The sequence below is a fragment of the Vibrio panuliri genome (assembly GCF_009938205.1).
GTDB lineage: Bacteria > Pseudomonadota > Gammaproteobacteria > Enterobacterales > Vibrionaceae > Vibrio > Vibrio panuliri.
Genome location: NZ_AP019654.1, coordinates 1,383,960 through 1,614,645 on the forward strand (window position 1 = coordinate 1,383,960; position 230,686 = coordinate 1,614,645).

Here is a 230,686-nt window from a genome sequence, read left to right on the forward strand (position 1 = left end):
TTCAATGACATCAAAGGTTTTTTCTGCAATGGCCGTTACTTGGGTCTCTTCTAACAGTTCGCGACAGGCAGCCTCGTGAAGTGGCTCTCCAGCATTGACCGACCCACCTGGGAATCCCCAACCAAATTTTTGTGGCTCATTAGCGCGTTGAACCAGTAATAACTCGTTGCCTCGGTAAGTAACAGCAATGACGGCAACTCGTGGCAGGCTTAAATTTGGCTTGGTTGTTTCCATTGTCATTATTCCTAAGGCTTTAAACGCAGGCTAGCGAGTGTATATTGACCAGTCAGCTTAAGCAACTGACTGAGATTCAATCATAAACGCTATTGAACTCTCGTTGACATAAGTAGTCGTAAACTAGGTATGTGGGTTACTAGAGATTTGGGGACAGTTGGGTGAGAAAATTATTTTGGTGGAATCTGAATGATCAAGAAAAGGCGCGGCGCTCTTTTATATTAGTGCCGGTGTTTGGTGTTATTGCCTATTTTGGCCTTTATGATTTGGCTTATACACCATTTCGTTTTCTTGGTGCGTTCTTGATCGCTTTGCTCATGTTGTTGCAAGGGCTTTACTATCAGCACAAAGTGAAAAAACGCGCTGGTGGAGCGAAGCCATAATATCTGGCTAAGCGATGAGCAGAGCCAGATACTGATTGGACAACATGCACTATAAGCAACGAGTTCTCGTCTCAATCATTGGCGTAGCCTTACGCTTGCTCAGAAAATCTCGCATGGAAAGGCGATAGCTCATCGCCTTCTACGGTTAATGGGTGATACAAAGCTGGCCTGCGGCCTCGAATCCAACGTCGCCCAGTACACATATCCAGTAATTCGGCTTTTAAGTCAGCCACAATCATATCGTCATCAATGCTGTCTGTTTCGCTAATGATCTGCCCATAAGGGTCGAGTACCATTGCATTTCCCGTTCTAACTTCATCCATGTCTACGCCGATGCCGTTGCTGAAAATGACAAACATGCCGTTGTCGTGAGCACGAGCGGGCAACCAACGCATAAGCCACTGTCGTCCTTTAGGACCTTGCATTTCTGCGCGGATCGTTTCTTGGTCTTGGTGGCGATTATGCCAAAGCTGGGTATCGATGAGCCCCATTGCGTGAGGGCTACGAGAATGACACCCGCCAGTTTGATGAGGCGCGATGAGAATGTCTGCTCCTTTTAACGCGGTGATTCTAACGTTCTCTACTAAGTTATTGTCCCAGCAGATAAGTATGCCAACTCGACACCCGTGAGGGGTATCAAATACGGTGTACTCTGAGCCGCTTTCCATATATTGACTAACAAAAGTGTGTAGCTTCCTATGTTTAGCCAGTTGCCCATTTGGCATCGCCATTACATAGCTATTATACAGTTTGCCTGCATCATCGATTTCAATTAATCCTGCGCCAATACTGATGTTATGTTTAGCGGATAGTGCGATTAATCTTTGGCAGCTTTCGCCCTCAGGAACTCGCTCCGCTAGCGCTCTGATTTGCGACTGATTGAGCTTAGAGACATGCCAATATCCGGTGATGCACATTTCAGGAAAGGCGATGATTTCGACTTGATTGTGAGCGGCTCGCTCTACGTATTGAGTAATGATGGATAAGTTATAGCTTTTGTCATTAGCACGGTGATTAAACTGCACTGATGCAACGCGTACGTCTTTCATCTTGATGTCCTTATATTCTCTTAGTTAGATGTCACCATTTTAAAAACTGTTTTTCATTCCGTATAATGAAGAATATTCCCACTTTAATGAGTAGCAGGAATGGAATTAGACCACTTGCGTACCTTCTGTCAGCTAGCTGAGGATGGTAACTATCGCGTTGCCGCCGATCACTTGAACATCACACAATCGGCTTTGACGAAGAAAATCCAACGGCTAGAGATGCATACCGGTGCGGCATTGTTTGAGCGGGGAAGACATGGAGCAAGGTTAACGCAGGCAGGGCAAACTTTACTCCCAGAGGCGCGACGCGTGGTGGCAAACTTCAACGCTTATCAAGCGCTCTCTGGCTTGGTTGCCGATGGAACAAAAGGGTTCTTAAATATAGGTTTTGGGATTTCCTCTTATCAACTGGCGCCACAATTCATTGCTCGGTTCAAAAACACGTTTCCCAATGTTCATATCACGCTCAATGATACGCCGTCACAACACCAACTTAAGGCGCTGTTAAGAGGTGAGCTGCAAATTAGCTTCAACCGATTACCAGTGAGCGAACCACTAAAGGGCATGGTATTAGCCAGTGATCACTTGGTGGTGGCGATTCATCGAAGCCGAAAGGTAGCAAAAAGTGATATTTGGCATGCGTTACAACATCACGATTATCTCAGGCTTACTCCGTCAAGAGGGTTGGGTTTGGCGCATCAAATAGATGCATTGTTACAAGAACATGGTCAGAGCCTGACTCCGGTACAAGAAGCGAATGACATTCATACCTTGTTGGCTCTTGTCTCTGCTGACTTGGGTTTTACTATTGTTCCTGCAAGCGTCAAACATATTGCCAACAGCAATGTTCGTTTTATTCCTTTGCAAGGGATGAACGCTAGATGGGATATTGGGTTAATCTGGAATGACCACATTGAAAGCCCAACCAAAGACCAATTTGTGCGTTTTATTGCAAGGTTGGAAGAGGGCAGTTAGTAGGGGGTAAGCTCGGAGAGTATGACAAAAGGGCGCTTGGTGATCACATTCAATAATGATTCGCGTATTCACGTTGCTGCCCCATTTCTTTTACTGAACAGCTTTCAGTCCATTCGAGTAATAAAGGTTTGCTCGTCACCCACAAAAGCGACAAAGCCGCCGTGATAGATAAATACCCGACCACGTCCCTCAACGAGACAGGCAAGTTGTGGGTTCAAATCTTCTTCGTTATTCGGACTTTGGAATGTACCAGTATCGGTGATGACGCCACTGAGTGGAGGCAAATACCCATAAGCGCGCTTGGCTTGATCAATCAGGCTCAGCTCGCTCGCAGCAGAGAAGTAAGAGGGGATAGCGCCAGCTTCTTCGACAAATAAAGGTTTCAGTTCTTCAAAAGCTGTAATCACCAGCCAGTCGATGTCGTTAACATGGTGGATAAACATAGAGTGTCTCGTTAATTCTGGTGCGGGGATGTTATCACTATCAAGGGAGAAGATAGTAGATATTTAGTTGCCAAAGGTGGTGATTCGGGGCCATTTCGTTGCATTCACAGGGATGACTTGAAATGCGTTTTGTTCACACAGTTCAGGTTGAGCGATGTAGCTAGGTTTTGCCCTATTATTAGACAGACCAAATACTCTAGCTAATTTAAGTCGCCAACTCTTATCTACTCTTCAACTGCATATCCATTCAGTCAACCTCGATTGATTTCTAACTAAAATTCATCAGACCATTTCTAAAGTCATAGAGGAGGTCAATTATGTGGACGAAGAAAGGTCATATAACTGGGCAGAAAAAAACTCTAAAGCATGAGGATATATGGCGAATTCGTACTCGACTTGAGATCGAGGAAAACATCATGGAACTCGCATCGCTGAATCTCGCCATAGATTGCAAGTTACGATCATGTGATTTACTTAGAATGAAAGTGAGAGACATATCTTCTGGTGGTGTCATTCAAGATCGTGTCCTCTATAGTCAAAGTAAGACGGGGCGAGAGGTGCAGTTTGAGATCACTTCCCGTACAGCACAATCGCTAGCACAGCGGATCATGAAAAGCCAAATTACCGCAGCAGATTACCTAATTCCAAGTTCCAGAAAACCGGATACCGCTATGAGCTATAGCCATTATCTGAAAATCATTCGTCGTTGGGCCGCGAAGCTTGGCTACGATCCGTATCTGTATGGTACTCACTCAATGCGCAGCATGAAAGCCACACTCATTTATTCACGGACAAAGAACATCCGTGCGGTTCAATTATTGCTCAGACACGTAAAACTCGACAATACCATTCGTTGGCGTTGAAATCGAAGACACATTAAACATATCTGAGAGTACCGATTCTTTAACTAGGTCATTCTTTTTTATCTTTTAAGGTGGGCTACTGAATTTACCGATTAAATTAGTTTTTAAACAATGGGTTATATTGAAAATATTGTCTAATTATGCCGTTTTTTTTCATGGTGCTATGCCGCATCTATTCCTTGAATGTACACGTTCAGTTATACTGCTGTTATTGTACGTAAGGAGGTTCAAATGACAGCAGTAGACCGCATTTGTCAAAAGATAAAGCGTTCAAGACGTTATGTGTTTGAACGCAAAGACTTTGATGGATTTGCAAGTTACGACCAAATAGGTCGGGCACTCAGGCAGCTTGTGCAGCAAGGGGAATTAATGAAGCTTGGTTATGGTTTGTATACCAAAGCAAGAATCAATAGTCTCACAGGTAAGCCTATGCCCACCAATCCAGGTGGCACCGATGCTCTTGTGCGAGAAATTCTTAAAATGAAAGGCGTTCATTTTGAGATGGATAGTCTATCGCTACAAAGTCTTTCAGGCACGAGTACCCAAATTCCATCTTCTATTCAGTATTCATGGGATCCAAAACAGTTTAATCGCAAACTGGTTGTCGGTAGCCGTGTGCTGAACTTACCTAGTTAGTATGAACACACTAAAACAACAATTCCTTGAGGTTTCCGATGCGCTTGAGCTTGGAAACCCAGCCATTATTGAAAAAGATTACTGGGTCGTTGCCTTACTAGCCGAACTAGCGAAAGTTTCTCCTGAGCATCATCAAATGGTGTTTTCTGGCGGCACGGCGTTGGCGAAATCAAACGTTAAAATTTTAAGAATGTCGGAAGATGTGGATATAAAACTCATCCCCAACCAAGCATTTGATGAACTGAGCCGTGCGAAAAAGAAAGCCGCGAGAAAGGCATGTGTTAACGAGATTGAACAGGCGATCACTCAGTCAGAGCTATTTACCGTTGAAGAGCGTTCTGTGCGAGATGAGTACCGCTACGTCGAGTTTGAACTTAAATACACGCAGCAGTTTAGCCAAGCACCCTGCCTTCGCCCCATTATCAAGTTAGAGTTAATCGAAACCATTCCATTATTGGATGTGGAGTCGCGCAGCATTCAATCACTGGTAGCAGAGTTGTACCAAAAACCACAAGAAATAAGTGCGTTTGATTGCGTCTCTATCCATGCCACATTGGTTGAAAAAATCATTTCGATGCTGCGTCGTACCATGTCGGTAAAACGCAATACGGAGCGAAGCGATGATGTTGCTTTAGTTCGCCACATCTACGATGTGCACTGTATAACAAAGCTCTCAATGCCTGAACTCAACTCGATTGTCGGTCTATTCAAAGCAGTATTGGCAGAAGATATTGCCCGCTTTGGCAATCAGCATGCGGAGTTTGTTGCCAACCCCAAACAAGAGCTACAACTTGGCCTCAAAGAGCTTGAGGAAAATGCAATATTCCGCCAACGTTTTCAAGAATTTGTCACGCCAATGGTGTTTAACACCGAACCCCATGATTTTGATACCTGCTTTGCCTCATTTAAACGCATTGCAGCATCGCTAATTGAAACCATTTAACACTATTTGAGAAGTAATAAATGCCAAATTCTCCAATCAACCAAGATGAAATTAACAAAGCCGTCTGGTCGGCGTGCGATACGTTCCGTGGCACCGTAGATCCATCCATCTACAAAGACTTCATCTTGACCATGCTGTTCTTAAAATACATCTCAGATGTACGTCAAGACAAAGTGGAAGAACTGACTAAACAGTTCGGTGACAACAAAGAGATGGTTGAAGCCATGCTTGCTAGCCAATCATTCAAAATTCCATCAGGTTCAACCTTCTGGGATTTGTATGATGTACGTAATACCGCAGGTAACGGTACTCGCATTGACCAAGCGCTGCACGCAATTGAAGAAGCCAACGGCACCAAGCTAAAAGGCGTGTTCCAAGACATCAGCTTTAACACCGATAAACTGGGTGATGAGAAACAAAAGAACGACATTCTACGCCACCTATTGGAAGACTTTGGTAAGCCAACCCTAAACCTACGTCCAAGCCGTGTTGGTTCGCTGGATGTGATTGGTAACGCTTATGAATACCTGATCAAACACTTTGCCGCAGGTAGCGGAAAATCGGCAGGTGAATTCTATACCCCACCAGAGGTATCGGATCTGCTTTCTATCATCCTAGAGCCACAACAAGGCGACAGCATTTGTGACCCAGCGTGTGGTTCAGGCTCACTGTTGATGAAGTGTGGTAAGCAAGTTCAAAAGAATTTTGGCGGCTCTAAGCAGTATGCCCTGTTTGGTCAGGAAGCGATTGGGTCAACATGGTCATTGGCGAAAATGAACATGTTCCTGCATGGCGAAGACAACCACCGCATTGAATGGGGCGATACCATTCGTAACCCTAAGCTGCAAGATGCTAATGGTGGCTTACTGCACTTTGACGTAGTAACCGCAAACCCGCCATTCTCGCTAGATAAATGGGGTCATGAAGATGCAGAAAGCGATCACTTTGGTCGTTTCCGCCGTGGCGTCCCACCTAAAACCAAAGGTGATTACGCATTTATCTCGCACATGATTGAAACTCTAAAACCTGCTACGCCAACAAGCAAGGGCGGTCGTATGGGCGTGGTTGTGCCTCACGGTGTGCTGTTCCGCGCATCTTCTGAGGGCAAAATCCGTCAACAACTGATTGAAGAAAACTTGTTAGATGCAGTGATCGGTTTGCCTGAAAAACTGTTCTTCGGCACGGGCATTCCAGCGGCAATCTTGATCTTTAAGAAAAAGAAAGACACCAACGATGTGATGTTCATTGATGCTTCGCGTGAGTTTAAGTCTGGCAAAAACCAAAACGTACTGACACAAGAGAACATCGACAAGATCGTGAAGACTTACCGTAGCGGCGACAACGTGGATAAGTACGCGTATGTGGCAACGCTCGATGAGATCCGTGAGAACGACTACAACCTGAATATCCCTCGTTACGTCGATACCTTTGAAGAAGAAGCGGAAATCGATTTGATGGCGGTGCGTAGTGAACGTTTGGCGCTGCAAACCGAGCTTGCCAATCTAGAAGCAGAAATGGCGGGCTACCTAGAGGAGTTGGGTTATGGTGCCTAATTCAATCTCAAAGCTTGATTTAGTACAGGCTCAAATATCTGAAATTCCTGAAGGTTGGCAACTTTGTAAGGTAAGTGAAGCTTTACGTATTCGCAATAACTTTAGAAAACCAATTAGCCAAGAAGTTCGTGAGACTATGAAGGGGCAATACCCTTACTATGGTCCAACTAAAATTCAAGATTATATTTCTGAATACGAACAAGATGGAATTTATGCGTTAATTGGAGAGGATGGCGATCATTTTTTGAAGTATGCCACAATGCCTCAAACGCAGTTTATATCTGGTAAATGTACTGTAAACAACCATGCTCATATTTTAGAAAGTTCAAGTATCTGTGACTCAGAGTGGTTCTTCAATTACTTTAAGCATAGGAATATAACCAACTTTCTATCAAGGCAAGGAGCTGGACGTTTTAAACTAAATAAAGCCACACTGGAAAAGCTACCATTGCTTGTTCCTCCACTCCCCGAACAACGCAAAATCGCCCAAATCCTTTCAACATGGGATAAGACAATTGCAACCACTGAAAAGCTGATTGATGCCAGCAAGCAGCAGAAAAAAGCGTTAATGCAGCAGTTGTTGACGGGTAAAAAGCGTTTGCTTGACCCTGAAACGGGTAGAGCGTTTGAGGGGGATTGGGAAGAGGTTAAGTTAGAAACTGCTGCAGGAAAAATATTTGGGGGAGGCACCCCCAGTAGAAGTGTTCCTGATTATTGGAATGGTTGTATACCATGGGTAACAGTTAAAGACCTTGTCTCATCTAAGATTCATGGAGCCAAAGAGCACATTAGTGAATTAGGGCTATCAAATAGTTCGGCAAATATTGTGCCTAAAGGTCACGTAATCATTGCGACTCGAATGGCCGTTGGTAAAGCAGTTGTAGCCACATGTAATGTGGCGATAAATCAAGATCTTAAAGCTATATCTCCTAGTGATGTTCTGGATTCTGTTTTTTTGCATTATTGGTTTATGTGGAAATCAGATCTTATTGAAGGTATGGGAACTGGTAGCACCGTTAAAGGTGTCCAAATTAGCAGTATCAAATCAATGGGAATTTTATTACCTGCTGTACCCGAACAAAGAAAAATTGCCTCGGCACTCACCGCCGCCGATAAAGAAATCGAGTTGTTAGTAGCCAAACTTACATACTTGAAGCAAGAGAAAAAAGCGTTGATGCAGCAGCTATTAACAGGCAAACGTCGCGTATCTCTGTCATCTTAGTGTCTGTCGCCCAGCGGTAAATGCTAAGAATACATTAACGTAGCTTTGGTTACGGCATAAAAATAACACTCTTTTGGGCTGCTAATGTGGCCCATTTTGTCATTCAGTTGGTGCCAGCATTGTCTGGTTAGGTTAGGTAACATTGACAAATTTACACCTCGGCAAAGTGAAATGGTTTGGTGGTCATAACAGTAAAACAGACCGCGAAAACGATTTTGGCTTCATTTCTATGGATAATGGAGAGAGCGCTTTTGTTCACAAATCATCACTAGAAAACTGCTCATCTCTAGAAGAGGGCGATTTGGTTCTATTTACCCAAGTTGCTGGAAAAAAGGGAATTCAAGCAGAAAGCGTAACGAGACTGTTTCCATTTAACGACGATATTCTTAATATTTTTGTTTTTAGTATCACTGATGAAGAGCTAAAGAAAGGCCGAGAGGGATCGATAGCCCCGCTATTGGCATACCTGATACAAGAGCCATCACTGCTCAATTTTAAAAATAATTCAGTGCTAAAGGATTGCTTAACAAGCTTATGTGAAAGTGAGTACGGAAATAAATTTATCTGCGCTCTCTCTTTGGAAAGCTCGCATAAACATACGATTGCGGAATTGATCTGTGATTGCAAAAATTGGAGTGTGCTTTTTGATATCGCAGGGTTTAGCAAGCTCGGTTTCTCCGACAGCATTGCCACTCTTGGTTACGCGCTTTTGTCACCCAACTATATAACGTCAAACCTTGCTACTCTTAGTGAGCATTTATTGGCGCTATCAGAAGTCGAACGTATCAATGCTTTAACACAGTTGAATAACGCCCTTTCATTAAGTGCGGTGTTGTACTTAATTTTTAGTGGTGCAGCACCACATCCTAAACATTGGGAGAAAGAGAAAGGGCAATTTGGTAACCAAGTACCTTTTTCTACTTTGTTGAACCTGTTTGTTGAAGGAACTGTGAGTCGCGAAAATCAGGTTGAGGTAGATGATTTTGTTCGTGATATTTACAGAGAACGATTTGATTCATTTTCTGATTATTGCCAGCACCCTGTAATAGCGCCAATCATTAAGCCCTGTTTGATTAAACGGAAAATGTTTTTTAAAGACATGAGCTTTATCGGTGACGTTCAAAATGATAAAGCGTTGTGGCACGACCCTGAAATGTGGTTCTTGAGTGAGAGTTTACCTTTGATTTTCGCAGGCAACGGCCATGATGATATTGAAAAAGTGATTCTTCATAAACTTTGGCAAGCTATATTAACGAAACACATTGATATCGATCACTCAGCGTTGTTTAAGCTTTTTCCTCAATGTAATACGTTAAAATACCGTTACCCCCATATGCACCTTTCCTGTGAGGCATTCCACTGGACTCCAAAAGAGGGGGCGGCGCGTTTTTTGTGTCGCTCAAAAGAGTGTCATGATCCTCAAGTGATGCCTGACCTCACAAAGCCCTATTTAGACTTTTCGGTATTTGATTGGCTAGCACATTATGGTATCAACTATGCGGTAGAGAATGCTCCTTCAAAACGTGATTTTTCAATCAAACTTGCGGGTTATGTAAACAGAATCCGTGAGTTACATTCGAGATTGAACTGCCGTTGTTGTGGCAATTTAATGATACCTGATATGAAGTATGCGAGAGTCGAAGTTAAGTCTATCGACCCTAACACTAAACAATTAATAATAACTCCTGTGAATGCGGCCTATCGATTAACAGTCTTTAGTTGTAACACAGAAGGATGCGGTGAATTTGGTCACAAATATTATATAAACCATTGCCTGCATTACCAATGTCATGAACTTATTGATAGCCGAGATATTTTGGAGAAGTGTAGTGAGGGACATTATATATGCACATGTGGTGCATGTTGCAACAAGCATGCTGACATAGAACAGAACGTGGGCATATTAGCAAATTCGACTGTTAGACATCGTGAGTTATATAAAGACTCGCCTTCAATACGAAATGTTCGGAACTGGGATGAGAGATAGAAAATGAATCAGTTGGCAAATTTTAAAGAAGAATTCAGTTCAAAAATCCCTGCACTAACTTTGCTTACTAACCTTGGTTATCAGTTCATTTCGCCGAGTGAATGCATGGCTATGCGTGGCAACAAAACTATGGTGATTTTGCCGCAAATCTTACGCAAGGTATTAAGCTTCAAAACCTATCTATTCATGGGTAAGGAGCGCCATTTATCAGAAGCTGCGATTGATAAAATCGTACAAGAGCTTGCCAACCCTGCCATGAATGAAGGGCTTAAAGCCGCCAATGAAAAGCTCTATAACGCCTTAACTTACGGCATTAGTGTGACTGAGTTTGTCGAGGGTAAAAAAGCCAACCCAACCATTCAAATCATTGATTGGGACACGCCTGAAAATAACCAATTTCATTTCACCGAAGAGATGGAAGTCGAGAACTCCCGTAGTACAGGTAAACGCATTCCTGATGTGATCTGTTTCGTTAATGGCTTGCCGTGGGTGGTAATAGAAGCCAAACGCCCTGATAGTAGCATCAATGGCAAACCCACCATCACCGAAGGTATTTCGCAAAACATTCGCAACCAAAAAGTAGATGAAATTCCTCATCTGTTTGCTTACAGCCAACTGTTGTTATCCATCAATGGGCATGATGGTTTATACGGTACGTGCGGCACACCAGAGAAGTTCTGGGCGAAATGGAAAGAAGAAGAAATCACTGAAAGCACCTTCGAACACCTTAAGAACACGCCGCTGAATGATGCGCAACTGAATGCGATCTTTAACCACCGCACGCCAGCAATTAAAGACGAATATCTATCACTGATTGCTGGCGGTGATTTGGTGGTGACAGACCAAGATCGCTTATTGGTATCCTTGCTACGCCATGACCGCCTACTAGAGTTAACCCGTCTATTTACCCTGTTTGATAAAAAAGCAGGCAAGATTGTGGCGCGTTATCAGCAAGTTTTTGGCATTAAAGCCTTAGTGGAGCGCATCACCTCTTTTGATGACAAAGGCGCACGTAACGGCGGTGTGATCTGGCATACCACAGGTTCGGGAAAATCATTCACTATGGTGTTTTTGTCAAAAGCACTGATTTGGCTAAAAGAGTTAGCGAAATGCCGCGTAGTGGTTGTGACCGACCGTGTGGATTTAGAAGACCAACTTGCTTGCACCTTTGCTTCTGGCGGCGCACTGTCAGATAGAGACAAAAAAGAGGCAATGGCAACCACAGGTAAACGCCTTGCAGAGCAAATCGGTAAAGGCAATGAGCGTATCATCTTCTCGATCATCAACAAGTTTGGTACAGCGATTAATCTACCTGAATGCTACAACGATAGCCCAGACATTATCGTATTAGTGGATGAGGGGCACCGTAGCCAAAACGGTGAGAACAACATCCGAATGCAACAAGCCTTACCAAAAGCGGCTTACATCGGTTTCACAGGTACACCTCTGCTGCAAGACGATAAAACCGAGAACAAGTTCGGTAAGATCATTCACTCTTATACCATGCAGCAAGCCGTTGAAGATGGCACTGTTACGCCGCTGTTGTACGAAGAACGTAAGCCTGATCTGAGCACCAACGACAAAGCCATTGATGCATGGTTTGACCGTATTACCGATACCCTATCGGAAAAACAACGCGCTGACTTAAAACGCAAGTTCGCTCAAAAAGGTCAGATCTACCAAACCGAAGGGCGTTTAGAGTTAATTGCGCACGATATTTCTGATCACTTCCAGAATTTCAAGCAGCAAGGTTTGAAAGGTCAACTGGCTTGCGACTCTAAAGCCTCTGCAATCCGCTATAAGAAGCTTCTCGATCAAATCGGTAAAGTCACTTCAGTGGTTGCGATGTCACCACCTGATACCCGTGAGGGACACGATAACATCGATAATGAAAGTACCGATTTAGTGCAAAATTGGTGGAAAGAGAACGTCGCACTGAAAGGTTGGAGCGATGAAAAAGCCTACACCAAACACATCATCCAAGAATTTGAAAAGGATGAAGGCCCCGACATTATGATCGTGGTCGATAAACTGCTAACGGGCTTTGATGAGCCTAAAAACACGGTATTGTATATCGACAAGCCGTTAAAGCAGCACAACCTTATTCAAGCCATTGCGCGTGTTAACCGACTGCACAGCAAAAAGCAGTTCGGTTATTTGATTGATTACCGTGGCATCCTCAAAGAGCTGGATATCACCATTGAGAAGTACCAAGACTTAGCTGAACGTACCCAAGGCGGGTTTGATATCGATGATCTCAAAGGCTTGTATAACCGCATGGATACCGAGTACAAGAAGTTACCGGGTTTGTATGATGACCTTTGGGCAATTTTTGCTGGTGTGAAGAACAAGCAGGATGGACAAGCACTTCGTCAGGCTTTGGCACCTAAAATTGACACCATTGATGGTCAACTGACAGATACCAATTTAAAGCTGCGTAATGATTTTTATGATGCGCTGACCGCGTTTGCTAATTGCCTAAAAGTCGCATTGCAATCAGCGACGTACTTTGATGATAAGAGCTTCGACAATCAGCGTGAACTATACAAGAGCACGTTGAAATCCATGAGCCAACTGCGCCAACAAGTACGTGCAGATGCAGAAGAAACAGTGGACTATGACGAGTATTCGGAAAATATTCGCGCCATGTTAGACAAGCACATAGCGGGCGTTTCTATTGAAGAACCAGAGGGAGCTTATCTGGTTGGCAACATGGGTAAAGATGCCAAACCAGAGCAGATGACCGATGATGAAGCCAAAAATAAAAAGGATGTCATCACAGGTCGTGTAACCAAGATGATTGAGCAAGATCTGGCAGATGACCCGTATGCTCAGGAGTATTTCTCGAACCTGTTAAAGCAAGCCATCGAGAAAACTAAGGAGATGTTTGATAGCCCTGTTAAACAGTATCTTCTATTTGCGGATTTTGAACAGCAGGTCAAAGACCGCGATGTGGCAGGTTTACCAACTGACCGTTTTGCAGAACTCGATCCTAAAATCAAACGCCATGTTCAAGCCTACTATGGGCTGTTCTTAAAAGTGTTGGGAGAGACGTTGCCTCTGAGTGAAGAGCAATGCTTTCAGTATGCGTTAGACATTGATGGCATTGTGCGTAAAGCAGTTGCCGAGTTTTCAATTAACCCATCAGAGATTGAAAACCAGATCCGTTTAGGGCTACTGCCACTTCTGTTCAATGATGTTGGTATCGATAAAGCGCAAGCCATTATTACGGACGTCATTCAAATCACTCGCCTTGGCTTGTCAGGTCACTAAGTATGACTTCTGTTAACCATAAAGAAGGCAATACAGAGGAATACAGCTTCATATATGGTAATGAAGCTGTTACCTACGAGGTGATCCGTAAGGCTTTTGCTGACGGTAAGAAAAAGAAAATTACCATCCGAGTACATCCAGATTGCCGAGTGGCGGTAACTGCGCCTGATGATGCGGAGAAATCAGCAATCCATGAAGCAGTCATGCAACGTGCTCAATGGATTTGGAATGCACTGGTCGAGTTCCGAACTCATTTAGACTACGTTCAAACTAAGCACTACGTGAGCGGTGAGATGCAATTTTATCTAGGCAGACGCTATGTGTTGAAGGTAGTAGAAGACCAAGAAGTAATTTCCAATGTCAAAATGGAACGAGGCAAGCTTTTAGTTACGCTTAACCGATTTAATGAAGATAAGCCAAAGCTCGTCAAAGCACTAGTATCCGGTTGGTATGGAGTTCGTGCAGAGCGCATATTCCATGAACGCTTAGCAGAGCTTTTACCGCAGGCAACGTGGGTAGAGGGCATCCCTTCATTCCGCATTATGCCGATGCAAAAACAGTGGGGAAGCTGCTCTGCCAAAGGCACGTTGATGCTCAACCCTCATCTAATCAAAGCGCCTAAAGAGTGCATTGATTACGTGATCTTACATGAGCTTTGCCACATCGCGGAATACAACCATAGCGAGCGTTTTTGGCGCTTATTAACCAGTGTGATGCCGAACTGGAAAGAAGTGAAAAGTAAGCTAGATGGTATGGCGGAGTTGTATTTGAATGAGTGAAAGCATAACCAACGAGCTAATTGATATAACAAAGGAGTTTGATTATGCGTTGTCCTACTTGTGAAAAACATATTGGCTGGGAATGACTCGAAGACGAATGTATAGACCCCAATGAAGAATTTGAGTGTCCTCTCAGTAATGAAACTCTGCATTACGAGGTTGATGAAGGCACGTCCCCTTAGTGCGTAGCATGTAACGATTGAAGTTGTGGGTATTTAAAGGGCTGCCATTCAGATATAATGAGTAATCATTCAATTTACCGATTGGCTTTTGCTCTAATTTGAGCAACAATTTCTAGGTAAGTATTTTACTCTAACCAATAATTGCCCACTTTAAAGTCAGCGCGAGTGCGCTGACTCTTTGGGTTTTGCAATACCTAGCCTAAATAACGGCTTCTTAAGTGCTCTTTAAAGTATGTGGCATTAAGAGTGTCACCTGCTGCGCCTTTCACAAGTTCATCGGTTGTTAGCAGGCTACCTTTACTCCAAATATTGTCACCTAACCAAGCGAAGATAGGCGTTAGGTCGCCACTGCGAATGGCGGCATCGACATCTACCGTTTTCTTCATTGCTGCCATAAACTGAGCGGCGTACATTGCGCCAAGCGTGTAGCTAGGGAAGTAACCAAATGCCCCGTCGGTCCAGTGGATATCTTGCATACAACCGTTTTTATAGTTGCCTTCGGTGGAAAGCCCTAAGTATTGCTGCATCTTCGAGTTCCAAAGCTCGGGTACATCGGTGTGTTTGATCTTGCCATTAATTAGATCGCGTTCAATTTCATAACGCAGAATAACGTGCGCAGGGTAGGTAAGCTCATCGGCATCAACGCGGATAAAATCTTTCTTCACGCGAGTGTATAGCTTTTGGAAGTTTTGCTGAGAAAATAACTCAGGATTCGCTGCGCTAAAATGTTTGCCTGCAAGGTTAGCTAAATGGGCGATAAAGGCATCGCTGCGACCAACCTGCATTTCAAAAAATAGCGATTGAGATTCATGAATACCCATTGAGCGCGCTTCACCTGCTGGCGTGCCAGCGAGTGACTTAGGTAAACCTTGCTCATAACGGGCGTGACCTGTTTCATGCACGATGCCCATTAGAGATTGAACGAACTCTTGCTCATCGTAGCGCGTGGTAATACGCACGTCACTTGGAACGCCACCACAAAATGGGTGAACACTCTCATCTAATCGGCCGTGGTCAAAGTTGAACTGAAGCAGTTTCATCACTTCAAGCCCCAGCGCTTTTTGCTTGTCTGCTGCAAACTGACCCGTTGGCGCAACAAAGGTTTCTGAAGCTTGCTTGTCGATGACTTGGTCGATCATCTCTGGCAACCATGTTTTTACATCCGCAAACAATAGATCGAGTGATGCTGATGAAGTGCCCGGTTCGTAGATATCAAGCATCGCATCATAAGGTGATAGGTTGTTCGCCTCGGCACGCAATTGCGCTTCTTCTTGGGAAAGTTTTACTACTTCAGCCCAGTTTTTCTCAAAGCCTTGCCAATCATTATCTTTACGTTGGCTACGCCATGCATGCTCGCATTTTGAGCCAGCGAGTGATTTGGCTTGCACGAGTGCTTCAGGTAATAAGTTCGCTTGCTGCCAGTTTCTTTTGAGTTCGCGCAAGCTGGCAGATTGCTCATTCGTTAATGTTTCTTGCTCTGCTTGTGCAAACCAGTCGGCAAGTTGAGGTTGGGTATGCAGCGAGTGAATATGTACCGAAAGTTCAGCCATAGCTTCGGAACGTGCTTGGTTACCGCCGCTAGGCATCATGGATGCTTGGTCCCAGCCACAAATTGCGGCAAGGTGGTTGAAGTGGGCGATTTTTTTAGAGTGTGAAACCAGTTTTTCGAATGCGCTCATTAAGATCTGCCTTTGTGAAATCAAATTTATCTCAGTCTAGCAACCGTGATGGAGAAGATAAATTATTTGTTGTGTTAATCAGTTAGCGGTATAAAGAAAATATCACTACAAGGACGCAGTAATATGATTGTCAATTTTGAAGCATTTTTAGTCGCTATCACCATATTAACATTAACACCAGGGGTGGATACCGCCTTGGTGATCCGCAATTCATCACGCGGCGGAGTGGTGGACGGGGCAACGACTAGCCTAGGTATCTGTTTTGGTTTGTTTGTTCACGCCACGTTTTCTGCAGTCGGTATTTCGGCATTGTTGGCGCAATCAGCGCAACTTTTTGCAGCGGTAAAAATGGTTGGTGCGGCTTATTTGATCTGGCTAGGTCTATCGAGTTTACGCGCACTAATGAAAGGGCAGGCGATGCCTTCTGAGCTGACTTTGAATCAACAAACGCTAAATCTAAAGCGCTCGCTACGTGAAGGCTTTCTCTCTAATGTGTTGAATCCGAAAACCGCTGTGTTCTATCTCGCGTTTTTACCTCAGTTTATCAACCCGGAAGGTTCTGCTTTTGCTCAGTCGCTATTAATGGCAGCCATCCATTTTGTGATTGCGATGGTGTGGCAATGTGGATTAGCTGGTGCATTGGATACAGCGAAAGGGTTATTAAAAAGCAGCCGTTTTATGACGTGGATGGAAGCTACCACTGGTGTGGTGTTAGTTGCGTTAGGTGTAAAACTTTTACTTGATGACCAGTGATGATAAGTGGCTAAAACGAGAAAACGCGGCAATAGCCGCGTTTTTTAATACCTGTAGAAAGCGTTGATTAAGCTTTTACTGAATCAAGTGCTTCGTCGTTTACATTAGAGAAGAACAGTTTTGTCTCTTCAATGACCACTTGGCGCAGTGCAATCAAACCAATTAAGTTCGGAATTGCCATTAGGCCATTAACGATATCGGCGATAATCCAAATCATATCTAGGTGTAGGAAAGCACCTGATGCTACCAATGCCACAAAGATGATTTTGTAAGGTAGAACGGCTTTAGTACCAATCAAGAATACGATGCAACGCTCACCGTAGTAGTTCCAGCCTAAAATGGTGGTGAATGCAAAGAACATTAGACCAATCGAGATCAGCATTGGGCCAAATGTGTCCATGTTCAAACCAACAGCAAAAGCGTGAGTGGTCATCGCAGCACCCGCGAAGTCACTTTGCCAAGCACCAGTTAGGATCAGGGCAAGACCGGTCATCGTACAGATGATGATGGTATCGATAAAAGTACCTGTCATCGAGATCAGGCCTTGTCGAACACATGAATCGGTTTTCGCCGCCGCCGCCGCCATTGGTGCACTACCCAGACCTGATTCATTTGAGAACACACCACGAGCGATACCTGATTGGATCGCTAACATAATGCTCGCTCCCAAGAAACCACCTGTCGCGGCTGTTGAGCTAAATGCAGACACAAGGACAAGCTCGATAGCTGGCAGCAGTTGATCGACATTCATAATGATGACGCTCAAACACGCCAACACATAGAAAAGCGCCATTGTAGGAACAACTTTACCAGCGACTTTCGCGATAGATTGAATACCACCAAGTGTCACAAACGCGACTAACAGTGTCAGAATGCTGGCTGAAATCTCACGTGGAATACCGAAAGAGATCTGAGAAGCATCTAGAATCGCGTTAACTTGTGGGAATGTACCAATACCAAAGCAGGCTACGCCAAGAGCAAAAATGGCAAACATGATTGCTAATGCTTTTGAGCCGACACCGTATTGTAGGTAGTACATTGGGCCGCCGACCATTTCGCCTTTGTCATCGACACGGCGATATTTAACCGCAAGCAAGCACTCAGCGTATTTTGTTGCCATACCAAATAGAGCCGCTAGCCACATCCAAAATAGTGCGCCAGGGCCACCCAGTTTAATCGCGGTTGCAACACCAACAATGTTACCAGTACCGATAGTGGCAGATAGAGCGGTACAAAGTGCCGCAAAGCTGGATACATCACCTTGTTTATCAGAATCGTCTTTGTTGAAGATCATCTTAAACGCGGTAGGCAGGTATTTAAATTGCAATAGACCTAGACGAAAAGTGAAATAAACACCGGTGCCAACTAACAAAATTAGCAGTGGTGGTCCCCAAACAAAGTCGTCGATAGTTCTTAGTAATGTATGAAGGTTATCCATGGTTTCCCCTTAATTAAAAAAACATTTAAGGAGAAGAGGGAAAGGTATGAAGGCCTAATAAAAGGACGATCAATAGATAGAGCACTTAGTAAAAACTAAGTGACAGGATGTTTCTTTCCACTCCTCTGTCCTTTTGCCTGAGAGTTTCACTTTGCTTGCGCAAAACTTGCTCCTTCGGCGACCGATTTAACGGTTCTCTCCAGAGGTTCCTCCAACTACAGTCCCCGCTACCTAGGTAGCACCTGAAAGATTTACTTCTTCGGTAGGTTATACTAACCAAATGTTATAATTTGGTTAACAACCACTCTCCTGCAGTCTTCATCGGAACAATTACTCATATGATGAGTAAATGTTAGTCATTAGCACTGGTCGCTGATGACATGAGAACTCTATCACTTTTTTTGAATTATTCAATAGATTTTAAGAAAAATAACTTGGAGTAAAAACAGTGGCTTATAGAACAAGAGCTTGGCTAATAGAGGAAAGTATCGGTTGGAAAGAAAAAACGCCTCAAAAAGAGGCGTTTTCATCGCAAAAAGGCGATCATTCATTAGAAGTAGTTTGCGTCAACTAGCTCGCTCGCTTCTACTGCGCTTACTTCTTCACGCGCTTCAAGCCATGCAACGACTTGCGCTTTTTGCTCTTCAGAAACGTTTTGGTAGCGTTTTGCTGCGCAGATGAAACCTTCGAAAAGCTCAAGACCGCCGCCGCCAAAGCATAAACCTAGGCTATCGATGTAGTCGATAAACTCATCAACGAACACATCGTAACGCTCAAAGTCAGTAATGTTTGTTTTGCAGCTCACGTCAAAACCTAGCATTGCGAATTCGCCTAGGTACATTTTTTTAAGGATACGACGTTTTTTGTTTTCTTGTTTAAATGGTTTCATGTTTCTGCCTCGAATCATTTGTACCCCTCGTTTATACAGTAATAATCGCCATCTCCCAAATAGAATGCTGTGAAATTGCTTTGATCGTGTGGATCTTAACCATTGTGATCGTTTGTGGAGCACATACGCTATATTTAGAGCGAGAAAACTACCTCACTCTGACCTTTTACAGCAAAAAAATGGTATAAAAGAGATGTTTAGAATCCTGCTGAATTAAGTGCTTGGCGCAGCGTCTAGCTAAGGAGAGGGTATGACAAGACTGATAGCAATTGTGTTTCTTATTGCACTCGCATTTGTGCTGATCCGTTATCGAACCAACGAGAAGTTACAGAAGTACGTTGTCATTACTTTGATCTCTGGCTTTTTTGTCTACACCGCCAGTATCATGATCACAGAACTTATGCGTTAGCTGTCTAGGAGCCAACAGTGAATAAATCGACCGATTTAGATAACAGCGAAGATGATGTAGTTGTAATTGAAGAGCGTGATAAACGCAGCTATCTCTATATCGCTATTGCTGGAGTGTTAGGTCTTGCGCTTGGTGGGTTGGTAGGCTCATCGATGACTGCCAATAAATGGCAAGCCACTTATGTTGAGTTGCAAGAGCAATATCAACAAGTCCAAACTGAGAAAAAGCAGCTCGTGACCAATGTGGAAGAACGTGTGGCGAATGTAGACTTTGAGGTTGAGAAGAAACTCGAAGCGAAACTGACTCAGGTGCGTGAAAACCATCAAGCGGAAATTGATGAGCTAAAGCAGCAGATCGCGCAAATGGACGAGCAAAATCAAGCCCTGAGCAAACAGATTGCCTCGCAGCAAAATGAGTTGTCTAAAGCAGAAAAAACCAACACCCAGTTAAACCAGCAAGCAGATATGCAAGTGTCGCTACTGGAGCGTTCGCGAGAGCTGTTTCAGCATGAGTTGAAAGTAAAGCAAGAGTTGGATGATCTTAAAAAAGAGCGTGCGCAACTGGAGCCTAAGCTCGAAACGCTGAAAAAAGAGTGTAATGCCTACCTTGATGGAACGTCTTGGGAAGCGAAGTCGGATTCTTGTGATAAGCAAGATGAGGCCAACTCACGCATTAGCCAAATCAATCAAATGATTCGCGTACATGAAATGGATCTTGAACAAATTAAGGCTATTTCAGAGCAACTCGGTCTAGAGTAGTTTTGCTTAACCCATAAAAAAACCACTTCGATATGAAGTGGTTTTTTTTAACGCTGAGTTCTTAGAACTTAAAGCGCGCACTGAACATCAGTTGGTCGCCGTAGAACTCATTGAAACGAGCTTCGCCACCTAGAGAGAATAGTTCAGTTGCGTGGAAACGCGCGTAAGCAGATGCAATCCACTCATCGTTGTCGTCTAGTGATACGTAACCACCTTTGCCGCCCACTTCAAGTTGTGGACCAAGCCATTGACGAACACCTAGGTTTAGTTCCATACCTGTATCTGTACCAGTGTTGCTGCTATCTACCATACGGAATAGAACTTCACCAGTTAGGTCAGCCCAGTTGTTAATTGGAGCGTGGAAACCAACACCCATTGCTGAGTCGAAGTCGCCTTCAAACTCGGAGTCAATACGAGCAACAGCGTGAGCGTTAGGGTGGATAGATTTGCTCATACCTGCACCGAAAGTACCAGGGCTAGCGCCGATACGTGCTTCAAGGTAATCGTAGCTAAAGTTACTCATAACTGAAGGACTGCTAGGATCAGTCATTGCAAATGATTGGCCAGATACAAGTACTAGCGCTGCAGCTAAGATGGTTTTACGCATAAGGAGATGAACCTTTAATAGTTATTAATCCATGTTGGGGGCGACTATACAGCCCTAAATACAACGAGCATATTACTGATAGTTGCCCACTATCACTAGGCAAAAATGTCATTGTTTTGTCGATATTTTTAAATTAAGCAAATACTATGCCTTAACCGACCATCAAAGTGTGCGTTTATTCACCAAAACTGATTCGATTTTCCGCAATCGCGTTGAAAATCTTTTCTGTATCGAGTGCTTGAGCCCAAGGCATAGGCTGAGGTTCATTTTCAATGATGAATTGCGTGAGCAGATTTTTGACAGTGTCACGAATCTCATCGCCGTTCCAAGGCTTAGCAAGGTAAAAATCGAGGCTAGCGTGGTTAATCGCTTCAACGGTATCCTCTAAACCTGCTTGCCCAGTAAGTAGCAGTTTCTTCGCTTTGGTTGTCAATTTATCGTCATACAGCTCAATCAAAAAGCTGATGCCGGTTTGCTCGGGCATAATGTGGTCGCACAATATCAATGCCAGTTGCGTGCCTTCTGCTTGGGCATCGGCAATGATCTCTTTTGCTTCGGCAACGGATTCCGCCCCTTCAAGTAGAAAGTACTCTTCGAAGCAGTCGATGTCTTGAAGGACGCTGTCCAATACTTCTCTTTCGTCGTCCACGCATAGAATGAGGTACTTGTTCATGGGCTATCCCTCGCTGTTATTGGGTTGTTGTTCTATCGGTAACCACACCGACATACGGGTAAACTCGCTGACTTTTGATTCGACTTCAATCATGCCACCATGTTGATGAATTATCTGCTGGCAAACTGACAAACCGATACCTAGACCAAAGTTTCCCTCTTTTTTGGTAGTGAAGTTAAGTGCAAAGATTTGCTGCTGTAATTTGGGCGAAATCCCACAACCATTATCTTCAATGTCAATCACTGCCCATTGTTTGTCATTTCGCAGGGCGCTTCGAGTAGTAATAGACAGCATCCCTTGTGGGGGGAAGGCGTCAATCGCATTGGATATCAAGTTAGTCCAGACTTGTTGCAATGCTATGGGCATGCAATTGATCAATGGTAACGGGTGATAATGCTTTTCCACGCGGTGAAGCTTGAGTTTGTTTTCAAATATCACCAAGGTATCTTCAATCCCTTCATGGATGTCCACATAATGAAAGGTTTCATCGTCTTGGCGAGCATAGCCTTTAAGGCTTTTGACCATATCAGCGATACGCTGAGCGCAGACATTGATCGAGCGTAATGTTGCCCCTGCAATATGAAAGTTCTCTAACTCGTTAAGTTCATGATTGACTTCATTAGGTTGATAGCGCGCTCTTTTTAACCACGTTTCTTCTTGGTTTAGCCCCAGTTTTACCAGCTTTTTCGCCAATCGTCTGTCTCCAACCACTTGTTCGGCGATTTTGGATTTCTGGCGCTCGTCTGCGGTGGAATTAGGGCGAGAGGAGAGCGCTCGGGTAAGAATTTGGCTGCTCAATTGGGGAGAGCATTGGTTGTTACCATTGACGAGATGGAGGATGTTGTCAGTCAAGGTTTCAGTACCGCGCAAGATTGCGGCAATTGGATTGTTAAGCTCGTGAGCAACGCCAGCAACCAACTGGCCCAACATCGCCATCTTCTCACTTTCAATAAGTTGATGGTGAGCAGATTCAAGGGATTCCAAGGTTTTTTGCAATTGCAGTTTTGTGTTGATATTTCGCTGCAAACGACGGTTAAAGTGACGAAGCAAAAGGTTGGTAAACAGGGGCAATAATGCGGTATCTGAATACATCACTTTACTGAACACTTCGCGGTCGAGTTTGATCACGTCGGTGTTGGTTAAGGTCACAGCTGTTGAGAATGATGGTTCACCGGTGACAAACGACATCCCGCCGACAAGGTTACCTTTGGTATGGCGTACCACTTCCCGTTGCAGGCCTAACTCGTCTTTTTTGTACAGCGCGACTTCACCAGAAATAATAAACCAGAGGAAATTGTTCTCCTCACCTTCTACGGTTAAGAGGTGTTCACTGGAGTAGTGTCTGACAGCGTTGGTTTCATCCTCTTTAGCGAAGAACTGCTTGAGGGCGTTAATCACTTTCTCTGCCAACTCAGTATCAGACATCTTGTGGTGATCACTGATAAAGCCAGCCTGATAGCTCCGCATTTTTTGGTCAATATGAGTGCGCAGCAAACGTTGTTGATCGAGTATTAGCCCATAAGAGAGCAGGTTCTCTTTGTCTTCTTCCACTACATAGTTAGTGAGCTCGTTTTGCACCGTTTTATAGACAAGGTTTTGTTGCAGAGGTTTGGTTAAACAGTGGTCAAGACGACCTTCATTGACCGCGGCAAGAATGGCTTGTATATCTTGTCCGCAACTAATTAATACTTTACGAGTTTTTTGTGTCAGTGGTGATTTATCAAGCTGAATTAGAAACTCAGCGCCACTAAAATCCTCGCTATGACTTGCGATAACCAGTGCGACGGGTTGTTCGCAGTCTAAACAGTATTGCAGTGAGGCATTGGCATCTTCAAGGGATGCGGCGAAGTGAATATCAAACCGAGAAGCGAAAACACTCAGCTCATTGCGTAATTGTTCAACGCTATTTGGGTTGTTATCGAGACAGATTAGGGCGAATTGATTCAATAGGGCGTCCAACCTTATGTCTAGCCAGACTTTCACTGTAACAACAAATAGATGGACGTGCTGAGAGCTGAGTTAGAGAAATAATTAACAAAATCGTAAAACTGCCAATACTCTGATTTAACTCAAGCTTTTTTAGTGTAGACTTGAGGATAGAGCAGCACAGCCACGAGAGCTCAGAGGGGTGAGTGGTTGAAACGCTATACTTTAAACACATAGATAAATTAAGAATGAGTTCGATGCGACAATTAAAGAAAATAGCGGCCATTGGCGGCGCAATCTCTCTCGCTTTGTGTTGGCCTTTAGCGGTGGGACAAATTGGTCAAAACGTCATTAAAGATGGTGTCGCCAACCTTAACTCCGATGCAATAAAAGCAGAAGTGGTGAGCTATGATCGTGGCTATTTGTCATCAACGGTGACCACACGTTATGTGGTGACTGACCCTGTAATGGCGGAGCAACTCAAGGCTGATGGTGTTCCCGCTGAGATTATCGTGAATAGTGAACTCAGCCATGGTTTGTTCAGTCTGTCTGCTGATTCTGTTTTGGCGAATTGGTCTGAAATGCCTTTAACTTTGCATACTGTTACACAGCTAAATGGCAATACAGATTTCGAGTTTAAGCTCGATACATGGCGTCAAAGTACAGAAGGTGAGGGCGGCGCGATGATGCTTATCACTCCTTCGACGCTGAAAGGGCATATGACCGTTTTAGGTCAAGTTGACTATCAACTGGATGTGCCTTCGATCGAGGTGGATTTTAACAGCGGTGAGAAACTGTTGATTGACAAGGTGAGCGGTCAGGGAAGCGGTAAAAAGGTCAACAGTTTCTGGATTGGTGATCAGGTGATGAACATTGATAAGTTCTCGGTGACTGACCCAGAGCAAGTGACCCTGTTTGGTTTCCAAAATGGTGAGTACCAATACTCAGCGGAATATGCGGAAACGACGCAACGAGTTGCGAGTAAGCATAAAATTAGCGTTGGTGAGGTCAAGGTAGAGCAAGAGCATCTTGATAATTTGCAAGTTGATTTTTCATTTGGTGATCTAGATGCGGTAGCCTTTGAGCAATTGGTTCAGTTATATCAAAGCTCGCCAATGCTGACAGCGCAAGAGTTGCAGCAGATGATTCCGCATATGGATAATCTATTCTCAAAAGGTTTCTATCTCGCGAGCGACAATATTACGCTCAATATCGGTCAAGGGGAGTTCTCTTCTCAGTGGAAGCTGGTGGTTCCGCAAGGTACTGACAATGTTTCACAAAATCCGATGAAAGTAATGCCAGCTTTACAAGGGCATTTTGATTCGTTTATCTCAAACGACCTTGTTGAGCAATATCCGGCGATTAAGCAAACCATTGATGAAGGTATGATCATGGAGTTTGTTAAGCAAACCGATAAAGGTTATCAAGTAAAAGCAGAGATTAAAGAAGGTAATATCGTCTTTGAAGGCGGACAAAAAGTGCCACTAATGAGCCTGTTTCTACCTTTTATGATGTAGCCTAGCGCTTACTCGGTATAAAGAAATTTACACTCCCTATGCAAAAGAGGTCTTAAGACCTCTTTTGTTGCTTTTTCTCTCAGATAAAAAGTGGTATTAATGGGGGATACCCAAGTAACTTTAAGATCAACCACTTCCATGGCGTGAGGTTTTATCACGGTGTTGCTATTTAAAGGAAGGCGGTTAATGCGATATTTCGTGTTTTGAGGTTAATTTGGTATACCAGTCAATATTTATAGCATGAGCAAGGAAAGAAACCGTGGACAACGTTTTTAACTTTAGTGCCGGACCTGCGGCTTTACCAAAAGCGGTAATGGAGCAAGCCCAGTCGGAATTAATTAACTGGAATGGATTAGGTACTTCGGTGATGGAAGTGAGTCACCGTGGTAAAGAGTTTATTCAAGTGGCTTCAGAAGCTGAGCAAGATCTGCGTGATCTGCTATCCATCCCTGACAATTACAAAGTACTTTTCTGCCACGGTGGTGCTCGTGCTCAGTTTGCTGCAGTACCAATGAACCTGCTAGGTAGCCACACGAAAGCGAGCTATGTGGATGCGGGTTACTGGGCGGAAAGCGCAATTGATGAAGCGAAAAAGTACTGCGAAGTGGATGTTTTCGATGCCAAAACAGAAATTGATGGCAAAGTAGCAGTAAAACCTGTCAGCGAATGGCAGTATGCCGATGATGCGGCGTTTGTTCACTTCTGCCCGAACGAAACCATCGATGGTATCGAAATTGACGGCTTGCCGCAGACAGATAAACCTATTGTCGCGGATATGTCATCAAACATTTTGTCACGTCAAATCGATGTCTCTAAGTACGGCGTAATTTACGCGGGCGCGCAGAAGAACGTTGGTCCATCAGGTCTGTGTATTGTTATTGTACGTGACGATCTGTTAGAGCTTGCCAGTGATATTCTACCAAGCTTCCTAAACTACAAAGTGTTAGCAGAAAAAGACTCAATGTTTAATACGCCACCAACATTTGCATGGTACCTATCGGGCCTAGTGTTTAAGTGGTTAAAAGCACAAGGTGGCGTTGCAGCCGTAGAGCAGGTAAACCGCGAAAAAGCGTCACTGTTGTATAACTACATTGATAGCTCAGATTTTTACCGCAATAACATTCACCCTAATAACCGTTCGCGTATGAATGTGCCATTCCAGTTAGCGAAACCTGAATTGGATGAGTTGTTCCTTGAGCAAGCTAAGGCAAGCGGTCTCGTTGCGCTGAAAGGTCACCGCGCAGTTGGCGGTATGCGTGCATCAATTTACAACGCAATGCCGTTAGAAGGCGTGCAGGCGTTGGTTGATTTTATGCGTGAGTTCGAAGCGAAAAACGCGTAATCATAGCGAATTAAACGATCACACAAGCCGGCATTATGCCGGCTTTTTTTGTCTGTGATGATTTCCAATCGACTACACTTATCCCAACAAACCACCTCGCGTTCAACATCAATACTCCGTCATGTCCAGCAGGTGAGGTTGTGGTGCAGTAGCTATCAAAAATGGAATATTTGCTTTTGCATTAGGTAGTTGCTGCTTTTTGTTATCGGCGTAAATTGACGCTAAACAGATAATAAAAATAGGAAATCATCATGAGTGATATTCAGCAAGACTCCCCTAAAGCAGCGGTGCAAACTCTACTTTCAAAAGGTTGGAAATGGTTTGCCATTGTGGGAGCGTTAGTCTTCATTGCTGGTTTAGGTGCTTTAAGCCTGCCAGTGGCTGCTGGGGTGACAATCACCACTATCGTCGGCGGTATCTTCTTATTCAGTGGCTTAGTTCAGGCCTATCACAGCTTCAGTATTCCAACTTGGAAAGACAAACTGTGGTATGTATTCAGCGCGGTACTCTATATTGTCGGCGGCCTGTTTATTCTCTTTAAACCGTTTGCTGGTTTGATTACCATGACCATGCTTATGGTGGTGGTAATGATGTTTAATGGCGCGACAAGAATGGTCTTTGGTTTGCGCAGCACGTCGCTACCGGGTAGTGGTTGGGTTATTCTAAGTGGTTTGATTTCACTTCTAATTGGCGGCTATTTCTTTACCTTGCTCGACGACCCAGCATTCTCGTTATCATTGCTGGGTACCTTTGTGGGTATCTCGCTATTGATTGAAGGGATGAGTTTTATTCTACTTGGCGTTCAAATGCGAAAAGCAGCTAAGTAATTAGACTCTTTTCAGTAAAAAAAACAGAGCCGAAAAAGGCTCTGTTTTTGTTTGAGAAATACGCTTTTACTTGGAGTAGAACCAAGGACACTGATGGGTCTGACCTTGGTCACCTGCATCAAACGCAGGGATTAACGGCGTTTTGGTTTACGGTTGCCTTGTCCCTGGCTGCTGCCACGATTGCTGGGTTGATTGCGGGAATTGCCAGAACCGTTTGATTGCTGTCTATTGCCATTTGCAGGTTGCTCACCACCACGTTGTTTTGGCTTACCGGCTCCAGGTTTGATAAAGCCGCCTTTTGTACTTGGTTGGCCGCCTTGACGCTTGCCGTTCTCTCCACGCTTACTACCATTTTGGTTACCAAATCCAGGCTGGTTTTTGGTATGTTTGGTCGCAAAGCGTTGCGAGCCGTGTCGGCCTGATTTACGGCGCTGAGCAGGCGTAAGCACTTCTTGATCTTCCGATGGCACCAAGCAGTTTGGTTTATCACCAATCAGATGTTTTTTACCCATGTCGAGCAGTGCTTCACGAATCAATGGCCAGTTGGCAGGATCGTGGTAACGCAGCAACGCTTTATGTAGACGACGTTGACGTTCACCCTTAGCGACAGGGACGACTTCGCGTTGTTTGTACTTCACGCGTTTGAGCGGGTTGGTCTCTGAGTAGTACATCGACGTCGCATTACACATTGGTGATGGATAGAAGTTCTGTACTTGGTCACACTCAAAGTTGTTTTTCTTAAGCCACAGCGCAAGGTTAAGCATGTCTTCATCTTCGGTGCCAGGGTGGGCCGAGATAAAGTAAGGGATCAGGTACTGTTTTTTACCCGCTTCAGCGCTGTATTTTTCGAACATTTCTTTGAAGCGGTCATAGGTGCCCATGCCCGGCTTCATCATTAGATCCAGCGGACCTTTTTCAGTATGTTCTGGTGCGATTTTGAGGTAACCACCGACGTGGTGAGTCACAAGCTCACGCACGTATTCAGGTGACTCAATCGCTAAGTCATAACGAACACCAGAGGCGATCATCACTTTCTTCACGCCTTTCACCTGACGTGCTGCACGGTAGAGGTCAATGGTGTGTTTGTGGTCGGTATTGAGTTTGTTACAGATGCCCGGGAACACACACGAAGGACGACGGCAGTTTGCCTCGGCTTTCGGATCGCTACAGCCTAAGCGGTACATGTTGGCAGTTGGTCCACCGAGATCGGAGATAGTTCCGGTAAAGCCCGGTACCTTGTCACGAATCTCTTCCAGTTCAGTCAAGATAGATTCTTGAGAACGGTTTTGAATAATACGACCTTCATGTTCGGTAATCGAACAGAAAGAACAACCGCCAAAACAGCCACGCATAATGTTGACCGAGGTTTTGATCATATCGTAAGCAGGAATTTTAGCCTTGCCGTAGCTTGGGTGCGGCACGCGCGCAAAAGGCAGACCAAACACAAAATCCATTTCCTCTGTAGTGAGAGGAATAGGCGGTTGGTTAATCCAAAGCTCACGGTCGCCATGACGCTGAATAAGAGCGCGACCCGAATATGGGTTGGTCTCTAAGTGCATGATGCGGCTTGCGTGTGCATACAAGATGCGGTCGTTGTTTAGCTTTTCAAATGGCGGTAAGCGAACGGCAGATGTCGCTGCGTCATGGCGCGTTGGACGAATGACGATAGGCTGAGCTTGAGCACTGTCATCTGCTTTTGTCTCACATTGCTCTTCAACCGCGTATGGGTTTGGTGGAACAAACGCTTCTTTACGAGGCTTCTCAATCCGTGAAGAGTCAATCACATTGTAACCCGCAGGCGCTTCAGCAAGATTAACCGCTGTCCCGCGAATGTTAGTTAGGGTGGCAATATCTTCACCATCCGCTAAACGGTGCGCCAACTCAACCAGTGCACGCTCAGCGTTACCAAATAGCAGGATGTCTGCTTTGGCATCAAAGAGAACAGAGCGACGAACTTTATCTGACCAGTAATCGTAGTGGGCGAGGCGACGTAGGCTCGCCTCAATACCGCCAAGCACAATTGGTACGCCTTTGTAGGCTTCACGACAACGTTGCGAGTAGACCAGTGTAGCGCGATCTGGGCGTTTGCCACCTTCATTGTTTGGTGTGTAAGCATCGTCATGGCGCAATTTGCGGTCAGCCGTATAACGGTTGATCATTGAGTCCATGTTACCCGCAGTGATACCAAAAAATAGGTTTGGTTTACCCAGTGCCATAAAGGCATCTTTTGTATTCCATTCCGGTTGAGCAATAATACCTACACGAAAACCTTGTGACTCGAGCAGGCGACCAATAATCGCCATACCGAAACTTGGGTGATCGACGTAAGCATCACCTGTTACGATGATGATGTCACAACTATCCCATCCGAGGGCATCCATTTCCTTACGGCTAGTCGGTAAAAAGGGCGCAGTACCAAAGCATTCTGCCCAGTACTTTTTGTGCTCGTGAATTGGAGTGATGTCGTTGTACATATTTTGCTCTTAGATTCAGTGAGCGCGAATTATAGCGGCTTATCCCTTTTCTATCTATAGTTGCCAAGCGGTTATTTTGCCATCCTATCAATAGTTATACATAGACGAAATCCCTTATGGATACTGGGCTTGGCGCGTCTCAGTTGTGAGTGGTTAGCGTTTAACTCGCCGCGGACAGGCACGTGAATAAGATAGCGAAAATGCACCAGTTTGGTATCATCCGTGTCAGTTCTTAATCCCGTTAGTAATATCAATATGATTCAAAACCTATTAGCCACGTTTGCACCTATGTTGTTGGGTGCTCAGATTATTTTGACACTTGTATTAGTCAAAGGTGAGATTTGTCCAGGACAACGCGGGCGAGTACACAAGTTACTGCCGACTTTGGCGGTATTATGGCTGGCGGTAGCATCAATAAAAATCCAAGCGTTTATGGTATCCGCTGCACTGATGTACTTTTTCTCACAGGTTCAAACAAAGAAAACCCGTGAGCAAGGCCCGCTTTGGGTGATCTACTTAGCGAACGGTTTGGCGCTGGCTTATGTTGCCATTGCGATTGGCGAGCAAAGCTCTTTGGCTGCTGGCGCGAATGTGTTTATGCAGATTATTTTGCTCGGTGCCTGTTTTGCGCAGTTATTGCTGGTGGTGGCGCGCTCACGCCTGCAAGCCTTCCAACGTATTTTGCCTGTGACTGGCGTAGTTGCGGCAATGTTAACCAGCGTAACGCTACTCATGAAAGTGTATGGTTTGCCTGAAGCGCAGTTGGAAACGTTGCTTGTTCCACTGTTTACCACGCTAGGAGTGATGATTGTTGGTGTGGTGGTTTGGTGCTGGCATATGTTTAGAAGTAAAGCGGCAAGCAAGCTGCAAATGGCAATTGCATTATTGCTACTACTGGCTGCTGCTGTCGCGGGCCAGCCAATTTTTGCACTGTAGATTTGCAGACCCACGCGAAGGCGTAACTTGACGATATTCACTATTTAGATCTTCTTCACTGTAAATTCGGTTAATGAGAGCTAGGCTTAACGTATACCGAAAATAAGGAGTGGCGATATGGATCTGAGCAATGTTACAAGCCTAGACAGCATCATTCTTCTAGGTATCGTCAACGAAAAACTGCGCCTTGAATGCGACAGTTTTGACGAGCTGGTCAGTATGTATGAAATGGATGTAGAACAGGTGGTCGGCAAACTTGATGTGCTGGGTTACCAATACGACCCCTTAACCAACCAGTTCAAAGCGTATCCTCGTTAGTGGATGCAGTAGTTCCAAGATTGTAAGCCCTATCCAACTGAGATAGGGCTTTTCTTTAGGCGAGTTTAATTCCTTCCAAATTGCTTTTGCACTGCTGCTTGGCGGTAGTGAAAAACGCTTGCAGATAGCGTTTGTCCTTTTCAGAGCTTCGCGTCGCGGCAAATAGCCTGCGCCATAGACCTTCCCCAAGCGGCACACTGGCGATCAAACCTTGGCGTGAGAATTCACTAATAGCCCAATTAGGCAGCGCAGCAACACCTAAACCTGCGGAAACCATCTGCACCAGCATCAAAGTGTTGTCGCATTGTTTCCACTTAGCCGGTTCGACACCAGCAGGTTGAAGGAAATGCTTTATGACGTCGAGACGCTGTTTTTGCACCGGATATGAGATCAGCGTTTGATCGGCGATGTCTTGTGGTTCAACGGCTGATTTGGCAGCAAGTGGGTGGTTGATTGCGGTGATCAGGCGCATTTCAAAATCAAATAGGGGTTCAAAATGCACTTCCGAGCGAGGTTGAATATCGGAAGTAATCACTAAGTCCAGCTCTCCACTTAGTAGCGCTGGTAGCGGTTCAAATCCAAAGCCTGACGAAAAGTCGAGTGTGACGCTGGGCCAAGTAATTTGGTATTCCTTAAGTGCCGGCATCAACCATTGAAAACATGAGTGACATTCAATAGCCATATGTAGACGCCCATTGACATCTTCTTTCAAGCTTGCCAGTTCATTTTCTGCTTTGGCAAGTTTTGGCAGCACCTCGTCAGCAACGCGCAGCAAAATTTCCCCTTCAGAGGTGAACTTTACCGGTCGTGTTTTACGCAGGAACAGTTGTCCACCCAAACGAGATTCAAGATCTTTAATTTGGTGCGATAGTGCAGATTGAGTGAGATGCAGGGCTGTCGCCGTTGCGGTAAGTGATCCCGTATCTCGAAGTGAAACCAATGTGCGCAGATGTTTCAGCTCTATCATGAGTTCCTTTCAACTTTTACTTTCTTCCATGAATGTAATTAACCTACCGCCAATTACTGCAAAAGTAAACGTCTAGACGTCTAAATTCACGAGAGGCATATCATCCCCTTTGCCGATAAATCGGGTGAACATGAATTTTTCTAATATGCAACTTGAGTAATTGGACGTTGTTCATGATGCTGATTCACGAGATATTTTAGCCATCCAGACATCTTAACTGGCAACGAACATAAATTTTCAGCACAGGGACTATTAAAATGACAACAACGACGACACATATTCTTGGCTATCCACGTATTGGTGAAAAACGCGAGCTTAAATTTGCATTAGAAAAGTACTGGCGAGGCGAAATTGACCAAAAAGCACTGCAACAATTGGGCTCTGATCTGCGAGCGAAAAACTGGCAAACCCAACAAGAAGCTGGACTAGATTTTGTCTCTGTGGGTGATTTTGCATGGTACGACCATGTACTAACGACGACATTGCTGCTAGGGCATGTGCCAAAGCGCCATCGAAAGGGGTTCCCTGACCTAGATACCTTGTTCCGCGTTGGACGCGGTCAATCACAAGCTAATTGTGGTTGTGCTGGCAGTGCAGCGTCTGACATGACCAAGTGGTTCAATACTAACTATCACTATATTGTGCCTGAGTTCAGTAAAGACGACACATTTGAAGTGAGCTGGCCACAACTGTTTGAAGAGGTGAATCAAGCAGTTAAGGCTGGTCACAAGGTTAAGCCCGTTCTGCTTGGCCCGCTTAGTTACTTATATCTGGGTAAAGAAGTGGAGGAGGGATTTGATCGCTTGTCATTACTTCCGCGTTTGTTAACGGCTTATCAAGCGATTCTGGCAAAGTTAGCAAAGCAGGGTGTTGAGTGGGTTCAAATCGATGAACCAATTCTTGGGCTTGAGTTAGAAAAGCGTTGGGCAGACTCGTTCAAGCTTGCTTATCAAGTGCTTCGTAGTGATGTAAAAGTGCTACTGACTACCTACTTTGATTCTGTTGAAGATACGCTTGAGCGCATTGTTGAGCTTAACGTTGACGGCTTACATGTTGACCTCTCTGCGGCACCAGAGCAACTAGATGCGGTACTGGCTAAACTACCTAAAGACTGGGTATTGTCAGCGGGTGTGGTTAACGGACGCAATGTGTGGCGTGCGGACTTATCGAAGCAATTAGCGCTGTTAGAACCAGTTAAAGCCAAACTCGGGGATAAGTTATGGGTGGCAAGCTCTTGTTCGCTTCTACATAGCCCGGTGGACTTAGACCTAGAACCGGCATTGAGTGAAGAAGTGAGAAGTTGGTTTGCTTTTGCCAAGCAGAAAGTGACAGAGGTTGCGCTGTTGGGTAAAGCGCTTGATGGTGACCAAGCCGCTATCTTAGCTTGTGATACCTATAGTGCTCCAATTCAAGCGCGTAAGAGCGCCAGTCATGTAAACAAACCCCAAGTGCAACAGCGCCTAAGTGGGATCACTAAAGCACTGGCAGAGCGAAGTGCACCTTATCCAGAACGCGCCGCCCACCAAGCTGAAGTGTTGGGTCTACCGTTACTGCCAACAACGACCATCGGCTCGTTCCCACAGACGAGTGAAATTCGACTTCAGCGCAGCGCATTTCGTGCAGGCAAGCTAAGTGAAGCTGAGTATGAAACAGCGTTGAAAGGTCATATTGAAGACGCCGTTCGTCGCCAAGAAGCGCTTGACCTCGATGTTCTTGTCCATGGTGAAGCTGAGCGTAACGACATGGTGGAGTACTTTGCTGAGAACCTTGCAGGTTTCCAAACAACCAAGTTTGGTTGGGTACAAAGTTATGGCTCACGCTGCGTGAAACCTGCGATTGTTGTTGCGGATATTGAACGCGAAAAACCGATGACAGTGGAATGGTCTACGTTTGCTCAATCACTAACAAGTAAGCAAATGAAAGGCATGCTGACAGGCCCAGTGACGATTCTATGCTGGACATTCCCTCGTGAAGATATCACTCGTAAGGAAATCGCCAATCAGTTGGCTTTGGCACTGCGTGATGAGGTGTCTGACTTGCAAGATGCGGGTATCAACATTATCCAAATTGATGAGCCTGCTATTCGAGAAGGGTTACCACTTAAAAAGCGCGACCACAAAGCGTATTTAGAGTGGGCGGTCGATGCATTTAAAGTGTCAGCAGCCAGCGCCAAGCCAGAAACACAGATCCACACGCATATGTGTTACTCCGAATTCAATGAGATCATTGAGTCAGTTGCAGCGTTAGATGCTGATGTGATCACCATTGAGACATCACGTTCAAACATGGAGCTACTTAAAGCGTTTGAAGAGTTTAACTATCCGAATGAAATTGGCCCTGGTGTATACGATATCCATTCACCAAATATTCCAACTCAAGAATGGATTGAAGGCTTGCTAAACACTGCAGCGAAAAAGATTCCTGCTGAGCGCCTATGGGTAAACCCTGATTGTGGTCTTAAAACCCGTAACTGGGCAGAGACAGAAGCATCATTGGCAAACATGGTCTTAGCGGCGAAGAAATTACGTAAAGAGTTTGCTGATGCTTAGGCACGAATAACACGTAAGTTGGCTTAAACTAAAAATCCCCTACCTGATGTCAGATAGGGGATTTGTTATTTTATTTAATAAGTCTCTAGCTGAGGATAATTAATATTGTACCACCGAGCGTCATTAGAATATTGGCGATGGCATATGTGCCAGCATAACCTAAGGCAGGAATGGTCGATTTAGCGTACTCATTTACAATGTCCATTGCAGGACCACAGGTACGAGCACCGATGATGGCACCAAACAGTAGCGCGCGGTTCATCTTTAGAACATAGGCACCAACTAAATAAGCGATGGCCACGGGCACAACACTGACAATAAAGGCAAGACCAAGTACTTGTGGGCCCACCTGCGATAGGTGTTCAAACATCTTCCCACCGGCGCTTAAGCCGATACCAACCATAAAGAACATCAAACCAAGGTCTTTGACCATGTTTAACGCCCCTTGCGGAACGTAGCCGAAAGTCGGGTGATTAGCACGTAAAAAGCCTAGTGTAATACCGGAAAGCAGTAGACCGACGGCGTTACCCAAGCCAAAGGATACTTGACCAAATGTCATGGTGATTAAGCCAAACAAAATGCCCAAAATAAAGAAGCTGCAAAATGCTAGCAGGTCGGCCATTTGGCTATGAACAGAGATAAAACCAATTTTCTCTGCAAGGCCATGCACACGGCTCTTTTCGCCACTGACTTGAAGTACATCACCTTTAGCCAGCACGATATCAAGGTCCATTGGCATTTCGATTTGAGCTCGAACCACACGGTTGAGGAAACAGCCATATTCAGAAAGGTTTAAGTCTGATAGGCGTTTGCCCGCAATCACGTCACTCTTTACTACGATTTCTTCTTCGACAATGCGCAGGTCAAGTAAGTTGCGATCAAACACCTCTTTGCCGTTACGAAAACTTGGGTCGAGACGTGCGTGACTATCTGGGAAGCCAACTAAAGCGATTTCATCGCCTTCTTGCAAAATCGCGTCGCCATCTGGATGAGCCAAAATTCCACCGCGACGAATTCGCTCGATATAGCAGCCGGTTTGGCGGTAGATGCCGAGTTCGCGCAAGTTTTTGCCATCAGTCCAGTCGACTAGTTCTGGTCCAACACGGTAAGCGCGGATGATAGGTAAATACACTTTGCGTTGCCCTGAACCACCTAAACCTCGTTCTTGAGCGATTTTCTCCGCCGAATCTGACAGGTTTTCTTTTTGCAATTTTGGCAGCAGCTTGGCGAACATGATCATACTGATCAAACCAATCAGATAGGCCATCGCGTAACCGACAGAGAGGTTTTCCAATACCAAGCCAAAATCCATGTTGCGTGGTACTTCTGCCAATCCTGAGTTCAGTGCATCTTGAGCACCAACCAGTACAGGGGTAGAGGTGAGTGCCCCTGCCATCATACCTGCGGCAAGACCAAAATCGAGACCAAATGCTTCAGCACTGAAGTGGGTAATCAATAGAGCTGTCCCGAGCACAATCAAGCTGAGAATGAAGTAGTGCTTACCATCTCTAAAGAAAATGCCGAAAAAGTTAGGGCCAGCTTCAATACCAACGCAGTAAATAAACAGCATAAAGCCGATGGTTAAGGCATCAGGATCAAAAGAAAAGCCAAGGTGACCCATAATCAGCGAGGTTATTAGCACGCCAATCGAGTTTCCGAGTTGCAGGTTTCCAAAGCGAACTTTACCAATCGCGAGACCGATCGCGAGCACCACAAAGATGAGGAGAATAGGATTTTGTTGAAGCAAGAGTACGACGTCAATATTCACAGGGGCGGTTCTTGTATTAAGCCAGCCAATACTCAGTTTTCTGAGCAACGGGTTAAGTTTGACAAATTGTAACTGATTAAGAAAAAAACTTAAGTAGAAAGTACTATTATTTTTATAGCAGAAGGTTTTTTGTTTGGATTTAACTTAACTGATTGGCAGATATGAAAAAACCGCTGACTGGCAGCGGTTTTCCTAGATTCGAGCTGAGCAATTAGTCAAACAGACCAAGATTCTCTTTTGCGTATGCTTCGAAGTCATCACAGCCACCGATATGCGTTTGATCGATAAAGATCTGTGGCACGGTTTCAACTGGTTTACCAACGGTTTTTTCTAGGTCAGCCTTTGAGATGCCTTCTGCTTGAATATCAACATAGCGGTAGTTGAAGTCGTCACGTTTTGCTTTAAGAGTTTCAGCGTGCTCTTTAGCGCGAACACAGTAAGGGCATGCTGGGCGACCGAAAATAACTACGAACATAGAATCTTTCTCCTTTATTTTGATGTTGTCACTATGCCGTAAAGCTTGGTGAAAATAAAGTGGCAATTACCTCTTGATTCAATAGGGAAAATCTATCGCTATAATTTTGCACAAAAACTATCGACTAGAATCGCGAAAACCACATTTTATATGCGGTTAATTGCAACAAAGTGGGGTAGGTCAATTTATTTTCTTACGCCACAAGGCAAGCTAGATTTAGCCTAATTTTTAGCCTAAGGAGTCCGTTTGGCATGTTCCAGTTTATGACTTCCACGCGCATAATTTTTGGTGAAGGTGCGCTCCAATCCTCTCTCTCCGTTATTAATCAATTTGGCTATAGTGTTTTGTTGGTGTCAGGGAAGAACACCCAACGCGCTGCGCCTATTATTCAGTACATTAAAATGCAAGGCATGCGGTATCAACATGTCGCGATATCAGGTGAACCCAATATCACGATGGTGGAAGAGACTGCATTAAATGGACGTAAGTTTAAGCCCGACATGGTGATCGCAATTGGCGGTGGCAGTGTGATTGATATGGGCAAAGCGTTAGCTGCGATTATCCCCAATCAAGGCGATGTCTATGATTATGTTGAAGTGGTGGGGCGCAATGTTCCGCTGAAAACCAAACCCCTCCCTTTTATCGCGATTCCCACAACGGCGAGTACTGGCTCTGAAGTGACACGCAATGCAGTCCTTCGTTCTGGACAAGATCAAGTGAAAGTGAGTTTGCGCAGTCCTGAGATGTTGGCAGATGTGGCGATTGTCGACCCAACATTGACGTACGGGACAGATGCTTACACGTCTGGGCGGGGAGCAATGGATGCGTTTACGCATCTAATGGAAGCTTACGTTTGTGGCGAGCCCAATCCAATCACCGATATGATTTGCGAAGAAGGGTTAAGACGCCTAAGTGATTCCGTATTGGCTGGTTGTTTGCAAGATAACTTAAGTGCCAGAGCAGATTTGTCGTTTGCTGCCATGTTAGGAGGAATGGCGATTACCAATGCCAAGTTGGGGGCAGCCCATGGTTTAGCTTCTGCGTTGGGGGGGAAATTAGCCGCGCCGCATAGCGTGATTACCGCAAGGTTGGCGCCTTATGTGATGCAAGAAAACATCCGAGCGGCGAAGCAAGCAGGCCGAGCAGATGTTCTAGCGCGTTATCGCAAGATGGCACATATTCTGACTGGGCGCACAAATGCCTGTCGTGATGACGCCGTATTGTGGGTCAACATGATGCTGGAAAAACTATCGTTACCGAACTTAAGTGAATTTGGCGTGTGCCAAACTTCGTTTGAGCAAGTGGCCGATGACGCGCTGAAGTCTGTTGCGATTAAGGGCAATCCGCTACCGTTAACTAAAGAGCGCCTAATGCATATATTGCAGCAGGTGTGCCAATGTAATGGCAGTTGTGAGCCAGAAATTAGCTTTGATAGCAAAACTAAAGTGTCATTGATTTCGGAATCGGGGCAGGGGGGAGAGTCGGTCTTTCAGAACCCTTAATAAGTGGTTCCGAAGCGATAAAAAAGAGGCCGAACGGCCTCTTTTTTAGAAGTGTGAAAGCTTGTCGTAACGAGAGTCTTTCAATGCATCTTTAACGCGGCGAAGGTTTTCACGGAAGCCCGTGCCACGACGCAACGTAAAGCCTGTCGCAAGTACATCGATTACCGTCATTTGAACCACGCGGCTCGCCATTGGCATGTAGACATCAGTGTCTTCCGGCACATCCAAAGAGATGGTTAGAGAGCTTGCTTTGTCTAGTGGCGAATCTTTCGCTGTAATTGCGATAACCGTTGCACCATTCTCACGCGCAAGATTGGCGATTTCGACTTGGCTCTTGGTACGGCCTGTATGAGAGATCAACACGATAACGTCGTTATCGGTACAGTTGATACAACTCATACGTTGCATCACGATATCTTCAAAACAAGTAATCGGGATATTGAAACGGATAAACTTGTTTTGTGCATCTTTTGCTACCGCTGAAGATGCGCCTAAACCAAAGAACGAAATACGTTTAGCTTGGGTCAACAAATCGACAGCACGGTTGACTTGCATTGGGTCTAGGCTGTTTTTCGCCACATCCAAGCACGCCATGGTAGATTCAAAAATCTTATGGCTGTATGCATCCGGACCGTCGTCTTCTTCAACGTTACGGTTGACGTATGGAGTCCCATTAGCAAGGCTCTGCGCAAGGTGCAGTTTAAAATCAGGAAAGCCTTTGGTGTCTAAGCGGCGACAAAAACGGTTAACGGTAGGCTCACTTACATCAGCCATTTTAGCTAATGTTGCAATGCTAGAGTGAATTGCAGTCTGCGGCGACGCCATGATCACTTCCGCGACCTTGCGTTCAGACTTACTGAAATTCTCTAGATTTTTCTGTATTTTTTCTAATGTATTCATAGTGTTCACAAGGGTATAGAGAACAACTCGCTCAACGGGCTTATTATGCTCTCAATCAAAAAGATCAAGTATGTAATGAGTAATAAGCGCCCGATAGCGCCGTTGAACCAGTATAAACCTAACCTTAAGTATTACAGTAATTTTTATACAGACCAATTGGTGAGAATATGACAGGCATCAAACATTATTTTGTTAAAACTACAAAAATTCGCTTGATATAGGCGCTATATGTCGAGAATCTAACCGTTGCTGATAACAAATTACACTAAAACAGAAAGAAAATTTCAGTTTGCCAATATTTTGTCTGCAAGTTGATTAATTTTTGTTAACAGAGTTGGTGCACCGGTTTGGGCTATTTGACGCTGCTCCACTAACACATTCTGTAAAATCTCACAGGTAGAAAGCGGGTTCGCCAGCACAACACGGAAAACAATGGTGTTCAAACCATCCACTTGTTTTGGATTCAAGCGTGTACGTGACACAAATGAACGTCCATTTTCACGTTGACGTTTTTGCACAAACTTAGTGAGTTCGTTAACAAGTTTGTTGAGCTCAGCTAATTGCTCTTTCGATGCTATCGCCATCGCTTGACGTACATTGACAGGCACGTAGCGGTAGGTGAGTAAGCACAGTTCAGGTTCAGAAACCAACTCGAAATCACTTTGCTGCTTGATCAAATCGGCAAAGTAAGCCGCTTTATTAATGCTTTGATCAATCAGTAGTTCATATCCCGGACGGCTAATAATGTGCATCGCGGCATAGACAAGCATCGCCATACCAGAACGAGAACCTTCCAGTGTATGACTGCCTAAATCTTTCGAACCTTTACGTAGGATGTATTGCGCATGGTGCTCAATTGACTTCATCGCACTTGGGTCTTTAAACAAAACCATACCTGCACCCATCGGGATGTAGAGTTGTTTATGCGCATCAATAGTCACCGAGTCTGCCAGTTCAATACCATTGAGAAGATGACGATGGTTGTTGGACATCAATGTCGCGCCACCCCATGCTGCATCAACGTGGAAATGGCAGTTTTCTTCTTGGCAGATGGCAGCAATTTCTGGTAGCGGATCAATGTTACCTGTTTCGGTCGTGCCCGCGACACCTACAACTGCGAAAGGCTTAATGCTTTTTGCTTTCAGTTCTTGGATCTTGCTCTTCAAACTTTCAGGACAAACACGGTTATTGCTGTCCGTTTTGACTGCAACTAAGCCATCTTGGCCCAAACCAAGCACGTCAGCTGCTTTTTTCAACGAGTAGTGACCACGTTCTGAAACTAAAATCGCCATGCCTTCATAGCCATAATGCTTCATCGCCTTAAATAGGCCTTCTTTCTCAACGCCGCGAAAACCGTTTTGCGGACGAAGTGCGTTGTTACGAGCGACCCACAGGGCAGTGATGTTGGCAATCGTACCACCAGAGCAAAAAGCGCCTAGTGAGTGATTGGCACTATGCATCCACTTACTGTAAAAACCGTCGGTTTGAGCGTAGATAAGACGATGCAACATCCCCAACACTTGGCGTTCCAATGGCGTAAATGCCTTTGAAGTTTCGATTTTTACCAAGTTCTGGTTGAGCGCAATCATGATCTTAGATAGCGGCATCAAAAAGTAAGGTAGCGCAGAGGTCATGTGACCGATAAAACTCGGCGCAGAAGTGTGAACAGAGTGCGAAACCAAAGTATCAAGTAAATGCTGCGTATGGTCGGAAACAAACTCTGGTTGCTCAGGAATAGCTGGAGAAGAGAAGTCTTTCTCTATCTCTTTGAGAGGTTTTTCTTCCGCGACGATGTGCTCACGTAAAAACTTATTCAAGTTACGTGACAGTTCAGCTTCGATTTGGGTAAGTGTTGAGTCTGGGCCTTCAGGGACGGTGAAGATTCGAAGTAAACTTTCGAAACTAGCGTCGGCCAATTTTTGTTCCGATACCATGCAATAACATTGCTCTTATCATAGGTTGTTGCAGCCGAACAATCTAAACGAAAATGCGAACAAAGTCCCGTCTTAATTAAAGAAACTTAGATTGTAACTTCGGCTATTGGCTTATTTATCGAGAGGATAGTAGTGATTTGAGTGATAATTGGTCAAATCTCAGCGTCGACGATAAGTGACATCAAGTGATATAGAAACTTGACGTCACTTTGCTCGTTTAGTAGCAAGTCATGGCTTCTACTTTCGCGATAGAAGTATTGTAGCGCTTAAGGGCACTATCAATTTTGGTTGGGTGACTTAGCAGATCAGCGAACGCAGAGCGAAGCTCATAGTTTTTGGGATGAGGCTTGGCTTGGCGATCGGCAAAGGTTTTCGCAGCAGCATGGCCTAGAGCGTCTGACCGTGAGGCTAACGTTTTTATCTCTTTCTGCTCCAATTGCAGCCATGCTTCCACCGGTTTTTCGGTGGCGACTTTGGACGGGTCGTTGTCTAGGTAGTATTTAACCGCTTCAGCGTTAAGATCGAAGTGGTTGCGACGACCATCTAAATACCATTGGCTGACTTCTTCCAATTGAGGGTATTGCTTCGCGGTGAGTTGAGCTAAATCTTCGTACCAGTGCATTGATGCTTCTACATAAGCATCGTATTTTGAAGCTAGGCAAGAGTTGTCTGCGGCAAATACCGCCGTCGAAGTCGCGCTGAGTAGCAACGCAAGCAACGTACGTTTCATGGGAACTTCCTAATTGTTATTTATTGTCGGCATAGTTTAAGAGAATTTTAAATTAATTCCCGCGATCTAACCCGCAAGTGAGACAAAGAACAACATAAGAACAGGCACTAACAGACTGAGAATAAAGCCACTTACTATTGCGACAGGCACACAACGCACACCACCAGTGGTTTGAATCACCGGCAAGGTGAAATCCATAGCAGTAGCGCCAGCATAGCCAATAGCCGTGCAAGGACGAGTTCGGATAACCAGAGGGATCAACACCAGGGCAACCAATTCGCGCAGTAGCTCAAGCATAAAGGAGGCGCCGCCATAGACGGGGCCGAATGCGTCACCCATCAATATGCCCGCTAACGAATACCAGCCAAATCCCGATGCCATGGCAAAACCTCGGTAAAGATCAATATCGAGAATCCATGCCGCGATAGCGCCACCAACCAGTGAGCTTACGATGACAAGTGCTGCAATGCACATCCCTTGCTTATTGATCAAGATCTGCTTGAGAGTCAAACCACTATTTCGTAGTTGAATGCCGATAAAAAACAGTAGGATAAAGAGAATCCACTCACTAGCAGTATCGACCCACGAGAGATCGAACGGTAGCATCAAACCAACCACTAAACCGCCTCCGACTACCAAAATCAGCTTCAGTGATTCCATTGCCATGGAGGAGAGGGGGAGTTGGGTATGTTTGGCATCGGTTTCTAAGGGAATCAACTTATCGACCAGTGGCAATACCGCAATGTTGCAGAGACCCAAACAGATAAAGAAAGTCGCCGTGTAGCTCAATATGGTTTGCAGGTTTTGACTTAAGTTATCAAGCGCGGCAAGGCTCAACCCCATCAACGCCAAAATGACGAACACTAAACGTGCCGTCATCGCATTGATTTGGTCGAGGAGCTTAGAATTAGAAACAGCAATTAAGTACCCCACGACGAGTGGAGCAAAGATAAACATCATCCCTGAAAACATACGATTTCCTAGCGGGTTATAGACCGCTCGCAGTGATTAATTCTTGTATTTTGGTATGGAAGTCACTATCGCTTAAATTGGTTAACTTGTACAGAATATCTGCGCCGGTGACATCGACCTCTACCACATGTTCGTCGATGTTTTCATCTTTACGGCGGAACATCAGTATGTGGTTAGCAATACGCGCAACATCCAGATAAGAGACATCGAAATCTAACTGTTGAGTATTCTCATTCATTGCAACATCGATAAAGTCACGGTCAAACCCCCATTTCTCGAGTACGAGACGGCTAGCAGCTGGACAAAGGGCGTTAAAAATTCGAAGCGCCAGCTCACTGTCGAGGTAATTGCCGTTCTCTAAATAGAGATAGTATTCGTGAACGATGCAAAACAAGCCAATATCAGCCAGTAGACCTGTCAGTAATGCTTTATCGGTAACGAGATGTAAGTACTCTGGGTCATTAGTTTGGCGAAATTCTTTGGTGACCATCACCATGGTGGCGGCAAGTTCTTTGGATGAGTACGCACTTTGACGCAGTACGTGGTTACACTCCATAGAAAGATTGACCGAGTTCTTGAGTTGCTCAATTGCTTGAGCGGTGACAATGTCACGTACGCGCACGATGCCCAATCGAGAAACGGCCGTCACCACTTCAGTGCATTGAATATTGCGTCGGTTAAAAATCACTGAGTTCGCCACACGAATCACCGCAGCGGTGAGGCCAGGATCTTCAACTAAGCAGTCCGCAACATCCATGACCGTGGTGCTGTCTGATACACAAAGTTTTTGAATCTTTGTGACCACTTCAGGGATTGGGGGTAAGGTGATTTTTCCAGATTCAATGGAGGATTCAAGGAATGCAGCAAACTCGCTCTGGATTCCTTTTTCTATTAAAGCTCGATTTTCCGGTAGCCAATAAAATGATAAATGAGTCATAGTAACGTTATTATGTGTTTTATGGGCAGAGTGTACCGTCTATATCACTTATCTAGCAATGGGGGGAATGTGCTAGCGGTGATATTTTAGTCAACAATTTAACTCACTTCGAAAAAGCGAAACTCGGGTCTCAAAAAAGAGCCATATTTTATTTTATGTGATACTAGTCCCATAAAATGCGTTTTTGAGGCTCATTGATGTGAAGTTTGACCTGACTTAATTCGTTTCGTTAACTATCATTTGAGCTATTAAATGCTGTCTAAATTAAAAATTTTACATAAAGACAGAATAAAAAAATTTTTCGCTTAATTTATGCTGCTATGTCTGGAGATCGCCAATAATCGGGGAAGATTAGAAGGATCAAAGGAAATGACAGAGCAATCGTTTATTCAATATGTTAGTAAATACGGTGACTTCCAAAAACGTTCAATGTTTGGAGGTACGGGTTTGTTCAAGGATGACGCAATGTTCGCCCTTTTGAGTAACGAACATGTGTTTATTCGTGGAGGAAATAACTTAGATGCAGACTTGTGTGCTTTAGGTTGTGAAAAATATCGCCATGTTAAGAAGCAAACTACGGCAACCGTGAACTACTATGACATTAGCCACTTGTTCAATTCTCGTGATGAGAAGCTGGATGTATTGGTTAAAAAGTCAATCGATTATTCTGTAACTCAACGAGAGTTCAAACGTTCATCTGCTAACCGTCGTTTGCGTGATCTACCAAACATGCAATTGACTCTTGAACGTATGGTTAAAAAGTCGGGCATCGATGATGTTGATGAGTTTATCGAACTAGGCGCGGCGCAGGTCTTTTCACGCGTTAAGCAAACGTACGGCAGTGATGTTGACGTTAAGCTGTTGTGGAAATTTGCTGGCGCGATTGACGGTGTGCATTGGAAACTAATCCAAGAACCACGTAAACGTCAGTTATTGGAGAGCTGTCAGTAACAGATAGCCTGATTTCCTGATGTGAACACTGAACTTCTGTAAAGCGAGTAGGGTAGCAGCGCTAGCCAATCGAATTTTAGAGCCGAGCAAATTGCTCGGCTTTGTGTTTTTGCTGCTTAGAAATAAGCAACTGAGTTAGCCACGTTTTCACAGCTCGTCGTTTGACCGAACCTCTACGGTATCACTACTTTTAAGTCCTCATTTATAAAGCCTATCACGCTGTCTATCCAACCTTGTCTTTGCACTTCGTAATGATTCATCGTTTTGGCGATGACTTTTTCTACCCATCTCTTACTGGACATTGTGGCGAAAATCTGGTCAATTAGGGTTGTTAATAGGAAGTTAACAAGGTCCTTTGGGATAAAGGGGAACGTCAGCTAGGAGCAAAATGTATGAGTATGGAAACTTGGGCGATTTATTTTGTCGCGATTTTGATTTTGACCGCCTCGCCAGGGCCAAGCTCTTTGTTATGTATGACAAAGGGGGTAACGCAGGGGTTTAAGGTAGGCTTGTATACCGCATTAGGAAGCCTGACCGCTATTACGATAATACTCACATTGTCCTTTACAGGATTAGGTTTAATCATTGCCTCGTCAGAGTGGGTATTCAACGTTATAAAGTATCTTGGCGCAGCGTATCTTATCTACCTAGGTGTGCGCGCAATTATGTCGAAAGAAGAGCAGTATCAACTGCAAGAGTCCCATTCTTCACAACGTCTTTCACCTTTTAAGCACTATGCCTCTGGTTTTATTGTTGGTAGCAGCAACCCGAAAGCCATTTTGTTTTTTACTGCATTGTTCCCTCAGTTTATTAACCCAGAACAATCGCTCGTTAGCCAGTATGTGATCTTCACTGCCACATTTATGGTGATGGAACTTGCATGGTTGGCAATTTATGCCTTTCTGGGCGCAAAATCATCCAGTTGGTTGTTGGCTAAAGGCCGGGCTAAGTTATTTAACCGCGTCAGTGGCGGCGTGTTCATTGGTGCTGGCACAGTTTTGTCTACCGCAACAAAAGCTTAAGTGACTCGCAATAGTTTGAAAGTAGGTCTGTTAAAGTGAAAATCTCTTTTCTCTTTGACGTGAGCTTTTAGATGCCATCAGGAAATATGACTGAAATGGCGATGAGTGGTTACTTGTTAATCCTGATCGCCATTATTATTTTTTACCCATTTGCTTTAGTCGCAGTGCAGATGATTTTTTATAGCGATGTATTTAAAAAGAAATATACTCGTTACCTAAATTGGTTGGTGTTGTGTCTGTTTGCTTTCAGTTTGGTGATGCATTTGCAAACGGAAGTCATTTACGGTGAAGAGTTATTGAACTGGTTGTCAGACCAATAAACTGCTTGCTCATCTGACTTTTGAAACGTCTGTCTCATCCAGTAATAAAAACAGTTAAATCTATTAAATTGCATTCATATTATAAATAAACTTTGTGGTTGTAAAATGTTCAAAGTATATAAATAACGCGGAATTTTCGTGCGTGATGTTTTGTTTGTAGCTAAAATTCGCGCTCTTACTATTCTGTCTTGCTACGAACATAATGAACTTATCACTAAAACAAAAACTAATTGGTGCTAGCCTATTGGCAGTGATGCTAATGGCAGGTGCTTTAACTTGGTTGTCTGCTGGACAACTTTATGAGCAAACTCGAAATGGAATGTATGCGCGTGCTGAAAGTATGGGGGCTACTGCAGCAACGGGTATTTCTGATTGGGTGACTGTGCGTGAGGATATCGCCACAGCCTTTAACCGTTACTCAGAGCAACCAGATGTTTTGCCATTTTTACAACAAGCACGTGTTGCTGGGGGTTTCGACGACATTTTCTTAGGTACGCCTGCTGGTGAGATGCTCCGCTCTCGCCCAGAACGTAACCGCGCAGATTACGATCCGCGTACTCGTCCTTGGTACAAGGATGCGTCTCGCGCTGGCAAGCAAATCATCACACCTGCGTATCAGGATGCGATTACTGGCTCTTTGCTGGTGACTATTGCTGAACCTGTGCACAACAATGGTCAGTTGATTGGTGTGGTTGGTGCTGACGTGTTGATTGATCAACTGATCAATGATGTGATTAGCCTTGATGCTGGTAAAAACGCACACGCGATGCTTATCGACATGCAAACCGGGACATTCTTAGCTCACCCAAATAAATCTCTTCTGCTTAAGCCTCTATCTTCACTGGCTCCTGAACTTAATATGGATTTAGTTGAGTCGTACGCGAAATCAGGCAGTATCAAAATTGTTGAGCGTGAAGGAAAAGAGAAGCTATTTTACTTCAAGCCAATCCCAGATAGTCATTGGATGTTTGCGATCGAAATGGATCGTGACACCGAAGAGGCTGCTTACACACAAATTCTGACCGAGCTATTTATTACAGCAGCAGTGATCACACTATTAGTTGGTGTTGCTGTGTTCTGGTTGGTGAGTTACCTATTCCGTGATCTACTGCGTGTCTCTCAAGCTCTTGAAGATATCGCTTCTGGTGATGCAGATTTAACTCAACGCCTTGTGCCACATAGCCAAGATGAAGTGGGTCGCCTAGCAACCAGTTTCAACACCTTTGTTGGTAATATGCACCAGATGGTGACGAAACTAAGCCATGTATCAGCCTCTCTGAGCGAGCAAGCGAAAACAACCGCTCAACAAGCAGAAGAACGCAGCACGCGTATTCGCACTCAGCAAGATGAAATCAACATGGTGGCGACGGCTGTGAACGAAATGGCAGCAGCCACGCAAGAAATTGCGGGTAATGCTGACAATACTGCGCAGCACTCATCGCAAGCTGTTGAAGTGTGTGGTCATGGCGGTCAGCAAGTGGTGCAGACTCAATCGTCAATCCAAAACTTGGCCCGTGAAGTGGAAGTAGCAACCCAAGTTATTCAAGAACTTGAAGAGCATGGTCACAGCATCAATACGATTTTGTCGACCATTCAGGGTATTGCAGAGCAAACGAACCTACTTGCGCTGAACGCGGCAATTGAAGCGGCTCGCGCGGGAGAACAAGGGCGTGGCTTTGCTGTGGTTGCTGATGAGGTGCGCGTACTAAGCCAACGCACTCATTCTTCAACGCAAGAAATCCAACAAATGATTGAGACGCTACGAGCAACGACGTCAAGAGCTGTGGGTATTATGAGTGATAGCCGCCAACTGGCTGATACTAGTGTGGTTGACTCTGACTCTGCGGCAATCAGCCTGACTCAAATTCAGTCAGCGGTTGAAGCGATCAGTGATATGGCGACGCAAATTGCCTCTGCAGCGGAAGAACAGGCATCAGTGACATCAGAGATCACGCGTAATACCATCGGTATTCGTGATGTATCACAAGATCTGGCAGATGAAGCGAATGAAGCGGCACAACAAGCTTCTCAGTTGTCTCAGCTTTCTTACGAACTAGAGAATGAAATCAATCGTTTTAAACTCTAGAACCTAAATGATGAATCCAGCCCAGACTTTAGTCTGGGCTTTTTTTTACCAGTAATCGGCGTGTGTTAATATATTTCCAATTTGGAAAATAGTGTTTTATCTAATTTCAATTGTGGACAAGAGTCTCTCACCATAAAATCCTTAAAAATTATAAGGAATACTCACATGTCACACACTCTAGATTCATTCCAACAGCGCGTTCGTGAAATCATCACGGATGTAAACCTAAACCCTAAACAGAAAAACCAGTTCCTCGCATCGACCGCAGAATCAAGCCAACCATATATGGCGGTTTCAATCGATGTCGAAAAGGCAATGGAAGAGGGCGTCTTGTGTGACATGTTTGAAGGTAACGCACCGTTCAAACCACGTTACGTACTGCCAGATTACGCAAAGTTCCTTAAGCAAGGCTCAAAGTACCTTGAGCTAGAGCCTGCGCAAGACTTTGATGATGCGCTAAACCTACTGACGATTCTTTACCACCACGTACCTTCTGTTACCAATATTCCAGTTTACCTAGGCCAACTGGATGACGTGCTGATGCCTTATGTGGGTGACCTCTCTGAGCAGCAAGTTTACGCCAAGTTAAAACGTTTTTGGATCATGCTGGATCGCACATTGCCAGATGCGTTTATGCATGTGAATATCGGCCCACAAGACAATATTATTTGCCGTACCATTTTGAAAGTGGATGCAGAGCTTAAGCAAATTGCACCTAACCTGACCTTTATGTACGACCCTGCAATCACTCCAGACAGTCTGTTACTACAAGCGACAACCAATATCTGTGAATGCAGCAAGCCACATATTGCTAACTACCCAGTACACGCACAAAGCTATGGTGACAAGAACTTTGGTATCGTTAGTTGCTACAACTCATTGCCTCTCGCGGGTGGTGCGAACACGCTTGTTCGTATGAACCTAAAAGAAGTGGCGAACAAAGCCCAAAATGCACAAGATTTTCTAGATAACGTATTACCACAATACAGTGCGATTATGATTGAGCTGATTGACGCTCGAAGCAGCTTCCTACATGAAGAGTCAAACTTCTTTAAAGGTTTCTTGACTGAGGAAGGCTTGATCAACGAATCACGTTTTGCACCTATGTTTGGTATTTTTGGTATGGCTGAAGCCGTTAATGTTTTGCTTGAAAAAGAGGGCAAACAAGCGCAATACGGCCACGCAGCAGAAGCGAATGAACTTGGTCACGCCCTTTCAGCGAAACTGGCAGAAATTGTAGAGAGCTCACCAGTGAAATATGGTCTAGAAGGTCGTTCTCTGTTGCACGCTCAAGGTGGTATTAATATCGATGAAACCACCACTCCGGGTGTGCGCATTCCTTACGGCTCTGAGCCAGACCCTGTGACTTATGTGCAAGCTACAGCCGCTCACCACAAGTATTACACATCAGGCATCAGCGATATTTTGACGATTGATGAGACCGTAAAATCAAACCCAGAAGCGATGTTTAACCTATGCAAAGGGGCACTAGCGATGGGGTACCGTGAGTTTACCGCTAACGTTGCTTCAAACGACTTGGTACGTGTTACGGGCTATATGGTGAAGTTGTCGGATATTGCTAAGTTTGCACAAGAAGGTTCACGTACAAACACGACATTCCTTGGTGCAGATGCGGCAAAATTCACCGGTATTATGGACCGTGCGCCGCGTGTTGTTAGCATGGAAATGCAACCAACATACAAGTAACAATGACCTTAGTTTCTCAAAAGCAGGCGATTGTTAACCGCATTTTGAATTTCTCATGTGTTGATGGACCAGGCAATCGTCTGGTCATTTTTCTTCAAGGCTGTAATTTCAAATGCATTAACTGCCATAACCCTTATACCATCAACCATTGTGATCACTGTGGAGATTGTGTGAGTGGGTGCCCGACTCATGCTTTAAGCTTCAATCAGCAGAATAAAGTGGTGTGGGATGAGAGTCTTTGTACCCAGTGTGACCAATGCTTAGATATTTGTCCAAGTCACTCAAGCCCTAAAGTGAAACACTGCAGTGTTGATGAGATGCTTGCTCTGATTCGCAAGCAGCATGTTTTCCTAAGTGGTATTACCGTTTCTGGTGGGGAAGCGACCTTGCAGTTACCGTTTATTGTGGAATTGTTTAAAGCGATCAAAGCGGATCAAGAGCTTTGCCACTTAACCTGTTTTATCGACAGTAATGGCTACTTAGCCGAGACAGGTTGGCAGCGTGTATTGCCTTACCTTGATGGGGCGATGATCGATCTAAAATCTTGGCAAAATGAGACTCATCAATGGCTGGTGGGACGAGACAATCACCGTGTGATTCAATCCATTCGTTTATTAGCCTCAGCAGGCAAGTTGCACGAGTTGAGACTTCTTCATATTCCGGGAAAAAGCGATTTAGACCAAGAGATTGAAGCTATCTCAACGTTGATTAACGAGTTACCCAATGAGGTTAAAATTCGTCTGAACGCTTTTCAACATCATGGCGTTGTTGGAGAAGCGCTCACTTGGCAGAAATGCTCCAAAGCGCAGATGGAAGTTTTTTATCAGAGCTTGCAGGCGAAAGTGTCTAACTCAATAATGTTACCAAGCGTTTATATCTAGCCATATCAAAATGCCGGAGTTCTTCGGCCATTAAATCAAAGTTAAGCTGCTCCGTAGTCGAGCAGCTTTTTTGTGCCTGAAAATTACCTCACCCCAAAGCCCAACCCAAAGGACATTAGTAAGAATTGAATTCTCTGTTTTGTCCGTATTGCGCTTGCTAACCTTATGAAATATATTCACTTTTTTAGGGGGTAGGTGTGCATTCGAGAACTCTATAAGTTCCAGATTCTCACTTTTATCCAGAGGTGATAGTCACAAAGTAAGGTTTGATGCAGTGCAATTTGTTGATTAACTTGGGTTTGTACGAGAAAATCGACCGAAGAAATAGTGAGGGCTGAAGTGCATTAGTGAGAATTCAGTCTAATACACTGTTAGTTCTTTCAAATAATAGTAGAATATATGAATATTGATAGTGACAAGATAGATAAGTTAATAATCAGCCAATATGTTGATTTGGAGAAAACCTCAGAACTTCATCAGTTATCTAAGTTGTTTAATCCAGGCTTTATCAAAGGGATGCTAAAAATAATTGGTGCTGGATTAGCAAATGAGCAATGTTATAAGCAAAGCCTTGATATATCATTATGTTGGATTGATAAACGGCCTTTGGCTGATTTTTCAAAGCAAAATATCAAGGATCATAATAACAATAAGATCACAAAGAAGGTTGAGGTGGCTGATGCTGCTTTTTATTTCTTCAATGAGAATGGTTACTACCAAAATGGGCAAGAAAAGATAGCTCATGAATCAAGCCTCGCATTACTTTTCCAAGCAAAAAGGTCCGTATCGGTAAAAGAACCAATAGTGCCAGTAGGGACATCAAAAGCAAAGAATAATAGTACAGCAAAGGAACTTGCTCTTCTTAGTTCTTGGCCGAAATTTGATTTATACAAAACTTCAGGGAATAAAAGCCCAATATATAGAGATATGGAAATAGATTGTCCCACTGGTGAAATTCCTCCATTCGGTTGGTTTGGTGTTTGTCCTCCAACTAAATCCGAGATTTGGAAGTCTAGATGGATGTGTGGGCCTTCAAAATTGGGAGAGAAATGTCAATATACCTTAGGTCAGTTGCTTGAAGCACTGTTAAAACGGACTACCCTGGGTACTGATAAAGTTGAGTCTGGTAAGGAGTTTAAGTTTGATCCTAAGTGGACCAGTGGACAAAAGCTTAATGGAGAATCTTACTGGGATGTATTGAACAATGAAATATTAGCTCAATGTAAAGAATCTAACTTACCAAAGAGTATCTTTACTACTAATAAAAAAAAGGTGTGTCTCTGCTAAAGAAGTCATTTTTCTAGATGAACATATGGGCCTAGCATTATTGACTAGTCCGAATGATTCTCTGTGTGATTGTAGCAGCCATAGCACAAAGATAGCTAAGCACATTACCGAGATAAAAATACCTGATAGTTTTTATGAGGCAGCTTTGCATGACAGGGCAATGCCAGTTGTAATATTCTCTATCAAGTCAATGGAAGGTCAGAACTAACAAGTAAATTCAAGTGACGCCTACGGCGCACCTGATTTAGGCGTTATGTGGCTGTTTTAGTTCATGTTTTCTAGCTTGGTTCAGTGTAAGGGTACTGAGTTCTACGTCTGTGCTTGTCACCTTTCAGTCCTCATGATTCTTGGTGTTTAATCACGCTGTTTCTTTGTGTTGGGATGTCCGTCGGCAAACCTAAATTTCCGTGCTCGCTGTGGTCAGCTTCAGTGAAAGTATCCTTTGCCATATTAGTGCAGCTGGTACGGGAACTTCCTCAAATGTCGCTTCATTGCCAAGTTCGTTAATCGAGTCAGTTCAACTTGGGCAGCTGTCCGATTTACTTCAGTGGCTGGGTTTAGTAATGTATTCCAAATCAACGCCTTGCCACCAAGCCTTTAGGTTCATCACACTGTCTCGCAACATAACAAATTGCTCAAGAATGACGGCTAACCTTTGGCATTTTTGGTTCGGTTGAGTTTAGTGATTACGGTGGCTTTGCTTAGGTTTTGTGGCAGTTAGCCGCATCTTAGCAAGGCGTTATGTGAACCCAATCAAGCGCCAAAGTTAGCGTCTTCTGGAATTGCATAGAATCTGGAGTTTTGTAGCTCTTCCATTGTTATTGCGCTTAATCCGACGTTTTCACGGTTTAAATTTACCCATTGTAGAAAGTTCATTTTTGGGACAGTCGCTACAAACCTTTTACGTAAAGCAGGACTAGTCACAGGTATAGTTAGCCCAACAGATTTGAATGCAGCTTTGATAATCTTAATATCACATCGGTACAACTCTCGGGAGTAATCTGCACCGGTACAGTTGAGATAGTTAAGTTGAACATTGTGGTTATATAACTGACGTGAAACTTCTACTTCTTGAGTGTGAGCGGTTATAGTCCCAACTTTACGTACAAAATGGTATTCCCAGTCTTTCACTTCTCCAATACCCGTAGTTTTCAATTGGGACAGTCGTGCTTTGGGGTTGCTAGTAATGCCAATCTTAAAAATATGCAGTGCTGGTGAGTAGGCGATATAGATATGGTCACAACGATATTTATTGTTCCTAAACGGAGTTTTAAGGGCTTCTTCCAAGCTATTTCTGTCCATTCAAATCACCGTACTATATATTTATGCAAAGGTTAGCATGGTGTGGGCGGAACAATATTGAGATTAGTCAAAAGCAAATGGTTGAAAGTACACATAACACATATGAGCCTTCTGCCTGTCAATAGGCAATAATATCCTGTTGGCTGCGTGAGCAGCCAATGCTCTTCGAACAACAAAGTTATCTACTTCGCTTTGTCATTTCGGTCATTAAGCATTGCTTACGACAAACACATATTGAGGATCTCTTATTGCGGTCTCGCCGCTGCCTATGATTTGTCATAGGGTCACTAGACACTTATCGGTTAACCCCAGCAGGCACTATTCAAAAAAATGGTTAAACAGTTGTTTTCCAGTTATCTTCAGGCTCAGCCGAGGTGTAAGCAACTTTGCTGTTCGTTGTTATGGGTGCGCACCAGTGAAGCGACTAATCAAAGCAAGCGGGCTTGGACTACCTGACACAACCGACCTTTTCGGGCTTAAATCCCAGTAAATTTGAGTCAGTGACGTGTTCTCACTCAGCACCAGTTAGACCTTCAGCTCACTTCACTGTGCGACTTATTGGGGTAAAAATCGTTTCTCATCAAACACTGTTTTGTCCCTCAACATGAAGTAGACACATCGTCCTAGTTTATGAGCCAACGCTGATAGTGCTTTGGCTTTGCTCATGCGTTTTTGCAAGCGTTGAATGTATTTCTTAGCGGGGTCATTACCGCGTAAATAGAGAACCGCCGCTTCCGAGAACGCCCATTTTAAGTAGGCGTTCCCAATCTTGTTGCCGTTCGTTCCTTTTTGTTTGCCCGCTGATTCGGCTTTGCATTTGACTAGCCGTGAGTAAGAAGCGAAGTTTTGCACCGACGGGAAGCGTTCAATATTGCCGATTTCATACAAGATGGTGAGGGCGAGAATGCGGCCAATACCAGGTACAGTCTGGATAAGGTTGTAATCTTGAGCACTGTGCTGCTTGGCTGTCTTTTCAATAAAGTGTTCGACGCTCGCCAATTCCTTGGTGTAAAAGGCGATGACATTTAAATCCATATCGATACTTCGATTGATTGAGGGCTCATCGAACTGATTGCGCACTTGTTTACGGGCACATGGGTAGCGCAGTTGAACGTTGTGGCTTTGCTGATTGTATTGGCTAAAGGTGTTGGCAACGTGGGCTTTGAGGTCAGCGCCATGGCGCATGATTTTGGTTCTTCGTCGCAGCAAATCTCGTGTTGCTCGCATCGCTTTAGGATACACATAAGCGATAGGGAAATTACCACCACGAAGGAGTGACGCTATTTTGAAAGAGTCGATTCGGTCGTTCTTTGTTTTACCACCGTGGATCGCTTTCATGTACAGTGCATGGCCGAGTACAAAGTCAAACGCATAATCAAGGCAAAGATCGCTGACCCAATACCAGCAGTGCATACATTCGACACCGATGACGATGTTATCTTGGTAAGGCGTAATTAACTCAAGTAGTGCGTCGGGATCGGCATCAATCTTCTTGTGCAGGACTTTATTGCCAAGTGAATCGAGAATACAGACGTAAAGTAAGCGAGCATGCAGATCAATGCCACAGTAATAGTTATGCTGGTTGTTATAGAATCTCATTGAGTCTTCTCCGTTTTGGGTTTCGTCGCCTTCCAGCTTAGTCGAGAGGCTAAGTTGGAGGAGAAGGCTCAATGAGTATCAAAGCGTTTAAGACGGATTCACAACGCTTGGCATTTTTGGTTTGAATCAGCTTTAGTGTTTACGGCACAATGGTTTAGGTTTAATGGTTGCGTTGTTCACCACTTAACGCGGCTACATGGATTCCCCCGGTTGTCAAACATCCGCTAAACTTCAAGTGATGGGTTTTGGACTGCCGCTCTACATTCGGTCTACTTATCGATGATTCGCATACATCGTGACCCTGATGACTTTGCGCGACTGCGGTGCCTTATTCGTTAGATGACATTCAATGTGTCCGCCGCATTAACAGGCTCTCCGCTCGTGGTCTTCACCTATCTCCATCCATTGCGTCTGCTATGACCCGGTGGGTAAAACGCTTACTCTGCTTGAGTTAACGAAAGCTTAAGCAGAGTAATTCTCATACTCCGTTTGGTTGTGTATCAATGACCAGATTATTCGAGCGTTTTTCGCCGCCAATGCGACCACCGCACGATTCATACCTCTTCGTTCTAAAACGCCTCGGCACCACTGGCTAAGCCTGTCTTGTTTATCACCTAAGTTGGCGATGACTGTTCGAGCACCATGGACAAGCAGTGTCCGCAGATACTTATCGCCATGCTTTGTGATGCGTCCTAACCTCGGTTTTCCGCCTGTTGAGTACTGTTTTGGAACCAAACCTAGCCAAGCAGAGAAATCACGGCTCTTATCAAATTGAGCCCCATTGCCGATGGAGGCGAGGATAGCAGTGGCGGTTTGAGGACCGATGCCTCTTACTTTCATTATTCTTTGGACGTTTGTGCTGACTTTAGCGAACGCATCGAAAGTGATTTCTGTGTTATCGATATTCTGGTTGAGAGACTTAAGGTGCTCGAATGCATCAGCTAGCGTTGCACGTGCTAAGTTAGGAAGCTCGTTCTCAGGGTTTCCAAGCATATCAGGTACTAGCCTCATTAACGAAGCGCGACCAACGGGGATGATTAGTCCGAATTCAGAAAGTAGTGCACGGATACGATTCATCAATGCGGTACGTTCACGCACCCAATGCTCTCTCATTCGATGAACCGATAAGATAGCTTGTTGCTCAGGGGATTTGACAGGAACAAAGCGAGTAGTGGGCCTTTGTACGGCTTCGCATATAGCGACCGCATCATTGAGGTCATTTTTTCCTTTGGTTCGATAAGGTGCGACGTACTTGACCGCCATAATACGAGCATCGTGACCGAATTTGCGTAATGTTCTCGCCCAATAATGTGCACCACCACACGCTTCGACACCTATTCGCATAGGTGGCATATTTGCTTTTGTAGTCAGTAATTTAGAGCGAGTGACTGATTTATGAAGTAGAACTTTGCCGTGCTGGTCAACAGCATGAATGCTGAAGTGGTTTTTAGCTAAATCAATCCCGCAAAAATAAGAATAATCAGACATGGTGCCTCCAGTGCAAATGTATACCACTTAAGTGTGGCAGTTCCTCGGGAGGGGGAATCCATGTCATTCGTTAGCTTCTTTGTGCGTAAAAATAGTAGATTAATCCTCTTTAAAATGTAAAATTCGCGCCACAAAAATTTGTAGTGTTTGAGGTGTTCCTATTAGTAACGGAGTTTCTAAAGACGTCGCAGCATTGAGTGCAGCGGCAACAGCAGCCAGTGTATCTGTTTTTGTAGCAACAGGTGCGTTTGGTGCTATGAGTGCAGCGATCGGTATCATTCTGCTAGCTTTGGTTTTTGCATTTGCGTTTGATTGCATAATTAAGCCTAAAGAACGATTGGCATATTCGTTTGTAGTTGGTTTGCTTTTGCTAATGACGTTCGCGCCAGTCTATGAGTTTTATGTGTTTTATAACTTGCACAGTTACTTAGACGCAGGTTTTTCTTGGTATGTGAAAGGTATTGATCAGTTGCAACAGTCGAGCACTGTAAGTTTTTGGTTATTTATCGCCTGGTTTGTTCTAGGCGTAACTAGTTATATCTTATTTAGTATTTATGTCCGTTTTGGCAAGAGAGTTTCAGAAGTGAACATTAGCAATAAAACTGAAAAAATTGGTATTTTACTAACAGTAATTTGGGGCATGTTGTTAGTTTCGTTGGTCGTTTTTAAGTGGGATGATCTTGTTAAAATGACTCTAAATGAATGCGGGGACTTTTTAGCGGGAGCTATGGCTCCCGTAGCCTTTTTATGGCTAATTGTTGGCTATTCCCTACAGCGATATGAATTGAGACAAAATACTGCCGCACTAGTAGAGCAATCGAAGTTTTTAGAGGCTTCAGCGAGAGCGGCGAAAGTGCAATCAACAATGTCCATCATTAAGCCGTAAAACGAAGCTAACACATATGAGCCTTCTGCCTGTCAATAGGCAATAATAGCCTGTTGGCTGCGCGAGCAGCCAATGCTCTTCGAACAACAAAGTTATCTACTTCGTTTTGTCATTTCGGTCATTAAGCATTGCTTACGACAAACACATATTGAGGATCTCTTATTGCGGTCTCGCCGCTGCCTATGATTTGTCATAGGGTCACTAGACACATATCGGTGCACTATTCAAAAAAATGGTTAAACGGTTTCTGGCCTTACCGAGCTATTTCGATCTAGCGTAATGTTCTTGCCTAATAATGTGCACCACCACACGCTTTGATACCTATTCGCATAGGTGGCATATTTGCTATTGTAGTCAGCAGTTTAGAGCGAGTGACTGATTTATGAAGTAAAACTTTGCCGTGCTGGTCAACAGCGTGAATGCTGAAGTGGTTTTTAGCTAAATCAATCTCGCAAAAATAAGAATAATCAGACATGGTGCCTCCGGTGCAAATGTATACCACTTAAGTGTGGCAGTTCTTTGGGAGGGGGAATCCATGTCATTCGTTAGAACTACTCAAGGAGATTTCGTGTACGACGCACATTCATTAAGTGGAATAATAGAAAGGATTGATTCTGATCTCCCTCGGCGCGTTGAGTATTTGAAGAAGGAACCCATTGTCACTGTGGGTTATATGACATCTTTAGATATGAATACTCCAATGCGATATCAAACTGTAAGAGTTCAAGAAGAGCGCAATTCAAAACTCGTTGGAATATTGCTAGCTCACCCAAGATCAGCAATATCTAAAAGTGAAATAGTTAGCCATCTGAACTACTTTCATCATCGCTCAGGCGAAGCCATTGATTTCTTTTGCGTTGGTTACGGTGCCTATTGGCCAGATAATCATTATCCTGATCAAGACTCAACGGCAAGAGTCGATGGGGTTGATTGGCTGTTTAGCGAAAAAGCATTTTCCGATGTAATTCAGGAGCTTGAATCCGAATCAAAGTGGCAATATAGCGGGGAAACAGAGCTGTTACTTATTTCCGCTAGGAAGGAGGAGGATGGAAATACCTCAATGGATTACTCTTCTGCAATTGTGTGTAACCTTGAAGCAATGCAGAAAGACCAAGCTTTCACTTCGGTACGTTCATTTTTTGAGGGTATATTCCGTTTCGCCAAAAAGAATAGCTGCTCGGATGAGACTTGGGGTCTTAGCGATCAGCAGGGCTTAAAGGTTGGGCAGTCCGCAATTAAAGACGCCGTGCTTTCGTTGCTTCCAAAAAACCTTAAAGATTCATACAAAAAGGCAGAGCATTATGCCGTGCGAAATATCGCGTAGCTGTTCTAACACATATGAGCCTTCTGCCTGTCAATAGGCAATAACATCCTGTTGGCTGCGGGAGCAGCCAATGCTCTTCGAACAACAAACTTATCTACTTCGCTTTGTCATCTCGGTCATTAAGCATTGCTTACGACAAACACATATAGAAGGTCTCTTATTGCGGTCTCTCCGCTGCCAACCATTATTGGTTGGGTCAGACTAGGCGCCCCCCTAACACTCATAGGTTAACCCCAGCAGGCACTATTTAAAAAAATGGTTAAACAGTTGTTTTCCAGTTATCTTCAGGCTCAGCCAAGGTGTAAGCAACTTTGCTGTTCGTTGTTATGGGTGCGCACCAGTGAAGCGGCTAATCAAAGCAAGCGGGCTTGGATTAAATCACATCGCTGGCCTTACTGAGCTATTTCGATCTAGCGTAATGTTCTTGCCCAATAATGCGCATCACCACACGTTTCGACACCTATCCGAATAGATAGAATAATTGCTATTGTAGTCAGCAGTTTAGAGCGAGTGACTGATTTATGAAGTAAAACTTTGCCGTGCTGGTCAACAACATGAATGCTGAAGTGGTTTTTAGCTAAATCAATCCCGCAAAAATAAGAGTAATCAGACATGGTGCCTCCGGTGCAAATGTGTACCACTTAAGTGAGGCAGTTCCTCGGGAGGGGAATCCATGTCATTCGTTATACCCTAGACTAGCATACCGAAAGTCTTTGTTCTGCTAGTTAGATAGAATGAAAATGTGTTATTATTCAAGACTATGTTATGCAAATATTAAGGAATTAACATGCCACCAGAGCAAGATTGGATTGAGTGGGTTTTTCGGGAATTGGTACTTACTTTGTACAGTTGGTTGTTGGGTTTATTTGCTTTATATTTGTTTGTCTATTTGTTAAGAAAGCAAGCAATGATACGAAAGTTGAAGGCGATTACTTCAATGTAAAACAAGGTGGATTCTTCAACAAGATAAAGTTGTTATCTAAAAAAAAGAATAAATAGTATATGTTTGATAAAACTCGAACTCAGGTGGACAACGACTTAATAAATGTTGATCAAGGAGGTATTGGAAATAAAACAGAAATAAATAAAAATATAACCTTGAATATCAACTCTCCACTTACTAATCCAGAGGTTGCAAAAGCTCTCCTAGAACAACTTATGAGTGCAACATCTGCTGATAAATATATAACATTTATTTGTGCTCCATGTGATGATGAATCAACAGATAAATCCAAAGAAATATATTTAAAACTAACTTCAGAATTAAATAGGAAAAATATAGATTTTGTAGTTGGAGGTGGAAAAGAGTTCATTGAAACCGATGGCCCATACCCTCACTTAAATGAATCAAATATGCTACAGCATGAGAAATGTAATGCTATTATCGTAATAGCTGATGATCATTCCACTTTTTCTCAATTGTCACTCTTGGCACAAGTTAAATTTAACTCTAATTTATCATCTCTAGAAATGTATGCAATATGTCAGGATGAAGTAATTGAACGACAAGCATTTATCAGGACGGGGCCAGTTGATTTTTTTAAAGAGCGAACTAAAGGTTTATTGGTTAATTTTAGTGAATGTGATGACAAAAAAATCGAAGATCTAGTTGAAAGTATTTCTACGCATAAAGTTTTTTGGAAAGCACAGAGAAGAAGTTGAATTATGGCTAATTTGGTAAATCTTAAAACATATCTGTGGGCATTAGGGACAATTCAACCGGCGTCAGCTAATGAAGCGCATCAATTTATTAAACTTATGACTAATGTTACCTCAGATGTTTACTCTGAGTCAGATCTCGATGATGCAATAAAAAGATCATTATCACTAGGTTATATAGAAAATGTATCCAAGAAAAATGAACTTTATATCTTAACTGCGAAGGGTGGTGAATTTTTAGGCAAAAATTTAAGGTTATTACGTGATAAAAATCGGTTGTTCTTGCTTAAATCTATTAGGAGTGCTACTTTTCAATCTAAGGATTCTCCTGAACAGGATGTGGCTGGTGTATCACCACCCAAAGTGTTTAGGTCAAGTTTAAAAGCAGCTCCGTGGCCAGAAAACTCTCTGTCCCCAGGGGCCCTCCCCCAAACCCAGAGAGTTTTCTGGCCACGGGTCTCAGAGCAATTACAGATTGGTTCTATCTCAGGGGAATCCTTACCTTCAATCAAGTTGAATTTCTACTCAAAGAACAAACTATCAGATATAAATGATAATACGACAGCAATTGATGCTTTATCTGAATCGATTGGTATAAGTCCCAGATTGCTGAGCAGTTTTATAAAAGCTCCTTCAAGTCATTATCGAACTTTTTCACTTCAAAAAAAATCCAGCAGTGGAACTCGTATAATTAATTCCCCGCGAGCTTTTATAAAAACTGTTCAATATTGGCTCCATGATTATTTTTTATTTCGTTTGAAATTGCATGATTGTTGTTTTTCATTTAGACAGAAAGTGTCTATTAAAGATAATGCAAAAGTTCATTTAAATAGTAATTTTATACTTTGCTTAGATATAGAGTCATTTTTTGACAATATAACGACGGAGAATGTCTACTCATGTCTAGTTAGAAATAAAATAGACGAGAATATTGCCTCTGTAATTGCAGGAATTACCACTTTAGATAATTCTTTGCCGCAAGGCGCTCCAACTAGTCCTATAATTTCCAATGCTTACCTTTATGATTTTGACCAATCCATGTTGGAACTTTGTGCTAAAAATAAGATGACCTATAGCAGATATGCTGACGATTTAACATTTGGTTCCAACGATTATATGTCATTGAAAGATTTAATTCCCACGATAGCAGAAAGTTTACGGAGTTATAGGTTAAGAATTAACAAAAAGAAAACTAGGATCATTAGTTCTAATAATTCTCAGGTAATCACAGGTGTATCGATTAACAATGGTGTATTAAGGCCAAGTAGAAAACTGAGAAAAGAAATTCGTGTGGCTTTTTATCAAGCAAAAACAAATAAAAATGTTGATGCTTTACCAAAGCTCTACGGATACATTAATTATCTTAAAAGCTTTGAAGATGGCGATACTGATTATAACCTTGAACTATATCAAGGCACGATCGACGAATTAAAGGGTATAACAAAGCAATCAAGGTGATGCTTAATACTTGGCAGTTTTGGTATGGAGTTCGGTGTGTTTTTCTGGTTCAGTGGGGCACACCTTATTGCAGGCGTTAAGTTTATTTGGAGATTATTGTGGAAAAGTGGTTAAACTTCTATAGACCGTACTATGAATCTGAGGAGGAATTGGTAACTTTCGTCGAGCGTTGTGAGTCACTTACTTTAGATGATGATAACCATCGAGCAAAAATAATGATGCATCAGGGGCAGCGGCTTACCAACATTTCCAGCTTAATGGAGGAAGTTGCGGCAGGTAAAGATCCTCTAAAATTGCTTTTCTTATTAGTTGCGGCTGAAAATATCTCAAAACTGCATTTATCGAAGAGTGAAGACGGTTATTCGAAGTTTCATGTTAAGCGATTTTTCCAAACTTTTTGTAGCAATCAAAGCAAAAACGCTCTGGTCGACAAAATCGAAGTTATTAAAAAGCCTCGTGACTTAAACACTGTAGTAGATGCACTATATGCAATCCGCTGCGATGTCGTTCACGAAGGGCATTATTGGGGCTTTGATTTTGCAACTAACACCCACCCATCAATATTATCTTCGAAAGATGGCTCACAAATCCTCAGAGTTCGCATGACATTCGATGAGTTTCAATCAATTGTAGTCAAAGGTATCATATCTGCAGTTAAAGATGTTCTTTGAAATCATAAACTTAACACATATGAGCCTTCTACCTGTCAATAGGCAATAACATCCTGTTGGCTGCGCGAGCAGCCAATGCTCTTCGAACAACAAAGTTATCTACTTCGCTTTGTCATTTCGGTCATTAAGCATTGCTTACGACAAACACATATTGAGGCTCTCTCACTGCGGTCTCTCCGCTGCCAACCACTATTGGTTGGGCCAACTAAGCGTCCCCTTAGCATTTAGCGGTTAACCCCAGTTGGCACTATTCAGAAAAATGGTCAAACGGTTTCTGGCCTTACTGAGCTATTTCGATCTAACGTAATGTTCTTGCCCAATAATGCGCATCACCACACGTTTCGACACCTATCCGAATAGATAGAATAATTGCTATTGTAGTCAGCAGTTTAGAGCGAGTGACTGATTTATGAAGTAAAACTTTGCCGTGCTGGTCAACAGCATGAATGCTGAAGTGGTTTTTAGCTAAATCAATCCCGCAAAAATAAGAGTAATCAGACATGGTGCCTCCGGTGCCAATGTGTACCACTTAAGTGTGGCAGTTCCTCGGGAGGGGGAATCCATGTCATTCGTTATGTGAAAGGAGGTAAAAATGGATGAAGCACGAGTGTTAAAATCCGGTGAAGTTGTCACGGCTGAAGATTTGTATTTCATGGAAAATATTGAGAGAACGGATTTTTGCTGTGATGAGTGTGAGGTACCGTTGGTTCCTTGCTCATACATAAAAGACTTCAACTTACGAAAACCTTACTTTAAAACGTTTCCTGATCGGAACCATAAATCATGGTGTGAAACTGAGAATGCATCAAAAATAAGGAAAAGAGGACTGCGTTCTAGGTTAGCTTCTGAAGAAGGTTTTCCATTGGTATATCCCAACCGCTTTAAGTTAAGGAAAGAAAGTGCTTCAGAAGCATCGGGCACTACCAGCAAGCCTGGAGTTCAAAATGCAAAACTTGGGACAAGGAACTCGAGTGAGTTTCCAGATCACAATCGTAAAACAAACTATCAGACGAGCTCGTTCAAAAGTATTGTAAATGAGTACTTTGACTTTCCCCACGATAGAGATAGGGAGTTATTTTTTGAAGGGGTTGGTGCGGATACATATGCTACTGTTTTTCGACGAATTGAAAATACTCTAGGGAATCAGCATTTCCGCTTACAGGGCGAGGAAACCAAAGTTTACTATTCTACATTGTCGTGGAAATTGGCAGAAGTCGTTGATGATATTTTGAGGATCGAGCTTTCCCGAGGTAAGTGGGTTGATAAGAAAAATGAACGGCCGTACTACGTTGAGATCGATATGTCAGATTGGCCAAAGCAAAGTAAAACCAAGTTCATTAATCGTTATAATGTTGTAATTGAAATTGTACGTGGTACGAAGAAAAAAGCTTTAATAGCATTTTTGGGAGAGCAGGACATTGAAGATGATTACTTTAGGTTTTTTGCCCAACACCGTCTGCTAATTGATTTTAAATTATTCCACGATGCGTGATTTCACATCAAGTAGTTCAAGCGGGATGTCAAACTGTGCGCTGTTTCGCTTCGCTCAAGTGTAGCGCACTACTAGTTTGCCACCCCTTAACTTAGCGTTAGGTATTTACATATGGAGTAGTAAAATAGGTGGAAAGATTTCCTGGATTATTGTTTTATGGAGGAGGGGCAATTGCAATCCACGCAGATTGGCCAAACTATCCTGTAGGGGAGGGGTACGAATATGCGCTGCAAGCGCTGGGTTCATACCCTAAAGAAAGCATGTTCTTTGAAGTAAGTGACATTGATAGGTGCTTGCTATTAATGAATAAGTGCCCAAAGAAACAAACCAACCCGTTTGACCCTTCACATCATCATTGTGCTATTTGGCACATTGACTTGATCGATTTACTAGATAGGGGGGTTATCTCTGGTGTAAAGAAGCTCACAGAATATCAATTTCTTATGAAAGAATTTGAATCAGTCAAAAGCAAACTGGCAGGAAACTATTCTCTGGATCACGACGGCAATCTGATACTTAACACATCTCCAAAGTATACTTATTTTAAACCTGACATTGACGACGAGTTTGAAGGTACTCATACTTGCGCATCCGTTGAGGGAGCTCTATCTATAACAGAGGCTGGTTGGCAGGCACTGGAAAGACTATTGTCAGGCCAAAACCTACACGTTGATATCGAGTTAGCCACATGCGATTTTATAGTAATCGGGCGGTATGATACAGCGATACGTGAAGCAGCGCTTCTCTTGGAATCAAACATCAAGGCTTCCGTTAATGGGAAATTATTTGGACAGCAATTAATTGAGTTACATATTAAACAAATAGTTTCATGCAATCAGGGTTTTAAGTCATCTTCTATAAAGGCATATAGACACGAGTTAAGAACAGTGTTTAGTTTTGTTCGTAATGATTTTATGCATAACTTTAAAGAAATCAGCAAAACTGAATGCTTGGCAGTTCTTTCAAGAATTAGCCGTGTTTATACAGAGTTTAAGGAAGTAACAGCTGCGTATAGTGCCCCAAATACCTAACACATATGAGCCTTCTGCCTGTCAATAGGCAATAACATTCTGTTTGCTGCGCAAGCAGCCAATGTTCTTCGAACAACAAAGTTATCTACTTCGTTTTGTCGTTTCGGGCATTAAGCATTGCTCAATAATGTGTGCCATCACACGCTTCGACTCCTATTCGCATAGGTGGCATATTTGCTATTTTAGTCAGTAGGTTAGAGCGATTGATTGATTTATGAAGTAAACCTTTGCCATGCTGGTCAAAAGTATGAATGCTGAAGTGGTTTTTAGCTAAATCAATCCCGCAAAAATAAGAATAATCCGACATGGTGCCTCCGGTGCCAATGTGTACCACTTAAGTGTGGCAGTTCCTCGGGAGGGGGAATCCATGTCATTCGTTATATTTTCTAGGAGAACTAGTTGGAAAACAAAGATGTAATCGAAGCAGTTAATACTTTGATTGAGGTAATACGTGTAGCTAAGGAACAGCCGGATGCGGCTGTAGTTGCTGCCCAATATACAGTTTACGGTATGCTCGGTGTTGCTTTTATCACTTTACTTGGACAGCTAATATCAACGCGGTTGTTAGTAAAATCTGAAATGCGTAAAGCAATTGCACAAGTCTCGGCGGAGCGAGAAGCCGAGTTTAATATTGCATGGACCAAATCTGTTCAAGAGCTAGTTACAGATCTTCTTATATATACAGACCCTGAAATTGCTCAACCAGAAGACTGTAAACGAAATATTGTACGATGCGCTCATAGCCTTAACCTTTTGCTAAATCAAAATAACCCAAAGCATAAAGAGTTAGATAAAGCGGCTACAACGTTAGCTCTAAATTACAATGGTTGGGCGGAGACTGATACCGTTTTTAACCTTCACGACAGAGTTATCTCTGCCGCTAGAGAAGTGATATATCAACCACAAATATAACACATATGAGCCTTCTGCCTGTCAATAGGCAATAACACCCCGTTGGCTGCGCAAGCAGCCAATGCTCTTCGAACATCAAATTTATCTACTTAGTTTTGTCATTTCAGTCATCAAGCATTGCTTACGACAAACACATATAGAAGGTCTCTTATTGTGGTCTCTCCGCTGCCAACCAGTATTGAATGGGCCAGAAATGCATTTATAGGTTAACATCATCAGACGCTATTCAAAGCAATAGGGCTTGGGTTAACTTACATCGCTGACTTTATAAAGCTATTTCGGTCTAGCGCATTGGTCTTGCTCAACAATGCGCATAGTGCTTCCAGTTACAATGAGGCCTTATCTAATGGTATGATTTCTCGTCTTTTATCAGTGATTGGTTTCGAGTTATGCATGAAAATGAAGTACAGCAACAGAAAGAAGTCGCTTTTTATACTGAAACCTTAAACGCTTGGTATACAACTAGGTTTGAAAAAGATAAACACCTTCTGACGCTATCATCTTTTGGTATCGGTTTATTAGTCACATTGCTCACGACGGTAGGGGTTAGCTCTTTAATTGTTTCGTTAATGTATACTCTAGCAGTAATTTCTTTTCTGACATGTATTGTGGCTATTTTAATGGTCTTCTCTCGTAACTCCGTACATTTGGAAGCAATAGTTGCTGGTTCAAATGAAAACGATAGGTGGCTAACAATACTGGATAAAACATCAGTTGTTTCATTCGTTTGTGGTATACTTTTTACGCTTTTATTAGGCTTGTTTTCAGGTGTAGATCATTACCAAAAGGAGAGTGTTAGCGTGTCAGATAACAAAGTAAGAATGGTGGTGCAAAATTCTAGTAATGTTGAGAAGAAAAGTATAAATGGAGCGTCGGCAATGAGACCATCAAGTTCAAGCAGCTCCTCGAGTGCAAGCTCTTCAAATCAACAGTCGGGTCAGTCTTCACAATCAAATAGCTCTAACTCGCAGTAAAATATGCATAACAAATAAGGATTAAGCGCTGCGCAGCCAGCGTTAAATCCCGAGCCTCTATATAAGTAAATTATGTGATCTGCTCTAGAAGTGTGGCTGCCTTAACGTTTTTCTTAAGGCGAGCGCAGTCATCGCAAGGCAGAGAGTTCTACCTTATCAATGAGTTAACTGTTTTATATTGCCTGTTCTATGTGCTGCTTTTCCTCATCTTCATGATGGTCATTCTCCTTATTATTAATGCCTTTCGGCTACCTCGGTCGAGTGATCCCCACGCACATCATTTCATGCTGACAGCAAGGGCAAAGCCGCGTCGCTTTGCTTGTCGTTGTGGGCTCTAGTGCTATCGGGGTACAAAACAGCCTGAGTAACAGCAATTGTATTCGGATTAACGTTTGCCTGTTTTGCCCACGTAAGAAGTAGTAGTCTCGCACTCGTTGTAACCCTTTTGGCAGCACATGCTGCAAGATGAGCATCAAGAACTTCAACGTGGGCAATGTCCGCATTTGCAATTGCTGAGTTTGGCTAATCAGCGTAGCAACCTGATTGGGTGTCATCACATCGGGCAGTGTTTGGGGGCGAGGTGGTTTGACAATATTAAGCCATTGCCACTGTTTATCGAGGGTGTAATGATAGAAGAACTGCAAGCCGTTACGGTCGAATTTAATGTTACTCCACGAGTGAGTTTGAATCAGGCTAGCGAAGCATTGCTTGAGTTGGTCGGTGGTGAGCGAGTCAGGGCTGCAATCAAAATAGGGGCTTATCCGACGAACCGCACGGGAATAGGCATCAATGGTCGCAGGTCGTTTACCGTGCAGTTTAAGGTTGGTAAGGTGTTGTTCATAAAGAGAATGGTAGCGATTGAGTTCATTGGGTGTCATGGTATTTACTCCTGTCTATCCCATCGGTTGATGGGCTATCAGAAGTATGGCGCTTATGCGTTTTACTCTGTCGCGCAGCGGCTTCGTTCAACAAGGCGCTCAAGCAAGGACGCGCTAGCTCGCGCCGCTTAGCTTGGCGTTGTGCGCCCGCACTCTTGAGGTCGTTAAGAATCAATGGAAAAATAATATGTTCAGTGAAATCAATAGAATATTGGACGAAGCAAAATCTCTAACAATCAATGATGTCTTTACTTTTATACGCAATATTGGTTTATGTTCACTAGTGATTGGCTTTGCCTATCTAATGAAACAGTCACCAGAGTTTGTTTATGGTTTGCCTTTCGTTCGAATCAGCTATATCGGCACTTTCCTTGTCTTCTTAGGCTTCCTTCTTCATATAGCGAATTTTTGTTGGTTTACGCTAGGAGTGTTACCATTTGTACAAAAGAGGGCACAGAAGCTTGGTGTTTTTTTGTGTCTAGCTTTTGGTTTGTTGTTTGGAATAGTGATGGTCGTGATATTGTTGTCTGTCTATCAGATAATGAACATACAAATTGGTCTTCTTGTTTCAGCAGTTAGTAGTTAAAGAACGCATAACACATATGAGCCTTCTGCCTGTAAATAGGCAATAACATCCTGTTGGCTGCGCGAGCAGCCAATGCTCTTCGAACACCAAAGTTATCTACTTCGCTTTGTTATTTAGGTTATTAATCTTGCCCAATAATGTGCACCACCACACGCTTCGACACCTATTCGCATAGGTGGAATATTTGCTATTGTAGTCAGTAGTTTAGAGCGAGTGACTGATTTATGAAGTAGAACTTTGCCGTGCTGGTCAACAGCATGAATGCTGAAGTGGTTTTTAGCTAAATCAATCCCGTAAAAATAAGAATGGTGCCTCCGGTGCAAATGTGTACCACTTAAGTGTGGCAGTTCCTCGGGAGGGGGAATCCATGTCATTCGTTATATTTTTAGAGGAAATGATGAATTCAGTTAAGATTCAATTAGAAAGTCTATTCAAATTCCTAAAAGAAAATAGGGATTTTAATCTTAAACTACAGGAGCAATTCTTCCTTCCTGTACTGTGCGTTGATGATGGTGTAAATACAAAAGTGATTAACCTTTTATATCATGTTGCGAATACTCAGAGTCAGCCAAAAATCGATCCTTTAGCTGAGTTTTATAAAACTATATATTGGAATGTTGAGCAAACAGAGAGTTTTGCAAGTTTTGTAGAGTTACTAACAGGAAAAGAAAGCTTGTTGTTTAGTGACCTTTACAAAGGGTTACGAGCAAAAAAAGGTTGGGGAGACAAGACTGCTGCCTTATTTACAAAAGTGGTTTACCAAGCTCACAATAAGTTGAGCGAGAATTGTCATTTTTGGGCTGATACACCTAAGTACATCTCTAAGGGAGATGAAATATGGTTGCCGGTAGATGCTGTTATCATCCATATATTTAAAGAATTAGGTATGGATAAGCCAAGCTTCTCAAAAATTAATAAATTAATTAAGCAATACTATAAGGGTAATGATCTAGAAGTTTGGGATGACCTATGGTTTTGGGGCTTCATAACTCAAAAAGGAACAGGTGATACAAGACAGACGGAATGGAATGAGAATAAGTATTGGTCATTAACTCATTCCGACAAAAAGCCTCTGATTATTAGCGATATTAGAGAAAAGTCACATGAGTTCATAAGCTTGTTAGGTAAACAAATATAACACATGTGAGCCTTCTGCCTGTCAATAGGGAATAACATCCTGTTGGCTGCGCGAGCAGCCAATGCTCCTCGAACAACAAAGTTATCTACTTCGCTTTGTCATTTCGGTCATTAAGCATTGCTTACGACAAACACATATAGAAGGTCTCTTATTGCGATCTCGCCGCTGCCAACCATTATTGGTTGGGTCAGACTAGGCGTCTCCCTAGCATCTATCGGTTAACCCCTGCAGGCACTATTCTAATAAATGGTTAAACGGTTGTTTTCCAGTTATCTTTAGGCTCAGCCGAGGTGTAAGCAACTTTGCTGTTCGTTGTTATGGGCGAGCACCAATGAAGCGGCTAATCAAAGCAAGCTGGCTTGGATTAAATCACATCGCTGGCCTTACTGAGCTATTTCGCTCTAGCGTAATGTTCTTGCCCAATAATGCGCATCACCACACGTTTCGACACCTATCCGAATAGATAGAATAATTGCTATTGTAGTCAGCAGTTTAGAGCGAGTGACTGATTTATGAAGTAAAACTTTGCCGTGCTGGTCAACAGCATGATTGCTGAAGTGGTTTTTAGCTAAATCAATCCCGCAAAAATAAGAGTAATCAGACATGGTGCCTCCGGTGCAAATGTGTACCACTTAAGTGTGGCAGTTCCTCGGGAGGGGGAATCCATGTCATTCGTTAGGCAAAATATCAGAGTCAGGAGGAATGATTAAAATGAGTATAGTAGAAAGTACGCACGGACAGTACTCAAATGGGCTTAAAGAATTGAATGAGTCGTTAGAAGAAACTTTTAGCGTAGGACTTAACCTAGCACTAGCTAATTTTATGGCTCAACATCCGGTTATTGTTAAATCTTTAGATAAAGATAAGCAACTTTCAACTGTAAAAAGACATTGCCAATCGATAATCGACAAAGCAGCTAAAGAAACTTGGAGTGAAGCTTATCGAGATCACAATATTTGGCTTATGACGTTTAGCTCTAGTTCACTTGACCTAAATGAGTTCAAACCTAACTATTACGAGACAAGTACTGAGTATTTACCCAATATTTTCCAACCTTTGGTTGAACTATCTTCATGTGAATTAGAAGAATATTTGAATGAACGCATACTAACAGGCTTTGACATCAACGAAAAATTTAAAATTTTACCCAAACATATTCTCATGTCTGCTAGAACCAAAACGGCATTGATTGAAGTAAATCGAACATTTATTAAACTTCATAAAGCTCTAAGAGAAAAAGCTCTGAATGACATTAAACTGGAGCAAAGAGAAGCGAGGGAAATGTGGGATTTAGCCTAACACATATGAGCCTTCTGCCTGTCAATAGGGAATAACATCCTGTTGGCTGTGCGAGCAGCCAATGCTCTTCGAACAACAAAGTTAACTACTTCGTTTTGTCATTTCGGTCATTAAGCATTGCTTATGACAAACACATATTGAGGCTCTCTTATTGCGGTCTCGCCGTTGCCAACCATTATTGGTTGGGTCAGACTAAGCGTCCCCCCAAATTTATGGATACCCCAATAACATCAATACATGTATTCGACACCAATGACGATGTTATCTTGGTAAGGCGTAATTAATTCAAGTAGCGCATCGTGATCGGCATCAATCTTCTTGTGCAGGACTTTACTATCAAGTGAAACGAGAATATAGACGTAAAGTAAGCGAGCATGCAGATCAATACCACAGTAATAGTTATGCTGGTTGTTATAGAATCTCATTGAGTCTTCTCCGTTTTGGTTTCGTTGCCTTCCAGCTTAGTCGAGAGGCTAAGTTGGAGGAGAAGGCTCAATGAGTATCAAGGCAATCAAGCGTGACGCTTTACACTTGGTGGTTTTGGTGTGAAGTTCGGTGTGCTTTGTTGGTTCAGTGTGGCGCACCTTATTGCGTGCGTTATGCATTTTCTTCAATTTGTCTCTCAGAGAGGTGTTTAGAGTGGCACAAGGTATAATTTCAGATAATTGGTCTCTTCAAGATATATCTAGCTTGTTTGTGGATGGTATGGAGAACGCATTTGCGGATGAAATTGCTATAACAAATGGTGAACATAGCTATAAAGCAGTTAGTTATCCATCAATTCAAACGGAAGCTTTGTTCGATTTTTTAACCGACTTAGTTTTAAGAGATGAGATCTTGGTTGAGGCTAAATTTGAACATGCATGGGTAAAAACAAGCAGCCCGATATTAGCTGCCAAAAACTTAGGTGTAGTTCGGAGTTATCCTTTTTTAGAAGAGCCTCATAAATTAGTTGAACCACGAAACCGAATAATTGAACATATGAGCTCAACGGAGTCTTTGAAGTTAGCTCACAAAGAAAATGTATTGAGCTGGCAAGAAACAAAAAGCCCCCAGCATCCACTTCTATCAGCAACAATGTGGGGTGGCGCCGGAATGTGTGCTCGAAGTTTTGTTTATGAAAAAAGTTATACTCCGCATCCTCTACGCAAGAGGTTCTTTGTTAATTCAGGTTTTATGTTACCTGCGGGTGATGCTTTACATCAACTTACCTCGTTTTTAAACGATGAACAGATGAAGGTATCAAAAAAGGTGTATGGAACAGATTCACTGTATTCATTATTTGTTAATATGCCGGCTATTCCTATTCGCGTTATTCAGGAATCTTCCTCGCCTAGTCAGCTTATTGGGGTCGCGCTCCAAATGAGACAAGATTTTGAAAAATTGAGAGAGTGGTTAAAGTTATTTCAAAATGCGTTGTCTGAAGACAATCTGAAGGAAGTTGTTAACTATCGAAAACAATTAGATTCTGTTTCAGAGTATGTTAATTCAAAAATAGGGCTAGGTTCTGCAAACAAACCAGTAACTATGGAAACGGGTGTGGGAATTTTCAAAATGGTTACACAAGCTAATCCAGTAAATACTCTTAAAAATCAATTCGGCGTCAGAGCCACGTTGAATAATTTGATTTTTGGCTCTAACGGTAAGCAAGAAATCAAGAAGTTTATTAATATGTTTGAGCAGAGAGGAACTGCTGTTGGTTACGATATAGAGCAGCACTTCACAAAAAATGCATAACAAACGCTTTAAGACGGAATTGCAACGCGTTGCATTTTTAACTTGCGTTAATTTTAGTGATTTAGATGGTATGCGGAAACATCATATTGCGTTGCTCACCACTTAAGCGGGCGTTATGTTTCAGGGTAGCTCTATGAAATATAAAGCCCTCGCGAGTGTGCTTGCGAAGGCTTAAATTGGTGCGGGTAAGAGGATTCGAACCTCAGCAGGTTATTGGGAGGGGGATCGTTCTATTCTAAAGTCGCTCTGTTTCACTTGGGTAACCCGCAACACTGCACCGCACCATGAAAACATTTCGCTCATACTCATAACTGATACTCCCATACCCGTAACTAACAATAAGTAAACAGATGCAAGGTATACCGACAAGGACAAAACACCGCGACCGAAGTCAATACTAGGGCCCTTTACTTCCAACTCTGAATGTACAGTTTACAAAAAACTAAACATTGAAAAGACCGGCGGAGATTATCAAAGTAATTGCCTATGTGCAAGAAACATAACACATATGATCCTTCTGCCTGTCAATAGGCAATAACGCTCTTCGTTCAACAAAGTTCTCTACTTCGATTTGTTATTTCGGGTACAAGCATTGCTTACGATAAACACATATAGAAGGTCTCTTATTGCGGTCTCTCCGCTGCCAACCATTATTGATTGGGCCAGAAATGCATTTATCGGTTAACCTCATCAGGCGCTATTCAAAGCAACAGGGCTTGGGCTAACTTACATCGCTGGCTTTATCGAGCTATTTCGTTCTAGCGTAATGTTCTTGCCTAAGAATGTGCACCTCTTAAGGGTGGCAGTGCCTCGGGAGGGGAATCCATGCCATTCGTTATGCTATGAGTCAAAACTGACTCAAATTCTATTTTTTGCAATAACAGACCATTTCTTATAGTTTGCTAGTCATTGTTGTACTTAGGACTAACAAATGACTAAGAAGATATACGTTATAAGACATGGTGAGACGGTGTTTCACTCAGAGCGAAAATTGCAAGGGCATTGCAATTCGCCGCTTACGAACAAAGGAGAGGCGCAAGCGCGTTCTGTTGGGGCTGAGTTAAAGAAGCATTTGTCTGGGCAGAATTATCAAGTGTATTGCAGCTCGCTTGGCCGAGCCGTACAGACTGCAAATATTATCTGTGAGGCAATTAGTTTTCCCCAATTAGATTTGTTGCAGGATGATCGCTTAAAGGAGTTTTCGCTGGGTGCTTGGGAGCAACAGACCATTTCAGATTTGGTTGAAAATAATCCTAACTTGCTCGATCAAAGAGATTGGTATCTACGAGCACCAGATTGTGAGTCCTATGAGTCTGTTCGAAACAGACTACTCTCATGGCTTTCTGAGTTGCCGGATGAGCAAGATGTTGTAGTCGTGAGCCATGGCCTTACAGGAATCGTTTTGAGAGGGATTTTACAAAATTACTCTTATCAAGATGTTTGGCTTCAAGATCTACCGCAAGATGCGTTTTTCATCGTTGAAAATGATGTTGCGAAAAGAGTGAACTGTAAGCTGATTGAGGCAGTAGCATAACATATATGAGCCTTCTGCCTGTCAATCGGCAATAACACCCTGTTGGCTGCGCGAGCAGCCAATGCTCTTCGAACTACGAAGCTTCTATTTCGCTCAGTAAAGACGCACACCATAACTGGGCGAGTTATATCTCCAACTTCAACTTGGTCTTTCCTGTGCGGGCGGAAATCTTGCTTTTGTTGTAGGCAATAGTCGCAAAGCCAAGTGGGTGGTATGCAGCATGTTGATTATTTTAAGGCGGTGCGACAAAATTGACCAACGATATAGTGGGGCTGAAGTGAGTTAGAAAGAGTTCAGTCTAATAAGTTGCTAGGGCTAAAAATGCTCACATAGGATATGGAGCCATATTAAATGGAGTTAATTTTCTCAGAATATTTCACCGAGTTGATCGCTGTAATATCAATCACGATATTGACTATAATCACGCCCGGACCGGATTTCATCATTGTTGCTAGAAACAGCCTTGCGTACTCTCGTCGCTCGGGGGTGATGACAGCAGCAGGCGTAGCGACAGCTGTTTGGATACATGTTGCCTACACACTGGCTGGCATTGGGCTAATTTTGTCACAATCAATTTTCTTATATTCGTTGATAAAATATCTAGGCGCGGCTTATCTGATCTATCTTGGAGTCTCGTGTGTTAAAGGTGCTGGAAACTCCGTTTCTGTTGAAGCTCAAAAGAGTAGTCAGTCTATTACATCTTTCCGTTCTTACCAGATGGGCTTTTTGAATAACGCATTGAACCCTAAAGCCACCGTGTTTTTTGTCAGTTTGTTCACTCAGTTGGTCAGCACTACAACTCCCCTTAGCGTTCAAATTATTTATGGCGCAATTGTATCAATTTCGTGCTTTGTGTGGTTTTCGTGTGTGGCCATGTTCCTTAATACGCAAGGAATACGACGCTTTTTCTTGAAAATTCAAAAGCATATTGAGCGAGTCATGGGTGGCGTTTTAATTGCTGTTGGGTTAAAAGTAGCGAGTTCATCGTGAAACTAGTCCTAGTAAAGCGTTAACTGTTTCCAGTAAAAATAAAGCAAGGAAGTACATGGAATATAAACTCGATATTGAACCGTCAGATAGCGATATCAATGAAGTTCGCGGTGGCTTAATTCAACATAATACGCCATTTTTACAAGGCATCCCCAAATCTCAGGTTGGCTATTATGCTATCGAAGGTGAGAGTAAAGTTGGTGGTGTCATCGCTGACATTTGGGGGAACTGGCTTCTTATCAAATTCCTCTGGGTTGATGAATCAGTAAGAGGGAAGGCCGTCGGCAGCGAACTGCTTCAGCTGTTAGAGTCTCATGCGGTATCTGAAGGTTGCAAATCAGCCTTGGTTGATACGCTAAGTTTTCAAGCGAAACCTTTCTATGAAAAGCAAGGTTATAAGTGTCAAATGGTTCTGGAAAACTACCCAATGGATTCGTCGTTATCTTTTTTGACTAAATCACTGGTGGAAGAATAAACAGCGAACAAACGAAACCACATCACTTAAACAAGATGAATCGAGCAATGGCGTTTTTGGCTAACTCTATAGGTGCACACAGGGTTTAAGAGAGAACAACAGATATTCGTAGCGCATCTCATCCTAATGATGCTCACTGTTTCCCAATAACTGAGAGTGCAGCCACTGCAAGGCGGGGTCGTTGAGACTTGCCTGATTCCACACCAAACTATATGCCACTTTGCCATACTCAAACGGCAGTGGTTTTTGCAGTAACCCTTTGGCCTGAAAGGCTCTATTTGCCCACATCTTCGAGCAAGTTAGTAAGTAGTTTGACTGATGGCACATTACGGCAGCAGAACCAAAATCCGATACAGATATCGCTACATGGCGCTCCCCATACTGTTGTTTTAAGTTCTGCTCGAAAAACGGCTCAGAGAGATCCTTGTCATGAATACCAATATGTTGGTGAGCGAGATAGGCCTCAACGCTCAATGACTGATTGACTAATGGATGGTTAGGGCTCATCAAACAGATCATTTCATCACTAAAGACCTGTTGCCAAACAAGCTCGTGGTTCTTGGTCGGAGGTTGGCTGATATCGTGCGGTAGCAGCATAAAATCGACCTGACCGCGAATAAGAGCGTCAAAGCTCATCTGCTCTTTTGCATAGACTTTAATTTGGTTTGCCTTCGGCAGTTGCATGCAAATCTCACCGATTTTAGCGGCAAACAGTTCAAAGGTGCTCTCGCGCATTGAAAGAGAGATTGAGCCGGTGAAGGCTTCAGGTTTGAAATCACCTTGATGCAGAATACCATTCATACTGGCGAGTATTTTATGGATCTGGGGGGCGATGCTGAGCGCAAATGGCGTTGGAACAAGTTGTGAACCGTCGCGGTAAAAGAGCTCATCATTGAGTTGTTCGCGTAGCTGACTAATGATTTTACTCACGCTTGATGCTGTGACACACAGAGTATTGGCGGTTTGGGTCACGCTATTGGTGCTGAGCATGACATGCAAAACGGTTAAGTGCTTGAGGCTAATACGAGAGAGAGCAAGAAAATCCATAGCGAACGAGGTTAGGAACGAACAATAGCGGGATATTAACCTTAAAGGCTGAGTTTCACTACACCTAACGCAAAAACGCCCAAATAGGGCGTTTAAGAGAGTGAAGCAAAAAATCGATCGAGTGTTTAATCGATCAGGCCATATTGCGACCCAAGAACATCAATGATTTCTTGTTTAGGGTTAGCGCTCAATACAATTGGACGACCGGTTACTTTCTCAGCAATGGCTGTATAGGTCTTGGAAACGTCCATCAGGGTCTCAAGAGGTAACTCATTATCGCGAGCCAGCGCTTCACGCTCAGGCATTCGATCTTTATTGAGTAAGATATCTGCATCAGGGAAGTGGTTGAGTAGGAACTGGCGGAAATCTTCTTTTGAGTTTTCAACAATCTTGCCTTGTTGATACGCAGTTTTATCCCAGATTCTTGACGAGTCAGGCGTACCCACTTCATCCATGTAGATAAGTTTTTCGTTTCCGGCAGCATCAGTGACATAGCCGAACTCAAACTTCGTATCGACAAACATTTGATCAACCTTGTCGAGCGCTTCGCTAATCACATTGAAGCCTTGTTTCAGCAGTTTTTCGTACTCGGCGATATCGGCAACAGATGAGAAGTTAAATGCGGCGAAGTTATCTTCGATGTTTTTACGCGTAATGTTGACATCATCGGCTTCTGGAACCCCAGGAATACCAGTCAAAATACCTTTAGTTGATGGTGTCATTAACAACTCGGGCAATACTTTGTCTTTTTCCAAGCCTTCAGGCAGTTCAATGCCACAAAACTCGCGCTCGCCCTTGCTGTAAGCACGCCACATTGAACCCGTGATGTATTTACGACAGATCGCTTCGATCTTAATTGGCGTCGCTTTTTGTACGATCCACACTAGTGGGTGAGGGATGTCGAGAATGTGACTATCCGCAAGACCGTTTTGCTTAAACAGTTCAAACCAATGATTTGAAATAGCGTTCAATGCTGCGCCTTTTCCTGGTACACCTTTTAAGCCGCCTTCGCCACGCCAAATGCAGTCGAAAGCAGAGATACGATCACTAATGACCATAATGGCCAGTGGTGCATCTGGAGCAACATCGTAGCCTTTTTCTTTGATTAGGCGTTGGCTGTCTTCTTCAGTTAGCCAATAAACAGAGCGGACTTTACCACTATGAACTGGTTTGTTGGTGCGAATAGGGAGATCGTCGTTAACGGCGAGGACTTGATCAGCGAGACTCATGAGACATTCCTATCGTTTACATGAAATGAGTGAAGCAATTTGACAAGCATCATACCAGAAAAGATTTGCGCTTCCAGATAAAAAGCAAACGTTTGCGTATTTTTTTAACGGAGTCGTTTTTATTCGTCGTCAAATAGCAGAACAACGCTCTGTTCAATGGATGCAAAGCAAAGTGGGTGGTGCTGGGACGATCAAAAAGAAAGCCCCTCACCAGAGTGAGGGGAAAGACAGTGCTGAATTTTGTTGAACTTCAATTTTATACGTACGAGCCACGCGGGTTATTAGTGGAACTGATTGGTTCTGCCTTCAACAAAAAATACTTCGCAGCCATGCGAGAGCGCCAAGTCTTTGAGGAGTGTCTGATTGACGCAATCAATTTGATTTGATGCAACAATCGCACTGGCATTGCCTGACTTGATAGCCTTAATCACAATCTCTAGTTCAGATTGCGAGTGAGACGGTTTTAGTTGAATGATTTTCTGACAACTTACATTGCAAGCTGAAAATTGAGAGTAATCTGGGCGAGGACATTCTGCGGTAAAGAAAATCCATTGTTGCTGCATAGAAAGACCAGCAAGACGATTCATAACATTATCGTCAATATTCATTGGCTGTGTAGGTTGAGCCAAAACATTGTATTTCGAGATAGTTTGAGTATGTGAATGAATCATGGTTACTGTCCTTATATACATGCTGTATGCGTATACAGTAGTTGTTTTACCAAACATGGTCAAGCTATTTGTTTGATAAATAGACGAAGTAATATCATTGATTAGTGATAATTTTGATTTAAATTATTGATAGTTAAAGATATTGTTTAGATATGGTCTTGATCTAAACAATATCTTGAGGGACGGTGGAGTGACGTGTTGGGAGAGTAAATAGTACTGTATAGCCAATTAACTCAAACAGAGCGCCGCTTGAGAAAAGTTAGATAAACCTTTGTGGATAGTCGCTGAAAATCGCATCTAGGTTAGTTAAGTGTTTAATCTGGTTTGGGTTATTGACGGTAAAACACCACACTTGATAACCCGCTTCTTGCAACAACGCGACCTGCTGTTTATTGGTTTTATTAACGTTCAAGTTGCAAGCGATGGCGTTCACTTCTTCCAGTAGCTGCCAGTCTTTTTTGCACAGCTTCTCACTCAATACAGCGATAGGGTAACCAAGTTGGGCTTGATGCACTGCTCTTAGAGTTGGGTGATCAAAGCTGGAGATTAGAATACGTTGCTTAGCGAGTTGAAAATGCTCCAGAAGGGATTTCAGCTCGGCGACAGTCTCAGCGTAGCGGTCGGTATCAATTTTAACTTCAATGTTTAAACCTATCTCTAGTGGCGCGATGAGCGAGAGTAATTGCTTTAAGGTGAGGATAGGCTGGTGGTTGAACTGAGGTGAAAACCAAGCGCCAAAGTCAAATTGCTCAAGCTCTTCTAGGGTGTACTGATCCACTCGACCAAAGCCATTGCTACAACGGTCAATAGTATGGTCGTGGCAAACAACGAGCTGTCGATCTTTAGTGGGTTGAACATCAACTTCAATCCAATCTAGTCCCATCTCTATTGCTGCCTGTACACTGACGAGCGTATTTTCTGGATACAGCCCAGCAACCCCTCGATGCCCTACGATTTTAAGCGCCATTGATATTCCTCTTTTTTGAACCGGCGTATCTCTTATTTTATCGCCAACCTTGTGTAGCAGAAACAATTTAGTCACGGCTATGAACCTATTTGTTCTCATCTCGCGAGAGTTAACGTGAGAAAAAAGGATATTCAACGCTGCCACAAACTTGTGGTTTTGTCTTACTTCCAATCTTCGATAAAACAAAGTCTTAGCGAAATCTAAGCGGTATATATCAGCAATTTCTAAAATGGTAATTTTCACCTCATTCTCGAATGTTGAGAATTGATGAAATTTACTACTAACAAAAAAAACCAGCGCTATGTTAATTTTTTTGACGACATAGGTAGAAAAATTGATGCGTTCTCGTCGGGCATTGAAAATGCGCTGACATATTTATGCAATTTCGATCCTATTTTTAATGTTGTCTTCTCTAAGTAAATATACGCAAAAGAACCAGTCTGTAAGCTTTTATCTCTTTAAGTGCTTTTCTTGCAGATGAATTCACTGTGCATATAGTATCAATGAGAAATTATAAGGAATTGTTAGATGAAAGGATTAGCGCTTGTCTCTGTATGTGCTGTGGTTTTTAGTGGATTCTCTTTTAGTGAGAATGTTAACGCAGCAGATAAATTTGTCACTATAGGTACGGGTGGACAAACCGGTGTGTATTATGTCGCTGGGCAGTCAATTTGCCGCTTCGTCAATCGTGGGGGAGAAGAGCACGGGATTAAGTGTAATGCTCCGGCAAGTGGTGGTGGTGTCGCCAACGTCAATGGTTTGCGCAGCGGCGAATACAATTTTGGCATTATGCAATCAGACCATCAATACAAAGCGATGAACGGGTTGACTCCATTCCAAAATAGTGCGCCTATGGAAGATATCCGCGCGGTATTCTCGTTGCAAAGTGAGGTATTCACAATTTTGGCTCGTAAAGACGCCAACGTAACGCATTTTGATGAGCTGCAAGGTAAGCGAGTAAACATTGGTAACCCAGGCTCTGGTCAGCGTGATACCTTTGAGCAGATTATGGCAGAGAAAGGTTGGCAACCCTCGGTATTTAGCTTGGTGTCAGACCTTAAACCCGCAGAACAAGCGTCTGCGATGAGTGATAACAACATCGATGCAATGAGCTACTTTGTCGGTCACCCAAACGGCGCTATCCAAGAAGCTTCAACCACTACTGATGCGGTGTTGGTTGCCGTTACTGGCCCAGAAATTGATCAATTGTTGGCCGACAAAGCCTACTTTACCAAAGCCGTGATTCCGGGTGGCATGTATCGTGGTAACCCAAATGACACCCCTTCAATTGGTGGTAAGGCCGTTCTTTCAACAACCGCTGAAACCGACCCTGAGTTAGTGTATCAATTGGTGAAATCGGTGTTTGATAACATTGACCGCTTTAAGCGTTTGCACCCTGCATTTAAGGATCTCAAAGAGAGTGAAATGATCAAAGTGGGTCTATCTGCGCCGTTGCACGAAGGGGCTGTGCGCTACTACAAAGAACGTGGTTGGCTGTAACTTTTACAACCAGAGCTTTCTTTTGGTGAATTAACTCAATCAGGAAGGCACGTAAATAAGCTTTCCTGATTGTTTTCTGTTCTTAGCCCACACCGCCCCGCAGAGGTGGGCTTCGCTTTTTGTTATGAGATATATTATGGATAAACCGATGTCTGCAACCGCAGCACCGACGTCGGCTGAAGAGTTGATCGCTCAGGATGTTGGCGCTCGTTTACCAAGTGGCGTGATGGCAAAAACCATCGCTTTGTTAGCGCTACTATGGTCTCTATTTCAATTATGGATTGCATCGCCACTCCCTTTCATCATCGGTTTTGGTGTCATGAACGATACCGAAACGCGAGCAATTCACTTAGGCTTTGCGCTGTTACTGGCGTTTTTAGTCTTTCCTGCGTTTAAACGATCTCCTCGTGACCGAGTACCTGCAACGGATTGGATGCTGGGGTTAGTTGCTTGTGCATGCTCGCTTTACTTGTTTGTTCTGTACCAAGAACTGGCAACCCGCCCGGGCATTTTAACCAAGGGTGACTTTGCGACAGCGCTGATTGGCTTGCCGTTGTTGCTAGAAGCGGCTCGGCGTGTATTAGGTCCCGCGTTGCCACTGATCGCACTGGTGTTTATTGGTTACAGCTTAGCTGGACCTTGGATGCCAGGATTACTGTCCCATCGCGGGGTGCAATTAGAGGCGCTTGCCAATCATCAGTGGATCACAACCGAAGGTGTGTTTGGGATTGCACTGGGTGTCTCCACAAGTTTTGTTTTCTTGTTTGTCTTATTTGGTGCTTTGCTCGAAAGAGCGGGAGCAGGGCATTATTTCATCCAGCTGGCATTTAGTATGTTGGGTCACTTAAGAGGTGGCCCTGCGAAAGCTGCCGTTGTCGCATCGGGTTTAACGGGTTTAATTTCGGGCTCATCAATTGCCAACGTGGTGACCACGGGTACGTTTACGATTCCGATGATGCGTAAAGTAGGGTTTAGCTCAGAAAAAGCAGGGGCGGTCGAAGTTGCGTCTTCGGTTAATGGGCAGATCATGCCTCCAGTGATGGGCGCAGCTGCATTTTTAATGGTGGAGTATGTCGGTATTCCTTACGTAGAAATCATTAAACACGCATTCTTACCTGCCGCCATTTCTTACATCGCTCTTTTGTATATCGTGCATTTGGAAGCCCTTAAGCTTGGTATGCAACCGCTCGATACTGCCAAATCAAAACCTTGGCTTATGCGTTTAACAGGTTTTGCGTTTGGTGTGCTGTTGGTTTCTGCCATTTCGTTAGTGGTTTATTACGGGTTAGGTTGGCTTAAGCCTTTGCTTGGTGATTATACCTTACAAGGTGTGGCCGTTTTGCTTGCTCTTGTCTATCTCGGGTTACTGAAAATTGCCGCAATCAATGAGCCACTGCCGGAGGAAGATCCGAACAAGCCGCTCGATCAATTGCCAAATACCCGCCAAGTGCTGCTCTCTGGCTTACATTATCTACTGCCTGTCGTTGTGCTGGTTTGGTGCTTAATGGTCGAACGTTTATCGCCAGGGCTATCGGCATTTTGGGGCTCCGTGATCTTAGTTGTGATTGTGCTAACTCAACGTCCTTTACTTAATTGGATGCGCCGAGATGGTAAACATAACTATGGGTCTGCAATGGATGGCGTGGTTGATTTGCGTGAAGGCTTAGTTGCTGGTGCTCGCAATATGATTGGGATCGGCATTGCTACAGCAACCGCTGGCATTATTGTTGGTGCGGTATCTCAAACTGGGGTTGGGCTTGTTTTGGCTGACTTAGTTGAGATCTTATCGATGGGCAATTTAGTGCTCATGCTGCTGCTTACTGCCTTACTGAGTTTAATTTTAGGCATGGGGTTGCCAACCACAGCGAACTACATTGTGGTTTCGAGTTTGCTCGCGCCAGTGATTGTGACTTTGGGGGAACAACACGGACTTATCGTACCGTTGATTGCGGTACATTTGTTTGTGTTTTACTTCGGTATTATGGCTGATGTGACGCCTCCGGTGGGCTTGGCATCGTTTGCCGCGGCGGCGGTATCGAAAGGCGATCCGATTAAAACGGGTTTGACCGCGTTTTATTACAGCTTGCGCACCGCGGCGCTACCGTTTCTATTTATCTTCAATACTGACCTGTTGCTGATTGATGTCGATTGGGCACATGGAATTGCGATATTTGTTGTTTCAACCATTGCGATGCTGATATTTGCTGCCGCTACTCAAGGTTGGTTCCTGACTAGAAATAGATGGTACGAAGGGGTATTGCTACTGCTGGTTGCGTTTACACTCTTTAGACCTGCGTATTGGGTTGACCAATTTATCGAGCCTTATCAGTCAAGCCAGCCTGCTCAGCTAGCCCAAACGCTGGCCAATCTAGAACAAGGCAGTGTTCTACGCATGAGAATCAGTGGTGAAGATAGCGTCGGTAAAGTGCGCGATTTTTCGGTGTTGTTTGAAGTGCCGCAAGGGGAAACAGGGCAAGATAGGTTGGATGCTCTGGGGATTGCGACGTATCAGCAGGGAGAAAGTACACTAATTGACGTGGTTGGTTTTGCCAGTCCAGCAGAAGCGGCAGGGTTACAGTTTGATCAGCAAATTGTGGATGTCAGAGTGCCAGTGGAACGATTTGCCAAAGAATGGATGTGGCTACCCGCAATGCTGTTATTTGGTTTAGTGGTTTTGCTACAACGTAGACGCTTAGTGAACGAGTAAACCAGATAGAAGTTAAATCTATTAGCCCGGCAAATGTCGGGCTTTGTTTTTCTATGTTGTATCAATACGAGTAGGGGAATAAATCGCAACGTGAGACTATTTCTCTTATCTTGCTTGTACTGATAATAATTGCGATTTAGAATCAGCCTCCTTCGTTGTTTGCTACCAATTAAAATGTCTAAAATCCTAGTTGTTGATGATGATGTAGAACTTTGTGAACTGATCTCAGAAGTTCTTACTATAGAGGGTTACCACGTAACGTGCGTCCATTGTGGAGAGAGCGCGCTGCAGTATATCGAGAAGAATCCAGTCGATTTAGTGCTGTTAGACGTGATGTTACCGCAGTTAAGTGGATTGCAGGTTGCTCGACGTATATGCCAGCGTTTTGCCACGCCGATATTAATGCTTACTGCGCTGAATGACGAAGCATCAATGCTCGACGGCTACCAAGCTGGCGCTGACCAATATGTAGCAAAACCATTTCGAGTGCCGGAACTCCTAACTCGAATCAAAGCGATCTTTCGCCGCGTTGGACTAGAAAAGCAGCGTCAAAATAACCATTTGACGGAAGGCAGCTTCGGCGAGGCGATTTCGGGCTTACCATTCACAGGCACAGAAGCCGATTTACTTAATTACTTGGTACGTAATGAAGGTATTGTGATTTCGAAAGCAGAGCTACAAATTGAAGTATTGAAAAAAGAACTCAGCCCATTTGATCGCAATCTAGACATGCATATCAGCAATTTGCGCCGCAAGCTAGTTGAAGCAGGGATGTCCAAGCAGCATATCAAAACCGTACGTGGGAAAGGTTATAGCTTCGTATCTAGCGTAAGAGATTGTTAAAATGCCATCGCTTGCTCCCCAGTTTGTCAAGCGCCATAAGCGCAATCTTGCCTTTGAGCTATTTAGTTATATGTCCGGTGTTGTATTGTGCATCTTGCTGCTGCAGACCGCGACTGAGCAAGCGTTAATTCGCACTATGCTCGTGCTACCCGATACCGTAAAAGAAAAGATGCGCGATCTCGCCACCCAAGCCAACGTCTTAATAGAAGATGGTGATATGGATGAGCTGGCGGATTGGGAAAGCGCGCAACCATACTATCTATTCGTGCTTGGCAAAAACAATCAGCCCATTACCCACCGCGACATGCACCCTCACTTTGAATTCAAATTAAAGTTCCTGCGTGAGTTGGGTGGCAATATGGGAGAGAGGGTCAACAAACCACTGATTGGCATCCCCTTAGGCAACAAAAACACCTTAGTAATTCAGCTTCCGTCTGAGTTGCATCCGGCACACCGTTTTCTTAATTACCTGAACGCGAGCAAGGTTGTGATTGCTCTGGCTATCGTGATTCTCTTCTCGCTGATCTTGGCGCGTAAACTTCAACAGCCGTTAAATCGCCTGCGAGAAGCCAGTCATCGCTTAGCGCAAGGAGACTTTAAAGTTAACGTTGTCAATGAGTTACAATCTCCCGCATCTGAATTTAACCAGTTGGCACAAGATTTCGACCAGATGAGTCGACAAATTCACTCATTGGCGGAAAAGCAGAAACGTCTTCTTCGAGATGTTTCCCACGAGCTGCGCACGCCTCTGGCGCGACAAAACCTAGCACTGCACCTTCTCAAGCACAAAGTTTCGGACAGTGAGCTTGAGTTAGTTAAGCGAGTCGAACGGGAAGTTGAGGAGATGGACAACTTAGTGGCGGAAATTCTCACATTTAGCCGATTAGAAAACGCTCGATATGAGTTAAGTCTTAAACCCGTTAGTCTAGAAACATATGCAGACTCGCAAGTTAAACAGAGTAAGTTGGATTTGCGCGACAACCAGACGGTTAAGTTTTGGCCGGCAAGCGAGCCAACCCAAGTGCTTGCTGATGAAAGATTGGTTGTACGGTGTGTGCGAAATTTACTGACTAACTCGCTCAAGTACGCAGGTGACAATGCGATTGTCGACGTGTTTTTCTATCGAACAAAAGTTAACAGCAAAGACTACATCGCTTTAGCGGTGCAGGATAATGGCCCCGGCATCGCGGAGGGGCAATTGAAAACTGTTTTCCAACCTTTCACACGTATAGAAGCCTCTCGTGATAAGAAGCTTGGCGGTTATGGTTTAGGGTTAGCGATTGTAAAGGAGTCTATGCAGTTAATGGGGGGCGAAGTATCGGCGCGTAACCGCAAAGACGGCGGCTTACACATTGAGTTGCTGTTTCCTATCGAACTATAGAGCTTTGACACAAAGCTGTTCGAGCTAGCTCTGTCAGTGCTTGAACCACTCGAGTTCAAATCCAAATTACACATTTTGCAATCTGCTTTCTTTGTTCCACATTCTTTACGAATGCAAAGAATGTAAATTCAATGCTAATGATATTAATTATCACTTATATTCCGTTTCGAAATTTAAAGCGGCCACAGTGGGGCTGCACTAAAAAATAGATTCGGAGAATAAGATGTTTACTAAGAGTCAGCTAGCGCTCGTCATTGGCGCGATTTTAGCGACTCCTGCAATGGCAGAGAGTGTAGAAACGGACGAGCACATGGTTGTGGAAGGTCGAGAGTATGGCTACAAAGCGGATAGCAACTCGACAGCAATGCGTATGGAAGCAACCCAATTAGAAACTCCAGGGCAAGTCGCAGTAATTAGTGAACAGCTTATTGATGAACAACGTGCAAGCACGCTAGGCGAAGTGTTACAAAACGACGCAAGTGTGAGTGCTGGTGGCACCGGACGTAACCGTGAGCGTTTTTCTTTACGTGGTTTTGAAGTGGGCAGTTCATCGGGCTTCTTACGTGATGGTCACCAACATTGGTCACACTACCGTCAGCCAGTTGAACTATTGGAGCGGGTCGAAGTAGTCAAAGGTCCTTCAGGTTTGCTGTACGGAAGTTCTGCGCCGGGTGGTCTTATCAACATGGTAAGCAAGTCTCCAACTGCGGATACACAAGTTAACATCAGCCAAGACATTGGCTCAAATGATCATTCTCGTACTGTCGTTGACGTAAGTGGCGCTTTAAATGAAGATGAAACACTCCGTGCACGTACAATCCTTTCTAAAGAAAGCTACAGCTCTTGGCGTCACTATGGTGATGGCTCATCACCACAAACAGAACGTTTTGTTGGTGGTTTGTTTGTTGATTACGATCTCAATGACGACATCACTCTTTCGGTTCACTACGACAAAACCAGTGATGAAGGTAGCGTTGACTCTGGTGCGCTATACACACTAGATGGACAAGTTGTGGGTGGCAAACACCATATTTGGGACGCGCAATGGTCAGAAATTGATAACCAAGTAGAGAATATTGGTTTTGATATTGATGCGAGACTAAACGATGTATGGTCATTAAAAACGGGTTATAACTATCAAGACTTTGAACGAGTGGATATTGAAAGTTACCCAGGTTTCAAAAACTTAAATCCGGATGGAACGGGAACCGTTACTCATGGGGGTAACAACCGTTACGACAAATGGCGTTTTAGAACGGCCTATGTTGATTTGGTCGCCGATACTGAATTGATGGGAATGAATCACCAGTTTCTTATGGGTGGTAACTGGTTAGGTTATAGCTACCACCGTAATCAAAAAGGTTTTAAATCTCAAGAAGTCCCAATGGGCAGCTCGGTACCACAGCCAGAGTTGAGCGGAAGTGATCGTATTAGTGATAGTGCCTACAATACTTGGGGCTTCTACATTCAAGATATGGTGACGATTAACGATCAATGGCAGGCACTAGCTGGCGTGCGCTTTGACCGTAAAGTCGAAGAAGGTGTGGCAGAAGAGAGTGTTTCACCAAAGTTTGGCCTAATCTATCATCCGGCAGACAACGGTAGCATTTACTTCTCGTACTCAGAGAGTTTTGAACCGCAGGGTAAAGTGTTATCTGATTCAAAAACAACTTACGTGAATGATGGTGAGATCCTGGATGCAGCAAAAGGTATCTCATACGAAGTCGGTACAAAATGGGAACTTCTTGATCAGCGTCTATTTGTATCTGGTGCGGTATTTGACATTACTAAGCAAGATATCAAATTGGATGTGGATCTAGGTACAGATCCAGCGAATAGCAATAAAAAGCTAGTTAACCGTACGCAAACGGGCGAGCAAGTTCACCGTGGTGCAGAGCTTGGCGTACAAGGATATCTAACAGAGCGCTTCTCAGTGTCTGGTTCTGCTATGTATCTAGATGCCGAGATCAAAAATCATGCAACGTATGCAGGCAACCGTCCAGTTGACGTGCCAGAGTTTGCAGCGAGTGTATGGTCGACTTATGCTGCGACCAACGAGCTAGATTTAAACCTTGGTGTGATTTATGAAGGTTCGCGTTTTGGTGATGCACAAAACACCTTTAAGAAAGATGGTTATACTCGCGTAGATGTCGGTGTTGCTTACACCCACAAATACGATGAGAACTTGGATCTTGTTGCGCGCTTCTCTGTTGAGAACCTATTTGATACCGAGTACCTTGGCGGTGGAGGTGCTACCTCATCTAGCCACCAATACGCTGAAGACGTTGTGATTGGCGAAGGTCGCAATTACATGGCAACATTGCAAATTAAATACTAACTATTTGCACGACAGGGGAGAAGGGATACCTTCTCCCTTTAGTCGTTTGCATTTAGTGTAAAAAACGTTAATATGCAACTCTAATTGTTAATGATAATTTTTATCATATGGGCGTGTAAAACTATTTGGGCCACAGTCCACACCATGGTGGCTGTTCTTCAAACAAACTACGATTATGAACCTACTAAAAACCAGTTTAGCCATTGTTATTACCGCGGTCATTAGCCCGGTATCTGCCTCGAATCTTGACAGCGCTCAAGCCATTCAAAATAAAACTAATGCCGCATCGGCTGCTAGCCAGCAACGCATCAACAAAAGTAATGATGCTGCACTTTCTCTCCAAGCGGAAATTGAACAACTGCAAGAGGAAGTGAAAAACCTCGAAGTATATCAAGCACACCTTACGGCTTTAGTTGCCAACCAAGGTGAGGAGATGACAAGCGTTGATGGTCAAATTAAGCAAATTAAGGTGACCCGACAAGGTGTTGTGCCGCTGATGTATCAAATGGTGGCAGGACTGAAAAGTATCGTAGCGCAGGACGCACCTATCAAGCTTGAACAACGTCAAGAGCGCATTGCAAAGCTTGAGTCATTGATGACTCGAGCAGATGTCAGTGATGCAGAGAAATACCGTCGCATTTTAGAAGCGTATCAAATTGAAATGGACTACGGTACCAAGCTAGGCCTTTACCAAGGGCAAATCCAAGTGGCTGGCGAAGCTCGTGAAGCCGATATTCTTCACCTTGGACGCGTGGCACTGGTCGCACGTAGCCTAAATGGCACTAAATTTTGGTCTTGGGACAAGCAAGACAACGCGTGGGTAGAAGTAGACAGCGCCATGAAGTCTGAGTTAGATAAAGCATACGGTGTGGCAGCGAAACAGACAGCACCAAGTTTGATCACCTTGCCGGTGTCTCTCATCGCGGAGGTGAAATAATATGAAATTGAAACTAATCGCGTCGATTCTAGCCGCAAGTACACTTTCTTTTTCTACTCTTGCCAGCACAGATTTCGTGGGTGAGGCGCGTCAAGAGAACCAGCAGCAAGCACAGCACAACCAAGTTCGCGAGTCCGGCTTTAAAGCCAGCGAAAATGAACTCAAAGCAATAAAAGCGCAACTGCTGGCAAAACGCGATCGCTTACAAGCAGACAACGACAAACTGGCAGAGACGTTCAGTCAAAATGAAGACACGCTGGCTCGTTTAGAAGAGCAGCTTCGTTTGGAAACCGGCAGTCTTGGTGAAGTATTTGGCGTTGTGCGTCAAAATGCGAAAGAGCTTCAAAATGAGCTAGATAATTCCGTAACGGGTGCCGATGCCCAGTCATTTAATGCTGAAATGGAAGCCATTATCGCTGCGACAACTTTGCCCTCAATGCCTCAGTTAACAGCATTGTGGCAGGCAATGGTCGAGCAAATCGAGGCTAGCGATAAGATTGCGACTACGTCTGTTGCGTTTATTGATGGCGAAGGTAAAAAAACGCAAGTAGAAGCGTTACGTCTAGGTGCGATTGGTTTAGTTGGAGAGCAAGGCTATCTTGCGTGGAATGGTGCTCGTCAAGAAGCAGCAGCCTATAAGAGCCAGCCTGAAAATGGTCCAACGATGAGCGCTTTAGCTGCGGTTAAACAAGGTGAAGTGGCGAATGTGATTCTCGACCCATCGCGTGGTGTGATGTTGGAGCAACTGGCGCTAGCACCGAGCCTGTCAGACCGACTACAAGCGGGTGGCGTTGTTGGTAAGATCATTCTTGGTCTGCTTGCTGTGGGTCTTATTATTGCTTTAGTTCGTGGCGTGAGCCTTCTCGTTGCACGCCAAAAAATCGTTGCTCAGTTGAAAAATCCAACCCAACCGGGTGACAACCCGCTAGGGCGCATATTAGGCGTTTATGACAAAGAGCAAAACCGCAGTGTTGAAGCGTTGGAACTGCGTCTTCTTGAAGCGGTGGTTGATGAGCAAGCAAGCCTTGAACGTGGTTTATCTATGTTGAAACTGTTGGCAGCGCTTGCGCCGATGCTGGGTCTATTGGGTACGGTGACAGGGATGATTGAAACGTTCCAAGTGATCACTCAGTTTGGTAACGGTGATCCGAAAGTGATGGCGGGCGGTATTTCAATGGCCCTAGTGACCACGGTTCTTGGTCTGATTTCAGCGATGCCACTTCTGCTGGCGCACAATATTCTTAGCTCACAAGCAGAAAATATTCGCAATATTTTAGAAAAACAAGGCATCGGTTTGGTTGCAGAGCAGGCAGAACGTGCATGTTTGGTTAAGCAAGATGCCCCTAGCATGGTGGAGAGTGCAGCCTAATGTCTTCACTGTTCTCCATTTCATGGTTACCAAGCAGCCTTCAGTCGAGTGACTGGCTGCTATCACTGCAAAGCTTTATGGAGCAGGGCGGTCAGGTACTTTGGTGGTTAGGTGCAGTGGTATTGCTTAGTTGGGTTTTGGTGGTAGAGCGCGTCATGTTTCTTTACTTTCAATACCCACAAATGCGCAAAGAGTGGCTCAATCAATGGCATGCCCGCAAAGAGCAACACTCTTGGTATGCATTGTCGATTCGCGAAAGCTGGATCGCTCAAGCTCATATGGCACTAAACCAAAACCTAAATATGATTAAAGTCTTGGTGGCTATCTGCCCAATGTTAGGCTTGCTAGGTACGGTCACTGGCATGATCTCTGTTTTTGATGTCATGGCCAACCAAGGCAGCAGTAATCCAAAGTTAATGGCATCAGGTATTTCCCTTGCTACGTTACCGACAATGGCGGGAATGGTAGCCGCTTTAGCGGGTATGTTTGTGCATGCTCGTTTAGCTAAAGCATGCCAACTTCGAGAAATTAAACTAGAAAAATCTTTAAGGAGTCAGCGATGAGACTCGGTAGACGCCAACATAAACAAGAAGAGGCGCAAATCGACCTTACTTCGATGCTTGATATTGTATTTATCATGCTGATCTTCTTTATCGTAACTAGCTCATTTGTGCGCGAATCGGGCGTGGAGGTGAATCGTCCACAAGCCTCTAACGTGATTAGCCAGAAAGACGCGGGTATTTTTGTCGCGATTACCTCTGCGAACGATATCTATATTGATAAACGTGTAGTGGATGTAGAACGTGTGCAAGCAACGCTTGAGCACCTACTGCTCGATAAACCAGATGCGTCGTTAGTGATTCAAGCGGACGAACACGCCTATAGTGGCACCGTGGTTAAAGTGATGGATGCCGCCAAAGGGGCTGGAGTGAAAAACATAGCTCTGGCTGCGGAGAAGAAGTAGTGATGCGGATTTTACTCTCACTGCCTATTGCTGCGGCTATTGCACTTGCTTTGTTTAGCTTTATGGCGTGGATGGTGGACAATGGTCACCGCCGAGCGCCAGAACAAAGTGAAGCCGTGAGTTTCAATATGGTAATGATGGAAAACGAGCAGGAAGTGCAACGCCGTCAGCGAAGTGTTCCAGAACAGCCTCAGCCGCCCGAAGTGCCAGAGCAGATGGAAGTATCGCAAACTCGTGCGCAAACTGCGAGTGTGTCACCAATGGCGATGCAACCAACACTCGGTTTAGACACCGCGGTTGATGGACTGGCGATCAGCGCTCCAACGTTTGGCGATTTTGGTGTAAACCAGCAAGTTATGCCACTTTACCGTGTTGAGCCACGTTATCCTGCCAAAGCGTTGCGTCGCGGTGCGGAAGGCTTCGTGATACTGAAGTTTACTATCGACCCAACTGGGCGTCCGACAGACATTGAAATAGTCGACGCAAATCCACGACGAATGTTCGAGAAAGAAGCGGTTCGAGCATTGCGTAAATGGAAGTACCAGCCAAAAGTTGAAGATGGCAATGCGATGTCTCAATTTGGTCAAACGGTTAGATTGGAGTTTAAGTTAGCAAAATGATGAAACGTACACTCTTAATCACTCTTCTAAGCTTTTCTGCTTTTGCATCTGTTGCGGCAGAGCTGAGCCAATACACGGCTGTTAGGGTACAAAAAGCCAATGAAATGGCTCAAGAAGATCAGTTCAAACAAGCGATTACCGCTTTAAAGGCTATTGATACCTCAAGAGCTTATGACCAAGCATTTGTTGCCCGGATGCTGGGTGTATTTTACTGGCAAGATGGTCAAGTTAAGAACGCAATTACTCAGTTGCAACGTGCTGTGGACTCTAAACAGTTACAGGACGAGCAAGCTTGGACAACGCAGAAAATGTTGGCAGATTTGCTATTGAGTGAACAAAAGTTCAAGCAAGCGCTACCACACTATTATCAATTGACTAAGCAGGTGCCTAAAAAGCAAAAAGTGGATCAATTGTGGCTGCGTATAGCTCAAGCTCATTATCAAGTTGACGAATGGAAACAAGTTATCCCTGCCGTGGATAAATATCGTCGCCTGCAATCGAAAGAGGAGTTGCAACCTCTGTCACTAAAACTGGGCGCGCAATTACAGCTTAAGCGTTGGAAAGATGCCATTCCAACGGTGGAAAAGCTCATTGCATTACAACCGGAAAAAGTGAACTGGTGGCGTCAACTGGTCAGCCTGCAAATGCAGATCAACGACAGCAAGGGGGCATTAAGCTCTCTCGCGTTAGCTAAGCAACAAGGTATTGAGCTTTCACAGCAGGATCGCAAGTTATTGGCACAACTTTATGCCCAAAGGGGTATTCCAGAACGTGCTGCGATAGAGGTGAGCGAGTTGGATGGAGCAAAGAGTGACATCGACTTGATCGTGACACAAGCGAGTTACTGGCAACATGCACGCGAATGGGACAAGGCGCTAAAGCAATGGCAGCTCGCCGCTCGTCACAATGCCAAGTATCACTGGAATGTTGCTCAGATCATGGTGCAAGAGGGTCAATATCAACAGGCGCTTGCAGTGCTCGATAAGGTGAAAGGGCGCAGTGAACAAGTCGCTCTGGCAAAAACTCGAGCGTACTATAAACTCAATCAACTTGAGCAAGCGCTAATTCAAGCGAAAAAAGCGGACAATATCGCTTCGAGTAAGCAATCTAAAAGTTGGATTAAGTACTTGTCACAGCTGCGCAAAGTCAGTCATTCACAAGCGAGTTGAGTGCGAGAGTGTTGAGATAAAAGTAAAGGGAGCCTAAGTGCTCCCTTTATTGTTTCTGTCGGTTGTTCTACTTACAGGTTTGGCAAACGAACTCTGCTCGCCAAAACAAGTTTGTGTCACTCTGAATATTATTCAGTAGTTCCTTGCCTGACATTTGCGGGTAAGCATGCCTTACGCATGCGTCCTCAAGTACTTCAGCTTTAGAGTAGGCGCGTACGTGAGTGAAGGTGCTTGAAAGATTTTTAGACAGCATGTTCTTCGACAAGCAAATACCATAAACGTCCCGTTTCATGGCTAATCCCCTAGATGTTTTGCGTCTGTCTTATTGTTGTGTGACGCGATGAGTGGCAACTGCACTTCTCCAGATCATATTAAGTATACGAAGATGGCTAACTTTGTGCCTAAAAAACCATCAACTATTAGTGTGGGAGGGGTCAAATTTTGGAGCGAATTATTATGATACGAGAATTTTTTCTCACTCAGTGATAAATAAGTCTTACCGTTGATGCTTTGCTTCAAGGCGGCGAAAGAATGTCGAAAGTGAAAAGCACAATCCAAAGTAGGCGAAACCGACGATTAGCCAGATTTCAAAAATGTAGCCTGAAGAGTTGGCGATTTCTGTGCCAACAAAGGTCATTTCTTGAATGGATATCAGCGAGACAATGGAAGTGTCTTTCACCAGTGAGATAGTTTGTCCTGCAAGGGCTGGTGTGATGGCGCTTAAAACCTGAGGTGCAATGACATAACGGTACTTGACCCATGCTGACATGCCGAGCGAGTCTGCCGCTTCCCATTGGCCTTTGTCGATGCCTTCTAGCCCTGAACGAACCACTTCTGCGATATAGGCAGAGGAGAGTAGACCGACACATAACACGCCAGATAATAAGTTTTCCCACAGATTGGCTGGTCCAAAAAAGAACGCGGAAACGGCCCCGGTTTCACTTGGGTAATTACGCAATACGTCTTCTAATCCAAGCAACGGAATCAGTTGATTGGAAATAAAGAAATAGAAGATAAAAACGAACACCAAAGGAGGAATGTTTCGCACCAGCTGAATAAAGAGGTTCGCTGGTTTGTTTAACCAAGCCGATGAGGAAAAGCGAGCTAATCCAAGCAATGTTCCGACAATCAGCGCAAAGCAGATCCCCCACGCACTAAGACGTATTGTGGCGATAAACCCCTGAAAGAAGTAGGGTAGACCACCATCAGAACGGGGAGTGAACAACAATGAAATTGCTTCCTGCCAATGCCAAGTGTAGTTAACACCGACCGAAGAGCGATAGTAAAGCCAGCCTGCAAAAATGACACAAATGATCAGCAACACCATATCGAGCGAGTTAAGGCGCTTACTTTGGTTAGTTAGTGGGTTACTTTGGCTAAGTTGTCGAGTCGAGGAGTGTTCTGTCACTGTATGTTCCTGAGAAATGAACCCACTTGCCGCAACCAAGATTGGATGATAGCAAGTGGGCAAGTCGTTGTTATTGGCCTTGGGCTACTTGGTCTTGCCAATCAAGCGTTGAGAACCAGTATTCGTAGCGTTCTTTTAACCAAGCGTCTTGAGTGCGTTTTTCAATCCATTGATCAAAAAATGCTTTTTTGTCATCTTCGTTTAAACGTACCGCAAATGCTTCATTGCCCTGTGAAAGACGCTGATCAAAAGGTAAGAACAACTTGTCGGCGTGTTTGATTGACTCATGCTCAGGTTTAGGGCTAGAGGCGATCACCGCATGAGCATTACCATTTAAAACTTCTTGGAAGGCTTGTGACTCATCATCAAACTGAAGGATTTTAGCTTTCGGGAATGTTTCGCGAGCAATTTGCACCGTATATGCACCACGACGAGCGGCTATTTTTATCCGGCGCGAGTCAAAATCAGAAAATTGGCTGAAACCATCAGCTAGCTCTTTACTGGCGGCAACTTGCACACCGGAGTGTGAATAAGGAGCGGTGAAAAGAACGCTTTTTGAACGCTCAGGAGTGATTGACATACCGCCAATGATCACATCGAACTTCTTCGCCAGCAGGGCAGGGATAATGCCGTCCCATGCTGTCGGAACAAACTCAACTTTCCAACCGGAATCTGCGGCCAATTGTTTTGCGACATCCACTTCAAAGCCGATGAGATCACCTTGCTTGTTGCGCATCGCCCAAGGAACAAATGTGGACATACCCACGCGCAACGTGCCGCGTTCATTAATCGAGTCTAGATTGGGGGTGGGGCTGCTGGTTGCATCGGCAAAAGATGGCAATGCAAGCGTAAGTCCCAAAATTGCAGTGATGGTCGCTTTGAATAACTTCATGTTATCTCCTTATATTTTGCGCCAACTGGCTCCTAGTCTATGCTCTAGCCAAGCGGCAAGAGCAGAAAGTGTAAGGGTTAATAGCAGGTATATAGCGGCGACAGTAAACCAGATTTCAAAAGGCATCGCCGTTTCTGAGACGATATTTCGAGCTTCGGTAGTCAAATCAAATATCGCCATTACGCTGACAATTGATGAGTTCTTAATTAACGACACCACCTCATTGGTCAATGGCGGCAGGGTGCGCTGAATCACTTGAGGTAAGATCACATCTTTGTAGCTATAAAAAGGCGATAAGCCCAAGGTTTTCGCTGCTTCAAACTGACCGCGAGGAATACTTTGTAAACCGCCGCGAAGAATCTCAGCGGTGTAGGCTCCTTGGAAAAGAGCAAGTGCGAGTACCGCTGTACTAAACCTATCGAGGCCTATCACGGGACCGAAGACAAAATAGAGTAAGTAGATCTGCACCAGTAGTGGCGTATTGCGAATCAGCTCGACATAACCGGTGGCGATAAAGCGACCGACGCGCGAATCACTCATGCGCAGCAATGCAGTGACTAAGCCAAATATCAAGGTAAATAGCAAACTTAGTGCGGATATCTTTATTGTAACCAGTAAGCCTTCGAGCAGTTCGGCTGGCCACCATTCACCATCTTCATAAAACGCGACAAAATCGGGGACTCGATGCCATTGCCATTGATAACCCATTGCGTCGGCACCCGAGTCCAATAACCAAACGATAGCGATAAACATCATCGCTATTTGCAGGACGGCAAGAAGGGCTGGCTTAACAATTCGATAGATCATCAATAGCTCAGTATTTGGTTTAAAAATGCTTGGGTTCTTTGGTGTATAGGTGCGGCAAAAAGTCGATTTGGCTCTCCGATCTCTACCACTTCACCTTCGTCCATAAATACCACTCGATTGGCGACTTTTTTCGCAAATCCCATTTCATGCGTGACGCAGACCATGGTCATGCCGGTGTTGGCCAACTCGACCATAACATCGAGCACCTCATTGATCATTTCAGGATCCAGTGCCGAGGTTGGTTCGTCAAATAGCAATATGTCGGGTTCCATACAAAGCGAACGGGCAATTGCGACGCGTTGTTGTTGACCACCAGAAAGTTGGACAGGGTATTTATGTGCTTGTTCGGCAATGTTGACACGCTCAAGATATTTCAACGCTCGCTCTTGCGCCTCTGGCTTAGAGAGCTTAAGGGTTCGCATTGGTGAAAGCGTCAGGTTTTCAAGTACGGTTAAATGTGGAAATAGGTGGAAGTGCTGAAATACCATGCCTACTTTACCAGGTTGGATCTGTTTGCTTCCTACCGGTTGATGAAACACATCCAGCGTACCTTGATGGAATGATTCTAGATGATTGATACAACGAATTAAGGTCGATTTACCGGAGCCTGAAGGCCCACAGATCACGACTATCTCACCTTTATCGACGGAAAGATTAATGTTTTTAAGTGCGTGAAACTCCCCGTACCACTTATTGAGCTCACGAAATTCGATAATGGGCTTTTTGACGTTCAAAGGCTGCTTAATATTGTTATTGTTTTGATTACCATAGCAACTAATCTGTGTCTTTGCACATGTTTAACCGAAAGTGAGTGAATAAGTGAGGATTTTGTAACGCTTTTGCTGATTTTATCTACAACTTCAACTGCTTGATAGCGAAAACGTCAGAAACTAACTCGCGAATGAGGATAGAAACGGTTTAGTTTTCACCGATATTGATAGCTCTAACACAATTTTGCATCACTAATTGCGGTGTTTATGTTAACTGGCTGTTAATCTATGAGTTGAGTGTCGTAGTGTGAGGGAGCACGATGGGTTGGAGCGGTATGAGTTTTCGCAAGCGGATGCTCGCGATAATGACATTTTCAGGGTTAGTGGAACTGTTGGTATTAGTCGCCGCAGGGTTTCTCTATATCAAGTACTCACAGGAACAAGAGGTGGGACAAAAGGCGCTCGGTGTTGCCTCTTTTTTATCCCAATCGCCGGCAGTGTTGGAGATTATTCAACAAGGCGGCACACAAGACCAAGCTAAATATCGTGAGCTTAGTCAGATGATAGGTGCTGCCTTTATTGTGATTGGCGATAGACAAGGTATTCGTTTGGTTCATCCTATTGATGAGCGCATTGGTAAACCGATGAAAGGGGGAGACAATGCACGAGCGTTGACGTTTGGCGAATCCTATGTCTCTTTTGCTCAAGGCTCACTCGGCTATTCTGTCCGTGGTAAGACGGCGATTTTTGATCCCAATGGTCAGATTGTTGGGGTTGTTTCGGTCGGTTATTTAGTCGATCGTTTACAAGACAGAATTGAGCCATTCTTAATCTACCTTTTGGTGATGACACTTATTGTGCTTACCGCCAACGCCGTGATTTCCAATTTCGCCGCTCGCCGCTTTCAAAAGGCAATTTTAGGTTTTGAACCAGAAGAAATCGCGCGCTTATATGTGGAACTTGATGTGACGCTCGCGACGCTAAAAGAGGGGATCATTGCGATAGATGCTCATGGACGACTGCGCTCAATCAATAAGAGCGCCTGCCAGATTCTCGGCGTAGAGAAAGAGCATTGCATCAACCGCTTACTTAGTGAAGTCTTGCCCGACAGTGAGTTGCAAAATTTGCTGACCACACCAAGGGTCGATAAAGACATTAATCTGTACTTAAATGGTCAAAGACTTATTGCCAACCGAAGCCCAATCGTGGTGGAAGGTGAAGTGGTGGGGGCGGTATCAAGTTTTCGTCTGCGCGATGAGATAACCGAACTGACGGAACAGCTATCCAAAACCAAAGAGTATGCGGAAATGTTGAGATCACAAACTCATGAACACCGTAACAAACTCAGTACTATCAGTGGTATGGTGCAACTTGGCGAGGTTGAAGCGGTACAAGCTTTTATCGGTCAAGAAACCGCTCACTATCAAAGCTTAATGGAGAGCCTAAGAGAAACCATCGACGAGCCATTAATCGCAGGTTTATTGTTAGGTAAAACCGAGCGAGCTAGGGAGTTAGGCTTGAATCTGGAACTGGAAGCAGGGTCGAGACTGGCACCGTTGCCAGCGAAAATCAATCCAGAAGATGTGGTGACCATTTTAGGCAACATGATCGATAATGCGTTTGATTCTGTCCGCAGTGCTATCTCTCTTCAAGCCGATTTCGAACCATCACGTCGCCAAATTGATGTATCACTTACCGACTACGGGAATGAGATAATTTTAGAGGTGAGTGACCAAGGTGTTGGCCTGCCACAAGAGTTGTCCCCCGAGGCCTTGGTTGAGATGGGAGTCTCAAGCAAAGCGGATGAGGGGCGCGGTGTTGGACTATATCTAATCAATCAAAGTATTGTGCGTTATAACGGGCAGATTGAACTGTTTAACAATGACGATTTTGGTGCGCGAGTCACCGTTTATTTGCCAAAGGAAGGGATGCAATGAGTTCAGTTGTTGACGTTATGATCATCGAAGATGATCTCAAAATCGCTCAGTTGCACCAGCGCTATATCGAGCAACTTGATGGCTTTCAAGTGGTGGGTATCGCGACAACGCAAGCTGACGCACTGTTGCAAATTGAAGTGCTACAACCTCACTTGATCATTTTGGATGTCTACTTACCCGACGGTAGCGGACTGGATATTCTGACTTTTTTGCGCAGTGATAAACATCGTTGTGATGTCATCTTGGTGACTGCCGCCCGAGATGTTGAAACGCTCCAACAAGCGATGCGCGGTGGTGTCATTGATTACCTGTTAAAACCGGTGATTTTCTCGCGTCTGGAACTGGCTTTGAAAAAGTATCAAGAGCAAAAGCTGCTACTGCATAATCTCAGTGATGTCGACCAAAGGCTGGTGGATAAAATGTTGCAGGCACACAGCAATGAACCTCTTCAGGTGCGCCTACCTAAGGGCATTGATAGTGTCACTTTAGATAAGATACGCGGGTTGTTTAGCCAAGCTTTAAGTTTGACCGCTGAAGATGCAGGGGCTCAAATTGGTGCTAGCCGGACGACCGCAAGGCGCTATTTGGAGTACTTGATTAGTACGGGTGAGCTTGTTGCGGACTTACACTATGGCTCAGTCGGTCGCCCCGAAAGGACGTATCGCCGAGTGGCGAGCTTGCGTTAAAGGCACACTTTACTCACTGGCGCTATTAACTCTTTTTAGCTCAGGAAATTAAGGGTAATATTATATGTCATCTCATAAACTTAAGGTGTTTGATTAGCAATGGAATACGTTGCAATAGTCGTTGTTTTATTTGTCGCATTTTATCTGTTTATCCATCAGCGTTATCTCAAGCAAGATGGCTTGAAAGACAGTGCCTATAAAAAGAAAGGCTCACTGCTTAATAGTAAAGAATCGGCGTTTTATAACGCATTGATTGCGGCGGTTGGTCAGCAAGCTGTGGTGATGTCGAAGGTGACCATGACCAAAGTCATCGCACCTAAAGCGAAAGACAAAAAGCAGTGGTTTATTGCCAACAATCGTATTGCTAAAAGCCATTTTGATTTTGTGGTTTGCGATCCACGCAGTCTAGAAGTTCGTGTAGTGATTGAGCTAGATGATGGTTCACCTTTAAGCAAAGGGAAAGTTGAGCGACAAAAGTTGCTTATGCATGTGTGTCAGTCTGCCGGTATCCCGCTGATTGGCGCAACTATTAAGCACAGTTATCAAGTTGGCAAACTGCGTCGATTGCTCGCAGCTCATATTGACCTGATTGAAGCAGACAAAGAAGTGCGTTTTTGTAAACGTTGTGGAAGTCCGATGAACATTAAAACGGCCACCCATGGAGACTATAAAGGTCGTCGCTTCTTTACTTGTAGCCGCCAACCGCACTGTACTTATACAGAAAACTATAATGTTGTTTTTGAAGATGAGTAAACGAGCTTACACACTGTCGGTGAGCGTCTCGCTGTAGGTCGACATCATGACTTGGTTTCGGCCGCTTTTCTTTGCTCGATAAAGCTCCGCATCCGCTTTTTTCAAAACGCATTGTAAAGAGTTGAAGTGGTGGCATTGATAAACCCCAATACTTGCGGTCAGCATGATCGAAGTCTCTTTAACGCTAAACGTATGGTTCTCGATGGCGATACGGATCTGCTCCGCTTTGACGGTTGCTTGCTTTAGTGTCGTATCGTGAAAAGCGATGCAAAACTCCTCTCCACCGATTCGATAAACAAGATGCTCGTTACTAAACGCATCAATTAGCGCAGCGGTTTGCGCCAGAACCTGATCACCGACATCATGACCATGCTTATCGTTCACTTGCTTAAAATGGTCAAGATCTAAAATAAGTAGTGATAGTGGGAGTTTTTGGCTCTCTTGTCGATAGCGCTCAAAGTTATGTATCAGGGCGTGCCGATTGTAAACACCCGTTAGGGCATCGCGCGAAGCCAGTTGACCTAGTGAGGTTTCTGAGACGGTACGTTTTACTTCCAAAATATGAGCTGCCGCCCATACACATAGGTAGCACAACACAAAGTTGACCAGCAGATGAGCGTGTGAAATCAGAGGTTGCTGGCTTATCTTCATCAGCAGTAAGCAAGTCAGGACAAACAAACCAAACGGTGAAACGATGGTTGCAGAACGTTTGCCTAATATCAGATAACCCATTATCGGGAAAAGGTTCGCCCACACATAGACCCCATGACTGAGCGGATGGATGATCACTCCAGAGATGATTGTCGCCATAAATAACCACACATACGCTTTGCGCAGCGGGTGGGTGGCTTTGTCATAGAAAGTGAGGTAGCAGATATAAGCAGAGAAAATACCAAAGCTTATTTCGACTATCGGAAATACCGCGTAACTACCCGTCGTAATGGATAAATAGGATACGATAAACGCGGCGCCAGAAAGAAACATACTCAACCAGAATAGGACGGCTCGCCTAAGATGCCGCGAGGGATTGAATATGTCGAGATCCATAATTACTACCTCCTAAAGCCACTGGTAAATTAAAAACAGGTGGTCAATAGTATGCTTTTATGAAATTGGGTCAATAGCAATTGTTATCGCACTTCACATATTTGTTAATGATATGAAATGATAATCACTAGTGTTGTAACTGCATTGTAGTTAATGACAAGTTTATTGAGAGTGCCGTCATACCAAGAACACGTTCAAAATAATTGAATGACTGGAACGAATCTATGGGCGTTTGTTTGTTTTAAAGCTCCTTAAACTGGTTTACAGAGAATTTGAGGAGGATTGCAGTTATGAGCAAATTAGCAACATATTCAGGATATCGTTTAGTTGAACAAATCATTCATGCTATGCCGACATCAGATGGCGACGGGGTAAAGATTGCTCGTCTAGCTGGGTTTAATCGCGCGGCCTTTTCCCCTTTTTTGATGATTGATGAACTTAAATCTGATGACACTGCGGATTATATGGGGGGATTTCCGCCCCATCCACACCGAGGTATTGAGACTTTAACCTATATGTTGCAGGGACATTTTCAGCATAAGGATCATATGGGGGACGTGGGCGAATTGCGTAGTGGTGGTGCGCAATGGATGGCTGCGGGAAAAGGTGTTATTCATAGTGAAATGCCGATTATGCAAGAAGGGCAATTGCACGGTTTTCAAATTTGGATTAATCAACCTGCACGCGACAAAATGAATCAAGCGAAATACCATGATTTTCAGTCTGAAGTCATAACGCAAGTGCATCAAGATCACCAAGGGTTGTTGCGCGTTATCTCTGGTCGATTAGAAGTCAAGCAAACGCCGGTGTTCGGTCCATTGCAGCAAACAGGAGTGCCTGCCACTGTCGCTGATTGGCGAGCATCTGCAGGGGATAGAATCGAGATTGGTTTGCCTGTCGAGCATAATGTGATGATCTATGTCTATCAAGGGCAGATTACTGTCACGGGGACGCAAGTGCAGCAGGGACAATTGGCACTGCTATCTGCGGGTGAAATGGTGGATATTAATGCTGAAAAAGAGAGTGGTGCGATCTTGTTTAGTGGTCAGCCGATTGATGAGCCTGTTGTGCACTATGGCCCATTTGTTATGAATAGTATGGCGGAGATAGAGCAAGCGATTGACGACTACAACTCTGGTCAGTTTGAAACTTACTAGCCGTGAGGCATAAAAAAGCTCGGCATAGCCGAGCTTTCACATATTCTTGGTCACAATTAGACGTAGTAAGCTTCTACCGTGCCTTTTAGCGTGATCAGCATTGGTTGACCGCGACGGTCTAGTGCTTTAGGAGAAGCAATTTTGATCCAACCTTCGCTGATGCAGTACTCTTCTACGTCGGTACGCTCTTTACCGTTGAAACGAATACCGATTTGGTGTTCGAAACACTCAGCCACGAAGAATGGGCTACGTGGATTGCCTGATAGGTGGTCAGGTAGAGCTGGTTTAGCAGTTGTATCGTTCATTGTATTGACCCAATGTCATTCATTTAAAAGTGCGTCATTGTAGTCAAAGCCCACACTCTGCTCAAGGTTGAATTGAGCGTATCTGATGGCGTTGTGCAAAAATATCCATTTCCATTGGGTTAGGGCTTAATCGGTAGCTCTACGTTGAACAAGAATTCCGCAGTTCCTTCATCGATAATTAAGTCAGATACGTACCCACCAAGAATCGCGCCTAGGGTGGCATCATAATTACGTTCACCTGCCGCGAGGAAAATGCGCCTATCGACTTGGCGAAGCTGTGCAAGGCTAATGCCTAGAATTCGCAGGTCTATTTCCGCCACAACAGGCTGGCCAAATTTATCGTAAAAACGACCGCAAATAACACCCACTGCGCCTAATTCACGATAGTGCTGCATCTCTTGTTTAGAGAGAACCCCAACGCGAATAAGAGGGTTTTCTTCAAGTGCGTTCCCAACCACAAACAGTGCTTTGTTACAGCGGGTGAGGGTATCAAAGTTCGCACGAATAATCGGTTCGGCTTGTAACTCAACCGCCAAGCGAGAGCTGGAGACAACTGCAGGTACATGCAAAGACACCACTCGACCAGAGAGCTTATTGGCTAACTGAGATGAAGATTCTATCGTGGTAAAGTCCGGTTGCGCAGGCATAGACCCCAACATTTGCATCACCGTGACGTTTTTACAGCTTTTAGGGGTCATTAAGTAACTCATTTGGTGGATGGTTCTTCCCCAGGCGACGCCCAGTACATCGCCATCTTCTACCACTTGATTGAGGTACATTCCTCCGGCTTTAGCCAGACGTTCGCGCATTAACTTGGAGTCTTCGCGCTGTTTGGCATGTTCGCCATCAGGAACAATCACCACGCGCTTAAGAGCGAATTTTTCTTTGATGTGTAGTGCGGTTTCTATCGACGAAAAGGTATTTAGGTCGAGGCTGATTTGCACCAATCCTTTTTCGCGTGCAGTTTGCAGATATTTAACCACGGTAACCCGTGATATTCCCATTAACTTGGCCACTTCGGTCTGACTCAAGCCTTCTTGGTAATAAAGCCAAGTGGCGTGGAGGATCGGGTCATTGTTAAATGAGCTGACGTTCTTTAGTACAGCATCGGTCATCGAGTGCCATCCTCATGCATATTATTTGAATTCTGTATGTGTACTCATGTTTTGACAATTATAGAGGGTTTGCCATCTCGCTGGTACCAAAAAAACGTAATATACTTTTGTATCATTGTAAATACAAAGGTAAATAATTATGCTCAAACATATCGACCCGCTATTAAATGCCGAGCTACTTTTTGCACTGCAAAATATGGGGCACGGTGATCGATTAGCCATTGTAGATGCTAATTTCCCCGCTAAGTCTCATGCCAAAAATCACTTTGTTTCCCTCACTGGCGTTGACGCCTCAGCCGTATTGGCAAGCCTGTTAAAGCACTTTCCATTAGATGCATTTACCGAGGTGCCGATGTGGATTATGGCTGAAGATGGTAGTGAAGTACCGACTGAAGCTGCCCGAGACTTTATGCGGGTAAAGGATGCATCGGAGGAATCTGAGCATCAAAGTATTCTGCTGGATAGACAAGACTTTTACGTTGCAACGCGAGAGTGCCAACTGGTGATTAGTACCAGTGATATGCGCCCGTATGCGTGCATGATTTTACAAAAAGGTGTGATCTTTGACTGAGGTCATAATTCCAACCAAATAGCGACGGGGTGAGTTGTTCATTTTTTAAACTGATATCTTTATCACAGAATGCTTTACAAATGATCATCTAAGATTACTTTTGTAAATTAATGGATGATTAACGGAGTGGTCATGTCGGAAGTAGCGAATACTATTGAGATACGATCCATTAAAAAAGCCTTTGGCAGTAACACCGTCTTACATGATGTAAGTTTGGCTGTTGAGGGTGGTAGTGTTCTTGCGTTGATGGGCGCTAATGGGGCGGGTAAGTCAACCTTGGTAAAGATATTGAGTGGTGTCTATTCCGCTGATGAAGGGGCAATTTTAATCAACGGAAACCCAGTGGATGTCTCCACCCCTCAGTTAGCACGTGAAGCGGGCATCATTACCGTTCACCAAATAATAAATGATGGTGTGGTGCAAGACCTCAACATCGCAGAAAACCTGTTATTGGATAAGTTATGTGATGGACGCTTTGGCACCTTAATTTCGCAAAAAGATCTCGAATCTCAAGCTCGTCCTTTGGCGGATAAAATAGGGCTGACACTTCCATTAGATACTCAAGTCTCAGAGCTTTCACAAGCCGATCGCCAATTGGTCGCCATCGCGCGTGCGATTTCAGATAAACCAAAGCTATTGATCTTAGATGAGCCGACATCTTCTTTGTCAGACACTGAATCAATTAAGTTGTTTGAAGCAGTCAAAGTGATGCGAAGTCAGGGCGTTGCAGTGGTTTATATCTCTCACCGTATGTCAGATATTCGCACTTTGGCTGACAAGATTGCGGCACTACGTGAAGGTCGAATTGTTGGGCTGTTTGAGCCTCCGCTTGATTATGACGCAGCCGTTGATTCGATGTTAGGTCATGCGGTGGGCGAAGTAAGCCATAAATATCGCCAAGGTGAACGTACCATTCTAGAACTGCTAGACGTTCGCTTGAAAGAGCAATCACAACCCTTTGATCTGACGTTGAAGTCAGGGGAAATTGTGGTGCTTACTGGTCTATTGTCTTCTGGTTGTACTTCTGTTGTGGAAGGCATTTTTGGTATGGCTAAGTTTTCTTCAGGCACGATCAAACTTGCAGGCAAAGAGTGGACACCAAGCTCGCCCGTTCATGCGATAGACAGCGGTATCTTTATGGTGCAAGAAGACCGAGGTAACAACGCACTCATTCCTGCATTTTCAATAGAACAAAACGTAAGTCTCCCATTTCTAAAGCAGTTTTCTTCGTTTGGTTTTATTGACAGAAAGCGTGAGAAACAGCAGGTCGAAAAGGCAATTCAAACCACCAAAGTGAAATACACCGACCAAGAAGAGTTAATGTCTACGCTGTCTGGGGGAAATCAGCAAAAAGCGATGGTTGCGCGTTGGATGATGGAATCATGCCATGTGTTATTGCTCAATGAGCCATTCCAAGGTGTGGATATATCTTCCCGACGTCAAATTGGTGAGCTGCTACGTCAAACCGCAAGTGACCGCGTCACTATTGCCGTATGTACAGACGTGGAAGAGGCGCTAGAGATCGCTGATCGCATCATCGTATTCAACCACAACAACTTAGTCGGCATTCATCGGATTGATCAGATTCATATGCCAACACTAATTAATCAAATCGCAGCCGCTCCAGATAATCAAACTGACAATAAAACTAACACCGAGGATGTCACCGATGAAAGATATGCGTGAATTCGCCATTAAATATGGTCTGCTTATATTGCTCGCGTTAATGCTGATTCTATTTTCCGTCGCAGAGCCAGCTTTTTTAAGCACTATCAACATGATGATTATTCTGCAATCGGTATCGATTGTTGCCATCTTAGCCTTGGGGGTCACCGCGACACTGGCTGTGGATGGTTTTGATTTATCAATCGGTTCAACGGCGGCGTTCTCAATGATGACGGCCAGTTACGTGATGGTGGTTTTCGATGGCGGAACAACCATGGCTATCTTCGCCGCTATTACCGTAGGCGTATTGGTAGGCCTAGTGAATGGCTTTATGACGGTTCAAATGAAAGTGCCGGATTTGTTGACCACGCTAGGCATGATGTTCTTGCTGTTGGGGCTGCAACTTATTCCAACTCAAGGACGCTCGATTTCAACTGGAATGAGTTTATCTAACGGTGAAACGGCAACGGGCACCTTTTCTGAGAGCTTCCTATTTTTAGGTCGCGCTAGGGTGTTCGATATTATTCCAGTGCCTGTGATTATCATGCTGATTTTGGCAGTGATCACCTATTTCTTCCTTGAGCGCACTCGTCACGGCCGCGTGATGTATGCGATTGGCTCAAATGAGCAAGCCGCTAAGTTAGCTGGGGCGCGTATCAAATTTTATCGCTATGTCGCTTATGTCATGTCCGGCGTTTACGCCTCGATTGGTGGCATTTTGCTTGCGGCACGAATTGGACGCGGCGACGTAAGTTCAGGCAACTCCCTATTGATGGACGGCGTAGCTGGCGCGTTGATTGGCTTTGCTGTGCTCGGTGCAGCAAGACCAAATGCACAAGGTTCAGCCATTGGTGCACTGTTTGTTGGCGTGCTGCTCAATGGTTTAACCATGATGAATACACCTTACTACACACAAGACTTTATCAAAGGCTTAGTTTTGGTAGCAGCGTTGATGTTTACCTTTGGCCTATCCAATAAACGTGCATAACTATAAGGAAATAATAATGAAAACCTTAAAGAAACTTACCCTTTGCGCTTCCATTGCGGGTGTGATGGTCACTGGTGGTGCAATGGCCGATACGCAGTCTCCTTTTGAAGGCAAAGAGATGCGCATCGCTCATGTTCGTTATCTTTCTCAAGGCGATTTCCCAGAGCTATACCTGAAAGGTGTTAAGCGTCAGTCCGAAGCACTAGGCTTTAAACTTGATGTTTATGACGCGCGACAAGATGCGTCACTGCAACGTAACCAGTTAGAGCAAGCCATCATGAAAGGCTACGATGGTATTGTGTTGCAGCATGGTTTCACCGATTCGATTAAGGATTTGGCCGACTTAGCGGTGCAAAATGGCATCAAAGTTGTGGCGTTTGATGTGAATGCGGAAAACCCAATGATTCCGCAAATCAACCAAGATGACCATCTGATCGCTCGAATGTCGTTAGAGCAGGCTGTCAAAGACAATGGTGAAGCGTGGAAAGCGGCGTATGTATACGTACCTGGCATCCCTCCACTTGATCGCCGTGATGAAGTTTTCGCCGAATTTAAGCAAAAGTACCCAAATATCGAAGAAATTGCTCGTTTCGGTACTATGAACAACCCGATTCCGAACCAAGTCGCTGACCAAGCCGCTGCTGTGTTTAGAGCAAACCCAGATATCTCAGTTGCGTTTTCTCCTTATGATGAGTTTGCCAAAGGAATCAAGATTGCTGTTGATGAAGCCGGTCTTGCGAAGAACGTTAAGATCTACAGCGCGGATATTTCGAACTCTGATATCCAAGCGATGCGTGAGCCAAATAGTGCGTGGGTTGCGACCGTAGCCACTAACCCTTCAATTATGGGGGAAGTGAGTGTGCGTGCGTTAGCTATGCTGATGAAAGGTGACAAAGTCGCAAGTCAAGTTACCGTACCACCGGTACTGATCACTCAAGAGATGCTTAATCAACAAGACATCAAAAATATGGATGACTTGGTGAGTAAGATCCCTTCTTTCTCTTCGTCAACTGTGTTGGTGCCAGAATGGATGCCAATGCCAACGGTTAAATAATCAATTTCTATTGGGCGAGTTCGCTCGCCCTTAGTTCTGCATTACATAATTAAAGGATGGTCGTTATGTCGAATACCGTTCCAGCTGGCTATGCGCCGTTAAACAGCGATTCTTTGCCTCAATATCTGGTGAATAAGTTGCCCACTCACTTGTCGCTAGGAGGTGCACCTGAGCAGTGGACAGTGACAGAGGTGGGCGATGGTAACTTAAATTTGGTGTTTATTGTTGAAGGCACCGAGAAAACCATCGTTGTTAAACAAGCTTTACCATATGTGCGTGCTGCTGGTGAAAGTTGGCAATTGTCCTTAACGCGTGCTTTTTTTGAATACAACGTTCTGGATATCGAAGCCAAAGTGGCTGGTCACAGCTTAGTTCCTCAAGTCTATTTCTATGATCAAGACATGGCGATATTCGCCATGGAATATTTGACCCCTCATATCATTTTACGTAAAGAACTGATCACCGGTAATACCTTCGCCAGTCTCGCAGAAGACGTGGGTATCTTCCTTGCCAAGACGCTGTTCCATACCTCAGATCTTGGAATGAATGCAGAAGAGAAAAAGGCGTTGGTATCCAAATTTGCGGTTAACCATGAGCTGTGCAAAATCACCGAAGACTTGATTTTTACCGAGCCATATTTTGATGCAGAGCGCAACAATTGGACCACCCCAGATCTAGACGAAGATGTGCACAAAGTTTGGCAAGATGAAGCGATGATCCAAGTTGCGATGCGCTATAAGTTCAAGTTTATGACTGAGGCTCAGGCTCTGCTTCATGGCGACTTACATTCTGGCTCGATTATGGTGACGGAATCTGAAACGAAAGTTATCGACCCAGAATTTGGCTTTATGGGACCAATGGCGTTCGACATTGGTAACTATATTGGCAATTTACTTATGGCATATTTCTCACGCCCAGGTTGGGAAACAGATGCCGCTTCATGCGAAGCGAACCAAGCATACTTACTCAATCAAATTACCACCACATGGCAAGTGTTTGTGAGCCACTTTACCCGTTTATGGAACGAGAAAACTCAGGGTGAGGCATATCCTACTGAGATATATCAAAACGGCTTGGGAGAACGCGCATTGGCACACGCGCAGCAAGAGTTCTTTGCGACGTTGTTAGAAGACACCCTAGTCAATGCGGGTTTAGAGATCAATCGACGCATTATCGGCTTTGCTGGCGTGGCAGATTTCAAACTGATTGAGGATAGCCAGTTACGCGCTCAATGTGAAAGAAGAGCATTAAAACTCGCGCGCGAGTTGATTGTGAATGCCAAAGAATATCGAGAAATTGCCGCAATCGGGCAGTTTGCGCAAAGTTGTTAAGAGGTCGCTATGAAAATTAATGGAAAACACCAACGCACCGTTTGGGTGGCAAAAGATGGTTGGACAGTTGAAATTCTCGATCAAACGAAGTTACCGTTTGAAGTCGAAGTAATTCAATTGACCTCAATGAAATTGGCAGCGACTGCCATTCGTGAGATGTGGGTAAGGGGAGCGCCGTTGATAGGTGCCGTTGCGGCCTATGGTATGGCTTTGGGCATGCGTGAGGAGAGCAGTGATGAGCACCTCCAAACTTGTTATGACGTGCTGATAGAAACCCGTCCCACTGCAATCAACTTAAAGTGGGCCTTGGATAGAGTGCTGGCGGTTTTGACGAAGGTTCCAAGTGAGCAACGTTGCCAAGAAGCCTACCGTTTAGCGGCAGAAATTGCAGACGAAGACGTGCAGTTATGTGAAAGCATTGGTGAACATGGTTTAGAGATTATCAAGCAAATTGCCGCGAGTAAGCCTGCGGGAAGCACAGTCAATATTCTAACGCACTGTAATGCTGGTTGGCTGGCAACGGTAGACTGGGGAACGGCGATTTCACCGATCTATAAGGCTCATGAAGCCGGCATTAATGTTCATGTTTGGGTTGACGAAACTCGCCCACGTAATCAAGGTTTGCTTACTGCGTTTGAACTGGGCTCTCATGGTGTTCCTCATACACTGATTGCAGATAACGCGGGTGGACACTTGATGCAGCATGGTGAAGTGGATCTTTGTATCGTCGGTACTGACCGCACCACAGCCAAAGGGGATGTTTGCAATAAGATTGGTACATACCTCAAAGCGTTAGCGGCCTACGATAATCAGGTTCCTTTCTATGTAGCGCTTCCTTCACCAACGATTGATTGGACTGTTTATGATGGCGTTAAAGAGATTCCAATCGAGCAGCGCTCTGGGGATGAGCAATCCCACGTTTATGGTGTCGACCCAACGGGCAAGAGAAGCTGGGTAAATACAGCGCCAGCGGGGACTGAATGTGGCAACTACGCATTTGATGTGACGCCAGCGAAATATGTGACTGGATTGATTACTGAACGAGGCGTATGTGCTGCGACTGAAGAGGCACTTGAAGCCATGTTTAGTGATTTGAAAAATCCAGAGTTGGCATAGTTGTGCAGTATGTGGAGCCATTAGTGGCTCCACAATAAGGGGAACAAAAATGAATCGTGAACTGCTTGCCCAGCAAGTTATTGATACTTGCTTGGAGATGAATGCATTGGGGTTAAACCAAGGTACATCTGGAAACGTTAGTGTGCGTTATCAAGATGGTATGCTGATTACGCCAAGTGGGATTCCATACCACAAACTCACACCCGATATGATTGTATATGTTGACGACCAAGGGCATGCTGAGGCAGGAAAAGTCCCATCGAGTGAGTGGCATTTCCACCTTGCATGCCTTGCGGCTCGACCAGAACTGAATGCGGTGATTCACACTCATGCCGTGCACTGTACTGCGGTTTCAATCTTAAACCGTCACATACCCGCTATGCATTATATGGTGGCGGTTACGGGTATAGATCATGTGCCGTGTGTCCCTTATGCAACATTTGGTTCTCAAGCTCTAGCAGATGGTGTCAGTAGTGGTATTCGTGAGAGCAAAGCACTGTTGATGCAACACCACGGCATGATTGCGATGGAAGTCAACTTGGAGAAAGCTTTGTGGTTGGCGAATGAAGTTGAAGTTTTGGCCAATCTTTACTTGAAAGTTTCTGCTGTGCAGCAAGAAGTGCCGACGTTGTCTGCCCAAGAGATGCAAACCGTGATCGGCAAGTTTAAAACCTATGGTTTTAAATCGGATTAACTCTGATTGAATCAAAGCATCAATTAGGACTCATAAGATGAGTCCTTTTTTTCGCCATTAAAGAGCGAATTTGACCGTTAATGAGAGCAACAGTAGTAAATAAATGAAATTTCATTTGTTTACTCTGGATATCAGTGGTATTAAATCCTAATAGGTTAATCCGTAATAAGCTTCGAGTTGGTGAAAATGGACGTGTTTTTGAATTCTGATTGGGCAATCAATGTTGCGCAGATTATTTTTGTCAGTTGGGTAGTGCCATCTATTTTTGTGACACTACTTTTTTCAATGATTATGCTTTACGTGAAGATCAAACGATAAAAAAAAACGGCGTGGTATTCCACGCCGTTTTTGTTTCGTTAACATCTTGCTCAATCTAAGCGGCTTCAAATGCCAATGCCTTTTTCTCCAGTTGGCGAAATAGCAAAGTTAGAACGCCATTCACAGCCAGATAGAATGCTCCTGCGATACCAAATACGGTTAAGGTGTCATATGTTTGAGCGTTAATCCGTTGAGCATAACCCATCAAGTCCATGATGGTGATGGTGCTCGCCAGTGAGGTTCCTTTAAACACCAAGATCACTTCATTCGAATAGGCGGGTACTGCTCGACGTAACGCGTAGGGCAATAGCACTTTAAGGCTTTGCGCTTTGCTCATCCCCAAGGCTTTACAAGCTTGCCACTGACCGGGTGGAATGGTGTTAAACGCGCCTTTAAATAACTGCGTGCTGTAAGCCGCTGTATTGAGTGCAAGTGCAAGCATGGCACAAAACCAAGGTTGACTTAACCAATTCCAAGCAATGCTTTCACGAATCCAATCAAACTGACCTGGGCCATAATAGACAAGGAATATCTGCACCAATAGTGGTGTCCCGGTAAAGAGAATAATAATGCCTCGGCTAATCCAATGCAGTATAGGCGTACGCATCACGAGGATGACCGTCATTAGTAGCGATAACAGGCAACCAACGAATAGGGAAGCAACGGTGAGTTGAAAACTGGTTGCTAGCCCATTGAGCATTTGCCACAGATGTTCTTGTTTCATGCTTTGGCTCCTTTGAGATCATCCATGCCTTTAACGGCAAACTTATTATCGATAATCTTCACTACATATTGAGTAACTAACGTGATCATTAAGTAGATTGCCGCCGCCGTTGCGTACCATGTAAACGCTTCATGTGTGGACGCAGAAGTAAGTTGCGCTTGTTTAAGAAGATCAGTGACGCCAATAAGTGAAACCAATGCGGTATCTTTAAGTAGAACTAACCATTGATTGGTCAGCCCAGGCAAAGCATGACGAACTGCCTGAGGTAATATGATTTTAAAGAAGGCATGTGCGCGACTCATTCCCAGCGCAGCAGCTGCTTCTCTTTGCCCTCGATTGACCGCTTTAAACGCCCCACGAATTGTTTGTGATGCGTAGGAGGCGAAAATCAAAGAGAGAGCGATAACACCAGAAATAAACGGGCTTATCTCAATAAACTCACCAGTGATAAGAAATAACACTTGAGTAGAGCCAAAGTATATAAACAAAACCACAAGCAGCTCGGGTAACCCACGAACTATTGTGACAAAAGCGGTCGTTGGCCATTTGAAGGCTATGCGACGTGACATTTCACCCGTCGCAAATAAAACAGCGAGAACTAGCCCAACCACCAAGCTGGTGCAAGCGAGCTGGATAGTCATCCAGCTTGCCTGAACGAGCGATAGAGAATAACCCGTTAATGCCATATTAGTTACCGAAGTACTTAGTGTGGATCTCTTGATATACGCCGTTGCTTGCGACTTTCTCAAGCGCTTTATTTAGCTTCTCAACCAGAGCTTGGTTGTCTTTGTTTACTGCGATACCAAAACCATTACCGAAGTATTTTGCGTTAGTGATGTTTTCACCAACATACGCAAGTTCACCGTTATTGCCTTTAAACCACTCTGCAACCACAGCGTTATCACCAAACACAGAATCAATACGACCATTTTTCATATCAATAAACGCATCTTGGTAGCTTGAATATGGTACAGCAGTGACGCCAGGCATTTGCTCAATTAGGTAGCTTTGGTGAGTAGAGCCGTTTTGCACACCGACACGCTTACCTTCAAGTGCTGCTTGATCCGCTACTTTGCCTTTTAGTGAGACAAACGCTGCTGCGTTGTCATAGTAAGCGTTAGAGAATGCCACTTGCTCTAGGCGAGCATCGGTAATATCCATTGCTGAAATCGCCGCATCGTAGCGTTTGAACTTAAGCGCTGGGATCAAGCTGTCAAAGGCTTGGTTGTGGAAAGTACATTTTGCTTGCATCTCACTACAAAGCGCATTGGCAAGATCAACATCAAAACCTTGGATTTGATTGTTCTCATCCATGTACTCAAATGGAGGGTAGGTTGCTTCCATCACAAACTTGATCTCTTCCTGTGCAAGAGCGTGAGTAGAAACTAAACCGATTAACGAAGCTAGAAGAACTTTTTTCATTGTATTACTCCATAAAATTACAATTGCTGACTCCGTCAATGGGCAGCGAACGTTTGACTGAAATGAATAATTAGTGTTTCAAGTAATCGGCAAACGCGGTGGTCTGCGGATTGGTAAATACATCGTGTGTACCGTGTTCAACAATACGACCTTTCTCAAGGTAGAGTACATGAGAAGCAATTTTCTTGGCGAAATCTACTTCATGAGTGACCACCACTTGAGTGATGCCAGTCGCGCTAAGTTTCTTGATGATCTCCACCACCTGAGTGGTTATTTCCGGATCCAGTGCCGCAGTCGGTTCATCAAAAAGCAATACATCAGGTTTCATCATCAGGGCTCTAGCAATCGCGACACGCTGCTGTTGACCTCCTGACAGTTGCATCGGCCAAGTATCCGCTTTATCTGCCAGTTGTAATGTGGTAAGTATCTCAATTGCTTGTTTTTTTGCTTCATCTACTGTCATGCCAGCCACTTTAACCGGTGCTTCAATTAGATTCTGCATCACGGTCATATGAGGCCACAGATTATACTGTTGAAACACCATGCCGACTTTGCGACGCAATTGCAGTTCTTGTTTTTCAGCAATCGGTGAAGAAAAGTCGAACTGGTGATCGGCAATCGACAATTGGCCGTCATCAGCACTTTCAAGTAGATTCAATACGCGCAGTAGTGAGCTCTTGCCCGCACCGCTAGGACCCAGCAATACCAGTGTTTCGCCATTGTGACATTCAAAGCTAACGTCGTGCAGAACTTGGGTCGCACCGTAAGATTTATTAATTTGTTTTACCTGAATACTCATGCTTAAAAAACTGCATTAATTACCACATGGCATTCATACTACTAAAACTGAGAAATTATGCAATAAAAATGTATATAAATTTAATTTGTTAAAATTATGTTCAAAAAACGACCAGTGGCTCAACAGATATCACTGATTAGCAATATGCAACTGAGTTTGTTTAGTGATATTTGGCGTTAAAGACGGTCGGGTTTGTGCAAAATTTATCTCATTTAATCAAATGTCACAAAACGATACTGTTGTTATATACAGACTTCGATGGATGAATATGATTGTCGCGATTTTTTCGACAGAGCATATAAATGACAAAGCACCTAGAATTAGGCATCAAAGAGCTGGTGGATGATTTTATCGCCAGTGGTAAACCTTGTCCTGCCCAACAAGACATCCATTCTCGTCGTTCTGGTTACTTGGCGAGTACCATATTGGCTGGCGCGAATGTGGAGATGTATCAAGAGTTTGTGGATGTGTTAGACGGCATAGAAGTTAAAATATACCAACCTAGTGCAGAGCGTGACTTGCCCATAACGGTCTACTTTCATGGCGGATGCTTTATTAGTGGTGGCTTTGCTACCCATGACGTTCAACTTCGCCAACTTGCGTTCCAAGCTAATTCACTTGTGATTTGCATTCGATATCGCCTAGCACCTGAACATATTTATCCAGCCGCACATGAGGATGCATATAATGGTGCGCTAGGCATTGCTAAGCATGGTAGGAAATATGGTGGTGATACAGATAACATAGTGTTTGCGGGAGACAGCGCCGGCGGGCAGTTAGCGTTAGCGACGACATTGCGCTTGAAACAAAACCAGCAATGGCTACCGAGAAAACAGATCCTCATCTATCCAATGCTAGACCCTAATGGCGAGTCAAACAGTTATGCCAGCAATGGTACGGATTATGTAATTACCGCAAAGATGTTGTTGTCTGGTTTTCAACTCTATGCTGCAGATAAGGAAGTACTGAATCGTACAGCAGAGCTGAATCTACTTGCTGCAGATTTTCAAGGGATTCCGCCAACGCATATTATCACTGCCGAGTATGATCCTCTGCGTGATGAGGGTGAAAGGCTGTATAAGCTGATGTTGGAACAAGGTGTTGATGCATCATGTCAGCGTTATTTAGGCACGATTCATGGCTTTTTCCAGCTTGGCGCAGTTAGCAAGTCAGCTCGACGCTGCCTAACTGCAATCGCTGCGGAAATTGCTAGATAATAAAAAGCCCCGCTTCGAGCGGGGCTAAAGAATCAGATGGTTACTTTCAAGCAGCCTTAGAAAACTGAGCGAGAAAGTTATCTTTGCGTTCGTTAAAGCGATTAACCAAGTCATCAATGTCTTCTTGGCTGTATGGCTTAAGACCGCTGGCAACCATGCGCTTAATTCCCTTACCAACAACTTCACCATCTTGAATAAAGTCGAAGTTAAGTGTTACCACACCGCGTTTGCCATCAACATCGAAGGTCGCACCTGCAAAAGTCACCTCTGGTGAAGTTAGGTCTAGGCGAGTGAACTCAACCTCCATACTTTCATAGATAACCAATGGACGTTGGCAGTTGATCATCATCTGCTTCTCTTCCATTAACGGCACCATTATGTGTGGGAAGTTCATACCCGAGAACTGTACATAGTTTGTGACGACATGTTCGATGAACTCAGGGTTCTGATTGACACTGCCTTCACGGCTCATGTGCAGATACTCTTTGCCATTGCCGTCAACAACGGCGGCTTCTTTGTCGCACTTGTTGTCGATATGCAGTGCAACACCATCGCTCACCATGCCAGAAAAATCAAAACGCATCTTTTCACTGATACCTTGCTTGCTTAGCAATACGGCAAATAGCAAGTCGCCAGGAACACAGAATCGTTTGTTGTCTTCGTCGTGGATAGGGTTGAAGTCACCCGCGACTTTTTTAGCAAAATGGCTCGCCTGAAGACGAGTGAACTGGAATTGATGATCGTGTGAAGAAAAATACGGTGTTAAAAACATATCTAACGCTTAGTAACCAAAACTGTCAGCGATTATATATGAGTAATTAATTTGACTGGTCAATCCAGTCATCTATGCGAGTCATATCATAGCTAGGTTATAGGCTAGATTGACCAATGAATGAAAAAGCATCAATTATTTGACGCATTGATTTTAAAAGAAAAAACGCGTCAATGTGACGCGCTTTGAGGCTGTTCAGTTGAACTCTCGGTATGCAGATTAACGCACTCAAATAGGGGAGCTCGCCCTTACTAGAGGCTAGGTAATAACCTAGATGGCATGAGCTCGTTGTGTATCGCTTGCTGTAACAGAGCATTGGCTTGTTCAATATCAGGGGCAAAATAGCGGTCTTTATCATAAAAAGCGACGCTCTCTCGTAGCTGTTGTTTAGCAAGTTCAACTTGAGCAGACGATTTTAGCGGAGCGCGGAAGTCGAGACCTTGCGCTGCTGCTAGGTACTCTACTGCTAAAATTCCTCGAGTATTGTCCGCCATATCTTTTAGGCGACGAGCGGCAAAGGTCGCCATAGAGACATGGTCCTCTTGGTTGGCTGACGTTGGTAAGCTATCAATAGACGCTGGGTGAGCGAGCGTTTTGTTTTCACTTGCCAGCGCTGCTGAGGTGACCTGTGCAATCATAAAGCCGGAGTTGACCCCACCATTGTCGACTAAAAATGGAGGGAGTTTGCTCAACGCACTGTCGATCAAAAGTGCCATGCGACGTTCAGATAAACTGCCTATTTCTGCGATGGCAAGCGCGAGATTATCCGCCGCCATTGCAACTGGTTCGGCGTGGAAGTTCCCACCTGAGATAATATCGCCATCATCAGCAAACACTAGTGGGTTGTCGGAGACCGAGTTTGCTTCAGTTTGTAATATATCCGCACTATGGCGAATTTGTTGCAGGCATGCTCCCATGACTTGCGGCTGGCAGCGCAATGAATAGGGGTCTTGCACTTTTTCACATTGAGTATGGGACTCGCCGATTTCACTGCTCGTATCGAGTAGATGTCGATAAGCGGCAGCGGCATCCATTTGAGAGCGATGCCCGCGAACTCGGTGAATACGCGGATCAAACGGTTTGCGACTACCAAGTGCAGCTTCCACCGTCATTGCTCCACATACAGTTGCGGAGGCATACAGATCTTCAGCGGCAAATAAGCCCTCAAGAGCGAAAGCTGTTGACGCTTGAGTGCCATTTAGTAGCGCAAGCCCTTCTTTAGGCGCAAGCGTGATCGGTTTTAGCCCCGCGATGGTTAATGCTTCGATACCCGTGATGATTTTGCCGTTGTGACGAGCTTGTCCTTCGCCCAATAGTACCGTGCTCATATGGGCTAGGGGGGCGAGATCGCCCGAAGCGCCAACCGAGCCTTTTTGTGGGACGCAGGGATAAACTTGCGCATTGACCAATTCGATAAGTGCTTGAATGACTGCTAAACGAATGCCTGAATATCCGCGAGCGAGACTGTTAATTTTGAGTACCATCATTAGGCGCACCGTTTCGTCGGCCATCAGCGGGCCAATGCCAGCAGCATGTGACAGGACGATACTTCGTTGCAATACCTCCAAATCTTGTGGCTCGATGCGAGTGTTTGCCAGCAAGCCAAAGCCGGTATTGATCCCGTAGACGGTGCGGTCTTCCAAGATAACTTGCTCGACCACCGCCGTGCTCTGTTCTATTGCGGCAAAGGCACTGCTGTCGAGGCTTAGACGTACTGGTGAACGGCTAATTTGACGCAATTGTTTGAGGTTTAAATCACCTGGCTTTAATACTAGGTTTAACATCGCTTGATTCTCCTAACGTAATTTGGCCAGTTCTTGATTGAGCATCGGTAAGTCAAGTCGTTGCTCTGCCGCGCACTGTTTAGCTATATCGTAGCCCGCATCAGCATGGCGCATCACGCCAGTGGCTGGATCATTGTGGAGAACACGAGCGATGCGTCGATCGGCATCGTCACTGCCGTCACAGCAAATAACCATACCGGAATGTTGTGAAAAACCCATGCCAACGCCCCCTCCGTGGTGTAGCGATACCCAAGTCGCACCGCCAGCGGTATTGAGTAGCGCGTTGAGTAGCGGCCAATCAGACACGGCATCGGAACCGTCAAGCATTGACTCGGTTTCTCGGTTAGGGCTGGCGACCGAGCCAGAATCTAAGTGGTCTCGCCCAATCACAATCGGCGCTTTTAGCTCACCATTTTTAACCATCTGATTAAACGCAAGCCCCAGACGCTGACGATCTTTTAACCCAACCCAACAGATGCGTGCAGGCAAGCCTTGAAACTGGATGCGCTCACGCGCCATATCGAGCCAATTGTGTAAATGAGGGTCATCGGGGATCAACTCTTTGACTTTTTGGTCAGTTTTGTAAATATCTTCAGGATCGCCAGAGAGGGCTGCCCAACGGAAAGGCCCAATGCCTTGGCAAAATAAAGGTCGAATATAGGCCGGAACAAACCCCGGAAAATCGAATGCGTTTTTCACCCCTTCCTCTAATGCCATTTGACGGATGTTATTGCCATAATCCAGTGTCGCTGCCCCTTTCGCTTGCAGCGCTAACATCGCTTTGACTTGTATTGCCATTGAAGCCTTGGCAGCGGCAACCACTTTTGCTGGATCACTTGTCCGAGTATTGGCCGCGTATTCCATATCCCAGCCTTGTGGCAGGTAGCCATTAAGTGGATCGTGGGCTGAGGTTTGGTCTGTTACAACATCTGGCGTGATATTGCGTTCTACCAGTTGAGCAAATACATCGGCAGCGTTACCAAGCAGGCCGATAGAGATGGGTTCTTCGCTGCTGTAAATGATTTCCAACGCTTGATCTAAGCTGGTGGCTTTTTTGTCTACGTAACCCGTGCGGAGGCGGTAGTCGATACGCGATTCATCGCACTCAACCGCCAGCATAGAAAAGCCTGCCATTGTGGCGGCGAGCGGTTGAGCGCCACCCATGCCACCAAGCCCGCCGGTTAATATCCAGCGTCCTTTGCTATTACCTTGGAAATGTTGCTTCGCTACGGCGACAAAGGTTTCGTAAGTCCCTTGTACAATGCCCTGCGAGCCAATATAGATCCAGCTGCCTGCGGTCATTTGACCGTACATCATCAACCCTTGTTTATCGAGTTGATTAAAATGCTCCCAGTTCGCCCAATGGGGAACAAGATTGGAGTTGGCGATCAATACTCTTGGTGCATCTTTATGGGTAGGGAAAACGCCAACAGGTTTACCCGATTGGACTAACAACGTTTGGTCTTCTTCAAGTTGCTCCAACACTTCCACAATCTTATCAAAACAGGCCCAGTTGCGAGCTGCTCGACCAATGCCTCCGTATACCACCAGTGCATGCGGATGTTCAGCCACTTCTGGGTCTAAGTTGTTCATCAGCATGCGTAGCGGGGCTTCGGTTAACCAAGAGCGTGCGCGAAGCTGTGTGCCACGTGGTGCGCGAATGGTGCGTTGGGTGTCGAGACGCGTGTCATTACTGCTGCATTCCGTCATAAGAAGACTCCTTGTCTTTACTATTGCTCTGAAAAAGCGTTGGCGATATCCCAACATAGCCGCGCGGCCAGTCTTGCGGTTTGACTATCCACGTCGTAGGTCGGGTTGTACTCTGCGATATCAGCGATCACGAGCTTATCTTGGTAATGCAGGATGCGATCGAGAAACAGGTTGATGGTGTCTAAGCTGATACCGCGCGCAGCAGGCGCGCTCACTCCGGGGGCGATCGCCGCCGGAAACACATCTAAATCGATCGTCAGGTAGATGTAATCGCAGTTATCAATAAAGTGCTGTAGCTGAGTTAGGTGATAAACATGATTGAGATGGGAGAGATCTTTGTCTTCGACATACCAAACGTTGAGCTCGTTTGCACGGTTGAATAGCGCGGTGGTATTGCATGCGCGACTGACCCCTAAACAAGCGTAATGAAAAGGCCACTGTTTGGCTTGGCAGTAGTGTTGGATTTGGTTAAACGCCGTTCCGGAGCTGGGTTTTATGTTGAGGCTAGGATGTTCAAATGCGCGCAAGTCGAAATGTGCATCGAAATTGATGATCCCGATTCTTGGGGCTTTATTGGGGTTGAGATGCTCGAAATAGCGCGCCAAACCGAGAAATGATGCCCACGCGACTTCATGACCACCACCAAGGGTGATGACAGGTGTTGAGCGCAAAGCCAATGCAATTACGTCCGCACAATCGGATTGTGCTTGCTCAAGTAGGTCGTCATCGCAGATCACCGTGCCTAAGTCGATTAAACGACTCTCTTTATGCCATGCCATATTTGCCAATGCACGACGAATAAGATCTGGCGCTTTACGTGCGCCCACTCTGCCTTTGTTGCGCGCGACTCCTGCATCACTCGCGAAGCCAAGGATACTGACAGCGTTTCGGTACGGTTCTAACTCACTGACTTGAAGTTTTTTAATGACACTGTGGACCCGCTTTGCTGCCAAAGCATCTTCTTCATCAACGCGTCCTTGCCAGTGAAAGTCTTGTTGAGTGATAGGTGGATTAGACATAGCACACCTCTCCCTGAATTAGTCTGGCGAACAGACGTTGCACGCCTTGCAAGTAACTCAGCTCAGCGGGGTGGTCGATGTCCCATATCGCAAAATCGGCGTCAAAACCTACTTCAATTTTCCCACGACTGCTTCCCACACCGAGCGCTTTGGCTGCATTTGCCGTCACGCCCCGAAGTGTTTCTTCAGGTGTTAAACCAAACAAGGTGCAACCCATATTCATCATCATAGTCAAATCTGCGAAAGGTGAGGTGCCTGGATTGAGATCGCTGGCGAGGGCGATCGGAACTTGATGTTCTCGCAGTAGCTCAATGGGAGGTAATTGAGTCTCTCGCAGGAAGTAATAGGCACCGGGAAGCAGCGTAGCGACGGTGCCTGCATCCGCTAGTGCTTTGACGCCTGCTAAATCGAGGAACTCAATATGATCTGCGGACAAGCCTTGATATTTGGCAGTAAGGGCGCTGCCGCCTAAGTTGGAAAGTTGCTCGGTATGCCCTTTGACAGCTAAGCCATATTGCCGGGCCGTGTGAAAAACACGTTCTGTTTGCTCAAGATTAAACGCGATCGATTCACAGAAGGCATCGACACTGTCAGCAAGGCGGTGTTCAGCAACGTAAGGAATCATTTCGTTGCAGATTAAATCTACATAGTGCTCTGGGCAATGGGAAAACTCAGGAGGAACAGCATGGGCTGCCAATAACGTAGTAGAGATACGAACATTGCGATAACTCTCTAATGCCTTGGCGGCTCGCAACATTTTCACTTCGTCTTTGAGGGTTAGCCCGTAGCCAGATTTGATTTCGACGCTGGTCACCCCGCTGGCAAGCAAGCCGTCTAAGCGGGGCAGAGCAAGTTCGGTTAACTGTTGCTGGCTTGCCTCTCGGGTTGCTCGAACGGTTGAGAGAATGCCGCCCCCTTGCTTGGCAATGGTTTGATAAGGAACGCCATTGAGGCGCATTTCAAATTCGTTAGCCCGATTGCCAGCATAGATAAGGTGAGTATGACAATCGATAAGCCCCGGTGTAATCAGCTTGTTGTTGACGTCCAGCACGTTATTACTGGGTGTTTCGAGTCGGTTGGGGCTGATAGCGGCAACCTTTCCATCACGCAGGTAGAGATGACCAGACAGTATTTGATAGCCTGAGGCGTTGTGTGACATCGTGACAAAACGGGCGTTCGCAATGTGCAGATCAAATGGGGTTGTCATACAAGTACTCATCCGCATCATGGTTGTTTAATGTATATACAAATAATGGTGCGAACATGAGCAATTGGCAATGTTAATGTAAGTTAAATGTGATCAAATCGTAGAATTATCTACGTGAATTTTTGTAATTCTCGTAATGTTTGATGCCGTCTTTTGCCGATAGGACATGATTTCTCGCTAGTTGCGACCATGCTGATCACATAGCTTTTCAGTGGTTACGAACTAGGTGAATTAACGGAATCTAACTATAAGGTGATGGTGGAGCTGAGTTTAAAGCGCGATCCTGGGTGATAAAGTCGCGCGCTGCTGACTAAGTCGCGCCCGCTCCAGGTGCGGCGGGTGAGGAGCAAACAAGGTTCATTTTCTTGTAGTTGCAGTTGTTGGCGTTTATTGATGTCGATAGTGACTGCTTCAACAGTGTGTTCTATCGCAGACAGCGGGCAGGCTTCAAATAGGTACTGAGTCGGTGTTCGCTGATTGAAATCTTGATTGAGGTAATCGGGTGCATGTTGTGGGTTTACCCAGCGCAGCTCAAGTTGAATAGGCTGCTCGTCAGCATAGTGGATGATCTCACTGTAGAACACTGTGCTGCCGTGCATGACCCCAAGTTGAATTGCGGTCGTTTCATCTGCGACAACGGCAGTTTGCTTCAGTACTTTGTTTCGGTACGCTTTGCCGCGTTCAACCACTTCAGTGGCGATGTTACGAATATCGATCAACGGTGATTCGGTTTTATCTATGTGCCGACAGACAAAGGTTCCTAAGCGGGGCTTGCGTTCAAGCCTGCCTTCAGAAACAAGATCGCGGATCGCTTTGTTGACCGTCATACGACTAACATTGAACTGTTTAGTCAGTTCGATCTCAGTGGTTATACGTTGCCCAACAGACCATACGCCAGATTCAATTTGGTGGACGATATAGTGCTTTATTTGCTGATAGAGCGGTTGTTGAGGCATCAAGAAATCCGGTATTGATTGGTATATACAAATCTAATCGTATTCGTGGCAGAAATGCAAGTGGTGGATAAAATCTAAGCAAACGAAATGAGATAAGACTCATTCTATAAGCAAAAGGCTTGCGTCAGTCACCAAGGAATGAGATACCCATATACAACGATAAGAATAAAGTCACGAGAAAGGAAACAATCATGTTTGGAAAGTTGAAAGCGTCTTTGGGCATTGGTGCCGCTAAAGTCGATACTGTTTTGGATAGTATGGCCGTCGAACAAGGCGAAAGCATTAAAGGTGTCGTGCATATTCAGGGTGGTGATGTCGAGCAGCAGATTGATGCGATTAACTTAAAACTATGCACTGAGGTTAAAGTTGAGTCTGATAATGGCGTGAGCTATCAAGAGTTTATTTTGGGGCAACTGCAAGCCGTTCAACCGTTTGTTATTGGAGCAAATGAGCAAAAACAAGTACCGTTTGAACTCAAACTGCATGAGGAAACGCCAGTCACCGCGCTGAATGCGATAAAAAATCAATGTCATGTATGGTTAGAAACAACGTTAGATATCGATTTCGCGATTGACCCAAAAGATCGTGATTATGTTGAAGTTCGTCCTTTGCCTGTAGTGGCGAAAGTGATTGGGGCAATCCAGAGCAACGGTTTCGATATGGTGAAAGCGGATGTCGAAAAGGGTTTTCTTCGTGGTGGAAACTTCAGCTCTAAGTCTGGTTGTTACCAAGAGATCGAGTTTAGAAATGGTGGCTTTATTAACAAGAAAGAGATTGAGTTGTCATTTGTACTGGAAGGGGGCTTCGTCCATTGCTTAGCTGAAGTCGACCGCGCATTGGGACTTGGTGGTGACAAGTATACATCATTTACCCTGTCACGTAGTGCGTCGGATGCTGAAGTTCAGCAAGCAGTCGCACGAGTACTCTCCATCTAGTCTATAGTCGAGAAGTCGAAAAGAAAACAGGCTGATAATTCAGCCTGTTTTGCTATTAAGCGGCGGTTAAGTGTGTGGTGATGTAGGGTTGCCAAGCATCTTGGTAGAGTTGGCGAGATTGGCGACGCATGTGATCAATTTGCGCCATTTCAAATTCAGTCAGTGCGCGCTGCTGGGCGTCAGCACTACGTTCAATGTTCTGAATCTGTTCATACAGTTCGTGTTCTTTACCTGATTTCACATCAGCAATGGCTTTAAGATGCAGTTGAACTTCAGCAACCAGATTGGTTTTTGGCAGCTTCACTAACACATTTAAGTCACGATAGCCGGATTCCGCCGGTTTTTTGAAGCGGTTTTTTACTTTTACGATGGTGGTTTCACGGCTTAATTTTTCATAAGCCTCCATTAGGCTCGCCACATCATCGGCGACGATCGTTGCGCGAGCTAAGTCTGTAATACGGTTTACTTGGTTATCAAGTTCTAAGGCAATCTTTTCTTGGGCACGTTGAGTTGATTTCACGCCAGCAAAATAGGCGTCAGTGCCAGTGAGTAGGGCGGTACTTTTACAGATAGTTTCCAACTCGAACTGAGCTTGGTGTGCTTTACTGTAGAGCACGTCAAAGTCGGAGTATGGTTGCAGCGGTTGATCGTAGGTAGATGTGATGCCATACAGACCGCTAAGGTTATGTTTGAAGGTTTTAGAGCAAACCTCATTCTGGTTTGAACTTCTACTGCCATCATTTGTTGCTGAAGGCATCGGCATCGCGGCTAGCGCAGGTGCACGGCTCAACATCAGAAGCACAAGTGCCGTGGCACGCAGGAATAAGCTCATTCAGTCTCCTCAGAGTTGTTGTTGCTTAGAAAACAGGGCAATAAAAATATGACACCTAAACAAAACAAGTCTTTACATTATCTATGGGGGCTACTTGAGCAAACTCAATCCTAACAAACAGTGAAGGTTAGAAAACATTAACTGGCTCTCAATTGTGAGTATTGCTACTTACTTTGAGTGAGACTGGAATAAGAAGTTCATGCAAAAGATGTAACTAAATTTATCTTTGCGGCGCTCTTTGCCTACTCATGGGACACAGTATATCGAACCTAAATGAACACAACCTGAATGGTTTGTTTAAATTTGCGGTGGTTTTCGCTAGTCTTAGCCCTCAAAAGTCAGCCGAGAAAATTACAATGAAAGATCCAGAATTTTGGCACAATAAATGGGCGGCAAACCAAATCGGTTTTCACCTTGAAGACGTAAACCCATTGCTCATCAATTATTGGCCTGCCACCAATCCTCAAATGAATGACAAAGTCTTTGTTCCACTGTGTGGCAAATCAGAAGACTTAATCTGGCTGGCCCGCAAACACGAAGATGTCCAAGGTGTGGAGTTAAGCAATATTGCTGTGCGTTCGTTTTTTGCTGAGCATTTTTACACTCCAATGGTGATGCCAATTGGCGGTCAACATGAGCTATTCCAGTTTGATGAGCTATCGATCTATGTTGGGGATTACTTCACCGCACCAATCAAACCAGTTGATATTGTTTATGACCGAGCAGCGTTGGTGGCGCTACCTGAAGAGATGCGTGATGAGTACGTAACTAGACTAAAAAGCTTACTTAATCCTGGCGGCCGTATCTTGCTGATTAGTTTAGATTACGCTCAGGAGGAGATGGCGGGTCCACCGTTTTCGGTGCCTGAGCAAGAGATACGTCTCCACTTCTCCGACTACACGGTGACCAAGCTTTACCGTGACGAAGGGGACGAAAATCACCCGCGCATCAAGCGCAATAGCTTAAGTCGCTTTGCGGAGGAAGTGTACTTGATCGAGTCTTAATCAGGCACAAAAAACGCTTGGTATCCAACTTCGCCAAGCGTTTTCATTTTTACAAAGTAGCGCTTAGTAAATGATGGTGATTTTACTCGCCGCAGTGATGGCATCATCAATCGCTTGCTCTATGGAGTCGCGTTGCGTAATTGCAACGCCGAGTCGGCGGCGACCGTCAATGTTTGGTTTGCCAAAAAGCTTAAGTTGCGTTTTAGGCGCGTTTAGCGCATCAGCGAGCCCTTGGTAGCGAATGTTGTTTGACGTTCCTTGACCAAGAATGACTGCCGAGGCACAAGGACCATACTGCGTAATGTTAGCGATAGGCATACCAGTAAAGGCGCGCACGTGTAGAGCAAATTCAGACATATCTTGCGAAAGCAGCGTCACTAGACCTGTGTCATGTGGGCGAGGGGATACTTCATTAAAGATGACAGTGTCACCTTTTACAAACAGTTCTACGCCAAATATACCGTAACCGCCTAGGGCATTGACCACTTGCTCTGCTGCGTGTTGTGCGGCTTTAAGAGCGTTATCAGACATGGCTTGTGGCTGCCATGATTCGCGGTAATCACCATCTTCTTGTCGGTGACCAATCGGCGCGCAAAAATGCACACCATCAATCGCTCGAACGGTCAGTTGCGTAATTTCGTAGTCAAAGTCGATAAAGCCTTCAACAATGACACGACCTGCACCAGTGCGTCCTCCTTCTTGTGCGTAGTGCCATGCTTTTTCAATATCAGCTCTGTTTTTGATGACGCTTTGTCCTTTGCCAGACGAACTCATCACGGGTTTACAGACACAAGGGATGCCCACCGCTTCAATTGCTGCGACAAAATCTTGGTAATTATCGGCAAAGCGATAAGGCGAAGTGGTCAAACCGAGCTCTTCAGCGGCAAGGCGGCGAATGCCTTCACGGTTCATGGTCAGTTTAGTGGCGTTTGCAGTGGGCACCACGTTGAGACCTTTTGCTTCTAGTTCAACCAGTTTGTCGGTGGCGATGGCTTCGATCTCTGGCACCACATAATCGGGTTGCTCTTGTTCGATGATGTTAGCTAGCGCTTGACCATCGAGCATATCAACCACATAGCTGCGGTGCGCGACTTGCATCGCTGGCGCGTTTTCATAGCGGTCGCAGGCAATCACTTCTAGCCCCAAACGTTGACACTCAATCGCCACTTCTTTGCCTAACTCACCAGAGCCTAATAAAAGTACACGAGTAGAATTTTCACTAGTTGCCGTACCAAACATACACACCCTTTGCTTTGAAGATATTGAAAACTGGCTCGGATCATACTGGATTGGAAATAAAAAGCAAACGTTTGCGCTTTGGTGTTCATTGGCTTGCCGACAATAAAATCTGACCCAAACCACACTTTTTTGACGCAATGTTCCATCAATGTGAATTCATTGATCTAACGCCAAATTATCGCGTCAAAACAGGAGGATGATGAGATTAGCTAGTTAAAATCTCAGGAAGAGTAGTTACGTAATGCGTTCATATTTGAAATACATTATCCCAGTGGTCATTCCACTATTGATCCTTATGATGCCTCTCAGTGCCTTTCCATTTGAAGGCATTACGGTATTGCAACAAAGGGTTATCGCAATTTTCCTTTTAGCCGCTTTATGTTGGGTGTTCGAACCAATCCCAATTTATGCCACATCGGTAGTCATTATTGTTCTTGAGCTATTGATGCTTTCGGATAAAGGGTTGATTTTCTTCCGTTTGGAGCAAGGAGAGGCGCACTTTGGTCAGTTGTTAAAGTACAACGAGATCATGGCAACGTTTGCCAGCCCGATCATTATGCTGTTCTTGGGTGGTTTTTTCCTTGCGATGGCTGCCACTAAGTATCGTTTGGATGTCAACTTAGCAAGGGTATTGCTGAAACCGTTTGGCAATGACCCCAAGTACGTGATGCTTGGTTTAATGCTGATTACCGCTATCTTCTCGATGTTTATGTCAAACACGGCAACCACGGCGATGATGCTTTCGATTCTGACCCCAGTTATTGCTGTGTTTGGTCCGAAAGACCCGGGCCGAATAGCCTTTGCGCTGTGTATTCCTGTTGCGGCTAACATCGGTGGTATCGGTACGCCGATAGGCACACCACCCAATGCGATTGCACTAAAATATCTTGTGGGTGACAACTTTATCTCTTTTGGCGAGTGGATGGCATTTGGCGTGCCATTTGTGGTGGTGATGATGGCGCTCGCGTGGTTTTTGATTATCGCGCTATACCCCGCTGAGCAAAAGAGTATTGATTTGTCGATCAAAGGCAAGTTCCTGAAAACACCTAAATCTATCGTGGTTTACCTGACTTTTGGTTTGACGATTCTATTGTGGTTGATGGGCTCTGCGCACGGCATGAACTCGTATACAGTGGCTTTGATTCCGGTCGCCGTCTTCTCTTTAACTGGCATCATCAACAAGGAAGATCTTAAGAAGATTTCATGGGATGTGTTGTGGTTGGTGTCAGGTGGTATCGCGCTTGGACTGGCATTGGATAAAACCGGTCTGGCGAGTTTGGTCGTGCATAGTATTCCGTTTGACGAGTACTCACCTTACATCGTGTTGTTCGGTGCGGCGTTCCTCTGTTTGTTGATGGCGAACTTTATGTCGCATACCGCGACTGCAAACTTATTGATGCCAATTATGGCGGCACTGGGTTCATCAATGGTTTCTTTGGCGCCACTGGGTGGCGAGGTGACGCTAATCCTAGTCGTGACATTTGCAGCATCACTGGGCATGTCATTACCGATTAGTACACCGCCAAATGCTTTGGCCCATGCGACCGGTAACGTGCAAAGTAACCAAATGGCAAAGGTTGGGGTGATTCTTGGTGTGGTCGGGGTAATACTCAGTTTTGTGTTGGTGTGGGTTCTTCATTCAGTAGGGCATATAGGCTAGATGTTTCAACCAGATGTAACCAGTTTAATCAATCGTTATTTCAGTCATCCTGAGCGCACCATATCGGTCGCAGCGGATGAAACGCTGATCGACCAAAACGGTCGCAATGAACGGCTTTACTATGTGCTTGAAGGGGAACTCGAAGGGTTCGCTTCTGCGGGAGAGAACACCACTAGAGTGTTTCACGCTTGCCAAGGGGCGTTTATCGGCGTTCATAGCTTTTTCTCTGGTACATGGATTGCGTCATCGACGGTCATCGCGAAGACCAACGCAAAACTGGCGTGGATAGATCGCCATATTCCGCCTGTTGAACAAGAGACTTTTGGTCCGCTTACCGCACAATTTACGCCAGTGATTGTCAATGAGCTTTCACGTCGTCAATGGCGGGCGACACAAGAAGCGTTGGCAAAAGAAAAAGTATTGAAAAAGCTTTACCTTGCTGAGCAGATGACAACCTTGGGGCAGTTAGCCGCAGGGCTCGCCCATGAGCTAAACAACTCAATTGGTGTAGTCAGCAGTAAGTCAGAACGACTTGAACATATTGTCGTCACCTTGTTAGAAGCGTTACACCCAGAGGCGAGCGAGTTTTTTGATCACGGTTTACTTAATGGGCAAAAGAGCTCCTCAAGTGACGTACGCATTCGGGCGAAAACATTTGAGAAGCGCTATGGGTTAGATTCGTCGACAGCAAAAGATTTGGCCCGAGCAGTGGCGGGCGACAGCGTGGCTGAGCAATGGCTACGTAACCCTCAAGATGCTGTTAAATACTGGAAAATGGGGCGTGACCTTCATGACCTTCGCTCTGCCGCAAAACATACCGTAGGCATTGTGCGTTCGGTTAAGCAGTTGGGTAGGGTAGATGTTGATGCAATCGAAGACATTAATATCAATGAGAGTATCAACCGAGCGGTTGCGTTATTGCAAAGTGATTTGCGTACGGTCGAAGTCAGACTTAGCCCAGGTGAGATTCCTCCGTTTAGAGGATCACAAACTGAATTGGTTCAGGTGTGGGTTAACATTATTAAAAACGCCTGTGACGCAATGAACCAAACCGCAGCGCCAGTGATTGAGATTAAAACACGAGTGAATCGCAATCGTTTATTAGTGACGATTACGAACAATGGACCAGAAATAGAACCAAATACACGCAGGCGGTTATTTGATCCTAATTTCACCACTAAGAAAGGCGGTTTATCTTTTGGACTGGGATTAGGCTTATCAATTGTTCGCCGGATTATTTCCAGCTATGGCGGAAGCATTGCAGTAAAAAGTGACAGTCAGAAAACTATTTTCAGAATTAAATTACCTATCGAGGACTAACATGGACAAGCTAAATGTAATTTGCGTCGACGATCAGCGAGAGGTGTTAAGCGCGGTATTGCACGATCTTGAACCTTTGGCTGAGTGGTTAAACATCGAAGACTGCGAGTCGGCAGACGAAGTGTTATCTCTTATGGATGAGATTGACGCTGAGGGCGAGCATATCGCGGTGCTGATATCTGACCACGTAATGCCGGGTAAAACTGGAGTTGAGTTGTTAACGGAGGTAAGCGGTGATCGTCGCTACTTACATACTAAAAAAGTGCTGCTGACTGGGCAGGCGACTCATACCGATACCATTCAGGCGATTAATACCGCAGGGATAAACCAATATTTTGAAAAACCTTGGCAGGCTAACTCACTGGTGGAGTCGATAACACGCTTGGTTACTGAGTACATTTTTGATGCCGGTTTAGACTATAGCCAATACCATCAACATTTGGATCAGCAGACGGTTTTAGATCGATTACGCTAGCGTGTTTGGTTGATGATGAATAATTAGCTTTTGACTAATTTACCCCATTAATAAAAGGGTTATTGCGAGGTTTTATATAATTGGTGTTATAAGCGATGTATTTAAGAAAAAATCCAGCTTGAAAATAAGTTTGTAGACTAAACATGAACGAAATTAAAGCAAACGACACTTTGGATAAGGAAATGTTACATTAAGCGTAATATAATAAATTCTGGCTTTTTAATGGATACGTAGTTTTTTATCACGATGCAGTACGACCCAAACAACTCGATAAAAATTCCGATTGATACCTTAACCTTGGGCATGTTTGTCACGGCTATTGAACATAGTAAACGTGTTAACTTGTCTCATGCGGGTAGAGTATCGAGCGAGAAAGCCATTTTGCAGTTGAAGCAAAATGGGGTTAAGTATGCCTGGGTTGACCAATCATTATCAGTACAAGGTTGTGTGTTTAAGCCTGTTGATGATTCAGAGCAATCATCCACGGATGAGAACCAACCTGATGTTTCGGTCAAGCCAAAAACACAGAGCCGATTTGTACAGCAAAAGAAAGCATCGAAGATTATCCGCGAAGCTAAAGGTTTGGCGCAAAAACTGATTAACCAAACCTTTGAAGGTAAGGTGATTCATGTTGGCGAAATCGAGGAGTGGGCAGACGATGTCATTGATTCGGTTTTGGTCGATTCCGATGCGCTGCAATGTGTGTCCGCTTTACGTAACAAGGATAAATACCTACTAGAGCATTCGGTTAATGTTGCGTGTTTGCTGGTGACCTTTGGCAAGCACTTGCGTTTACCGAAAGAGACCCTAAAGCAGATGGCCATTGGTGGCATCATTCATGATGTGGGCAAAATCAAAGTCGACGACAAGGTTTTGCACAAGCCGGCTAAGCTCACGCCAGAAGAGTTTGAGCATATGAAATTGCATCAGGTGTTTGCTAAACAAATCATTACCAATGTTAAAGGCCTAAGTGACGTATCTCGTGATGTTTGTTTAATGCACCATGAAAAACTCGATGGTTCTGGTTACCCTGCCAGTCTAACCGCCGAGCAACTGCCGATTCATGGGCGAATGAGTAGTATCGTTGACATATATGATGCACTCACGGCTGACCGTTGCTATAAGCGGGGAATGAGTTCTGCAGAAGCATTTAAGATATTGCTCAGCTTGGCTGGCAGCCATCTCGACAAAGATCTGGTTTATAAGTTTATTAACTGTATCGGTGTCTATCCGGTCGGTTCGATTGTTGAGCTTAATGATGGTCGAGTGGGGATTGTTTGGAGCTCGAACCCTGATGAACCACTTAAACCCGAGGTAAAATGTTTCTATTCACGTAAGTATAAGCGTTATATTGAAGTGACTTACGTTGATATTAAACACAGCGCAGCCAAGATAGACAAGGCGATCGCTCCACACAATCTAGAAGTGGATCCTACTCCGTTCTTTGATTTGTAATCGGTTTTGAGTAGCAAAAAGGCGCCAATCGGCGCCTTTTTTAAGGCAAACTTCTGGCTAAACAGCGAGGTAAGCCAGTGGAATATCAGGGTTTAGCACTTCTAGTGTAGCTTGAGTATCCGCTAAGTGACTGATGCTACCGTCACTCATCTCAACTAAGGCTGCCGATTCGATAGTCTCAAACGTTTTTCCTGCAAGAAGGATCTGACAGAGCGCGACTTGCAGTGGCGGAAGACTTGGGTTGAATGCAGCGTTTTCAGCGTAGCCGCCTTGATAGATACTGCCGTCTTTTAGCTTGATTGCAACGCCACTTAAGTTCTTCGTGTAAGGCGCGTGGCTGCGGTTGAGCGCTTGCAACGCAACTGCCACTAACGCGTCTTCATCTTGGGTTGTTTTACCGTGGTCAACGTGTGACATTAACCCAGACTCAACCCCAAGATCCGCCGGACCAAATGACTCAGGCAGATACTGTTGTAACGTCATCGCATCGCGCTCTGGAAGTTGTACAACTAGTTTATCGGCAGTGGTGAGTTCATTCATAAACTGACGACAGTGACCGCAAGGGCTGAAGTTAATGGTAATGTCCGATAGACCTCGTTCACCTTTCATCCATGCGTGGCTAATTGCTGATTGCTCTGCGTGCACAGTTTGGCCTAGTTGCGCGCCCGCTAATTCAAGGTTTGCACCAAAGTAAAGACGACCAGTTAAGCCGCGCACGATCGCGCCAACATAGAAATTTGAAATAGGCGCATATGAATAAGCCGCCGCTAATGGAAGGAGTGCAACGCGAAGTTGTGCATCTTCCATATTTGATAGCGCAAGAAGTTGGCTATACTGCTCAGCGCTTAGTGTCGCATCAAAGCCTTCTGCCATTAAGATTGGTGATAAATAGTTGGCAACATCTGATGGTAGGTTTTGTAGTGCTTGCTCGATACGGCTTCTCATAAGAAATCCTTTAATAATTCGTATTCGATAGTAAAAGAGTGAACTCTCGATATCTTTGAATTTACATTCTATGTAGGTCTTAGGATTAAACTGTGATGAAGATCATTATATAAAATGTAATATATTACATTATTACATAGTTAGAGTGAGGTCACACAAGTTGTATGACCCCAAAGCGTTTGACGGGTTAAATTTTAAGCTAGGCGCTCAACCAGAGCGCAAAAGAGAAGAATAGTGGGGCAACAATAGAGGTGATCACGCCACATAGAACCAGTGCAAGTGAACTAAAGGCGGCATCTTCGCCGTTTTTCTCTGCGCATGTCGCCGTGCCAAGCGCATGTGATACCGTACCCATAGTCAGCCCTCTGGCAACAGGGTGAGTCACATTCAACATATTGTAGATTGGGTAAGCGAGAATGGCGCCAAACAAGCCAACGAGCAACACCAGAATGGCAGCGATAGCAGGTTCACCCCCTAAGTTGCGTGAGACTTCCATTGCAATGGGGGTCGTGACTGATTTACCCAATAAACTGGCAATTAAGGATGTATCGGTCTTTAACGCAACAGCAATAAGAGTGCTGGTAAGCATTGACATAATACTGCCGACACCACAAGCAAGGGTGACGATACGCCAGTTAGCTCGGATTTGCGGTAACTGTTCATAAAGAGGGTAAGCCAGAGCCACAACCGCAGGTTGCAGAGCAAAGCTGAGCCATTCATTTTCGGCGTAATAGCTTTCAAATGGCACCTTAAAGTAGGTCAATACAGGGATCAGAATCGCGATACAAATCAAAAGCGGGTTCATGATAGGCGTGTTGCATTTTCGACTTAGCCAACGTGCGAAGAAGAAAGTAATAATAGTTATCAGCATCCACATTATTTATTTCCCCGCTTTAACAGGCGATCGAGCATTACCCCGAGTACGACTAATACAAGGAACGTTCCCCCAACTGCGGCTGCCAGTATTGGTAACGCATTGGTGATTAAGGTGTCGAAGTGATCCATAAGACCAACACTGATTGGAACGAATAATAAGATCATATAGCGGATAAACAGGTTGGCGCTGGGCTTAACCCAGTCACCAGAAACCAATCCACTTGCCATCAGACCGAATAGAATCAGCATTCCGATAATGCTGCCCGGGATAGAAGTGCCTAAAAGTGTTTGAATGTTTACGCCAGCTGCCAAACAGAGCAAGATTAGCCCCATGGAGACAGCGTATTTTAGTAAGTTTTGAGCCATATTGGTGCGCCGTTAGCAGAAAATCACCGAGAAAATTGGAAAATTAAGAGACAAGCTTCTCGACGTATTGATACACAGATTTTAATAGTGCAATTTTCTTTGCATCACTCTCATGTTCGTGAACTAAGTTTTCAAGATTTAGCATGTAGTCGTCTATGCGACTTTGGAAGTAGTCGCGCGAGTGATTTACCCAGCGTTGCTGTTCTTGCTCATTGAGTGTCCAAGGATAATTGCGCGCTCGGTAGCGAAATAGCAAAGGCTCAATTCTCGAGTCAGAAAAGCTGATATCGAGAGCGGCGAGTTGCTCAGGCTCTGTTTGACGGATAATGTCCATTCCCGCACGATCCGCTGGGGAGAAAAAGCGACTGTATAGCTGACAGTCTACATCCTGTTCTGTCTCAAACTCGCGATCGACACTGAACACCCCAATCAGTTTTTCGCGAATTTCTGGATGCTGACGTAACAACTGAAGATTCTGTAAGCATTGCTCGCGATCGATACCGATTTTAGCGGCATTTTCCGCGGTCAATGTTTTGGCTGGCGCAAGAATAGGGCATTTATTGATGTGCACCAGTTTAACTGGTACAGGCAACTCATCTTCTGCTAAATCAGAGTGCTTGGTATAGAGACGCTCGCGCAGTGCTTCTGCGTCCAGATTAAGAATGGCTTGTGGATCTTTAGCAAGATCAACCACGATAACGGCATTTTGGTTAGTCGGATGCCATGCAACTGGCACTATCCAGCTCGTATAATGGCAGTCACGTCCTAACATACCTGATACGTGCATCAGCGGAGTCATATTGACAATATCAATTAACTCGTTGAGTTTGCGTTTGTGGCGCATACTCAGGAAATAATCAAACAGTTTAGGTTGCGCTGCTTTAACTTTCTTCGCCATTTCAATGGTCGCAATGACGTCAGCCATAGCATCGTGTGCATTGGCGTGCTCAATACCGTTCGCTACCGATAAGTGTTCCAGTTTAAAACTGATATAGCCTTCGTCATTTTCCGGCCATTCAATGCCCTCAGGACGCAGTGCATAGCATGCGCGCATGACATCGAGTAAGTCCCAGCGAGAGTTTCCGTTTTGCCAACTCCATGCGTATGGGTCGATAAAGTTGCGATAACAGGTATAGCGAGTGACTTCGTCATCAAAGCGAATGCTGTTGTAGCCTAAGCTGATTGTGTTTGGTGTCGCCAGTTCCTGATGGATCTTATTGATAAACTCAGGCTCGATCAGACCTTTGCTCGCCGCCAATTGAGGGGTAATGCCAGTAATGAGTGCCGCTTCAGGTGAGGGAAGGTAATCAGATGGTGGCTGACAATAAATAACAAGAGGTTCGCCGATAATATTAAAATCCATATCGGTGCGTACACCAGCGAACTGGCTTGGGCGGTCTTTCGCTGGGCTTGTCCCCCACGTTTCATAGTCAAAAAAGAAAAACGTAGGTTGCTGCTCTTGTTGCATTGATTCATCCAAATACATGAAAACTATTTAGCTATTAGACCACTGCACTGCATGGTTAGCAATGTCTGGGGTGTTGATAGCCGAAATTATCGACCAGTTGTGCGCCGGTGAGTTTGCCATCTAGCTTGTTAGGTCAAAATTGAGGTTGGGTTTGTAGGAAAACCAGTTTGTGAGAATTAAAAACAAGAGACGAGGCTGAATTGCTCAGGCATTACTGCTTGTGATGCCGAGAGTAAAGTAGAGATGGTATGATTGTCAGAATGATATTCGAATCTGACAATCATACCCGGTGTGGCAAAAGCAGCTAAGTCGTAATGACGATTTTCCTTTTCGTGTCGCATTGAGTCAAAATGCTGCTTTTTCGATTATTAATCGAGGTTTTCACCGTTAGTTTCTATCAATCGTTGGTACCAATAGAAGCTGTCTTTCTTGTAACGCTTTAGCTCTTTCTCACTTTCTTCATCTCGGTCAACATAAATAAAACCATAGCGTTTGGCATAACCATTTAGCCAACTGAACAGATCCTGAAAAGACCAAGTGCAGTAGCCGATTACTTCACAGCCATCTTCAATTGCATCATTAATTGCTTCAATGTGTGCTTTTAGGAAAGCGATGCGATAGCCATCGTGTACTCGACCGTCTTCCGTTAGCGTGTCGTACGCACCTAAACCGTTTTCACTGATAAGGATCGGTAAGTTATAGCGAGACGTGATGCGGCGAAGTGCAACACGCAGCCCCTCAGGGTCGATCGCCCAGTTCCAATCCGTCATTTTTAGGTGTTCGTTGTCAGCGCGAACATAGTAATCATCGGTAGGGATGCGAGCGATATCTGACACCACAGACACTTGGGCTGCATTGCCGGTTTGTGCCGTATTCTGGCGGTTTTCTGGCGCGACATAGGTAGCGGATTGATAATAGTTCAGCCCCATGAAGTCGCAAATTCCTGCTTTGAGTAGCGCTTTATCGCCTTCTTGGAAGTCGATGTGGATGCCAAGACGCGCTAGCAGTTTCAAGCCAATCTTTGGATAAGTGCCTTTCGCGTAGACATCCATCCACAGCAGATCTTGTATCTCTTGTGCGTTTTCAGCGGCAATCACATCTTCTGGAGCCGCTGTTTTCGAATAGGCTGGGCTGTACGCAAAACTCGCACCAATTTGGCCTTTAATACCCATCTCTTTGAATCGTTTCACTGCACTGGCATTTGCAAGGCTAGCGATGTGGTTGGCATTAATAAAGCGTTGGTAATCGGAGACTTTTGGTGGGTGGAGCTTTTGAACATATCCTAGGCTTGTGAAAATGTTTTGCTCATTCATACAAACCCAGTACGGCACCTTGTCGCCATACTCCCTAAACAAGACTTCGCAATATTGGGTAAAGTCAGTCAGAATTTTACGACTTTCCCAGCCTTGATACTCGTCTTGCAGTGCTTGAGGAAGGTCCCAGTGGTAGATAGTTAGGATCGGAGTAATGCCACATTCGACCAGTTTGTTGATAACGTTATGATAGAACTCGACGCCTTTGGGGTTGACCGTGCGACCATCTGGCATGATACGCGTCCAGGCGACAGAGAATCGATAAGCCTTCAGCCCCATCTCTCGCATAAGCTCGATGTCTTCTGCATATCTGTGGTAGAAGTCAATCGCTACTTCACCTGTTGTATTTTTAAACGTATTACCTGGAACTCGTGAGTACATATCCCAAATCGAATCACCTTTGCCGTCTAGGTTTGCTGCGCCTTCAATTTGATAGGCCGCGGATGCGCTGCCCCATAAGAAGTTCTCTTGAAATGCCATAATTGCCTCGATTAACCCTTTCCCATCTACTCGTTTTCTTTCTTCGATACTATTAAAACCATATGGTTTTAGTAGTTGTCATGCTAATAAATGAGATGTAGATCGGGTTAATTGGCCGTTTTGTAGGTCGTCTAATCTTTAAACTCTATTGCTTTCATGGTTTGCCTTGTGAGTTGAGTGATTAAGCAGTAGTCTCACAATAAATGAGACTGCGTAGGGTTAAGGAAACAGACGAAAATGGTGAAATATCAGGGTATTTACAACGAAATGAAAGCCCGAATTTTAGCTGGTGAATACTCACCATATGGTAAGCTTCCGGACGGTAAATCCTTGGCGAAGGAATTTCATTGCAGTGAAATCACGATCAAGAAAGCCCTAGATTACTTGGTTAAAGAAGGTTTAGTTGTCCGCAAGCGTGGGGCAGGTTCATTTGTAAAGCTGTCTTCAAACCTAGTATCTGATTCACACCTACTAGGCACCAAGAGAAGAGCCGAAGAGAGAGGTCAGACGGTCAATACGCGCGTCGTTAAGTTTGTCAAAGTGAAGGCCGATAAGGCGATCGCTGATAAATTAAAATGCCAAGTTGGTGATTCCGTCTATGACATTACACGTGTTCGTGTGCTTGATGGAGTGCCAACCATTATCGAATACATCTACTTATCCGCAACTATCATTCCTAATTTAGCGATCGAGGATGTAAAAGCTTCCATTTATGGTTATATCACTGGCAAGCTCGGTCTTACCATACACAGCGCTAATCTTAAAATCACTATGGCTAATGCGACGACAGTGGAGGCTGAGTATCTCGCTCTGCCGGTTGGGGAAAACATAGTGAGTGTTGCACAGAATGCTTACTTGGATAACGGTCAGATTTTTGAATACTCCGTCGCTAAGCACACTTGTGATACGTTCGAGTTTTCGACCACGTATGTTAAGAGCGAAACGCAGTTGTGACATCAAGCTACAGATAGACAAGCGTATATGGGCGGTTGAATGTTGAACTGCTCTTATCTGGGCAACTTTGCTCAGATAGCGTTGAATGTGAGGAGAGTACAGTGAGCGAAATAGCAGGGCGCTAAAACACAAAAAGCGACCCAAGAGGTCGCTTTTGACTATCACACGCCATCAAAGTGATGGCCAATGATAAAAATTAAAGAGCTACAACGTTAGCAGCTTGTGGGCCTTTTTGACCTTGTTCGATTTCGAAGCTTACTTTTTGGCCTTCAGTAAGAGTTTTGAAGCCTTCAGAAACGATTGAACGGAAGTGTACGAATACGTCAGCGCCGCCGTTGTCTTGAGAAATGAAACCAAAACCTTTAGTTTCGTTGAACCATTTTACTGAACCAGTCATTTTGTTAGACATAGATACCTCTATACAATTTTTAATTAAACGTTAAAGCTAATGGGAAAACTATTGTATCAATTTCTAGAGAAGTATTCGCAGGAGCTAAACGAAAGGTATCGAAAGATGACTGACAGAAACTTTAATCTAAAACTTTTTTACATAGCTCGTATCCGATGAGCCGCGAACACTATACACTCACTGACAAGAATAACAAACGTTATTTTCTGTTTTTGTACAGTTTGAGGGGCATAACAGCATAATCGTGACTTAAATTGTGCTAAGAATCCAATTTTTAAGGGATTTGTGTTAGTTCATGAGGCTCTGAACTGCGGCAAAAATCGCCGCTGAGAATAGAGCAGTTATCGGTACTTGTTGAGTAGCTTGCGCATCTCGACGCTATCAAGGCGCTGGATAGAACGAGTATGTGAGGAAAACGAGTCGTAGAGCATGCTTTTCGCCACCAGAGCGGCTGGAATCGGGATATAGCGAGCCAGTGAGCCAACCATCAACGGGCGGATGATCTTAAATAACCACTGCACAATCGCCTCATCGGTACGAGGATTGTCGCGTAACCCCACTAACGGACCAGGACGAACAAAGGTGACGCTGTCAAAGCCCAGTTGCTCAAGTGCTTGCTCCATTTTGCCTTTGCAACGTAAGTAATGTGAAGGTGAGCGAGGATTTGCCCCTAAACTTGATACCACTGACAGATGTTTTACGCCAAGCAACTTCATGGTTTTCGCCACCTGGCAGACAAGGTGGTAATCAATGTCCTCCAGACCTTGCATGGAGCCTGCTTGTTTACGTGTGGTGCCTAAGCATATATAGCCTTTGCTCGGCGAGACTTTGCTTTCGTCCCATTCGAGCACACGTAATTGATGGTCAAGAATCGTTTCTAACTTTGGATGCGTAAAAGCAAGGGGCTTGCGAGAGAGTGCATAGATATGGTCAATGGCGCGCTCTTCCAAAAGCAGCTTAGTCAGTTCGGTGCCCACTAACCCTGTTGCACCGGCTACGATAACAATTTGTTGCTCCATCGCTCATTCACCTTTATTACCTTTTTGCTCGCTCTTCTCATCTACTTGGATGTCATCAAGTGCTTTCGATCTCCACAGTAATGATGGTAAGCGCCATGTTCAATAACCACAAGTTCTCTATTGCTACTGCGGCGAGATCAACAAAATAGCATGAAATTACGTTTGAAAGTGCGAAGTGCGAACTGTTACTAGAAAAGTAACGCAAACAAAGGTTACACTCATGGCAAACCATTGCTTTGAAAGAATTTATATCAACACAAGGATGTCTATGAATATTGATATGAGTACAGTTGAAGGTACTCAGGTCTACCATTTGATGACACAAACCATCGTTCCCAGACCGATTGCATGGGTGTTAACGGAGTCAGGCTCCGAGAACTTTAACCTAGCGCCTTTCTCATATTTTACTGCTGTCTCAAGCACGCCACCATTGCTGATGTTTTCCGTCGGAAACAAACCCGATGGACAAGTAAAGGATACCGTTCGCAACTTAACGCGCCATGGAGAAATGGTGATTCATATTGCCAGCGCAGACTTGGCGGACCAAGTTACCCAGACGGCTGCTACCTTGCCGCACGGAGAATCAGAAGTCACGATCGCGAAGCTTGAACTGACCGATATGGTGAATTTTCCACTTCCGCGAGTGAGTCGGTGCCCGATAGCTTTCGCTTGTAGCCTCTATGACATAAAAACCGTCGGCGATGCACCACAGCAACTTGTGTTTGCCAAAATAGAGCATGCCTTTATTGACGACTCAATTATTGAGGACCATCAAGAGAGAGTGCAAATCGATACAATGCAGCTCAATCCGCTTTGCCGCCTAGGCGGTGCAAATTACGCCGTTTTAGACAAAACATTTTCCGTAGCACGACCAAAGTAAGCAGTATCATGTTAGAAAAAAATCATTCAGAGGCGATCTGGCATCGCATAAATCGCAAAACTAAACCGTTAGGCTCGCTTGGTAAGTTAGAGCATATTGGACATAAGTTGGCTTTGATTCAAAGCCAAGGAAAAAGTGATCCTGTCACCAATATAGAAATTAAAAAGCCAACGGTATTGGTGTTTGCCGGAGACCATGGCATTGCCGCCGATGGCGTAAGTGTTGCACCTCAAGAGGTGACGCAGCAAATGGTCTATAACTTTCTTGCCGGAGGCGCAGCGATTAACTGTTTCTGCCGCGCTAACCAAGTTGAGATCAAAGTGATTGATGCTGGGATACTGAAGCCAATTGAAAGCGATTCGAAACAGTTGATTGTGCAGAGACTTGGTGAATCAACAGAAAACTTTGCCCACAAACCCGCGATGACTCATGAGCAGGTCGAGACGGGACTAGAGTATGGCGAGAAAATCGTAAAAGCGACCATCGATGGTGGCAGTAATCTATTGATGTTTGGTGAGATGGGGATTGGCAATACCAGCAGTGCGGCTGCAATTTTGGCGGCATTGTCACGTCGTAGCGTCGAGAAGTGTGTCGGCTTGGGTACGGGTATCAACGAGCAGCAATTGCGTAAGAAGCGTCAGTTGGTTCAACTGGGTGTGAATCGTTGCCGTGGGCAAAACGCGCAAGAAATTCTTCGCCAAGTCGGTGGCTTTGAGATTGTTCAAATGGTCGGGGCGTTTCTAGCCTCAGCTAAATACAACACACCAGTGATAGTCGATGGTTTTATTGCCACGTCTGCGGCCTATATTGCTACGAAGATTGATCCGAGTTGCCGTGAGTACATGATTTTTGCTCACCAGTCACATGAGTCTGGGCATAAATTTATGTTGCAAGAGCTTGCGGCTACGCCATTGTTTGACCTTTCATTAAGGCTTGGTGAGGGAACGGGCGCGGTCTTAGCGGTCGCTCTGATTCGCTCATCTGTTGAGTTTTATAATAATATGGCGAGTTTTGAGGATGCTGGAGTAGATATGTAATGCGTAAAAGTGCGCAATATCAACTTGAATTGTTTTGGCTGGCGTTAGGTTTTTTCTCACGCCTGCCTATCCCTAAAAACACGCCTTACGACGAAAAGCGCATGAACCAAGCAGGGCGCTTTTTCGGTTTAGTTGGGGTGTTGTTAGGGGTTATCTGTGCTGTCGCGTTCCATTTGTTGGCAGCGATGTTTCCGTTGACGGTCGCGGTTTTTCTGACGATGGTTTTGAGTTTACTTCTGACTGGAGCGTTCCATGAAGATGGCTTAACGGACATGGCTGATGGCATTGGCGGTGGAATGACGTTGGAGCGTCGTTTGACCATTATGAAAGACAGCCGGATAGGTACATACGGTGCGGCAACCCTAATCATGGCATTGCTGGGTAAGTTCGTCTTGCTTACGGAGTTAGCGCCGCTGAGCAACATGTTTGCGGTGATTGTCGTCTGTTATGGTTTGAGCCGAGTCGTGGCCGCTTCACTCATTTATGATATGCCTTATGTGAGTGACCCCGATGCCAGCAAAAGTAAGCCGCTCGCGAATCGACAGTCCAGTTCGGATTTGGCTATATTGATTGCCACGGGGGTGTTGGTCAGCTTATTACTTCCGGTAGAAATTGCGGTGAGTTTGGTGGCTGCGGCTGTGGTGTTTCGTTATGGATTCAAACGTTGGTTGTTGGCTCGAATTGGTGGTTTTACCGGAGATTGCTTAGGCGCCGCGCAGCAACTTTCTGAATTGATGAGTTATTTGATTATTTTAGCTTGGGTGCAACATTGATTATGACTGTGCATCTTATTTTAGGTGGCGCGCGCTCAGGAAAATCGAGCTTTGCTGAGTCACAGGTTTTAGCGAGTGACAAATCGGTGCGCCACTATGTTGCGACTGCCACGGCAACCGACGACGAAATGCGGCAGCGAATTGCTCATCATCAAGCGCGTCGTGATGAACATTGGCAACTGCATGAAGAACCACTTGAGTTGGTCTCCCTTTTGCGAACATTTTCCGTCGATGAGATTGTTTTAGTCGATTGTTTAACCCTCTGGATGAGCAATGTCATTTTCGCTGGCGGTCAAACTGCGTCAGAGGAAGAGATTAGTCGCCGAGTTGCTGACTTAGTCTCAGGGTTAGAGCAGTGCGCAGCGGATGTGATTTTAGTCTCGAACGAAGTTGGCTTAGGCGTGGTACCAATGGGCGAGGTAACTCGTCTGTTTGTTGATCACGCAGGTTGGATGAACCAAGCAATTGCAAAAGTGGCGAAACAGGTGACATTTGTTGCTGCTGGGCTTCCAATGAAGCTAAAAGGGTGATGGTGTGCGTAGCGTGAACTTCTATTTACTTCGCCATGGAAAAGTGAGCGGAGAGCCAGCATTGTATGGGCACACTGATGTGTTGGTCGATGAGCAGACGCAACAGTCGATCTGCCAAGCTTTAATCGATGCTGAGTTTACTTTTGATGCGATTGTCGCTTCGCCATTAAGACGATGTGCTGATTTGGCATCACTGTTGGAAAAAGCCAATCCACAATGGCAGGTCAGTTATAACCAGCAGTTAAAAGAGATTAGCTTTGGACTCTTTGATGGCATTCCGTTTACGGAGTTGAAAGAGCAATGGTCAGTGCTTGATGCATTCTGGCAACAACCCGCCGAGCACCCATTACCCCAAGCCGAGACGTTAGAAGATTTCTATACCCGAGTATCGCAGCAGTGGAGCAAACTGGTCGCATGCGCCCAAAGTGATACTTTGATTATTTGTCATGGCGGAACGATTCGCATGATTCTTGCGTATGTATTAGGATTGGATTGGGCGAACGCGCGGTTGTTCTCAGTTATGCAGATTGGCAACCAGTCGCTTACCCACATCAAAGTTACCATTTCAGATTCAATTTACCCGCAAGTCTGTTCTATTGGTACGCCGTTAATTACGGCTTAGTCATTGCGGTTAAGGAACAAGTATGACAGCGCCAAGTTGGGATCTATCCATTGCTTATCAATCACTGAACGATGAGAAGATCAGCCAAGATATTGAATTAATTCACCAATGTATTGTGGTTTTACAACAGCACGTTGAGCGTCGCGACCACGTCAGTGTGATGCAAAATGCGATTCAAACGAAAGAAGCCGCCGGCAAGTTGCTGGCGACGATTAATACCTTCGCACTCTGCCATGCTTCGCGAGATGCAACTAACAGCGAGGCGAAGGCACTAAGTGGTCAACTTGCTAAGTTGGGTTCTGATCTTTCACAAGCCTACGTCCCTTACCAAGATATGCTCGCCAATGCGCCGATTGATTTTGTTCAAGAGGTGCTTGAGCACGACAGCGGTGATGTCTTCGGCCAAGCGTTTCAGATTGCGTGTAGCCGACGGATCGCAGATACCAAGCTAAGCGTGGCAGAAGAGCAGTTGTTAGCCGCCATGGAAGTGGATGGACGCGATGGGTGGGGGCGGCTCTACGATAACTTGACCGGTTCTTTGCAGATTAAGCTCAACGATGAAGAAACCGTTGGTTTTTCCCAAGCCGCGAGTTTGCTCTATGGGACTGAATTTGAAAAACAGGAGCAAGCGTGGCGTGGCATCCAACAAGCTATGGCACTGCATCAAGAGAGCTTTGCAGCGATTCTAAATGCTTTGTCTGGCTGGCGTCATACCGAGTATCAAAAGCGATCTTACCAACGTGAGGTTCACTTCTTGGAGCCAAGTTTGCACCAAAGCCGTATTAAAGCAGGTACATTGGATGCAATGATCGCCACGACTAAGGACAATCGTCATATCGCGCAGAAGGCGGGATTGCTAATGGCGAAAGTCCATGGTTTGTCTGAGATGAAGCCGTGGAACCATCTCGCGGGCATGCCAAGTTTAAGTGGTGATGTTGAGCAAAGTTACAGCTTCGATCAGGCAATTGAGGTGATTAAGGCTGCCTTTGCCGAGGTTGACCAAGAAATGGCAGATTTCGTGACCTTGATGGTGGACAATGGTTGGATAGATGCGCAGCCGACGTCGAATCGTCGCCTTGGCGCATATTGCACCAAGTTCGCAGCCACGCGCACTCCTTTAGTCTTTATGACATGGGGAGGCAGTCGTTCAGACCTGCTGACACTCGCTCATGAGCTTGGGCATGCTTTCCATAACTGGGTGATGCGAGACATGCCTTTATGTCAAACGCGTTACCCGATGACGCTTGCTGAAACCGCCTCGATTTTTGCCGAGAACATTGTGCGTGACTACCTCTTGTCGCAAGCCAAGAGCCCTCAACAGCAACTAGAAATGTTGTGGGAAGAGTTATCTTCTGCATACGCGTTGATGATAAATATTCCGGTACGTTTTGAGTTTGAGAAAGCGTTTTATCAACGCAGATTAGACGGTGAATTGACCCCAGAGCAACTGTGCGAACTGATGAGCGAGACGTGGCAGGCGTGGTACGGAGAGTCAATGCTCGAACCAGACCCATACTTTTGGGCGAGTAAGTTGCATTTTTCTATCTCTGAAATCAGCTTTTACAATTATCCTTACCTGTTCGGCTACTTGTTTAGTAAAGGGGTTTACGCACAGCGCAGTAACAAAGGTGATAACTTCTATAGTGATTATGTTGCCTTGCTAAGAGATACGGGCGCTATGATGGCGGAAGAGGTGGTAGAGAAGCATCTCGGTATGGACTTAACTCAATCCGATTTTTGGCAGCAAAGTATTGATATGGTTAATGAGAAAGTTGCTCAATTTGAGGCATTGCTCTCGCAACAAGTGGGCGCTAGCTAATCATTTAGTGCTAGATCATAAAACAGTTCTCGTAACTTGTGCTAATATCCCTGTTCCGAGAATTTGTCGGTGGTAATTGTACAGTATGCGCTTTCTTTCCTACTAATACCAATAGGTTACGTAGTGTGACAAGCTTTGGTTTTTCGATGAAGCACGTATTTAGTATTCGTAAGTGCGATCACAACAACAAAATTTGTCTGAACATTTCATTAACATATCGCTGTGCAATAAAGGAGTAACGCATGACGAAAAAATTATTTCGCCAATCTTTTCTTTTGGACAGCTTAGACCTCAGCCAAGATATGCGTGAGGGAGAAGTCACCGTCGCCGCTGGAACCCGCCTGAAGCTTCATCAGCGTGGGGTATTGGAGGTGATTCCTGCCCAATTAGATGACGAAAGCAAACATATTGTAATTTCATGTGGCATCCATGGTGACGAAACAGCACCGATGGAGTTAGTTGATAAGTTTCTTCAAGATATTGAAACGGGATTCCAACCAGTTAATGAACGCTTATTGATCATTGTTGCACACCCTGAAGCGACGAATGCGCATCAACGTTTTCTTGAGTCAAACTTGAATCGTTTGTTTGATGCCAAAGTTCATGAGCCAAGCAAAGAGCGTGATATTGCCGACATGCTAAAACAGCGTGTGAGTGATTTCTTTGCGACGACAAAAGAGTCTCAACGTTGGCACTTCGATCTGCATAGTGCGATTCGTGATTCGCGTTTCTACACTTTTGCTGTCAGTCCTAAAACTCGTCATCCGGTACGCTCGAAAGCATTAATGGATTTTGTACATAGTGCTCACATGGAAGCGATTTTGTTCTCTAACGCGCCGTCGAGCACGTTTAGCTGGTATACCGGAGAAACATATGGTGCTCAAGCGTTGACGATTGAGTTAGGCAGTGTTGCCAAGTTTGGTGACAACAATCTCGACAAACTTGTCGCATTTGATTTGGCCGTTCGTGACTTAATTTCGCGTAATGCTCCAGAGCATTTGCCGCGTAAACCGCTTATGTACCGAGTGAGCCGCACTATCGTTCGTATTCATGAAGATTTTGACTTCTTGTTTGACGACAGTATTGCGAACTTCACATCGTTTAAGCATGGTGAAGTCTTTGGTCACGATGGTGACAAGCCACTAATGGCGAAAAACGAAGGTGAGGCGATCGTGTTTCCCAATCGTAATGTCGAAATCGGTCAGCGTGCGGCATTAATGATTTGCCCTGTGCAAGTTCGTTACGAAGACGACCAAATCGTATACGATTAGTTTTTGTCTCGGCGAGTTTTACTTTCTATTCAAATGGCTTAACGGTATCGTTAAGCCATTATTTTTTTATCCATACTTAGATGCTTCGACACTCGTCACTGGTGAAGACGCATTTAAGTTTGAACGAACAAAGCATTTTATGGATTTTACCCAACTGACTTCTCGTAGACATCTTCGCTGGCAACGAACCATCATTTGGATGGTTGTCGTGATGCTGGTGGTGAGCGGGGTGTATTTGATGGTTGGTGAACTGTTTATTAATCCATTTGGTCAACTCTCATCTCTTGAAAATCAACTGATCACTCAGCTTAGGTTACCGCGTTTACTGGCAGCCCTCGCTATTGGTGCGTCGCTCGCCGTCTCCGGAGCGGTACTGCAAGTACTGCTCGGCAATGTACTCGCCGAGCCAGGCGTGCTTGGCATCTCGGGTGGAGCGAGCGTCATGATGGTTATCCTGTTGTTCTTCTTTCCTTTACTTGCAACGCCGATCGGCTTTATGTGTGCCGCGGTTGCAGGGGCTATGCTGTTTACGCTGACTATTGTTTCAATGACCAAAGCGCTGCGCCTAACCACCACGAGATTACTGCTGATTGGAGTCGCGCTTGGTATTCTCGCCAGTTCAGTGGTGACGTGGGCATTCTATTTTAGTGATGATATGAGCTTGCGTATTTTAATGTACTGGCTGATGGGGAGTATTGGTGGTGCCAGTTGGTATCAACATATCCTGACGTTGATCACTTTGCCGGTATTGCTTTGGCTCTGTTTTCAAGGCTCAACGCTCGATAAACTCATGATGGGCGAAATGCATGCTAAGCAACTAGGCTTAGACGTTGATGCTGTGCGCTGGAAATTGATTCTTGCGGTGTCGGTGTTAGTCGGAGGTGCGGTTGCACTGGGAGGGGTGATCAGTTTTATTGGTTTGGTGGTTCCTCATTTACTGCGCTTAGCCTTAGGGAGTGAAAACCGCTATCTCATTCCTATTTCCGCATTAGCAGGCGCAACGTTGTTGGTGTTTGCCGATATTGTGGCGAGAACCGCGCTAGATGCTGCAGAACTGCCACTCGGCGTGGTGACGACGACGATCGGTGCGCCTATTTTCGTTTGGATGTTGGTTAAAAATCATGATGCACGTTAAGTCTCTCAGTGTTGGAGAGCGGCTATTACCACTATCGTTTAGTGCGAGCCAAGGTGAAATTATTCATGTCATCGGGCCAAATGGCAGTGGCAAGAGTACTTTGCTCAGCGCCGTAGCGGGCTTGCAAGAACACCAAGGTGAAGTGAGTATCGCCGATCTGATGGTCGAGCGCGCTTCGGTCGCTCAACTGGCGGAATACCGAGCGTTCTTATCTCAATCAGACCGACCTGCCTTCAATCTCGAAGTTGCTCATTATCTTTCACTCTCTATTCCCGCAGGCGCTAAATCACTGATTCAAGAGGTTGAGCTTGTGGTTGCTGAACTTGCACAGATATTGCGTATTGAAGACAAGCTTCACCGTAGCGTGCATCAACTTTCAGGAGGAGAGTGGCAGCGCGTACGATTATGTGCGATCTGCTTGCAAATTTGGCCAACATTAAACCCTTATGCCAAGTTACTGATTTTAGATGAACCCGCAGCCCCCCTTGATATAGGGCAAGAAGCCTTGCTGTATCAACTTATTGATAGAGTGGCCTCGATGGGGGTGACGGTGCTGATGTCCAATCATGATTTAAATCGAACTCTCAATCATGCCGACCGCGCCATCTTATTGAACCAAGGAGTGGTAGAAGCATTTGGCCCCACCACGCAAGTGATGACCTCCGAGCGTCTTTCTAAAGTATTTCATACCCAAGTGACTTGCGCTGAACTGAACGGTAAACAGGTTTTATTGTTTGAGTAATAGGGGGCGGCAGGGTAATTGCAAAAACGCTGTTAAACGAAACTGAGTTGATACTCGATACAGTCAAGCATCGTACCTTGTACTTGCGTGAAGTTGGTTAACTGGCTTTTGGCAGTAAAGCCTTGGCTCGTTAAGACGCTCTGCGAAGCGAGGTTTTGTACAGAAGCAATAGCGATTAACTGCGTTATAGGGTGTTGCTGAGCAATATTGAGCATTTGAGACACCGCAGACTTGGCGACGCCTCTACCAATGTATTTCTCTCCCACGCGATAGCCCAAAAATGCTTTACCATCATGAATATTATGCAGGTTAACTCGACCGACAATGGTCTGGTGCTGATTAACAATCAGATAGGGTAACGCTTTACCTAGGGTTTGATCGAGCAGCAACTCAGCGATATGAGTTTGAACACCAGTGAGGTGATAAAAATCGGTCGCTCGTGGTGCGATATGAGATTCGAACCAATCGCGGTTGCTCAATTCAAACTCTAGCAATGGCTTAGCATGTTGAATATGCAGTGGTAACAGTTGCACGCCTAAGTCCTTATGGCAAAAAAAAGACCGCTTAACAAGCGGTCTTATCGTGTGATTATTTCGTCAGTGGGGCAAGGTCGGCAGGTCGGTAGTAGACGGATTTTAGCACTTTGCCTTGGCGAATCGTTTTGGCTTCAGAAACAAAATCTTCAGCACATTTGGCGATGATGTAATCACCTTTTTGTACCGCCATCAGTTTGATGCCTTGCTCTGCATAGAATGCTTCAGTGTCGGCATATTCTTTTTCACTGCGGCACACTTTACTCATATTGCTAGAGTGAACCTCATCCCAACATGGAAGGAAATCAATACCGCGGTTGATTGCGACATTCAGCAGTAGATCAATTAGGTAGCTAATGGCGATGTTATCTTCAACTTTGTCGTGGCCAAGGTGAACCAAGCGGCCCATCAAAACGTAAACGCTGTCGACAATCGCATCCGCTTGCTCCATTTTGCTGTCTGCTTCTGCAAGTTCAGTTAACTCTTCGATAGCCAGTGAAGTGTGTAACGTATCCGCTTTGTCATCTAGGCTTTCAGGAGCCGCAACAGGAAGATCAAAAGTACTACGGAACTCGTTAATATCACGGTAAAGGTGATCGAAAATTTCTTGAGTTAATTTGGATAGGTGCATGCGATTTTTCCGCTTAATTTAAATATCGCGCCATACTAGCAAAGCGACGCTATTCCCGCTATGTGTTGCCATGAAATAGTTGATTGTTCGAGTAAGAAATCACACATCCTTTTTTCAACCGTTTAGATCTTACTCGCTAAACAAGTAAGGAAACAGTTGAGCACGCTCCGCAGGCGTTAAAGCACCAACACGAGCGATGTTGGTCTCCGGAATTAACTCGGGGTTTGGGTAATGCTTAAGTACGCGCTCAAGGCTTGCTTCTCGAATCAAATGAAAAATTGGGTAAGGGGCGCGATTAGTCAGGTTGGAAGCGTCTTCAGGCTCACTGTCTGCAAAGCAGTAATCTGGGTGAAAGGTTGCGACCTGGAAAATTCCATCCCATCCCTGTTGGTGGATGATGCCCTCAACCCAATCAATAAATAGGTTGTAATCCCAAAAATCATCGAGCATGTGCGGAGCGACCACAAGTGTCGTTTCCAGTTCTTCCACTGGGGTATGCTCTAAATGGAGCAGTTGATTAAAAATATCTTCAAGTAGCGCCTCATCGTTTTGAGCGGCACTGACGATAATTTCGATTTGATTGTTGCGTTGTGGTTTGGCAGCAAAAGGGCACAAATTAAGTCCGATTACCACATCATTTAACCATTGGTTGACTTGGCTCTTTACTTCCGATGAGGGTGTCGTGTTTGGGCATTTCATACAGCATCCTGAAACTATTCATAGCACTCAAGCCTACTGCAGCGGCAGGAGCGCCGCCATAAGTGACTTGAAATGGTGTTTATTTTTTGTAGTCAATAATAACAGAATTTGTTTTATGAAGTTTGCTTTTTGCTTCCAAGCGGAAACACAACCAGTAGATAGCAACGTAGAGAACACTGCCGCCTAGAATCACTGCTTGCCAACCCGCGTGTTGCCAACAGTAAATCAGGAAAAAGCCGCCGATACTTCCTCCAATATAGTAATGCACAAGGTAGAGGGCAGTCGCCGTTGCTTTTGCTCGCTTGGCTTTTTGACTGACCCAAGCGTACGCTAAGGTATGAGTGAAGAAAGCGCCAAAGCTTATCAGCAGCAGGCCAAGAGTCATCCAGATTAAATGGTCGAAATACGCAATCAGCATGCCGGCAAAGCTGATGGTTGTCCCCAGCAACATGCCAGAGATGGGATCTTTTTTATCTGTCCAAGCAGACGTGAGTGTCGAACTTAGAGTACCGGCAAGGTAGCAGAGAAATATCAGCGAGGCTAAACCGATAGGAAGTTGATGTGGCGGGGCGACCAAGCGAAAACCCATTACCGAGTATAGGTTAACAAAAAGAGCAAAGTTTAAACCGCCAATCAGCATTGCAAGCCAAATAGTGCGATTTTTAAGATGAGAGACCAGTGCTCTGTTGTGGTATTTGAGCATCCCTTTTTGTGGTTTGAAATGCTGTTGTTGCGGCAATAGCCAGACCACTAATAAGGCACCTATGGTAGTAAAGCATACCATTACCAATACCGCAGAGTCCCAGCCGAAGGCATCGGTTAGGGTACCACCAACAATTCGTCCACTGATCCCGCCAAGTGAGTTTGCGGCGATATATGTACCAATCGCGTGACTAAAAGCTTTGGTACTTAGCTCTTCAACCATATAGGCAACAGCGACCGAGGCAAAGGCCGCTAAAGCCACCCCCATCAGCGCACGCAATAGCACCAAAGCGATCAATGAATGCGTAACGAGCATTAAAGCCCCAATTGCAGGCATGGCGAGTAAACCCAATAGCATCACTCGGCGACGCCCAATGTTTTCCGATGCTACCGCCCAAGGGAGCAGTGAAACGGAGAGAGCAAGCGTCGAAGCAGCAAAGATCCAGTTTACTTGAGTTTCGCTTACGGCAAAGTAGCTTGCCATAAAGGGTAGCATTGGCTGGAAAAGGTACAGGTTACTAAACACGAGAAAAGAGCCAAGCGCGAGGCTTAGAGTGACGCGTTTGTACTGAGGGCTACCGAGTTCAATCATTCTTGTTACATCTCAAAGTTTCAACTGTGATCAAATTATCAGCAGCTATCGAATAAATAAAATATATTAAAAATATCACCTCAATATATTTTATTTATCATGGACTCCAAGCATCTAAAACATTTTGTCACGGTCGCCGATTTTGGCCATTTCACCCAAGCTGCGGCAGCCTTGCATATCGCCCAACCAGCGTTGAGTATCTCAATTAAGAAGTTTGAACAGCAATTGGGTATGACATTGTTCCGTCGTAGCGAACGCAAAGTTGAGTTAACAGACGAAGGTAAGGTGCTGTACAAACACGCGAAACGGGTTTTGCAGCAAATTGATGACGCCAAGTTAGCGATGGATGAACTTAAAGGGCTAGAAAAGGGAGAAGTACGCTTAGGTGCGCCGAGTATGATGGGGTCTTACTTTTTCCCCCAAGTGTTGATGGCGTTTAAGAGTCGTTACCCGAACCTTAAGCTTACTTTGGTCGAGGCGGGGATCAGTACCATTCGGAAAATGCTGTTAAATGGTGAATTAGATATTGGGGTAATTAATCAAAACGCGGATTTACCTGATGATCTTGAGACCGATCATCTGCTGCGTTCAGAAATGGTGGCCGTGGTAGGAAAAGAGCATCCGTTTGCCGAGAAAGACTCGGTCAGTTTTGCGGAGTTCTTTGCGCAAGACTTGGTGATGTTTAAAGATGGCTATTTTCACCGTGACTATTTAGAAGAGCAGGCAAGGCAACATCAACTGGAACTCGATTGTTCTTTTGAGACCAACTTATTGCCACTTATCTTGAGCATTGTTCGTCGTGAGTTTGCGATAACCGCGTTACTTGAGTTGGTCACACAGCATGAAGCGGACATCGTCGGCATTCCATTTGAGCATCCGGTAAAAATGGAATTAGCTTTAGCGTGGCGTAAGGGAGGGTATCTTTCGATCGCAGAACGAACGTTTATTGAGTTTGTAAAAGATTTTCGCCAGTAACGAAAAAAGAGCCGCAAGCGGCTCTTTTCGATTCGGTAGATTGAATTCTAGCCCATGAACTTAGCGATAAAGTTACTAATATTTGTGACGCTAGATGCCGCCATAACAACCACGATGATAGCGCCGATTACCGTTAGGTAAACAGGATGTTTGTACTCACCGATGATGTCTTTACGACGTGTAGCAGCAAGTACCATACCTAGCACGATTGGTAGGATAATACTGTTCACTAAACCTGCAAGCATCAGCAGCAGAATAGGCATGTTCATCGTAACAGTACCAAGGCTAGTGACGAGGATAAAACCGACACACCATGCTTTTTCATTACGTGCAACGATAGGGAACAGGGTCTTAATCAGTGAGATTGCCATGTACGAGTTGCCGACAACGGATGTGATTGATGCCACGAACAGCACTAAGCCGAAGATAAAGTAACCCGTTTGGCCTGCGCCTTGGCGGAATGCATCTGCTGCTGGGTTAGAAGAGTCAAGTACCGCACCAGCCGAGATAACGCCAAACACTGCGAGGAAAAGAAGGATACGAATAACCACTGCGATGGAAATACCAGCCCACGCCGCAGTTTTGATAGATGGTACGTTTTCTTTGCCTTGCAGACCAATATCCACTAAGCGTTGCGCACCGGTGTAGTAACCACCTACCGCGCCACCTACGATGGTAAGAGTTGGAAGAAGTAGGTTGCTAAAATCACTCGGCATGACGGCTGCTGACAGGGTTTCACCCATCGGAGGTAGGCTCGTCATAGCAACATAGGCAATCAGCACAATCATAAACAGGCCAAGGTAGCGTGCCATTTGGTCCATGCGTTTAGAGGCGTTGTGCACGACAAACAGTAAGCTGCCAATAAGGCCGGTAAACAGAGCCCCCCACGTTGTGTCGACGCCAGTCAATACGTTAATACCAAGAGCAGCGCCGCTGACGTTACCAAAGTTGAATGCAACCGCACCAAGCGCGAGTAGAACACCAACCACGTAACCCATACCAGGGGCCACTTTGTTCGCGATATCCTGAATGCGTAAGCCAGATACACCGACAATGCGCCATAAGTTCATCACGATACCGAAAGTGATAAACATTGAAGCGAATACAGGGAACGCCATATCAACTTTGTAGATATTGGTGAAAACAGCGGTTTGAGTTAGGAAGCCGGGACCAACGGAAGTGGTCGCCATAAGGAATGCAACGCTTAAAATGGCTTTCTTTTGCCAAGAGGTCTCGTTATGAATCGGAGCCGTCGCGTTAATGGTCGCGGTAGAAGAGTGTGTAGTCATGCCGAATCTCAAAAATGTTGTGTCTCTATCTTTATAAAAATAGAAAGACAACTGACCGAGATCAGCTGAACGTGTGCTCATAAAATCTTTTAAAACAACGGGTTAAACTTGCGTGTCCAGTTGTTAGCGGCGCATTTTAAAGAGCTGGCTCACACTTGTCAATCTTTGTTTTTATTATTTTTTATCATCCATAAAACAGCTCGACCCACTATACTTTTGCCCCTAAGTTGTTGGGTATAATGTTAATAAAATGGCAATAAGTTATTTAACAAGAGCTGCGATAGAGTCTGACTATGAGTTTCTATTTGAACTCAAAAAGACGACCGAAAAGCAGGCGATCGCGAATGTATTTGGCTGGGATGAGTCGATCCAATGGCAAATTCACAAACAAGAATGGAAACAGGCTAAACCATTGATTATTCAAATTGATGGTGAAGATGTGGGGAGCGTATTGATTGAGCAGCGCGATAGTGAGATTTATCTAGGGCGCTTTTTTATTCTGCCTCATATTCAAGGCCGCGGCTTGGGCGGTACCATTATTCAAGATGTGATTAAAATGTCACAAAAAGCGCAGTTACCGATAAGTTTACTCTATCTGCAAGGCAACCGAGTTGGGCAGTTGTATCGCCGATATGGCTTTGTGGTGACCTCTGAAACGGATCAGTTTGTGTATATGCAGCGTCCGGTGGCTTAGCAATATTGGGAATTGATATTGTCGAATAATCGCAGCAGGTTTTAGCGAAACAGTGAGCAAAAAGGATGAGTGTTCATCCTTTTCTCGTATATTCGAGCCTATTAATTGCTCTTGTACATTTTCTCAAAATTGGCCGCATTCCAACCGATCATGATTCGGTCGCCAATTTTCAATACCGGCAGAGAACGAGCGCCGATAGCATCGAGTTCTTTGCGACCACGTTGCATTTTCGCGTTGGTCAAACGATACGGATAACCTTTTGAATCAAGATAGCGCTGAGCGTCTTTGCAATGTGGGCATTTGTCTTTTACGTATAAAACGAGTCGTCTCATTTTTACCATCCTGTTAGAACTACAAAGTGGCGCGAGTATAGGCGAATCAGTTCAAATCGACAATGATTCCCGTGAAGCGGCGCGTTGATTAGGGTAGACTTAGCCCGTTTTTATTGATTGTTGATAGGTTATGAGTCCAAATCCTGTACTTCGTTATATTCAAGGCTACCCAGAGCATATTCTGACTCCAGTTTCCCAACTGATAGAGTCTGGGCGTTTTTGCGCATGGTTTGAACAGCGTTACCCTCAGCGTCACGAGATCCAAAGTGAAAAAGCACTGTATGACTATACGATGGCGTTGAAAAACCAATATATGAAAAAGACTTCGCCATTGAGTAAAGTGGTCTACGACAACAAGATCCACCTCATTAATAATGCGTTAGGTTTGCACACCTATGCTGCCAAAATTCACGGTAGCAAAATTAAATCTAAGAATGAAATTCGTATCGCCAGCATTTTTAAACACGCGCCTGAACCTTTATTACGCATGCTAGTGGTTCATGAGCTGGCGCATCTAAAAGAAAAAGATCATAACAAAGCTTTCTACCAACTTTGCTGCCATATGGAGCCGGACTATCATCAGTTAGAGCTGGATGCTCGCTTATTTATGATTTACCGAGATATTAAGTAACAAGCCAATGAGTAGCAACGAGACGACACGCGCAAAGCGCAAACCTCAAAAGAATAAGGCGGCTCACAAGCCACAAACCAGTGAGATGCTGGTGACCAAAATCACGGGCAAAGCAGGGCTTCACAAACGTAACCTCCATCAAGGGCGATATGATTTTGAACGCTTGGTGAAAGCATTGCCAGCGCTTGAAAAGCATGTGGTGCGTAATCCGCGAGGTGAAGAGACGATTCGCTTTGACGATCCTGTCGCAGTAAAGCTTTTGAACCAAGCACTGCTAGCAGAACATTACAGTGTCACGCAGTGGGACATTCCTCAAGGTTACTTATGTCCGCCGATTCCCGGCCGAGCGGATTATATCCACCGTTTGGTAGAACTGCTGAATAATGAAGCGCCGAAGTTGAACCATAGTATGGTTAAAGCGCTTGATATTGGTGTGGGTGCGAACTGTATTTATCCGATTGTCGGTGCTAGCCAATATGACTGGGCCTATGTCGGAAGTGATGTTGACCCGGTTTCCGTGGACAACTCAAACCATATTGCACAGCACAACCCAGTGCTAAAAGGCAAAGTAGAGTGCCGTTTGCAAAGCGATAGCCGACATTTTTTCAAGGGTATTATTGAGCCAGATGAGTTCTATGATATCACTACCTGCAACCCGCCATTTCACGCTTCATTAGCGGAGGCTCAGCAAGGGACGCAACGTAAACTGAGTAATCTCAACGCCCATAAGACTAAGCGTGGGCAAGTTAAAGTAGAAAAAAACACGCCATTGAAAGAGAACAAACCGACGCTTAACTTTGGTGGGCAAAAAGCCGAACTATGGTGCCCAGGTGGTGAAGCTGCATTTGTTAAAAACATGGCATTTGAAAGTCGTGATTTTGCGCATCAAGTACTGTGGTTTAGTACCTTAATCTCCAAAAAAGACAACGTTCGTTGGTTACGTAAAAACCTGGAGAAAGCGGGCGCAAAAGAAGCGGTTATTGTTGAGATGAGCCAAGGACAAAAAGTGAGTCGCTTTGTGGCTTGGAGTTTTAAAACTAAGTCTGAACGGGCGAGATGGTTAGCGCTTAAGTCTCGTTAATTGCTTTTGCTATTTTGTTGATGCCCGCCTTTGTGCGGGCTTTGTTGTTTTAGGTGGCGTTGATAGTCAAAAGCGGTGAGGTGATTGCCAGCTTTTTGTTCTAGTTTTATCTGTAGTTGCATTAGCTGCGGGTGTTGCTCGTATTGTTGCTGCAAGCGCGTTAGGCGATTACGCGCTTGCTCAAGCTGATTGTGTTCTATCTCCAGTTGTACAAGATGAATCAAGGCACTGTAACGTTCAGGCTGGTAATCAAGCGCGCGCTGAAAGTAGTGAATCGCTTTTTGTGTATGTTGCGCTTTGATTGCACAATACGCCGCATTCTCGTAGCTACTCGCGATGTGCGGAAAAGCCTCATCTTTCACGGCGAGATTGAAGTAGATATCAGCTTGAGGATAGTCAGACTGCCGACATAAAAATGCCCCGTAGTCATTTAGCACATATCCATTTGAAGGATGCAGTTTTAGCGCTTGTTGATAGGTGTGCTTGGCTTTGTCCATCTCATCAACTTGCTGGTAGTAGTGCGCTTTTACTAACAGCGTACGATAATAATCCGCCGCATGTTTTTCTGCTTTAAGCAAGTTTTCTCGTGCTTTACGATACCTTTGTTGCTGGAGATAGCTGTGCGCGAGATCGAGCCGTGCATCTGCGCGACTATGGGCCAATGATATATCGTGCGCACGTTGAGAAGCAGGGTTAATACACCCTGTCAGTAATATTGAAAGTGTGGTGATGAATTTAGTGATATTCATTTAAGCATCCTTGCCTAACTCCCTTGAGTATATCGGCTTGGTACGGATGATGAGCATCAGTAGCGGATGGCTTTGATCGAGTAAGATCAAACAATGCCAAAAGACCCGTTTAGTGGGTCTTTCGGCATAAGATGGTGTGGATTAATCGTCTTTAGTGAAGTTTGCTTCGCTGAAATGGTCTAAATCAAATGGTGTTTGCTGATAAACGCAGTAGTTTAGCCAGTTGGAAAACAACAGATGCCCATGACTGCGCCAACTGGCACGAGGTGAGTTATCAGGATTATTATTTGGATAATAATTAATCGGAATCGCGGGCTCCATCCCTTCGCTTAAGTCGCGAACGTACTCATTGTGAAGTGTATGGGCGTCATACTCAGGGTGTCCGGTCACAAACACATTGCGTTTATCTTTAGTCGCCGCGAGGTAAACACCAGCGACGTCTGAAGTGGCGAGGATATCTAAATCTGTATGCTCGGCTAAATATTCAGATGAGAAATCGGCGTAACGCGAATGTGGCGCTAAAAACTCATCATCAAAGCCACGGAGCAAAGAGTGAAACGGGTTTAAAGTCTGGTGTTTGTAGACACCAGAAAGCTTCTCTTTTCGGGTTCGTTTAGGCAAGTTGTAAAGCAGTTTTAAGCCCGCTTGCGCTGCCCAACATACATAAAGCGTAGAGGTCACATGGTTCTTTGCCCAGTTCATGATACTTTGCAGGTGCTCCCAATAAATCACATCTTCAAACTGAACTAAGCCAAGTGGTGCTCCTGTGATAATCATGCCGTCAAAGTTGCGCTCTTTGACCATCTCAAATTGGCGATAAAAGGTATCTAGATGTTGAGTAGGGGTGTTTTTGCTTGGTCGGTTATCAATACGCAGCAGTTCAATATCGACTTGAAGGGGGCTGTTAGACAACAGGCGCAAAAACTGTGTTTCCGTCTCGATTTTTTTTGGCATCAGATTGAGGATCAACACTTTTAGCGGGCGGATATTTTGCGTCGAGGCTCGGGTTTCTGACATCACAAAGATGTTTTCTTCACGCAGTACATCGGTTGCAGGTAGTTGATCGGGGATCTTGATCGGCACGGCTTTCTCCCTAAAGCTGTATTTGGACGTCTATACATCCAAAGTTACATCAATAAAATTGCGATGTCGACAGCAATTTTAGCCCAATAACAAACTTGTTTCGTTTAAGAGTCACAATGGTGAGAACGCACTCGGGTTGATAGCTATATCAAATAGGCTTGGTTATAATCGCCACTCTCTTTTCTTTTCTGGCGGTTACATGGCCACTCTCACTCTTATTCGCGGTCTTCCGGGATCGGGCAAAAGCACGTTGGCAAGAACGTATCAGGCGCGACATTTTGAAGCGGATATGTACTTCGTTAATGCCAATGGTGAATACTGCTTCGATGCCAGTCAGTTGGAGCAAGCCCATCGGTGGTGTCGTCAGCAGACTGAATCGGCATTGCGACATGGGGAGAATGTGGTGGTGTCCAACACATTTGTTCGCCGTTGGGAGATCAAGCCTTACTATCAATTGGCAAAAAAGCTTGATGTACGCTTAGAGGTGATTGAATGCCATGGTAATTATGGTTCGGTTCATGGTGTCGAGCAGAGTGTGATCGAGAGAATGCGCGCTCGCTGGCAGGTTTGGCAGAGTTCAGAATAGGTTACAGCAAAGCGTGGTTAGCCACGCTTTGCTACTAACAAGGTTACTTGTGACGTTTTAACGCCCAGCCAGCAATCGCTAACCAGACAATGGCTTGTATCCACAGTTGCGTGAAATAGGGAGCAGTTTGTTGCCAATTGGCACCCATTTGATTCAACGCTAAGAAACCTTGAATCGCAGGTGTGCTTGGGAATAGGTTTGCGATCCAAACAATGACACTTGGGATAGATTCTGTGGGCCAAATAAATCCTGCACTGAACACCAGTGGCATCGAGCTGACCAATACGACCAGCGTGACTAACTCCCGGCGTGGCAAGATTGAACCAAGCCAGATCCCAATCGCACAAGACCCCAATAGGAAAGGTAGTAGCATTGCTAGCAAATGGGTGGCTTGCGCAAGCTGGTTGACCCCTTGCATGCTAAAACTTGCCCCGAAATAGTACATGCTGAGTAGGAAGTAAATCGCAACCAAGATCAGACAACGCACAGCGAGTAGCTGGCTTGTTGGGCAATGAGTCCAATAGCCTTTGCCATGTTTTTGCGTGCCGCCCATTAAGCCTGCCGCCATTGCCAGTGTTTGTTGCAAAATCAAAACAAAGACGGCGGGAACGACGTAATCAATGTAGCCCATTCGAGGGTTAAACGTCGGTTTCATGTTGAGTTGTGTGGCTGCGTATTGTTTACTCGCTTGCTCAATCGGGGTGCCTTCCATCACCAAACGGCTGACTGTGGTTTTTGCCGCGAGTGTGCCTCCAGCGCTGGCTAGTCCTTCAACGATGGTACCGTAAACGAGAAAGTATGACGCGTCGCCAGCGTATGAAAGTGTTGGGCTTTTGCCGAGCAGTAGATCTTTATAGAAATGTTCAGGAATCACCAAGATGCCGCTCACCTCTTGGGCGAGAAATGCCTGCTTCGCCGCCGCGATGGTCGTATCACGCTGGACAATTTGGACTTGAGGTGTGGCATCGACCATGCGTTCCAATTGGTAACTAGTTTGGCTGTGATCTAAGTTCACGACACTAATTTTTTGCTCACGCGGCGTTTGATGACTGTAGGGTAGTGGATAAAGGAATGAGTAAAACACTACGCCACCGAACACCGTTAACATCACGACTGGGTTGGTAAACAGTGCTTTTAGCTCGGCCTTAATCAGTTCGAACAGGTTCATTGTGGCTGCTCCTGTTTAGTTTGCTCACCAGCAAGGTGTTTTTTGACGAGCAGCAGAGTGAGTATTGCCGGCAGTATATATCCCACCATCGGGATGAGTTCTTGCACTGAGATTACCCAACTCGCCCCATAGCTGACTTGACTAACTTGAAGTTCGATATAGTGGCTAATTGGCAATAAACTGCGCCAAAATTGAGCAAGTGTTCCCATATCCGTCACGGGAAAGGTAATCCCCATAAACGCAAAACTTGGCGCCGTAAAAGCACCCGCGAAACTCATTGCACGCGCAGGATCTAAGGTTAAAAAGAAAAAGAAACTACCCATGATCATACAAGCGATGACGGTAACTAACTGACCAGCTACCAACACAAGTAGACTACCGTTCATTGGCCACTTAAAACCAAGATAAAACCAGCACAGAAATGCGAAACCTTGTAGAGCAAAGATGGGTATGTATGGTGACAGTGTCACTAAGAGACTCTTTGCTGGATGGGCTCCGAACCATTTGGTCAGCCCTTGTTGTCGATGATTGGCTGCTAAGATTAATATTGTGCTGACCACTACAATAATTTGCCACAACGCCGGCACCACAGCAGAAACAAGAAACTGGGCGTAATTGCTGTTCTTATTAAATAATGGCGTAATCTGAGTTCGAATTGGCACCGCTTTACCCATGGCACTGCTCAAGGTTTGATTGCCATGCGCTAGGTTAGCGATGGTGGCTATCTGAGCATTAAACGTACCTTGCGCCTGCACAAAGGCAGAGTTAATCAGCTTACCAATCAAGATGTACTGACTGTTGTAAAACACAGAGACTTGTGGATTGAGCCCTTTATAGACATCCTGATCAAAGTTGTGCGGAATCACAACGTAGGCGTAGATATCGCCACTGACGAGAGCTTGCTCAACTTGTTGGGTGCTCTGTAACTGCTCAGTTACAGCCATTGCTGATGTTGCGTCATAATAGCGAGAAAGCGTACGTGACATCGTGCTATGAGATAGATCGACGACGCCAATAGGAAGATCGCGCGCAATACCTTGGGAGAAAATCGCCCAGATACTCAATGCAAGCACAATCGGTAGCCAAGTAAGGCTAGAGAGTAACCATTTATCCCGCCTTACTATTTGCCATTGCTGTACGGCTTGTGGCTGCAACGTCATTACAGTTCTACCACCAAGCTCATGCCCATGCGCAGTTCTGGCTCCTCTGTCACTGGACGAGCTTCGATCTCAAAGGTGCGAAGATCAAAACCTTGTGAAGCATCCGTTGAGCGCCACGTGGCAAAATCCCCCATGACCGCAACGTGCGTCACTTTAAACTCAACTTGTTTGTCTAAAGCGGGTAGATAGGCTTTAAAGTGGCTACCTTTTTTGAAGTGTTTGAGCCAATCCTCGCGAACATTGATCACTGCCCATGAGTCTTGGGTGTCAACGACAGTCACGACAGGGAAGCCTTGAGGTGCGAGTTCACCACTTTGCAGCAGAACTTGCGAGACTTCACCGTTAAACCAGCTTTTGATTTGTGTATCGGCCGCAAATGCTTCGACTTCTGCAACGGCTCCTGCTGCCATACGCGCTTTTTCAGCGGCAGCCAATTTGGTTTCAGAGCGCGCACCTTCTTTTGCCATTTGATACATTTGGAAGGCAGCACTTTCAGTATATTTTGCCGCTTGCCATTGGGTTCTAGCTTCATCACGTTTTTGCTCTGCAACTACACCATCTTGATAGAGATTGTTGACGCGAAGAAAGGTTTTTTCCATTAATTCTGCTGCAGCTTTTGCTTTCTGCCACTGGTCTTTTGCCGCTTGAATTTGCTGTTCACGAGCGCCTTTCTCTGCTTCTTTTGCCAAGGCATCTGCCGCTTTCTCTCCGGCTTTGGCTTGCTCTAGCTTGGCTTCGATTTCTGGGCTATGAATGGTAAAGATCAGTTGATCTTGTGTGACTTCATCACCTTTACGCACAAATACTTGGTCAATTCGTCCCGCCACTTTAGAAGAGATGCTGTATTGCTGCGATTCGATTTGTCCCTGAAGATGCATCGGCTTTGGCTGATAAGCTTGGTAGAAGCTTACGCCCACCCATGCAGAGATAGCAATTGCCGCAGCGGAGAGTAGCAGAGTCTTTTTGTTTTTCATCGTGGTTCCTTATTACAGGCTTTGCGTCGCAATCGCGTTGTGTTTGTATTGATTGAAGCTGTCCATTTGATTCGACAGCGCCAACAATTTTGATAGTGAAAGTAGGTAGTTAAAGCTCGCAGCAGCGCGTTGGGTTTGAACGCTTGCCAGATAGAGCTGAGCATCTACCACGTCAGTGGAGGTGGAAATACCTTGTGAGAATGCCTTTTGACGTAAACGTAAGTTTTCTTTTGCTAAGTCAATGCTTGAGCTAAGACCAGTGACTTCCTCTTGCGCTTGCTGCGCTTCTAGATAGGTCTTTTTGACCAAAACGGATAAGTCTTGCTTGGCTTGCGCTTTAAGGTAGCGCACTTGGCTTACCGCGCTATGGGCAGCTTGAACTTGATCACTTCGACCACTGTTATCAAACAGGGGAACATTCACGCCGACGCCAACTAGCCAATCTGGCTTCATCTGACTGGCAAGTGAATCATCCTCATGCAGGCTATAGTCACCATAGAGATAGACTTCAGGGTAATACTTACCCTGTTCCGCTTTAATTAAGCTGGTGGCTTGCTTCTCTTTGGCATCGAGCAAGTCTAAACCAGGGTAGGTGGTTAAGGTTTGATCGACAAAGGCAGACAATGGAGGCAAGTTTTGGTTAATAAACAGTTGACCGCTTGGCTCAACGGTTGTGGTTTGGTTGAGAATTTCACTTAGCGCGGCTTGAGCGATTTCAAGGCTCTTTTGTGCTTTTTTACGCTCAACTTTTGCCTTGTCTAAAGCAGCTTCAGCTTGTAGGCGTTCAACCCGCGCGATCTGACCTTGCTGCTGCAATTTTAGGGCGTTGTCGCGATGCTTGGTTAACCCTTGTTCAACCAGCTCCCGCGTTTTCACCACTTCTTGCGCCAGTACCACGCTAAAGTAGTATTTGCTTAAATCTTCGTAGCGAGCTTGGGTTTCCATTGCCAGTTGGCTTTTGGCTTCATCGGTTTTGCCTTCCGCCGCACTCTGTGCTGCGCTAATGCGACCTCCAGTAAAAATGGGCCAAATTGCGCGAATCGATGAGGTGAAAATATCACGTTCACTGACGGTTGAGGTGACTGAGCCCAGTCCTGCCAACAGTTGATTAAATGGTGGTGGCAACGTAGGTACATGAGCTCCGGTACTGTCAAATAATTGCTTACCAGACACGGTGATATCTTGATCGAGACGGGTGTAATTGGCGCCAACGGTCACTTTTGGCAAGTTGAGGTCATCAGTTGCGCTTTGTAGGTGTTGGTATCTTTCTACGTTCGCTCGCTGCGCGGCAATGGAGTTGTTGTCTTGCTGTAACAGCTGCCAAGCCTCATCAAAGCTGATTGCTGCGCTATGGGCAACGGGAGATAGAACAAGGCAGCTAAAGAGCAGTGAGAGTGGGCGTAGTTTCATGACAGTCCGCTTCGAAAAAGTGATGTGTAGAGTATATACTCTAAGATTGCATGGGGCAAAAAATGCTTATGAATTCACAACATAGAACTTTAACAGTACGCATGCTTGAACTTTTGTGTTTCGAATTCGATACTGTTTTAGTACTAGAGGGTTATTTTTGTCTAAAAATTAACCTGCTCTAATAACTCGAGAGGCTGTGGGGAACAGCGCTAGGCTTCGAGAGAAGTCATCTTGCCAATATAAAAGAGAGCCAAATACGCAAGTATGACCATTTTCGCTTTGTATGCCATAGGAGGGCGTAAGCGCGATGATTCAATCATTTACGTCGGCTAGAAAGTTTTCGATCCGTTTTACGGTCGGAAGCATGTTTATTTTCGCTACCGTTATTACTGCGGCGATAGCGATTAGTCTGCAATATTACTTTAGTAAACAGATGTCCCAAGAACATGTGTTAACTAAACTGACGATGGCGAGTTCAGACATCAGTGAATATATTCAGCAGATTGAGATTAACGCGACTAGCAGCGCACAAATACTACGCAGTGTTTCTTCAGTTGCTAACAAGCAATTAAGTGAACAAGAAATTCGCGATATCTTCGTGCAAGTCTTGAATGACAATCCACTTTTTTACAGCTTGTACTACGGCAATGAAGCGGATGATTTTTATCAAATTATTAATCTTGAATCCTCTCCGATTGTACGCGAACGAATCAAGGCACAATCTCAGGATAGGTGGGTGGTGATCAAGATAAATGGCGATGTCACCAATCGGCTACGAACAACCGAGTACTTGACCGAAGATATGGTTCGAACTCGAATAGAGTCTGAGCGCAGCAACTATTTCCCTTCTCGTCGACCATGGTTTATCTCAGCTACACAAGATTCTGTTTTTAAAACCGATCCTTACCTCTTTAAACACCTTAAAATTACCGGACAGACCTACTCAACGCGCAGCGAAAGCTCAGTCATTGGCGTTGATATTGTTCTCTCTTCGGTCAGCTCCAAGATTACTGCGGATGCATTAGGTATCGATGAAGGGCATAACGTCGAGGCGTTTTTGTTTAATCACAATGGTGAAGTGATAGCTTCGAATCGTACCCAGCGATCGCAAATTGAGATTCCTGCATCTCAGCCGTTAGTTCTGACTCCTGAGCAACGTGACCTTGTTGAAACAACCCCAACCTTGATTGTCTCTAATCAGAACAACTGGGGGCCTTACGACTTTGCCCAAGCGGGTGAACCGCAAGGTTATGCGATAGATAAGTTGAAAATCATCTCTGATATGACAGGGGTTAAGCTCGAGTTCGTCAATGGTTTTGACTCGCAAACACTATTAGAGAAGTTTGAGCAAGGAAAAATAGACTTATTACATTCGGTAACTCTTGAGCTTGCGAACCTAACCGATGCCAGTCATTTAAGTTTATATTCTGCCCCCGTTGGTATCGCCTCGCTATCAGGGCGAAGCTTACTCGCAAATCTTTATCAACTTGAGCAAGCCAAGGTAGCTGTCATTGCGGGGAGAGGGATGGGAGAGTTAGTTCAGCAAGCTGTACCTAATGCCACTTTATTGCCTGTTGCGAGTTTTGATGACGCTAAACAGCAGTTGCTCGCCGGTAAGATAGATTACGTGATTGATAGTTACTTGGCTTTAAACGAGATGAGAGGGATCGCCAACTCTGAAGCGATTGAAGTGAGTCCTCTCAATGGTTTAGAAAGTGTGCCATTTGAGTTGTTGTTGAAACCCAAGTATCAAGCTTTGTTGCCGTTATTTGACAATGCTTTGCAGAATATCAGCGCAGCACAGCACAGTGCGCTGACACTTAAATGGCTGGATGAAAACGTTTCAAAAGGCGGCTTTGTGCCTTATCCAGAGCTTTTCGAGCTCGCACTGGATGATAGTAACCATAAACAGATGATTCAAAGTAGCGACAAGCAGAACTATATCTACGTTTCTTCGGTTTCAGGAATCGGTGGGGAAGAGTACTTTGCTGTGATTGTGCCGAAACAACACATTACCGATCAGGTGGTGGCTCGTTTAATGACGTCTATCGCGATCACGGCGTTGGCGATGATCATCATTTTGCCAATTGCGTGGATTTTTGGCTCGCCGATCGTGAGGCCGATTACTCAGTTACGTCAAGAAACTCAAACGATAAAACAGCGTCAGTTCTCCAAGGTTCGTTTGGTTGATAGTCACATCAAAGAAGTCCATGAATTGTCTGAATCGATGTTGGAGATGGTTGATGAGATCGAGCGTTATCATAAAGAGCGTGAGGCGTTTATCGATGCCTTCATCTACGTAATTGCACAAGCGATCGATGACAAGTCTCCTTATACTGCAGGTCACTGTAATCGCGTTCCTGAGCTGGGGATTATGTTGGCGGAAATTGCAGAGCAGACCGACAGCGGTAAGTTTAAAGATTTCAAGTTCAACAATGAAGATGAACGCCGAGAGTTTAAGATCGCAGCGTGGTTGCATGATTGTGGCAAGATCACCACTCCAGAGCATATTGTCGATAAAGGCACTAAGCTTGAGGCGAATTACAATCGAATCCACGAGATCAGAACTCGATTTGAAGTGTTGTGGCGTGATGCGGAAATCGAGTATTTAAAAGCGGTGGTGAACGACCAAGGTGCCAAAGTAGAGGCGTTTGAGCGGATGCATCAAAGGCATGCACAGTTACAGCAAGACTTTGAGTTTATCGCCACTGCAAACGTCGGCGGCGAGTTTATGAGTGATGATAAAATTGCGCGAGTCAAACAGATTGCGGAGCAAACTTGGCTGAGACATTTCGACAATCGCCTTGGTTTATCGCCATTTGAAGAGCTCAGTAAGATGCCAGCAAAAGAAACGCTGCCTACGCAAGAGAAGTTATTGGCCGACAAACCTGAACACATTATTCATCGAGTTCGTCCTCTTGAGTTTGACCCTGCGCTTAACTTTGATATCGAAATTCCTGAGTATCAATATAATCAGGGGGAGATATACAACCTAACGATCTCTCGTGGCACTCTCACCGCAGAGGATCGGTTTAAAATTAACGAACATATGACCAGTGGGATAAAAATGCTAGAGGCGTTGCCGTTCCCACCAGAACTTGCGCGAGTCCCTCGTTATGCATCAACCCATCATGAGACGTTAGATGGCAAGGGTTACCCAAGAAAGCTCAGCGGGAAAGATTTGTCGATACCAGAGCGGATTCTCGCCATCGCCGATATTTTCGAAGCATTAACGGCAGCAGACCGTCCATATAAAAAGGCGAAGCCTTTAAGCGTAGCGGTCGATATTATGCACAGCATGGCGAAAAACAATCACATTGATTATGACTTGTTTATCTTGTTCTTAACCAGTGGGGGTTTTGAGCGTTACGCGAAGCAGTATTTACCAGAAAAACAGATTGATAAAATCGATTTAAGTAAGTACGTCCAGGATACCGAAGTGGCATAAAAGAAAGGAGCTCAAAAGAGCTCCTTTCTTTTATGCCAGTAGTAAGAGTATTACTTGGTTGCGGTGACGCGTTTTGGCATTAGTTTTTGCACAGCATTGAGTAGCAAAGGGCTAAGCAAAATTAATGCAGCCAAGGAGGTAAATGCAAGAGTAATCGGTCGCTCCCAAAGGAAACTCAGTTCCCCATCACTGATCATCAAGGCGCGTCGTAAGTTCTCTTCCATCAATCCTCCAAGAATAAACCCAAGCAACAGAGGGGCGAGCGGGAAATTCGCGATTCTCAGCGCGATGGCAGCAATGGCGATGATGATCATGATAAATACGTCGACAGTATTAAAGGATACGAGGTAAACGCCGGTGATCGAAAAGAACAATATCATTGGCAATAACACCGTTCTCGGCACCGCCAGTAAGCGGGAGATGTATGGGATCAAAGGTAAGTTGAGTATCACCAGTACAATGTTGCCAAGGTACATAGAGATGATCACTGACCAGAACACATCTGGGTGTTCGACAAATAAGCGCGGACCGGGTTGTATGCCATAGGCGATAAGCGCGCCTAGCATAATGGCCGTGGTGCCTGAGCCGGGGATGCCAAGAGTCAGCAGAGGCACAAATGAGCCACTGGAGGCGGCGTTGTTGGCAGATTCTGGTGCGACAAGACCTCGTATACTGCCTTTACCAAACTGTTCTTTCTGCTCTTTGGGGGCGAGGTTGCGTTCCATGCCGTAGCTTAAAAATGCCGCTATAGTAGCTCCTGCTCCGGGTAGTACACCGGTGAAAAAGCCTAAAATTGATGATCGAATCGAGACGGGTGCGACTTCTTTTATTTCCGCTTTGGTTACTTTCATGCTGCCAATATTGGACAGTTTGTCTTGCTCTTCGCCACGGGTATCTTTGCTCGGCTTCAGAATGCCCATTAGAGTTTCTCCCAAAGCAAAGGTCGCCATCGCCAGTAGCAAGAAACTAAATCCATCCATTAAGTCAGTCAGCCCAAAAGTAAAACGTTCGACACCGACGCCTTTGTCAATGCCGACAGTTGAGAGCATTAAACCTAAGATGGTCATCATCCACGCTTTTAATACTTGTCCTTTACCGGCAAAAGCCGCTACCGCCGATAGACCCAATACCATAAGCGCAAAGTAGTCAGACGATTGAAAACTGAGTGAGACTTTTGCCAGCATTGGGGCGGCGACCAATAGCATGATGGCTGATAGCGTTCCGCCAGTAAATGAAGAGTAGGCCGCCAAAGCTAACGCTTTACCTGCTTGGCCATTTTTCGCCATTGGATAACCATCAAAAGCGGTTACGACGGTTGAGGAACAGCCCGGTGCGTTAATCAGAATTGAAGAGGTTGAGCCGCCAAATACTGCGCCGTAGTAAACCCCTGCCATTAGAATTAAACCAGAGGAAGGCTCAAGTCCATAGGTAATAGGGATCATTAAGGCAATCGCTGAGATTGGGCCTAGGCCGGGTAACATGCCAATAAAGGTCCCGACAAAGCAACCGACGACAACCATCATAATGTTCATCGGCATGATTGCCGTTGATAATCCTTGTAAGATTCCATCCAACATAATTGTGATCCTATCGTTTATGACCAGATTAAGAACAGCAAACCGGGCTCTAAGTAAATATCCAGCCCTTTGGTAAGCAACAAATAGAACGCAACGACAAATGGAATTGAAGCGCCAAACAATACCGATTTTCGCCGCTCACCAAGTAGGTAAAAGCCGACCAAAAGAAACCCGCTGGTGGCAATCACAAACCCAAGATAAGTAAGTCCAACACCGTAGATGGCCATTAACACGAGAAAGCCAATCAGCAGCTTCCAGTTGTATGTAGCCATATTCAGTTGCTCCTCGTCTTTGTTTGCAGAGATCAGCAACATCAGTGACAAAGCAATACCGAGATAAGTCAAAATCGTTGGTAGGGTACGTGCTGTAAATGGTTCGTACTCGTCTCCGGGAAACAGAGGAATCTGAGAGGTTTGATAGCCATAACATAAGCAAACAAGAAGAAATATCAGTGCGGCGATACGGTCACGGCACATCAGGTTATGTTGAGAGAAGAAGGACGTAGGGGGGCGAGACGGTAAATCCGACATATCAAACTCCATATACTCCAGGAAATACAATAGGTCACCAACGCATACAGACTTGATTGCGCTCTGCTCAGGCTAGATGAGTAAATAGGTGAGATTAGCAATCAAATTTGACGTTTAGTTGTGATGATGGGCTGCAGTTAACAGCCCATAGTGAGTGATGCCGACAGGGTTATTTTAGAAAACCGAGTTCGCGCATCAGGTTGCCCATCTGTGTTTCTTGATCTTCAAGGAAGGCAAAGAACTCTTTGTCTGCTTTGTAGTTATCTATCCAACCATTACGGTCGCGAACGACTTGCCATTGCTCGGTGTTGTACATTTTGCTCAGTGCAAGGTTCCATTGATCAATCTTCTCTTGGCTTGCTCCCGGAGCGGCAAAGAATCCGCGCCAGTTTGCAAAAACAGTTTGGTTGCCATATTCGGTTAGAGTTGGAATATCAGGGGCGGCTTCGAGACGTTTAGGTGCGGTGACCGCCAGCACTTTCACTTGACCTGATTTCGACATTTCAAGGACTTCACCTAAACCTGTCGATAGAAGAGGGGTTTCGCCAGACAGCAGTGCAGCCATTGCCTTACCACCTGCATCGTAGGCAATGTAGCGGACCTTACGTGCATCATAGCCTTCGCCTTTGAATGCGGCTGCAACCACTAAGTGATCCATGCTACCACGCGCCGAGCCACCAGCCACTTTGACACTTTTAGGGTCGTCACCAAATGCTTTAACTACGTCCTCCCAAGTGTCGAAAGGCGAGTCAGGCGTTGTCACGATAGCGCCATAATCGGCGATGGTTGCCGCGACTGGGGTCAGATCACGGAAGGATTGTGGAAACACTCCGGTAAGCGAACGTACCACAATAGGCGTGGAGTTCACCATCAAGGTATCTTCTTGACGTTCTGCAGTTTCAATCAAATGTGCAATGGCTTTACCACCACCGCCACCAGAAAGGTTTTGAAATGAGACATTTTCAACCAAGTCCTCTTTAACCAGCACATCACCGGTGCCACGAGCGGTCATATCCCAACCACCGCCTGCACCACCAGGGATGAGAAAATGGATTTTCTCAATGTCTGCTGCGAAAGCACTCAATGAAAATGATGCCGCAATAATAGAGGCTGCTAAAGTGGTTTTCATTCCCTTAAACATGTTTAACGTTCCTTCTGTTGAAGCGCATAGCGCAAGAGATAAGGTTTGCAACATATTGAATATCATGTCTCAAACTATATTAGAGGCAATAATCCATATGTCTAGATTGGGGGTAATGCAAAAACTGTGTTTCTAATGTTGTTATTAAATTAATGCAAGGTTATATCGTGGTTATATTGACGTCTTTAAAGCAGAGATAATGGCAATATTGGACATAGTGGACGTTTTGTTCATTTTGTTCATGGGTGTCGCAGAGGTTGTGTTGGATTTAAGAATTGCGGCTAGATTCATTGAAATCTCCGAGTTTCGATCTTTGTTGCATGGGACAATGAGAAATTGACCTACAAGTTCGATAATCGCTTTAATTTGATATTCTCACTTTGCAAGCTATACCCGGCGCCAATCAAGATGTAGGATCTCTGGTGAAGCAACGTCAGTTGCCCATTGATTAAGTGAGAGATTGTGTGATTGAATTTCGTCCTGCAAAAGAGACCGACTTAGAGCAACTCAATGAGTTGATGTTCCAGCTCCACCATGAGCACCATTTGCAAGCGCCTGATAGCTTTAAAACCGCAGAAGAAATTGAGCAAGAAAAGAGTATTGCACGATATTTAGATGATCCAGAATGCCTGGTTTTTGTCGCCACGGTTCAAGATAAGATCATTGCTTTCGTGACTGGACATTTTTGCGAGTTAATATCCACCGTTAGTAAACCAGTTCAGATGGGTAGCATTGATGAACTCTATGTTATTCCAGAATTTAGACAGCAAAAAGTCGCCCAGCGGCTTTATCAAGTGTTGGAAACGCGATTGGCTGAGTATGGGGTAAAGCAGGTGTTTGTCGAAGTATGGCATTTCAATCGTGGGGCGTGCGACTTTTATTCTGACTCGGGCTTTGAGCATCACATTCATTGGTTAAGAAAGAAATTAGAACAATAAGGGAATGAAAACACTTTTGCGTAGTTATATTGTTAAAGCTCTCGGCTTTCTGCTGATATTTATCTCGTTGTCTAGTATGGCTAATACTGCACCGAAAGGAGCCGTATGTCTGATTCGCTCAGACAACAATTTGGTGATGGTTAAAGAAATCCTAACCGGAAAATGGTCATTACCAGCAGGGACTATTGAAGCAAATGAACCGCCACAACTTGCTGCACAACGTGAAGTGTGGGAAGAGACTGGATTGGTCGTGACGGTTGGAAAAGAGTTGGGGCGCTCAGACAGAGCGGTATTTTATGATTGTGTTTCAGACTCTGATTTAATTGCTTTCAGCCAGCAAGATTCCGCAGGCGGCTATGCATTACCGATTTGGTTTGCTCCTCATTACGGGATAGAAGTTGCGCAAGCGCGTTTGGTTGACCCTAATGTCATTGAAGCTGAAGCATATCGTTATCCGTTACAGTGGCAACGGGTGAAAGAACTGTATCAACACGCAACCTCTCAACCGACCAACTTTGTTGAGTCTTTAGCGGAGTCCGCGCCAAGTTTAAATCAGTTAGAATTACCTTGGATCGCGCAATTTCAAGCATGGCTGTTATACAGTGATGAGTGGTATGCAGATACCGCGCATTCATTGATCATGTTTGGCCTGCTATTTTCATCACCATGGTGGTTATTACTGTTACCTGTTTGCTATGCCTATTTCGGTCGAGATTTCACCCTAAAATTAGTTTTCACCATTATTTTTGGTGCGATGGTGGTCCAATTGGGTAAAGATGGTTTTCAATTGCCTAGACCCTTTGCCTACCAACCGAGTTTAAATTTAGCGGCACAAACCGGATTCGGATTGCCAAGCCTTTCGCTGACACTTTGGACGATCGCTTTTGCCATGATTGGCAACCAGTTTGGTGAGCGAGTGGGGGTGAGATTTAATCTTTTAAGCGTGGTTGTCTCTCTGTGGCTTGTTATCGCACTGTTTTATAGTGGCAGCACCTTTTTGGTGGACAGTTTAGCAGGGATGTTGTTTGGCTGGTTGTGTGCTTGGCATATGTCTCGCTTAGAAACCAAACTCGGCTCGAACAGTGTGGAGTGGTTTTCAAGTAAGGGAGTATGGTTGGTATTATCAATACTCTCAGCGACACTGACCGCATTGTGGCAGTCGCCGATGATGTTGGGCTTGAGTTTGACATCGATAGCATTGTTGCTCAGTGTGGTGCTTTTCAAACTACCGACTCAGGTGAGTATGCGCCGTGCAATCGCATTAAGTATCATCTTGGTTGTGGTCAGTATTGGTTTTATCCTACTGCATGGACATGTGGATACGAGTAACCTCAAGTCGCTGATTGTAAAAGTGGCGCAATTGCCAAGCTTAGTGCTGATCAGTTGCGGTTACTTGATGTGCTGTAACAAAAAGACCTAGCATTGCTAGGTCTTTGTTTTATCGCTTGATTGTCAAGGTTAGCACTTGAACTGAGAAACCAGTCGGTCAAGTTCATCACACTGTTGATTTAGTCCGGTGATTCGACTTTCTGCGTGTTGCACATTATCAACCACTTGAGCGCTGTTACTCGCAATGCGCACAATGTTTTGCGACACTTCTTCACTCACCGCAGTTTGTTGCTGCGCAGCAGAGGCGATGTGGGTGTTCATATCATTCATGCTAGCAATTGCATCAAAAATGACTTGCAGTGACTGGGTTGCTTGCGCAGCAGAATCAATCGTACTTTCACTGCTATTGCGGCTAGAGTTCATCACTTCAACGGCTTGCTCCGCACCTTGTTGAAGCTTCTCAATCATTGCTTGAATTTCACCAGTGCTCTGTTGAGTGCGACTCGCAAGAGAGCGTACTTCGTCGGCTACAACGGCAAATCCGCGACCTTGTTCGCCAGCACGAGCGGCTTCTATCGCGGCGTTGAGGGCGAGTAGGTTAGTTTGCTCAGCAATACCTTTGATAACATCCAGTACCGAAGCAATATCACCGACGTCTGACGATAAGTGATTTACAACACCACTGGCTTGATCGATTTCAGTCGCCAGCAATCGAATTGACTCGACGGTTTGATCAAGTACTTTATTCGTGGTGTGAACTTCTACGTCTGCCTGCTGGCTGACGTTTGCGGCATCACGCGCATTGTCACTGACCACCTGACTAGTGGCTTGCATTTCATTTACCGCGGTTGAAACCAGCTCACTTTCTTGGCGCTGAAGTTGAGTTTGCTCACCAATGCCTTGTGAAATTTCTACTAGGCTTGATAGCTCATTTTTAACGGCAGTATTCGTGACAACCACTTGTTGAATCGTAGAGCGGATTTTAGCAACGAACAGGTTGAAGCTCGCGGCAAGCTTGCCAATTTCATCGTTTGAGTTGGAAGAGATGGTTTTGTTTAAATCACCGTCACCCGACGCGATTTCTTCCATGGCTTGTTGAATGCCGACCAGTGGCTTAACGATAGCGTTGATCAGTAACCAACACGTCGCCATAGCCAGGATGATCACGATTGATGTACCGATTTCCAGTGCCGCTGATGCTTTAGAGGCTGCCGCAGCGATTTCCTCTTGCAATGTATTTCGCTCGGCCTCAATTTGATCTTTTACAACGTTGAGTTGTTCACGAACGGCAACAAATTGATTGTCGTAAAGCGTTTTGTTGACTTGATAGATTGGGCCCCATTGCTCTTGTGGGTTGGACAACAATGATTCGTAACTTGCTAACCATTTGTTGGCAATCTCTTCAAGTAACTGAATGTCTTTGTTGAGGGTGGCAGGCATAACCCCTTCATCTACGACCACTTGCGCTTTTTTCATACGTGGGATGGCTTTATAAGCATTATCCTCATATTCGAACTTGTTGAAATCAATCGCTTCTTGATTGTTTTCAGCAAGCGCAATGCCCTGAATCGCAGACGTCGCTTGATAGAGGTCGCGATACGCATCTTCAATATTGAATAGCGTTGGTACCACGACTTGGTTGAGTTTGTAAGTCAGCTCTCCCTGCTGTTTAGATGTGACAACATTGACAATCGAACTAACCGCAAATAGGGCGATAAGTGCGATGATCGGGAAGGTGATCTTCTGTTTGACTGTTAGGTTTCGCAGCATCTTGTGTTCCTAGTAGATGTTGATATGCACTTGTATGTTAACGGCTTTTTAACGACAGGTGTTGTAGGAAAAAGGAGTTTACCCGCAAATAATATTTGTTGTTGCGACAAAAACTGGATATGAGTAGTTATTATTGTGTAGTGTCTCGCAAAGATATGTATGTGTTAATGCGTATATCATACTATTGTATATTAATTTTTTTATGTTGGCGGCTACTAAAGGTGAAATTTGACCTCTTGCCAAGGCTCTTATATGGTTTGCAGCGAAATAATCAATTAGCCAAAATGGAATGCCATGTTGTACAAGTTAAATGAGATGTTTGAGACCATTCAAGGTGAGGGCGTCTTTACCGGAGTTCCATCGGTTTTTATCCGTTTACAATATTGTCCAGTAGGCTGTGCGTGGTGCGATACTAAGCATACATGGTCTGCTGAACCGCAAGATGAACGAGCGATTGAGCAAGTTCTTGAAAAAACACAAGAGTCCGCGACGTGGTGCGCGATCTCAGCCGAGGAGTTGGTTGCGATATACCAGCAAAACTACACCGCAAAGCATATCGTCATTACAGGTGGTGAGCCTTGCGAGTACGACCTTATCCCACTTACCCACGCATTTGAATCAATTGGCTGTCAGTGTCAGATAGAAACGAGTGGTACAGCGGATATCCACGCGAGTGACAATACGTGGGTGACGGTGTCACCTAAAGTTGCAATGAAAGCTCAGTTGCCGATCAAAAGTAGCGCATTGGCCCGAGCGAATGAAATCAAGCACCCTGTTGGAGCAAGTAAAGACATCGATCAATTAGATCAGCTTTTGGCGCGAGGGGTCGTTTCACAGCAAGTGGTTATTGCGCTACAACCAATCAGTCAAAAACCAAGGGCAACCCAGTTGTGTATTGATACATGCATCGAGCGCAATTGGCGACTTTCGATACAGACACACAAATATCTCGATATCGCTTAGTAAGGAATAGAAATGAACAAAGCAGTCGTCGTTTTTAGTGGTGGGCAGGACTCAACCACTTGTCTTGTTAAGGCGCTCAGCGAGTATGATGAAGTACACGCGATCACTTTCGACTACGGTCAGCGACATAAGTTGGAAATTGAAGTCGCACAACAACTTGCACAAGAGTTGGGCGTAAAAGCTCATAAAGTGATGGATGTTAGCCTGCTCAATGAACTCGCAATCAGCTCACTTACTCGTGATGACATTGCGGTATCACATGAATTGCAAGAGAACGGATTACCTAACTCGTTTGTACCTGGACGCAACATTCTGTTTTTGACCTTAGCGGGTATCTACGCGTATCAAGTGGGTGCAGAAACCATCATTACCGGTGTGTGTGAGACAGATTTCTCCGGCTACCCAGATTGCAGAGATGAGTTTGTCAAAGCGATGAATCAATCTTTGGTGGTTGGGATGGATAAACCATTGTTTATTCAAACCCCTTTAATGTGGTTGAACAAAGCAGAAACTTGGGCGCTTGCCGATCAGTACGATGCGCTTGATTTGGTCAGAGAGAAAACTTTAACGTGTTACAACGGTATTATTGGCGATGGTTGTGGAGATTGCCCATCCTGCGATTTACGCAAGACGGGCTTAACGGACTACTTAAACAATCAGCAATCTGTAATGGCTGAGTTAATTCGTAAGCAAGCTAGCCCAGATAGATAGGGTCGTTATAGGCATCGATAACGCGATTCTTGCCACTTTTCTTTGCTTGATAAAGCGCTTGGTCCAAGATTGAGTACAACTCATCGAAGTCATTGAGCGCTTTTGTCGTCGCTAAGTAGGCGAGTGTGGCCGTAACTTGAACGGCTTGATAGCCATCGGTTTCGAGTCGCATGGAACTTATCGCGGTATGCAGTTGCTCAATGCGCTGCTGAATGTCCAACTCATCCACTTCTTTTAACAACAGCATAAATTCCTCACCACCAAATCGTCCGGTGAAATCGACCGAAGAAGTCTGTTCGCGAATTACCTGTCCAACTCTTTTTAACATTAAGTCACCGATAGGATGACCAAAGGTATCATTGATTGATTTAAAGTTATCAAGGTCGAGCAGTACCAATATGTGGCGATGATCTGCGCTACTGCATGCACGCTGCTTTTTGATGTTTCGGATGCAAACAGTTCGGCTAAGACAACCACTTAATCCGTCAAGTTTTAGCTCGGCGCAACGTTTCTTGTGGTAAACAAACTGGGCGGTAACCGCCAACAGCAACAGTAGGGCAACGAAGCTGTATATTGCTGCTTTCTGTTCAGATGCGTTCTGCATTTTACGCAGTGACAGGTTCTCGTTGCTAAGTGTCTCATTGCGGATCTGATGGAAGTAGTCTCTTCTGGCTAGATCCAGTGCGACAAATGCATTCTTACTTTCTTTGTCTCGCTTCTTCAGTTCTAAGCGCGCGTAATCACGATAATACTTTAATGCAAGATCGTAGTTTTCTTGTCGTTCTGATATTTTTGCCAATTGCTCAAGCGCTTGTGACGTCAGCCTATCGCTGCCAATCGTTGTTGAAAGGTCAAGAGCTTGTTGAGCAAACTCGAGCGCAGTCAGGTATTTTTTCTGCGTCTCATGGGCACCGGCCAAGGCGAGGTAAATCTCTCCTCGAAGCTGGTGGTTTTGTTGTTTAGTCGCACTATCGAGCGCATCAAATAGAAATTGAGTCGCTTGTGGGTAATCTTTTAAGCCAATGTATGCTTGCCCGATCCCTAGTTGTCCAAACGCTAGCCCATAGAGGTGATTGTACTGCTGGGCAATTTTAATTGACTGCGCAAAATGAGTAATCGCCAGTTCATAGAGTTGCTGCTTAAGCATCACTTTCCCCATGCTGTGATGACTTTGAGCGAGTTTTAAAGATGCAGGGTCATCTGCGCGCATGGTTAACGCAGTGTTGATGTATTCTTTGGCTTGCTGATAGTGCCCTAGAGTCGCGAGCAGTAGGCCAGCATCATTATAAATACCAGATGAATCAACGTAGCTTGGGATCAGTTTAAGTAATTGCTGATAGGTATCGAGTGCCGCTTGGTACTCTCCTAAAAACTCTTGGTTGTTGGCAATCACACGTAATGCGATATATTTCGGCAATATTGGTTCGGCAATGTCCTCAATATGCGTCTGCAGCGATGAACAATACACTTCTGCTTGGTGATAGAGGGATTGTCGGTTAAGAACCCGACATAGGTGATACTCGAGCAGTATCTTTCCATCCAGTGAGTCTTGCTTGTCGACTTGATCTAACAAGGTGAGGTAACTGTTGCGCGCAGAAACAAAGTCTAGCTGCTCCTCACTATTAAGTGCATCAATAAAAAGCTGCTCTTGCGAGGCAAACTCGCCATCGTGTCTGTTTTGGTTACCGTAGTAGGGTTGTCCATGGAGCAACATAAAACCGTGGAGCTTACTACTGACGTAGAGCTTCTCGACACCAGGAGGAAGGGCATTATATCGATCTTGCAGTAAGGCTAGGGCTCGTTGTTTGTTACTTAGTGAGGCATCAGCATAAGCTTTTTCCCATTGAGCTCGGTCAGATAAGGCGTTGGTGTAAAAAGAGGCAAGCAACGCGGATACGGCGAAGAGTCTAGCCAAAAAGTGTGTCATCTTAATCAGTTGCGGTAGGGCGTTTTAATTGTATTCAGCCGCTAATGATAAGCGAGGAAGTTAGAGCGAACAATGTGATAATGTGCGATTAGTTGCAAATGTGAATCGTATCTCGTATTGACACGTGTCTGGTATGGCGCAAATAGCAAAAAGCGCCATTGCGGCGCTTTTTTAGTCAGGAATCCTGAGTTTTATAGGTAAAGTTTTGCTAACTCAGACGGCTCAACTTCTTTACCTTCTAGCGTCGCGTTCCAGTTTGTACCGACTAGTACGCCATCTTCATCTAGGGTCAATAACCAATCTTCGACGAAAATATCAAGTGGGATTTCTAAAACTTCAAAATCAGCCCACTCTTCGACATTATGCGTTTGTGCATCTTCTTTTGAAGACCAAAATGGCATCACCTCAGTTTCTTCAAACTCTGTCGAGTCGCAAGAAAGCCAACCTTCTTCATTGCGAAGACCCCAAACAAGTTGGCTTGCTTTTGTTTCTTCAATAAAAAGAGCCAAGTTAGCATCGATATCTGCGGTTAGTTTGCTCATGTTATTTCTCTCATAGATACAGTTGTCGTAAGGTTAGCACTGCGACACAGAGATACCAAACAAAAAAGGAGCTTTCGCTCCTTTTGATGCTAAATCGCTGAGTTATTTCGGTAATCGAGTGAAAATTGTCCACTCTTCAACGACGTTACCTTTATATCCAACCACGTTTGCCACCACTTTGCGATTGCGGGCGTGGCTTATCTCATCTTCACCTTGGTCTTCGAGTTTTGTTTCGCCAAAACCAACCACTCGAACTCGATCTGGGTTAATGTCATACGACTCGAGTGCCTTTTCTACCGTTAAAGCTCGGCGTTCGGATAGCGCTAAGTTGTACTCTTCACTGCCGACTTTGCTGGCATAACCTTGAATTTCGATTTCGGTCTCAGGGTATTGGGTTAAGAATGCTGCCATTTGCTCAATTTGTGTGTCGAAAATCGGCATGATTTCGCTAGAGTCATTGGCAAACAGAATGTGCAGTTTGAGTGATTCTGATGATTTTTCGATCTCGCCACAACCTACGTTATCGATTTTGGCTCCTGTCGGGGTCGAGGTACACAAATCGCGTGCATTGATTACGCCATCGTTGTCATCATCAATTAGATCGGCCACCTGGTTTGGAGTGGGAGTCGCGATATAGTCATACTGCTTGTCGCCTGCCACACAACCACTAAGCAAAGCTGCGCAAGCCGCAAAAGGGATCACTTTGTTTATCATGTTAGTACTCCACTGCTTGGTGCCACTCTTTTGGCGTATCAACCCTGAGAGCGTCTAGCAAGGTTCCCGTTGCATTAAATACGCGGTATTTGGCAAATTGCTCATCGTATTTTGCGTCGATATAACCTTTACGCGCTTCGAATAATTCGTTCTCTGTGTTGAGTACATCGAGTAACGTGCGTTTGCCGATTTTATACTGCTTCTCATACGCGATTACGGTGTCGGATGCGGAATCAACATGATCTTGCAAGAATTCTTTTTGCTGAACGGTTAAGTCGAGTGCACTCCACGACAAACGTAACCCTTCTTCAACCGCGCGGTATGTGCGATCGCGGAAATCTTTGGCTTTGTTGAGTTGGTATGCTGCACTCTCCACCAAGTCCTCATCGCTTCCACCATTAAACAGGTTGTATCTCAAGCGAACCATCGCCGAAAACTCATCATTGCTACCCTCAATACCTGCCGCGTCATCGCGCCAGATTTGCGACGCTTCAACAGAGATAGTGGGGTAATAGTTTCCTTTACGCTGTTGATATTGGTAGCGAGCAGAATCGATATCGACTTGGGCAATTTTGATCACTGGATGATTGTGTTTCGCAAGCTCTAAACCTTCGCCAATGGTTAAAGGCAATGCATCTTCGTCTGCGCGTGGGAAAATCAGCCCTTGAGGTGACTGACCAACTAATCGCGTAAACTGGGTATGAGTGTCAAAAAGGTTGTTCTGTGCCGCGATAAGATTGCCGTGTGCCTTTGCAATACGTGCCTCGACTTGGGAAAGGTCCGCAGTAGAGCCAATACCCGACTCAACACGACGTTTAATGTCTCGATGGATGTCTTTATGTATTGCAAGGTTTGCTTCAGATAATTGAAGGATTTCAAATGCTTTGGTTGCATCTAGGTAGATTCTAGACACTTCTAGTGCGATGTCTGATGCATCAGCAAGCAGTTGATAGCGAACAGATTCAGCATCCGCAGCGGTGCGAGACATATCATTGATTGTCGCGTTACCATCCCAAAGTAATTGAGTGAGGCTTAAAGACGCTTCTTTGCGTGTTAAGTCGTTCTCTGTCCCTGACGCAAGATCCACAGATTCATGACCAATACCGGCATCTAAATCGAGCTTCGGAAGATAGGCACCTTCAGAGGCTTCAGCTTCATAATATTTGCTGACGAACTCGTTGTAAGCCGCTTTGATTTCTGGGTTATTGGTAATGGTTAATGAGACAGCTTGTTCCAAAGTTTGGCTTGAAACACTAAAGCTACTGCCAACCAATAAAGCGAGCGCACTGAGCTTGATTAATTTCACTTTAATTCTCCTAAGAATGCTCTTGAACACATTCTACTTAAAGCTGGGTCTTATGATTGAGAAGATACTACTAAATATCGTCAATATTACGTATATGCTAATATGATTAAATGATTGTTTTTGTGAGGTTAAAGTATTTTTGGCAACAAATATATCCTTATCGTTCGATTACTAACGATTATTTTATAAAACGCACGCTTAAAAGGTTTTAAAAAGCGTTTTTTGTCGAATTCGCTCGCATTGTTGCAATATTTAATAAATGAGACTGCAACATTCTCAATATCGGTAATTCAGTTCATAAAAGCTTTTTCTGTCTTCAGCTCGTTAAGGGTTGGTGATAATTTGCGTCAGTTAACTACGTCAAAAAGATGTTATACCCAAACTGATTTAGGTGGCTCGGGTATATAAAAAGACATCACGCTAAATTACAACAATCGAGGCTAGGATATGGGTATTGCTAATTTGCTAACAGCAGTTAGCTCAGCGGGAGGGCAGTCAATAGTTATAGGTGTAGACGGTACCGTAAGACTATTGAAGGCAGGAGAGAAGCCTTTACCCGGCGAGCTAGTGATTAATTTGTCCAACCAAGATCCCCTTAACAACACACCGATTGCGATTGAACAAGTCGACCAGCAAGGTGACGCTTTAGATGTGACTCAGCAAGTTGACGATATCATCGCTGCAATTGAGCAGGGTGAAGATCCGACACTTGCAGACCCAGAGCTGGCACCAGCGGCCGGTGAGGTATTGGGCTCAAGTCTTGCTGCGTCAGGAACCGTGGTTCGTGATGGGGCTGAATCCCAACCTGAGACGCTATTTGTCACTGAGGCGTCTAACACGCTAAATCTTTCGAGAACTCAAAGCCTTGAGCTGGAATCGCTGCTGTTTTCTGACGGTACATCACCTGCACTTGTGCTGCCTCCTATCGCCGTTGATGATCCAGTAGGTTATTCCGTCTCGTTTGGTAATATGACATCAGAAATCGCTTCAGGGAGTCAAGGCTGGAATGGGGCCGATATTTCTGCTTCATTTAATGGTCAAACGGTGAACGCTCTGCCTGAATACATGGATCGACTCGCGGTTACAGGCACCGATATCCCAGGTGGTCCTGGCCATCAGTTGCAATACGATAGAAATACTCAGCAATCAGAAAAACTCAGTATCAAGTTTGATCAGGCCGTTACACAAGGTCGCTTTGCCATCACGAACTTATACAGTGATGAAGGCGAAAAGCCTGCATCGGGTGAGCAGAATAACGAAGTAGGTGTATGGATTGCCTATTTAGACGGTGTGGTTGCCGCCAGTGGCTCTTTTGAGGGTGTGAGCGGAGGAGGGAAAGCCTTTTTTGACATTGATACTCAAGGCAACGCATTTGATGAAATAGTCTTTATGGCCAACGAGTATAGCCTTGGGGTGCAAAACGACACAACCAATGACTCTTCCGACTATTTCGTTGCGGGTATCGAGGTCTCTTCTCCAGGTCATTATGCAGTTAACCAAGACCAAGAGTTGACGATCTCTGTGGCAGAGATTCTGCAAAATGACTCCGATCCAGATGGCACGATAGTGAATCTTATCCAACTGTTGGATGGTAACTCAAATGGCACTGCAAGGCTGGAAGGTGACAATATCATCTTTAAACCTAATCCGGGTTGGAGTGGAAACACGCAACTGGAGTACCAGATCGTTGATGCCGATGGTCAAACTGATAACGCGTTTATTTCCATTGTTGTAAACAAAACACCATCGTCTGCGATCGTGGAATCGGTAGAGATGCTCGATGATACTGTGTATGAAGGTGAGTCGTTAATTTATACGGTAACACTAGATAAGCCCACTTTGTCGACCACTGACTATGAGTTCTCGTTTAAATTGCTCGATGATCCACTGGGTTCCGATGTCAAACTGGATCAACTTTCGTTCACCAATGGTGTGACGGTATCGGCTGACGGTAAGTTAATCGTGCCGGAAGGCGTGGCGAAATTTGATGTTGTTTTACCGACCATCATTGATTTAGAAAATGACTCGGGTGAAAGAGTTGAACTGACCATTTTCAACACAGATACGAATGGCAACACGACAGAGCAGTCTAGTACCGGAACCATTCTTGATATTGATGTCGGTTATGAACTCACCCAAGGTGATGTGACAACAGCTGGCGATGACCCATATGCATGGGTATATGACAATGTCAGCGCAAGTTATGACGGCAACGATGCTCACGCATACATCAACTCAAACACCGGTAGAATTGGAATAATAGATGGACCGCAAGATGGTGGTCCGACAAACCAAATTCAGTATGACCGTCAGTCTGGGCAGTCTGAAAAATTGTCTATTAAACTAGACTCGCCAGCCACTTCTGGGCGTTTTGTTATTTCTCGTCTGTTTGCCAATGAAGGTGAGGGTGAGAACAACCACGAATCTGGCACTTGGGTGGCGAAACTCAATGGTGAGTCGGTAGCGAGTGGCTCGTTTGACGGCGAGGGCTTATATCGAGGTGACAGAAATAGCTTTGATATCGATACCAATGGATTTGCCTTCGACGAAATTGTTTTTTCAGCCAATGAGTACAGTGCGGGTTTGCAAGGCGATCAGGAAATTGACTCTTCAGACTATTTTGTCGAAGGTTTGCACGTGAGTGCGAGCAACGAATTTACCATTCAGAAATCGGCACAAGCCAGTGATATGACCCAGCTCGAAATTCCTGCCGCGCACATATTCAATAAGTTAGCCAATAGTAATCCGGACACGTTAAGTTTGACCAACGCGTCATTGACCAACCCTCAAGCAGGGCAAGTGACGATTCAAAATGGCATGTTGATATTCACTGCTGCGGTGGGCTTTGTTGGTGAAACACACCTCAAATTTGAAGTGACAGAAGCTGACGGTAGTTTGCGTTACGGTGTTTTGGATATCAAGGTGGCTGACACTGTTGCGTCGTCAGAGGTGCAAGCGATCACTGCCGAAGAGACGTTTGTCCCAGAGGGGGAGCAACTGCATTTCTCCATTCAACTGGATAAAGTGACCTTAGATGACACCCTATTTGATGTTTCGCTGCTGTCTAAGCCCGTGGGGGCAGGTGTTGAGACTGATATCCTTTCAGAGTTAGCTAATGCTTCGTTTACCAATGGCGTGAAGTTCCACCTTAACGCCGATGGTAGCGGAAGTTTTGAAGTACCAGAGAGTGTCGCTGAGTTTGAGGTCTATATTCCTGTCGCCTTGGATACCACCAACAATGGTATGCGAGACGTGACCCTCACTGTTGCAAATGTAGAGTCGGAGGTGAGCGTGGTTGACCAATATCACTCGGTGACCTTAGCGAATGATATTCTGACTGCCGATGATGGTATGGATCTGTTTAAGTGGGTGGATCAACCTTATCCTGATGATAAAAGCTTTACTGTGGATGGTTTTGAACCGGGGCGTGATAAGTTAGATTTATCTGATTTGTTTGACGACAATGTTCAATTTGATGACATATTGGCCGCGGTACAAGTGACGCCAAGCAATAATAGCAGTGAAGTGGAGTTAGAGTTTGAAACTAAGCATGCGGGTACAATGACGATTAACGTTGAAAGTCATGACCCTCTGGTTGCATTCGACACGCAAAGTTCTGATGCGTTGCTTAAAGAACTGCTCATTAGTTTACCTGATTAAGCTCAACGTAAAGTTGCGTGACTGGTGATAACAAAAAAGGACCCGAGGGTCCTTTTTACTTTTCTACAATACTTTACAAGCAAAGCCTTTAAGGTAGAAACCCTCAGGGTATGCGGTATCCGTTGGGTGATCTGCCGCTTGTTCAAAGCGCTCGACAAATTTCACTTGGCGATTAGCGTCAACTGCGGCGTCAGCAATAATTTTCTGGAACAATACTTGATCCATCAATCCTGAACATGAATAGGTGAGTAGTGTACCGCCAGGTTTAAGGATCTGCATTGCTAGCATATTAATGTCTTTGTAACCACGACAAGCGCCATTCAGTTGTGCTTTGCTTTCGGCAAATTTAGGTGGGTCCATAACCACGACATCAAACTGGGTCCCTTGATCGCGATATTCTCGCAGCAACTTAAATACATCGGCATTGAGGAAAACAGCGCGCTTTTTAGAGATATCAAACTCATTGATTTCTGCATTGTGCTTAGCGGTGTCAAGAGCCGGTTGAGAAACGTCAGCGTTGATAACTCGCTTTGCACCGCCTTTGAGTGCGTAAAGACCAAATCCTCCGGTGTAGGAGAAGCAGTTTAATACTTCTTTGTCCTTGACGTATTTCATCGATTGCAAGCGGCTGTCACGCTGATCGAGGTAGAATCCGGTTTTATGTCCACCGACAATATCCACACTGATTTTGACGCCGTTTTCCTCAATCACAACGGAATTTGGTGGCATTTCACCGTGTAATACCCCAGTAGTCTCTGCTAGACCTTCTTTTTTACGAACTGCAACATCAGAGCGTTCGTAGATGTTGGCATTAGGGAAGACTTCAATAAGGGCATCGATCAAAAATTGCTTGTTGAATTCAGCACCAGCACTTAGCAGCTGACAAACAAAATAGTCTTGGTATCTATCGATCGTGATGCCTGGTAAGCCATCAGATTCTGCGGCAATAAGGCGGTATCCGGTCAAACCATCACGTTCGATAATATCATTGCGCAGCAATTGCGCATCTTGGATGCGTTTAACAAAAAACGCTTGATCGATATCTTGCTTGTCGAAGCTCCAAACTCGAGCGCGGATCTGCGAGTTTGGCGAGTAAGCCGCTTTCGCTAGCCATTGACCATCATTACTAAACACATCAACTGTTTCACCTAGTTGTGGTTCGCCTTCCACACGATGAATTCCGCGAGAGAAGATCCAAGGGTGCTTGCGGCGAAGTGATTTGTCTCGACCTTTAGCTAGGTAAATTGATGGTGTCATTGTGATACTCAAATGATTGTCTTGAAAGGGTGAGTATTGTCAGTGAAGCGGTGGGGAAAAGCAAATAAAAGCCGCCTTAATCCGTTGATTGATGGTCTATCAGACAACTCTCTGATATCTGAGAGGTGCGTCAATCCCGATTGGGTTAAGATCTTACATAATCTTAATAGATGTCGTGACTGCGTTATCTCAGTGGTAAACGGCAAAACGGAGATGATTCGAGGGTTATAAAATGGACTTATCAACCACCAAATTTATCGTGTCAGGCAGGGTGCAAGGTGTGGGTTTTCGATACCACACGGCCTATTTTGGTTTAAAGCTTGGTGCGACTGGGTATGCCAAGAACTTGTGGGATGGTGATGTTGAAGTGATGATCACGGGAAATGAAGAGCAGATCAACCAGATGCATCATTACTTACTTGATGGGCCAAGAAGTGCGAGAGTCGATAACTTACGCAGAGAAGAGGTGGATTATCAGGCTTTTCAGGGGTTTGATATCCTGTAGAGACATGTCTACAGGATAGTGTTTCAATTTAAGCTCGTTATAGACACTTAGCTGGTTTAGGTAAGCCTGCCAGTTTTGTTGCTTGTTTAGCTGGGCCTTCTTTAAAAAGCTTGAACAGGTACTTACTGTTGCCTTTTTCAGGGCCGTGCGCTTTTTCCATCGCTTTTACTAACATGCGTACCGCGGGTGAGGTATTAAACTCATCGTAGAACTCGCGGACAAAATGCACAACTTCGAGATGCGCATCAGTAAGTTCAATGCCTTCTTGCGCAGCCAGTACTGCAATCATTCCTTCTTCCCACTGAGTGTGGTCGAGTAGGTAGCCTTGTGCGTCGGTTTCGATTTGCTTGCCGTTGTATTCAAACATCATGATTATCCAATCGTTGCGATGGGGTTAGGTTAGCTTAGCTCTGGGCGAGTCTCAATAAAAAAGCCCGAAGGAGGGTATCCTTCGGGCTTTTTTTAATCACTTCGACCTTTAGTCGTTGTTCATAATGCCTAGAATGCTCAACAAGCTAGTAAATAGGTTGAGGATGTTTAGGTACATTGAGATGGTTGCGCTTACGTAGTTGGTCTCTTCGCCACGCACAATACGGCTAGTATCAAATAGGATGAAACCAGAAAACAGTAATGCAGACATGCTGCTGATTGCTAACTGACCTAATGTCGAACCAACAAAGATGTTAATCAATGCTGCAACAATCACGATGATTAGACCAGCGAACAAGAAGTTACGCATGAATGAGAAATCTTTCTTGCTGGTGATTGTGTATGCAGAAAGACCCAAGAAAACCATACCCGTTAAACCAAGCGCCTGAGCGATGATCGCTGGACCATTCGCAATCGATGCGTAATAAGTCAGCATTGGACCAAGCGCACCGCCCATTAGAGTGGTGAAGACAAACGTCCATACAATGCCCATTGACGAGTTAATGCTCTTAGGCAGGGCGAAGAACAGAATACCGATAGCCGCTACTTGCATAACAAGCGCCATGATTGGAGATATACCGATAGCCATGGTGAACATAGCTGCGATAGCGCTGGTTACAAGCGTCATCGATAGTAAAAAGTATGTATTCTTAAGTGTCTTGTTGATCTCAAGTGTTCTAGTCGCACTGGTTGATCGCGTAAACATAGGACTGTTCATAGTCTTCCTCATTAGCGTGATATGCTTTACCTACATTTATGAGGTTGATTAGCTAAAAGATCAAGCCCCATTGGGTAGTTATCAGAATAATAATGGAAATATCGCCTCAAGTAATTGTGAAGATGTAACACAATTTAACCAACTCAGCGTATTTGCATTTATCATAACAACTATTGGTGATTCGCCATAGCGATGATTCTATAAAATACAGAGGGTTATAGTTAAGTCATCTCAAGATGAGATTGTTAGTGAAATTGACCTGCTTGCAGATATTCTCGTGACAGATTGATCATCGATAGTGAGATGTGAGATGTGAGATGTGAGAGTGGGAGTAACAGGGCACATTACTGTGCCCTTGATATGATGGGTAACGGTTTAGTGGTGTAATATTTGCGCGAGGAAGTTTTGTGTCCGATCAGACTGAGGATTTTCAAAAAAGTCTGTCGGGTTGTTTTCTTCGATGATTTCACCTGCATCCATGAATATCACACGATCAGCAACCTCTTTCGCGAACCCCATTTCATGTGTAACGCAGAGCATGGTCATACCTTCCTCTGCCAACTCAACCATAACATCAAGCACTTCACGCACCATTTCAGGGTCAAGCGCTGAGGTGGGTTCATCAAAGAGCATCACTTGAGGGTTCATACACAAAGAGCGCGCTATCGCCACACGTTGCTGTTGCCCACCTGACAATTGACCTGGGTACTTATCAGCCTGATCGGGAATTTTCACGCGTTCTAAGTACTGCATCGCGATTTTTTCCGCTTCTTCTTTGGGCATTTTCTTGACCCAAATAGGTGCTAATGTGCAGTTTTCTAAGACTGTTAGATGTGGGAACAAGTTAAAGTGTTGAAAACACATGCCCACTTCTCGGCGCACGGCTTCAATGTTCTTAAGATCCTCAGTCAGCTCATTACCTGAGACGAAAATATGCCCTCGTTGATGCTCTTCCAAACGGTTGATGCATCGAATCATGGTCGATTTACCTGAACCAGATGGGCCACAGATAACAATTTTCTCGCCTTTTTTTACTTTTAAGTTGATGTTTTTTAGTACGTGGAACTCACCGTACCACTTGTTCATGTCGTTAATTTCGATCATGTAGTCTTGTTGCTGCGTCATAATACGTCCTTGAATACATTAATTATCGTTTGTGGCCGGTATGGAGTTTGTTCTCAAGCCATATCGAATAACGCGACATGCCAAAACAAAATACCCAGAACACTAACGCGACAAATACATAACTCTCAACCGCAAATCCTAACCACTCGGGATCAGTGTTGGCTGCTTGCCCGATTCCAAGAACATCGAACATACCGATGATCAGAACCAAGCTGGTGTCTTTAAAGAGACCGATGAAAGTGTTGACGATAGAAGGGATGGTGATCTTGAGCGCTTGCGGCAAGATAATCAGCCCCATTTTTTTCCAATAGGTTAATCCCAGTGCATCGGCAGCCTCATATTGACCTTTAGGGATCGCTTGCAAGCCACCACGAACAACTTCTGCCATGTAAGCCGCAGCAAACATCACCACGCCGATGAGTGCCCGAATCAGTTTATCGGTTTCTGAGCCTTCTGACATAAAGAGTGGTAACATTACTGAGGCCATAAAGAGTACTGTAATTAACGGTACGCCACGCCAGACTTCGATGTAGACAGTACAGATACTGCGGATAATAGGCATATCTGAGCGACGGCCAAGCGCCAGTGCAACGCCGATTGGCAGCGATACAACGATACCCACCAGCGCGATGATTAGCGTTACCAGCAAGCCACCCCATTTGTGGGTTTCGACCACTTCTAATCCAAACACACCACCATACAATAAACCCGCAGCAAAAAATGGATAGATGTTGACAAAGACCAGCCATATCCACATGCGCTTTGGCGTGTTCTCGTACGCAAGCAACACAGTAAATACCGCAAGGGTGGCGTAAAATAGGCGAGGGCGCCATAGTTCGGCTTCAGGGTAGAAACCGTACATAAATTGCTCCCAACGAACACTAATAAACACCCAGCAAGCCCCATCGCTTGTGCAGTCATTTCGTGTGGTGCCACTCCAGTCGGCATTGATGAACGCCCATTCGGCAATTCCCCATAGACCGGTAAACGCGAAGTACCCTAACACCAAGGTGACAATCGAGTTAACAGGGCCATTGAATAAGTTACGACGTAACCATCCGACGGCACCAACCGTATTAGAAGGAGGCGGCAAGTCTGGTTGAAATTGATGTGTACTCATATTATCTCTCCACCAAAGCCACTTTACGGTTGTATAGGTTCATTAACGCTGACGTGACCAAACTTAACGTCAGATAAACCCCCATTGTCATGGCAATGATTTCGATAGCCTGACCGGTCTGGTTCAAGGTTGTCCCAGCAAATACAGAGACCAGATCTGGGTAACCGATCGCCATTGCAAGTGAGGAGTTTTTCGTTAGGTTTAGGTACTGACTGGTTAAAGGTGGAATAATGATGCGCAGTGCTTGAGGTATCACGACTAGCTTTAATGTTTTCGAGCGAGGTAAACCTAATGACATTGCAGCTTCTGTTTGCCCATGGCTTACGGCGTTGATACCAGAGCGAACAATTTCCGCGATAAAAGAGGCGGTGTAGATACTTAATGCCAACAGTAATGCCGCCAGTTCAGGAATAATGCTAATACCACCGCGGAAGTTAAAGCCTTTCAGTTCAGGATACTCAGCAGAAATGGGGGCGCCCATAATAAAATAGACCACAACCGGTAACACAACGATCAATCCTACGCCTATGCGTAGCATCGGTGTTTGCTTACCAGTGAGTTTTTGGCGGTTGTTTGCCCAGATATTAATGACGATAGTGGCAACAATACCGACCAAAAAAGCACCAATGACCACCATCGCGCCTGCTTCTAGCACCGGCGCGGGGAAGAACAAACCGCGAACATTGATAAAGATAGCTTCACCAAGACTTAAACTCTGTCGCGGTGAAGGCAAGGCTTGCAAAACCGCAAAGTACCAGAAGAAAATCTGCAACAGCAGTGGAATGTTACGGAAGACTTCGATGTAAACCGCCGCTAAACGGCTCACTAGCCAGTTCGATGACAGGCGAGCAATACCAATCACGAATCCGAGTACTGTGGCAACGATGATTCCAAGTACAGATACGAGAGCGGTGTTAATTAAGCCGACCCAAAACGTGCGACCGTAGGAAAAAGTTTCATCATATTCGATCAGTGATAGGCCAATCCCAAAGCCAGCTTCTTGATCGAGGAAACCAAAACCTGTGGCAATACCACGGGAGTCTAAGTTGGTAAGTGCATTGTTAACAATAGTGTAGATAAAAAAAGCTAGTGCGCTAACAGCAATAATCTGAAAGGCGACTGAGCGAAAGGTGGGATTATACAGAAGGCTGGTTTTTGACGATGGCGCCTTGCCTGCCTCGCTAATAGTAGGTTTCATACAGCAGTAACCTCTAATCCGTCGATTTTAATAAAAGGGCGGATTGCTCCGCCCAATTTGGTTCTAAATGCCAATATGATTATCGGATTGGTGGCGCGTACATAAAGCCGCCTTCATTCCACAGCGCATTAACGCCACGAGAGATTTCAAGCGGAGAACCCTCACCTACGGTTCGTTCAAAGCTCTCACCATAGTTGCCCACTTGCTTGATAATTTGGTAACCCCAATCATCATTAAGACCTAGGCTCTTACCTTTTGGACCATCGACACCGAGGATACGTTTGATATTTGGATCGTTTGATTTCACCATCTCATCAACGTTTTTCGAATCAATGCCATATTCCTCTGCATTGATCATGGTGTTCAGAGTCCATTTCGCAACGTTAAACCATTTGTCGTCACCTTGACGAACAACAGGGCCAAGTGGCTCTTTGGAGATGATTTCTGGTAATACTACTGCTGATTTAGGATCCGCTAGATTTAAGCGAAGTGCATACAGACCGGATTGGTCCGTAGTTAAAACGTCACAACGACCCGCATCGAAGCCCGCAGAAGTCTGTGGTGCCGTATCGAATACGACAGGTTTATAACTCATACCATTGATGCGGAAGTAGTCTGCTAGGTTCAGCTCGGTTGTGGTACCCGATTGAACACAGACAGAGGCGCCATCGAGCTCTTTAGCACTTGATACACCGATGTCTTTTTTAACCATGAAACCTTGACCATCGTAGTAGTTAACGCCAACGAAATTGAGCCCCAGAGCGGTATCGCGGTGCAGTGTCCAAGTCGTGTTACGTGATAGTACGTCAATCTCGCCCGATTGCAGGGCGGTAAAGCGTTCTTTCGCGGTTAATGGAACGTATTTTACTTTGGTTTTGTCGCCCAGTACTGCTGCTGCTAAAGCTTGACAATATTCAACATCAATTCCTTCCCATTCTCCTTTTGAGTTCGGGTTAGAAAAGCCTGGAAGACCAGTACTTACACCACACGTCAGCACTCCTTTTTCGAGTACTTTATCAAGTGTACCGTCAGCGGCTGACGCTGAAGTGGAGAGAAATGCGGTAGATGCAACGACGACTGAAGCAAGGAGCGATAGTTTAGTTTTCATGTGTATCCTTCCTGTGGAATCCTTGTTAGACCAGGTAACCCCTGATACAACCAATAAAAATGTTGTGTTTATTAATATTGTCGAGTTTATAAATTTGTGAAATTTCACACTCTATAAATCAACTAGTTATAAGACTAGGAAAGGATCTGCATATTCTCAAATATATAATTTAAAATGGTTTTTGATTAGAATCACAATCCTAGCTACAAATAGAATGACTAAGTGTTAATTATTTGTAAATACCACGTTAATCTAAAGTGTGTAAGCACAGATGGTGATCTAGGATTCTGTCGAGTTTGATAGTGTGATAGTCTAAATAAATCGCTGTACTTTGAACGTATATATTGCAATAGAAGAAAAATTAAGAGTAGTATTTTGAAGTGAGAATAAGCAAGGAGCAAAATGCAGTACTTTCCAATGTTTTTAGACCTTAAAGCCAAAGAGGTTTTGGTGGTAGGAGGGGGCGAAGTGGCCTGTCGAAAAGTGGAAACACTGGTCAGAGCCAACGCGATTGTCACGATTATTTCACCAGCGATCGAAGGATTTTTACGGGGTCTGGTGGACAGAGGTGAGTGTCATTGGGTACAAAACTTCTATTCTCACGAGATGATGGATAGACGATTTGTCCAAGTTTGGGCAACAACCGACAATCCGGACTTAAACCATCAGGTTTATCGTGACGCAACAAAACTTGGGATCCTCGTTAATGTTGTTGATGACCTGCCATACTGTGACTTTATCACGCCATCCATTGTTAATCGCGGTCGTTTTCAAATCGCCATTTCTAGTGGTGGAGCTTCCCCGGTTTTGGTGCGCAATATCCGCCAGAAACTTGAGTATATTTTGCCACAAAACCTTTCATTACTTGGCGATTTCGCTGCCTCTAAACGCAATGACATCAAGCAAAAACTTCCGAGTGTTGATTTAAGACGAAAATACTGGGAACGCTTTTTTGCCGATCCTGCAGTAGAGTCAGCCGCGAACAGACAGCAACTTGAGCAACGTTATCAGTCATTGCTTAGTGACAATGTCACGGAAAGTGGCAGTGTTACTTGGATTGAGTTTGGTGCTGATTTTGAACTGTTGTCGCTAAAAGCATTGCGGTTGATGCAACAAGCCGAACTTGTGCTTCACAGCATTGAATGCCCATTTGTTTTTGTTGATAGTGTCCGCAGGGATGCAGAGCGTTTGGTTTATCGCGATGAGGGGCAGTTGAATGAACTGCTAAGTGAAGCAAACAAGCGTGCGCTTCGCATCGTGGTCTTTATTGAACAGCGCTCAGCAAAATACAATTTACTGATTGGAGATGGGCTTAGACTCAAGTTGGCACAAAGCTAGAAAAAACCCGCCGATTGGCGGGTTTTGGTTATTTAGTCACGGAAGTTTTCGTACTGGAAAGGTTGTCCTAACTCAGCTTCGCGAATAAGCGCAATTGCCGCTTGTAAGTCGTCACGCTTTTTACCGGTTACGCGAACTTTCTCACCTTGAATAGAGGCTTGAACTTTCATTTTTGCATCTTTCAGCGCTTTAACAATTTTCTTTGCCATTGGCGCTTCGATGCCTTGTTTAAACGTGATAACTTGATGCCAGTTTTTACCTGTCGCTTCTGAGTCTTTCGCTTCCATCGCGTTAGCATCGACACCACGCTTAGCAAGATGACCGCGTAAAATGTCGCGCATTTGCTTAAGCTGAAAGTCACCTTCTGCACTGAGTTTTACAGAATCATCTTTTTGTAGCTCAATCTCTGCTGCTACATTTCTAAAGTCGAAACGAGTTGATAGCTCACGTTGCGCGTTTTCAATTGCATTGCGCAGTTCCACGTTATCAATTTCAGAAACAATATCAAAAGATGGCATGTAAATTTCCTCTAAATTAAGGGCGCGCTTTAATAGCGTTCGCCAAAAGTTCCAACATGTACGCAGTGTCTTCCCAGCTTAAACATGGATCGGTGATTGACTGACCGTAAGTAAGCGAAGAAATGTCGTCCATTGGTTGATTGCCTTCAACAATAAAGCTCTCAGCCATTACGCCTGCGATGTATGTACTGCCAGATTTAATCTGTTCGCAAATGTCTTTTGCGACATCAACTTGTTTTCTATGTTGTTTTTGGCAGTTTGCATGACTGAAATCTACCACAAGTCGTTGTGGAAGGTCGAACTCTGCTAACTGTTTGCACGCCACTTCGATGGATTGAGCATCAAAGTTTGGACCTTGATCGCCTCCGCGCAGAATCACGTGACCGTATGGGTTACCAAATGTGCGGTAAACAGTCATACGACCATTTTTGTCAGGCGAGTAGAAGTAGTGCTGTGCTTTCGCTGCTCGGATGGCATCAATCGCGATTTTAATGTTGCCGTTTGTACCGTTTTTAAAGCCTACCGGGCAAGATAGAGCAGAAGCCATTTCACGGTGGATTTGCGACTCAGTGGTTCGTGCACCGATAGCACCCCAAGTGATCAAATCTGCAATATATTGGCCAGTGATCATATCAAGAAACTCGGTCGCCGTTGCCAAGCCAAGTTTATTGATATCAAGCAGTAGCTCGCGAGCTTTGTTAAGACCAGCTTCCAATGCATATGAGCCGTCTAAGTTCGGGTCTGTGATTAGACCTTTCCAGCCCACTACAGTGCGCGGCTTTTCAAAGTAGGTACGCATAACAATGAAAAGTTCATCTTTGTATTGCGCTTGGATTGCGGCTAGGCGAGTTGCGTATTCAAGGGCTGCTTCAGTGTCATGCACAGAGCATGGACCAACGATAACAAGAAGGCGTTGGTCTTCACCTACCAAAATGCTTTCAATCTGACGACGAGAGTGAGCAATTCGGTCTGCAACATCGTCGTTGATTGGGTAAGTGTGGCTCAACTCAGCAGGAGTTGGCATTGGACCCATCGGTTGGGTTCTTAGTTCGTCGGTTTTAAGTGGCATACTGCAGCCTATTTTTAATTACGAAGCGCTAAAGATAACGGAAACCCAATAAGGAATAAACTAATTCTACAAAATCTTAAGCTTTAACTTATAACCGAGCAATTAAAGTAACCTTGTTGGAGTGACATTGTAACGTGAGAGGGTGGAAAATTCTCATTTATGTTAACGATATGTTGACTTTATAGCAAAACAATATACAACTAGGTTATTGAAAACAGATCAGACCAGTTAATCATGGACGTCACTATGCTATCACCTCTACGCCAAGCAAACTTCTATCTCAACACCTTTGGTTTTTTCAAGGTGCCACTTATCTGGTTGTGTAGACCGAAAATCATTCGGCTGGATGAAAACAGGGTTGAGGTCGTGATTCCGTTGCGCCGTCGTACAAAAAATCATCTGAACAGTATGTATTTTGGTGTACTTGCGGTAGGTGCGGATGTTGCCGGAGGCTTTATGGCGATGAGTAAAGCGCAGCAGCGAGGTGAAAAGATATCCTTGGCTTTTAAGGCCGTCAAAGGGGAGTTTTTAAAACGACCAGAAGGAGATGTGCTGTTTACCTGTAGTGATGGCCACTTGATTGATGAGATGTTAGATAGGGCATTAGAGACTGGTGAGCGAATCAATAAGCCGGTGACGATTACCGCCACATGCCCTTCATTACATGGTGAAGAGCCGATGGCGGTATTTGAGCTTACGTTGTCGATTAAACGTTCGACGCGATAGCTGGTTAAGGGAGTGGGGTATTTGGGTCTACTTCAACTTGCTCTATGGCGACAATCTTGGTTCGATTGAGAATAATCTTCCAACGGTAATAGCGTGGTTTACCGTCAAAGCGATACTCTTTAGCGATCAAATTGATTAAGTGGCGTTTTTCAACAGACTCTTTGCTCACTTGACCATTGTTGAGCAAATAGACTCGGTTTGAACCCTTATCCATAAGGCGAGTTAATGCTCTCATGCTGACAAACATGGTTTCACGCGTTTCTTCATAGCCACTCATAAATCGAGAGGTGGTCATCTCCACTTCTGAACGATAGTGTAGTATCTGCTCTTCACGCTGCGCGGTACGCTTCTTACGAATAAACATAATTCTATCTGGCAGCTTGTTTAAAGCTTGATAGTCGAGCCATTCGACTTTTTGTCCGACCACTTTGTTCGTCGTTGGGTCAGTATAGCGCTTACGCCAGCGAGGTTTCCCTTTACGGAACCAACGCCAAAGTACATCACGGAGATCATCTTTAAATATCTCGCGTAATGCGTAGACAAAGGACATCGCGATGATAAAAGAAGCGGTGATTTCCCCCCAATAGTCTCGAGCCAATATCGCCGTAATGGTTACAAACACCATCACGAAACCCGTTGCGAGCCCTTTAACGATCCGCTTCATGTTCTTACCCAAAGAGGTGGTTTTTTCTTTAAGTACAATTGGGTGCTCAATTAGGCGGCGCAATAGGCGCATCTTGTTACTCATTCGCGTGACGTCGTCACGTGTTGCTGGCGAGTTATAGTGATTGAGTTTGCGGTGTGCTTTTTCTTTTTCAACGATCAGAATCAAGCGCTCTTTAAGCGTTTTATAGTCACCATCACGCGGCATATGAGCCACTAACGACAAGAACTTTTGCTCAGTGTACCAAGATAAGTAGTTGTCGATATTGGCGTAGTAGCGTTTGAGACTCTCCTCATAAGGAATACTGCGACGGAGCTTTTTGAGAATGTCGATGGCAAGTTCAATAACCGCGTCGATTTCTTCATCGGTGACAGTATCCGTATCGTGCCGGTTGAGTTGACTCACGGCTTTGTCTAGCGCAATAACGTATTGGTAGGCGAACAAGCTCAAACTGACACGGTATTGCGTCGACGACAAGCGCCCACGTTTCGCCAAGCGGCTGTGAATCAGAGGTAACAGAATTTTGTCACTGTAGTAGGCGCGCTTTTGGATAATGGATTCATAATAGAACTCAGTCTCTTTGAGTAGGTCAGGGCTTAAGCCTAATTCGCCGGGAACAAAGAAATAGAGGTCAAGATTGGCCTTTTTACTGGCGGCCATTGAATGGGAAATCTTGAGCGTGATGCCGTCCTGCTTATCAACGGTAATCAAGAGTGAGCTCCGAAAGGAAAAAAGTTCGAATTATCTGGCGCAAGCATAACAGAGTTTCGCTATAATCGCCCTAAATTAAGTGTTACAGAGATAAAAATACAATGATTAATGTTGGTCAAGTAAACCACCTCGAAGTAGTGAAGCAAGCAGACTTTGGCGTGTTCCTCGATGCAGGCGAGTTTGGAACCACTCTTTTACCTCAGCGTCATGTCCCAGAGGGCGTGGAAGTAGGTCAGTTTATTGATGCATTCCTGTATTTTGATTCTGACAACCAATTGGTTGCAACGACAGAAACTCCGATTGCCCAAGTTGGCGAATGGGGATTGATGAAAATCGAAGGTATCAGTAGCACTGGTGCATTTGTAAACTGGGGTATTAAAGAAAAAGATCTTTTAGTGCCTTTTAGTGAGCAACGCGGCCGTTTGACGGCGGGTCAAACCATTCTGGTTTACGTATATACCGATCGCGCTTCAGGACGTATTGTAGGTACTACAAAGTTCAACAAGCTATTGGACAAAACACCAGCTAACTACACGCGCAACCAACAAGTCGACTTGCTGATTGCTGAGCGCAGTGATCTTGGTTACAAAGCGATTGTAAACGGTGAGCACTGGGGCATGATATTTAGCTCAGATGTGTTTGGTAAGCTGTTTATTGGTAAGCGCATGAAAGGCTTTATCAAGGCGATTCGTGAAGATGGTAAAATTGACTTGTCATTGCAAAAAGTCGGTGTGGCTAAGATGGACGACCTGAGTTGCAAAATCATCGAGCTACTTGAGAAAAAAGGCGGCTTTTTACCGCTTAACGATAAGTCATCACCGGATGAGATTTTTGCTGCTTTTCGCACCAGCAAAGGTACATTCAAAAAGACCATTGGCGGTCTGTACAAACTTGGTAAGATCACGATTGAGAAAGAGGGTATCCGCCTCTGTTAGTGATGGAGTGATCCCTTAGACGTGACCTAAAAGATGGCCCAGATCTTATCCTGATCCGGGCCGAGGGGATCGGCTCAATAAAGAGCCTGCGCTAATTGCATCATTACAATTAGTTGTTGTTAACTTTAATTGTAGTGCGTCATTCGCTGTTTGCGCGGCTCAAACAATATTTGAGTCTTATTTCATCCCTTTTAGAATAAGTTTTTATCTCGTACCAGCTCTCGTGGAAGACCGTTTTTGACTCGGTTGCCAACCCATTTCCCTAGTCCAATCACATCATTACCGAATTTGACCAGCACTTCCCCTTGGCCTGATTGGTCGCTTGGGCGAACATCGCGACCCATAAACCACTCGCGAGCTTCATCAATAGAAAGTACCACGCAGTTTTTCTCGCTTCCGTTCGAAAGTGCAGTCGCGACTTGGTGTTGCCAGCGATAGCCTTTTTTGTGCGCTTCAGCGATCTTTATTCCCATACGTGAGAACTTAAATTCACTCAGCATTGGTTCAAGCGCGCTAGGGAATAGCCAAACATCGTTGTCTCTTAGCCAAACACTGCAATCATTTGGTAGCGAGACATCCAAAGTTTGCTTGAGTTGATTTGCTATCTCTTGCTGAACTTTATTGCTTGCTTTGACAAACGGAAACTTACCTAAACGCTTTTTAACTTCAGGAGCAGGTGCTGAGCCCAGTTTACGAATACGAGCGACGAAGAATCCCTCGCAATCATATACTTGTGGGAAAATATGCAAAAATCCTTCTTCGGTGAGTGCATTCTCTGCTTGAGGAAAGAGGGACTTTAGGCTTTCGAACTCAACCAACTCACCAAACTTAGCTTTAAGATGATGACAAACCTCTTGGTTTTCTTCACGGCTTAGTGTGCAAGTGGAATAAACCATCACACCACCGGGTTTGAGAGCATGAAATGCGCTTTCAATAAGGTCTTTTTGTGTTTCGGCAATTGAGATTACGGACTCTTTGCTCCAGTTCTTCATTGCATCTGCGTCTTTACGAACGGTACCTTCACCAGAGCATGGAGCATCAATAAGAACCGCTTCAAATTGTTCAGGCAACCATCCACCAAATACGCGACCATCGTAGTTACTTAGTGCAGCATTACGTACACCGCAACGTTCAATGTTGGCGTGCAGCACTTTAACGCGACTGGATGAGAACTCATTGGCAACCAGCACGCCTTGGTTGTCCATGCGTGCGGCGATTTGTGTTGTTTTTGAACCAGGTGCAGCGGCCATATCAAGAACGCTGGTGTAGCTATCGTCCGCTTGAAATAGGGCTGAGACTGGCATCATTGAACTGGCTTCTTGAATGTAGAATAAGCCGCCCATGTGCTCTGCGGTATTGCCAAGTGGCACAACAGACTCATCAGCTTCAATCCAAAAGCCTTCGTCACACCATGGTACAGGTTCGAGTTGCCAATTTTTATCAGCGGCACGCAGTAGAAAGTCATCGATTGAGATTTTCAGCGTATTGACGCGAATACTTTTGCGCAACGGGCGTTGGCAAGCAGCAATAAAATCCTCCATGTTCAATGTACTTGGTAGGATTTTTTCCATCTCGGTAAGGAAGGCTTCTGGGATAAATACGTTGGCGTGCAAAATGAAAACTCGATGATATAAAACGTAGCGCGATTATACCCAAGTGACTTGAAGATGCTAGGGAAACACAATTTGGTTTCGACGCCGTCACGCGAGAGAGAACCAAACGCAGAATATCGCGCATCACGTGATGATGCTTGGCGGGTTGGGTTTTGAAAAATAGGGTAAAGAAAAACGCAGCCGAGGCTGCGCTTTCATCTTGATAAGATTTTCTTATTAGTGTTCTATTGCTATAAGATTTACTTATGGTTTGGGAATGGCGGTACGCCATTTCTTCCACGCAGCCTCTGGAGCTTGGTGAAGTAGGAAAGATTGCTTTGCTTTTGCCATTGGTTGCAATTGCCCACTTTCAGGAGTGGCGAACGTGATGCCACCGCGCAGTAGGCTGTCAACCGTACCAGATTTGATGTCGGCACCGGTTAAACCAATCGAAACGTCAACACCTGAACTGTTCCAGAACACACTGTTTTGGCGTACTAGATAAGCGTATTGAGGATCGATAACAATCTCAGTAATGACGCGGTCAGCAAATTCGCCCAACTGGACACTAACGACTTCACCCACTTCCATTTCTCGGTATAGGATTGGCGTGCCTTCATTAATTGAACCGCGAGCTTCACTTTGAAGAATAAAGTGTCGACCTTGAGTTTGAAGTGGTTTGCTATGTAAGGTGAAGTGATCAGCCATGTCGCCTTCACCCACTAAAACGTTGATCGATTGGCTGAGTAAGTTTTCAATGTTCTTCACGCCTGACAACCCTAGCTCTGCTTGCGGCAACCAGAAGTATGCCCCTTGACGAGCTACATGTTCTGCATACTCAGGTAAAATACGTGCTTTCAGTTCGACATCATGAGTCGAAAAATCTGGAATAACGTCACTGATTTCACCGATTTTCACGCTGTTGTATTGGATTGGTGTCCCAACCGTGACTTTGCTATCACCGTGGGCGATAAGAGTGATTTCAACCCCAGCTTTACGCGCTTGTTTGAAGTTGTCGTATAGCTTCCAGTAATCACCATCTTTGTTTTCAACCCCTGACATGGTGTCAAAGGCGATGCCACCTTGTAGCAATGTTTTTAGCGGCGCGGCTTTAACACTAATGCCAGCCAGTGATGCATCCACTTCAACTCCTGAGCGATTCCAGAACACGGTTTGGTTGTTGAGTAGGTGCTTGTACTGGTTTTCAATACTGATTGTCACCAATACTTGGTCGCTGACAAGGCGGTAGTCGGCCACGCTGCCCACTTTGAGATTACGGTAGAGTAGTGGGCTTCCTTTGGATACTGGTGGAAGTTCATCGGCGGCTAGAGTGATTCTCTGTGAGCCTGATTGATTGTAGTTTGCCAACTCAGCCAATGATTTATTTTGGTAGAGTTGATAGTGTTCGGCGGCTTTGTTACTGCCTTCACTGACAAAGCTGATTGATCCTGTGAGCAACTGTTTGGCTGGTGGAACGCTTATATTGAGCCCTGACTCGGTCAACTGCGCGCTGGCACTGCCCGTCACGTAGAATCGGTTGTTTGAGCGGATGAGATTTTGATAGCGTTTGTCGATAAGGAGATCAAAACGTACTTTGTCCGCGGCTAAGGTGGTTTTGGTCACTTCGCCAACACTGACACCACGATAGAGAACGTTAGCACCGGAGTCCAAACCAAACGAGTTGTCGGCATAGAGCTCTAGCGCAACCGACTGGGCTTGTTGTTTTTTAAACTCGTTTTTACGGATGGCTGTAAAACGACGTGCCTTGTCACCTTCTCCAGGAACTAGAGTGAGGAAATTACCTTTGATTAGGTTGGTTAAGTTCTCAACGCCTGAGAGTGACACATCCGCTTCTTCAAGAACAAATCGGCTGCCTTCGGTAAGCATATCGCTAAACGCTGGTTGAATTGCAGCTGAAGCAATAATGCTGTTACGTTCTTGATTGAGTTCCAAGTCGGTAATTTGTCCTACCTCAATACCGCGGTACATGATTGGGGCACCGGATGGGCTGATCTTGTTGTCATCGGGTAGGGAGATTTTGATTGGAATACCTCGCCCAGCGGTTTTCAGGTCAGGGTAGAGTTTAAACAGTTTGTTTTCTTCAACCGGTAAACCGCGATCGGGTGAATCGACTGCAATTGAACCGCCAATTAATGCAGTCAGGCTTTCTAAACGAATATCGACACCAGAAAAGCCAACACTTGCACCAATACCACTGACGTTCCAGAAGCGGCTTTCATCGGTGATAATATGGCGATACTCATCTTTGATTGATGCTTGGATCAAGACGTTTTTACTCTCATTATCGAGTTGATAATTATAGACTTCACCAATCGGGATTTTGCGATAAAGAATTTGAGAGCCAATGGAGATGCCGCCAAGGTCACGTGCTTTCAAGGTGATGTTCAACCCTTGATTTGCAAGGAGATCTGCTGGTGCGCGATCTAAGGCGACAAACTTGGTTTGAAGATTGCCGGATTCCGAACTTGGCTGAATAGCAATGTAGTTCCCCGATACCAGCGCATCAAGTCCGGAGATGCCAGAGAGGGATGCGGTTGGTTTAACCATCCAAAAACGTGTTTTATCTGTGAGTAATTTGGTCGCCTCAGGATAGATATCGGCTTCGACATAAATACTTTCAAGATCGTCAGAAAGGTTGATGTCTCTTACCATACCGACTTCTAAACCTTGATAACGAATGGTCGTGCGCCCTGCAATGAGACCTTGCGCATCGGAAAAGTGGATTTCCACCCGTTGTCCTGCATCATGAATCGCTTTGAACACTAGCCAGCCCGCGAGCACCATTGTCAGTATGGGCAGAATCCACAAAGGGGAAATGCCCCGATTACGTTTCACATCGGGTGAGTAGGATTGCTGAGAGGACGTTGAATTACTCATTTAAAGACTCTTATTGTTTTTTATTATTGCTGGTGTGTCGATCACGGCTTTGCTCGAAATTATCCCATATGAAACGTGGGTCAAAGCTTTCTGCGGCAAACATGGTTAATACCACAACGATACCAAAAGCGACAGCGCCATAGCCGGGTGTAAAATCAAGGATTTGACCTCGGTCAACCAAGGCCATCATGATTGATATAACAAACAGATCCATCATCGACCACTTGCCAATCCATTTAACAACAAAATAGATGGTCATTCGTTGACGGTGGAAAATTCGGCGTTTGAACTTAACTGCCAATAGGATGTACGCCAGCCCGAGGATTTTCGCGACAGGTACAACGATACTGGCAACAAAGATGATCAGTGCGATACCAGACATACCATTTTTTACCAATGCCGCAACGCCTGAAAAAATGGTGTCTTCTAAGCGTTTCCCATTGGTGAGCAAGATGGAAATAGGGATCAAGTTCGCGGGAAATATGGCGATAGACGCCGCAATAAGGTAGGCCCACGTTTTTTGAATCGAGTTTGGCGTTCGATGGGCAAGTGAACTATCGCAGCGCACGCATTTGCTGCCATTGGGTTGAGATAGGTGGCAGGTGGTGCAATGTACCTCTTTATGTTCAAAACGGTATTCTGACTCATGTTTGTAGGCTTCCCAGTAGCGTCGAATACTAACGCGACTGACCAACAGCACCGTAAATAGTTGTAGCAGGATAAGCCCGTAAAGCCCCACACCAACGAAGATATCTGAGTAGTCTTGTAGCTTAAAGCAAGAGATGGCAACACTAATCAAGAACACATCAATCATCACCCAATGTTTTAAATGATGGACGATACGCAATGAATACTTGAGCAATGAATAGGAATGCTGCTTGAGTGCCAAATGAGCGCAGACGACGGCGCTGCACACCAGCAGTGGTGCGATAGAGCTACAAAATGCAACCAAAAACGCGAGGAACACAAACCCTTCATTAAAGAGCGTGATGATTCCCGACGCTAGCGTCGCTGGAATCATCTGTCCAAATAAACGAATGCTGAGAAAGTTGAAAAAATGCGAGGGGATAAATAGCAATAGGCAAGTCAAAGCGATAGCGAGATTACCCGACAGAGATGGGTGACCGCCACGGTAGAGTGTTGTACCGCATCTAGGGCAGCACGCTTTTCTTCCCGTTTTAATCTCGACAATCTCGACCGGCAGTTCGCAGCCTTGGCAGAGACGGATTTGGTTTGTTTGGGCTAAATGAGGTTGCAGGCTCACGACAGATTGCCCACCTTGTTGGTAAGCCAATCACTAGCCGTGCGATTGCACGGCGCCGTAGAGGGTTTGATAAAGGCCTTGTTGTTCAACTAACTCTCCATGAGTCCCTGTTTGGGTCACCTGACCATCTTCTAAAACATAAATAATGTCTGCTTGTTTTACGGCAGATAAGCGATGAGCAACGATTAATGTCGTACGACCATTTAAAAACTCAGTCAATGCCCGATGCAATGCTGCTTCTGTCGCAGTATCGAGTGCCGATGTCGCTTCATCCAAAATGACAAACTTTGGATTACTCAGCACCATACGCGCAATGGCGAGACGCTGTCTTTGGCCTCCAGATAAACGAATGCCGTTGCGGCCAATTTGTGTCTCTAGCCCTTGACCAAGTTGGGCGATGACATCTTGCATTTGGGCGATATCAAGCGCTTGCCACAACTGTTGATCGCTATAATGGCTGCCGAGGGTCAGATTATGCCTCAAGCTATCGTTAAATAGTATAGGTTGCTGTAAAACCACCGCTATTTGATCACGAATAACGTCGAAACTGATATCGTCTGTGGTGTGGTGGTTATATTTTATCAACCCTGAGTCAGGGCGATAAACCCCAATGAGCAACTGAATGAGGGTCGATTTCCCGCCACCGCTTGCACCAACAAGCGCCACCTTTTTTCCCGCCGGTATATGTAGGTTCAGTTGTTTGAGCACTTGGCTCTCATCGTTATAAGAGAAGGTTACATTTTCGATACTGACATCGACTTCACGGTCATCATCAAACGGATTGATTTTACTGACCGGACGATATTCTTCCTCAAGGTCGAGTAGGGTATTGATTCGGCTCAACGCGGCTTTTGCGCTGTACCAAGAAAACTGAATACCCAATAGCTCTTGTACTGGTGACAACATAAACCACAGGTAACCGAACACAGCGAAGATTTGCCCTATGGTTAAATCGCTGAACATCACCATTAACATCGCCACGGCACGAAACAGTTCAAAGCCGAGTAAAAACAGTAAAAATGAGACTCGACCAGCGGCTTCTGATTGCCAAGCATACTTGTCAGCATCTAAACGGACTTGATTGGCATTGAGCTTTAACTCATTGAGGAATTCGCGCTCGCGATTGGCGGCGCGCAGTTGATAGATACCATCTAGCGTTTCGACTAAGCGATTCTGAAAGCGTTCAAAGGATTGGTTTTCGCGTTTTTTAAGATGCTTGACTCGGCTACCGAGTAAACGAGAAAAGTAAATCACGATGGGGTTGACCAGTAAGATGAACAGACCGAGACGCCAGTCAATCCACAACAATACGATCGCAGTGCCGATGACCGTGAGTAAACTAATGATAAATTTGCTCAAGGTAGAACCAATAAATTGATCAATCGTTTCGATGTCGGTGATCAGGTGGGCATTTATCCCTCCGCTGCCTCTCGTTTCATACTGACGAATGCTAATTTTGCCCAGCTTATCGATCATCTTGCTGCGCATTTGGTAGGTAATCGTTTTAGAAACCAACGTAAACTGGCGGCTTTGCAGAATGTTGAGTGCTTGACCAACGGTACGCATTATCACCACCAGCAATAACGCGAATAGGATGTAACCGGTGGGCGTTTGACTTGACGTAGGCAACACGCTGTTCATTAGCTCTAAGCCTTTGGCTGGTTGATTAAGCAGTACTTCATCAACCATCAGCGGTAAAAGTAGCGGGATCGGCACGCTGACCAAGGTAGCAACAATAGCGATAACATTGGCGACGATTAGTTTTGACTTATGTATCTTTACTTGTGAAATCAGCCAAGAACGGCTAATAGTGTTGTTGTTTTCGGTCATTCTGCTGATAATGCAAACTATTTATAGTTCAATTGTACGAATAATCGTCATATAAGTCTCATATTTTAATTGGAAGTCGCTATAAGGCCCTCAACGGAAGTCATTATGAAGCAAGAATTTTATCAAACACTCACCAAACAAGCGCAAGCTCTCATTGAGTCAGAGCCAAACTTAATCGCCAATCTGTCTAACATAAGTGCTTTACTTAATATGTCGCTAGAGGAGATTAACTGGGTGGGTTTCTATTTAATGGACGGTGATCAATTGGTCTTGGGGCCTTTCCAAGGTAAACCCGCTTGTGTGCGTATTCCTGTTGGGCGAGGTGTGTGTGGCACGGCTGTTGAACACAATCAAGTACAGCGAGTGCATGATGTTCATCAATTTGAGGGGCATATTGCTTGCGACGCGGCGAGCAACTCAGAGATAGTGATTCCATTTTCGATTGATGGAAAAGTCGCGGGCGTTTTGGATATCGATAGCCCAAATGTTGGTCGATTTGACGCCGAAGATGAAAAAGGATTGACGATTTTAATGGCAGAAGTGGAAAAGATGCTTAATTCACACGCTATCAAGGCATAAATTCGCGCTAGAGTGTGGTTTTTCATTTACAGGTCACTATAATGGCTGAAATATTTATCTGAACGCTCGCGGATAGTCCGCTTTAACCAGGAACCCCCATGGAAAACACTGAAAAGTTAAAAAACAGCAAAGAAGTTATTGCATACATTGCTGAATGTTTCCCTAAGTGCTTTACTTTAGAAGGTGAGGCAAAGCCACTTAAAATTGGTATTTTTCAAGATCTTGCGGATCGTCTTTCCGACGACCCAAAAGTTAGTAAAACTCAGCTTCGTGCAGCGTTAAGACAGTACACTTCATCATGGCGTTACCTACACGGTGTTAAGCCTGGTGCAGTACGTGTAGACCTAGATGGCAACCCAGCAGGTGAGCTAGATGAAGAGCACGTAGAACACGCAAAAACTGCACTAGCAGAAAGCAAAGCGAAAGTACAAGCTCGTCGCAAAGAGCAAGGCAAGAAGACTCGTGAAGAAGGTAAAGCAAAAACGGCTAAGCCTGCAGGTAAAAAACCTCAACAAGCACGTCGTCCGCAAGCTAAGTCTGCGCCGAAAGCCGCTAAGCCAGTAGAAACACGTCCACTGAATGCTGATGAAGTAAAAGTTGGTAACGCAGTAAACGTGAACATGGGCAAAGGAAACATGGCTGCTACTATCGTTGAAATCAATAAGGAAGATGTGCGAGTTCAACTCTCTAACGGCCTACAAATGGTTGTGAAAGCGGAGCACTTACGCGCATAAAGGAGAGTCTCCTACGCATGAAATGCCGTTTAAACTTTTCGCTGATTGCTGCTAGCGTTATGCTAGCGGCAACTCCAGTAAAAGCACTCGAAGCGAAAATCGAATTAACCGATTTACCTGCATTAGAGCAAGAAGCTCAACATAGAACTGCAAGTAAACGTGTCACTTCCCGCTTTACCCGTTCTCATTACAAACATTTCTCCCTCGACGACCAATTTTCGCAAGCGATTTTTGAGCGTTATTTGGAAATGCTTGATTTCAATAAGAATATCTTTACTCAATCTGATATCGATAACTTTTCTAAGTGGTCGACCTCCATTGATGATCAACTAAAGTCTGGCGACAACCAGATCGCCTTTGATATTTACAATCAATCAATGAAGCGTCGTTACGAACGGTTTGACTATGCCTTGTCATTATTAGACCAAGAGATGAGTTTTGACGTTGACGAAAGTATTGAACTTGATCGCAGTGAGGCCCAGTGGCCAAAAAACGAACAAGAACTTAATGAGTTATGGCGTAAGCGTGTTAAGTACGATGCTTTAAATCTCAAATTGACTGGCAAGGACTGGGATGAAATTAAAGACATCCTTGGCAAGCGTTATAACAATGCGCTAAAACGCTTGAGTCAGACCAATAACGAAGACGCATTCCAATTGTACATGAACGCGTTCTCGCGTGAAGTTGACCCGCATACCAGTTATCTTTCGCCAAGAAACGCCGATCAATTCCAACAAGAGATGAATCTATCTTTAGAAGGAATTGGTGCTGTGCTGCAAATGACCGACGATTACACCGTGATTCGTTCTCTTGTTGTTGGTGGCCCAGCCGCTAAGAGCAAAAAGCTCGGCGAAGGTGATCGCATCATTAGCGTTGGGCAAGAAGGCGAGGAGATGGTCGATGTGATTGGCTGGCGCCTTGATGACGTCGTGCAACTCATCAAAGGGCCAAAAGGCACCACGGTTAAGCTGGAAATTTTGCCGGAAGGCAAAGACGCGAAAAGTGAAGTCGTTTCGATTGTCCGCGATAAAGTGCGTTTAGAAGATCGCGCTGTTAAGTCAGAGATTATTGAACAAGATGGTAAGAAAATCGGCGTACTTGAAGTGCCAAGCTTTTACGTTGGTTTGTCTAAAGATACTGACAAACTGCTTGCGGAACTGAAAGAGAAAAACGTCGACGGCATCATTGTTGACCTTCGCAATAATGGTGGTGGTGCGCTAACCGAAGCTACTTCGTTATCTGGCTTGTTTATTACTAGCGGGCCTGTAGTACAAGTACGTGATAGTTATGGTCGTATCAATGTGAACGCTGATACTGACGATAAAATTAGCTACGACGGTCCTATGATGGTGTTGATAAACCGATACAGCGCCTCTGCATCTGAGATTTTTGCTGCTGCAATGCAAGACTATGGTCGTGCCGTAGTGGTGGGTGAAAACTCATTTGGTAAAGGAACTGTTCAGCAACACCGCTCGCTAAACCATATCTATGATTTGTTTGATAAAGAATTAGGGTACGTTCAGTACACTATTCAAAAGTTCTATCGAATAGATGGTGGTAGTACTCAAAACAAAGGTGTGGTTCCAGATATTGCTTATCCGACACCGGTTGATCCGGCGGAAACAGGTGAGAGCGTGGAAGACAATGCTCTGCCTTGGGACAGTATCGAAAAAGCAGACTATAAACAGTTACAGCGTAACAAAGAGCTTATTACGCAGTTAGATAAGCAACATCAAGCGCGCATTGCTGATGACATGGAGTTTGGATTTATCGCTGAGGATATCGCTAGATATCAAGCGGAAAAAGAAGATAACTCTTTGTCTCTAAATGAAAAAGAGCGCAAGCGAATCAGCGATGAAGCGGATCAACGACGTTTAGAACGCATCAACCAGCGCCAAAAAGCGGAAGGAAAAGAGTCATTTAAAACTTTGGATGACCTACCTAAAGATTATGAAGCGCCAGATGCTTATCTTGATGAAACCGTATCAATTATGGTTGATATGATTCGTTAACTTAATCTATCTCAATCTAAGCGGGCTCAATGAGCTCGCTTTTTTTTACCCAAAAACTAATGTGATCTAGATCTAAATATTTAGCTTTCTCGTATAGTTGTGCCTACGCTTAAAGAAAAAGTGAGGGGAAGCAACATGAGATGGATTGGAATTTTACTCGCCTGTTTTAGCTTTTCAGCATGGAGTTCAAACGCCTCAAGTGCGAAAGAATCCGATGCTTTAAGTTTTTTTGATCACCCATTTCTACTTGGTGATTGGTACCTGATTAATCCAGCGCCCGAGAAGTCAAAAGAGAACTACATTGCGATTAAACTGACACTCGATTCAAATTACCACTTCTCGATAGATATTCAGAAAAAAGACTACACCATTGACCAATGGCAGGGCATGTACACCGCCAATGAAGACACGATTATTCTTGGTTTGAATACAGACCAACCTCAAATCTACGCTTATGCGAGCAATCACAATATGCTCAATCTTAATGGCGTTGTGTTTACCAAAGCCCTGTCAAACTCATTGGCCGGAATTTGGTCGAGCAAGGCGCTTGGGGGTGATGACTTAATGGCGAGTGACGTCGATCAGATGGATTTGATCCTACAACCGGATTTTGTTTTTCTGTTTAAGGTGAGTAATCCCGATGGGGATGAAGCTGTGCGCCGCGGCGTCTATTTTACCGAGGGGGAGCGATTGGTTCTTCTCTATGAAAATGGTGAGCACAACACTCGCTATAAACTTAACCGAGACACACTCACCATCGAGTCTGATGAAGGTGGTATGTACGCGGTTCTAAACCGAATAAGATAAACGTCGTTACTTAGCATTAATTCTAGACTTATTATTTAGTTTTAAATTCTTTTGTAGCAAAAAAACGAGGTAATCAATGAGAATGCCTCGTTTTTTTGTTTTCAGAGTTGTAAGCTAGTCAGTCGAACACTATTTGTTAGAAGGATTTAGAAATGGCTCAAGCTCCTCAAGCCAAATATCGCAAAGATTATCAGTCTCCCTCTCATACGATTACGGATATTGATCTGACTTTTGAATTACATGATAGCGCGACAATTGTTACCGCGATATCACAAGTTAAACAGCTAAATGAGAGCACAACCTTAGAACTAGACGGTGACGGGTTGACACTAAAGAGCCTGCTTGTTGATCAACAGCAGTGGAATCATTTTGAAACAACCGATAGTGGTTTGAAGATCACTGAGTTACCGCAGCAGTTTACACTAACAGTGGTTACTGAAATTGACCCACAAGCGAATACCGCGCTAGAAGGTTTATATAAATCTGATGGTGCTTATTGTACTCAATGTGAAGCTGAAGGTTTCCGTCGAATTACGTATTTCTTAGACCGACCAGATGTGTTGGCAAAATACACCACCACCGTCATCGCGGATAAAGCGCAATACCCTTATCTATTAAGTAACGGCAACCGCGTTGAACAAGGTGAGATGACCGAAGGTCGCCATTGGGTTAAGTGGCATGATCCACATCCGAAACCTTCTTATCTGTTTGCGTTGGTTGCAGGCGATTTTGATGTGTTTCGAGATCAATACCAAACTCGTTCTGGTCGTAATGTCGCGTTGGAAATTTTTGTCGATAAAGGTAACTTAGATCGTGCAAACCACGCGATGGTTTCACTAATCAATTCGATGAAATGGGACGAAGAGCGTTTCGGCCTGGAATATGACTTAGATATCTACATGATTGTCGCCGTTGATTTTTTCAATATGGGGGCGATGGAAAACAAAGGTCTTAATGTCTTTAACTCTAAGTTTGTACTGGCGAATGATCAGACAGCCACTGACACCGATTATCTTGGCATTGAAGCGGTCATTGGTCATGAGTACTTCCACAACTGGACAGGCAATCGCGTAACTTGTCGTGATTGGTTCCAACTTAGCTTAAAAGAAGGCTTAACCGTGTTCCGCGATCAAGAGTTTTCTTCTGATCTTGGTTCTCGCGCAGTCAACCGTATTAACAACGTGCGTATTATTCGTGGTCCGCAGTTTGCCGAAGATGCCAGCCCGATGTCTCATCCAATTCGTCCAGAACAAGTGATTGAGATGAACAACTTCTACACGCTAACCGTGTATGAAAAGGGCAGTGAAGTTATCCGTATGTATCACACTTTGCTAGGCGAAGAAGGTTTCCAAAAGGGAATGCAGTTATACGTTGAAAGACATGACGGTACGGCGGCGACTTGTGAAGATTTCGTCAAAGCGATGGAAGATGCAAACGGTGTAGATTTGTCTCAGTTCCGACTATGGTACAGCCAGTCAGGTACACCAACGCTTAACGTTGAGACCGAATTTGATCCCCAAGCACAAACTTACACACTGACCGTGGCGCAATCAACAGAAGCCACTCATGATCAAAAAGAGAAGCTGCCACTGCATATTCCATTCGACATTGAGCTATATAATGCAGATGGTAGCGTGCTTGAGTTACGCTGTAACGGTGAAAAAGTTTCGAATGTATTAGATATAACTCAAGAAAAACAAAGCTTTGTGTTTGAAGGAGTGATGGAGAAACCTGTTCCGTCACTACTGAGAGAATTTTCGGCTCCAGTGAAACTTGAGTATGATTACAGCGACGAGGAACTTACATTCCTTATGGTTCATGCTCGCAACGAATTTGCTCGTTGGGATGCGGGTCAAATGTTGTTGGCAAAATATATTCGCAGCAACGTTGAGGCATTACAGTCAGGTAACGATGTTTCTTTACCTGCTTCTGTCGTGGATGCGTTCCGTGGCGTGTTACTAAGTGAAGAACTTGAGCCAGCGTTTATTGCGGAAGTGTTGTCACTACCAAGCCATAATGAAGTTTCAGGTTGGTACAAAACGGTGGACGTTGATGCCGTTGCACAAGTATTAAAAGCGTTGAAAGTACAGTTGGCAATGGAGTTAACCGATGAGCTTGCAGCGATTTACCATAGTTTGCAGCAAACTGAGTACACCATCGATCACGCGGCAATTGGTAAACGTGCTTTACGCAATACTGCATTGTCGTACTTAGCGCATACCGAGCAGGGTAATCAGTTGGCAGAGCAGCAATATCAACGTGCCAATAATATGACCGATACTATCGCAGCGATGTCAGCAGCTAACCAAGCGCAACTTGCTTGTCGTGAAACATTGATGGCGGACTATAGTCAAAAATGGAAACATGATGGATTGGTAATGGATAAGTGGTTTGCACTACAAGGCAGCAACCCAGCAGAAAATGTATTGGATGTTATCAAGCAAACAATGCAACACGAAGCCTTCAGTTTGAAAAATCCAAATCGCACGCGCAGTTTGATTGGATCATTCCTCAATGCAAACCCCGTTCATTTCCATGCGATTGATGGTTCAGGCTATCGATTTGCAGGGGAGATTTTACGTGAACTTAACAGTGTTAATCCACAAGTTGCATCACGTTTGATTGACCCATTGTTGAAACTCGGCAAATATGACCAGACTCGTCAAGGTTTGATTAAAATTGAACTTGAAAAGCTCAGAGCGATGGATAATCTTGCGAAAGACTTGTTCGAGAAAGTGACCAAAGCACTTGAGTCGTAACCATTAGGTAGTTGGTTAGGTACTGATGAGCATCAAACAGCGGCATAAGCCGCTGTTTTTATATCTGCAATGACCTAACTTGACTAAATTGCCATATACTGTGTTTATATACAGTTATGCATATTTAACTAAAATATCGCATACAAACTAGTCTAATGGATAACTGAAAACGCGTTATTACGCCGAGGAAAGGGTGTAGTGAGATAAAACGATACTGGTTGTATATACAGTATTCCTATTTGATCTCTAAAAATCCGAGATATAGGTAAGGATGGCTGACTATAGTGTGAATGCAGTAAATACACTTTGGTAATGATGCGGTATACAATGTTCCGATAGTTATGAACACGTGTAAGCAAGCAATGAACCAGTACTATTTTACCCTTAATATTCCCTACCAAACATTTGTTGCTCATTATAGTGGCGCGGCAAGCAGTGTGTTGGTTGTGACTGATAATGGCATCCGCATTCAATTACCTGCGATTCGCTTTCGCCCATTTTTAAGTCAGATCGGATTGAAGGGTCGCTTTCGTTTGATAACTGACCAAAATAACAAGTTTGTTAAGTTAGAAGTTCTGTGAGGTTAAAAATAAGCAGTACTTTAAACAAAACCTTAATCACATTCTCAAACATTTCGCCTCTTTCAAACTTAAAATAGTTAACCTTTCGTCAACATAATCGATACAATGAAACGGCATTACTAAGAATAAGCGCTATGCTTACAACAACATATAGTGCTTAAACGACATCCCAACAATTTAGAATTCTAATAGTGGAGTGTGATTATGACCGTGCGTGAACCTTTAATGCCGGTTCTTCTTGAAAAAGTGTATCAACTGATTCAAGACAAACTCGAACTTGCTCAACGACCTCTTGTTTCTCAATTGGCTCAACATCTATTTAGCAATATCGCTCACGATGATTTAATAGAGCGCAATGAATCTGACTTATATGGTGCGGTATTGAGTTTATGGCATCATCTCAATGATAAACAACCCCATGATATTTCGGTACGAGTGTTTAACCCAACTGTCAGCAAACAGGGGTGGCAATCGACCCATACCATTGTAGAAATTGTGGTTCCCGATAGTCCATTTTTAGTTGATTCAATTAAGATGGCGCTGACCCGCTTAGATCTCGCGAGTCATCTTATGCTGCATGGACCGACTCAAATCAAGCGAAGTAAACAAGGGCTGATTGAGTCGATTAACCAAGGTGAAGGGGATTTGTTGTCACTATTTCACATCGAAGTGGATCGCTTAAGTGACAAGCAAGCGATGACTTCACTCAAAGAGGAACTGCTCGATATTCTCACCGATACCCAGTTGGTGGTGGCGGATTGGAAGGCAATGGTCGAACGTTTGACATTAGTGACGGATCAAGTTGAACAATTACAAGGCCACGTCGAGATCGAACGCGATCATTACGATGAAACGATTAAGTTCTTACGTTGGTTAGGTGATCATAACTTTACCTTTATGGGCTATAAAGAGTATGACTTGATCAACGACAATGGTGAAATGGAGCTGAAGCCCACGAAAGAACAAGGGCTTGGGTTGTTCTCTGATGCTAAGCGAGTACGCAGTGTCAAATTGTCTGATTTCCCAGATTCAGCGCGTTTGGAAGCGGAAAAGCCTTTTCTATTGATTGTTACTAAGGGGAATACACCCTCTAGGATCCATCGACCAGCCTATACCGATTACATAGGAATCAAGAAGTTTGATAAACACGGTAAGGTAATTGGCGAACATCGTTTTACTGGGTTATATACCTCTGCTGTGTATAACCAAAGTGTCGGCGGCATTCCTTTAATTCGAGAAAAAGTAGAACGAATTCTTCAAGCGAGCAGTTATCGACAAGGGTCATACTCATACAAAGCTTTGCACAACATCTTAGAAAATTATCCAAGAGATGAGTTACTCCAAGCTCGAGAAGAGGAGTTGCTTGAAGTTGGAATGGGCGTGGTTCAAATGCAAGACCGAGATATGTTGCGTTTGTTTGTTCGGAAAGACCCCTTCGGACGTTTCTTTAGTTGCATGGTCTATGTGACAAAAGATCGTTACAACACCGAACTGCGTCGTCAAACACAAAGGATCTTCCAACAGTACTTTGGCTGTGACCAAGAGGTTGAATTTACAACCTATTTTTCTGAGAGCCCTTTGGCTAGAACCCACTATATCGTGCGGGTAGACAACAACAACATGGATGTGGACGTAAAAACGATTGAACGAAACCTCGTCGAGGCATCATCAACATGGGATGATCGCCTATCTGAAGCAATAGTTGCCAATTTTGGTGAGAGTAAAGGACTGCCTTTGTCTAAGGCGTACCTAAGCGCATTCCCACGCTCTTATAAAGAGGATGTGTTGCCAGCTTCTGCTGTGGCTGATATTGAACGCTTGGAATCTCTCAATGACGATAACAAACTGGGAATGTTGTTTTACCGTCCACAAGAGCTCGCCAGTGACTCGAAAGCTGTGCGATTTAAGCTCTATCATAGAGACGAACCGATCCATTTGTCTGATGTAATGCCAATGCTTGAAAATTTAGGCCTGCGCGTTATTGGGGAGTCGCCATACGAAATTCGCAAGGCTAATGGGCGAGTGTACTGGATCTTAGATTTTTCTATGCTCCACACCAGTGAGAAAAGCGTCGATCTCAGAGAAGCTCGGGATCGCTTCCAACAAGCATTCTCCGCCATTTGGTTAGGCAATCTAGAAAGTGACGGTTTTAACCGTTTGGTGTTAGGTGCATCATTGACCGGGCGTGAAATCTCGATTCTCCGAGCCTATGCTCGCTATATGCGCCAAGTTGGCTTTCCATTTAGTCAGCAATATATTGAGGATACGCTCAATCATCATCCTGATTTAGCGGCGGATCTTGTGCAGCTTTTCAATAAGCGATTTGATCCTAAATCTCGCGGTGCTGAGAAAGGGCAGACTAATCTAGTTAATAAGATCACAGAGAAGTTAGAACGTGTCGAAAGCTTGGATGATGATCGTATTATTCGCCGTTATATGGAGATGATCACCGCAACGCTACGCACTAACTATTATCAAGTGGATGACCAGAAGCAACCCAAGCCATGGTTAGCACTGAAGTTAAAACCGAGTGATATTCCAGAGATTCCGCAACCAGTGCCAGCGTTTGAGATTTTTGTTTATGCGCCAGATATTGAGGGCGTGCACTTGCGTGGCGGTAAAGTCGCCCGTGGCGGTTTGCGTTGGTCTGATAGACAAGAAGATTTTCGTACCGAGATTCTCGGGCTAGTGAAAGCGCAGCAAGTGAAGAATACCGTGATTGTGCCTGTTGGGGCAAAAGGCGGATTTGTCTGCAAACGTCAGGCAGGGTTATCAAACCGTGATGAAATTTTTGCAGAGGGGCAGCGTTGTTACAAGCGTTTCATTCGCGCCTTACTAGATGTGTCTGACAACATTATTGATGGTGAAGTCGCCCCTCCAAAGAATGTGATACGTCATGATGGTGACGATCCATATCTGGTGGTGGCGGCAGATAAAGGTACCGCAACATTCTCTGATCTCGCTAACTCTGTATCGGCTGAATACAACTTTTGGCTCGGTGATGCCTTTGCCTCAGGTGGCTCGAACGGTTATGACCACAAGGCGATGGGGATTACGGCAAAAGGTGGTTGGGAGTCGGTCAAACGTCATTTCCGAGAAATGGGAGTGGATTGTCAGACGACCGATTTTACCGCAGTTGGCATTGGTGATATGGCAGGAGATGTCTTTGGCAACGGGATGCTATTGTCAAAACACACTTGTTTGGTTGCCGCGTTTAACCATTTACACATTTTTATTGATCCAACACCAGATGCTGCAGCGAGTTGGCAAGAGCGTGAGCGTTTATTCAACTTGCCTCGCTCTAGCTGGGAGGATTATAACCGTGAGCTGATTTCTGCTGGTGGGGGCGTATTCTCACGTAAGGCGAAATCCATCACCTTAACACCTGAGATTCAAAAACTACTTGGTACTAAAAAGGCCTCATTAGCCCCTAATGATCTGATAAAAATGATCTTGGCGATGAACGTTGATCTTCTGTGGAATGGTGGTATCGGGACTTATATCAAAGCCTCATCAGAGACGCATATGGATGTGGGAGACCGCGCCAATGATGTGCTGCGTATCAACGGTAAAGAGCTCAAAGCGAGAGTTGTGGGTGAAGGTGGTAACCTAGGTATGACGCAACTTGGTCGTATTGAGTTCGCCCTTGCTGGTGGACGGGTCAATACTGACTTTGTTGATAACGTTGGCGGGGTGGATTGCTCAGATAACGAAGTCAATATTAAGATCTTCTTAAATGGCTTGGTTGCAAATGGTGATCTTACAGTAAAACAACGCAACCTGATCCTTGAATCAATGGAAGATGAAGTCGGTGATATTGTTCTTGATGACGCTTATTGTCAGTCCGAGTCTATCTCTGTAACCGATTATCAAGGCGTCTCTCTGGTTAAAGAGCAACTCCGCTTTATACACGCAATGGAGAAAGCGGGGCATCTTGATCGCGCGCTTGAATATATTCCAGACGATGAAACCTTGCTAGAACGTGAAAAGCAGGGCGTTGGATTAACCAGACCAGAGCTGGCTGTGCTTGTAGCATACGGCAAGATGGTCTTGAAAGAAGAGTTAGTTCATGAAGATATTGCCAATGATGCATTTCATGCCAAACTACTCGCCGAATACTTCCCTACAGAGTTACGCCGTAACTACTTAGCACAAATGGAAAACCATCCATTACGCCGAGAAATTATCGCGACTATGCTAGCTAACCAGATGGTTAATGAGATGGGATGCAACTTTGTTACCCGTCTTCAAGAGGAGACTGGAGCATCGGTGGTTGATATTGCCAATGCGTATGCCGCTTCGCGAGAAATCTTCGGTTTAGGTCAAGTGCTCAAAGAGATTCGAGCGCAAGATAATATTGCTACGGCCGAAGCTCAGTACGATATGATGTTTGCGGTTCGTCGGACATTAAGACGACTAAGTCGTTGGATTTTGCGCAATCGAAAAGGTCGCCAGTCTGTTGGAGCGTTGATCGATCTCTATCAAGCTGATGTTGATAAGGTAAAATCTGAACTCGACAAGTTGTTGGTTTCCGAAGAAGTTGTGGAACACAATCTTGAGGCACAAGCTTGGGTCGAGCAAGGGATGACTCCAGAAGTCGCCAACTATATATCGCGACTCTCTAGCCTCTATTCGGTTCTGGATATTTCCACTGTATCGACTGAGAAAGGCATGGCGGTAGAAAAAGTGGCTCAACTTTACTTCAACTTGGGAGATCGCTTGTCGCTACACTGGTTCTTAAACCAGATCAACAATCAAGCTGTTGATAACCATTGGCAAGCTTTAGCAAGAGCGGCATTTCGGGAAGACCTCGATTGGCAACAACGCCTGCTGACGGCTCAAGTATTAAGTTGTGGTTGTCTGAGCCAAGAAATGGATGTAATTCAATCACTAGATGATTGGATTAACAGTAATCAATCATCGCTTAACCGTTGGGAAAGCATTCTAAACGAGTTCAAAGTGGGATCTGTGCATGAATTTGCAAAATTCTCTGTCGCTTTACGCGAATTGATGCTTTTAAATTTGAATTGTTCTGCAAATGAGTAAATAATAACGCCCCGTTTATACGGGGCTTTTTTCTATCGGAGGCAGAATGCTTTACCGTCTAGCCAGGACTGGCTTTTTCCAACTTGATGCCGAAAAGGCACATGATTTAGCAATTCAAAACTTCAAGCGCTTTACCGGCACACCATTTGATCTTTTCTACCGTCAACAACTTCCGCATCGTCCAGTTGAATGTATGGGTATTACATTCCGCAATCCAGTTGGCCTAGCGGCAGGCTTGGACAAAAATGGCGAGTGTATTGAAGCGTTCGATGCGATGGGATTCGGCTTTGTTGAAGTGGGTACGGTGACACCACGTCCACAATCAGGTAACGATAAACCGCGTATTTTCCGTCTAGTTGACGCGGAAGGTATCATCAACCGAATGGGTTTTAACAACCTAGGCGTTGATAATTTGATCGACAATATTAAGAAAGCAAAATACGACTGTGTATTGGGTATCAATATTGGTAAAAACAAAGATACACCGATTGAAAAGGGTACTGAAGATTACTTGATCTGCATGGAGAAGGTATATCAATACGCAGGCTACATTGCGGTGAACATCTCATCACCAAATACACCAGGGCTGCGCACTCTGCAGTATGGTGAAGCACTCGATGAACTTCTTGGTGCATTGAAAGAGAAACAAACGGAATTGAACGAAAAGCATGGTAAGTACGTGCCGGTTGCACTTAAGATCGCGCCTGATCTTACCGATGAGGAAATTCGCCAAATCTGTCAATCATTGATCAAGTTTGAGATTGATGGCGTGATTGCAACCAACACAACACTGGATCGTACCATTGTTGAAGGTATGAAGCATGCAAACGAAGCTGGTGGCTTGAGTGGTCGTCCGGTTCAATCTCGCAGCACGGAAGTTGTGCGTCAGTTGCATCAAGAGTTAGGTGACAAACTACCGATTATTGGAGTAGGTGGGGTAGATTCATACGTCGCAGCCAAAGAGAAGATGATGGCGGGTGCTAAACTGGTTCAAGTTTACTCTGGCTTTATTTACCACGGCCCTGGCTTGGTAAAAGAGATTGTAAAGAACATCTAATTTAAGCAGTTAATAGGTGACGGTGTCACATCGACATTCTTCACTAATTGATTGTCTGAATAGGAGGAAATGAGAAATCATTTCCTCTTTTTTTTTTGATCGCAGTGCATACACTTTCGCATAAAGAGGGAAAGGTAATTAAGTGTTTTACCTATATTCACTTTAACAAATGAGATTGGATTGATGCTTAAACCCAGCGACAAATGGACTTGGTACTATGATGATGCTAACCAGCATTTGATGCTGGATTTGGGCAACGACATGGTTTTCAAAACAAATCTATGCCGAAAATTGATAGTGGAGTGCGCGGTCGGTGTGAATGAGTTCACCGTCGATGACGCTTCGGCTTTTCAAACCTACAAAGAGCAAATCTCTCACTTAGACCTCAGTGAACCGCGTCAAGCGGAGCTAGCCCTCTACTGTGTGGCGGCAAAACGTTTTCATAAGCCAGTTCAACCTAAGAGCTGGTTCTTCGATAGTCTTTCTGATGGCTCAATTATTCCCGAAGAAGGGGATTTCGTCCGCTTGGCAAATAGTCATGGTCATGGCAGCTTTATCGTACTAGAAGTAGGAGAGTGCGCCAGTCTCTGTGCGTCAATAAATTTGGACGACTTTAGCCTTAATGGCAGTAAAAGCCTGTCATTTGGACAAGCAATCAAAGTTATGCATGACCGTACTCAGGTTATCAACCATAGTTTCCTTACTCAGCCTATGAGACTTGTAGGCTAATTTTACTGTTTCGTTCCTTCATTTATTCATTTCCTGTCGGCCTAAGTGCCGACTTTTTTTATGCCTGCTTTGCGTCAACTCGTGACGTTTTATGGCTTTCCATGTGTGATTCCCCTTACAAAAAATCATCTATTTAACTATTTTTTGTCCAATAAATTTTGCTAGCCAATGTCAATGTGATGCATTTATTCCTCTATTAGGCTAATTATGTAACTAAATTACACCTCAAACAAGCCGTTGGTATAGACCAGGTATGTAGCGAATAAGTATTCACTATCGCTAGGAGCATTGATTTCAGGTAGGTGTTTAAACCAGCAACGTCCGCGGTCTGGTTGGGACGAGATTGATGATTTGCTAAGCGAATAACGGAGAGTTGGCGAGAAAAGTGAGATTCAATTAACGGAAATGGGTGTGGTCAGGTATAATGCGGGGTCATTTATTACGAACATTAGAAGACTATGCATCAATATCTTGCAGTAACTTCAAACGGGTTAGAGAACCTGTTAGTAGAAGAGCTAACCAAACTAGGCATTGCCGACGCTAAGCCAGTACAGGCAGGGGTGAGATTTAAAGCGACCAACGAGCAAATTTATCGTTGCTGTTTATGGAGTCGTTTAGCCTCACGTTTCGTCCGTATTTTGTCTGAATTTACTTGCCAAGATGACATGGATCTTTACTCAGTTGCATCTGCAGTGAACTGGATTGACCATTTTCACAGCTCTAAAAAGCTCGTTGTTGATTTCAACGGTACTAACCGTGAGATTCGCAATAGCCAATACGGCGCGATGAAAGTGAAAGATGCAATTGTGGACTGTTTTACGAAGAAAAATCTTCCGCGTCCGTCGATCAGTAAAGATCATGCAGATCTTCGCATTCACGTCCGTTTGCACAAAGACAAAGCCATTTTGGGTATTGATATGGTGGGCGGTGGCCTGCATCAACGTGGCTATCGTGAGCAAGCAGGTAAAGCACCACTTCGTGAAACATTGGCTGCTGCGATTATTCTTCGTAGTGGTTGGGATGCGTCGAAAAACTTCCTTGACCCAATGTGTGGCTCAGGCACGCTTGTTATTGAGGCTGCGATGATGGCGGCTAACATGGCGCCAGGTGTCAAGCGCAAGGCGTGGGGCTTTGAAGTATTACAAGATTTCGATGCAGAGCTTTGGGCAGAGGTTAAGTCTGAGGCCGCGGTTCAAGCTCGACGAGGTGTCAAAAAAGTTGACGCTAAATTCTTTGGTTTCGACAATGATGAGCGAGTGATTAAAACAGCTCGTGATAACGCTCGTCGTGCTGGTGTTGAAGAGTTAGTGACTTTCGAGGTGGGGGATGCGGCACTGGTTAAGCGTCCTGCTGGCTTTGAAGATGGCGTAGTCGTTTGTAACCCACCATACGGTGAGCGCTTAGGCACTCATCCTGGTTTGATTGCGTTGTATACCGCGTTTGGCGCACAGTTAAAATCAGAGTTTGGCGGTTGCCAAGCATCGATTTTCTCAAGTTCTGATGAGCTATTGAGCTGTCTACGCATGCGTGCAGATAAGCAGTTCAAACTGAACAATGGTGCGTTACCGTGTCACCAGAAAAACTATCAAATTGCCGAGCGAACTGGCGAAGCTGTGAGTGACAATGTCACTGAAACAGTGATCGCACCTGATTTCGCCAACCGTTTGAAAAAGAACATCGGAAAGATTGGTAAGTGGGCGCGTAAAGAAGAGCTCGATTGCTACCGAATCTATGATGCAGATTTACCCGAGTATAACGTAGCGATTGATGTTTACCTCGATCACCTTGTGATTCAAGAGTACGCCGCACCAAAGAGTATTCCAGAGGAGACGGCAAAACGCCGTTTGACTGATATCATCCGTGCAGCCATCCAAGTGACGGGTGTAGAAGCAAACAAAGTTGTACTTAAAACTCGTGAAAAGCAAAAAGGCCGTGCGCAGTATCAAAAGCTTTCTCAGCAATCAGAAACCATGCAGGTTAACGAATACGGGGTAAACCTTGTTGTTAACCTTCACGATTATCTTGATACCGGTGTGTTCTTGGATCATAAGTTAACGCGTCGCCGTTTAGGCCAGATGGCTCAAGGCAAAGATTTCTTAAACTTGTTTGCTTACACTGGGTCGGCGACGGTTCATGCCGCTTGCGGTGGTGCCCGTTCAACGACAACAGTGGATATGTCTAACACGTACCTTGAGTGGGCAAAAGAGAACATGCAGCTCAACGGGCAGGTGGGGCGTCAACATCAGTACGTCCAAGCCGATTGTTTGCAATGGTTGGAAAAAGCAAACGGCAGTTACGATCTAATCTTTATCGATCCACCAACGTTTTCTAACTCAAAACGTATGGAACAGACGTTTGACGTGCAACGTGATCATATTCAACTGATGCGTAACCTTAAACGCTTGTTAAAAGCGCAGGGTACGATCGTCTTTTCTAACAATAAACGTCACTTTAAGATGGACCTTGAGGCATTGGCTGAGTTGGGGTTAGAGGCGAAGAACATTTCCTCACAAACTCTGCCACTAGACTTCAGTCGTAACAAGCATATTCATAACTGCTGGTTAGTGACACACAAAGGTGAATAGGATTAATCATTGATTACCTTATATAGCACGGAAGGGTGCCATCTCTGCGAGATGGCACTGGCTTTGGCAACACAATTAGACATTTCACTCCCAATTGAAGTGGTCGATATCGCATTCGATGATGAGTTGTTTTCACGTTACGGGGTCACTATTCCCGTTCTCTCCTATGGTGAAAGTGAGCTCAATTGGCCATTTGAATTAGAGCAACTACAGATTTGGTTAGAGAATAATGGCATTACTTACCATAAATAACGGCCTACTAGGCTTTGGCGACCGTCCACTATTGGATAATGTGGACTTTGCGCTGCAAGAAAATGAACGTGTGTGTTTGGTTGGGCGTAATGGTGCGGGTAAGTCGACACTGATGAAAGTGTTGGCCGGTGAAGTCATTATGGACGACGGTAAGCTAACCGTTACCCAAGATGTCGTTATCTCGCGCCTTGAGCAAGATCCACCTCGCAATCAAGAGGGAACGGTATTCGATTATGTTTCCGCTGGATTGGCTGAAATAGGCGAGCAACTCAAGATCTATCAAGATCAGCTTGATCTGATTGCAAAAGACCCGAGTGAGAAAAACATCAACAAACTGGCTCGCATCCAAGAGCAGTTAGAACACTCAGGTGCATGGCGATTTGAAGACCGTATCCAAAACGTTTTAACCGCACTTAAATTGGATGGTCACACAAAGCTAACTGATTTATCAGGTGGCTGGCAGCGTAAGGCTGCGCTCGCACGCGCATTGGTTCGTGACCCAGACGTTCTGCTCCTTGACGAACCAACTAACCACTTGGATGTAACTACGATTGAGTGGTTGGAGAACTTCCTCAAAGACTTTCGTGGTTCAATTATCTTTATTTCTCACGACCGTGCATTTATTAAATCTATGGCGACTCGCATCGTTGACTTAGATCGCGGCAACCTGGCTTCATTTCCTGGGAACTACGATCAGTATCTGATTGATAAAGAGGAGATGCTGCGCGTAGAAGAAATGCAAAATGCTGAGTTTGACAAAAAACTTGCGCAGGAAGAGGTTTGGATTCGCCAGGGCATCAAAGCACGCCGTACCCGTAACGAAGGTCGTGTTCGTGCTTTGAAGAAACTTCGAGAAGAGCGTTCAGATCGCCGCGAAGTGCAAGGTAAAGCCAATATCCAAATCGATGATGCAAATCGCTCAGGTAAAATCATCTTTGAGGCGACTAACCTTAGCTTTGATATTGATGGTCAGCAAATTGTCTCCGATTTCACCTTCAACGTAATGCGTGGTGATCGTATCGCTCTGATCGGGCCTAACGGTTGTGGCAAGAGTACCTTGCTTAAGCTTCTGCTTGGTGACATTCAACCCACTCAAGGTCGTTTGCATTGCGGAACCAAGCTAGAGGTCGCGTACTTCGACCAATATAGAGAAGTGTTAGACCCAGAAAAGTCAGTGATTGACAATCTCGCGGATGGTAAACAAGAAGTGATGGTTAACGGTCGACAACGTCATGCGTTGAGCTATTTACAAGACTTTCTGTTCCCACCGCATCGCTCGCGCACACCAGTAAAAGCACTTTCAGGTGGTGAAAAGAACCGTCTGCTGCTAGCAAGAATATTCCTTCGTCCAAATAATTTATTGGTGCTTGATGAACCAACTAACGATTTAGATATCGAAACTTTGGAACTTTTAGAAGATTTGCTTGCCAACTATCAAGGTACGTTATTGCTTGTCAGCCACGATCGCCAGTTTGTTGATAATACCGTCGCAACCAGTTGGATCTTTGAAGGTGATGGCGTCATTGAGGAGTTCGTTGGTGGTTATCATGATGCGCAGCAACAGCGTGCTCAAGTAAAGCAATCTCGTGCGGTGGAAAAACCAGCAAAAGAGAAACCGGTAGTTGAGGCAAGTCTCAAAACTGTGCCAGCGAAAGGAAAGCCGAAGAAGTTATCCTATAAACTACAGCGCGAATTAGAGGAACTTCCTGTTAAATTGGAAGAACTTGAAACCGAAATTGAATCGCTGCAAGAGTTGGTAAACAGTGCTGATTTCTTCACCCAAGCCGTTGATAAAACTCAACCCGTATTAGATAAACTTTCTGCGGTAGAGCAGGAACTAGAAATTGCTTTCGAACGCTGGGAAGAGCTGGAAGCAATGCAACAGGAAAGTTAAGATTTTGATGAGAAGTAACCTATTTAAATTATCAGCCGTCGCAGCCACAATTTGTGCATCTTTTGCGGCCAACTCTGCTATCTATAATGTGGTGGATGTGTATCAACCCGTTGTTGATCAAAATGCGCGTACTTTTGGTGTAGCGATTCAACCGTCTGCACTAGGAGGAGCGACTTGCTGGACGACAGATTGTTCTTCAAGTGATTATCTGATTGCTTTTGAAGAGCAGTTAAACAACCAAGGGTTTTTATACCGAGATGAGTCGCCATTTCGACTATCCAATGGTTTTGATTACCTTGAAGATAATCTTGATGGTTTTGAACGATACTGCCGTGACTGGTTAGGTTATAACACAAACGCCTGTGATGAATGGGCGAAAGAGCAGTACACACAAGGTTTTGCCTTGGAAGGTCCAGCAAACAATAATTCCTATGCTTATATTGAGAGCTCCGCGACTAAGATCAATGCTGGTAAAAACAATGTTATTGTGAATAGTTTTGGAAGCACCCCAGCGAGCGATGCATTAGGAACTTACTATGGCGATAGTCTTCAAAATCGTTCGATTGCTTATAAGGGTACGACACCTTTAGCGAAAGGAAGTTATGATCAGACTAAAGCTTGGGCTGAGTTAGGCAATATTATTGTAGGTAGTGTAAGTGAGCAGCGCACTGACAATACCAATGATTATTTATCAAATGCGGCGATTTGGAACAACGGCACTTTGGTTGTGATAGCAAATCAAACAAACTCGCCAAATGATCGTCGTGTCCCACAAGGTAGTGCGCGAGATATTGCTTCGGTCACTGGTACTCCATATGCCGTCGGGTATACTTCAAATAACGAAAGTGAACGTATACCGGTCGCTTCAGTATTTAACCTTACCACGGCTTCAAGCCCTAGCGTTACGCGAATCACCGACTTTTCTGACGACGACAAGTACTTAAGCTCAGTACTAACGCACGTAAATAATAATGGTGTTGCGATTGGTGAAGCTAAAAACCGTAACCCACAACGTGCTTACGCAAATGCACTGTTCTATGTATCAAACGTGGCGAGCCCAAATAGCTACACCATGTTTAGTGGCGGCATCTTTTTTGATGGTGCCAATGGTAAAGCTGGCGCGATCAATAATTTCAATGAAGTGGTTGGCCAAATTGATTATGAAACCAAAGCGGAAGTTGGCGGAACCGAGCGTGCTAAGCGTGCGTTTGTTACTACGATTGGTGACAAATCAACATCACCATTGAAAGGACAGTCTCGTTACCTTGATGATCTAACGATGGGCACTGGTGCGTTGTCAAGTAATAACCAGTACCGCATTATCGATGCCACTGACATCAATGATGCGGGCGTGATTTCTGCAACAGCCCTTTACTGTGCTGGCGGTTATGATACCCAAGCGATCAACTCTACCTGTCAAGGCGGCACTCCGGGTACTGAAAAACTGCGAGCAGTCAAACTTGTACCGATTAACGGCGCTGATGCGAGTCAAATCCAACCGCGTGTTGTTGACTCAGAAACGATCGAGCGTGAGGGTGGTTCTGTTGGTTGGTTTGCACTTGGTCTGTTAACTCTGTTAGGTTTTAGACGCAAACAATAGACAAAATTGTAAACTAGGGCACGAGCTCACAAATTTGAGTTCGTGCCTTTTTTATTGCTTGTGAAAGGCGCACTTTTGTTCGATTCTTTAATTGTGGCTTCATAAAAACGCCACATTATTTTAATAGTAGTACTTAGACACAACCGTATTGTATGAGGACGACACTATGAAGAGACAAAAGCGTGACCACCTAGAACGTGCGCAATCTCAAGGTTATAAAGCAGGCTTAAATGGTCGTTCGACCGAGTCTTGCCCATATCAACAGATGGACGCTCGTTCGTATTGGCTTGGTGGTTGGCGTGATGCCAGAGAAGACAAAACATCTGGTTTATATAAGTAGTTAACTCTCTTCACATACAACGTAAGGAAATGAGCCCCGCAAGGGGCTTTATAATTACCATCTAGCGCACTATAACTAAAATGCTTGTATAAAAATAAACGACTCAATTGAGCCGCTTATCTAAACAAATCGTTAAAACGCTGAGGTGTCTTGGAAAAGACCCACTTTAAGATCTTTTGCTACATAGATTTCTTTACCATCAACGAGTACGCGACCGTCAGCCAAACCCATAACCAGTTTACGGTTTACTACGCGTTTCATATGGATTTCATAGGTGACTTTTTTCGCTGTTGGGAGAATTTGTCCAGTAAACTTCACTTCGCCCACACCCAAAGCGCGACCTTTACCTTTACCGCCAACCCAACCAAGGAAGAAACCGACTAACTGCCACATAGCATCTAAACCTAGACATCCTGGCATCACTGGGTCACCAGGGAAGTGACAGTCAAAAAACCACAAATCTGGAGTAATATCGAGCTCTGCTAAGATAAGACCTTTGCCGAAGTCACCTTCAGTTTCTGACATTTTTGTGATGCGGTCCATCATAAGCATATTAGGTGCAGGAAGTTGAGGGTATCCTTCACCAAACAGTTCACCTTGGCTAGATGCCAGTAAGTCTTCGCGATTGTATGATTCACGTTTATTTTGCATTATCAATTACTCCAATTTTTGATAGCTGCATATTAGAGAACACGTGTAAGCTAAACAACTCCGATCAGTGCTAGTTAAACCAGTTTCTAATACGCTCAATCCATGTTTCAGACTGTTCATGTCTCTCAAAGTTTTCAATACGTTGAGCGATTTTGCTGATGACACTTTCTTCGTCATCACCACGGAAAGGCTTACCCATAATGATCGGGATGGCTTGGTCAACGGTTTCTACCGACCAAATATGAAACTCATTGTTTTTAATGCTGTTTACAACATCTTTGTGCAACGCTAGATGCTTAAGATTCGTCTTTGGCAAGATCACGCCTTGGTTACCAGTAAAACCTTGGTGTTTACAGACATGATAGAAACCTTCGATTTTCTCGTTGAGTCCACCCACGGCTTGAACTCGGCCAAACTGATCAACAGCACCAGTGACCGCGATTTGCTGATTGATCGGATACTCAGACAATGCACTCACAAACGAACAGAGTTCGGCAAGTGTTGCGCTATCACCGTCAACTTCGCAGTAAGATTGCTCAAATACAACGGAAGCAGAGTAGGGTAAAGGCTCATCTAGATTAAGCGCACTCGCAACGAATGCCTGCATAATCATCATACCTTTAGCATGCAGGTTACCGCCTAATTCGGCCTTGCGTTCTACGTCCGAAATGTCACCATCACCGAAGTGAATGACACAAGAGATACGAGCTGGCTCACCATAAGATTGCGGGTGACCGGAAACATCAATAACAGTTAAGCCATTGACCTGACCAACACATTCCCCTTGAGTTTCAATGATCACTTGGCCATCGAGGATATCTGAACGAGCTCGTTCTGGCAGGTAGGCTTCACGGTAGTACTTAGCGTCAATAGCGGCATCAATGTCGAACTCTGTCAGTTCTTGACTGTTTGACGTCGATAACGACTCAAAGAAAATCGCTAGATACCACATAATATCGAGCGGCATGTAGCGTTGATCTTCGGTCAGTCTCGCGCCAGCTACCATTAGGCGATGAACAGCTTCGGGAGTAAGCGGAGGCAGCTGATTAGTTTGTAGCATCCAGTTGAGATGGCCTAAATAGGTCTCGATGCTTTGTTGTGACAGTGCGAGCTCAAGTTCCACTTCACTATAGAGTGCGAAGCCGTTGTATAAATCGGGTTCGAGATATTCAAGCTCTGCAATTTGATCGCGGTCGCCAACCAACAGCAATTTGCTTGATACTGGGTAAACGGGCTCTTCAACTGGCAGATTACGTGGATCGGCGTTAATCGCGGTGCCATTACCAGTGAGCAGCGCTGCTTTTAGCATCAACCAACTGGCAGGATTCGCCAATAGAGCATTGACCGGGATGATGATAAAACCGTTTTGGCACTTCTCGAGCAAGCCTTTGTTGCGTTGAGCAATGTTGCCTTCAATATCACAGCGGTAAGAGCCAAATAATGTTGCCATCGCAATTGACTCAGTAGAAAGAACAGGGTGCGATATTTTGCTTTTAACCACCTGAGCGATTTGCTCACGATAAAACGCATTGTCGGGCGCGTTGAGTACTAAAAGATGGTTAAATCCTTTTAGTGACGTGAATGTATCGATCGTTTGACTGAGTCGAGGTTGAGCAGAAGCAAAGTCAACGCACGGTAGTGTATTGATAGTATCGATATAGTTATCGTACTCATTGTATTGCGGTGTGACAGCTTGCCATTGTTCTTGGATCATCTAAAACATTCATTTATGCAAAAAGGTGACAAATTATATAGGAAAAGTCACTTGTCATATAGCGTAGATATTAAAACCTGAGTGATTTTGAACACTTGATAATCGATCTGAGTCGCTATTTCAGTGGTTGTTGATTGTGAAAAGGCGTGGTTTGGGTTACGCTGTCACCAGTAGACTAACGGGTGATATAAAATGAAATATCAGCAACTTGAAAACTTAGAATGCGGCTGGAAGTGGAAGTACCTTATCAAGAAATGGAAAGAGGGAGAGAAAATCACTCGCCATATTGATAGTAGCGAAGACAAAGTCGCGGTTGAGCAGCTTGTAAAACTTGAGCATGAGCCTACACGAGTGCTTGAGTGGATCGAAGAGAATATGTCGCTTGAACTCGACAATAAGCTAAAACAAGCGATACGAGCGAAACGTAAGCGTCACTTCAACGCGGAGCAGATCCATACTAAGAAGAAATCGATCGATCTCGATTATCGAGTATGGGAAAAACTGTCATATCGCGCTAACGAGTTAGGCTGCACGTTATCTGACGCGATCGAGTATCTGCTCTCAGAGGCATCTCGCAGTGAGAAAGCGTCTAAGACCGTATCAAGTTTGAAAGAAGATTTAAGTAAATTGTTATCTGATTAAGGAAGCAAGATGCTATATGTCATTATCATTGCAGCCCTTGTGATTTTTTGGCTGGTAGCCGTTGATCGGCCGGTGCTGAAAGTTGTTTTTAAACAAGGGCATATCGAGAAAATCAAAGGGCATTTCCCCAATAAGTTTCAACATAATGTTCAGGAAATTGGTGAACGCAATCCTTTTGATGGAGAGATGAAGGTCTACCAATTGCGTACTGGACCAAAGTTAGTGTTCTCCAAGCAAGTACCTAAAAAAGTTCAGCAACGCATTCGCAATGTCTTCCCACATCAAGGCTTTAGCTCAAAATCAGGCAAAAAAGCAGGGTAAAGACGAAGGATATAGAATCGCGCTCCTTAATAACATCATCGTTATGTTAAATAAGGGCGCGTTTTTTTGTATCTGCATCAAGCAGGTGTTCTCTGCTAGGTTGGTTAAAGCTGATTCACACCAAAAATGACCATGGTAGTGACCGCGTAACATTATCAAATTTTAATGCCCATCAGTAAATAACCTATAAGAATCAGTGTATAAGATATTCTATTGAACTTAGTCAAACCAGGAAAAAGACCAAACAAGACAAAAAAGAGCCAGTAAAATCTATGTGTAGATGTTCAATAGGATTTAGCTAAACCAAAGTTCTGAGCCTGTTGTTTACTGTGGCAGCGAAGTTGTGGTTGCGCAGACTAGAATGATCATTGACAAGATGACGCTACGAAATGTGGCAGCGCCAAAATAGCTTTAGCTTATTGAGAATGACAACAAGGGTTACATACAGATAGTTTCATGTCAGAAAACAAAAAGATAATGTTGCCGCCGGTAACCGAAAGAACTCTAATTCGAAAGAGCCATAAAGACACGCAAAATTAAACAAGCAGCCACAACTTAAACATATGCTAGTTAGAGAAG

General features: G+C 44.7%; 200 protein-coding genes, 11 pseudogenes and 1 riboswitch (2 of these 212 only partly in view). Of the genes and pseudogenes, 114 read left to right on the forward strand and 97 right to left on the reverse strand.

Annotated elements, in window-relative coordinates:
• Nucleotides 1-234 carry the 5' portion of an NUDIX hydrolase gene (locus GZK95_RS06295; protein ID WP_197740171.1) on the reverse strand. Its footprint begins 207 nt before the window's first position, so the window shows 234 of its 441 coding nt (coding positions 1-234); it begins with the start codon at nt 232-234; its stop codon lies off the left edge, out of view.
• Between the two features lie 161 nt (nt 235-395).
• Between GZK95_RS06295 and GZK95_RS06300 the strand changes: the two genes are divergently transcribed.
• The gene (locus GZK95_RS06300) at nt 396-617 is read left to right on the forward strand and encodes a hypothetical protein (RefSeq protein ID WP_139315069.1); all 222 of its coding nucleotides are present in this window, start codon (nt 396-398) and stop codon (nt 615-617) included.
• Between the two features lie 89 nt (nt 618-706).
• Here the strand turns inward: GZK95_RS06300 and GZK95_RS06305 are convergent, their stop codons facing one another.
• Nucleotides 707-1,666 (reverse strand): nitrilase family protein, encoded by a 960-nt coding sequence (locus tag GZK95_RS06305; RefSeq protein WP_075715321.1) that lies wholly within the window; start codon nt 1,664-1,666, stop codon nt 707-709.
• Between the two features lie 99 nt (nt 1,667-1,765).
• Here GZK95_RS06305 and GZK95_RS06310 point away from each other — a divergent pair, with 99 nt between their 5' ends.
• Complete coding sequence (locus GZK95_RS06310) at nt 1,766-2,641, forward strand: LysR family transcriptional regulator (RefSeq protein WP_075715320.1); 876 nt, start codon at nt 1,766-1,768, stop codon at nt 2,639-2,641.
• A gap of 104 nt (nt 2,642-2,745) precedes the next feature.
• On the opposite strand, the gene GZK95_RS06315 is transcribed toward GZK95_RS06310, so the two are convergent.
• A complete protein-coding gene (locus GZK95_RS06315; protein WP_075715319.1) occupies nt 2,746-3,084 on the reverse strand; it encodes a cytosolic protein in 339 nt (112 codons plus the stop codon).
• A 317-nt stretch (nt 3,085-3,401) separates the two neighbouring features.
• On the opposite strand from GZK95_RS06315, the pseudogene GZK95_RS06320 reads away from it, so the two are divergent.
• The 8 genes and pseudogenes from GZK95_RS06320 to GZK95_RS06355 all read left to right on the forward strand — a co-directional run bounded on the left by GZK95_RS06320 (nt 3,402) and on the right by GZK95_RS06355 (nt 14,340).
• Nucleotides 3,402-4,017: pseudogene (locus GZK95_RS06320) on the forward strand (tyrosine-type recombinase/integrase).
• A 161-nt stretch (nt 4,018-4,178) separates the two neighbouring features.
• Complete coding sequence (locus GZK95_RS06325) at nt 4,179-4,583, forward strand: DUF6088 family protein (RefSeq protein ID WP_075712817.1); 405 nt, start codon at nt 4,179-4,181, stop codon at nt 4,581-4,583.
• 1 nt (nt 4,584) lies between these two features.
• Nucleotides 4,585-5,526: a nucleotidyl transferase AbiEii/AbiGii toxin family protein gene (locus GZK95_RS06330; protein ID WP_075712819.1), complete on the forward strand. Its 942-nt coding sequence runs from the start codon at nt 4,585-4,587 to the stop codon at nt 5,524-5,526.
• A gap of 20 nt (nt 5,527-5,546) precedes the next feature.
• Complete coding sequence (locus GZK95_RS06335) at nt 5,547-7,079, forward strand: type I restriction-modification system subunit M (protein WP_075712821.1); 1,533 nt, start codon at nt 5,547-5,549, stop codon at nt 7,077-7,079.
• On the forward strand, nt 7,069-8,301 hold the full coding sequence (locus GZK95_RS06340; RefSeq protein ID WP_075712823.1) for a restriction endonuclease subunit S: 1,233 nt from the start codon (nt 7,069-7,071) through the stop codon (nt 8,299-8,301). The genes GZK95_RS06335 and GZK95_RS06340 overlap by 11 nt, the downstream gene beginning before the upstream one ends.
• A 142-nt stretch (nt 8,302-8,443) precedes the next feature.
• The gene (locus GZK95_RS06345) at nt 8,444-10,288 is read left to right on the forward strand and encodes a cold-shock protein (RefSeq protein WP_075712825.1); all 1,845 of its coding nucleotides are present in this window, start codon (nt 8,444-8,446) and stop codon (nt 10,286-10,288) included.
• A 3-nt stretch (nt 10,289-10,291) separates the two neighbouring features.
• On the forward strand, nt 10,292-13,561 hold the full coding sequence (locus tag GZK95_RS06350; RefSeq protein WP_075712827.1) for a type I restriction endonuclease subunit R: 3,270 nt from the start codon (nt 10,292-10,294) through the stop codon (nt 13,559-13,561).
• A gap of 2 nt (nt 13,562-13,563) precedes the next feature.
• Nucleotides 13,564-14,340 (forward strand): M48 family metallopeptidase, encoded by a 777-nt coding sequence (locus tag GZK95_RS06355; protein WP_075712829.1) that lies wholly within the window; start codon nt 13,564-13,566, stop codon nt 14,338-14,340.
• 376 nt (nt 14,341-14,716) lie between these two features.
• On the opposite strand, the gene GZK95_RS06360 is transcribed toward GZK95_RS06355, so the two are convergent.
• Complete coding sequence (locus tag GZK95_RS06360; RefSeq protein ID WP_075712831.1) at nt 14,717-16,201, reverse strand: carboxypeptidase M32; 1,485 nt, start codon at nt 16,199-16,201, stop codon at nt 14,717-14,719.
• 123 nt (nt 16,202-16,324) lie between these two features.
• On the opposite strand from GZK95_RS06360, the gene GZK95_RS06365 reads away from it, so the two are divergent.
• Nucleotides 16,325-16,954, forward strand: a complete 630-nt coding sequence (locus GZK95_RS06365) for a LysE family translocator (protein ID WP_075709412.1) — start codon at nt 16,325-16,327, stop codon at nt 16,952-16,954.
• Between the two features lie 67 nt (nt 16,955-17,021).
• Here GZK95_RS06365 and GZK95_RS06370 read toward each other — a convergent pair whose 3' ends face one another.
• Both GZK95_RS06370 and GZK95_RS06375 read right to left on the reverse strand, forming a co-directional pair.
• Nucleotides 17,022-18,392: an alanine/glycine:cation symporter family protein gene (locus tag GZK95_RS06370; protein ID WP_075712833.1), complete on the reverse strand. Its 1,371-nt coding sequence runs from the start codon at nt 18,390-18,392 to the stop codon at nt 17,022-17,024.
• Between the two features lie 115 nt (nt 18,393-18,507).
• A riboswitch (glycine riboswitch) is annotated at nt 18,508-18,605 on the reverse strand.
• Between the two features lie 337 nt (nt 18,606-18,942).
• Complete coding sequence (locus GZK95_RS06375; RefSeq protein ID WP_075716432.1) at nt 18,943-19,281, reverse strand: 50S ribosome-binding protein YggL; 339 nt, start codon at nt 19,279-19,281, stop codon at nt 18,943-18,945.
• Between the two features lie 250 nt (nt 19,282-19,531).
• On the opposite strand from GZK95_RS06375, the gene GZK95_RS22080 reads away from it, so the two are divergent.
• Together GZK95_RS22080 and GZK95_RS06380 are read left to right on the forward strand one after the other, a co-directional pair.
• Nucleotides 19,532-19,690 carry a hypothetical protein gene (locus GZK95_RS22080; protein WP_167369927.1) on the forward strand — a complete coding sequence of 53 codons (159 nt, stop codon included), beginning with the start codon at nt 19,532-19,534 and terminating at the stop codon, nt 19,688-19,690.
• Nucleotides 19,691-19,707: 17 nt separating this feature from the next.
• On the forward strand, nt 19,708-20,448 hold the full coding sequence (locus GZK95_RS06380) for a chromosome partitioning protein ParA (RefSeq protein WP_075709414.1): 741 nt from the start codon (nt 19,708-19,710) through the stop codon (nt 20,446-20,448).
• 61 nt (nt 20,449-20,509) lie between these two features.
• On the opposite strand, the gene GZK95_RS06385 is transcribed toward GZK95_RS06380, so the two are convergent.
• From GZK95_RS06385 to GZK95_RS06395, 3 genes are all read right to left on the reverse strand, one after another.
• Nucleotides 20,510-21,055, reverse strand: coding sequence for a hypothetical protein (locus tag GZK95_RS06385; protein ID WP_075709415.1), 546 nt, complete (start codon nt 21,053-21,055; stop codon nt 20,510-20,512).
• A gap of 175 nt (nt 21,056-21,230) precedes the next feature.
• Nucleotides 21,231-21,728 carry a response regulator gene (locus GZK95_RS06390; RefSeq protein WP_075709416.1) on the reverse strand — a complete coding sequence of 166 codons (498 nt, stop codon included), beginning with the start codon at nt 21,726-21,728 and terminating at the stop codon, nt 21,231-21,233.
• A 3-nt stretch (nt 21,729-21,731) separates the two neighbouring features.
• Nucleotides 21,732-23,675, reverse strand: a complete 1,944-nt coding sequence (locus tag GZK95_RS06395; protein ID WP_075716427.1) for an ATP-binding protein — start codon at nt 23,673-23,675, stop codon at nt 21,732-21,734.
• A gap of 227 nt (nt 23,676-23,902) precedes the next feature.
• Here GZK95_RS06395 and GZK95_RS06400 point away from each other — a divergent pair, with 227 nt between their 5' ends.
• The 3 genes from GZK95_RS06400 (at nt 23,903) to GZK95_RS06410 (ending at nt 27,340) form a co-directional block, all read left to right on the forward strand.
• The gene (locus GZK95_RS06400) at nt 23,903-25,171 is read left to right on the forward strand and encodes a DUF945 family protein (RefSeq protein WP_075716428.1); all 1,269 of its coding nucleotides are present in this window, start codon (nt 23,903-23,905) and stop codon (nt 25,169-25,171) included.
• 259 nt (nt 25,172-25,430) lie between these two features.
• Nucleotides 25,431-26,513, forward strand: coding sequence for a 3-phosphoserine/phosphohydroxythreonine transaminase (serC, locus tag GZK95_RS06405; protein ID WP_075709419.1), 1,083 nt, complete (start codon nt 25,431-25,433; stop codon nt 26,511-26,513).
• A gap of 251 nt (nt 26,514-26,764) precedes the next feature.
• Nucleotides 26,765-27,340: an HdeD family acid-resistance protein gene (locus GZK95_RS06410; RefSeq protein ID WP_075709420.1), complete on the forward strand. Its 576-nt coding sequence runs from the start codon at nt 26,765-26,767 to the stop codon at nt 27,338-27,340.
• A gap of 131 nt (nt 27,341-27,471) precedes the next feature.
• On the opposite strand, the gene GZK95_RS06415 is transcribed toward GZK95_RS06410, so the two are convergent.
• Nucleotides 27,472-29,814, reverse strand: a complete 2,343-nt coding sequence (locus GZK95_RS06415) for a YgiQ family radical SAM protein (RefSeq protein WP_075716429.1) — start codon at nt 29,812-29,814, stop codon at nt 27,472-27,474.
• A 255-nt stretch (nt 29,815-30,069) separates the two neighbouring features.
• Between GZK95_RS06415 and GZK95_RS06420 the strand changes: the two genes are divergently transcribed.
• The gene (locus GZK95_RS06420) at nt 30,070-30,750 is read left to right on the forward strand and encodes a hypothetical protein (RefSeq protein WP_075709422.1); all 681 of its coding nucleotides are present in this window, start codon (nt 30,070-30,072) and stop codon (nt 30,748-30,750) included.
• A 117-nt stretch (nt 30,751-30,867) separates the two neighbouring features.
• On the forward strand, nt 30,868-31,068 hold the full coding sequence (locus GZK95_RS06425) for a DUF4250 domain-containing protein (RefSeq protein WP_075709423.1): 201 nt from the start codon (nt 30,868-30,870) through the stop codon (nt 31,066-31,068).
• Between the two features lie 55 nt (nt 31,069-31,123).
• Here GZK95_RS06425 and GZK95_RS06430 read toward each other — a convergent pair whose 3' ends face one another.
• On the reverse strand, nt 31,124-32,035 hold the full coding sequence (locus GZK95_RS06430; RefSeq protein WP_075716430.1) for a LysR substrate-binding domain-containing protein: 912 nt from the start codon (nt 32,033-32,035) through the stop codon (nt 31,124-31,126).
• Nucleotides 32,036-32,292: 257 nt separating this feature from the next.
• Between GZK95_RS06430 and metE the strand changes: the two genes are divergently transcribed.
• On the forward strand, nt 32,293-34,584 hold the full coding sequence (gene metE, locus GZK95_RS06435; protein WP_075716431.1) for a 5-methyltetrahydropteroyltriglutamate--homocysteine S-methyltransferase: 2,292 nt from the start codon (nt 32,293-32,295) through the stop codon (nt 34,582-34,584).
• Between the two features lie 85 nt (nt 34,585-34,669).
• Here the strand turns inward: metE and GZK95_RS06440 are convergent, their stop codons facing one another.
• On the reverse strand, nt 34,670-36,352 hold the full coding sequence (locus GZK95_RS06440) for an aspartate:alanine antiporter (protein ID WP_075709426.1): 1,683 nt from the start codon (nt 36,350-36,352) through the stop codon (nt 34,670-34,672).
• Between the two features lie 211 nt (nt 36,353-36,563).
• On the reverse strand, nt 36,564-36,827 hold the full coding sequence (locus tag GZK95_RS06445) for a GrxA family glutaredoxin (RefSeq protein ID WP_075648868.1): 264 nt from the start codon (nt 36,825-36,827) through the stop codon (nt 36,564-36,566).
• Nucleotides 36,828-37,078: 251 nt separating this feature from the next.
• Here GZK95_RS06445 and GZK95_RS06450 point away from each other — a divergent pair, with 251 nt between their 5' ends.
• The gene (locus GZK95_RS06450) at nt 37,079-38,329 is read left to right on the forward strand and encodes an iron-containing alcohol dehydrogenase (RefSeq protein WP_075716519.1); all 1,251 of its coding nucleotides are present in this window, start codon (nt 37,079-37,081) and stop codon (nt 38,327-38,329) included.
• Nucleotides 38,330-38,374: 45 nt separating this feature from the next.
• Here GZK95_RS06450 and GZK95_RS06455 read toward each other — a convergent pair whose 3' ends face one another.
• From GZK95_RS06455 to GZK95_RS06475, 5 genes are all read right to left on the reverse strand, one after another.
• Nucleotides 38,375-39,229: a MurR/RpiR family transcriptional regulator gene (locus GZK95_RS06455; protein ID WP_075648870.1), complete on the reverse strand. Its 855-nt coding sequence runs from the start codon at nt 39,227-39,229 to the stop codon at nt 38,375-38,377.
• Nucleotides 39,230-39,513: 284 nt separating this feature from the next.
• Nucleotides 39,514-41,163: a pyridoxal-dependent aspartate 1-decarboxylase PanP gene (gene panP, locus GZK95_RS06460; protein WP_075709428.1), complete on the reverse strand. Its 1,650-nt coding sequence runs from the start codon at nt 41,161-41,163 to the stop codon at nt 39,514-39,516.
• A gap of 217 nt (nt 41,164-41,380) precedes the next feature.
• Nucleotides 41,381-41,893, reverse strand: coding sequence for a hypothetical protein (locus GZK95_RS06465; RefSeq protein WP_075716518.1), 513 nt, complete (start codon nt 41,891-41,893; stop codon nt 41,381-41,383).
• Between the two features lie 66 nt (nt 41,894-41,959).
• Complete coding sequence (locus GZK95_RS06470; protein WP_075716517.1) at nt 41,960-42,865, reverse strand: lysine exporter LysO family protein; 906 nt, start codon at nt 42,863-42,865, stop codon at nt 41,960-41,962.
• A 16-nt stretch (nt 42,866-42,881) separates the two neighbouring features.
• Complete coding sequence (locus GZK95_RS06475) at nt 42,882-43,802, reverse strand: HDOD domain-containing protein (RefSeq protein ID WP_075716516.1); 921 nt, start codon at nt 43,800-43,802, stop codon at nt 42,882-42,884.
• A 369-nt stretch (nt 43,803-44,171) separates the two neighbouring features.
• On the opposite strand from GZK95_RS06475, the gene GZK95_RS06480 reads away from it, so the two are divergent.
• The 7 genes from GZK95_RS06480 to GZK95_RS06510 all read left to right on the forward strand — a co-directional run bounded on the left by GZK95_RS06480 (nt 44,172) and on the right by GZK95_RS06510 (nt 52,056).
• The gene (locus tag GZK95_RS06480; protein WP_075716515.1) at nt 44,172-44,753 is read left to right on the forward strand and encodes a TfoX/Sxy family DNA transformation protein; all 582 of its coding nucleotides are present in this window, start codon (nt 44,172-44,174) and stop codon (nt 44,751-44,753) included.
• Between the two features lie 392 nt (nt 44,754-45,145).
• A complete protein-coding gene (locus GZK95_RS06485) occupies nt 45,146-45,775 on the forward strand; it encodes a LysE family translocator (RefSeq protein WP_075716514.1) in 630 nt (209 codons plus the stop codon).
• Nucleotides 45,776-45,846: 71 nt separating this feature from the next.
• Nucleotides 45,847-46,095: a hypothetical protein gene (locus GZK95_RS06490; RefSeq protein ID WP_318630703.1), complete on the forward strand. Its 249-nt coding sequence runs from the start codon at nt 45,847-45,849 to the stop codon at nt 46,093-46,095.
• Nucleotides 46,096-46,297: 202 nt separating this feature from the next.
• A complete protein-coding gene (locus GZK95_RS06495) occupies nt 46,298-48,181 on the forward strand; it encodes a methyl-accepting chemotaxis protein (protein WP_075709435.1) in 1,884 nt (627 codons plus the stop codon).
• Nucleotides 48,182-48,346: 165 nt separating this feature from the next.
• Nucleotides 48,347-49,888: a YjjI family glycine radical enzyme gene (locus GZK95_RS06500; protein WP_075716513.1), complete on the forward strand. Its 1,542-nt coding sequence runs from the start codon at nt 48,347-48,349 to the stop codon at nt 49,886-49,888.
• 2 nt (nt 49,889-49,890) lie between these two features.
• The gene (locus tag GZK95_RS06505; RefSeq protein WP_075716512.1) at nt 49,891-50,769 is read left to right on the forward strand and encodes a YjjW family glycine radical enzyme activase; all 879 of its coding nucleotides are present in this window, start codon (nt 49,891-49,893) and stop codon (nt 50,767-50,769) included.
• A gap of 399 nt (nt 50,770-51,168) precedes the next feature.
• Nucleotides 51,169-52,056, forward strand: coding sequence for a hypothetical protein (locus GZK95_RS06510; RefSeq protein WP_161987199.1), 888 nt, complete (start codon nt 51,169-51,171; stop codon nt 52,054-52,056).
• A gap of 753 nt (nt 52,057-52,809) precedes the next feature.
• Here GZK95_RS06510 and GZK95_RS06515 read toward each other — a convergent pair.
• The 3 genes from GZK95_RS06515 to GZK95_RS06525 all read right to left on the reverse strand — a co-directional run bounded on the left by GZK95_RS06515 (nt 52,810) and on the right by GZK95_RS06525 (nt 56,445).
• Nucleotides 52,810-53,358, reverse strand: coding sequence for a GIY-YIG nuclease family protein (locus tag GZK95_RS06515; protein ID WP_075716510.1), 549 nt, complete (start codon nt 53,356-53,358; stop codon nt 52,810-52,812).
• 555 nt (nt 53,359-53,913) lie between these two features.
• Nucleotides 53,914-54,957, reverse strand: coding sequence for an IS110 family RNA-guided transposase (locus GZK95_RS06520; protein WP_161987200.1), 1,044 nt, complete (start codon nt 54,955-54,957; stop codon nt 53,914-53,916).
• A gap of 462 nt (nt 54,958-55,419) precedes the next feature.
• On the reverse strand, nt 55,420-56,445 hold the full coding sequence (locus GZK95_RS06525; RefSeq protein ID WP_151148857.1) for an IS110 family RNA-guided transposase: 1,026 nt from the start codon (nt 56,443-56,445) through the stop codon (nt 55,420-55,422).
• A gap of 193 nt (nt 56,446-56,638) precedes the next feature.
• Between GZK95_RS06525 and GZK95_RS22195 the strand changes: the two genes are divergently transcribed.
• A complete protein-coding gene (locus GZK95_RS22195; protein ID WP_197740172.1) occupies nt 56,639-57,331 on the forward strand; it encodes an LTA synthase family protein in 693 nt (230 codons plus the stop codon).
• Nucleotides 57,332-57,623: 292 nt separating this feature from the next.
• Here GZK95_RS22195 and GZK95_RS06535 read toward each other — a convergent pair.
• A pseudogene (locus GZK95_RS06535) lies at nt 57,624-57,806 on the reverse strand (IS110 family transposase); the annotation flags it as partial.
• Between the two features lie 93 nt (nt 57,807-57,899).
• Here GZK95_RS06535 and GZK95_RS06540 point away from each other — a divergent pair.
• Nucleotides 57,900-58,655, forward strand: a complete 756-nt coding sequence (locus GZK95_RS06540) for a hypothetical protein (RefSeq protein ID WP_139315033.1) — start codon at nt 57,900-57,902, stop codon at nt 58,653-58,655.
• Nucleotides 58,656-59,071: 416 nt separating this feature from the next.
• Here GZK95_RS06540 and GZK95_RS06545 read toward each other — a convergent pair.
• A pseudogene (locus GZK95_RS06545) lies at nt 59,072-59,269 on the reverse strand (IS110 family transposase); the annotation flags it as partial.
• A gap of 388 nt (nt 59,270-59,657) precedes the next feature.
• Here GZK95_RS06545 and GZK95_RS06550 point away from each other — a divergent pair.
• The 3 genes from GZK95_RS06550 (at nt 59,658) to GZK95_RS06560 (ending at nt 62,443) form a co-directional block, all read left to right on the forward strand.
• The gene (locus GZK95_RS06550) at nt 59,658-60,317 is read left to right on the forward strand and encodes a hypothetical protein (RefSeq protein ID WP_075714101.1); all 660 of its coding nucleotides are present in this window, start codon (nt 59,658-59,660) and stop codon (nt 60,315-60,317) included.
• Between the two features lie 3 nt (nt 60,318-60,320).
• The gene (locus GZK95_RS06555; protein ID WP_161987201.1) at nt 60,321-61,772 is read left to right on the forward strand and encodes a retron St85 family RNA-directed DNA polymerase; all 1,452 of its coding nucleotides are present in this window, start codon (nt 60,321-60,323) and stop codon (nt 61,770-61,772) included.
• Between the two features lie 98 nt (nt 61,773-61,870).
• The gene (locus tag GZK95_RS06560; protein WP_151148856.1) at nt 61,871-62,443 is read left to right on the forward strand and encodes a HEPN domain-containing protein; all 573 of its coding nucleotides are present in this window, start codon (nt 61,871-61,873) and stop codon (nt 62,441-62,443) included.
• A gap of 304 nt (nt 62,444-62,747) precedes the next feature.
• Here GZK95_RS06560 and GZK95_RS06565 read toward each other — a convergent pair.
• Nucleotides 62,748-62,945 (reverse strand): annotated as a pseudogene (locus tag GZK95_RS06565) (IS110 family transposase); the annotation flags it as partial.
• A 90-nt stretch (nt 62,946-63,035) separates the two neighbouring features.
• Between GZK95_RS06565 and GZK95_RS06570 the strand changes: the two are divergent.
• Together GZK95_RS06570 and GZK95_RS06575 are read left to right on the forward strand one after the other, a co-directional pair.
• Nucleotides 63,036-63,935 (forward strand): hypothetical protein, encoded by a 900-nt coding sequence (locus GZK95_RS06570; protein ID WP_075713758.1) that lies wholly within the window; start codon nt 63,036-63,038, stop codon nt 63,933-63,935.
• Between the two features lie 128 nt (nt 63,936-64,063).
• Complete coding sequence (locus tag GZK95_RS06575; protein ID WP_075713756.1) at nt 64,064-64,966, forward strand: hypothetical protein; 903 nt, start codon at nt 64,064-64,066, stop codon at nt 64,964-64,966.
• Between the two features lie 124 nt (nt 64,967-65,090).
• Here GZK95_RS06575 and GZK95_RS06580 read toward each other — a convergent pair.
• Nucleotides 65,091-65,273: pseudogene (locus GZK95_RS06580) on the reverse strand (IS110 family transposase); the annotation flags it as partial.
• Nucleotides 65,274-65,365: 92 nt separating this feature from the next.
• On the opposite strand from GZK95_RS06580, the gene GZK95_RS06585 reads away from it, so the two are divergent.
• Nucleotides 65,366-65,878 (forward strand): hypothetical protein, encoded by a 513-nt coding sequence (locus GZK95_RS06585; protein WP_029853430.1) that lies wholly within the window; start codon nt 65,366-65,368, stop codon nt 65,876-65,878.
• 389 nt (nt 65,879-66,267) lie between these two features.
• On the forward strand, nt 66,268-66,852 hold the full coding sequence (locus GZK95_RS06590) for a hypothetical protein (RefSeq protein ID WP_075713754.1): 585 nt from the start codon (nt 66,268-66,270) through the stop codon (nt 66,850-66,852).
• Between the two features lie 248 nt (nt 66,853-67,100).
• Here the strand turns inward: GZK95_RS06590 and GZK95_RS22545 are convergent.
• Nucleotides 67,101-67,376, reverse strand: a pseudogene (locus tag GZK95_RS22545) (transposase); the annotation flags it as partial.
• A pseudogene (locus tag GZK95_RS22550) lies at nt 67,362-67,730 on the reverse strand (site-specific integrase); the annotation flags it as partial. The pseudogenes GZK95_RS22550 and GZK95_RS22545, both read right to left, overlap by 15 nt.
• A 187-nt stretch (nt 67,731-67,917) precedes the next feature.
• Between GZK95_RS22550 and GZK95_RS06600 the strand changes: the two are divergent.
• The gene (locus tag GZK95_RS06600; RefSeq protein WP_075713752.1) at nt 67,918-68,316 is read left to right on the forward strand and encodes a hypothetical protein; all 399 of its coding nucleotides are present in this window, start codon (nt 67,918-67,920) and stop codon (nt 68,314-68,316) included.
• Nucleotides 68,317-68,435: 119 nt separating this feature from the next.
• Here GZK95_RS06600 and GZK95_RS06605 read toward each other — a convergent pair.
• A pseudogene (locus GZK95_RS06605) lies at nt 68,436-68,639 on the reverse strand (IS110 family transposase); the annotation flags it as partial.
• A gap of 44 nt (nt 68,640-68,683) precedes the next feature.
• On the opposite strand from GZK95_RS06605, the gene GZK95_RS06610 reads away from it, so the two are divergent.
• Nucleotides 68,684-69,454, forward strand: coding sequence for a hypothetical protein (locus tag GZK95_RS06610; RefSeq protein ID WP_151148855.1), 771 nt, complete (start codon nt 68,684-68,686; stop codon nt 69,452-69,454).
• Between the two features lie 407 nt (nt 69,455-69,861).
• Here the strand turns inward: GZK95_RS06610 and GZK95_RS06615 are convergent.
• Nucleotides 69,862-70,059, reverse strand: a pseudogene (locus GZK95_RS06615) (IS110 family transposase); the annotation flags it as partial.
• Nucleotides 70,060-70,165: 106 nt separating this feature from the next.
• On the opposite strand from GZK95_RS06615, the gene GZK95_RS06620 reads away from it, so the two are divergent.
• Nucleotides 70,166-70,753, forward strand: coding sequence for a hypothetical protein (locus GZK95_RS06620; protein WP_075714297.1), 588 nt, complete (start codon nt 70,166-70,168; stop codon nt 70,751-70,753).
• Between the two features lie 233 nt (nt 70,754-70,986).
• On the opposite strand, the pseudogene GZK95_RS06625 reads toward GZK95_RS06620, so the two are convergent.
• Nucleotides 70,987-71,178 (reverse strand): annotated as a pseudogene (locus tag GZK95_RS06625) (IS110 family transposase); the annotation flags it as partial.
• A gap of 214 nt (nt 71,179-71,392) precedes the next feature.
• Here GZK95_RS06625 and GZK95_RS06630 point away from each other — a divergent pair.
• The 4 genes from GZK95_RS06630 (at nt 71,393) to GZK95_RS06650 (ending at nt 75,489) form a co-directional block, all read left to right on the forward strand.
• On the forward strand, nt 71,393-72,490 hold the full coding sequence (locus GZK95_RS06630; protein ID WP_075714295.1) for a hypothetical protein: 1,098 nt from the start codon (nt 71,393-71,395) through the stop codon (nt 72,488-72,490).
• Between the two features lie 931 nt (nt 72,491-73,421).
• A complete protein-coding gene (locus tag GZK95_RS06640; RefSeq protein WP_075714291.1) occupies nt 73,422-74,024 on the forward strand; it encodes a histidine phosphatase family protein in 603 nt (200 codons plus the stop codon).
• A gap of 351 nt (nt 74,025-74,375) precedes the next feature.
• The gene (locus GZK95_RS06645) at nt 74,376-75,014 is read left to right on the forward strand and encodes a LysE family translocator (RefSeq protein WP_075714289.1); all 639 of its coding nucleotides are present in this window, start codon (nt 74,376-74,378) and stop codon (nt 75,012-75,014) included.
• A gap of 55 nt (nt 75,015-75,069) precedes the next feature.
• Nucleotides 75,070-75,489: a GNAT family N-acetyltransferase gene (locus tag GZK95_RS06650; protein WP_075709449.1), complete on the forward strand. Its 420-nt coding sequence runs from the start codon at nt 75,070-75,072 to the stop codon at nt 75,487-75,489.
• Nucleotides 75,490-75,612: 123 nt separating this feature from the next.
• On the opposite strand, the gene GZK95_RS06655 is transcribed toward GZK95_RS06650, so the two are convergent.
• The 4 genes from GZK95_RS06655 to GZK95_RS06670 all read right to left on the reverse strand — a co-directional run bounded on the left by GZK95_RS06655 (nt 75,613) and on the right by GZK95_RS06670 (nt 79,403).
• On the reverse strand, nt 75,613-76,536 hold the full coding sequence (locus GZK95_RS06655; protein WP_075714287.1) for a LysR family transcriptional regulator: 924 nt from the start codon (nt 76,534-76,536) through the stop codon (nt 75,613-75,615).
• Nucleotides 76,537-76,661: 125 nt separating this feature from the next.
• Nucleotides 76,662-77,765 (reverse strand): phosphoribosylaminoimidazolesuccinocarboxamide synthase, encoded by a 1,104-nt coding sequence (locus GZK95_RS06660; protein ID WP_075714285.1) that lies wholly within the window; start codon nt 77,763-77,765, stop codon nt 76,662-76,664.
• Nucleotides 77,766-78,046: 281 nt separating this feature from the next.
• On the reverse strand, nt 78,047-78,436 hold the full coding sequence (locus tag GZK95_RS06665) for a hypothetical protein (protein ID WP_075714283.1): 390 nt from the start codon (nt 78,434-78,436) through the stop codon (nt 78,047-78,049).
• Between the two features lie 259 nt (nt 78,437-78,695).
• On the reverse strand, nt 78,696-79,403 hold the full coding sequence (locus GZK95_RS06670; protein ID WP_075714281.1) for a glycerophosphodiester phosphodiesterase family protein: 708 nt from the start codon (nt 79,401-79,403) through the stop codon (nt 78,696-78,698).
• A 528-nt stretch (nt 79,404-79,931) separates the two neighbouring features.
• On the opposite strand from GZK95_RS06670, the gene GZK95_RS06675 reads away from it, so the two are divergent.
• The 11 genes from GZK95_RS06675 to GZK95_RS06725 all read left to right on the forward strand — a co-directional run bounded on the left by GZK95_RS06675 (nt 79,932) and on the right by GZK95_RS06725 (nt 93,231).
• Entirely contained in the window at nt 79,932-80,903 is a 972-nt protein-coding gene (locus tag GZK95_RS06675) for a TAXI family TRAP transporter solute-binding subunit (RefSeq protein WP_075709454.1), read from the forward strand.
• A gap of 136 nt (nt 80,904-81,039) precedes the next feature.
• Nucleotides 81,040-83,610 carry a TRAP transporter permease gene (locus GZK95_RS06680; RefSeq protein WP_075714279.1) on the forward strand — a complete coding sequence of 857 codons (2,571 nt, stop codon included), beginning with the start codon at nt 81,040-81,042 and terminating at the stop codon, nt 83,608-83,610.
• A gap of 174 nt (nt 83,611-83,784) precedes the next feature.
• Entirely contained in the window at nt 83,785-84,453 is a 669-nt protein-coding gene (locus GZK95_RS06685) for a response regulator transcription factor (RefSeq protein WP_075709456.1), read from the forward strand.
• A 1-nt stretch (nt 84,454) separates the two neighbouring features.
• Complete coding sequence (locus GZK95_RS06690) at nt 84,455-85,834, forward strand: sensor histidine kinase (protein ID WP_075714277.1); 1,380 nt, start codon at nt 84,455-84,457, stop codon at nt 85,832-85,834.
• Nucleotides 85,835-86,057: 223 nt separating this feature from the next.
• Nucleotides 86,058-88,172 (forward strand): TonB-dependent siderophore receptor, encoded by a 2,115-nt coding sequence (locus tag GZK95_RS06695; protein WP_075714275.1) that lies wholly within the window; start codon nt 86,058-86,060, stop codon nt 88,170-88,172.
• A 175-nt stretch (nt 88,173-88,347) separates the two neighbouring features.
• Nucleotides 88,348-89,109 (forward strand): DUF3450 domain-containing protein, encoded by a 762-nt coding sequence (locus GZK95_RS06700; RefSeq protein WP_075709459.1) that lies wholly within the window; start codon nt 88,348-88,350, stop codon nt 89,107-89,109.
• A gap of 1 nt (nt 89,110) precedes the next feature.
• Nucleotides 89,111-90,478 (forward strand): MotA/TolQ/ExbB proton channel family protein, encoded by a 1,368-nt coding sequence (locus GZK95_RS06705; RefSeq protein ID WP_075714273.1) that lies wholly within the window; start codon nt 89,111-89,113, stop codon nt 90,476-90,478.
• A complete protein-coding gene (locus tag GZK95_RS06710; RefSeq protein ID WP_075709461.1) occupies nt 90,478-91,041 on the forward strand; it encodes a MotA/TolQ/ExbB proton channel family protein in 564 nt (187 codons plus the stop codon). The genes GZK95_RS06705 and GZK95_RS06710 overlap by 1 nt, the downstream gene beginning before the upstream one ends.
• Nucleotides 91,038-91,442 (forward strand): ExbD/TolR family protein, encoded by a 405-nt coding sequence (locus GZK95_RS06715; RefSeq protein WP_075709462.1) that lies wholly within the window; start codon nt 91,038-91,040, stop codon nt 91,440-91,442. The genes GZK95_RS06710 and GZK95_RS06715 overlap by 4 nt, the downstream gene beginning before the upstream one ends.
• Nucleotides 91,443-91,444: 2 nt before the next feature.
• On the forward strand, nt 91,445-92,062 hold the full coding sequence (locus tag GZK95_RS06720) for an energy transducer TonB (protein ID WP_404817702.1): 618 nt from the start codon (nt 91,445-91,447) through the stop codon (nt 92,060-92,062).
• The gene (locus GZK95_RS06725; protein ID WP_075714271.1) at nt 92,059-93,231 is read left to right on the forward strand and encodes a tetratricopeptide repeat protein; all 1,173 of its coding nucleotides are present in this window, start codon (nt 92,059-92,061) and stop codon (nt 93,229-93,231) included. Before GZK95_RS06720 ends, GZK95_RS06725 begins: the two co-directional genes overlap by 4 nt.
• A 67-nt stretch (nt 93,232-93,298) precedes the next feature.
• Here GZK95_RS06725 and GZK95_RS22265 read toward each other — a convergent pair whose 3' ends face one another.
• The 5 genes from GZK95_RS22265 to GZK95_RS06745 form a co-directional block, all read right to left on the reverse strand.
• Nucleotides 93,299-93,523 carry a hypothetical protein gene (locus GZK95_RS22265; protein WP_075709465.1) on the reverse strand — a complete coding sequence of 75 codons (225 nt, stop codon included), beginning with the start codon at nt 93,521-93,523 and terminating at the stop codon, nt 93,299-93,301.
• A 204-nt stretch (nt 93,524-93,727) separates the two neighbouring features.
• Complete coding sequence (locus tag GZK95_RS06730) at nt 93,728-94,639, reverse strand: amino acid ABC transporter permease (RefSeq protein ID WP_075714269.1); 912 nt, start codon at nt 94,637-94,639, stop codon at nt 93,728-93,730.
• Between the two features lie 70 nt (nt 94,640-94,709).
• Nucleotides 94,710-95,531 carry a transporter substrate-binding domain-containing protein gene (locus GZK95_RS06735; RefSeq protein WP_075714267.1) on the reverse strand — a complete coding sequence of 274 codons (822 nt, stop codon included), beginning with the start codon at nt 95,529-95,531 and terminating at the stop codon, nt 94,710-94,712.
• 9 nt (nt 95,532-95,540) lie between these two features.
• Nucleotides 95,541-96,338: an amino acid ABC transporter permease gene (locus GZK95_RS06740; RefSeq protein WP_075709468.1), complete on the reverse strand. Its 798-nt coding sequence runs from the start codon at nt 96,336-96,338 to the stop codon at nt 95,541-95,543.
• Nucleotides 96,338-97,072 (reverse strand): amino acid ABC transporter ATP-binding protein, encoded by a 735-nt coding sequence (locus tag GZK95_RS06745; RefSeq protein WP_075714265.1) that lies wholly within the window; start codon nt 97,070-97,072, stop codon nt 96,338-96,340. Before GZK95_RS06745 ends, GZK95_RS06740 begins: the two co-directional genes overlap by 1 nt.
• 296 nt (nt 97,073-97,368) lie before the next feature.
• Between GZK95_RS06745 and GZK95_RS06750 the strand changes: the two genes are divergently transcribed.
• The 3 genes from GZK95_RS06750 (at nt 97,369) to GZK95_RS06760 (ending at nt 100,424) form a co-directional block, all read left to right on the forward strand.
• Nucleotides 97,369-98,985, forward strand: coding sequence for an ATP-binding protein (locus tag GZK95_RS06750; protein WP_075714263.1), 1,617 nt, complete (start codon nt 97,369-97,371; stop codon nt 98,983-98,985).
• Nucleotides 98,982-99,671: a response regulator gene (locus tag GZK95_RS06755; RefSeq protein ID WP_075714262.1), complete on the forward strand. Its 690-nt coding sequence runs from the start codon at nt 98,982-98,984 to the stop codon at nt 99,669-99,671. Before GZK95_RS06750 ends, GZK95_RS06755 begins: the two co-directional genes overlap by 4 nt.
• A 99-nt stretch (nt 99,672-99,770) precedes the next feature.
• A complete protein-coding gene (locus tag GZK95_RS06760) occupies nt 99,771-100,424 on the forward strand; it encodes a DUF2726 domain-containing protein (protein ID WP_075714260.1) in 654 nt (217 codons plus the stop codon).
• A gap of 6 nt (nt 100,425-100,430) precedes the next feature.
• Here GZK95_RS06760 and GZK95_RS06765 read toward each other — a convergent pair whose 3' ends face one another.
• On the reverse strand, nt 100,431-101,471 hold the full coding sequence (locus GZK95_RS06765) for a GGDEF domain-containing protein (RefSeq protein ID WP_075709473.1): 1,041 nt from the start codon (nt 101,469-101,471) through the stop codon (nt 100,431-100,433).
• 290 nt (nt 101,472-101,761) lie between these two features.
• Between GZK95_RS06765 and GZK95_RS06770 the strand changes: the two genes are divergently transcribed.
• Nucleotides 101,762-102,628 carry a pirin family protein gene (locus GZK95_RS06770; RefSeq protein ID WP_075714258.1) on the forward strand — a complete coding sequence of 289 codons (867 nt, stop codon included), beginning with the start codon at nt 101,762-101,764 and terminating at the stop codon, nt 102,626-102,628.
• 56 nt (nt 102,629-102,684) lie between these two features.
• Here GZK95_RS06770 and GZK95_RS06775 read toward each other — a convergent pair whose 3' ends face one another.
• On the reverse strand, nt 102,685-102,933 hold the full coding sequence (locus tag GZK95_RS06775; protein ID WP_075709475.1) for a DUF3297 family protein: 249 nt from the start codon (nt 102,931-102,933) through the stop codon (nt 102,685-102,687).
• A 119-nt stretch (nt 102,934-103,052) separates the two neighbouring features.
• The gene (locus tag GZK95_RS06780) at nt 103,053-104,048 is read right to left on the reverse strand and encodes a sugar-binding transcriptional regulator (RefSeq protein ID WP_075714256.1); all 996 of its coding nucleotides are present in this window, start codon (nt 104,046-104,048) and stop codon (nt 103,053-103,055) included.
• A 139-nt stretch (nt 104,049-104,187) separates the two neighbouring features.
• On the opposite strand from GZK95_RS06780, the gene GZK95_RS06785 reads away from it, so the two are divergent.
• The 7 genes from GZK95_RS06785 to GZK95_RS06815 all read left to right on the forward strand — a co-directional run bounded on the left by GZK95_RS06785 (nt 104,188) and on the right by GZK95_RS06815 (nt 111,467).
• Nucleotides 104,188-104,619 carry an RbsD/FucU family protein gene (locus GZK95_RS06785; protein WP_075714254.1) on the forward strand — a complete coding sequence of 144 codons (432 nt, stop codon included), beginning with the start codon at nt 104,188-104,190 and terminating at the stop codon, nt 104,617-104,619.
• 132 nt (nt 104,620-104,751) lie between these two features.
• Nucleotides 104,752-106,305, forward strand: a complete 1,554-nt coding sequence (locus tag GZK95_RS06790) for a sugar ABC transporter ATP-binding protein (RefSeq protein WP_075714252.1) — start codon at nt 104,752-104,754, stop codon at nt 106,303-106,305.
• Nucleotides 106,289-107,272, forward strand: coding sequence for an ABC transporter permease (locus tag GZK95_RS06795; RefSeq protein WP_197740173.1), 984 nt, complete (start codon nt 106,289-106,291; stop codon nt 107,270-107,272). Before GZK95_RS06790 ends, GZK95_RS06795 begins: the two co-directional genes overlap by 17 nt.
• Nucleotides 107,273-107,288: 16 nt before the next feature.
• Nucleotides 107,289-108,326: a substrate-binding domain-containing protein gene (locus GZK95_RS06800; protein ID WP_075709480.1), complete on the forward strand. Its 1,038-nt coding sequence runs from the start codon at nt 107,289-107,291 to the stop codon at nt 108,324-108,326.
• Between the two features lie 65 nt (nt 108,327-108,391).
• A complete protein-coding gene (gene mtnK, locus GZK95_RS06805; protein WP_075714250.1) occupies nt 108,392-109,657 on the forward strand; it encodes an S-methyl-5-thioribose kinase in 1,266 nt (421 codons plus the stop codon).
• A gap of 9 nt (nt 109,658-109,666) precedes the next feature.
• Nucleotides 109,667-110,773, forward strand: a complete 1,107-nt coding sequence (mtnA, locus tag GZK95_RS06810; RefSeq protein ID WP_075714247.1) for an S-methyl-5-thioribose-1-phosphate isomerase — start codon at nt 109,667-109,669, stop codon at nt 110,771-110,773.
• A gap of 49 nt (nt 110,774-110,822) precedes the next feature.
• Nucleotides 110,823-111,467 carry an L-fuculose-phosphate aldolase gene (locus GZK95_RS06815; RefSeq protein WP_075714245.1) on the forward strand — a complete coding sequence of 215 codons (645 nt, stop codon included), beginning with the start codon at nt 110,823-110,825 and terminating at the stop codon, nt 111,465-111,467.
• 373 nt (nt 111,468-111,840) lie between these two features.
• Here GZK95_RS06815 and artM read toward each other — a convergent pair whose 3' ends face one another.
• From artM to artP, 4 genes are all read right to left on the reverse strand, one after another.
• The gene (artM, locus tag GZK95_RS06820) at nt 111,841-112,509 is read right to left on the reverse strand and encodes an arginine ABC transporter permease ArtM (RefSeq protein ID WP_075714242.1); all 669 of its coding nucleotides are present in this window, start codon (nt 112,507-112,509) and stop codon (nt 111,841-111,843) included.
• A complete protein-coding gene (artQ, locus tag GZK95_RS06825; RefSeq protein ID WP_075714240.1) occupies nt 112,506-113,195 on the reverse strand; it encodes an arginine ABC transporter permease ArtQ in 690 nt (229 codons plus the stop codon). Before artQ ends, artM begins: the two co-directional genes overlap by 4 nt.
• A 1-nt stretch (nt 113,196) precedes the next feature.
• Nucleotides 113,197-113,931 carry an arginine ABC transporter substrate-binding protein gene (locus GZK95_RS06830; RefSeq protein WP_075714238.1) on the reverse strand — a complete coding sequence of 245 codons (735 nt, stop codon included), beginning with the start codon at nt 113,929-113,931 and terminating at the stop codon, nt 113,197-113,199.
• Between the two features lie 70 nt (nt 113,932-114,001).
• The gene (artP, locus tag GZK95_RS06835) at nt 114,002-114,730 is read right to left on the reverse strand and encodes an arginine ABC transporter ATP-binding protein ArtP (RefSeq protein ID WP_075714236.1); all 729 of its coding nucleotides are present in this window, start codon (nt 114,728-114,730) and stop codon (nt 114,002-114,004) included.
• Nucleotides 114,731-115,032: 302 nt separating this feature from the next.
• On the opposite strand from artP, the gene GZK95_RS06840 reads away from it, so the two are divergent.
• Nucleotides 115,033-115,947 carry an alpha/beta hydrolase gene (locus GZK95_RS06840; protein WP_075714234.1) on the forward strand — a complete coding sequence of 305 codons (915 nt, stop codon included), beginning with the start codon at nt 115,033-115,035 and terminating at the stop codon, nt 115,945-115,947.
• Nucleotides 115,948-115,993: 46 nt separating this feature from the next.
• Here GZK95_RS06840 and GZK95_RS06845 read toward each other — a convergent pair whose 3' ends face one another.
• The 6 genes from GZK95_RS06845 to hutC all read right to left on the reverse strand — a co-directional run bounded on the left by GZK95_RS06845 (nt 115,994) and on the right by hutC (nt 123,395).
• On the reverse strand, nt 115,994-116,719 hold the full coding sequence (locus GZK95_RS06845; protein WP_075709489.1) for a DUF3581 domain-containing protein: 726 nt from the start codon (nt 116,717-116,719) through the stop codon (nt 115,994-115,996).
• 251 nt (nt 116,720-116,970) lie between these two features.
• Complete coding sequence (gene hutH / locus GZK95_RS06850; protein ID WP_075714232.1) at nt 116,971-118,503, reverse strand: histidine ammonia-lyase; 1,533 nt, start codon at nt 118,501-118,503, stop codon at nt 116,971-116,973.
• A 12-nt stretch (nt 118,504-118,515) separates the two neighbouring features.
• Nucleotides 118,516-120,213 (reverse strand): urocanate hydratase, encoded by a 1,698-nt coding sequence (gene hutU, locus GZK95_RS06855; RefSeq protein ID WP_075714230.1) that lies wholly within the window; start codon nt 120,211-120,213, stop codon nt 118,516-118,518.
• 20 nt (nt 120,214-120,233) lie between these two features.
• Complete coding sequence (hutG, locus tag GZK95_RS06860; RefSeq protein WP_075714228.1) at nt 120,234-121,232, reverse strand: formimidoylglutamase; 999 nt, start codon at nt 121,230-121,232, stop codon at nt 120,234-120,236.
• On the reverse strand, nt 121,225-122,439 hold the full coding sequence (hutI, locus tag GZK95_RS06865) for an imidazolonepropionase (RefSeq protein ID WP_139315037.1): 1,215 nt from the start codon (nt 122,437-122,439) through the stop codon (nt 121,225-121,227). Before hutI ends, hutG begins: the two co-directional genes overlap by 8 nt.
• Before the next feature lie 245 nt (nt 122,440-122,684).
• A complete protein-coding gene (gene hutC, locus GZK95_RS06870; RefSeq protein ID WP_075714224.1) occupies nt 122,685-123,395 on the reverse strand; it encodes a histidine utilization repressor in 711 nt (236 codons plus the stop codon).
• Nucleotides 123,396-123,586: 191 nt separating this feature from the next.
• Between hutC and GZK95_RS06875 the strand changes: the two genes are divergently transcribed.
• Nucleotides 123,587-124,330 carry a sporulation protein gene (locus GZK95_RS06875; protein ID WP_075714222.1) on the forward strand — a complete coding sequence of 248 codons (744 nt, stop codon included), beginning with the start codon at nt 123,587-123,589 and terminating at the stop codon, nt 124,328-124,330.
• Between the two features lie 55 nt (nt 124,331-124,385).
• Here the strand turns inward: GZK95_RS06875 and GZK95_RS06880 are convergent, their stop codons facing one another.
• Entirely contained in the window at nt 124,386-125,162 is a 777-nt protein-coding gene (locus GZK95_RS06880; protein ID WP_075709496.1) for a phosphoribosylglycinamide formyltransferase, read from the reverse strand.
• 356 nt (nt 125,163-125,518) lie between these two features.
• On the opposite strand from GZK95_RS06880, the gene GZK95_RS06885 reads away from it, so the two are divergent.
• On the forward strand, nt 125,519-126,166 hold the full coding sequence (locus tag GZK95_RS06885; protein WP_075714299.1) for a thiopurine S-methyltransferase: 648 nt from the start codon (nt 125,519-125,521) through the stop codon (nt 126,164-126,166).
• A 63-nt stretch (nt 126,167-126,229) separates the two neighbouring features.
• Here the strand turns inward: GZK95_RS06885 and purT are convergent, their stop codons facing one another.
• Nucleotides 126,230-127,405, reverse strand: coding sequence for a formate-dependent phosphoribosylglycinamide formyltransferase (purT, locus tag GZK95_RS06890; RefSeq protein ID WP_075714220.1), 1,176 nt, complete (start codon nt 127,403-127,405; stop codon nt 126,230-126,232).
• Nucleotides 127,406-127,646: 241 nt separating this feature from the next.
• Between purT and GZK95_RS06895 the strand changes: the two genes are divergently transcribed.
• From GZK95_RS06895 to GZK95_RS06910, 4 genes are all read left to right on the forward strand, one after another.
• Entirely contained in the window at nt 127,647-129,065 is a 1,419-nt protein-coding gene (locus GZK95_RS06895; protein ID WP_075709498.1) for an SLC13 family permease, read from the forward strand.
• Complete coding sequence (locus GZK95_RS06900) at nt 129,066-130,385, forward strand: ATP-binding protein (RefSeq protein WP_075714218.1); 1,320 nt, start codon at nt 129,066-129,068, stop codon at nt 130,383-130,385.
• A gap of 1 nt (nt 130,386) precedes the next feature.
• Nucleotides 130,387-130,860 (forward strand): response regulator, encoded by a 474-nt coding sequence (locus GZK95_RS06905; RefSeq protein ID WP_075709500.1) that lies wholly within the window; start codon nt 130,387-130,389, stop codon nt 130,858-130,860.
• A 246-nt stretch (nt 130,861-131,106) separates the two neighbouring features.
• Nucleotides 131,107-132,315 (forward strand): HD-GYP domain-containing protein, encoded by a 1,209-nt coding sequence (locus GZK95_RS06910; protein ID WP_075713462.1) that lies wholly within the window; start codon nt 131,107-131,109, stop codon nt 132,313-132,315.
• A 57-nt stretch (nt 132,316-132,372) separates the two neighbouring features.
• Here GZK95_RS06910 and cdd read toward each other — a convergent pair whose 3' ends face one another.
• The 5 genes from cdd to GZK95_RS06935 all read right to left on the reverse strand — a co-directional run bounded on the left by cdd (nt 132,373) and on the right by GZK95_RS06935 (nt 137,763).
• A complete protein-coding gene (cdd, locus tag GZK95_RS06915) occupies nt 132,373-133,260 on the reverse strand; it encodes a cytidine deaminase (RefSeq protein ID WP_075709502.1) in 888 nt (295 codons plus the stop codon).
• 199 nt (nt 133,261-133,459) lie between these two features.
• Nucleotides 133,460-134,137 (reverse strand): CidB/LrgB family autolysis modulator, encoded by a 678-nt coding sequence (locus tag GZK95_RS06920; RefSeq protein WP_075709503.1) that lies wholly within the window; start codon nt 134,135-134,137, stop codon nt 133,460-133,462.
• Entirely contained in the window at nt 134,137-134,502 is a 366-nt protein-coding gene (locus GZK95_RS06925; protein WP_075709504.1) for a CidA/LrgA family protein, read from the reverse strand. The genes GZK95_RS06920 and GZK95_RS06925 overlap by 1 nt, the downstream gene beginning before the upstream one ends.
• A 43-nt stretch (nt 134,503-134,545) precedes the next feature.
• Entirely contained in the window at nt 134,546-135,970 is a 1,425-nt protein-coding gene (gene sbcB / locus GZK95_RS06930; RefSeq protein WP_075713460.1) for an exodeoxyribonuclease I, read from the reverse strand.
• Between the two features lie 368 nt (nt 135,971-136,338).
• Nucleotides 136,339-137,763 (reverse strand): glycoside hydrolase family 1 protein, encoded by a 1,425-nt coding sequence (locus GZK95_RS06935; RefSeq protein ID WP_075713458.1) that lies wholly within the window; start codon nt 137,761-137,763, stop codon nt 136,339-136,341.
• A gap of 237 nt (nt 137,764-138,000) precedes the next feature.
• Between GZK95_RS06935 and GZK95_RS06940 the strand changes: the two genes are divergently transcribed.
• Nucleotides 138,001-138,717 (forward strand): GntR family transcriptional regulator, encoded by a 717-nt coding sequence (locus GZK95_RS06940; protein ID WP_075713456.1) that lies wholly within the window; start codon nt 138,001-138,003, stop codon nt 138,715-138,717.
• Between the two features lie 196 nt (nt 138,718-138,913).
• Here the strand turns inward: GZK95_RS06940 and cspE are convergent, their stop codons facing one another.
• Nucleotides 138,914-139,126 (reverse strand): transcription antiterminator/RNA stability regulator CspE, encoded by a 213-nt coding sequence (gene cspE, locus GZK95_RS06945; RefSeq protein ID WP_075709508.1) that lies wholly within the window; start codon nt 139,124-139,126, stop codon nt 138,914-138,916.
• Between the two features lie 341 nt (nt 139,127-139,467).
• Nucleotides 139,468-140,145, reverse strand: coding sequence for an NAD(P)H-binding protein (locus tag GZK95_RS06950; protein WP_075715398.1), 678 nt, complete (start codon nt 140,143-140,145; stop codon nt 139,468-139,470).
• A 268-nt stretch (nt 140,146-140,413) separates the two neighbouring features.
• Here GZK95_RS06950 and GZK95_RS06955 point away from each other — a divergent pair, with 268 nt between their 5' ends.
• The 9 genes from GZK95_RS06955 (at nt 140,414) to btuD (ending at nt 148,954) form a co-directional block, all read left to right on the forward strand.
• Nucleotides 140,414-141,025 carry a flavin reductase family protein gene (locus GZK95_RS06955; protein WP_075715397.1) on the forward strand — a complete coding sequence of 204 codons (612 nt, stop codon included), beginning with the start codon at nt 140,414-140,416 and terminating at the stop codon, nt 141,023-141,025.
• Between the two features lie 8 nt (nt 141,026-141,033).
• Nucleotides 141,034-142,062, forward strand: coding sequence for a nicotinate-nucleotide--dimethylbenzimidazole phosphoribosyltransferase (gene cobT / locus GZK95_RS06960; RefSeq protein WP_075715396.1), 1,029 nt, complete (start codon nt 141,034-141,036; stop codon nt 142,060-142,062).
• Entirely contained in the window at nt 142,062-142,835 is a 774-nt protein-coding gene (locus GZK95_RS06965) for an adenosylcobinamide-GDP ribazoletransferase (protein ID WP_075715395.1), read from the forward strand. The genes cobT and GZK95_RS06965 overlap by 1 nt, the downstream gene beginning before the upstream one ends.
• A gap of 2 nt (nt 142,836-142,837) precedes the next feature.
• On the forward strand, nt 142,838-143,365 hold the full coding sequence (gene cobU / locus GZK95_RS06970; RefSeq protein WP_075715394.1) for a bifunctional adenosylcobinamide kinase/adenosylcobinamide-phosphate guanylyltransferase: 528 nt from the start codon (nt 142,838-142,840) through the stop codon (nt 143,363-143,365).
• A gap of 13 nt (nt 143,366-143,378) precedes the next feature.
• Complete coding sequence (locus GZK95_RS06975; protein WP_404817680.1) at nt 143,379-143,987, forward strand: histidine phosphatase family protein; 609 nt, start codon at nt 143,379-143,381, stop codon at nt 143,985-143,987.
• A gap of 22 nt (nt 143,988-144,009) precedes the next feature.
• Nucleotides 144,010-145,806 carry a M3 family oligoendopeptidase gene (locus GZK95_RS06980; RefSeq protein WP_075715392.1) on the forward strand — a complete coding sequence of 599 codons (1,797 nt, stop codon included), beginning with the start codon at nt 144,010-144,012 and terminating at the stop codon, nt 145,804-145,806.
• A gap of 242 nt (nt 145,807-146,048) precedes the next feature.
• A complete protein-coding gene (locus GZK95_RS06985) occupies nt 146,049-147,077 on the forward strand; it encodes a succinylglutamate desuccinylase (protein ID WP_075715391.1) in 1,029 nt (342 codons plus the stop codon).
• A gap of 139 nt (nt 147,078-147,216) precedes the next feature.
• On the forward strand, nt 147,217-148,212 hold the full coding sequence (btuC, locus tag GZK95_RS06990; RefSeq protein WP_075715390.1) for a vitamin B12 ABC transporter permease BtuC: 996 nt from the start codon (nt 147,217-147,219) through the stop codon (nt 148,210-148,212).
• Complete coding sequence (gene btuD, locus GZK95_RS06995; protein WP_075715389.1) at nt 148,199-148,954, forward strand: vitamin B12 ABC transporter ATP-binding protein BtuD; 756 nt, start codon at nt 148,199-148,201, stop codon at nt 148,952-148,954. The genes btuC and btuD overlap by 14 nt, the downstream gene beginning before the upstream one ends.
• A 32-nt stretch (nt 148,955-148,986) precedes the next feature.
• Here the strand turns inward: btuD and GZK95_RS07000 are convergent, their stop codons facing one another.
• The 4 genes from GZK95_RS07000 to GZK95_RS07015 form a co-directional block, all read right to left on the reverse strand.
• A complete protein-coding gene (locus GZK95_RS07000; RefSeq protein WP_075715388.1) occupies nt 148,987-149,487 on the reverse strand; it encodes a GNAT family N-acetyltransferase in 501 nt (166 codons plus the stop codon).
• 55 nt (nt 149,488-149,542) lie between these two features.
• The gene (locus tag GZK95_RS07005) at nt 149,543-150,118 is read right to left on the reverse strand and encodes a nucleoside triphosphate pyrophosphohydrolase family protein (protein WP_075709647.1); all 576 of its coding nucleotides are present in this window, start codon (nt 150,116-150,118) and stop codon (nt 149,543-149,545) included.
• A 129-nt stretch (nt 150,119-150,247) separates the two neighbouring features.
• On the reverse strand, nt 150,248-150,817 hold the full coding sequence (locus GZK95_RS07010; RefSeq protein ID WP_075715387.1) for a DUF1415 domain-containing protein: 570 nt from the start codon (nt 150,815-150,817) through the stop codon (nt 150,248-150,250).
• Between the two features lie 79 nt (nt 150,818-150,896).
• On the reverse strand, nt 150,897-152,111 hold the full coding sequence (locus GZK95_RS07015; RefSeq protein WP_075715386.1) for an MFS transporter: 1,215 nt from the start codon (nt 152,109-152,111) through the stop codon (nt 150,897-150,899).
• A 99-nt stretch (nt 152,112-152,210) separates the two neighbouring features.
• Between GZK95_RS07015 and GZK95_RS07020 the strand changes: the two genes are divergently transcribed.
• On the forward strand, nt 152,211-153,086 hold the full coding sequence (locus tag GZK95_RS07020; RefSeq protein WP_075709644.1) for a LysR family transcriptional regulator: 876 nt from the start codon (nt 152,211-152,213) through the stop codon (nt 153,084-153,086).
• Nucleotides 153,087-153,133: 47 nt separating this feature from the next.
• On the opposite strand, the gene GZK95_RS07025 is transcribed toward GZK95_RS07020, so the two are convergent.
• A complete protein-coding gene (locus GZK95_RS07025) occupies nt 153,134-154,375 on the reverse strand; it encodes an NRAMP family divalent metal transporter (RefSeq protein ID WP_075715385.1) in 1,242 nt (413 codons plus the stop codon).
• A 250-nt stretch (nt 154,376-154,625) separates the two neighbouring features.
• On the opposite strand from GZK95_RS07025, the gene GZK95_RS07030 reads away from it, so the two are divergent.
• A complete protein-coding gene (locus GZK95_RS07030; RefSeq protein ID WP_075715384.1) occupies nt 154,626-155,069 on the forward strand; it encodes a GNAT family N-acetyltransferase in 444 nt (147 codons plus the stop codon).
• A gap of 101 nt (nt 155,070-155,170) precedes the next feature.
• Here the strand turns inward: GZK95_RS07030 and GZK95_RS07035 are convergent, their stop codons facing one another.
• Entirely contained in the window at nt 155,171-155,401 is a 231-nt protein-coding gene (locus GZK95_RS07035; protein ID WP_075709641.1) for a glutaredoxin family protein, read from the reverse strand.
• A 130-nt stretch (nt 155,402-155,531) separates the two neighbouring features.
• On the opposite strand from GZK95_RS07035, the gene GZK95_RS07040 reads away from it, so the two are divergent.
• Nucleotides 155,532-156,032 (forward strand): M48 metallopeptidase family protein, encoded by a 501-nt coding sequence (locus GZK95_RS07040; protein ID WP_075715383.1) that lies wholly within the window; start codon nt 155,532-155,534, stop codon nt 156,030-156,032.
• A 7-nt stretch (nt 156,033-156,039) separates the two neighbouring features.
• Nucleotides 156,040-157,113, forward strand: a complete 1,074-nt coding sequence (rlmF, locus tag GZK95_RS07045; protein ID WP_075715382.1) for a 23S rRNA (adenine(1618)-N(6))-methyltransferase RlmF — start codon at nt 156,040-156,042, stop codon at nt 157,111-157,113.
• On the opposite strand, the gene pilW is transcribed toward rlmF, so the two are convergent.
• Nucleotides 157,110-157,862, reverse strand: a complete 753-nt coding sequence (gene pilW / locus GZK95_RS07050; RefSeq protein ID WP_075715381.1) for a type IV pilus biogenesis/stability protein PilW — start codon at nt 157,860-157,862, stop codon at nt 157,110-157,112. The genes rlmF and pilW overlap by 4 nt on opposite strands.
• 141 nt (nt 157,863-158,003) lie before the next feature.
• Nucleotides 158,004-158,945 carry a homoserine O-acetyltransferase MetA gene (gene metA, locus GZK95_RS07055; RefSeq protein ID WP_075709637.1) on the reverse strand — a complete coding sequence of 314 codons (942 nt, stop codon included), beginning with the start codon at nt 158,943-158,945 and terminating at the stop codon, nt 158,004-158,006.
• A gap of 199 nt (nt 158,946-159,144) precedes the next feature.
• Between metA and GZK95_RS07060 the strand changes: the two genes are divergently transcribed.
• A complete protein-coding gene (locus GZK95_RS07060) occupies nt 159,145-159,531 on the forward strand; it encodes an ATP-binding protein (protein ID WP_075715380.1) in 387 nt (128 codons plus the stop codon).
• Between the two features lie 43 nt (nt 159,532-159,574).
• Here GZK95_RS07060 and GZK95_RS07065 read toward each other — a convergent pair whose 3' ends face one another.
• From GZK95_RS07065 to GZK95_RS07080, 4 genes are read right to left on the reverse strand one after another with little or no spacing between them, the layout of a single operon-like run.
• Nucleotides 159,575-160,699 (reverse strand): ABC transporter permease, encoded by a 1,125-nt coding sequence (locus GZK95_RS07065; protein WP_075715379.1) that lies wholly within the window; start codon nt 160,697-160,699, stop codon nt 159,575-159,577.
• Nucleotides 160,696-161,859 (reverse strand): ABC transporter permease, encoded by a 1,164-nt coding sequence (locus tag GZK95_RS07070; protein ID WP_075715378.1) that lies wholly within the window; start codon nt 161,857-161,859, stop codon nt 160,696-160,698. The genes GZK95_RS07065 and GZK95_RS07070 overlap by 4 nt, the downstream gene beginning before the upstream one ends.
• On the reverse strand, nt 161,859-162,833 hold the full coding sequence (locus tag GZK95_RS07075; RefSeq protein WP_075709633.1) for an HlyD family secretion protein: 975 nt from the start codon (nt 162,831-162,833) through the stop codon (nt 161,859-161,861). Before GZK95_RS07075 ends, GZK95_RS07070 begins: the two co-directional genes overlap by 1 nt.
• A gap of 12 nt (nt 162,834-162,845) precedes the next feature.
• A complete protein-coding gene (locus tag GZK95_RS07080) occupies nt 162,846-164,243 on the reverse strand; it encodes a TolC family protein (protein WP_075715377.1) in 1,398 nt (465 codons plus the stop codon).
• Between the two features lie 364 nt (nt 164,244-164,607).
• Here GZK95_RS07080 and GZK95_RS07085 point away from each other — a divergent pair, with 364 nt between their 5' ends.
• Nucleotides 164,608-167,691 (forward strand): HD domain-containing phosphohydrolase, encoded by a 3,084-nt coding sequence (locus tag GZK95_RS07085; RefSeq protein WP_225623989.1) that lies wholly within the window; start codon nt 164,608-164,610, stop codon nt 167,689-167,691.
• 50 nt (nt 167,692-167,741) lie between these two features.
• On the opposite strand, the gene GZK95_RS07090 is transcribed toward GZK95_RS07085, so the two are convergent.
• From GZK95_RS07090 to GZK95_RS07100, 3 genes are all read right to left on the reverse strand, one after another.
• On the reverse strand, nt 167,742-169,268 hold the full coding sequence (locus tag GZK95_RS07090; protein ID WP_075715375.1) for a tripartite tricarboxylate transporter permease: 1,527 nt from the start codon (nt 169,266-169,268) through the stop codon (nt 167,742-167,744).
• A 17-nt stretch (nt 169,269-169,285) separates the two neighbouring features.
• Nucleotides 169,286-169,798: a tripartite tricarboxylate transporter TctB family protein gene (locus GZK95_RS07095; protein WP_075709629.1), complete on the reverse strand. Its 513-nt coding sequence runs from the start codon at nt 169,796-169,798 to the stop codon at nt 169,286-169,288.
• Nucleotides 169,799-169,967: 169 nt separating this feature from the next.
• On the reverse strand, nt 169,968-170,939 hold the full coding sequence (locus GZK95_RS07100; RefSeq protein ID WP_151148854.1) for a tripartite tricarboxylate transporter substrate binding protein: 972 nt from the start codon (nt 170,937-170,939) through the stop codon (nt 169,968-169,970).
• Nucleotides 170,940-171,403: 464 nt separating this feature from the next.
• Between GZK95_RS07100 and GZK95_RS07105 the strand changes: the two genes are divergently transcribed.
• Nucleotides 171,404-171,877, forward strand: a complete 474-nt coding sequence (locus tag GZK95_RS07105; RefSeq protein WP_075709627.1) for a GNAT family N-acetyltransferase — start codon at nt 171,404-171,406, stop codon at nt 171,875-171,877.
• 4 nt (nt 171,878-171,881) lie between these two features.
• Nucleotides 171,882-173,297: a bifunctional NUDIX hydrolase/phosphatase PAP2 family protein gene (locus tag GZK95_RS07110; RefSeq protein ID WP_075715373.1), complete on the forward strand. Its 1,416-nt coding sequence runs from the start codon at nt 171,882-171,884 to the stop codon at nt 173,295-173,297.
• 38 nt (nt 173,298-173,335) lie between these two features.
• Here the strand turns inward: GZK95_RS07110 and GZK95_RS07115 are convergent, their stop codons facing one another.
• Nucleotides 173,336-174,976 carry a methyl-accepting chemotaxis protein gene (locus GZK95_RS07115; protein WP_075715372.1) on the reverse strand — a complete coding sequence of 547 codons (1,641 nt, stop codon included), beginning with the start codon at nt 174,974-174,976 and terminating at the stop codon, nt 173,336-173,338.
• Nucleotides 174,977-175,273: 297 nt separating this feature from the next.
• Here GZK95_RS07115 and queE point away from each other — a divergent pair, with 297 nt between their 5' ends.
• Nucleotides 175,274-175,939, forward strand: a complete 666-nt coding sequence (queE, locus tag GZK95_RS07120) for a 7-carboxy-7-deazaguanine synthase QueE (RefSeq protein ID WP_075715399.1) — start codon at nt 175,274-175,276, stop codon at nt 175,937-175,939.
• A 12-nt stretch (nt 175,940-175,951) separates the two neighbouring features.
• Nucleotides 175,952-176,650 carry a 7-cyano-7-deazaguanine synthase QueC gene (queC, locus tag GZK95_RS07125; protein ID WP_075715371.1) on the forward strand — a complete coding sequence of 233 codons (699 nt, stop codon included), beginning with the start codon at nt 175,952-175,954 and terminating at the stop codon, nt 176,648-176,650.
• On the opposite strand, the gene GZK95_RS07130 is transcribed toward queC, so the two are convergent.
• From GZK95_RS07130 to GZK95_RS07145, 4 genes are all read right to left on the reverse strand, one after another.
• Nucleotides 176,634-178,565, reverse strand: a complete 1,932-nt coding sequence (locus GZK95_RS07130) for a GGDEF domain-containing protein (protein ID WP_225623988.1) — start codon at nt 178,563-178,565, stop codon at nt 176,634-176,636. The two genes, queC and GZK95_RS07130, sit on opposite strands and share 17 nt — an antisense overlap.
• Nucleotides 178,566-178,768: 203 nt before the next feature.
• The gene (locus tag GZK95_RS07135; RefSeq protein ID WP_075709622.1) at nt 178,769-179,119 is read right to left on the reverse strand and encodes a DUF2750 domain-containing protein; all 351 of its coding nucleotides are present in this window, start codon (nt 179,117-179,119) and stop codon (nt 178,769-178,771) included.
• Nucleotides 179,120-179,221: 102 nt separating this feature from the next.
• Entirely contained in the window at nt 179,222-179,833 is a 612-nt protein-coding gene (locus GZK95_RS07140; RefSeq protein ID WP_075715369.1) for an OmpA family protein, read from the reverse strand.
• A gap of 1 nt (nt 179,834) precedes the next feature.
• Nucleotides 179,835-181,139 carry a TolC family outer membrane protein gene (locus tag GZK95_RS07145; RefSeq protein ID WP_075715368.1) on the reverse strand — a complete coding sequence of 435 codons (1,305 nt, stop codon included), beginning with the start codon at nt 181,137-181,139 and terminating at the stop codon, nt 179,835-179,837.
• A gap of 447 nt (nt 181,140-181,586) precedes the next feature.
• Between GZK95_RS07145 and GZK95_RS07150 the strand changes: the two genes are divergently transcribed.
• Nucleotides 181,587-184,799: a cadherin-like domain-containing protein gene (locus GZK95_RS07150; protein WP_075712863.1), complete on the forward strand. Its 3,213-nt coding sequence runs from the start codon at nt 181,587-181,589 to the stop codon at nt 184,797-184,799.
• A gap of 63 nt (nt 184,800-184,862) precedes the next feature.
• Here GZK95_RS07150 and GZK95_RS07155 read toward each other — a convergent pair whose 3' ends face one another.
• Nucleotides 184,863-186,056: a class I SAM-dependent methyltransferase gene (locus GZK95_RS07155; protein ID WP_075712865.1), complete on the reverse strand. Its 1,194-nt coding sequence runs from the start codon at nt 186,054-186,056 to the stop codon at nt 184,863-184,865.
• Between the two features lie 232 nt (nt 186,057-186,288).
• On the opposite strand from GZK95_RS07155, the gene yccX reads away from it, so the two are divergent.
• Complete coding sequence (gene yccX / locus GZK95_RS07160) at nt 186,289-186,561, forward strand: acylphosphatase (RefSeq protein ID WP_075712867.1); 273 nt, start codon at nt 186,289-186,291, stop codon at nt 186,559-186,561.
• A gap of 37 nt (nt 186,562-186,598) precedes the next feature.
• On the opposite strand, the gene GZK95_RS07165 is transcribed toward yccX, so the two are convergent.
• The 6 genes from GZK95_RS07165 to GZK95_RS07190 form a co-directional block, all read right to left on the reverse strand.
• Nucleotides 186,599-186,928, reverse strand: a complete 330-nt coding sequence (locus GZK95_RS07165) for a TusE/DsrC/DsvC family sulfur relay protein (RefSeq protein WP_075709616.1) — start codon at nt 186,926-186,928, stop codon at nt 186,599-186,601.
• 111 nt (nt 186,929-187,039) lie between these two features.
• The gene (locus tag GZK95_RS07170) at nt 187,040-187,708 is read right to left on the reverse strand and encodes a Bax inhibitor-1/YccA family protein (protein ID WP_075709615.1); all 669 of its coding nucleotides are present in this window, start codon (nt 187,706-187,708) and stop codon (nt 187,040-187,042) included.
• Between the two features lie 375 nt (nt 187,709-188,083).
• Nucleotides 188,084-188,833, reverse strand: a complete 750-nt coding sequence (locus tag GZK95_RS07175; protein WP_075709614.1) for an amino acid ABC transporter ATP-binding protein — start codon at nt 188,831-188,833, stop codon at nt 188,084-188,086.
• Between the two features lie 22 nt (nt 188,834-188,855).
• Entirely contained in the window at nt 188,856-189,953 is a 1,098-nt protein-coding gene (locus tag GZK95_RS07180) for an amino acid ABC transporter permease (protein WP_075712869.1), read from the reverse strand.
• A gap of 1 nt (nt 189,954) precedes the next feature.
• Entirely contained in the window at nt 189,955-191,151 is a 1,197-nt protein-coding gene (locus tag GZK95_RS07185; protein ID WP_075712871.1) for an amino acid ABC transporter permease, read from the reverse strand.
• Nucleotides 191,152-191,230: 79 nt separating this feature from the next.
• Complete coding sequence (locus GZK95_RS07190; RefSeq protein WP_075709611.1) at nt 191,231-192,259, reverse strand: amino acid ABC transporter substrate-binding protein; 1,029 nt, start codon at nt 192,257-192,259, stop codon at nt 191,231-191,233.
• A gap of 402 nt (nt 192,260-192,661) precedes the next feature.
• Here GZK95_RS07190 and GZK95_RS07195 point away from each other — a divergent pair, with 402 nt between their 5' ends.
• Nucleotides 192,662-193,597 (forward strand): precorrin-2 dehydrogenase/sirohydrochlorin ferrochelatase family protein, encoded by a 936-nt coding sequence (locus GZK95_RS07195; protein WP_075712873.1) that lies wholly within the window; start codon nt 192,662-192,664, stop codon nt 193,595-193,597.
• 32 nt (nt 193,598-193,629) lie between these two features.
• On the opposite strand, the gene GZK95_RS07200 is transcribed toward GZK95_RS07195, so the two are convergent.
• On the reverse strand, nt 193,630-194,115 hold the full coding sequence (locus GZK95_RS07200; protein ID WP_075712875.1) for a YajQ family cyclic di-GMP-binding protein: 486 nt from the start codon (nt 194,113-194,115) through the stop codon (nt 193,630-193,632).
• Between the two features lie 16 nt (nt 194,116-194,131).
• Nucleotides 194,132-195,184 carry a 3-deoxy-7-phosphoheptulonate synthase gene (locus GZK95_RS07205; RefSeq protein ID WP_075709608.1) on the reverse strand — a complete coding sequence of 351 codons (1,053 nt, stop codon included), beginning with the start codon at nt 195,182-195,184 and terminating at the stop codon, nt 194,132-194,134.
• Nucleotides 195,185-195,430: 246 nt separating this feature from the next.
• On the opposite strand from GZK95_RS07205, the gene GZK95_RS07210 reads away from it, so the two are divergent.
• The gene (locus tag GZK95_RS07210) at nt 195,431-195,910 is read left to right on the forward strand and encodes a PaaI family thioesterase (protein WP_075709607.1); all 480 of its coding nucleotides are present in this window, start codon (nt 195,431-195,433) and stop codon (nt 195,908-195,910) included.
• Between the two features lie 4 nt (nt 195,911-195,914).
• Here GZK95_RS07210 and GZK95_RS07215 read toward each other — a convergent pair whose 3' ends face one another.
• Nucleotides 195,915-197,285 (reverse strand): hypothetical protein, encoded by a 1,371-nt coding sequence (locus GZK95_RS07215; RefSeq protein WP_075709606.1) that lies wholly within the window; start codon nt 197,283-197,285, stop codon nt 195,915-195,917.
• Between the two features lie 101 nt (nt 197,286-197,386).
• Between GZK95_RS07215 and GZK95_RS07220 the strand changes: the two genes are divergently transcribed.
• A complete protein-coding gene (locus tag GZK95_RS07220) occupies nt 197,387-198,220 on the forward strand; it encodes a CvfB family protein (RefSeq protein WP_075709605.1) in 834 nt (277 codons plus the stop codon).
• A gap of 191 nt (nt 198,221-198,411) precedes the next feature.
• Here the strand turns inward: GZK95_RS07220 and rsmF are convergent, their stop codons facing one another.
• The 4 genes from rsmF to GZK95_RS07240 all read right to left on the reverse strand — a co-directional run bounded on the left by rsmF (nt 198,412) and on the right by GZK95_RS07240 (nt 205,804).
• Nucleotides 198,412-199,833, reverse strand: coding sequence for a 16S rRNA (cytosine(1407)-C(5))-methyltransferase RsmF (gene rsmF / locus GZK95_RS07225; protein ID WP_075715728.1), 1,422 nt, complete (start codon nt 199,831-199,833; stop codon nt 198,412-198,414).
• 243 nt (nt 199,834-200,076) lie between these two features.
• The gene (locus GZK95_RS07230; protein WP_075715729.1) at nt 200,077-202,710 is read right to left on the reverse strand and encodes a PqiB family protein; all 2,634 of its coding nucleotides are present in this window, start codon (nt 202,708-202,710) and stop codon (nt 200,077-200,079) included.
• Between the two features lie 10 nt (nt 202,711-202,720).
• Complete coding sequence (locus GZK95_RS07235) at nt 202,721-203,974, reverse strand: paraquat-inducible protein A (protein ID WP_075715730.1); 1,254 nt, start codon at nt 203,972-203,974, stop codon at nt 202,721-202,723.
• Nucleotides 203,975-204,007: 33 nt separating this feature from the next.
• Entirely contained in the window at nt 204,008-205,804 is a 1,797-nt protein-coding gene (locus GZK95_RS07240) for an ABC transporter ATP-binding protein (RefSeq protein WP_075709602.1), read from the reverse strand.
• 105 nt (nt 205,805-205,909) lie between these two features.
• Between GZK95_RS07240 and GZK95_RS07245 the strand changes: the two genes are divergently transcribed.
• The 14 genes from GZK95_RS07245 (at nt 205,910) to rmf (ending at nt 226,779) form a co-directional block, all read left to right on the forward strand.
• Nucleotides 205,910-206,383 carry a GAF domain-containing protein gene (locus tag GZK95_RS07245; protein WP_075709601.1) on the forward strand — a complete coding sequence of 158 codons (474 nt, stop codon included), beginning with the start codon at nt 205,910-205,912 and terminating at the stop codon, nt 206,381-206,383.
• A gap of 98 nt (nt 206,384-206,481) precedes the next feature.
• Entirely contained in the window at nt 206,482-207,117 is a 636-nt protein-coding gene (proQ, locus tag GZK95_RS07250) for an RNA chaperone ProQ (protein ID WP_075709600.1), read from the forward strand.
• A 17-nt stretch (nt 207,118-207,134) separates the two neighbouring features.
• Entirely contained in the window at nt 207,135-209,129 is a 1,995-nt protein-coding gene (gene prc / locus GZK95_RS07255) for a carboxy terminal-processing peptidase (protein WP_075709599.1), read from the forward strand.
• Between the two features lie 135 nt (nt 209,130-209,264).
• The gene (locus GZK95_RS07260) at nt 209,265-209,936 is read left to right on the forward strand and encodes a hypothetical protein (protein WP_075709598.1); all 672 of its coding nucleotides are present in this window, start codon (nt 209,265-209,267) and stop codon (nt 209,934-209,936) included.
• Nucleotides 209,937-210,088: 152 nt separating this feature from the next.
• Complete coding sequence (gene pepN, locus GZK95_RS07265) at nt 210,089-212,695, forward strand: aminopeptidase N (protein ID WP_075715731.1); 2,607 nt, start codon at nt 210,089-210,091, stop codon at nt 212,693-212,695.
• A 362-nt stretch (nt 212,696-213,057) separates the two neighbouring features.
• Entirely contained in the window at nt 213,058-213,276 is a 219-nt protein-coding gene (locus tag GZK95_RS07270; RefSeq protein ID WP_075709675.1) for a DUF2835 domain-containing protein, read from the forward strand.
• 204 nt (nt 213,277-213,480) lie between these two features.
• Entirely contained in the window at nt 213,481-218,322 is a 4,842-nt protein-coding gene (locus GZK95_RS07275; RefSeq protein ID WP_075715732.1) for an NAD-glutamate dehydrogenase, read from the forward strand.
• Between the two features lie 46 nt (nt 218,323-218,368).
• Nucleotides 218,369-219,379 carry a quinone-dependent dihydroorotate dehydrogenase gene (pyrD, locus tag GZK95_RS07280; protein WP_075709595.1) on the forward strand — a complete coding sequence of 337 codons (1,011 nt, stop codon included), beginning with the start codon at nt 218,369-218,371 and terminating at the stop codon, nt 219,377-219,379.
• A gap of 183 nt (nt 219,380-219,562) precedes the next feature.
• A complete protein-coding gene (locus GZK95_RS07285; protein WP_075709594.1) occupies nt 219,563-220,108 on the forward strand; it encodes a cell division protein ZapC in 546 nt (181 codons plus the stop codon).
• A gap of 458 nt (nt 220,109-220,566) precedes the next feature.
• Nucleotides 220,567-222,693, forward strand: a complete 2,127-nt coding sequence (rlmKL, locus tag GZK95_RS07290) for a bifunctional 23S rRNA (guanine(2069)-N(7))-methyltransferase RlmK/23S rRNA (guanine(2445)-N(2))-methyltransferase RlmL (RefSeq protein ID WP_075715733.1) — start codon at nt 220,567-220,569, stop codon at nt 222,691-222,693.
• A gap of 9 nt (nt 222,694-222,702) precedes the next feature.
• Entirely contained in the window at nt 222,703-222,945 is a 243-nt protein-coding gene (locus GZK95_RS07295) for a glutaredoxin family protein (protein ID WP_075709592.1), read from the forward strand.
• Nucleotides 222,923-224,839, forward strand: coding sequence for an ABC transporter ATP-binding protein (locus tag GZK95_RS07300; protein ID WP_075715734.1), 1,917 nt, complete (start codon nt 222,923-222,925; stop codon nt 224,837-224,839). The genes GZK95_RS07295 and GZK95_RS07300 overlap by 23 nt, the downstream gene beginning before the upstream one ends.
• Before the next feature lie 7 nt (nt 224,840-224,846).
• Nucleotides 224,847-226,439, forward strand: coding sequence for a DUF3466 family protein (locus GZK95_RS07305; protein ID WP_075715735.1), 1,593 nt, complete (start codon nt 224,847-224,849; stop codon nt 226,437-226,439).
• A gap of 166 nt (nt 226,440-226,605) precedes the next feature.
• Nucleotides 226,606-226,779, forward strand: coding sequence for a ribosome modulation factor (rmf, locus tag GZK95_RS07310; protein ID WP_075715736.1), 174 nt, complete (start codon nt 226,606-226,608; stop codon nt 226,777-226,779).
• A gap of 132 nt (nt 226,780-226,911) precedes the next feature.
• Here the strand turns inward: rmf and fabA are convergent, their stop codons facing one another.
• Both fabA and GZK95_RS07320 read right to left on the reverse strand, forming a co-directional pair.
• Nucleotides 226,912-227,430 carry a bifunctional 3-hydroxydecanoyl-ACP dehydratase/trans-2-decenoyl-ACP isomerase gene (fabA, locus tag GZK95_RS07315; protein ID WP_075709588.1) on the reverse strand — a complete coding sequence of 173 codons (519 nt, stop codon included), beginning with the start codon at nt 227,428-227,430 and terminating at the stop codon, nt 226,912-226,914.
• Nucleotides 227,431-227,500: 70 nt separating this feature from the next.
• The gene (locus GZK95_RS07320) at nt 227,501-229,144 is read right to left on the reverse strand and encodes a S16 family serine protease (RefSeq protein WP_075715737.1); all 1,644 of its coding nucleotides are present in this window, start codon (nt 229,142-229,144) and stop codon (nt 227,501-227,503) included.
• Between the two features lie 192 nt (nt 229,145-229,336).
• Here GZK95_RS07320 and matP point away from each other — a divergent pair, with 192 nt between their 5' ends.
• The 3 genes and pseudogenes from matP to GZK95_RS07335 all read left to right on the forward strand — a co-directional run.
• Complete coding sequence (matP, locus tag GZK95_RS07325) at nt 229,337-229,786, forward strand: macrodomain Ter protein MatP (protein ID WP_075709586.1); 450 nt, start codon at nt 229,337-229,339, stop codon at nt 229,784-229,786.
• A 9-nt stretch (nt 229,787-229,795) separates the two neighbouring features.
• Entirely contained in the window at nt 229,796-230,107 is a 312-nt protein-coding gene (locus GZK95_RS07330; RefSeq protein ID WP_075709585.1) for a DUF3634 family protein, read from the forward strand.
• Between the two features lie 569 nt (nt 230,108-230,676).
• A pseudogene (locus GZK95_RS07335) lies at nt 230,677-230,686 on the forward strand (DUF3693 domain-containing protein); its annotated part runs 198 nt beyond the window's last position; the annotation flags it as partial.

Coding starts and splice junctions, on each gene's coding strand:
- rlmKL (WP_075715733.1), top strand. CDS start 220,567: ATGCATCAATATCTTGCAGTAACTTCAAACGGGTTAGAGAACCTGTTA.
- hutH (WP_075714232.1), bottom strand. CDS start 118,503: ATGTTAAACCTAGTATTAAAGCCAGGTGATTTAAACCTCAAACAATTG.
- hutG (WP_075714228.1), bottom strand. CDS start 121,232: ATGTCTAATCCACCTATCACTCAACAAGACTTTCACTGGCAAGGACGC.
- GZK95_RS06310 (WP_075715320.1), top strand. CDS start 1,766: ATGGAATTAGACCACTTGCGTACCTTCTGTCAGCTAGCTGAGGATGGT.
- pilW (WP_075715381.1), bottom strand. CDS start 157,862: ATGAATATCACTAAATTCATCACCACACTTTCAATATTACTGACAGGG.
- GZK95_RS06520 (WP_161987200.1), bottom strand. CDS start 54,957: ATGAGATTCTATAACAACCAGCATAACTATTACTGTGGCATTGATCTG.
- GZK95_RS06925 (WP_075709504.1), bottom strand. CDS start 134,502: ATGGCTCAAAACTTACTAAAATACGCTGTCTCCATGGGGCTAATCTTG.
- GZK95_RS06840 (WP_075714234.1), top strand. CDS start 115,033: ATGACAAAGCACCTAGAATTAGGCATCAAAGAGCTGGTGGATGATTTT.
- GZK95_RS06555 (WP_161987201.1), top strand. CDS start 60,321: ATGGCTAATTTGGTAAATCTTAAAACATATCTGTGGGCATTAGGGACA.
- GZK95_RS06325 (WP_075712817.1), top strand. CDS start 4,179: ATGACAGCAGTAGACCGCATTTGTCAAAAGATAAAGCGTTCAAGACGT.
- GZK95_RS22080 (WP_167369927.1), top strand. CDS start 19,532: ATGACAAGACTGATAGCAATTGTGTTTCTTATTGCACTCGCATTTGTG.
- GZK95_RS07305 (WP_075715735.1), top strand. CDS start 224,847: ATGAGAAGTAACCTATTTAAATTATCAGCCGTCGCAGCCACAATTTGT.
- GZK95_RS06475 (WP_075716516.1), bottom strand. CDS start 43,802: ATGACTCATTTATCATTTTATTGGCTACCGGAAAATCGAGCTTTAATA.
- GZK95_RS07090 (WP_075715375.1), bottom strand. CDS start 169,268: ATGTTGGATGGAATCTTACAAGGATTATCAACGGCAATCATGCCGATG.
- GZK95_RS07205 (WP_075709608.1), bottom strand. CDS start 195,184: ATGCCACTTAAAACCGACGAACTAAGAACCCAACCGATGGGTCCAATG.
- GZK95_RS22265 (WP_075709465.1), bottom strand. CDS start 93,523: ATGAAACGGGACGTTTATGGTATTTGCTTGTCGAAGAACATGCTGTCT.
- GZK95_RS06445 (WP_075648868.1), bottom strand. CDS start 36,827: ATGTTCGTAGTTATTTTCGGTCGCCCAGCATGCCCTTACTGTGTTCGC.
- GZK95_RS06965 (WP_075715395.1), top strand. CDS start 142,062: ATGCGTAAAAGTGCGCAATATCAACTTGAATTGTTTTGGCTGGCGTTA.
- GZK95_RS06895 (WP_075709498.1), top strand. CDS start 127,647: ATGCGTTCATATTTGAAATACATTATCCCAGTGGTCATTCCACTATTG.
- GZK95_RS06905 (WP_075709500.1), top strand. CDS start 130,387: ATGGACAAGCTAAATGTAATTTGCGTCGACGATCAGCGAGAGGTGTTA.
- GZK95_RS06515 (WP_075716510.1), bottom strand. CDS start 53,358: ATGGACAGAAATAGCTTGGAAGAAGCCCTTAAAACTCCGTTTAGGAAC.
- GZK95_RS07275 (WP_075715732.1), top strand. CDS start 213,481: ATGACCGTGCGTGAACCTTTAATGCCGGTTCTTCTTGAAAAAGTGTAT.
- GZK95_RS06470 (WP_075716517.1), bottom strand. CDS start 42,865: ATGTTTTCAGGGATGATGTTTATCTTTGCTCCACTCGTCGTGGGGTAC.
- GZK95_RS06360 (WP_075712831.1), bottom strand. CDS start 16,201: ATGAGCGCATTCGAAAAACTGGTTTCACACTCTAAAAAAATCGCCCAC.
- GZK95_RS07300 (WP_075715734.1), top strand. CDS start 222,923: ATGGCATTACTTACCATAAATAACGGCCTACTAGGCTTTGGCGACCGT.
- GZK95_RS06800 (WP_075709480.1), top strand. CDS start 107,289: ATGAAAACCTTAAAGAAACTTACCCTTTGCGCTTCCATTGCGGGTGTG.
- GZK95_RS06790 (WP_075714252.1), top strand. CDS start 104,752: ATGTCGGAAGTAGCGAATACTATTGAGATACGATCCATTAAAAAAGCC.
- GZK95_RS07260 (WP_075709598.1), top strand. CDS start 209,265: ATGAGATGGATTGGAATTTTACTCGCCTGTTTTAGCTTTTCAGCATGG.
- GZK95_RS07065 (WP_075715379.1), bottom strand. CDS start 160,699: ATGAACCTGTTCGAACTGATTAAGGCCGAGCTAAAAGCACTGTTTACC.
- GZK95_RS06735 (WP_075714267.1), bottom strand. CDS start 95,531: ATGAAGTTATTCAAAGCGACCATCACTGCAATTTTGGGACTTACGCTT.
- hutC (WP_075714224.1), bottom strand. CDS start 123,395: ATGCCTCAACAACCGCTCTATCAGCAAATAAAGCACTATATCGTCCAC.
- GZK95_RS06430 (WP_075716430.1), bottom strand. CDS start 32,035: ATGATAGAGCTGAAACATCTGCGCACATTGGTTTCACTTCGAGATACG.
- rmf (WP_075715736.1), top strand. CDS start 226,606: ATGAAGAGACAAAAGCGTGACCACCTAGAACGTGCGCAATCTCAAGGT.
- GZK95_RS06550 (WP_075714101.1), top strand. CDS start 59,658: ATGTTTGATAAAACTCGAACTCAGGTGGACAACGACTTAATAAATGTT.
- metE (WP_075716431.1), top strand. CDS start 32,293: ATGACAACAACGACGACACATATTCTTGGCTATCCACGTATTGGTGAA.
- GZK95_RS06415 (WP_075716429.1), bottom strand. CDS start 29,814: ATGTACAACGACATCACTCCAATTCACGAGCACAAAAAGTACTGGGCA.
- GZK95_RS07070 (WP_075715378.1), bottom strand. CDS start 161,859: ATGACGTTGCAGCCACAAGCCGTACAGCAATGGCAAATAGTAAGGCGG.
- GZK95_RS07180 (WP_075712869.1), bottom strand. CDS start 189,953: ATGAGTACACATCAATTTCAACCAGACTTGCCGCCTCCTTCTAATACG.
- GZK95_RS07060 (WP_075715380.1), top strand. CDS start 159,145: ATGGCCACTCTCACTCTTATTCGCGGTCTTCCGGGATCGGGCAAAAGC.
- GZK95_RS07095 (WP_075709629.1), bottom strand. CDS start 169,798: ATGTCGGATTTACCGTCTCGCCCCCCTACGTCCTTCTTCTCTCAACAT.
- GZK95_RS06385 (WP_075709415.1), bottom strand. CDS start 21,055: ATGCGTAAAACCATCTTAGCTGCAGCGCTAGTACTTGTATCTGGCCAA.
- artM (WP_075714242.1), bottom strand. CDS start 112,509: ATGAAACAAGAACATCTGTGGCAAATGCTCAATGGGCTAGCAACCAGT.
- btuC (WP_075715390.1), top strand. CDS start 147,217: ATGGATTTTACCCAACTGACTTCTCGTAGACATCTTCGCTGGCAACGA.
- GZK95_RS06950 (WP_075715398.1), bottom strand. CDS start 140,145: ATGGAGCAACAAATTGTTATCGTAGCCGGTGCAACAGGGTTAGTGGGC.
- GZK95_RS07165 (WP_075709616.1), bottom strand. CDS start 186,928: ATGTTTGAATACAACGGCAAGCAAATCGAAACCGACGCACAAGGCTAC.
- GZK95_RS06495 (WP_075709435.1), top strand. CDS start 46,298: ATGAACTTATCACTAAAACAAAAACTAATTGGTGCTAGCCTATTGGCA.
- cobU (WP_075715394.1), top strand. CDS start 142,838: ATGACTGTGCATCTTATTTTAGGTGGCGCGCGCTCAGGAAAATCGAGC.
- GZK95_RS06650 (WP_075709449.1), top strand. CDS start 75,070: ATGGAATATAAACTCGATATTGAACCGTCAGATAGCGATATCAATGAA.
- GZK95_RS06875 (WP_075714222.1), top strand. CDS start 123,587: ATGTTTGGAAAGTTGAAAGCGTCTTTGGGCATTGGTGCCGCTAAAGTC.
- hutI (WP_139315037.1), bottom strand. CDS start 122,439: ATGACAACCCCATTTGATCTGCACATTGCGAACGCCCGTTTTGTCACG.
- GZK95_RS06660 (WP_075714285.1), bottom strand. CDS start 77,765: ATGAGTCTCGCTGATCAAGTCCTCGCCGTTAACGACGATCTCCCTATT.
- GZK95_RS07075 (WP_075709633.1), bottom strand. CDS start 162,833: ATGAAAAACAAAAAGACTCTGCTACTCTCCGCTGCGGCAATTGCTATC.
- GZK95_RS06700 (WP_075709459.1), top strand. CDS start 88,348: ATGAACCTACTAAAAACCAGTTTAGCCATTGTTATTACCGCGGTCATT.
- GZK95_RS06940 (WP_075713456.1), top strand. CDS start 138,001: ATGGTGAAATATCAGGGTATTTACAACGAAATGAAAGCCCGAATTTTA.
- GZK95_RS06955 (WP_075715397.1), top strand. CDS start 140,414: ATGAATATTGATATGAGTACAGTTGAAGGTACTCAGGTCTACCATTTG.
- GZK95_RS06370 (WP_075712833.1), bottom strand. CDS start 18,392: ATGGATAACCTTCATACATTACTAAGAACTATCGACGACTTTGTTTGG.
- GZK95_RS06670 (WP_075714281.1), bottom strand. CDS start 79,403: ATGGCGCTTAAAATCGTAGGGCATCGAGGGGTTGCTGGGCTGTATCCA.
- GZK95_RS06785 (WP_075714254.1), top strand. CDS start 104,188: ATGCTCAAACATATCGACCCGCTATTAAATGCCGAGCTACTTTTTGCA.
- GZK95_RS07080 (WP_075715377.1), bottom strand. CDS start 164,243: ATGAAACTACGCCCACTCTCACTGCTCTTTAGCTGCCTTGTTCTATCT.
- matP (WP_075709586.1), top strand. CDS start 229,337: ATGAAATATCAGCAACTTGAAAACTTAGAATGCGGCTGGAAGTGGAAG.
- yccX (WP_075712867.1), top strand. CDS start 186,289: ATGGACTTATCAACCACCAAATTTATCGTGTCAGGCAGGGTGCAAGGT.
- GZK95_RS06330 (WP_075712819.1), top strand. CDS start 4,585: ATGAACACACTAAAACAACAATTCCTTGAGGTTTCCGATGCGCTTGAG.
- GZK95_RS06620 (WP_075714297.1), top strand. CDS start 70,166: ATGAGTATAGTAGAAAGTACGCACGGACAGTACTCAAATGGGCTTAAA.
- GZK95_RS06305 (WP_075715321.1), bottom strand. CDS start 1,666: ATGAAAGACGTACGCGTTGCATCAGTGCAGTTTAATCACCGTGCTAAT.
- GZK95_RS07140 (WP_075715369.1), bottom strand. CDS start 179,833: ATGATAAACAAAGTGATCCCTTTTGCGGCTTGCGCAGCTTTGCTTAGT.
- GZK95_RS07100 (WP_151148854.1), bottom strand. CDS start 170,939: ATGTTTAAGGGAATGAAAACCACTTTAGCAGCCTCTATTATTGCGGCA.
- GZK95_RS07115 (WP_075715372.1), bottom strand. CDS start 174,976: ATGCTGCGAAACCTAACAGTCAAACAGAAGATCACCTTCCCGATCATC.
- GZK95_RS06490 (WP_318630703.1), top strand. CDS start 45,847: ATGCCATCAGGAAATATGACTGAAATGGCGATGAGTGGTTACTTGTTA.
- GZK95_RS06685 (WP_075709456.1), top strand. CDS start 83,785: ATGTCTAAAATCCTAGTTGTTGATGATGATGTAGAACTTTGTGAACTG.
- GZK95_RS06375 (WP_075716432.1), bottom strand. CDS start 19,281: ATGAAACCATTTAAACAAGAAAACAAAAAACGTCGTATCCTTAAAAAA.
- queC (WP_075715371.1), top strand. CDS start 175,952: ATGAACAAAGCAGTCGTCGTTTTTAGTGGTGGGCAGGACTCAACCACT.
- GZK95_RS07005 (WP_075709647.1), bottom strand. CDS start 150,118: ATGCACCTATCCAAATTAACTCAAGAAATTTTCGATCACCTTTACCGT.
- GZK95_RS07170 (WP_075709615.1), bottom strand. CDS start 187,708: ATGAACAGTCCTATGTTTACGCGATCAACCAGTGCGACTAGAACACTT.
- GZK95_RS07010 (WP_075715387.1), bottom strand. CDS start 150,817: ATGAAATGCCCAAACACGACACCCTCATCGGAAGTAAAGAGCCAAGTC.
- GZK95_RS07015 (WP_075715386.1), bottom strand. CDS start 152,111: ATGATTGAACTCGGTAGCCCTCAGTACAAACGCGTCACTCTAAGCCTC.
- hutU (WP_075714230.1), bottom strand. CDS start 120,213: ATGACGGAATGCAGCAGTAATGACACGCGTCTCGACACCCAACGCACC.
- GZK95_RS06510 (WP_161987199.1), top strand. CDS start 51,169: ATGAATATTGATAGTGACAAGATAGATAAGTTAATAATCAGCCAATAT.
- proQ (WP_075709600.1), top strand. CDS start 206,482: ATGGAAAACACTGAAAAGTTAAAAAACAGCAAAGAAGTTATTGCATAC.
- GZK95_RS06815 (WP_075714245.1), top strand. CDS start 110,823: ATGAATCGTGAACTGCTTGCCCAGCAAGTTATTGATACTTGCTTGGAG.
- GZK95_RS06500 (WP_075716513.1), top strand. CDS start 48,347: ATGTCACACACTCTAGATTCATTCCAACAGCGCGTTCGTGAAATCATC.
- GZK95_RS06710 (WP_075709461.1), top strand. CDS start 90,478: ATGTCTTCACTGTTCTCCATTTCATGGTTACCAAGCAGCCTTCAGTCG.
- GZK95_RS06695 (WP_075714275.1), top strand. CDS start 86,058: ATGTTTACTAAGAGTCAGCTAGCGCTCGTCATTGGCGCGATTTTAGCG.
- GZK95_RS06760 (WP_075714260.1), top strand. CDS start 99,771: ATGGAATACGTTGCAATAGTCGTTGTTTTATTTGTCGCATTTTATCTG.
- GZK95_RS06340 (WP_075712823.1), top strand. CDS start 7,069: ATGGTGCCTAATTCAATCTCAAAGCTTGATTTAGTACAGGCTCAAATA.
- prc (WP_075709599.1), top strand. CDS start 207,135: ATGAAATGCCGTTTAAACTTTTCGCTGATTGCTGCTAGCGTTATGCTA.
- GZK95_RS06900 (WP_075714218.1), top strand. CDS start 129,066: ATGTTTCAACCAGATGTAACCAGTTTAATCAATCGTTATTTCAGTCAT.
- GZK95_RS06485 (WP_075716514.1), top strand. CDS start 45,146: ATGAGTATGGAAACTTGGGCGATTTATTTTGTCGCGATTTTGATTTTG.
- GZK95_RS06980 (WP_075715392.1), top strand. CDS start 144,010: ATGACAGCGCCAAGTTGGGATCTATCCATTGCTTATCAATCACTGAAC.
- panP (WP_075709428.1), bottom strand. CDS start 41,163: ATGGTATCGGAACAAAAATTGGCCGACGCTAGTTTCGAAAGTTTACTT.
- GZK95_RS06740 (WP_075709468.1), bottom strand. CDS start 96,338: ATGATCTATCGAATTGTTAAGCCAGCCCTTCTTGCCGTCCTGCAAATA.
- GZK95_RS07185 (WP_075712871.1), bottom strand. CDS start 191,151: ATGAAACCTACTATTAGCGAGGCAGGCAAGGCGCCATCGTCAAAAACC.
- GZK95_RS07195 (WP_075712873.1), top strand. CDS start 192,662: ATGCAGTACTTTCCAATGTTTTTAGACCTTAAAGCCAAAGAGGTTTTG.
- GZK95_RS06570 (WP_075713758.1), top strand. CDS start 63,036: ATGGATGAAGCACGAGTGTTAAAATCCGGTGAAGTTGTCACGGCTGAA.
- GZK95_RS06665 (WP_075714283.1), bottom strand. CDS start 78,436: ATGATTCATTCACATACTCAAACTATCTCGAAATACAATGTTTTGGCT.
- GZK95_RS06410 (WP_075709420.1), top strand. CDS start 26,765: ATGAGTGATATTCAGCAAGACTCCCCTAAAGCAGCGGTGCAAACTCTA.
- GZK95_RS06420 (WP_075709422.1), top strand. CDS start 30,070: ATGATTCAAAACCTATTAGCCACGTTTGCACCTATGTTGTTGGGTGCT.
- GZK95_RS06680 (WP_075714279.1), top strand. CDS start 81,040: ATGGATAAACCGATGTCTGCAACCGCAGCACCGACGTCGGCTGAAGAG.
- cdd (WP_075709502.1), bottom strand. CDS start 133,260: ATGAGAAGCCGTATCGAGCAAGCACTACAAAACCTACCATCAGATGTT.
- GZK95_RS07155 (WP_075712865.1), bottom strand. CDS start 186,056: ATGACACCATCAATTTACCTAGCTAAAGGTCGAGACAAATCACTTCGC.
- GZK95_RS06885 (WP_075714299.1), top strand. CDS start 125,519: ATGAAAGATCCAGAATTTTGGCACAATAAATGGGCGGCAAACCAAATC.
- GZK95_RS06715 (WP_075709462.1), top strand. CDS start 91,038: ATGAGACTCGGTAGACGCCAACATAAACAAGAAGAGGCGCAAATCGAC.
- artP (WP_075714236.1), bottom strand. CDS start 114,730: ATGAGTATTCAGGTAAAACAAATTAATAAATCTTACGGTGCGACCCAA.
- mtnA (WP_075714247.1), top strand. CDS start 109,667: ATGAAAATTAATGGAAAACACCAACGCACCGTTTGGGTGGCAAAAGAT.
- GZK95_RS07020 (WP_075709644.1), top strand. CDS start 152,211: ATGGACTCCAAGCATCTAAAACATTTTGTCACGGTCGCCGATTTTGGC.
- GZK95_RS07135 (WP_075709622.1), bottom strand. CDS start 179,119: ATGAGCAAACTAACCGCAGATATCGATGCTAACTTGGCTCTTTTTATT.
- GZK95_RS06985 (WP_075715391.1), top strand. CDS start 146,049: ATGACGAAAAAATTATTTCGCCAATCTTTTCTTTTGGACAGCTTAGAC.
- GZK95_RS06705 (WP_075714273.1), top strand. CDS start 89,111: ATGAAATTGAAACTAATCGCGTCGATTCTAGCCGCAAGTACACTTTCT.
- GZK95_RS06920 (WP_075709503.1), bottom strand. CDS start 134,137: ATGTGGATGCTGATAACTATTATTACTTTCTTCTTCGCACGTTGGCTA.
- GZK95_RS06465 (WP_075716518.1), bottom strand. CDS start 41,893: ATGAAACGTACGTTGCTTGCGTTGCTACTCAGCGCGACTTCGACGGCG.
- GZK95_RS06400 (WP_075716428.1), top strand. CDS start 23,903: ATGAGTTCGATGCGACAATTAAAGAAAATAGCGGCCATTGGCGGCGCA.
- cobT (WP_075715396.1), top strand. CDS start 141,034: ATGTTAGAAAAAAATCATTCAGAGGCGATCTGGCATCGCATAAATCGC.
- pepN (WP_075715731.1), top strand. CDS start 210,089: ATGGCTCAAGCTCCTCAAGCCAAATATCGCAAAGATTATCAGTCTCCC.
- GZK95_RS07320 (WP_075715737.1), bottom strand. CDS start 229,144: ATGATCCAAGAACAATGGCAAGCTGTCACACCGCAATACAATGAGTAC.
- GZK95_RS07245 (WP_075709601.1), top strand. CDS start 205,910: ATGAAGCAAGAATTTTATCAAACACTCACCAAACAAGCGCAAGCTCTC.
- cspE (WP_075709508.1), bottom strand. CDS start 139,126: ATGTCTAACAAAATGACTGGTTCAGTAAAATGGTTCAACGAAACTAAA.
- GZK95_RS06845 (WP_075709489.1), bottom strand. CDS start 116,719: ATGTTTTTAACACCGTATTTTTCTTCACACGATCATCAATTCCAGTTC.
- GZK95_RS06600 (WP_075713752.1), top strand. CDS start 67,918: ATGTTCAGTGAAATCAATAGAATATTGGACGAAGCAAAATCTCTAACA.
- GZK95_RS06795 (WP_197740173.1), top strand. CDS start 106,289: ATGAAAGATATGCGTGAATTCGCCATTAAATATGGTCTGCTTATATTG.
- GZK95_RS06450 (WP_075716519.1), top strand. CDS start 37,079: ATGTTCCAGTTTATGACTTCCACGCGCATAATTTTTGGTGAAGGTGCG.
- GZK95_RS07230 (WP_075715729.1), bottom strand. CDS start 202,710: ATGAGTAATTCAACGTCCTCTCAGCAATCCTACTCACCCGATGTGAAA.
- GZK95_RS06505 (WP_075716512.1), top strand. CDS start 49,891: ATGACCTTAGTTTCTCAAAAGCAGGCGATTGTTAACCGCATTTTGAAT.
- pyrD (WP_075709595.1), top strand. CDS start 218,369: ATGCTTTACCGTCTAGCCAGGACTGGCTTTTTCCAACTTGATGCCGAA.
- GZK95_RS07175 (WP_075709614.1), bottom strand. CDS start 188,833: ATGACGCAGCAACAAGACTACATGATCGAAATTAACGACATGAACAAG.
- GZK95_RS06935 (WP_075713458.1), bottom strand. CDS start 137,763: ATGGCATTTCAAGAGAACTTCTTATGGGGCAGCGCATCCGCGGCCTAT.
- GZK95_RS06655 (WP_075714287.1), bottom strand. CDS start 76,536: ATGGATTTTCTTGCTCTCTCTCGTATTAGCCTCAAGCACTTAACCGTT.
- GZK95_RS07110 (WP_075715373.1), top strand. CDS start 171,882: ATGAAAACACTTTTGCGTAGTTATATTGTTAAAGCTCTCGGCTTTCTG.
- btuD (WP_075715389.1), top strand. CDS start 148,199: ATGATGCACGTTAAGTCTCTCAGTGTTGGAGAGCGGCTATTACCACTA.
- GZK95_RS06780 (WP_075714256.1), bottom strand. CDS start 104,048: ATGACCGATGCTGTACTAAAGAACGTCAGCTCATTTAACAATGACCCG.
- GZK95_RS06755 (WP_075714262.1), top strand. CDS start 98,982: ATGAGTTCAGTTGTTGACGTTATGATCATCGAAGATGATCTCAAAATC.
- GZK95_RS06590 (WP_075713754.1), top strand. CDS start 66,268: ATGCATGAAAATGAAGTACAGCAACAGAAAGAAGTCGCTTTTTATACT.
- GZK95_RS07330 (WP_075709585.1), top strand. CDS start 229,796: ATGCTATATGTCATTATCATTGCAGCCCTTGTGATTTTTTGGCTGGTA.
- rlmF (WP_075715382.1), top strand. CDS start 156,040: ATGAGTAGCAACGAGACGACACGCGCAAAGCGCAAACCTCAAAAGAAT.
- artQ (WP_075714240.1), bottom strand. CDS start 113,195: ATGGCATTAACGGGTTATTCTCTATCGCTCGTTCAGGCAAGCTGGATG.
- purT (WP_075714220.1), bottom strand. CDS start 127,405: ATGTTTGGTACGGCAACTAGTGAAAATTCTACTCGTGTACTTTTATTA.
- GZK95_RS07270 (WP_075709675.1), top strand. CDS start 213,058: ATGAACCAGTACTATTTTACCCTTAATATTCCCTACCAAACATTTGTT.
- GZK95_RS07285 (WP_075709594.1), top strand. CDS start 219,563: ATGCTTAAACCCAGCGACAAATGGACTTGGTACTATGATGATGCTAAC.
- GZK95_RS07025 (WP_075715385.1), bottom strand. CDS start 154,375: ATGACTACACACTCTTCTACCGCGACCATTAACGCGACGGCTCCGATT.
- GZK95_RS07035 (WP_075709641.1), bottom strand. CDS start 155,401: ATGAGACGACTCGTTTTATACGTAAAAGACAAATGCCCACATTGCAAA.
- GZK95_RS06750 (WP_075714263.1), top strand. CDS start 97,369: ATGGGTTGGAGCGGTATGAGTTTTCGCAAGCGGATGCTCGCGATAATG.
- GZK95_RS06690 (WP_075714277.1), top strand. CDS start 84,455: ATGCCATCGCTTGCTCCCCAGTTTGTCAAGCGCCATAAGCGCAATCTT.
- GZK95_RS06350 (WP_075712827.1), top strand. CDS start 10,292: ATGAATCAGTTGGCAAATTTTAAAGAAGAATTCAGTTCAAAAATCCCT.
- GZK95_RS06770 (WP_075714258.1), top strand. CDS start 101,762: ATGAGCAAATTAGCAACATATTCAGGATATCGTTTAGTTGAACAAATC.
- GZK95_RS06315 (WP_075715319.1), bottom strand. CDS start 3,084: ATGTTTATCCACCATGTTAACGACATCGACTGGCTGGTGATTACAGCT.
- GZK95_RS06365 (WP_075709412.1), top strand. CDS start 16,325: ATGATTGTCAATTTTGAAGCATTTTTAGTCGCTATCACCATATTAACA.
- GZK95_RS07210 (WP_075709607.1), top strand. CDS start 195,431: ATGCTATCACCTCTACGCCAAGCAAACTTCTATCTCAACACCTTTGGT.
- GZK95_RS06355 (WP_075712829.1), top strand. CDS start 13,564: ATGACTTCTGTTAACCATAAAGAAGGCAATACAGAGGAATACAGCTTC.
- fabA (WP_075709588.1), bottom strand. CDS start 227,430: ATGCAAAATAAACGTGAATCATACAATCGCGAAGACTTACTGGCATCT.
- GZK95_RS07085 (WP_225623989.1), top strand. CDS start 164,608: ATGTTTATTTTCGCTACCGTTATTACTGCGGCGATAGCGATTAGTCTG.
- GZK95_RS06830 (WP_075714238.1), bottom strand. CDS start 113,931: ATGAAAAAAGTTCTTCTAGCTTCGTTAATCGGTTTAGTTTCTACTCAC.
- GZK95_RS06765 (WP_075709473.1), bottom strand. CDS start 101,471: ATGGATCTCGACATATTCAATCCCTCGCGGCATCTTAGGCGAGCCGTC.
- GZK95_RS07220 (WP_075709605.1), top strand. CDS start 197,387: ATGATTAATGTTGGTCAAGTAAACCACCTCGAAGTAGTGAAGCAAGCA.
- GZK95_RS06725 (WP_075714271.1), top strand. CDS start 92,059: ATGATGAAACGTACACTCTTAATCACTCTTCTAAGCTTTTCTGCTTTT.
- GZK95_RS07040 (WP_075715383.1), top strand. CDS start 155,532: ATGAGTCCAAATCCTGTACTTCGTTATATTCAAGGCTACCCAGAGCAT.
- GZK95_RS06910 (WP_075713462.1), top strand. CDS start 131,107: ATGCAGTACGACCCAAACAACTCGATAAAAATTCCGATTGATACCTTA.
- GZK95_RS06645 (WP_075714289.1), top strand. CDS start 74,376: ATGGAGTTAATTTTCTCAGAATATTTCACCGAGTTGATCGCTGTAATA.
- GZK95_RS06640 (WP_075714291.1), top strand. CDS start 73,422: ATGACTAAGAAGATATACGTTATAAGACATGGTGAGACGGTGTTTCAC.
- GZK95_RS06610 (WP_151148855.1), top strand. CDS start 68,684: ATGTCATTCGTTATATTTTTAGAGGAAATGATGAATTCAGTTAAGATT.
- GZK95_RS06455 (WP_075648870.1), bottom strand. CDS start 39,229: ATGAATACATTAGAAAAAATACAGAAAAATCTAGAGAATTTCAGTAAG.
- mtnK (WP_075714250.1), top strand. CDS start 108,392: ATGTCGAATACCGTTCCAGCTGGCTATGCGCCGTTAAACAGCGATTCT.
- GZK95_RS06335 (WP_075712821.1), top strand. CDS start 5,547: ATGCCAAATTCTCCAATCAACCAAGATGAAATTAACAAAGCCGTCTGG.
- GZK95_RS06880 (WP_075709496.1), bottom strand. CDS start 125,162: ATGAGCTTATTCCTGCGTGCCACGGCACTTGTGCTTCTGATGTTGAGC.
- GZK95_RS07190 (WP_075709611.1), bottom strand. CDS start 192,259: ATGAAAACTAAACTATCGCTCCTTGCTTCAGTCGTCGTTGCATCTACC.
- GZK95_RS07240 (WP_075709602.1), bottom strand. CDS start 205,804: ATGACCGAAAACAACAACACTATTAGCCGTTCTTGGCTGATTTCACAA.
- sbcB (WP_075713460.1), bottom strand. CDS start 135,970: ATGCAACAAGAGCAGCAACCTACGTTTTTCTTTTTTGACTATGAAACG.
- GZK95_RS06775 (WP_075709475.1), bottom strand. CDS start 102,933: ATGAACGATACAACTGCTAAACCAGCTCTACCTGACCACCTATCAGGC.
- GZK95_RS06390 (WP_075709416.1), bottom strand. CDS start 21,728: ATGAACAAGTACCTCATTCTATGCGTGGACGACGAAAGAGAAGTATTG.
- GZK95_RS07030 (WP_075715384.1), top strand. CDS start 154,626: ATGGCAATAAGTTATTTAACAAGAGCTGCGATAGAGTCTGACTATGAG.
- GZK95_RS06525 (WP_151148857.1), bottom strand. CDS start 56,445: ATGTCTGATTATTCTTATTTTTGCGGGATTGATTTAGCTAAAAACCAC.
- GZK95_RS06675 (WP_075709454.1), top strand. CDS start 79,932: ATGAAAGGATTAGCGCTTGTCTCTGTATGTGCTGTGGTTTTTAGTGGA.
- GZK95_RS06425 (WP_075709423.1), top strand. CDS start 30,868: ATGGATCTGAGCAATGTTACAAGCCTAGACAGCATCATTCTTCTAGGT.
- GZK95_RS07150 (WP_075712863.1), top strand. CDS start 181,587: ATGGGTATTGCTAATTTGCTAACAGCAGTTAGCTCAGCGGGAGGGCAG.
- GZK95_RS07200 (WP_075712875.1), bottom strand. CDS start 194,115: ATGCCATCTTTTGATATTGTTTCTGAAATTGATAACGTGGAACTGCGC.
- GZK95_RS06480 (WP_075716515.1), top strand. CDS start 44,172: ATGACAGAGCAATCGTTTATTCAATATGTTAGTAAATACGGTGACTTC.
- GZK95_RS06720 (WP_404817702.1), top strand. CDS start 91,445: ATGCGGATTTTACTCTCACTGCCTATTGCTGCGGCTATTGCACTTGCT.